Here is a 229,724-nt window from a genome sequence, read left to right as displayed (position 1 = left end):
GGCGACGGGACGGGGGCGGTGACGGGGCGGGCGCGGTCGAGGGACCGGTCAGCTCGTCAGGGAGTCGTAGCGCTCCTTGACCAGCTCCAGATGGAGCCAGCTCTCCAGTCCGTGCACGCCGTCCAGGGCGCGCAGCTCCTCCAGCGAGGCCAGCACATCGGCGAGCGTCTCGCCGCCGACCGTGCCGATGACGTCCGCCCTGCCCACACACTCCGCGGCGAACTGCACCTGCTCGGTGGCCAGCAGACCGCCCACCCCTGCCGTCCCGTGCGCGTCGCCCGAGCGGCGCAGCGAGAAGCCCGCGAGGTGGCCCATGCCGAGGGTGCCGGGCCGCACCAGGGCCGCGACCCGGAAGACACCGGCGTCGAGGAGCCGCAGCGAGCGGGCCCGCGCGGCGGCCGCCGACATGGCGATCCGGTCGGCCAACTCGGCGTAGGACATGCGCCCGTCGGTCTGCAGCTCCCGCAGGATCGCGTGGTCCGTCTCGTCGAGGCTCACCGTGTCGGGCGAAGTCACCGGCAGATAGGGGTCCTTGAGCACCCGCGTGTACGGGGTCGTGTCGACACCCCGTACACCGGGCAGCCGCGCGACGTCCGCCACCAGGGCGCTCAGCGCGGCGAAGTCGGACGTCCGCAGCTCCGCGATGACCGGGCGCCGGCCGGCCGTCAGCGTCACGAAGACCGCTTCGGACAGCCCGGCCACGGTCCGCGCCACGGGTTCGGCGGGCCCGACGACGTCGAAGGCCACATGCGCGCTGACCGTGCGGCCGAGCACCGCGGGGTGGATGACACCGACGATCCGCAGGATCCCGTCCTCGGTGAGCCGCAGCGCCCGCGCGCGGGCGGCGGCGCGGGAGAGGCCGACGCGCGCGGCGAGCGTCTCGTAGGACGTGCGGCCGTCCGCCTGGAGGAGGTGGACGAGCGCGAGGTCGGTGGAGTCGAGGTTCATCGGACAGCCAGTCTGCCATGTGCGCCGGGACCGGCCCCGCGGTCGGCCCGTACCCGGTCCGTGCTCGGTCCGCGCTCGGTCCGTACGCGATCCGTCCCCGCGTGTTCGTCGCCGCAGCCCGTCGGCGGGGCCCGCGCACCGTACTGTGCGCATGGTGATTGAGACGATCGTGTTCGACGTCGGCGAGACCCTCATCCGGGACGACCGGTACTGGCGGTCCTGGGCGGACTGGCTCGGAATCCCCTCCCACACCGTGTCCGCGCTCGTCGGTGCTGTCACCGCGCGAGGACGTGACCACACCGACGCCCTGCAACTCCTCAAACCCGGCATGGACATCGCGGAGGCGTACCGCGCGCGGGAGGCCGCGGGCCGGGGCGAACACCTCGACGAGAGCGATCTCTACCCCGATGTACGCCCCGCCCTCTCGGCGCTGCGCGGGCTCGGTTACCGGGTCGTCGTCGCCGGCAACCAGACGGTGAAAGCAGGCACGTTGCTGCGCGGGCTCGATCTGCCCGCCGACCTCGTCGCCACATCGGACGAGTGGGGCGTGGCCAAGCCGGACCCGGCCTTCTTCGAACGGGTCGTCGCCGCGTCGGGCGCGGCTCCGGACGCCACGCTGTACGTGGGCGACCACCCGCAGAACGACATCTTTCCCGCCAGAGCGGCCGGGCTGCGCACCGCGCATCTGCGGCGCGGGCCGTGGGGGCACATGTGGGCCGACGACCCCGAAGTGGTCGCCGCGGCGGACTGGCGGGTCAGCAGTCTCACCCGGCTCGCGGCGGCCCTGGCCGAGTATCACGCGGCGGGCACTTCCTGACGGGTCCGGCCGTTGTCTCTCCGTAAAGAGTGATCAAAATGGTCACGTGGTGAACGAGGAGACGGCTGATGGCCCTGTGGGACCGCTTCAAGGACTCTGCGAAGACGATGCAGACGCAGCTCGACGCGAAGAAGAACGACCTCAAGAGCGGCGGATTCCGGGATGCCAGCATGGCCATGTGCGCGCTGGTCGCCGCGGCCGACGGCTCGATCGACGCCGCGGAGCGGCAGCGGGTCGCCTCGCTGATCGCCACCAATGAAGTCCTGAAGAACTTCACGGCGGACGATCTGCAGACGCGTTTCAACGACTACTGCCAGAAGCTCACCACCGACTTCGACTTCGGCAAGGTCAGCATCCTGCAGACCATCGGCAAGGTCAGCAAGAAGCCCACCGAGGCGCGCGCCGTCATCCAGATCGGCATCGTGATCGGCGGCGCCGACGGTGACTTCGACAAGGCCGAGCAGGCCGTGGTCCGCGAGGCGTGCTTCGCCGTCGGGATCGCCCCCACGGAGTTCGACCTGTAGGAGAGCCGACCTGTACGGGTCCGGCCTCAAAGAGGTCCGGCCTGACAGAAGTCCGGCCTTTACGAGGCTGGACCCGTACGAGGTCCGGCCCGCAACAGGCTGGATCCGTAAGAGCTCTGGCCCGTAACAGGCCGGATCCGTACGAGGTTCGGCCCGCAACAGGCCGGACCCGTAAGGGCCTCAGCACCGTACCCGCGCGGTCCCGCCGCACAGCGCCGCTTCTCCGCCGCGCTGTGCGGCCTTACGGACCGCCAGGTCAGCCGCTCCCGGTCACCCCTCCCCCGCCGACAGCCGCCACAGCGGCGGGACGTGCCGGGAGGGGGACGCCGTGCTGAGGTGGTGGCGGAGTTCTGCCAGTTCCGTCGGGGACAGGGCCAGTTCCTCGGCTATCCGGCGGGTGGTGACATAGGCGATCCCGTCGGCCGCGGTGCGCCGTTCCCAGGCGGCGAAACGCTCGGGCAGGGGCCGTGGTTCACCGGATGCGGTGCCGCCCCCGGGTGACTCGCCCGTCTCCTGGCCCGACCGGGCCGCACGGGCACGCTCCCTGGCGATCTCGGAGAAGCCGCAGACCCGTTCGCTCGCCCGTTCCGCGTCCGCGAGGCTCGTGCTCCCCGCCAACGCCCGTGCCAGCGGGTTGATTTCGAGGGCGCGGGCCAGGGACAGCCGGTAGACGTGCGGGCCGGCGTCGCCGAGTGTGACGGGGCGCGGGGCGTCCCGGGTGCCGCAGACCCCGCGTATGCCCCGGGCCGCCGCGACCAGCAGCGCGCCCGCCTCCGACGGATGCCAGTCGAAGACCGCCCGGACGGACCGGGTGTCCGCGAAGGTCAGGGTGAGCAGCGGGTCGCCGAGCCGCGGCAGCAGCACGGCCTCCGGCACCTCGGAGTCGAGTCCGGGGCCCGCGACATGCACCGCGGTGGGGAGCCCGCTCCGCGCGCAGGCGGCGAGGACCAGCGCGTCCCCGAGCGGACTGCGCAGGGTGGGTTCGGTGCCGTCGGTCAGGATGTCGCCGCCGACATCGACGACATCGACCCGGTCGGCCTCGCAGTACGCGGCAGCCTCCGCGATCTGCCGCGCGAGCCCCTCCGCCCCCTCGTAGGGGTCCAACAGGCCCAGCTCAGGCCGCAGATCACCCGCGAGCCGGGGCAGCAGCGAGCCGGCCGGCGGGCGGGGCGCCGAGTCCGGGGTGACCAGCCGCAGGGTGGGGCCGACCGGGACCGTCCCGGTGAAGTCGGCCGGCCGGCGCGGACCCGGCACCGGGTCGACGACCAGCCGCTCCCAGGCGTACGTCAGCACGAGGGCGGGCTCGTCCGGTCCGTGCAGAGCGGCGTGCACCATCGCCGTCGCGATGGCGTCGCCGCCACCGCCGGCCGCTATGAGTAGTCGCTTCATGGATCACATGGTTATCGCAGCGGGACCGGACTTTCAGCCCAACTCCCCTTCCGGCAGCGGCCGCAGGCGCCGCCATCGCAGAGGTGCGGATTTTGGGCAAGTCACGGAAACATCCAAATTGAGCAAAGAGAAAGCCAAACAGTTCGGTATTTCGTCTCATGCCATCCATGACGCTCCGTCGATCATGCTGTCACTTGGCGCGACATTCCCATGGGATCCGATCGACTCCGGAAGGAAGCATCACGGAAGTGACAACCTCTGTACCGGTCCACATCTCCCGTTCCGTTCCCGATGAACCGACCACGCCGTACAAGCAGTACGTGTACGCCTACCCGCACCAGAAGGCGTACCGGCTCGGCACGGAGCGGCCCCTCCTCACCGATTTATGGGCCGGGGAGCGGCTCGACGCGCTCTCCCTCTACGTCCACATCCCCTTCTGCGAGATGCGTTGCGGCTTCTGCAACCTCTTCACCCGCACCGGCGCACCCGGGGAGGTCACCCGGAACTTCCTGCGCACCCTGGAGCGGCAGGCGCGCGTCACCCGGGAGGCCCTGGAGGCCAACGGCACACCGGGGTTCACCCTCGCGGCGTTCGGCGGCGGCACCCCGACCTATCTCACCGCGGACGAGCTGGTCCAGCTCTGCGACATCTGCGAGAACGTGATGGGCGCGGACCTCAGGGCGGTGCCGTGGTCGGTCGAGACCTCGCCCGCCACCGCCACCGCCGACCGGATCGCGGTCCTCGCGGAACGCGGCGCCACCCGGCTGAGCATCGGCGTGCAGAGCTTCATCGACGAGGAGGCGCGGGCCGCCGTACGGCCGCAGAAGCGCTCCGAGGTGGAGGAGGCGCTCGGCCGCCTGAAGGAGGCCGCCTTCCCCATCCTCAACATCGACCTCATCTACGGCATCGACGGCCAGACCGAACAGAGCTTCAAGGTGTCGCTGGACGCGGCGCTCGGCTGGGAACCGGAGGAGATCTACCTCTACCCGCTGTACGTACGCCCGCTGACCGGCCTCATGGCCCGGCACGACAAGAGCGGCGAACTCTGGGACGAGCAGCGGCTGCGGCTGTACCGGTACGGGCGGGAGTATCTGCTCGCGGCCGGCTACCGGCAGACGTCGATGCGGGTCTTCAGCCGGATCGGCACCGCGGCCGTCGACGGCGCGGACGACAGCAACATCAGTGAGTACAACCAGCAGGCCGGGATGGTCGGACTGGGCGTCGGCGCACGGTCGTTCACGACCGATCTGCACTACACGACGGACTACGCGGTCGCCGTGCCGGAGGTCAGGCGCATCATCGACGACTACATAGCGACGCCGACCGCCGAATTCCGGCGCGCCCAGTGGTCGTTCCGGATGGACGACGACGAGCGCCGCCGGATGTTCGTCCTGCACATGCTGCTTGAGGCCGAGGGGATGGACGTCGAGCGCTACCGGTCGCGGTTCGGCACCCTCCCGCAGGACGACTTCCCCGCGCAGTTCACGCTGGTCACCGAGCGGGGCTGGCTCACCGGCGACGGCGGGGTGCTGCGGCTGACCCCGGAGGGGATGGCCTGGGCGGACGCGATCGGCCCGCTGTTCTTCTCGCCCAGGGTGAAGGACGCTATGTCGTCCTATCAGGACCGCTAGCCAGGGCCCCGGGGCTACAAACCCTCAGTCCGGCCATGTCTCTCCGTGCGCTCCCGTCCGGGCAGCGCGGGAGGCATGGTCCGCACCGTTTTCCGCGCCGTCCGCCGGCCGTACGGACGATGTCGGCCGTGCGGACGATGTCGGCCGTGCGGACGATGTCGGCCGTGCGGGCGGTGCAGGCGGTGCGTCCACGACCGCCGTGTCCGGCGCCCTGGCCGGACGGCTGCGGCGGCCGACCGGGGCGGAGACCAGGACAAGGCCGCCCAGCAGGAGCACCGCGCCCGCCACCCCCGGCGGGCTCAGCCGCTCCCCGAGCAGCGCGATCCCCAGCACCGTGGCGACCAGCGGTTCCGCCAGGCTGAGGGTGCCGGCCGTGGCTCCGCTGATGCGGACCACGCCCCGGGTGAAGAGCAGATAGCCCAGCGCGGTCGTCGCCAGGCCCAGCCAGCCGACCAGGATCAGGGCGCGCGGTTCGGCGAGCCCGTCCGGGTGGGCGAAGACCCAGGGCGAGACCAGGATTCCCGCGCACAGCACACTCGCCGGGGCGGCCGCCGTGGTGTCGGCACCCCGGTCGCCGAGCCGTTTGGTCGCCGAGATGTAGACGCCGAAGCTGGCTCCCGCGACGAGACCGAGCAGTACGCCACCGCTGTCGGCCCGGCCGCCACCGCCAGGCACGAGCAGCAGCACGATGCCGCTGATCGCGCAGACCGTGCCGCAGGCCCACCGGCCGCTCAGCCGTTCACCGTTCATGATCCGCCCGCACATCCCGGTGACGACCGGGACCGTACCGAAGGTGACGGCGGTCGCGAGGGCGGCGCCGCTGCGGTCCACCGCCTCCAGGAAACACGCCTGGAAGGCGGCCGTGACCAGGATGCTCACCAGCATCCACCACCGGGCCGTCCGCTGCCACAGGGTCCGGATCCCGGCCGCCCGCGCGGTGAACAGCCCGAGGACGAATCCCCCGACGAGCATCCGGCACGCGCCGATCGCCACGGGGGACGCACCGCTGTCGGCCAGGATCTCGGCGGGGCCGACCGTGCCCCAGAGGAAGGCGGCGGCCAGGACCGGCGGCACTCCGCCGTCGCGCACGGCCCGCCGGAGCTTGTCCGCTGTGCTTGTCACGCACTCTCATTCCGCAGAGCCGGGCAGGACCCGTGGCCCAGCACACCTCGGTGGCACACCCGGCGTTTCCTGGCCCCGACGCTAGAGGGTCCCCGGCCCCCGGTCCCATAGGGAGAACCCACCAAGTCGGCACCCGGCGGGCGCACCCCTTCCGGTGCTTCACACAAGCGCCGTGCTCGCGGTGTCCTGCCGCGTCACGACACGATGTCCTTGCGGGCGAACCCCCGGAAGGCCAGCGCGAAGAGCACCAGCGCGTACGCCACCGAGACGGCCGCGCCCTTGACCATGCCGCCCCATTCGAGCTGGGGCTGGAGTGCGTCGGCCCAGGCGAACTGCCAGTGCGCGGGCAGGAAGTCACGCCAGGAGCCGAGCGCGGTCACCGCGTCCAGGACGTTCCCGACGATCGTCAGACCGACCGCGCCGCCGACCGCGCCCAGCGGCGCGTCCGTCCTGGTGGAGAGCCAGAACGCCAGGGCAGCCGTGACCAGTTGGGACACGAAGATGAAAGCCACCACGAGCACGAGCCGCAGCACCGCGTCCCCCGCGGCGAGCGAGCCCCCGGTGGGCAGCTCCAGCGGCCCCCAGCCGTACGCGACGGTGCCCACCGCGAGCGCCACCACCGGCAGCACCACCATCGCCGCGAGGCTGAAGACCAGCGCCACCGTGAGCTTGCTGCGCAGCAGCCGGGCGCGCGGTACGGGCGCGGCGAGCAGATAGCGCAGCGATGACCAGCCGGCCTCCGACGCCACGGTGTCGCCGCAGAACAGTGCGACCGGCACCACCAGCAGGAAGCCCGCCGACACGAACAGGCAGGTCGCCGAGAAGTTCGCCCCGGAGGCCGTCGCGGTGTCGAGCAGCGTCGGCCCGTTCCGGCCGCTGCCGCTGGGGGTGCCGCCGACGGCGAACGCCGCGACCAGGATGAACGGCAGCGCGACGAGCACCGCGCCCATCGCCAGCGTGCGGCGGCGCCTGAACTGCCGTTTGGCCTCGACCAGCAGCGGCAGCGTGTGCCGTGCGCGGTATCCGGGCGCGGTGGCTGTCGCGGGGTCCCGGTGGGCGGGGCCCGGGTGGGCGGGGTCCGGAAGCGTGGTCGTGCTCATGCGGGCTGGCCTCCGATCAGGGTGAGGAAGGCGTCCTCCAGGCGGCGGTGCGCTCCGACACCGGTCAACGGCACGTCCAGGCGCAGCAGTTCGGAGATGAGCGCGGCCGGGGTGGCGCCGTCGAGCCGTACGAGCAGTCCGTCGCCGGTGCGTACGGCGGAGCCGATGCCGGGCAGCGCGGCCACCTTCCCGGCCAGCGCCTCGGTGATCTCATCGGCGGAGGTGACGAGGAGGGTGTCCCCGCTGCCGGTGATCTCGGCGACGGGTCCGGCCTGTATGAGCTGTCCGTGGTCCATGACGACGAGATGGGTGCAGGACTGCTCGACCTCCGCCAGCAGATGGCTGGAGACGATCACGGTCCGGCCGTCGGCCGCGTACCGGATCATCACGTCCCGCATCTCGCGGATCTGCGGCGGGTCGAGGCCGTTCGTCGGCTCGTCCAGGATCAGCAGGTCGGGCAGGCCGAGCATGGCCTGGGCGATGGCGAGCCGCTGCCGCATGCCCTGTGAGTACGTACGGACCGCGCGGTCCAGCGCGTCGCCGAGCCCGGCGATCTCCAGCGCCTCGGCGACGTGTGAGTCCTCGGTGGGGCGGCCGGTGGCCTGCCAGTACAGATCCAGGTTGGCCCGCCCGGAGAGGTGCGGCAGGAACCCGGCGCCCTCGACGAACGCGCCGACCCGCGAGAGGACCGGCGCACCGGGCCGGATCGGGTGGCCGAACACCCGGATCTCGCCGCCGTCCGGTGTGATGAGCCCCATCAGCATGCGCAGGGTGGTGGTCTTGCCCGCGCCGTTGGGTCCGAGCAGTCCGAGCACTTGGCCCTTGCCGACCTCGAAGGACAGGTCGCGGACCGCGTACCGGTCGGCGGACCTGGCGTACTTCTTGGTGAGCCCGGTGATCCGCAGCGGCAGCTCGGCCAGTGCCGGGTCGGGCGCGGCGGCGGACCTGCGCCGGGGGACGAGCAGCGCGGCCGCGATCAGCGCGCCCAGCGCGGGAAGTCCCCACACCCACCAGGGGAATCCGGCGCTCGCGGTGCGCAGGGCGGGCACGGTGGGGACGGTCAGCGGCCCGGCCGCCGATACGGAGTACGTGGCGGGCGCCGCCGGGGACGCGTAGCCGAGGTCGGTCGACGCGAGGACCAGCCGCAGCCGGTGCCCCGCCTCGACCTTGTGGTCGATGGCGGGCAGGGTCAGCTCGACCGTCCGGCCCGCCTTCGTGCCCGTGATCCGGACCGGGGTGACGAGCTGGTGGGGCAGCACCTGCTGCTTGCCGCCCGGCGGCACGTCGTACACCTTGGCGAAGAGCACGGTGTCCGGCGACGAGGACCTGACGCGGACTCTGACCTTCGGGGCGCCGGTGATGGTGCGGGCGGTGGTCAGCGGTGCGGTGTCGAAGTGCGCGTACTGGCCCGGCAGGTCCATGGAGAGCCCCACGCCGAGGCCGGAGAGCTGGGAGAGCGCGGCGACGCCCGGAACGGCGGAGATCGACGGCGGGGCGCCGCCCGCCGGGTTCTCCACGGTCTGCTCGCGGCCGGTGAGCGCGAGCGGGTGCCTGCCGCTCTCCAGGCCCGGGTAGCGGTCGCTGCTCGCGCCGCGCAACTGGGCGGCGCCGTCGGTCGAATCGACCCCGCCGGTGCGGGTCACGCGGAAGGCCGGGCCGGTGTCGGCACCCTTGTCGCCCTTGAGGTAGCGGTCGAACCAGGAGGCGATCCGCCCGTTGATCCGGCCGCCCTCCTCGTCGCCGCCGTCATGCCCGCCGGCGATCCAGTCGACCGAGACGGGCGCGCCGTTGGCCTTGATCTGCTTCGCCGCCGCGTCGGCCTGGCTCAGCGGGAAGAGGGAGTCGGTCTGGCCCTGCACGAGCAGCGAGGGCACCTTGATCCGGCCGCCGACCGCCGACGGGCTCCGCGCCTCCAGCTCCTCGCGGGCGGCGGCGTCCGGCTTGCCGCTCTCGGCGACCCGGTCGTACATCGAGCAGAGCTGCTTCTCGAAGCGGGCGCAGCCACCGCCGGAGTTGATGAAGATCCCGGCCCAGAGCTTCTTGAACACCCCGTCGGGGAAGAGCGCGTCGGCCAGGTTCCAGTAGGTGATCTGCGGCGCGATGGCGTCGACCCGGTGGTCGTACCCGGCGGCGAGCAGCGAGATCGCACCACCGTACGAGGCACCGGTGACGCCGACGCGCGGGTCGCCCGGCTTGTCCAGCTGGACCTCGGGGCGGTTCGCCAGCCAGTCGATGAGCCGCGACACGTCCTTGACCTCGCGCGACGGGTCGTTGAGCCCGATGGCACCGGTCGACTTCCCGAAGCCCCGCGCCGACCAGGTCAGCACCGCGTACCCGTGCCGCGCCAACCGCTCGGCCTGGGACTTCACATCGTCCTTGCTGCCACCGAAGCCGTGCCCGATGAGCACGGCGGGTCGCCGCCCCGGGCCGCCGGCCGTGAAGTACGACGTGTCGATACGCACCCCGTCCACCGCCATCAGCCGGTCCGAGCGGTGCACGGGCGCGGGCCCGTCGGACGCGACAGCCGTCCACGTACCGGCCCCGACGAGGACGGCAAGCACGGCGGCCAGGCAGACGAGCACCCGGCCACGGGGTTTGCGTAGCTTCATGCCTGAACCCTAGGCGGCCCCTCGGACAACGCGACGGGCCACCGGGTGGAAGTGCCTGGCGTACTGCCGGAGTACCCGGACCGGCCGGCGTACCGCGGCAGGAGTAGCGGGGCACCACGGACGGGCGGGGGTGTCAGCCCCGGGGGCCGGTCACTGTCCAGGAACGCGACGCCGGATCGTTGACGCCGGGTCAGTGCGGAATACGGCGCGAGGACGTCGCTCTCTGCCACCGTAGGATCAGGCGGGGCTCAGATCGTCTCACCCGTCAGGTCGGTTCAGGAGGTATCGGTGGGATTCGGCAGGAACAAGAAGGTCGAGGAACCTCCGGTGGAGCCGGTCCCCTGGGCGGATGTCAACGAGTTCGTACTCGGGTCCGTCGAACGGCCCAAGACAGCGAAACGCGTCCGTTCCGGATTCGGCCCTCGTGCCATACGCGTGCCACAGGGCGACATGGACATGCAAGTCCTCGCGCCGTGCGCCTACGTGGCCACCGGGGAGAGCCAATCGCTCCCTTCCGAACCCGGTCTGACGCTCTACGAGGACGTCGAACAGCAACAACTGCTCTGTTATCTCGACGCCCCGCAGGAAGTGAAGGGCGAAAGGCATCACGTGGTGCGTGACGCGCAGGGCCAAGCCATCGGAACACTGCGGCGGGTGCCTCCCAAGCGCCCGTTCAAGCACACCTGGCGGATCGATCAGCCGGGCCGTCCGGAGATCGTCGGACGCAACAAGATGGCGAGCGGCAGCGCCAAGGAAGTGGCGGGCCGGGCGGCAGGCAGGTTCGTCACGGGCGTCTTCGACGACCTGCTCAATCCTGGCCAGGGAGATCAGCCGGGGAGCAGATATCGGCCCCTCGAGTGGCGATCCGGAGACGAGGTCGTCATCACGTCCCTGGGCAGCACGAAGATCAATATCTGCACGGACTGGATCGACCGCCGTCTCGCTTTCGCGTTCGCGCTCGTCGGCGACAAGTAACCCGTTGCGTGGCCCGGCGAACTGACATCCCGAGGAAATCAGCCCCCATGCGGATGGCCAACCCCGATGACCTGGAACAGCTCGCCAAGCTCCTGGACGGGAAGGGCGGCGTACAGGACAAATTGGATGAGGCGTTCACCCGAGCCTCCCGACTCGGCGTCTCCAGTCACCTGACATCGCTCAAACCGCTGCGTTCCTGGACCCATGAAACCGGACCGGATCTCCGCAAGCGCGCTTCCATCGCCAGACTGGAGAGCGGCGACCCAGAGGCGGGAATGCGGTGGGCCGGATTCTCGGCGAAGGAACTTGAGAAATACCTCAAAGAACACAAAGGCAGCGGACTCACACCGGACGAATTCCTGCTCGCCAACTCCGTCGCAGCCAGCACGGATCCCGAAGCGTCCGTCTTCAAGCGGGACTCGAACGAGTCACTGAGCCACTGGATCGGCCGGATCAAGGCCCACGCGCTGGAGAAGATCCCCGGGCTCGAACCACATGCGGCGACCATCGTCAGCATCATGGACCTGTACGGCGACTGGAAGTCGGTGGGCGGCGCCACGGCGACCGTGACCATACAGGGAACGGCGCTCACCAAGGTCCTGGTCGGCAACTCCCTCAGAGCGGGCGTCCTTGGGCCCTGGAAGGACCGCATCGGCACGGCCCTCGCGAATTCCGGCAACGGTCTGATCAAGCGGGCGGGAAACAAGCTCGTCGCCTACTCCCCGAAGGTCCGCTCGCTCGGGGCGCCAGGGAGCTGGTTCCCGGGCAAGCTCAGCCAGTGGGCACAGAGGATTCCCGGAACGCGAGGAACCATCGCGGACTGGACAGGCAAGGGCTACGACCTTGTGCGCCGCTTGTCCATCATGAAGTCGCCGCTCTGGGAGGGCGGTGTTTCCGTCAACAGAGCCATCGACTTCGTGGTGGGCTCGGACTCCCTGGCTGCGCGATACGGAGGCATCACCCACGCGGGCCAGGCCGTGTCACGGGCCGGCAACGCCAACCTGTTCAAGGTCACGGGCAACATCTTCTCGAAGGCCCGCAGCCTCAACTTCAGCCGTACCACGTCGCTGGCGAAGGGGCTGGCGGGTGCCGGGAAGGTCGCGGGAGCCCTGCGGGGCGTCGGTATCGTCGGCGGCGTGGCCGCCACCGGCTTCAGCACGGCGAATGTCGTGGCTCAGGGCAACCCGGTCGCCGCTTTCAAGAGGGAGGGTGCCGGTTACGTCGCCGATGTTGCCGAAGCGGGCTTCAACGCGTCGATGACCGCGGCCATGATCGCCCCGAACCCCGTCACCATCGGCCTCGCCGTCGGCTTCGGGGCCGTCTACGGCGGCGCGAAGGTCGTCCAGCACTGGGGCGACATCAAGAAGGGCGCCGGGAAGGCGGCCGGCTGGGTGGGCGACAAGGCGTCCAAGGTCGGCGACGGCATCGCTCACGGTGCCAAGAGCCTGGCCAAGCACGCGAACCCTGCGAGCTGGTTCTAGCCGGCCGGACAAGGGCAGGCGGGCGTCGCGGGGACGCCTCTCACCGCTTCCGCGATGCCCTGCCGGCCGTCAGGAGAAACCCCGGTGCCCCCGTCGTGAGTGGGGCCGTCGCCCGGCACCAGGCGAGTACCCGGTCCGCCGACATTCCCGGTACGAGCGGGGTCAGTTCGGCGATGCGTCGTCGCAGACCGGGCTCGTCCGTGACTCCGTCGATGGCCCAGTCCGCCGCGTCGAAGTCCGGGTCGCCCAGGGTCGGCCGGGGGTCGATGGCCACGAGCCGGTGCCCGGGGCCGACCAGCACATTGGCCGGGTGCAGATCGCCGTGCACCAGCCCGTCGGCCGGACCGCTCCCGGCGAGCTCCAGCGCCGCGGCGCGTCCGCGCGCCAGCACCTCCGGGGCGTGGGCGCCGCGCCTGGCGGCCATGTCGTACATGAAGGCGATCCGGTCGCTGAGCGGCGGCAGCAGCAGGGGGCGGGCCTGCGGTGCGCGTCGGCGCGGTGCTGTGCGCAGGTCGGTCAGGAGCCGGGCGATGTCCGCGGTCGGCCAGCCGTGTTCCCGTACCCGAGTGCCCGGCTCGACCCCGGCCAGCAGCAGCGCCCCGGCGGCGAGGTCGCTGTCGAGCAGCCGGACGACGGACGGGGCGCCCGCCCAGGCGTCCAGCGCCTCGGCCTCCTGGGCGGCGACCACCGGATCGGGGGTGAGCTTCAGCCATACGGTGGCACTGCCCTCGTCGCCGTCGGCGGCATCGTCCGCGTAACGATCCGCGTCGCCGTCGGCGGCCCCGTCCGCGGAACCATGCGCGTCGCCGTTGGCCGCCCCGCCCCCTTCACCACCCGCGTGTCGCAGGCAGCGGTACACCCGGGAGGTGCCACCGCCGCCCGCCTCGCCGACGTCGAGGCCCCACCGGTCGGCGAGGGTGGCGACCAGGGTGGGGAGCGCGTCGTACCAGGGGCCGGCCGTGGGGCCGAAACGCGCGATCAGCCGGGCCCGGTTGCCGGGGGCCTGTTCTGCCGTGGCCATCGCGCTCTCCTGCCGTACGCCGTCCACCGCCCCCGTCGCGCGGCCGGTCGCGCCACCGTACCCGGAGGGCCCCGCCCGTCACCTGCCGTTTTCCCCGGGCCGGGCTCCTCCGGTCACGCGGCGCTTTCGGGCGCTCAGGCGTCCGTACGGTTCCTCCGGCGGCGCAGTACGAGCGCGGTGCCTCCCGCCGCCAGTACCAGTGCGGCTCCGATGCCGGTCGACACGGCGGCCGACGACGTCGTGCTCGCCGCGAGGTCCCGTGAGGTGAGGTCGGAGCTGGTGGCCGGTCCTGCTGTCCGGGTGGCCCCCGTCGAGTGCGGACGTGACCCCTGGGCCGGGATGCGGCGGACCGACTGCACCGATCCGTCCGAGTGGAGCAGCACCTGCTTGTTGTTCGGGTGCCTGAAGTCGAAGGCCGACGTCAGGGAGCCCGCGCGGGCGTCGAAGGAGGCGTCCCCGATGCGGCCCGTGTGCCAGTTGTCCTCGATGAAGCGGGTGACCGACGCCTGTTCGGTGCGGGTGTGGTCGACCGAATTGACCTTGCTGTACGGGGAGATGACAAGCAGCGGCTGCCGGGTGCCGGGGCCGCAGCGGTCGGCGTAGCCGCCAGCCGAGCGGGGGCCCGTCTGGCAGGCGGGGCTGTCGGTGGCCTTCCCGTTGGAGCCGGTCGTGGTGTCCTTCGAGCCGTTCTGCGGCTTCGCGTACGCGTGGTCGTACCAGCCGTCCGAGTCGTCGTAGGCGACGACGACGGCGGTGTCCTTCCACTCCGGGGACTTCTGGAGCTTGTTGATCCGGTCGACCAGGAAGTGCTGTTCGTCGGTCGGGTCCGAGTATCCGGCGTGGCCGTCCTGGAACTCCGACGCCTTGAGGAAGCTGACCGCGGGCAGCCGGTCCGCCTTCAGCGCGGCGTCGAAGTCGGTCAGGTCGTAGTTGTGGTTCGCGCGCCCGCTGTGGCCGATCTCGCTGACGTTCTTCGGGGCCAGGTGGTGCGGGTTGGACGTGGACCGGTAGTACTGGAAGGGCGAGTGGTGCGGGCTGTAGTCGACGGACGCGGCGCCGCCCACGTTGGAGTGGGTGCTTCCCGAGCACTTCGCGTAGTCGCCCTGCTTGCCGCTCCAGGCGGTGCTGGGCCGGAAGCCGCCCTGGAACCAGCCCCAGCTCACGCCCTTCTTGTTCAGCAGGTCACCGATGTTGCTGCCGTGCATGACGGCGAGCGCGTTCTTGCTGGTGTGGTCGCTGTTCGAGCAGTCGTCGTACGCCGGGTCGGGGTCGTTGGTGACCGTGCCGACGCCCTTGGCGTCCGGTGAGACGACCGTGTACGCGTCGGGCTTCGCCGTCTGCTTCGGGTGCTCGGTGCCGGACGCCGGGTCGACGGAGGTCACGCCGTGCGTCTGGCCGGAGATCAGATTGAGCGCACCGGGCGTGGAGGGGCCGTAGTTGGAGCTGTACGCGTTGTCGCCCAGGGAGTAGTGCTGGGCGTAGTTCCACAGTCCGGTGACCGTGTTGCCGTCGTAGTAGTCCATGACCAGGCCGGGCTCGCCGAAGAGGTTGCCCGAGCACTTTCCGGAGTCGGTGTTCTGGACGTACTGGTCGGCTCTGCCGCCGTTGGCCGCGTACTGCTCGGGCCCGTAGTTGTGGTTCTGGTCGCAGGTCAGCGCCTGGGATGCGGAGAGCCGGCGGGGCGTGTACTGGTTCGGGTTCTTCTTCAGCAGCCCGGCGTTGCTCAGGGTGTTGATGTTCTTCGGGGTGCGGGGGTCCGCCGTGAACTTCGTGCCGTCGGTGTTGGCCGCGTTCGGGTACGTACCGAAGTAGTGGTCGAACGAGACGTTCTCCTGGAAGATCACCACCAGATGCTTGACCGGGGTGGCCGTCGTCCCGTGGCTGCCACCCTGGTGCCCGTGGCCCGGTCCGTGCGCGTCCGCGAACGCGGAGGCCGGGCCCCCGAGGACGGTGAGCGCCGCGGCTCCGGCGATAGCGCCCCACCGTATCGCCCGCCGTCCGGGCCCCGCCGTTCTCCCTGTGCTGACCATGCTCTCCGCGCCTCCGCTGTGGGCTGCCGTGATCGTGCTTACGCGGAGGATGCTGCGCGCCCGCCACGACCGGGCGGCTGCGCGTCCGTGTCGCCGGGGTGAACAGCCAGTCACGAAGTCCGGGGGAAGACTTGACCGTTCCTTGGGGTCCTGGAGTCCTTGGCGTCCTCGGTGTCCTCGGTGTGTCCCTGGAGTCCTCGGTGTCCTCGGTGTCCCTGGAGTCCCCGGTGTCCTCGGTGTCCTTGGCCCGGGGGTTCCGTCGACACCCCCTAGGCGAGCAGGGCCCGGCCCAGCCAGTCCGTACGGTCGCGGACACCCGGCAGGGCGAAGAAGTAGCCCCCGCCGAACGGCTTGATGTAGTCCACCAGCGGCTCACCGGCCAGCCGCTTCTGCACCGTCTCGAACTGCCGGGCCAGATCCTGCTGGTAGCAGCAGAAGAGCAGCCCCATGTCGAGGTTGCCGTTGGAGTCCATGCCCCGGTCGTAGTTGTACGCGCGGCGCAGCAGCCGCTGCCCCTCGGTCTTCGGCGTCCGCGGGTTGGCCATCCGGATGTGGCTGTCCAGCGGGATCACATCGCCCTTCGGGTCCTGCGCGTACCGCGGGGAGTCGGACTCGTGGTTCCCGTCGAGCGGGGCGCCGGTGTCGCGGACGCGGCCGAACATCCGCTCCTGCTCGGTCAGCGAGACCCGGTCCCAGAACTCCACCAGCATCCGGATCAGCCGCACCACCTGGTAGCTGCCACCTGCCGTCCAGTCGGGCTCGGCACCCGCGCCCACCCAGACGAGCCGCTCCATCGCCGAGGCGTCTGCGGCGTCGGGGTTGGCCGTGCCGTCCTTGAACCCCAGGAGGTTACGGGGTGTTCCGCTGGGCCGGGCCGGGCTGCTGAAGCCGTCCATCCGCCAGCGCACCTGCATCGCACCCCGGGTGTGCCGTGCGATGTCGCGCAGGGCGTGCAGCACCACATCGCGGCTGTCCGCGCTGAGCTGCACACTGAGGTCGCCGTGGCACTCGGCCTGGACGAGGTCGTCGTCGGGGAAGGACGGCATGGCGGTGAGCCGCAGCGGCTTGCGGCCGTGCAGCCCGAAGCGGTCGTCGAAGAGGGAGGCGCCGACCCCGGCCGTGACGGTCAGCCCGCCGGCCGGGACCTGTGGCCCGAGCACACCGGAGTCGCTCGGTGGTGCGGTGATACCGAGCGGGGGCGGGGTGCCTCCGGTGGTGAGGAAACGGGCCCGCGAGGTGAGGGTGCGCAGCAGTTCGGTGAGGTCCCTGCGGCCGTCGGCGGTGACGTCGAAGGCCACGAACACCGTGGCCCGCTGCGGTGCTTCGAGGATGCCCGCCTGGTGCGCGCCGTGGAAGTCGGTACGGGAGGCGGCGGCCGGTGCGTCGGTGGTACCGGCCGGGGCGGCGGACGTGGCGGGCCGGTCCGCACCCACCAGGGCGGCCCCCGCTGCCACGGATCCCACCCCCAGCGCCGCACTGCGCAGGAATCCGCGCCTGCGTACCTCGTTCGCGCCGGTGCCTCCGGTGCCGCCGGTCCCGCTCATACCGTGCCTCCTGCTGGTCCCGTGCCGCGCCGCATACCGCAGCTCCGCATGGTTTCGTCATGCACGCCGTCCCGCAAGGGATTGCCCTCGCGGTTTCGCGTGCCGTTGTTGCCCGTGCCGTTGTTGCCCGTGCCGTTTTTACCTGGGCCGTTTTTACCTGGGCCGTTTTACCTGGGCCGTTGTCGCTCATGCTGTTCTGCGCAGGTCGCAGAGGGCTGCCACCTGGGACAGCAGCTCGGTCGCCTGGCTGACGTCGGCGTCGAGCCGCTCCCGGTCGGCGGTCTTCAGCCGGTCCACCGGGGTCCACCCGCCGTCGTGGCGCGATCCGTCCAGCGTGCGCCGGGTGCGGTCCAGCCAGGAGTCCAGGCGCGGCAGCTCCGGATCGCGTGTGGTGAGCAACGGCCGCAGTACGGAGAGCAGTTCACGCGTTCCGTCGAGGTTGGCGCGGACGGTGGCCAGGCTGGTGCCGCTGCCGCGGTCGGTGCGTCCTGTCAGCTCGGACTGGAGGGTGTTCTCCAGGACTTCATGGGCGCGCAGCCCCAGATCCGCGGGGTCCATGCGCTGCTGCGGCCAGCCGTCGCGCAGTGCGCGGACCGCCGTGTCCAGCCGGTCGGCCGGGCCGCGCAGCGCGGCGGCGGACTCGCCGTGCCACAGCCCGTACTCGACCCGGTGGAAGCCCTGGAAGCCGGGGTCGTGCGGCCCGCCGGGCAGCCCGGCTCCGGTGCCGTTGATGTCCGTGTCGGCGTCGCCGAACGTGCCGTACGCCGCGCCCATCCGCTCGTACACCAGATGGGCCGGCAGCCACGCGGCACGGGCCGCAGCCAGGTCGCCTCGGTCGACGGCCTTCCTCAGTACGGCGGTCTTCCGGGCGAGTTCGGCGGCACGGGCGCCGATCCACTTCTGGTAGGCGAGGGTCGGCGGGACCAGATCGTGCTCGGTCACCGGCACCGCGTGCGGGCCGCTCCCCCGCGCGCTGCCCGCGATGTGCACGGTGGGGCCGCGCACCGCGTCCGCGTCGTCGGGCAGACAGCTGAAGGCGTATGTACCGCCGCCGAGCGCCACCCGCATCTGCCGGGTCGTACCGGGCGCGAGTCCCTCGGTCTCCGCGTAGACGGCGCCGGTGCGGGGGTCGGTGAGGTCCACCTCGGCGGGGCCTGTGGAGGTGTTCGTCAGGTCGAAGACCTGGGTCCCCGGGTGCGGACGGGTCCAGCCGCGGCCGCAGGAGCCGGGCGAGACCTCGACAGCTGTGTGGCGCAGCCCGTCGGACGCGGCGGCCGGGTGCCCGGCCGTGGCGCCGGTCCTGTCGGTGGCGAGCAGCGCGCCGAGGGTGACCGCGACGGCCGTGGCGACGACGGCCGCCGCCCTCCATATCCGGCGGCCGACGGCGGGACCCCCATCGGAGCCGGAGCCGGGTCCGAGGCCCGAGCCGGAGCCAGGTCCGGAGCCGGAGCCGGGGCCGGTACCGGCAGCACTGGTGGGCACAGGGGTGGCTCCGTTCGTACGGCATACAGGCGGGGGCGGTCGGACGCCGTCATGCTAGGCATCCGTTCCGCCCCCGAACTGCCGTACGGGAGCCGTCCCGGGGTGAGTTCCCCGAGAGTTCACCGCCGCGCCATACGGCCGTCAGCGGTGAACGGGCTCCGGGATCGCTACCCGCTCAGTGGTTGCTCGGGAACCCCAGGTCGACGCCCGCCGGGGCGTCCGCCGGGTCGGGCCAGCGGGTGGTGACGACCTTGCCGCGGGTGTAGAAGTGCACCCCGTCGTTGCCGTAGATGTGGTGGTCGCCGAAGAGCGAGTCCTTCCAGCCGCCGAAGGAGTGGTAGCCGACCGGGACCGGGATCGGCACGTTGACGCCGACCATGCCGGCCTCGACCTCCAGCTGGAAGCGGCGGGCCGCGCCACCGTCCCGGGTGAAGATCGCGGTGCCGTTGCCGAACGGCGAGGCGTTCATCAGCGCCACGCCCTCCTCGTACGTGTCGACGCGCAGCACACACAGGACCGGGCCGAAGATCTCGTCCTTGTACGCGTCCGAATCGGTGGACACCCGGTCGAGCAGCGACAGGCCGATCCAGTGGCCGTCCTCGTGGCCCTCGACGGTGAACCCGGTACCGTCCAGGACGACTTCGGCGCCCTGCGCGGCCGCACCCGTGACGTACGAGGCGACCTTGTCGCGGTGCGCCCTGGTGATCAGCGGGCCCATCTCGGACGACGGGTCGTTGCCGGGGCCGATCGTGATCTTCTCGGCGCGCTCGCGGATCTTCGCGACCAGCTCGTCGGCGACGGAACCGACGGCGACGACCGCGGAGATCGCCATGCAGCGCTCGCCCGCCGAGCCGTACGCGGCGGAGACGGCGGCGTCGGCCGCGGCGTCCAGGTCGGCGTCGGGCAGCACCAGCATGTGGTTCTTGGCGCCGCCGAGCGCCTGGACGCGCTTGCCGTGCGCGGTGGCGGTGGCGTGGATGTGGCGGGCGATCGGGGTGGAGCCGACGAAGGAGACCGCGGCGACGTCCGGGTGGCTCAGCAGCCCCTCCACGGCGACCTTGTCCCCGTGCAGCACGTTCAGCACACCGTCAGGCAGGCCCGCCTCGGTGGCCAGCTCAGCCAGCAGGTTCGCGGCCGACGGGTCCTTCTCGCTGGGCTTCAGTACGAAGGTGTTGCCGCAGGCGATGGCCAGCGGGAACATCCACATCGGCACCATGGCCGGGAAGTTGAAGGGCGTGATGCCCGCGACGACACCGATCGACTGCCGGATCGACGAGACGTCGACCCGGCTGGAGACCTGGGTGGACAGCTCGCCCTTGAGCTGGGTGGTGATCCCGCAGGCCAGCTCCACGATCTCCAGACCGCGGGCGACCTCGCCGAGCGCGTCGGAGTGCACCTTGCCGTGCTCGGCGGTGATCAGCGCGGCGATCTCGTCACGGTGGGCGTCGAGGAGCGCCCGGTAGCGGAAGAGGACCGTGGTGCGCGTGGAGAGCGAGGAGGTTCCCCACGTCGTGTACGCGGCCTTCGCCGATGCGACCGCGGCGTCCACCTCGGCCTCGGAGGCCAGCGCGACCTGGGTGGTGACGGCGCCGGTCGCCGGATCGGTGACCGGACCCCAGTTGCCCGACGTGCCGTCGACGGCCCTGCCACCGATCCAGTGGTTGACGGTCTTCATGGTGAACGCTCCTAAAGCCTTAGAGATGACGGCGTCGGGCTGCGACCTGCCGGTCGTACTCCTCCCGGGCCCCGACCGCCGAGGGGCGAGTGGCGGTCTCGGCCACAGGAACATCCCACCATGCCTGCGGCGGGGGCGGCCCCGACACTGTGTCTGCCGTTTCGGTCTCCACGTAGACACATGTGGGACGGTCCGACGCCCGTGCGGCGGCCAGGGCTTCGCGCAGGTCACGCAGGGTCTTGGCGCGCAGCACATCGAGTCCGAGACTGGCCGCGTTGGCCGCCAGGTCGACGGGCAGCGGGTCGCCGGTGTACGTGCCGTCCGGGGCCCGGTAGCGGTACGCCGTACCGAAGCGTTCGGCGCCCACCGACTCCGAGAGGCCGCCGATCGAGGCGTACCCGTGGTTCTGCAGGACCACCACATTGACCGGGAGGCCCTCCTGGACCGCGGTGACGATCTCGGTGGGGTTCATCAGATAGGTGCCGTCGCCGACCAGCGCCCAGACGGGCCGTCCCGGAGCCGCCAGCTGGACACCGATCGCGGCGGGGATCTCGTAGCCCATGCAGGAGTAGCCGTACTCGACGTGGTACTGGTCGGCGGAGCGGGTCCGCCACAGCTGGTGCAGGTCGCCGGGGAGCGAGCCCGCCGCGTTGATGACGATGTCGTCGCCGGTCACCAGCGCGTCGAGCGCCCCGAGCACCTGCGTCTGGGTGGGCGCGGCGTCCTCGCTGCCCGTGTAGGCGGCGGTGACCCGTACCTCCCACTCCGCCTTCGCGGCCCGGTAGCCGCGCTCGTACGCGTCGGACACCCGGTGCCCGGTGAGAGCGCCGGTCAGCCGCTCGATGGCGGCGCGGGCGTCGGCGACGAGCGGCAGCGCGGACAGTTTGTGCGCGTCGGACCCGGCGATGTTGATGTTGACGAACCGGACGCCCGGGTGCTGGAAGAGCGTCCCCGAAGCGGTGGTGAAGTCGGTGTAGCGGGTGCCGACCCCGATGACCAGGTCGGCGGCGCGGGCCAGCCCGTCGGCGGTGGCGGTGCCGGTGTGGCCGATGCCTCCGACGTCCGCCGGGTGGTCGTACGGCAGGGCGCCCTTGCCCGCCTGGGTGGAGGCCACCGGGATGCCGGTCCCTTCGGCGAGGGCGCGCAGGGCTTCCTGGGCGCCGCTGTGGCGTACCCCGCCGCCCGCGATGATCAGCGGGCGCCGGGCGGCGCGGACCGCGGCGACCGCTTCGGCGAACTCGGTGGCGTCCGGCCGCCGTACGGGCACCCGCCAGACCCGCTCGGCGAAGAACTCCTCCGGCCAGTCGTACGCCTCGGCCTGTACGTCCTGCGGCAGCGCGAGCGTCACGGCGCCGGTCAGCTCCGGATCGGCGAGGACCCGCATCGCGGCGAGCGCGGCCGGGATCAGCGCCTCGGGGCGGGTGATCCGGTCGAAGTACTTGGAGACAGGACGCAGGCAGTCGTTGACGGACAGGTCGCCCGCGTACGGGACTTCGAGCTGCTGGAGCACCGGGTCGGCCGGGCGGGCCGCGAACGTGTCGCCGGGGAGCAGCAGCACCGGCAGGTGGTTGACGGAGGCGAGGGCGGCGCCGGTGACCAGGTTGGTGGCGCCGGGGCCGATGGAGGTGGTGACGGCGTGCGCGGAGAGCCGGCCGGACTGCCGGGCGTAGCCGACGGCCGCGTGCACCATCGCCTGCTCGTTGCGGCCCTGGTGGTACGGCATCGCGCCCCGGCCGGTCTCGGTGAGCGCCTGGCCGATCCCGGCGACGTTGCCGTGGCCGAAGATGCCCCAGGTGGCGGCGATCAGCCGGTGGCGGTGGCCGTCGCGCTCGGTGTACTGGCGCGCCAGGAAGGCCACCAGGGCCTGGGCGGTGGTCAGCCGGCGGGCGGCCGGGGCGTGGCCGTCGGCCTGACGGGCGATCATCGGCGGTCCTCCTGGGCTGCGTTGCCGTACAGCGGGAGCCTCGGGTCGACGGGCTGCGTCTCCCAGGTCTGCCGGATCCAGCCGTGGTCGGGGTGGTCGCTGATCAGCCACGCGCGCTCGGCGCCGGGCCCCGCCATCACATTGAGGTAGTACATGTGGTGGCCGGGGGTGGCCATCGAAGGGCCGTGCCAGCCGTCCGGGATCAGCACCGTGTCACCGCTGCGGACTTCGGCGAGCAGATCGGTGCCGCCTGGCCTGGACGGGGAGACCCGGTGGTAGCCGGGGCCGCCGTCCGCGATCTCGAAGTAGTAGATCTCCTCAAGGACCGACTCCTCGCCGGGGCGGTACTCGTCGTGCTTGTGCGGCGGGAAGGAGGACCAGTTGCCGCCGGGGGTGAGCACCTCGACGGCGATCAGCCGGTCGCAGGCGAAGGTGTCGGCGGCCGCGAAGTTGTTGACCTGGCGCGAGCAGCTGCCGCTGCCGCGCAGCTCGACGGGAACCTCCGGCGCGGGGCCGTAGCGGGCGGGGAGTCGTCGCTCGCACTTCGCTCCTGCCAGGGCGAAGCGGCCTCCCGCACCGGAGGAGATCTGCGCGCGGGCGTCGCGCGGCAGGTAGGCGAAGTCGGTGACTCCGGCGAACACCCCTGCCCTGCCCCGCAGTTCGAAGCTCTCCCCGTCGACAAGGACCGTACAGCCCCCGGTGAGCGGCAGCACGATCCATTCGCTGTCCGCCGTGGAAAGACGGTGTGAACCTCCGGGGGCGAGCTCCAGGATCCGCAGCGCCGACCGGTCCCAGCCGGCCCGCTCGGGGCCGATGTCCAGGGCGTACGGAGCACGGGCCGCGCTGCCCGCCCGTACCAGCGGGGCTGTGGTGTGCGGAGGGGAGTCCGACGGGGCCGGGCCCTGCCGTCGGCTGCGGGACGGGGCCGGGCCCTGCCGTCGGTCGTCCGACGCTGCTGTGCCCTGCTGCCGGTTGTCGTTCATTCGTCCCTCCCGGGCGGCCGGAGCAGCCCCCCGGCGATGTCCACCGCGCCCGCCACGTCCGCGCCCGCGGGGCAGGCGCGTACGTCCCGGAGGGCCGCTTCGACCTCGGACGGGTAGGGCATCGCGGACGAGCAGGCCAGCCGGGACGCGACGATCGCGCCGGCCGCGTTGGCGTACCGCATGGTGCGCTCCAGCTCCCACCCGGCGAGCAGCCCGTGGCAGAGCGCGCCGCCGAACGCGTCGCCCGCGCCGAGGCCGTTGACCACTTCCACCGGGACCGGCGGCACCTCGGCGGTGCGGCCGTCGCGGTGCACGGCCAGGACGCCGCCCGGGCCCTGCTTGACGACGGCCAGCTCCGGCCCCAGGGCGAGCAGCGCTTCGGCCGCCGCGCGGGGTTCGCGCTCACCGGTGGCGATCTCGACCTCGTCGATGTTGCCGACGGCCACCGTGGTGTGGCGCAGCGCGCCGAGGTAGTGCGGCTTCGGGTCGTCGGACCAGAACATCGGGCGCCAGTCCAGGTCGAAGACGGTGGCGCGAGGCCCCTGAGGTGTGGCCCGCGGCTGCTCGGGCGCGGCCGCGCGGGCGGCCAGCGCGGTGAGCGTCGCCGTACGGCTGGGCTCGGCGCAGAGGCCCGTCCCGGTCATCCAGAACACCCGCGCGGCCCGGATCTCCCCGAGGTCCAGCTCCTCCCCGTACAGCTCCAGATCGGGCGCCTTGGGCTGCCGGTAGAAGTACAGCGGGAAGTCGTCCGGCGGGAACACCTCACAGAAGGTCACCGGGGTGGGCAGGCCGGGCACCGGGGTCACCCAGCGGTCGTCGACGCCGAAGGCCCGCAGCTCCTGGTGGAGATACTCACCGAACGGGTCGGCGCCCGTCCGGGTGACGACGGCCGTCCGGTGCCCCAGCCGCGCGGCCGCGACGGCGACATTCGCCGCGGAGCCGCCGAGGAACTTGCCGAAGGTGTCGACCCGCGCCAGTGGGACACCGGCCTGCAAGGGGTAGAGGTCCACCCCGATCCGGCCCATCGTGATCAGGTCGTACACCCTGCACGTCCTCTCCATCGGCGGGCGGCCCCCGGTCCCGCGGCCGGGTGGCCGGGCCCGGGTAACGGGCCCTCAGGTCTAACTCCCCCCTCGGAGCCCTGTCAACGCATTGTCCGGACATTCGGACGAATGCGAGGAGCGCCGGACCGGGGCCGGCCGACCGCCGGACCGGGGCCGCTCGACCGCCGGACCGGGGCCGCTCGACCGCCGGATCCGCATGTGTTCGCCCCTATTTCCTCATGTGCCGCTTGAGTCACAGGAGTTACCTTCCCGTCACGCATGTCCGCGTTACGCGGCCTTTCGGTCACAGGAGGTCAACAGCTCCTCCGTCGCCCTCTTAGGACCCCGTTGTCCGGGGAGAGGCTGAATTGATCACCAATGCGCAGCCCCGCGCGACTCCCCCGACGGCCCCCAGGCCGGCGTCGCGCGGCAGGCAGGGAGGTACGGGTATGACCGACCGGAAGCTCTGGTCCTACAAGGAGATCGCCGCACACATCCGGGTGCAGCCGGACACGGTGCGCTCGTACCGGAAACACGGGCTGCTGCCGCCGCCCGACCAGGTGGAGCACGGCAAGCCCTACTGGTACGCGGAGACCATTCGGCTCTGGGTGTCACGCAGGCCGAGCAACAGAGGCCGTTAGGGCCACCAACAGACAGGCAGGGGCCCAACGGGCGGGCCCCGGTGGCCGCCGGGAGCCCCGGGCGCACCATGGGGAGGTACGAACATCCGCACAGAGGAGAGCAGCATGAGCGCCGAGACAGAGACTTCCCAGCCCGGGGCTCCCCGGCCCGGCATCGCCTATCTCGGGAACCCGCAGTCCGGCCCGCCCGCCGAGCCCGCGGAGCCCGCCCCCGCGTCCGGCTGCTGCGGCGGCGGGTGCTGCGGCGGCGGCGCGGAGGCCGATGCGGGCGGGGTCACCGCCGTCTACCAGGTGACCGGGATGGACGGTGAGCACTGCGAGGGCGCCGTCTCGCTCGAAATCGCCGAGCTGGCCGGTGTCACGGGTGTCACGGCCGACGCAACCACCGGACAGGTCACCGTGGTCTCGCAGGCCCCACTGGACGAGGGGACCGTGCGCTCGGTGCTGGACGAGGCGGGATACGGACTCGCGGGACACTGACCCGCCGGGCACGGACCCGCCGGACACCGGCTCGCCGGACACGGGCCCGGTTCCGGTGCCCGTTACGTGGAGATCTCCTGGTGGCCGGGGTGCCCGGCCACCTCTGCGGGAGGTATAGCCATGGCCATCTCTTGGCTGTTCGTAGTGACAAACAGCCCGGAATTGCGTACCTTCACAGGACGTTCACAACGAGATTCACATCACACGTTTGGGGGGGTAACCATTCCGGTGCCTCGAGTGTCTAAGTGAACGATGCCAAGGATGTCTTGGGGGACGTCCGGTGGAACATCTTGGGGGATGTTCCGGGCAAGCGTTGGCCGGGGCACGTGCTGCGGGGAGCTTGAGCGGCCCACCCGTCGAGTACGTACCCCGGCAGACCGCGCGCCGTGGCAGCAGCAGTGGTACGTGGAGTGGCATCTGCGCCCAACAGACGCCCGGACCGGATCCCGTGGGGGGAATCCGCCCGGGGAAACGGGAAGCGCCCCGTATCGTCGACCCGTGGGGGGATCGACGGCGGGGCGCTTTTCGGTTGCCGTGCGGTGCGGCCGCCCTTCGGACGACCGCGACGCAGAACAGCCTCAGTGCGGAACGACCGGTGTCAGCGGCCTTCGACCGGCGTGAAGTCGCGCAGGACCTCACCGGTGTAGATCTGGCGCGGGCGGCCGATGCGGCTGCCGGGCTCCTTGATCATCTCGTGCCACTGGGCGATCCAGCCGGGCAGCCGGCCGATCGCGAACAGCACGGTGAACATCTCGGTCGGGAAGCCCATGGCGCGGTAGATCAGGCCCGTGTAGAAGTCCACGTTCGGGTAGAGCTTCCGCTCGACGAAGTACTCGTCGGCCAGCGCGTGCTCCTCCAGCTTCAGCGCGATGTCGAGCAGCTCGTCATCCTTGCCGAGGGCCGAGAGGACATCGTGCGCCGCAGCCTTGATGATCTTCGCCCGGGGGTCGAAGTTCTTGTAGACGCGGTGCCCGAAGCCCATGAGCTTCACGCCGTCTTCCTTGTTCTTCACCTTGCGGATGAAGGTGTCGACGTCGCCGCCGGACTGCTTGATGCCTTCGAGCATCTCCAGCACCGACTGGTTGGCGCCACCGTGCAGCGGGCCCCACAGCGCGCTGATACCGGCGGAGATCGAGGCGAACATGTTCGCCTGCGAGGAGCCGACCAGACGCACGGTGGAGGTCGAACAGTTCTGCTCGTGGTCCGCGTGCAGGATGAACAGCTTGTCCAGCGCGGAGACGACGACCGGGTCCGGCACGTACTCCTGCGAGGGGACCGAGAAGGTCATCCGCAGGAAGTTCTCCACGTACCCGAGGTCGTTGCGCGGGTAGACGAACGGGTGGCCGATCGACTTCTTGTACGCGTACGCCGCGATGGTCGGAAGCTTGGCGAGAAGGCGGATCGTCGAAAGGTGACGCTGCTCCTCGTCGAAGGGGTTGTGGCTGTCCTGGTAGAACGTGGACAGCGCGCTGACCACCGAGGACAGCATCGCCATCGGGTGCGCGTCACGCGGGAAGCCGTCGAAGAAGCGCTTGACGTCCTCGTGCAGCAGCGTGTGCTGGGTGATCTCGTTCTTGAAGGTCGACAGCTCGTCGACCTGGGGGAGCTCACCGTTGATCAGCAGGTAGGCCGTCTCGAGGAAGCTGGACTGCTCGGCCAGCTGCTCGATCGGGTAACCGCGATAGCGCAGGATGCCCTGCTCGCCGTCGAGGTAAGTGATCGCGGATTTATAGGCGGCCGTGTTGCCGTATCCGCTGTCCAGTGTCACCAGCCCGGTCTGGGCTCGGAGCTTCCCGATGTCGAAGCCCTGGTCGCCGACGGTGCTGTCGATCACCGGGTAGGTGTGCTCGTCATCGCCGTACCGCAGTACTACAGCCTTGTTAGCGTTCTCGCTCACGTCATCCCTCACCGACGTAGTGCCTCTTCTTCGAGGTGCCCTGACTGTCTCTACCATCCCCCACTTGGCTCAGCAGAGTGCACTCGGGGTCGCCCGTTGGGCTATTTGGCGGCACTGAGTGCCGCCAACCTACTTATCCTGCCCTCTTCGCCCCGGTTCCGGAACCCCGGGGTGACGATTCCCACGGTCTGTCGTCCGCGCCGCCTCCCGCCAGTCTGTGGCCCAGCGCCGTGAACCGCCTGCCCGCGGAGACCGTGCGCACCGCCTGGCCGATCGCCTTGCGGGAGCCGACCAGGACGACCAGCTTCTTCGCCCGTGTGACGGCCGTATAGAGCAGATTGCGCTGGAGCATCATCCAGGCACCCGTGGTGACCGGGATGACCACGGCCGGATACTCGCTGCCCTGCGAGCGGTGGATCGTCACCGCGTACGCGTGCGCCAGCTCGTCCAGCTCGTCGAACTCGTACTCCACCTCCTCGTCCTCGTCGGTGAGCACGCTCAGCTTCTGGTCCTCCGGGTTGAGCGAAGTGACCACGCCCACCGTGCCGTTGAAGACGCCGTTGGCACCCTTGTCGTAGTTGTTGCGGATCTGGGTGACCTTGTCGCCGACGCGGAAGACCCGGCCGCCGAACCGCTTCTCGGGCAGGCCCGGCCTGGCGGGGGTGATCGCCTGCTGGAGCAGCCCGTTGAGCGTGCCGGCGCCGGCCGGGCCGCGGTGCATGGGGGCCAGCACCTGGATGTCCCGCCGCGGGTTCAGCCCGAACTTCTGCGGGATGCGGCGGGCCGCCACATCGACCGTGAGCCGCCCGGCCTCCTCCGTCTCGTCCTCCACGAACAGGAAGAAGTCCGGCAGGCCCTGGGTGACCGGGTGCACCCCCGAGTTGATCCGGTGGGCGTTGGTGACCACCCCCGACTGCTGGGCCTGGCGGAAGATCCGGGTCAGCCGGACACTCGGCGCCGGGCTAGTGGCCGACAGCAGATCGCGCAGCACCTCACCGGCGCCGACGGACGGCAGCTGGTCCACATCGCCGACGAGCAGCAGATGCGCGCCCGGGGCGACGGCCTTGACCAGCTTGTTGGCGAGGAGGAGATCGAGCATCGACGCCTCGTCCACCACGACCAGATCCGCGTCGAGCGGGCGGTCCCTGTCGTACGCCGCGTCACCGCCCGGCTTCAGTTCGAGCAGGCGGTGCACCGTGGACGCCTCGGCGCCGGTCAGCTCGGCGAGCCGCTTGGCCGCACGGCCGGTCGGCGCCGCGAGCACCACCTTGGCCTGCTTGGCACGGGCCAGCTCGACCACGGAGCGGACCGTGAAGGACTTGCCGCAGCCGGGGCCCCCGGTCAGCACCGCGACCTTCTCGGTGAGCGCGAGGCGGACCGCGGCCTGCTGCTCGGGCGCCAGCTCGGCGCCGGTGCGCCCGGCCAGCCAGACCAGCGCCTTCGCCCAGTCGACGTCGCGGAAGGCGGGCATCCGGTCCTGCTCGGTGCGCAGCAGCCTGACCACCTGGGACGCGAGCGAGATCTCGGCCCGGTGGAAGGGGACCAGATAGACCGCGGTGACCTGCTCATCGCCGCCTTCGGGCCCGGGCACCCGCTCCCGTACGACACCTTCGTCGGCGGCCAGCTCGGCCAGGCAGTCGATGACGAGCCCGGTGTCGACCTGGAGGAGCTTGACCGCGTCGGAGATCAGCTGCTCCTCGGGGAGGAAGCAGTGGCCCTGGTCGGTGGACTGGGAGAGCGCGTACTGAAGGCCGGCCTTGACGCGCTCCGGCGAGTCGTGCGGGATGCCTACGGCCTGGGCGATGCGGTCGGCGGTGAGGAAGCCGATGCCCCAGACGTCGGCCGCCAGGCGGTACGGCTCGTTCCGCACGACGGAGATCGAGGCGTCGCCGTACTTCTTGTAGATCCGGACGGCGATGGAGGTGGAGACCCCGACCCCCTGGAGGAAGATCATCACTTCCTTGATCGCCTTCTGCTCCTCCCAGGCGGCGCCGATCATCTTCGTCCGCTTGGGGCCGAGCCCCGGCACCTCGATGAGGCGCTTGGGCTGCTGCTCGATGATGTCGAGCGTGTCCAGGCCGAAGTGTGTGGTGATCCGGTCGGCCATGACCGGGCCGATGCCCTTGATCAGCCCGGAGCCGAGATAGCGGCGGATGCCCTGGATGGTGGCGGGCAGGACCGTCGTGTAGTTCTCCACGGTGAACTGCTTGCCGTACTGGGAGTGGGAGCCCCAGTGGCCCTCCATGCGCAGCGACTCGCCGGGCTGGGCGCCGAGCAGTGAGCCGACGACGGTCAGCAGGTCGGCGCCGCGGCCGGTGTCGACGCGGGCGACCGTGTAGCCGTTCTCCTCGTTGGCGTAGGTGATCCGCTCCAGGACCCCTTCCAGCACTGCCATGTTGGACATGGTCCGACGTTACCGCCGGGGTCCGACAGCCCGGTACGGAGCGCCGGTCGCGGTCCGTGCGGGTGCCCGGCCGGCCATCACCGCCGGCCTCACCCCGACCATCACGATCGGGTCACGGAGTGCCGGGCTCCTCTTGACCGCCGCCTATGTAATCGATTCCAATCTCCCGTGTAATCGATTCCATGCGGCCCACAAGGAGGTGGTCCAGCGATGGCGAGCATCAAGGACGTCGCAGCCGGCGCGGAGGTCTCCGTCGCCACGGTGTCCCGGGTACTCAACGGTCATCCGTCGGTCAGGCCCGACACCCGCGCCCGGGTGATGGCCGCCGTGGAGGCACTCGGTTACCGGCCGAACGCGGTGGCCAGGTCCCTGCGCACCCAGCAGACCCGCACCCTCGGCCTGGTCATCAGCGATGTGCTGAACCCGTACTTCACCGAGCTGGCCCGCTCCGTCGAGGACGAGGCCCGCGCGCACGGCTACAGCGTGATCATCGGCAACGCCGACGAGCAGCCCGCCCTCCAGGACCACCACATCCGCACCCTCGTCGACCGCCGGATCGACGGGCTGCTGGTCAGCCCCACCGACGGCGGCTCGCCCCTGATGCTCGACGCGGTCAGGGCCGGCGTGCCGATGGTCTTCGTGGACCGCTGGATCCCGGGCGTGGACGTCCCCGTCGTACGGTCCGACGGGCGCGGCGCCGTCCGCGACCTGGTCGCCCACCTGTACGCGCTGGGCCACCGCAGGCTCGCCATCATCGCGGGCCCGGCCACGACCACCACCGGCAGCGAGCGCGTGGACGCCTTCCGCGAGGCGCTGCACGAGCACGGGCTGCCCCTTCCGGACGCCAGGATCGGCCACGGCGACTTCCAGGCGGACAGCGGGCGCCGGGAGGCGGCCAGGCTACTGGCGCTCGCCGAGCCCCCCGACGTGATCTTCGCGGCCGACAATCTGATGGCGCTCGGCGCGATGGACGCCATCCGCGCCCAGGGGCTGCGTATCCCGCAGGACATCGCGCTGGCCGCCTTCGACGACATCCCGTGGTTCGTGCACACCGACCCGCCGATCACGGCCATCGCCCAGCCGACCGGTGAACTCGGCCGGGCCGCCGTACGCGCCCTCATCGACCGGCTCGACGGCCGGGAGCCGCACTCCGCGATCCTCCCGGCCCGGCTGGTGGTCCGCCGCTCGTGCGGCGAACCCCCGCCCGACACCGGCGCCGCGATCACCCCGGCGACCACCCCCGTCCCCGCGAGAACCCCCGTCCCCACGGCCGCATCCCCGGCGGCGCAGCCGCCCGTGTCCCCCGCCCGCACGCCGAACAGGAGCAACCGGTGAACGTCCCCGACGAGTTGCTGCGTATCGAAGGCATACGCAAGACCTTCCCCGGAGTGGTCGCGCTCGACAGCGTCGACTTCGACCTGCGCCGCGGCGAGGTCCATGTCCTGCTCGGCGAGAACGGCGCGGGCAAGAGCACCCTCATCAAGATGCTCTCCGGCGCCTACCGCCCCGACAGCGGCAGGGTCTTCGCCGAGGGGCGCGAGGTCCGGATCCACAGCGCGCAGGACGCCGAGCGCCTCGGGATCGCCACGATCTACCAGGAGTTCAACCTGGTACCCGATCTGACGGTCGCCGAGAACATCTTCCTCGGCCGCCAGCCGCGCCGCTTCGGGATGATCGACCGGGCCAGGGTGGAGCAGGACGCCGCCGGGCTGCTGGCCCGCGTCGGCCTCGACATCGCGCCCCGTACCAAGGTCCGTGAACTGGGCATCGCCCGGCTCCAGATGGTGGAGATCGCCAAGGCGCTCAGTCTGGACGCCCGGGTCCTGATCATGGACGAGCCGACCGCCGTGCTCACATCCGGCGAGGTGGAGAAGCTGTTCGGGCTGGTCCGCGCGCTCCGCGAGGACGGCGTCGGGATCGTCTTCATCACCCACCACCTCGAAGAGATCGCCGCGCTCGGCGACCGGGTCACCGTGATCCGCGACGGCCGCAGCATCGACCAGGTCCCCGCCGACACCCCGGAGGACGAACTGGTCCGCCTGATGGTCGGCCGCAGCATCGAGCAGCAGTACCCGCGGGAGCGCCCGGCCGCCACGGATGACCCCGGCACCGGGGCCGACGCTGCGCCGCTGCTCTCCGTACGCGGACTGGGCCGGGACGGCGTCTTCCACGACATCACCTTCGAGGTGCGGGCCGGTGAGGTCGTCGGCATCGCCGGGCTCGTCGGGGCCGGCCGGACCGAGGTCGCCCGCGCGGTCTTCGGGGCCGACCCGTACGACAGGGGCACCGTCGACGTCGTCGGCAGACGGCTCCCACGGCACGACGTCAACGCGGCGATGGGCGCCGGGATCGGTCTGGTCCCCGAGGACCGCAAGGGCCAGGGCCTGGTGCTCGATGCCTCGGTCGAGGAGAACCTCGGCCTGGTCACGCTGCGCTCCGCCACCCGCGCAGGCCTCGTCGACATCAAGGGCCAGCAGGCCGCGGCGGCCCGGGTCGCCGGACAGCTCGGCGTACGGATGGCCGGGCTCGGCCAGCACGTCCGCACCCTGTCCGGCGGCAACCAGCAGAAGGTCGTCATCGGCAAGTGGCTGCTCGCCGACACGAAGATCCTGATCCTGGACGAGCCGACGCGCGGGATCGACGTCGGCGCCAAGGTCGAGATCTACCAGCTCATCAACGAGCTGACGGCGTCCGGCCACGCGGTCCTGATGATCTCCAGCGATCTGCCCGAGGTGCTCGGTATGAGCGACCGGGTGCTGGTGATGGCACAGGGCCGGATCGCCGGTGAACTCCCCGCCCACGAGGCGACCCAGGACGCGGTGATGGCACTCGCCGTCAGCGCGGCAACCCCCCACAGCCCCCACAACGAAGTGAAGGAAGCAGAGGGTTCCCGTGACCACTGACACGCTCAAGAGCACTACGGGCGCGAGTGGCGCCTCTGCGGTCGTCCGCCGCATCCTGCTCGACAACGGCGCGCTGAGCGCCCTGGTCGTCCTGGTGGTGGCGATGTCGCTGCTCTCCGGCGACTTCCTGACCACCCAGAACCTGCTCAACGTCGGTGTACAGGCCGCCGTGACCGCGATCCTCGCGTTCGGTGTCACCTTCGTCATCGTCTCGGCGGGCATCGACCTCTCGGTCGGCTCGGTCGCCGCGCTCTCCGCGACCGTACTGGCCTGGACGGCGACCTCCGAGGGGATACCGGTCTGGATCGCGGTGATCCTCGCCGTCGCCACCGGCATCGCCTGCGGTCTGGTCAACGGCGTACTCATCTCGTACGGCAAACTCCCGCCGTTCATCGCGACGCTGGCCATGCTCTCCATCGGCCGCGGTCTGTCGCTCGTCATCTCGCAGGGCAGCCCGATCGCCTTCCCCGGCTCGGTCTCCTCGCTCGGTGACACCCTCGGCGGCTGGCTGCCCGTCCCGGTCATCGTGATGATCGCGATGGGCCTGATCACGGCGCTGATCCTGGCCCGTACGTACATCGGCCGCTCCATGTACGCCATCGGCGGCAACGAGGAGGCCGCCAGGCTCTCCGGGCTGCGGGTCAAGCGGCAGAAGCTCGCCATCTACGCGCTCTCCGGGCTCTTCGCCGCCGCCGCGGGCATCGTCCTCGCGTCCCGGCTCTCCTCCGCGCAGCCGCAGGCGGCCGACGGGTACGAGCTGGACGCCATCGCCGCCGTCGTCATCGGCGGGGCCAGCCTGGCGGGCGGTGTCGGCAAGGCGTCCGGCACCCTGATCGGCGCGCTGATCCTGGCGGTGCTCCGCAACGGCCTCAACCTCCTGTCGGTCTCGGCGTTCTGGCAGCAGGTCGTGATCGGTGTGGTCATCGCGCTCGCCGTCCTGCTCGACACGCTGCGCCGCCGCGCCGGTTCAGGTGCGGGCGCCGGTGGGGCCACCGCCGGTGCCGGGCCGGGCGGGCCCGGCGGCAAGGGCAGGCAGGCGGCGAAGGCCGGTATCGCCGTCGTCGTGGTGGCGGCCGTCGTGGGCGCCGTCACCTACGTCAACTCCGGTTCGTCGTCCGGCGGCAGGACCAAGGTCGGGCTGTCCCTGTCCACCATGAACAACCCGTTCTTCGTACAGATGAAGGCGGGCGCCCAGCAGGAGGCCAAGGCCGAGCACGTCGACCTGACCGTCACCGACGCGCAGAACGACGCCTCCCAGCAGGCCAACCAGATCGAGAACTTCACCAGCGCCGGCGTCAAGGCCGTGATCATCAACCCGGTGGACTCGGACGCGGCGGCTCCCTCCGTACGCGCGGCCGACAAGGCGGGCATCCCGGTGGTCGCGGCCGACCGCGGCGTCAACAAGGCGGACACCGCGACCCTCGTCGCGTCGGACAACATCGCGGGCGGCAAGCTCGCCGCGAAGACCCTGGCGGCCAAGCTCGGCGGCAAGGGCAGGATCGTCGTCCTCCAGGGCACGGCGGGCACCTCGGCCAGCCGCGAGCGCGGCCAGGGCTTCGAGGAGGGCATGAAGGCGTACCCGGGCATCAAGATCGTCGCCCGGCAGCCCGCGGACTTCGACCGCACCAAGGGCCTCGACGTCATGACCAACCTGCTCCAGGCCAACCACGGCATCACCGGCGTCTTCTCCGAGAACGACGAGATGGCCCTCGGCGCCATCAAGGCCCTCGGCTCCAAGGCGGGCACCTCCATCCCGGTGGTCAGCTTCGACGGCACGCCCGACGGACTGAAGGCCGTCAAGGCCGGCACCCTGTACGCCACGGTCGCCCAGCAACCCGCCGAGCTGGGCAAACTGGCGGTGCAGAACGCGCTCAGGGCCTCGCACGGCAAGAAGGTCGGCAGCATGGTGAAGGTGCCGGTCAAGGTCGTCACCAAGAAGAACGCCGCCGACTTCTCCTGACAGGGCCGCCGACAGGCCCACGCGGCCCCGTCATCGCTCTTTGCACTCTTTCGAAAGCAGGACAACCATGTACGACTACGACCTGCTGGTCGTGGGGTCGGCCAACGCCGACCTGGTGATCGGCGTCGAACGCCGCCCCGCGCCCGGCGAGACCGTGCTCGGCTCCGACCTGGTCATCCACCCCGGCGGCAAGGGCGCCAACCAGGCGGTGGCCGCGGCCCGGCTCGGCGCCCGCAGCGCCCTGCTGGCCAGGATCGGGGACGACGCCAACGGGCGGCTGCTCCTGGAGTCCCAGCGTGCGGCGGGCGTCGACACCGTCGGCGTGCTCGTCGGCGGCGCGCCCACCGGCGTCGCCCTGATCACGGTGGACCCCTCGGGCGACAACAGCATCGTGGTCTCCCCCGGTGCCAACGCCCGGCTCACCCCGGCCGACATCCGCGCGGCGGGCAGCCTGTTCGAGGCCGCCGGGGTGGTGTCGACGCAGCTGGAGATCCCGCTGGAGTCGGTCACCGAGCTGGTGCGGGTGCTGCCGTCCGGGACCCGGTTCGTACTGAACCCGTCCCCGCCGCAGCCGCTGCCCGACGAGATCCTCGCGGCCTGCGACCCGCTGGTGGTCAATGAGCACGAGGCCAGGACCGTGCTGGGCGACACGGCGGGCGACTCCCCCGACGAGTGGGCGCGGGGACTGCTCGCGCTCGGCCCGCGCTCCGTGGTGATCACGCTGGGCGCGGCGGGAGCGCTGGTCGCCGACGGCCGTACGGGGACGAGCGCCCACGTACCGAGCCTCAAGGTCGACGCGGTGGACACCACCGGTGCGGGCGACGCCTTCACGGCGGCGCTGGCCTGGCGGCTCGGGCTGGGCGAGGACCTGGCGCAGGCCGCCGCGTTCGCCGCGCGGGTGGGTGCGACCGCCGTCACCAGGCCCGGTGCGCAGGAGTCCTATCCGACCGCCGACGAGGTACGGGCGGAATGAAGAAGTCGGGAATCCTCAACCGCCGGCTCTCGGGCGCCCTGGCCGAGTTGGGCCATGGCGACGGTGTGCTGATCTGCGATGTGGGGATGCCGGTACCGCCCGGCCCGCGCCTGGTGGATCTGGCGTTCCGCGCCGGGACCCCGTCGTTCGCCGAGGTGCTCGACGGCCTGCTGGCCGAGCTGGTCGTGGAGGGTGCGACGGCCGCCCAGGAGGTACGGGAGGCGAACCCGGCGACGGCGGAGCTGCTGGACGCCCGCTTCCCCGGCCTGAACCTGGTCCCGCACGACACCCTCAAGGGCCTGACGGCCGGCACCCGCCTGGTGGTCCGCACCGGCGAGGCGCGCCCGTACGCGAATGTGCTGCTGCGGTGCGGGGTCTTCTTCTGAGCGGACGCACCTGAGCGGACGCCCCCGGGCGGACGCACCACGCAGGGGCCCGGTCGATCGACCGGGCCCCTGCTGCTGCCGCCAGGTCAGACGCGGTCGGCCGCGATCAGCAGATACTGGAAAGAGCCGTCCTTGTACGAGTTGATGAACGCCTCCTCGATCCCGGTGACCAGCGAGGACGTGGCCCGCAGCTCCCAGTAGGGCAGAGTCGTGGCCGTCAGGTCGATGATGGTCTGCGGGACGAGCCGGTTGTCGGCCATGGCCTTCAGATACTCACGGCGCGAGTGGATGTTGCACTCGAAGTGCGCGTTGATCTGCGAGACCCACTTCGACGGCTGGCCGTAACGCGGGTTCCAGCAGCCGGTGATGGTCACATAGCGGCCGCCGACCCCGAGGATGCGGGAGTGCTCGGCGAAGAGGTCGTCCAGATCGACGTACATGCTCGACTCGTTGTTCCACGACCCGGCGGCCTGCCCCGTCTCGAAGGGCGTGTCGAGCATGTTGCACACCCGGGCGCGGACGTGGTCGTCGATACCGAGTTCGCGTGCGCGGCGGTTGCCGAAGTCGGCCTGCTTGGCGGACAGCGTGACGCCCTCGACCGTGCACCCGAACCGCTGGTGCGCCATCACCATCGAACCGCCCCGGCCGCAGCCGGCGTCCACGAGCGTGTCGTTCCGCCCGATGGATCCGAGCTGGTCCAGGAGGACTTCGGCCTGCGCCGACTCCAGCCGGTGGAGCTCGGCGATCAGCTTCTTCTCGTACTCGCTGTCGCGGGCGTCCCCGAGGGCGGCGTGGTCGACATCGCCGATGCCGTAGTGGTGGTGGTAGAGCCCGTCGACGTCACCGAGACGCAGATTCACGGGCCTGGCCTCCGTGTCCCAGTAACGGGCGATGTCACCCTGGTAGGGCGACGCCGGGGCCGGGACGAAAACGGAGGCGTCGGTGGTGAGCTCGGTGCTGGTCATAGTGAAAGTCCGCTCCTTACCAGAAATCGGGCAGGCTGTATCGGTAGGTGTTGGTCTGGTGCCAGTAGTGGTTGCCGTCGACCCACGCGGCCACGCCCCGGAGGAAACGCAGCACACCGGGGACGGGGCAGTCGGCAGCCAGGGTGGCGGCTTCGTCCTCGAAGCCATGCATGAGGTCGTTGTGTACCTCGACCGCCTTCAGATAGGCGTCCCGGTCGGAGACCCCCTCACGTTCGGCGATCACCACGGGCAGGTTCAGGTGGGTGCCTGGGCCGTCGAGCTCCTTGGTGTACGAATACAGGTCGTTGACGATCGTGGTGGCGTTGCCCGCGAGCGCGATGACCCGCTGCATGGCCGGCTGGGCGTGCAGGTCGGCGGGGAGTTCGTAGCCGCCGACGGTGTCGGTGATGGTGGGGCAGGGGCGGAAGTTGTTGAACTGGCGCATCGCCAGGTACTCCCACACCTCGGGCACATGGTCTTCCTGCGCCCACGCGGCCTCGGCCAGATAGCCGAGGTGCAGCCGGGCCATGTCGTGCCGGTACCGGTCGGTCTGCGAAGGGGTGGCCTGCCGGGTGAAGTACTCCATGGCGGAGCGGTAGGCGCGCCGGGGCGCGTCCGACTGCAGCGACCGCACCCAGTCCGGCTCGTACTCCTGCGTGGTGTGCAGGGGGTCGAGAGCCGTGTGGGCCAGCAGCAGGCGGCTGCCGAGGCCGATGGGCGATCCGCCGTGGTCCTCGCAGTAGCAGTCGTCGACCGCGTTCTCGGCGACCATCAGGCGGGTGGCGACCATCAGATGCTCGACCGTGGGGGCGTCCGGGTGGCAGGCGACCATGTAGCGGCCGACGGAGAAGCCGTCGAACTGGTCCTCCCACTCCGGTGGGTACGCCTGGACCTCGTCCACCGCCCACGCCTTGATCCGCCGGCTGACCTCCTCCACGCGCGCCGGGTCGGGGGGCGGCACCGGGTGGTGGTAGAGGCCCGGGATCGGTGTGCCCTCTTCGGGCCGCTCGGGCTCCGGCCGCTCGGGCTCGTGCTGCTGGGGCTCGGCAGGAGCGGGCGGCTCCGCGCGCCGCCCCAGGTGCAGACCCGCCGTACCCAGACCGCTGGGGCCGCACAGGATCCGTTGCAGGGCAGCGCTCGGCTGCAGAGGAGAAGGCCCGGGATCGGGCATCCGTGACTCCTTAGCTCCTTGGTCAGACGGGTGGACCGGCCGGATCGGCAGGGCCGGCCGGACTGGTCCTAGGGCGTGTCCGCAAAGTCGCGTCGTTGCCCGCAGGGCGGGCGCGCGGCGTCCGGTGCGTTCCCCCAAGCTCTGCGAGCAGGGGGTTCCCCCACTCGGCGTGCCGGGCGGAAGTCCTCGTACTGGACGTACTCGGGCTTTCGCCCGGTGCGGCGAGAGTGCGTGCCGGGCGTCGCGCGCCAGACGCGACTTTGCGGACACGCCCTAGGGCCTGCGGGCGATCTGTACGTTCTCCAGCACGCCGAGCGCGTCGGGCAGCAGAACGGCGGCGGAGTAGTAGGTGGTGACCAGGTACGAGATGATCGCCTGCTCGTTCATGCCCATGAAGCGCACCGACAGGCCCGGTTCGTACTCCTCGGGCAGGCCGGTCTGCCGCAGGCCGATGACGCCCTGGTTGTCCTCGCCGGTTCGCATGGCGAGGATCGAGCTGGTGTTCTCCTTGCTGATGGGGATCTTGTTGCAGGGCAGGATCGGGACCCCGCGCCAGGCCGGGACCTGCTGGCCGCCGAGGTCGACGTGGTCCGGGTAGAGCCCGCAGGCGTTGAACCCGCGCCCGATCGCCGCGATCGTCCTGGGGTGGGCGAGGAAGAGCTTGGTGCCACGGCGGCGGCTGAGCAGCTCGTCGAGGTCGTCCGGGGTCGGCGGGCCGGACTGGGTCTGGATCCGCTGCTTGAACGCGGCGTTGTGGAGCAGCCCGAACTCGCGGTTGTTGACCAGCTCGTGCTCCTGGCGTTCCCGCAACGCCTCGATGGTGAGCCTGAGCTGCTCCTCCGTCTGGTTCATCGGCCCGTTGAAGAGGTCGGCGACCCTCGTGTGGACCCGCAGAACCGTCTGGGCGACGGAGAGTTCGTACTCACGCGGCTGGAGTTCGTAGTCGACGAAGGAGCCCGGCAGCTCGGCCTCGCCGGTGTGGCCTGCCGACATCGCGATCTCGGCCTCGCCGTGCCGGGTCTGCGGCCGGTCGGCGAGCGAGCCGAACCGCTGGATGTGCGCCTGGAGACCCGGCGCCGCGGACAGCACGGAGTCGAAGTCGGCGCGGGACAGCGTGAGGAGGGTCCCGGCGGTCTCGGCCGTGGCGGTGTAGTCCCACCTCGCGTCGGTGTCCAGCAGGGCGTTCTCACCGAACCGGTCGCCGTCGGCGAGCAGGGCGACGGAGACCTCGTCGCCGTACTTGCCGGCGGAGGTCTGCTTGATCCGGCCGTGGGCGATCAGATGGATCTGCTCGGCGGGGCCGCCGCGCTCGGCCAGCACCTCACCGGCGCGGAAGTCGCGCTGGACACACCGGTCGGCGATCGCCTTCAGTACGTCGACGTCGTCGAAGCCGCGCAGCAGGGCCAGTTCGCCCAGCTCGCGCGGGACCACCCGGACCCCGGCGCCGTCCTGGACGAACTCGATGACCCCGTCACCGACGGTGTAGCTCAGCCGGCGGTTCACCCGGTAGGCGCCGCCCTTCGTCTCCACCCAGGGGAGCATCCGCAGCAGCCACCGCGAGGTGATCTCCTGCATCTGCGGGGCGGACTTGGTGGTGGTGGCGAGGTTACGGGCGGCCGCGGTACTCAGACTCGACTGCGCGGACGGCTCCAGCTGTGCTTCCGGGCCGGTCTCAACGGTCATCGGGCGGGTTCTCCTTAGCGACGGCGGCGGTCGGCGCGGGCGCACCGGCCACGGAAAGCGGAAATAAGCGGATGAACCGCTGGCAATCCGTCCAGATCCATGGGAACGCTAACGGGCTCAGCGCCCAACTCGCCCGGGCCACCGGCGGAGTTACCTCGATACGGCGATCTCGGCCCGCATGACGTTTATCAGGTGACCGACAGTATTCAGCCGAACACAGAAGGGCGGCCGGACAGGTGCTGTCCGGCCGCCCTTCCCGCTCCGCCCCGGCTCGCTACATCGCGTACCGCACGAACCGCTCGGCGGTCTCCCGCAGCAGTTCCACGCCGTCGCGCGCCCACAACTCCTCGTTGAACAGCTCCACTTCGACCGGTCCCGTGTACCCGGCCGCGTCCACCCGCTCGCGCCAGCCGCGCAGGTCGACCGAGCCCTCGCCGAGCCGGCCGCGGCCGTTCAGCACCCCGGCCGGCAGCGGAGTGGTCCAGTCCGCCAGCTGGAACGTGCAGATGCGGCCACCCTCCCCGGCCCGTGCCACTTGCGCGGGCGCCAGGTCGTCCCACCAGATGTGATAGGTGTCCACGGCGACGCCCACCTGGTCGGCCGGAAAGCGTTCTGCCAGTTCCAGGGCCTGCGTCAGGGTGGAGACGACACAGCGGTCGGCGGCGAACATCGGGTGCAGCGGCTCGATCGCGAGACGCACCCCGCGCTCGGCCGCGTACGGGCCCAGCTCGGCCAGCGCGTCCGCGATCCGTTCCCGTGCGCCGTGCAGGTCCTTCGAGCCGGCCGGGAGGCCGCCCGAGACCAGCACCAGCGTGTCCGTGCCCAGCGCCACCGCCTCGTCGACCGCCCTGCGGTTGTCCGCCAGGGCCGCCGCCCGCTCGGCCGCGCCCGTCGCGGTGAGGAAGCCGCCCCGGCAGAGCGTGGTGACGCGCAGGCCCGCGTCCCGTACGAGTGCGGCCGCCGCCTCCACCCCGTACCGCTGGACCGGCTCACGCCACAGTCCGACCCCGGGCACGCCCAAGTCCACGCAGGCGGACACGAGTTCCGGGAGGCCGAGCTGCTTCACCGTCATCTGGTTGATGCTGAAGCGGGTGAGGTCTGCGGTCACTGCGCGACTCCGTACACACTGAGCAGGGATTTCATCCGGCTCTCGGCGAGCGCCGGGTCGGGGAACAGACCGATGCGGTCGGCCAGTTCGTACGCCCGCGCCAGATGCGGCAGCGAGCGCGCCGACTGGAGGCCGCCCACCATCGTGAAGTGCTCCTGGTGCCCGGCCAGCCAGGCGAGGAACACCACGCCCGTCTTGTAGAAGCGGGTCGGGGCCCGGAAGAGATGCCGGGACAGCTCGACCGTGGGGTCCAGGAGGTCGCGGAACCCCTGGGTGTTCCCGGTGTCCAGGACCCGGACCGCCTCGGCGGCCAGCGGGCCCAGCGGGTCGAAGATGCCGAGCAGGGCGTGGCTGAAACCGCGCTCGTCGCCCGCGATCAGCTCGGGGTAGTTGAAGTCGTCCCCGGTGTAGCAGCGCACCCCGTCGGGGAGCCTGCGGCGCAGGTCCACCTCGCGTTCGGCGTCGAGGAGCGAGACCTTGATGCCGTCCACCTTGTCCGGGTGGGCGGCGATGACGTCGAGGAAGGTGTCGGTGGCCGCGTCCAAGCCGGACGAGCCCCAGTAGCCGTCGAGCGCCGGGTCGAACATCGGGCCGAGCCAGTGCAGGATGACCGGCTCCGCGCACTGGCGCAGCAGATGCCCGTAGGTCTCCAGGTAGTCGTCGGGGCTCTTCGCCGCGGCGGCGAGCCCGCGCGAGGCCATCAGGATCGCCTGTGCGCCGGTCTCCTCGACGACGGTGAGCTGGTCCTCGTACGCCTCGGCGACCTGGTTCAGCGTCACCTCGCCCGGCGGGAGCTGGTCGGTGCCGACGCCGCAGGCGATGGCGCCGCCCGCCGCCTTCGCCTCGGCGGCCGACCTGCGGATCAGCTCGGCGGCGACCGGCCAGTCCAGGCCCATGCCGCGCTGCGCGGTGTCCATGGCCTCCGCCACACCGAGCCCGTGGGACCACAGATGGCGGCGGAAGGCGAGCGTGGCGTCCCAGTCGACGGCGGGCGGGCCGTCGGGCGACACATCGGCGTACGGGTCGGCGACGACGTGCGCGGCGGAGAAGACCGTACGGGAGGCGAGCGGCGCACCGCCCGCCGTGAACGCGGCGGGTGCGGTGCGGGGGGTGTAGGCGTACGTACCGCCGGAGCCCGCACCGCCCGCGCGTGGCAGCAGGATCGTCACAGCGAGATCTCCGGTACGTCGAGCCGGCGGCCTTCGGCGGACGACTTCAGTCCCAGCTCGGCGAGCTGCACTCCGCGCGCACCGGCCAGCAGGTCCCAGTGGTACGGCTCGTCGAGCGCGACGTGGCGCAGGAACAGCTCCCACTGGACCTTGAAGCCGTTGTCGAAGTCGCCGTTGTCCGGGACCTCCTGCCACTGGTCGCGGAACGCGTGGGTGGCGGGCAGGTCCGGGTTCCAGACCGGCTTCGGGGTGGAACCGCGGTGCTGGACACGGCAGTTGCGCAGCCCCGCGACGGCCGAGCCCTCCGTGCCGTCGACCTGGAACTCGACCAGCTCGTCGCGGTTGACCCGCACCGCCCAGGAGGAGTTGATCTGGGCGACCGCGCCGCCCTCCAGCTGGAAGACGCCGTACGCGGAGTCGTCGGCGGTCGCCTCGTACGGCTCGGACCGCTCGTCCCAGCGCCGCGGGATGTGGGTGGTGGCGAGCGCCTGTACGGAGGTGACGCGGCCGAACAGCTCGTGCAGGACGTACTCCCAGTGCGGGAACATGTCCACGACGATGCCGCCGCCGTCCTCCGCGCGGTAGTTCCACGAGGGGCGCTGGGCCTCCTGCCAGTCGCCCTCGAAGACCCAGTAGCCGAACTCGCCCCGGACGGACAGGATCCGGCCGAAGAAGCCGCCGTCGATGAGCCGCTTGAGCTTCAGCAGCCCCGGCAGGAACAGCTTGTCCTGCACGACGCCGTGCTTGATCCCGGCGGCCGCGGCGAGGCGGGCCAGCTCCAGGGCGCCGTCGAGACCGGTGGCGGTGGGCTTCTCGGTGTAGATGTGCTTCCCGGCGGCGATGGCCTTGCGCAGCGCCTCCTCGCGGGCGGATGTGACCTGGGCGTCGAAGTAGATGTCGACGGCCGGGTCGGCGAGGACGGCGTCGAGGTCGGTGGACCACTGGTCGATGCCGTGCTTCTCGGCCATCGCCCGGAGGGCGTGCTCACGGCGGCCGACGAGGACGATCTCGGGCCAGAGCACGGTGCCGTCGCCGAGATCGAGGCCTCCCTCCTCGCGGATCGCGAGGAGGGAGCGGACCAGGTGCTGGCGGTAGCCCATCCGGCCGGTCACGCCGTTCATGGCGATCCGCACTGTCTTACGTGTCACGAAAGGTCCCTCCACGGTCCCGCACGGTCATAGCAAGCGCTTTCTACGCGCTATGAAGCTAACCTGCGCACACCGGCCCCGACAAGGGATCGCGTGAATCGCGTGAATCGCGTGACAGGAGATGCGGGCGAGTGGCACGGAGGCAGAAATGACAGCGACCCTCTCGGATGTCGCGGCCCGCGCACGGGTCTCCCCGGCGACGGTGTCGCGCGTGCTCAACGGCAACTACCCGGTGGCGGCGGCCACCAGGGAGCGGGTGCTGGCGGCCGTGAACGAGCTGGACTACGTCCTGAACGGCCCGGCCAGCTCACTCGCCGCCGCCACATCCGACCTGGTCGGCATCCTGGTCAATGACATCGCCGACCCGTTCTTCGGGATCATGGCGGGCGCGGCCCAGTCCGAGATCGGCGGCCAGGAGGGCAGCGGGCGCGCGGGCGGCGAAAAGCTGGCAGTCGTCTGCAACACCGGCGGCTCCCCGGAGCGCGAACTCACCTATCTCACGCTCCTCCAGCGCCAGCGCGCCGCCGCCGTCGTGCTGACCGGCGGCGCCATCGAGAACCCGGAACACACCGCGGCGGTCTCCGCGAAGCTCGCGAAACTGACCGAAGCGGGGACGCGCGTGGTCCTCTGCGGCCGCCCGCCGATCCCCGGCAGCGAGTCAGCGGTGACCGCGCTGCCCTTCGACAACCGGGGCGGCGGGCAGCGGCTCACCGAGCATCTGCTCAGCCTGGGCCACCGGCGGATCGGTTACGTGGCCGGTCCCGCCGAACGGACGACGACCCGCGACCGTCTCGCGGGCCACCGGCTGGCACTGGCCGCCGCCGGCCTGCCGGACGGCCGGTCCCGCCTCACCGTCCACGGCCCGTACGACCGCCGCTCCGGCTATGACGCCACGCTGGAACTGCTGCGCAGGGAACCGGGGTTGACGGCGGTCGTGGCGGCGAACGACACGGTGGCGCTGGGGGCGTGTGCCGCACTGCGCGAGCAGGGGCTGCGGATCCCCGAGGACGTCTCGGTGGCCGGTTTCGACGATCTGCCGTTCTCGGTGGACGCGGTACCGGCGCTGACGACGGTGCGGCTGCCGCTGTACGAGGCGGGGGCGCGGGCCGGACGGCTGGCGATGGGCCGGGAGGCGGTGCCCAGGGGCGGGGTCGCGGTGGTGCGGGGCGAGCTGGTGACCCGCGCGTCGACGGCGGCGCCCGGCCGGTGACGGCGGCTTCTGGCCGGTGACGGCGCCTTCTGGACGCCGACGGACGCGCCGGGGTGGCGGGGCGCCGGGGACAGGCCCGGTGGACCAATGATGTGCTGGCACCTGCAGCTCTCAGCCTTCAGGAAGGAACAGTGCGTTGAAATTCGCGTTCTCCACCCTCGGAGTGCCAGGTATCACCGTCCCGGACATGGTGCGGCTCGCAGCGGACAGCGGCTATCAGGGGGTCGAACTGCGCGCCCACGCCGAGGAGGCACTGCACCCCGGCACCGGGCTGCGGGAACGGGCCGCGGCGGCCGAGGAGTTCGCCCGCGGCGGCGTCGAGATCCTCGGGGTGGCCGGATACGTACGGGTGGCCGCGCCCGGCGACGACACCCAGATCGAGGGCGACCTCGCCGAGCTGGTCTTCCTCGCCGCCGACCTCGGGGCCCCGTTCGTCCGGGTCTTCCCCGGCGGTGGCGGCCAGGAGCCGGCCGAGGCGGACGCGGCGGCCGCCCGCAGGCTGGGCGCGGCCGCCGAGGTCGCCGCCGACAAGGGCGTACGGATCCTCCTGGAGACCCATGACTCGCACCGCACGGGCGCCGACGCGTCCCGGGTGCTGGGCCCGGTCGGCCACCGGAACGTCGGCGCCCTCTGGGACGTGATGCACACCTGGCTGGGCGGTGAGACCCCGGCGGCCAGCCACGCGGTCCTCGCGCCGCATCTCGGCTACACCCAGGTCAAGGACATCGCGTCGGCCGAGGACACCACACCGCTACCGCTCGGCGCCGGGGTGCTGCCGCTCGCCGAGTGCGTGGAGCTGCTCGCGCCGGACGGGGGGTGGCTCTGCTGGGAGTACGAGAAGCGGTGGTACCCGCAGGCGGCCGAGCTGCCGGGGCTGCTGACGGCGGGCCGGGAACACCTGGAACGGCTGGCCGGGGGCGGCGGCGCGGGCCGGACACCCTCCAGGTAACCGCGGGCGCCGTCCGGGTAACCGCGGGCGCCGTCCGGGTAACCGCGGGCGCCGTCCGGGTAACCGCGACCGACCGCGGGCGCCCCACCCGTACGACGAGCCGGGCCGGACCGGTCCAGGACGGCCCGGCCGCGGGCAAATGGGCCAACGCCGCTCCGATGCGGCCCGCACCCTTGACCTGGCAGTTAGTTTCCGGATATCGGTGCTGCTGGAAAGTTTCCTTCAGATTCCTTGCGCAGCATGGCCGGAAGGGGCACCAGTGCAGTACCGCACCTCCAGACGCTCTCTGCTCACCGCTACCGCGGCCGCGGTAGCCACCGCAGCCACGGGCGCCACGGCGCACGCCGATCCCCGCCGCCCCGGTCCTGATCCCAGCGGTCACGACCGGCAGCTCAAGAAGCTCATCGGCCGCATGAGCATCGAGGAGAAGGTCGGCCAGCTCTTCGTGATGCGGGTGTACGGACACTCCGCCACCGCTCCCGACCAGGCCGACATCGACGCCAACCTGAAAGAGATCGGCGTCCGCACCGCCGCCGAGCTGATCGCCAAGTACCACGTCGGCGGCATCATCTACTTCAGCTGGGCGAACAACACCCGCGACCCGCACCAGATCGCCGCGCTCTCCAACGGCATCCAGCGCGCCGGTCTCGCCCAGCACACCCCCGTACCGCTGCTGATCGCCACCGACCAGGAGCACGGCATCGTCTGCCGGGTCGGCTATCCGGCCGCCCTCTTCCCCGGCGCGATGGCGCTCGGCGCCGGGCGCTCGCGCGACGACGTCCGTACGGTCGGCCGGATCTCCGGTGCCGAGCTGCGGGCGATCGGTATCCGGCAGGACTACTCGACGGACGCCGACGTCAATGTGAACCCCGCCAACCCGGTCATCGGCGTCCGCTCCTTCGGCTCCGAACCGGCCGCCGTGGCCCGGCTGGTCGCCGCCGAGGTGCAGGGGTACCAGAGCTCGCAGGTCGCCGCGACCGCCAAGCACTTCCCCGGCCACGGCGACACCGCGGTCGACAGCCACACCGGGATCCCGGTCATCACCCACACCCGTGAGCAGTGGGAGAGCATCGACGCCCCGCCCTTCAAGGCCGCCGTCGCCGCCGGGATCGACGCGATCATGACGGCGCACATCCAGTTCCCCGCGCTGGACCCCAGCAACGACCCGGCCACCCTGTCCCAGCCGATCCTCACCGGCATCCTGCGCGAGGAGCTGGGGTACGACGGCGTCGTCGTCACCGACTCGCTGGGTATGCAGGGCGTACGGGACAAGTACGGCGACGACCGGGTGCCGGTGCTGGCGCTCAAGGCCGGCGTCGACCAGCTGCTGAACCCGCCGGACCTCGACACCGCGTGGCACGCGGTGCTCGCCGCGGTGCGCGGCGGGGAACTCACCGAGAAGCGGATCGACGAATCGCTCCTGCGGATCCTGCGGCTCAAGAACCGGCGCGCACTGTTCAGCAGCCCGTACGTGCCCGAGACCCGGGTGGACCGTACGGTCGGCATCCGGTCCCATCTAATGTCGGCCGACCGGATCGCCGAGCGGACCACCACCCTCCTGGTGAACGAGGCCAAGCTGCTGCCGCTCTCCCGGCGCCGGGCCGGGAAGCTGCTGGTCGTCGGCCCCGATCCGGCGTCGCCCTCGGGGACGACGGGCCCGCCGACCACGGTGCTCGGCAAGGAGCTGACCGGACTCGGCTTCACCACCACGGTGCTCCCGACCGGCACCGCGCCCACCGCCGCCGTGATCAAGAGCGCGGTGGCCGCCGCCGCGGGCAAGGACGCGGTGCTCGTCGGCACCTATGACGTGGCCGCGGGCGACGCGCAGACCAAGCTGGTGGCGGCGCTGGTCGCGACCGGGGTCCCGGTGGTGCAGATCGCGGTCCGCAACCCGTACGACATCGCCCAGCTCCCCGGTGTCCGGGCCGCGCTTGCCACGTACAGCTGGACGGACGTCGAACTCCGGGCGGCGGCACGGGTGATCGCGGGCCGGGTCGCGCCGCGCGGTCTGCTGCCGGTTCCCGTCCAGCGCGCGGACGATCCCGCGAAGGTGCTGTATCCGGTGGGGCACGGTCTGACGTACTGACCGCCCGGCAACAGCTGTGCCCGCCGCGGGACTTCGCGGCGGGCACAGTGCGACCGGTCCCTGTTCAGGGCCGGTTGGTTCGACGGGACGGGGTCACGGCCGCAGCGACCTGTCCCGCTCCAGGCCCTTGCGGTCGAGCGTCGCGTCGTACGCGGCGAGCGGCTTGGCCCGCTGCGGGTCGGCCCGCACCGCGGCCGGTGCGACTCCGGCCCAGGCCAGAATGCGCGCGGTGGCCTTCGCCTTCTCGGCGGGGGCGAGACCGTCGACGTTCGCGCCGTGGTTCATCCCGGGCGCGGTGAACACATAGCTGTCGTCCGGGTGCTTCCCGACGCTGAAGCGCTCGGCGCCCCAGGGGTCGTTCTGCCCGTACACGTACAGCATGTGGTGGGCGTGGTGCTTCACCCAGTTGTCCACGTCGGCCATCACGCCCGGCTGGAAGCGCATCGAGATGGAGCGGGGAACGAAGTGCCGCGGCGGCTGGTAGCCGTAGCGGCTGAGGTTGCCGAGCCAGGGCTGCTTGATGTCCGGCGAGCCGAGCTGGGTGCCGGCCTGGTAGTAGTACGGCGTGTACGCCTCAAGCCCCTGGTCGGTGTAGAAGGAGAACCCGGAGATCGTGTCGACGGAGTCCCAGATCTCCAGGTCGGTGGCGTGCGGGGCGTCGGCGGGGACGGTGTCGCAGTCGGAGAGCAGGCTGTACTGCCAGAAGCCCCAGATGTAGTCGAGCACCACGGCCTCGTACGCCTTGTCGAGCGACCCGACGGTGGTGAAGGTGTAGCCGTTGTCCTTCGCGTACTGGGCGTACTTCTTCTCCAGCGGCCCGCGGCGGACGAGCGCCTCACGCTGGACGCCCTCCAGCCGGTCGCGGCACTCCTTGGTGCCGACGGTGCTCAGGAACCGGTCGTACGCCGAGTCCTCGTCGTTGGCGACGTCGTCGGGCGCCACATACGCGACGACCCCGTCCATGTCCTTGGGGTAGTAGCGCTCGTAGTAGGTGGCGGTCATGCCGCCCTTGGAACCGCCGGTGGTGAGCCAGTTCCGGGTGTAGATCTTCTTGAGCGCCGTGAACAGCCGGTGCTGGTCGCTCGCGGCCTGCCAGATGTCCAGCTTGGACCAGTCGGCGGGCTCCGGCCTGGACGGTGTGAAGTAGCGGTACTCCAGTGACACCTGGTTGCCGTCGACGATACGGGTCGGCTCACTGCGGCTGGGGGTGGTGGAGACGTTGTACCCGCCGGTGTAGAGGACGGTCGGCCGGCTGGTGTCCTTGTGCAGCAGGGTGAAGCGCTGGTTGAAGGTGCCCTTCGACGGGTGCCGGTGGTCGATGGGCTGGGCGTACTGGAGAACGAAGAAGCGGTAGCCCGGGTAGGGCTTCTCCTCGATCAGACTCATGCCGGGGATCGCGAGGATCCGGGCCTTGATGTCCGGGGTGTCCGGTCCTGCGGCGGTGGCCGCACCGGCTGATGCCCCCGCCGCACTCAAGGTGCCTATGAGCACCACGAACGCGAGCAGCCATCTGAGCGCCTTGCGCATTCAGCCCTCCCCTGGGGATCACAACGAGTAGCCGCGAACCTAGCCGGGGTAACACCAGGCACGCCAGACCCAGTTGACCATCCGGGGAGATCACCCGCTCAGCACAGGAACCAGCCGGACGCCCCCTTCTTGCCGGAGACCGCGCCCACGGCCCGGACACAGCGGTGTACCGCACGGACCTTCACCGGCCCCGCCAGACGGGTGAAACGGCCGCTGTCGGAGACCGGCCTGCCCCCGCGCGCCTGGAGCTGGACGGACATCTGCCTCCTGGCGCCCGGGTTCTTGGCGAGGGTGACGGCGCAGACGGACTGACCGCTCCGGTAGACCTGGAGCCGTCCGGTGGCGAAGCCCACGGACCTGACCAGATGTCCGGGGCAGCTCGACGCGGCGCTCGCCGGCTGGGCGCCCGTCCCCACCAGGGCCAGCGCCACCGCGGCCGCCGCCGTCAGACCGGCGGCCCAGCGGGCGGTCATCGGGCCGCGGACGGCTCCGCGCACCGGTTCACGTACCGGCGCGTGCCCCGCCCCGACCTCCGGCTTTCGCCGCAACTCGAACACTTCTTCCCTTTCGGTCGCGCAGACGTATGTGTGTACGGACGCAAGGGACAGTCGGCTGGTTGCACCGCAGAACCGGACAGACGGGACCCGCGGCGGTCACCGTTCCGAATCCACCACCAGCGGGGCCCCCGCACGGGCCCGGGGTCTGCGCCGGCCGCGTACCCCGCCCCGGTCGCCGCGCTCACGGACCGGCCACAGCAGGACGTACGCCGTGGACAGCGCCACGAACCCCAGCCGCAGCAGACCGCGCACCGCGTCGTCCGGGACGACGAAGACACTGCCGTACAGCGTCAGCAGCGCCAGCCAGCTCCACCACGGCACCAGCCTGCGCTGCCCGATCACGTCCCACAGCAGGGTGCCGAGCAGCACCGAAGCCGTGTAGTACGTGTAGACGCTCGGGTCGAGCACGATCCGGGCGTTGGCGCCGAGCAGGACCACCGCGGGCCAGCGGCCCCGCCAGACCGCCACCGTACCGAGCACCAGGCCGAGCGCGGCCTGCGCGGGGCGGTCCCAGCCCGGCGTCTCCGGGTCGCCGACGCCGAGCCAGCGCAGGGCGGACGCCGGATGGTTCGGAATGGCGAACTTGGCCGCCGCGAAGGACTGCGGATCGCCGACGAAGAACGGCAGCCAGGCGACCGCCACCAGGCCCCCGCACCACAGGGCGGCCCGCAGCCAGTTCCGCCGGGGCAGGGCCAGCAGCAGCGGCAGGAAGGCCAGCGCGGTGGGCTTGGAGTCCATCGCCAGGGCGAGGCAGGCACCGGTGGCCGCCGGGTTGCCCCGGGTGACGGCCCGGACCGCGAGGGCGGTGAAGAACAGCGCCAGTACGTCGTCCAGGTGCCCGAAGCGGACCGCCACCTCGATCCACATCGGGATGAAGGCGAGCCCGGCGATCAGCACCCGCTGGCGCAGCCGCTGGTGGTTGGTGCCGGTGCCCAGCAGATGGTGGGCGGCGCTGCGCCCGGCCAGTACGACGATGACCAGGCCGAGCAGGGACATCAGCGCGGCGGCGAGGAACTGGCCGGTGGCCTCGGGGAACGGGTTGAACAGTCCGGCGGCGAGGAAGCTGACCGGGCCCATCTGCAGCTCGGGGTGGTGGGCGTAGAGATTGAGACCGCCGGTGCCGTCGCCGCCGGGGCCCTGGTAGATCAGCTCGCCGCCGGTGTGCAGATAGTGCCAGGAGAATCCGCCGTGCGGCTCCACCACGGCGAACCACAGCACCGTCCAGGCGGTGAGCAGCACCAAGTGCATCCGCTGACTGATCGTCGGCACCGTATCTCAGCTCCCGCGTCCGGTGTGTGCGCTGTCGGGGCTGCACATCCCGGTATGGAAGAGGGCCGAACGGGAGGAAAAGTTGTCCCGGCGGCGGACGTGCGGCCCCGGCAACGCTCTCATCCCGCGCGCACGGCGCCGCCATGAGGTCCCGCCGGCGGTGCTCGCCGGCGGGACCCGCGCCCTCCTTACACGACCACCTCGGCCGGCTCCCCCACGAAGGTCCGCCACAGCTGTGCGTAGCCTCCGTCCAGGGCCAGCAGCTCCTCGTGCGTACCGTCCTCGACGACCCGGCCGTGGGCCATCAGCACCACCCGGTCCGCCCGTGCCGCTGTGGTCAGCCGGTGGGCGACCACCAGCGTCGTCCGCCGTCCGGCGATCCGGTCGGTGGCCTGGTTGACCTGCGCCTCCGATGCCAGGTCGAGCGCGGCTGTCGCCTCGTCGAGCAGCAGGATGTCCGGGTCGACCAGTTCGGCGCGGGCCAGTGCGATCAGCTGGCGCTGGCCCGCCGAGAGGTTGCGGCCGCGCTCGGCGACCTCGTGGAGGTAGCCGCCCTCCAGGGTCGCGATCATGTCGTGCGCGCCGACCGCCCGCGCCGCCGCCTCTACCTCGGCGTCGGTCGCGTCCGTGCGGCCGTAGGCGATGGCGTCACGGACCGTGCCCGCGAAGAGGTACGCCTCCTGCGGGACGACCCCGAGCCGGTGCCGGTACGCCGTCATGTCCATGTCCCGCAGATCGGTGCCGTCGGCCGTGACCCGGCCCGCTGTCGGGTCGTAGAACCGCGCGACCAGCTTGACCAGCGTGGACTTGCCCGCGCCGGTCTCCCCGACGAAGGCGACCGTCTGCCCGGCCGGGATCCGCAGATCGATACCGCTGAGCGCTGTCTCGGGCTCGCCTTCGCCGCCCGAGGCGCCCGAGGCGCCGGAGCCGTCGGAGCCGTCGGAGTCGGCAGCGCCGCCGGGGCCATCAGGTCCGTCGACAGCGCCGTACGCGAAGGAGACGCCCTCGAAGGCGATGTCGCCGCGCAGTGCGCCGACTTCCAGCGGCGCCGCGCTCTCCTCGGTCGACGTGGGCTCGACGAGCAGCTCCTGGATGCGCTTGAGCGAGACGGTGGCCTGCTGGTAGCCGTCGAAGACCTGGGACAGCTGCTGCACGGGGGCGAAGAACAGGTCGATGTACAGCAGGTAGGCGACCAGGGCCCCCGTGGTGAGCGTTCCGGCCTCGACCCGGTGCGAGCCGACGATCAGCACGGAGGCCGCGGCCACCGACGACAGCAGCTGGACGAAGGGGAAGTAGACCGAGATCAGCCACTGACCGCGGACCCTCGCCTGCCGGTAGTGGTCGCTGCGGCCGGCGAAGCGGCCCGCCCCGGTGGACTCGCGGCGGAACGCCTGCACGATCCGCAGCCCGGAGACGGACTCCTGGAGGTCGGCGTTGACGACGGAGACCCGCTCACGCGCCAGCTCGTACGCCTGGACGCTCTTCCTGCGGAAGAAGTACGTGGCGACGGCCAGGAACGGCAGCGTCGCGAAGACGACGAGGGCCAGCTGCACATCGATCACGAACAGCACCACAAGGATGCCGAAGAAGGTGACGACCGAGACGAACGCGGTGACCAGGCCGGTCTGCAGGAAGGTGGAGAGCGCGTCGACGTCCGTGGTCATCCGGGTCATGATCCGGCCGGTCAGCTCGCGCTCGTAGTAGTCGAGGCCGAGCCGCTGGAGCTGCGCGAAGATCTTCAGGCGCAGCGTGTACAGGACGCGCTCGCCGGTACGCCCCGTCATCCGGGTCTCACCGGTCTGCGCCAGCCACTGGACGGCCACGGTGAGCAGGCCGAGCGCGGCCGCCGTCCAGACCGCGCCGGTGGCGAGCTTGGTGACGCCCTGGTCGATGCCGTGCCGGATCAGCACGGGCAGCAGCAGCCCCATGCCCGCGTCGACCGCGACCAGGAACAGGCTGATGAGCAGGACGGGCCCGAAGCCGCGCAGCAGCCGCCGCAGCCCGTACGAGGTCTCGGCGGCGACCGCGTGCGTCTCGTCCACGTCGGGGGTGTCGGTGGCGGGCGGCAACGCGGCGACCTGGGCGAGCAGTTCGGGTGTCGCGGGCATCCCGCCGGGGGCCTGGGCGCCATCGGCGCCGGGGCCTGTTCCGGTCACCGGGCTCTCGTTGCGGACCCAGAGCGGTGGGGTGATGCCCCGCTCGACGTCGAACTCGGCGTCCAGTTCCTCGCGTACGGAGGTGTCGTCCGGCTCGTCCGCCGCCGGCACCGGGTGGCCGGGCGAGACACCGCCCAGCTCGTCCGGGTCGGTCAGCAGCTGCCGGTAGAGCGCCGAACGCTCCTCCAGCTCCGCGTGTGTGCCGATGTCGGCGAGCCGGCCGCCTTCGATGACGGCGATGCGGTCGGCGAGGTTGAGGGTGGAGCGGCGGTGTGCGATGAGCAGGGTGGTGCGGCCTGCCATCACCCCGCGCAGCGCCTCGTGGATCTCGTGCTCGACGCGGGCGTCGACGGCGGATGTGGCGTCGTCCAGGAGGAGCAGCCTGGGGTCGGTGAGGATGGCGCGGGCCAGTGCGATGCGCTGGCGCTGGCCGCCGGAGAGGGTGAGGCCGTGCTCGCCGACGGTGGTGTCGTATCCGGCGGGCAGTTCGGCGATGAAGCGGTCGGCCTGGGCGGCGCGCGCCGCGGTGCGGATCTGCTCGTCGGTGGCGTCGGGGAAGCCGTAGGCGATGTTGGCGCGGACGGTGTCGGAGAAGAGGAAGCTGTCCTCGGGGACCAGGCCGATCGCGGACCGCAGGGATTCCAGGGTGAGTTCGCGTACGTCGTGGCCGCCGATGAGGACCGCGCCGTGCGAGACGTCGTAGAAGCGCGGCAGGAGCAGCGAGACGGTGGACTTGCCGCTGCCGGACGAGCCGACGACGGCGACGGTCTCGCCCGGCGCGATGGTCAGCGAGAAGCCGTCGAGCACCGGCCGGTCGTCGGTGTATCCGAAGGAGACGCCGTCGAACTCGACGGTGGCCTCGGCGTCCGCCGGGAGCGTCTTGGTGCCGTCAGGGATGGAGGGCTCGGTGTCGATCAGCTCAAGGACGCGCTCGACGCCCGCGCGGGCCTGCTGGCCGACGGTCAGCACCATGGCGAGCATCCGGACCGGGCCGACGAGCTGGGCCAGATAGGACGAGAAGGCGACGAACGTGCCGAGGGTGATCTCGCCCCGGGTGGCCAGCCAGCCGCCGAGCGCCAGCATCGCGACCTGGCCGAGTGCGGGGACGGCCTGGAGCGCGGGCGTGTAGCGGGAGTTCAGCTTGATGGTGCGCAGCCGCCCGGCGAAGAGCCTGCGGCTGACCGCGCGGAGCTTGCCGGTCTCCTGGTCCTCCTGGCCGAAGCCCTTCACCACGCGTACGCCGGTGACGGCTCCGTCGACGACACCGGCGACGGCGGCGGCCTGCCCCTGGGCGTACCAGGTGGCGGGGAAGAGCCTGGCCCTGCTGCGCTTGGCGATGATCCACAGGGCGGGCGCGACGGCCACGGCGATCAGGGTCAGCAGCGGCGAGAGCCAGGCCATGATGCCGAGCGAGATGAGGAAGAGCAGCACGTTGCCGAGGGTCATCGGCAGCATGAAGAGCAGCCCCTGGATGAGCTGGAGGTCGCTGGTGGCGCGGCCGACGACCTGCCCGGTGGACAGCTCGTCCTGCCGCCGCCCGTCCAGCTTCATGATCGTCCCGTACATCTCGGTACGGAGGTCGTGCTGGACGTCGAGCGCGAGGCGGCCGCCGTAGTAGCGCCTGACGTAGGTGAGGACGTACACGACGACGGCCGAGGCGATCAGCAGCCCCGTCCAGACGGCGAGGGAACGGGTGCCGTTGCCGATGACGTCATCGATGATCACCTTGGTGACCAGCGGGACGAGCGCCATGACGGCCATCCCGGCGAGCGACGATCCGAGGGCCAGCAGCACATTGCGCCGGTACCGCCAGGCGTACCCGATGAGCCGGCGCGCCCAGCCCTGCCGCTGCGCTCCCCCGGCCCCTGCTGTTCCGGTTCCGGCCGCCCCAGCTGCCCCGGCCGCCCCGGCCGCCCCGGGTTCCGGCGTACCGCTCCGCGCGGGGCCGCGCCCCGTACCGTCCTGCCGCTGTTCGTGCTGCTGTTCGTGCTGCTGCGCGCCGGCCTGCTGCGCGGGATCCTGTTGCGCGGCGTCCGCCACTGGTGCCTCCCGTTGTCTCATGCCACCGGAAGGAACCAACACGGCGACCTGGGGATTTCATCCCGCTGCAACATTCCGGGGTGCAGGTCCAGCCGAACGACGTACGGGAACCGGTCCATGGGCCTAGGACCGTTGACCCGCCGTCCGGCCGCCCTCTCCGGGAGCCGCACCGGGATCGTCACCGCGGACGGGATTTGGTCGGTCATCCAAAAAGCAAGATCAACTTCTCTTGACCTCGGTGGATCCAACCACTAGCTTTCGGTGGAAGTAGACCTGTGACCACGGAAGGAGGCGACCGGCAGATGTACACCTGCTCTGATCTGGCTCGCCTCGCCCGCCTTACGGTCTGGGCTCCGGGTCAGGTCGCGCACGGCTGCTGAGCCGCCGTTCTGATGGTGCCCCTCCGCGGCACATTTCTGGTTTTCCCTCACGCTCATCCTTTCCCGGCACAGCGCCGACGCGTGCCGGTGTGCGCCCGCCTGTCTTATGACGTGGCGCGTCCGGACATAGAAAGCTGCCTGAAAGTGGCAAACATGATGAATCGACCTGCCCTGCGGCGAAACGAAGGCCCGTCGTGGTAGCGGCGCGGATCACGGTGAACGGGAAGGAAACCCCGCTCGCACCGGCCGCACCCCACACCACGGTGCTGGATTTCCTGCGCGACCGCGGCCTCACCGGCACCAAGGAGGGCTGCGCCGAGGGCGAGTGCGGGGCCTGTTCGGTCCTGGTGGCCCGGCCCGGCGTCAACAAGCCCACCGACTGGGTGGCGGTCAACGCCTGCCTGGTCCCGGCCGCGGCGCTGGACGGCCAGGAGGTCATCACCTCCGAAGGTCTCGCCACCCCCGGCCAACCGGGAACGCCGCCCGAACTGCACCCGGTACAGGAGGAGATGGCGGTACGCGGCGGCTCCCAGTGCGGTTACTGCACACCGGGGTTCATCTGCAGCATGGCGGCCGAGTACTACCGCCCCAACCGCTGCGCGCACCAGGAGCCGGGAGACACGGCCGACAGCACCGACGCCGAGCACGGTCCCAACGGTTTCGATCTGCACGCGCTGAGCGGAAACCTGTGCCGCTGCACCGGTTACCGCCCGATCCGCGATGCCGCGTTCGCCGTCGGGGCACCCGCCGACGAGGACCCGCTGGCGCGGCGTCGCGAGCAGTCGCCGCCCGCACCGGCCGCCACCGAATACACCCGGGACGGCAGCACCTTCCTGCGCAGGAGCACGCTGGCCGAGACTCTGCGGCTGCTGCGCGAGCGGCCCGACGCGGTGGTTGTGGCCGGCTCCACGGACTTCGGCGTCGAGGTGAACATCCGGTCCCGGCGGGCGGATTGCGTGATCGCCGTCGACCGGCTGTCCGAGATGCGGGAGCTGCGGGTCGAATCCGACCACATCGAGATCGGGGCGGCGCTGACGCTCACCGAGATCGAACGCCGCCTCGATGGCAGCGTCCCACTCCTGGCCGAGCTGTTTCCGCAGTTCGCGTCCCGGCTCATCCGTAACGGAGCGACCCTGGGCGGCAATCTGGGGACCGGCTCGCCCATCGGTGACAGCCCGCCCGTACTGCTCGCGCTGGAGGCGTCGGTGGTGCTCGCCGACGCCGACGGCGAGCGCGAGGTCCCGCTGGCGGACTACTTCACCGGCTACCGGCAGAGCGTGCGCCGCCCCGGCGAGCTGATCCGCGCGGTACGCGTCCCGCTCCCGCTGTCGCGGGTCACGGCCTTCCACAAGATCGCCAAACGGCGTTTCGACGACATCTCCAGCGTGGCCGTCGCCTTCGCGCTCGACATCGAGGGCGGGGCCGAGGGCGGGATCGTCCGCAGGGCGCGCATCGGCCTGGGCGGCGTGGCCGCCACCCCGATCCGCTCCCTGGCCACCGAGGCGGCCCTGGAGGGCAAGCCGTGGACGGCCGAGACGGTCGAGGCCGCGGCCCCCGTGCTGCGGGCCGAGGGCACACCGATGAACGATCACCGCGCCAGCGCCGAGTACCGCTCCGCGATGCTCGGCCAGAGCCTGCTGAAGCTGTACGCGCAAACCACTGAGGCGGTGCCGTCATGAGCCATCTGTCCGAGATTCCCGAGAAGCCCGTCGTGGGCGTCTCGATGCCGCACGAGAGCGCCTTCCTGCACGTCACCGGTACCGCTCTCTACACCGACGACCTGGTCCAGCGCACCAAGGACGTCCTGCACGCCTACCCGGTCCAGGTGATGAAGGCCCGCGGCCTGATCACCGCGCTGCGCACCGGGCCCGCGCTGGCCGTGCCGGGTGTGGTGCACGTACTGACCGGTGCCGATGTGCCCGGTGTCAACGACGCCGGCATGAAGCACGACGAGCCGCTCTTCCCCGACGAGGTCATGTTCCACGGCCACGCGGTCGCCTGGGTGCTCGCCGAGACCCTGGAGGCGGCCCGGCTCGGTGCGGCGGCCGTCGAGGTGGAGATCGACGAACAGCCCTCCCTGATCACGCTGAAGGACGCGATCGCGGCCGGCAGCTATCACGGCGCCCAGCCCGTGATGCTGGCCGGGGACACCGACGCGGGCTTCGCCGAATCCACGCATGTGTTCACCGGCGAGTTCGAGTTCGCCGGCCAGGAGCACTTCTATCTGGAAACGCATGCGGCGCTCGCCCAGATCGACGAGAACGGGCAGGTGTTCATCCAGAGCAGCACCCAGCACCCCTCGGAGACCCAGGAGATCGTCGCGCACGTACTCGGTGTGCCCAGTCACGAGGTGACGGTGCAGTGCCTGCGGATGGGCGGCGGCTTCGGCGGCAAGGAGATGCAGCCGCACGGGTTCGCGGCCATAGCCGCGCTCGGCGCCAAGCTGACCGGCCGGCCGGTCCGGTTCCGGCTCAACCGGACGCAGGACCTGACCATGTCGGGCAAGCGGCACGGTTTCCACGCCGAGTGGCGGATCGGCTTCGACGCGGACGGCCGCATCCAGGCCCTGGACGCCACCCTGACCGCGGACGGCGGCTGGAGCCTGGACCTGTCCGAGCCGGTGCTGGCCCGTGCGCTCTGCCACATCGACAACACCTACTGGATTCCCCACGCCCGCGTCGCCGGCCGCATCGCCAAGACGAACACGGTCTCCAACACCGCCTTCCGCGGGTTCGGCGGACCGCAGGGCATGCTGGTGATCGAGGACATCCTGGGCCGCTGCGCACCACTGCTCGGCCTGGATGCCATGGAGTTGCGGGAGCGCAACTTCTACCGGCCGGGCCAGGGCCAGACGACACCGTACGGACAGCCGGTCACGCAGGCCGAACGGATCTCCGGCATCTGGCAGCAGGTCCAGGACGACGCCGGCATCGCCGACCGCAAGCGCGAGATCGCCGCGTTCAACGCCGCGCACCCGCACACCAAGCGGGCTCTCGCGGTCACCGGCATCAAGTTCGGCATCTCGTTCAACCTCACCGCCTTCAACCAGGGCGGCGCGCTGGTGCTGATCTACAAGGACGGCTCGGTCCTGATCAACCACGGCGGCACCGAGATGGGCCAGGGCCTGCACACCAAGATGCTGCAGGTGGCCGCGACCACGCTCGGGATCCCGCTGCACAAGGTCCGGCTGGCCCCGACGCGTACCGACAAGGTGCCCAACACCTCTGCCACCGCCGCCAGTTCGGGGGCGGACCTCAACGGCGGGGCGGTCAAGAACGCCTGTGAGCAGCTGCGCGAGCGGCTCCTTCAGGTGGCCGCCTCCCGGCTGGGTGCGAACGCGTCGGACGTACGCATCACCGAGGGCGTCGCGCGGGCACTCGGCAGCGACCAGGAGCTGGCCTGGGACGACCTGGTGCACACCGCGTACTTCCAGCGGGTCCAGCTGTCGGCGTCCGGTTTCTACCGGACCGAGGGGCTCCACTGGGACGCGAAGACCTTCAGGGGGTCGCCGTTCAAGTACTTCGCCCACGGCGCCGCCGCGACGGAGGTGGAGGTCGACGCCTTCACCGGCGCGTACCGCATCCGGCGGGTGGACATCGTGCACGACGTCGGCGACAGCCTGTCCCCGATGATCGACATCGGTCAGATCGAGGGCGGTTTCGTCCAGGGCGCGGGCTGGCTCACGCTTGAGGACCTGCGCTGGGACACCGGCGACGGGCCGAACCGGGGCCGGCTGCTGACCCAGGCGGCCAGCACCTACAAGCTGCCGAGCTTCTCCGAGATGCCCGAGGAGTTCAACATCACGCTGATGGAGAACGCCACCGAAGAGGGCGCGGTCTTCGGGTCCAAGGCGGTGGGCGAGCCTCCGCTGATGCTGGCCTTCTCGGTACGGGAGGCGCTGCGGCAGGCCGCCGCCGCGTTCGGGCCGGACGGGATCAGCGTCGAGCTGGCCTCGCCCGCGACGCCGGAGGCGGTGTACTGGGCGGTCCAGGCGGCGCGGCAGCAGGGAGACGCGTCCGGGCTGAACGGCCACGCGAACGACGGCTCCACCACCGGCCGTACCGCGAACGGGCAGACGGTGAACGGCCAGGCCGCGAACGGCCGGACTGCGAACGGGCAGACCGCGAACGGCCGGGCCGCGAACGGCAAGGTCCGAACCGACGCAGAAGCCTTGAGCGGTGCCTGACATGACATGGGTCGCCGCGGTCGCACGGTTGCGCACACGCAGGGAGCCCGGCGTGCTGGTGACCGTCGCGACCGTGCGCGGCCACGCGCCGCGCGACGCCGGTGCGAAACTCGTCGTGGGGCGGACCGAGGCGTGGGGCTCGATCGGCGGCGGCAATATCGAGGCCGCCACCATCGACCGGGCCAGGGAAATGATCGCCACGTCCGAGCCGGAGCCGGAGCTGATGGACTTCGCCCTCAACGACAAGGTGACCAACCAGCATGGCGTGCAGTGCTGCGGCGGCACGGTCTCGGTGCTGCTCGAACCGCTGCCGGTGGTCCATGCGGTGGCGGTCTTCGGGGTCGGGCACGTCGGGCTGGAACTGGTGCGCATCCTGGCCCGTCAGGATCTCGACCTCCATCTGATCGACACCCGCTCCGACATCCTCACCGAGCAGCGGCTCGACGTGCTCGCGGACGCGGTGGCACAGGTACACGTCCACCACACGCCTCTGCTGCCCGAGGCGGTACTGGAGGAACTGCCGCCCGGCACCCAGGTCCTGATCATGACCCATGACCACGCCGAGGACGCCGCGCTGTGCGACGCCGCCCTGCGCACACCCCATCTCGGTTCCATCGGGCTGATCGGCTCGGCGGCCAAGTGGGTGCGGTTCCGCAAGCGCCTCGCCACCGAGGGCGGCCATGACGAGGCCACCATCGACCGGATCAAGACCCCGATCGGACTGGCCGACATCACCGGCAAGGAGCCCGCGACCATCGCCGTGAGCATCGCGGCCGATGTCCTGCGCACCTTCGAGACGCAGGGGGCCTGATCGCCCGTACCCGGACGGGGCCGAGGCCACCCGTCCGGGGCGGTACGGGCTCATGGAGCCAGGACCGCCCCGGACGGAAACCCCGGGGCGCCCGGCCGGTCAGCCCAGGTGTGTGGGCGCGAACATCTTCAGTACCGCCGGCAGCACGACCACCGAAGGGCCCGGCTCCGCCAGGGACTTGGCCAGGTCTTCCGTCAGGGTCTCCGGCGTCGTACGGAGTGCCGGGACCCCGAAGGACTCCGCCAGGGCCACGAAGTCCGGGCGGGTCAGTTCCGTGGCGGTGGCCTCGCCGAAGGCGTCCTCCATGTATTCGCGCAGGATGCCGTAGCCGCCGTCGTCCACGATCAGCCAGGTGACCGGCAGGTCGTACTGCCTGGCCGTGGCCAGTTCCGCGATCGAGTACATCGCGCCACCGTCGCCCGACACCGCGAGGACCGGTGTGGTCGGGTCGGCGACCGCCGCGCCCAGCGCCGCCGGGAAGCCGTAGCCGAGGCCGCCCGCGCCCTGCGCCGAGTGCAGGGCCCCCGGCCAGGCCGACCAGGCCCAGTAGGCGAGGATCGTCATGTCCCAGAAGCTCGGGGACGTCGCGGGCAGCGCGGCCCTGACCGAGGCCAGGATCTGCTGTTCCCGGTCCAGGTCCTGGCTCGCGATCCGCTCCCGGACCTTCGAGAGGACGGTGCGTACGGCGTCGGCCGCGCCCGGGTCGGTGCGCTCCTCCACCGTTTCGAGCAGGGCCGACAGCGCGATCCGGGCGTCCGCGTGGATGCCGAGCGCCGGGTGGTTGGACTCCAGCTTGCCGAGGTCCGCCTCGATCTGGACGACCCGGCCGCGCGGCTTGAACGTGTGGTAGTTCGAGGAGAGTTCGCCCAGTCCTGAGCCGACGACCAGCAGGACGTCCGCCGCCTCCAGGAAGTCCGTGGTGTGCCGGTCCTCCATCCACGACTGGAGCGAGAGCGAGTGCTCCCAGGGGAAGGCGCCCTTGCCGCCGACCGTGCAGACGACCGGGGCGTCGAGGCGTTCGGCGAGCGCGAGCAGCTTCCCGGCCGCGTCGGACCGTACGACACCGCCGCCCGCGATGATCACCGGGCGCTCGGCGTGGGAGAGCAAGTGCGCTGCCACGGCGGTCAGTTCGGGGCGGGGCTCCAGCTCGCGCGGGGTCGCGTCCAGGGCGGTGACCGGCGGCAGGGACGTCTCCGCGAGCAGTACGTCCTGCGGGATTTCCACCCAGACGGGGCCGTGCGGCGCGGTCAGCGCCGACTCCCAGGCCGCCGCGATGGCGGAGGGGATCTGGGACGCGGTGCGCACGGTGTGCACGGACTTCACGATGTCGCGGAACGACGCCTTCTGGTCGCGCAGTTCATGCAGATAGCCGTGGCGTCCGCCGCCGAGCCCGGCCGTCGGGACCTGGCTGGAGATGGCGAGCACGGGCGCGCTGGCCGCCGCCGCCTCCTGGAGCGCGGCGAGCGAGGTCAGCGCGCCGGGGCCGGTCGAGAGCAGCAGCGGGGCCACCTCGCCGGTGATCCGGCCGTACGCGTCGGCGGCGAAGCCCGCGTTGTTCTCGACGCGCAGCCCCACGTACGAGAGCGCGGAGCGGCGCAGCGCGTCGAACATGCCGAGCGCGTGCTGGCCGGGGAGGCCGAAGACCGTGGTGGAGCCGAGCCCTTGGAGGGTCTCGACGACGAGGTCGCCGCCGTTGCGGCCGGGCGGGGGGTTCAGGGCTGCCGCGGTCTGCTCCGCGGTGAGCCTCGGGGTCTCGTGGTGGTGGTCGTGCGTCACTTTTCGCGGGCCTCGGCAATCTGGCGCGACATGATCGTGGTGAGTTCGTATGCCGTGTGGGACGCGGCGACGGAGGTGATCTCGGCGTGGTCGTACGCCGGGGCGACCTCGACCAGGTCGGCGGAGACCAGATGGCAGGAGGAGAGACCGCGGACGATCTCCAGGAGTTCGCGGGAGGTCAGGCCGCCCGCCTCCGGGGTGCCCGTGCCGGGCGCGTGCGCCGGGTCCAGTACGTCGATGTCGATGGAGATGTACAGCGGCCGGCCGCCGATGCGCTGCCGCAGCTGGTCGGTGATCTCGTCCACCCCGCGCCGCATGACATCGGCGGACGAGACGATGCCGAAGCCCATCTTCGCGTCGTCGTCCAGGTCCTTCTTGCCGTAGAGCGGGCCGCGCGTGCCGACGTGGGAGAGCGCGGACGTGTCGAGGATGCCCTCCTCGACGGCCCGGCGGAACGGCGTGCCGTGGGTGTACTCGGCGCCGAAGTAGGTGTCCCAGGTGTCCAGGTGCGCGTCGAAGTGGAGCAGCGCGACCGGGCCGTGCTGTTTGGCGACCGAGCGCAGCAGCGGCAGCGCGATGGTGTGGTCGCCGCCGAGCGTCATCAGCCGGGCGCCGGTGGAGAGCAGGTCGTCGGCGGCGGCCTCGATGGTGTCGACGGCCTCGTTGATGTTGAACGGGTTGGCCGCGATGTCGCCCGCGTCGGCGACCTGCGCCAGCGCGAACGGCGCCGCGTCCTGCGCCGGGTTGTAAGGGCGCAGCAGCCGGGACGCCTCACGGATGGCGTTGCCGCCGAAGCGGGCACCCGGCCGGTAGGAGACACCGGAGTCGAAGGGCACACCGACGACCGCCACGTCGGCGGTACCGACCTCGTCGAGCCTGGGCAGCCTGGCGAAGGTCGCGGGCCCCGCGTACCGGGGGACGCGGGACGAATCGACGGGGCCGCGCGGCTGTTCGGTGCTGCTCATGGGTGTGCCCTTCTTCTCTGTTCTGTGTCTCTGCGCTTGTGGCGCGGGTCCTGCGCGTGCTCGGCGGGTGGAACCTCAATGATGGGCCGGTACGGAATCCGTGCCGGAGCCGGGCTCGGCTTCTTCCGCCCCTGATGCCCCGGATGCCCCTGATGCCCCTGATCCGTCCCGCCCGGCCAGCCGCTCCCGCCAGGCCGCGAGCACCGCCGCGTCCGTCGGCTTCGTGGCCAGCGAGACGACGACGTACACGACCAGGGAGCTGAGCAGCCCGTAGTAGATGGGCTCGTTGGCGAGTGCGCCGTACTTCGCCATCAGGCCGAGCACCACGAGCCCGCCCGCCGCGACGGACGCCAGCGCCCCCTGCACCGTGCCGCGCTTCCAGAGCAGCCCGCCGAGTATCGGCACCAGCAGGCCGCCGACCAGCAGGTTGTACGCGACGGTGAGCGCCTCCACGACGTTGTTCAGGGCGATGGCGATACAGATGACCAGGACACCCATGGCGAGGATGAAGGCCCGGTTGCCCCGCACCTCGTCGTGGTCGGCACCCTCGCCCCGGGCGGCACCGCCGCCGCGTATCCCGCGCAGCCGCGACCAGATGTCGTTGTTGGCGACGGTGGCGCAGGCGATCAGCGCCCCGGACGAGGTGGACATCACCGCGGCCAGCGCGGCCGCCAGCACCAGTCCCCTGACGCCGATGGGCAGTTCGTCCTTGACGATGGTGGCGAAGGCGGCGTCGGAGCTGGGCAGCTTCGGGTACATGACCTTGGCGGCCGTCCCGATGACCGCCCCGGCGACCGCGTACACCAGGCAGTACGTACCGGCCACCGTGCCGCCGAGCCGGGCGACCTTGTCGCTGCGCGCGGTGAACACCCGCTGCCAGATGTCCTGCCCGATCAGCATGCCGAAGGTGTAGATCAGGACATACGTGAAGATCGTCTCGCCGCCGATGCCCAGCGGATCGAAGTACGAGGTGGGCAGCTTGGCCTTCATCTCCGAGAAGCCGCCGGCCTTCACGACGGCGATCGGCAGGAGCAGGAGCAGCACGCCGATCGTCTTGACGACGAACTGCACCATGTCGGTGAGGGTGATCGACCACATGCCGCCGAGCGTCGAGTACGCGACGACGATGGCGCCGCCGATGATGATCGCCACCGTCCGGTTCATGTCGAAGAGGACGTCGAAGATCGTGGCGTACGCGATGGTCGAGGTGACCGCGAGCATCAGCGTGTACGCCCACATGACGACACCGGAGATGACCCCGGCCCGGCCGCCGTAGCGCAGGTCGAGCATCTCCGAGACGGTGTAGACCTTCAGCCGGGCGATGCGCCCGGAGAAGAAGACGCTGAGCGCGAGGAGTCCCAGGCCGATGGTGAAGACCATCCAGGCGCCGGAGAGCCCGTACTGGTACCCGAGGCCCACACCGCCGATGGTGGAGGCGCCGCCGAGGACGATCGCGGCCATGGTGCCGGAGTACATGGCGGGCCCGAGCCTGCGGCCCGCCACCAGGAACTCGGACTTGGACTTGGCGCGGCGCATGCCCCACCAGCCCATGGCGAGCATGCCCGCCAGATAGGCCACGATCACCGCGTAGTCGACTGCCATGCGCCCTCCCTCTCTTCCACCTCTGCCACCTGCGCCCGACTGCTTTCGAACGTTGACCCTAGGTGGCCGGAAAGCGACGTTGAAGTGTACGTTCCGTCCACTGAACCCTGCCTCTGATGGATGGAATATCCATGCCGGACCCCGCCGCTCCGCCCACCGCCCCCGTCCAGCTGTCGGCCCTGCTCGGCCGCCGGGACCTCGGGCTGCGCCAGGTCGCAGGCCCGCCGGCCGGGGAGAGCGGTGGGGCGGCGGTGCACTGGGTGCACACCAGTGAGATGGCCGACCCCTATCCGTATCTGCTCGGCGGTGAGCTGCTGCTGACGGCCGGGGTGCAGCTCGCCGACGACCCCGACCGCTACGCGGCGCGCATCGTCGCGGCGGGCGGCGCGGCGCTCGGCTTCGGGCTCGCGCCGGTGTACGACACGGTGCCGGAGGCGCTGGCCGCCGCGTGCGACCGCCATGGCCTGCCGCTGGTTGAGGTGCCGACCAGGACGCCTTTCACGGCGGTGGCCCGCGCGGTGTGGGGGCTGATGGCCGAGGCCCGCCACCACGAGCTGCGCCGGGTGTCCCAGGCCCAGCAGGGCCTGGCCGCGGCGGCCGCCCGCCCCGACCCGGTACCTGCGGTACTGCGCCAGCTGGCCACCCGGCTGGGCGGCCGGGCGGTACTGCTCGCCGGGGACGGGACGGCGCTGCAGGCGGCGGGACGCGAACCGGAGCCCGGCGCGCGCGAGGCCCGCGAGGCACTGGCGGCACTCGCCCGGGTCGTACGGCCGGGTACGGGTACGGGTCCGGGTACGCCGGGGGCGGGTACGGGTACGCCGGGTCCGGGTCCGGGTACGCCGGGGGCGCAGCCGTCCGCTTCGCCGACGCCGGGGGCCGGTCCGGCCGGCCCTCGCCCCGCGCCCGCCTCCGCCACCGACACCGCGGGCTCCGCGCACCTCGCCGCGTACGCGGTGGCGGGCGGCGAAGGGCTGGTGCTCGGCGTCGCCACATCGGTACGCGAACCGGGCGACCACACCATCGCCGGTGTCGCCGTCGTCCTGCTCTCGCTGCTCACCGCCCCCCGCCAGGGCGCCGACGAGGCAGCCCGCTCATCGGCGCTGGTCCGGCTGCTCCTCGGCGCAGCGCCCGCCGACGTGGCACCGCTGCTCGGCGCGGGCCCCTGGACGGTGGTGCAGGCCCACGGCACGGGGACCCCGCCCGCGCTGGGCAGCCCGCTGGTGGACGCCTCGGCCGACCCCGTACGGATCCTGCTCCCCGCCGACCGCGAGATCGCCCGCCACCCCGGCTGGACGCTCGGGGTGAGCGCCCCGGCCGCGCTGCGGGACCTCCCGGCGGCCGACGCCCAGGCCGGCCGGGCCCTGCGGCACGCGGCGGCGACCCGCTCCCCGCTCTCCCGGCACGGCACGACGGGCCTCGCCGCCCTCCTCGACCCGGCCGAGGCAGCGGCCCACGCCCGCACCCTGCTCGCCCCGCTCGGCGACCCGCCACCCGACGCGCTGCTCGACACGCTGCGCACCTGGCTTTCGCTGCACGGCAGTTGGGACCGCACGGCGGTCGCCCTGAACATTCACCGCAACACGGTCCGCCAGCGCATCGGCCGCTGCGCGACCCTGCTCGGCTCGGACCTGGACGACATGGACGTACGCACGGAACTGTGGGTCGCGCTGCGGCGGGCGTGACAGGCCAGGTCAGCCTGTCGGGGTGCCGATCTGGTTGCTCTCGAGTACGGAGCGCAGTTTCGAGAGGGCCTGCGCGGCCGCCGACGCCGAGGAGCCGCCGAGAGTGCCGCCGATCAGCTCGGCCACTCCATCGGTGAAGGTCCCCTCCGCCGCGGCAACGAGCTGCGCGCCACCGTCGGTCAGGGCCAGCAGTGAGGACCGGCGGTCGGACGGATTCGGCCGCCGGACGGCCCACCCCTGCTTCTCCAGACGGTCGACGGTCTTGCTGGCCGCTCCGATGCCGATGGCGAATGCGGCGGCGAGGTCCGCCACCCGGGACTCCGGGTGGTCACGCAGGTAGCGCAGGGCCTCGAACTGCGAGGTGACGATGGAGTGCCGCTCACGGAGACGGTCGTTGATGGCGTTGTACAGACGCGTCTCGCACCGGACCAGGTCGGCGAAGAAGCCCGGGAAGTCGACCGTCTCACCACTTGCTTTCGATGTCACGGCATATAGTCTACTTTACATGCCTCGGCATATAGTGCGGTGGAAGTTACTTACGGCGGGAGTACGAAGATGAGCAAGGAACAGCGCGCACGGGTCGACGCAATACTGCGGCAGCCGCGACGCGAGGCCCCCCGGTCGGTGCAGGAGCTCCGAGCCGGATTCGAGGCACTGATGGCCCGGATGACCGTGCCCGACGGCATCCGCACCGCACGGACAGCTCTCGGCGACCGGCCCGCGCTGCGTGTCGAGCCGGAACACGGGCCGCGGGCAGGGACGATCCTGTACTTCCACGGCGGCGGCTGGGTGTACGGCTCCCCCGAAAGCGCGCTGCCCCTGACGGGGCACCTCGTGGCCAGGACCGGCTTCGGGGCGTATTCGGTGGACTACCGGCTCGCCCCCGAGCACCCGTTCCCGGCCGCGATCGAAGACACGCTGAGCGCCTACCGGGCCCTCCTCGACAGCGGTCAGGACCCCTCGGCCGTCGCGTTCGCCGGGGACTCGGCCGGCGGTGGCCTCGCCGTCACGACCTGCCTGGCCGCGCGGGATGCCGGACTCCCGCTGCCCGCCGCCATCGTGACGTTCTCCGCCGGCGTCGACGCCACCCGCACGGGCGAGAGCATGGACACCAAGGAAGGCGTCGACCCGATCCTCACCCGCGAGTCCGTGGGACACACCGGAGCCATGTACCTCGCCGGGCAGGACCCGCACCAGCCCCTGCTCAGCCCGGCCGTACTCGCCGACCTGACCGGCTTCCCCCCGATGCTCGTCCAGGTGGGTACCAACGAGATCCTGCTGGACGACTCCACGCGCCTGGCCGCACGCGCGAAGGCAGCCGGAGTGGACGTCATCCTGGACATCACGGCCGATGTGCCGCACGTGTTCCAGTCGCTCGCCGGCGCCCTGGACGAGGCCGACGAGGCACTGGACCGCGCGGCCCTCTTCCTCGGTCAGCACATACGCACCACGGCCACAGCGCACACGTCAGCGAGTTGAAGCCTCCAGCCGGACGAGCGATTGACTCGCCGCATTGGTTCAGCTGCTGCTCAGCGCCATAGTTATGGCGGGGGTACCATAACCACATGGCACTCAAGAAGACGACGGTCATGGTCGAGGAGGAAGACCTTCGTGCCGTCAAGGAAGCCGCTGAGCGCGAAGGCAGGCCCGAGGCTGAGTACTTCCGCGAGGCGTTCCACATCGCGGCACTGCGGTCCCGGCGCTGGGATGACGACTGGGACATTCCGAGTCTCGACTTCGGCGGCCCCGTCTCGGCCGAGGACATCGACAAGGCAGTAGGCGACGGGGTGGCGGACAAGCGTTGATCGTCATCGGTGACACCTCTGGCCTGGTGGCCGCCCTCAACACATCGGATCCGGAACACGAAGCGGCTCGCACGGCACTGCGGAACGCGTCGACGACGGTGGTGTCCCCTCTCGTCCTCATGGAGATCGAACACATCACAACCCGGAACGTGAACAGGCGCGCAGCGCATTCGGTGAACGACTGGCTGCTCGGGCAGGAGCGCACACTTCGCGTACTCATTCCCGAGGTATCCGCCGAGACGTTGCGCAAGGCGCGGGGGATCCAGAACCGCTACGACGCACTGACGCTGGATCTCGCCGACGCGGTGAACGTCGTGCTGGCCGAGGCATATGAGACCGACTGCGTTCTGACTCTGGACCGCAGAGATTTCAGGGCCGTACGACCGCTGACCGGTCACCGGGCTTTCCGCGTGCTGCCCGACGACCTCTGAAGCAGCACGGCGCCACGGCCGGGCCCTGGTCTTCACCAGGGCCGGGTGGGCCTCCTTCGTCACCGCGCTCAAGGACGGAATCCTGCCCCGCTGACCGTGCGCGGCTCAGCCGTCCGCTCTGCGGTCAGATCCGCACCGCCGCCTGGAACCCGCCGATGGTGTTCATCGACTCGTAGCGGACATAGGCGCCCGGATACGGGGCGTGCAGCACCGTGTTGTTGCCCGCGTAGAGCCCCACGTGCTGGGTGTTGTTGAAGAAGACCAGGTCGCCCGGCTTGAGCTGGCCGCGGGAGATGCGGGTGCCCTCGTTGATCTGGGTGTACGTGGTGCGGGTGATCTGGGCGCCGGCCTGGCCGTAGGCCCACTGGGTCAGGCCCGAGCAGTCGAACGCGTTGGGGCCGGTGGCGCTGCGGACGTACGGCTTGCCCACCCGGGTCGCCGCGGCCTGGAGAGCGGCGGCGCCGAGGGCCGACGCGGGGGCCTCGTGGCCGAGGTCGACCCGCTCGCCCGCGTCGCGGCTGGCGCGCGTGTCGTCGGCGCGCATCTTCGTACGCTCGGCGGCGGTCAGGGTGTTGAGCACCTTCCGAGCCTCGGCGAGCTTGCCCTGCTGCTGCTTCTTCTTCTCGCCGAGCTTCTTGCGGACGTCCGCGAGGTCGTGCAACTTGCCCTGGGCCTCGGTACGTTCCTGCGCGAGGACCCGCTGCTTCTTCTGGATCTTCGCCAGGGACTCGGCCTGCCTGGCCGTCAACTGGTCGAGCGCGGTGGCCTTGTCGAGGAAGGTGTCCGGGTCCGAGGCGAGGAAGAGCTGCACCGAGGGGTCGATCCCTCCGTCGCGGTACTGCGAGGCGGCGATCGAACCGAGGCCGGCGCGCAGGGTGTTGAGCTCCTGCTGACCACGGGCCACCCTGTCCTGCAGCGCGTCGGTCTGCTTCTCCAGCTTCTCCTGCTGTTCCTTGGCACCGTTGTACTGCTCGGTGGCCACCTCGGCCTCGTCGTAGAGCTTGTCGACCTTCGCCTTCACCTCGCTCTTGGCCGGCTTGGGGTCGGCCTGGGCCGCCTGGGAGGTGAGGGCCACGGCGGCAGCGGCGGTCGCGGTGAGCACGGTCACGCGGGCGCGGCTCGGCTGCTTGGGACGACGGTGGGACGCCACGAAGGCGAGCTCCTTCTTCCTCAGAGCCGCCTACCGGGCTGTGGGGGGAAGTGAATCCCCGGCTCCGTGCACATCACGGACTCGGCGGTGCCTTCGCTGCCACCCCGATTGGGTGATCGATCGCGCGAAGGTTCGATGCCCAACCTAGTGACCATCTCGTGACCATCACAGCCTTCACAGGAAGAAACTCTCCACACGACGTACTTCTTTACTCACACCGCACGGCGCGTAGTGGCGACTTGACCGCGCGTGGTGGCCGCCCGTGGTGACGGCCCGGCCCGGGCGGGCGTGCGCAGGCTCACCCTGGACAGCTCCGGTGACCTCCCGGTAACTTCGACTGAGCAAGCGCTTAGCAGAAGCGGCCGACCGGAGCCCACCAGGCCCGGGGCCACGCCTGAACCGCAGAGGAGCCTTCCGTGCGCCGTACCGTCTACAACGAGGACCACGAGGCGTTCCGGGACACCATCCGGGCCTTCATCGAGGCCGAGGTCGTGCCCGTGTACGACGAGTGGCTGGCCGCGGGCCAGGCGCCCCGCGAGTTCTACTACAAGCTCGGTGAGCTGGGCGTCTTCGGCATCGAGGTGCCCGAGGAGTTCGGCGGCGCGAGCGAGGAGTCCTTCAAGTTCCAGGCGATCATCTCCGAGGAGTGCGCCCGCGCCGGTGTCTCCTTCGGCGGTTCCGGTGTGCACGTCGCGCTCTGTCTGCCGTATCTGAAGGCGTACGCGACCGACGAGCAGAAGAAGCGCTGGCTGCCCGACTTCGTCAGCGGCGCCGCGATGTACGCCATCGCCATGACCGAGCCGGGCACCGGCTCCGACCTGGCCGGGATGAAGACGACCGCCAAGCTCTCGGACGACGGCACGCACTACGTGCTCAACGGCGCCAAGACCTTCATCACCGGCGGTGTGCACGCCGACCGCGTGATCGTCTGCGCCCGCACGGCGGCCCCGACCCCCGAGGACCGCAGGCACGGCATATCGCTGCTCGTCGTCGACACCAAGTCCGAGGGGTACGCGGTCGGCCGCAAGCTCGACAAGCTCGGGCTGAAGACCTCCGACACCGCCGAGCTGTCCTTCACCGACGTGAAGGTGCCGGTCGCCGATCTGCTCGGCGAGGAGAACAAGGGCTTCTCCTACCTCGGCCAGAACCTCCCGCAGGAGCGTCTGGGCATCGCGGTGGGTGCGTACGCGCAGGCCGCCGCCGCCGTCAGGTTCGCCCAGGAGTACGTGCAGGACCGCACGGTCTTCGGCAAGACGGTCGCGTCCTTCCAGAACACCAAGTTCGAGCTGGCCGCCTGCAAGGCCGAGGTCGACGCGGCCGAGGCCGTCTGCGACCGCGCCCTGGAGGCCCACGACCTGGGCGAGCTGTCGGCGGCCGAGGCCGCGTCCGCGAAGCTCTTCACCACCGAGGTCGCCCACCGCGTGATCGACAAGTGCCTCCAGCTGCACGGCGGTTACGGCTACATGAACGAGTACCCGATCGCCCGCCTGTACGCCGACAACCGGGTCAACCGGATCTACGGCGGCACCAGCGAGGTCATGAAGATGATCATCGCCAAGAGCATGGGTCTGTAGCGGTACAGGACACCGCTGAAACATCTTGTAGAAATGGCCTCATGAACCAGGCACTTGAGTCCCTGCTCGATCTGCTCGATCTGGAGCGGATCGAGCAGGACATCTTCCGCGGTCTGAGCCGCTCGGCCGTCGTGCCGCGCGTCTTCGGCGGCCAGGTCGCCGCCCAGGCCCTGGTCGCCGCCGGGCGCACCGTGCCCGGCGACCGGACTGCCCACTCGCTGCACGCGTACTTCCTGCGCCCCGGCGACCCGGGCGCGCCGATCGTGTACACGGTCGACCGCATCCGGGACGGCCGCTCCTTCACCACGCGCCGGGTCGTCGCCGTCCAGCACGGGCAGCCGATCTTCCACCTCTCGGCGTCGTTCCAGACGTACGAGGAGGGCCTCGACCACCAGACGGCCATGCCGGACGCACCCGACCCGGAGACATTGCCGACGGCGGCCGAGATGCTGCCCGGGTACGCGGACCGCTTCCTGGAGCCGGGGGTCGTGGACCGGCTGATCGAGGCACGGGCCGCGGTCGATCTGCGGTACGTGGACGCCCCGCCGTTCGGCAGCGTCGGCACCCCGCGCGAGCCGCGCTCGCAGGTCTGGTTCCGCACGGACGGAAAGCTGGCGGACGACCCGCTGCTGCATGTCTGCCTGGCGACGTACGTCTCCGACATGACGCTGCTCGACTCGGTGCTGCTCGCGCACGGGCGCGGCGGCTGGGCGGTCGGCGACGTGGTGGGCGCGAGCCTGGACCACGCGATGTGGTTCCACCGCCCGTTCCGGGCCGACGAGTGGCTGCTGTACGACCAGGAGTCCCCGTCGTCGTCCGGCGGCCGCGGCCTCGGCCAGGCCCGCATCTACACCCAGGACGGACAGCTGGCGGTCACGGTGATCCAGGAGGGCGTGATCCGCGTACCACGGTGACGGATCGGCTGTACCCCCGGTGACGGATCGGCTGTACCCGCGATGACGGGACGGCTGTACCCCGCGATGGCGGCTCGGCCGTCCCCCCGGTGACGGGACGGCCGGGCCGCCGCCGGTGCGCGCGGTCCGCGGCGGCTCAGCAGTGACCTGCGGTGACCTTCGTACTGACCTTGTACTGCGGGACGCGGGCGGCGTCCGGCGCCCCGCTGGGCAGGTCGTCCGGCACGCGTGCCGCCGAGACGAACACCAGGCACGCCTGTGACTTCGTGGGCTCCGCCGAACCGTCCTGGCCGGGCTTGGTGCCGGTGATCACGTAACTGTCCACAGCGCCCTCCGGCGGCGGCACCGAACGGGCGCTCAGTGCGAGGCCCGACCCCCTGACGACGGACTCCGTCTCGTTGTCGACCAAGGTGGTGAAGACGCCCTGGTCCGGCTGCCCTTCCTCGATGGGGGACTCCGTCGGCGCGGGTCCGTCCTCGATGTCCGCCGCGATCTTCTGGGTCTCGTGCAGCACCTTGTCACCGCTCCACCGCCCGTCGTCCGCGCCCCGCCAGTACATGACCGCCAGGACCAGCCCGAGTACGGTGCATCCGGCGACGCGGATCACGCCGAACACGACCACCTTGTCGCTGTCCGCGCCGCCCCCGGCCGACGCCAGCCGCCACAGGCGCACCCCGTCGATCAGCGCGCAGACGATCGCGGCCACCGCGATGAACATGGCATACGTGTAACCGGACATTCCGTGCCACCCCCGTGCGCGCCCTCGTGTACGAACACCGACAACTTAGCGAGGGCCGCGAGGTGTCGGCAATGCGGCGGTCAGCCCAGCCCCGCCGCGTCCAGCAGGTACGCCGTCATCGGGTCGTAGAAGCGCGGGTCCGTGACGTGGTCGTCGAGCGGGACCGTGACCTGGAGCGTGCCCTCGGCCTCCGCCAGGAAGAGTGCCGGGTCGTTGCAGTCCGCGTAGCCGATCGAGTCCAGTCCGCGCTGGCCCGCGCAGCCCGCCCAGCCGTGGTCGGCGACGACCAGGTCGGGCAGCGGCCTGCCCGCGCGCTCCAGGCCGTCGAGGATCGCCCGCATCGGCTCGGGCGAGTGGGTGTGCCACAGTGTCGCGCCGCGCTCCAGCATCGCCACGTCGGCGAACTGGAAGACCATGCCCTCGTCGGCGCTGAGCCCGCCCGGGATCCGTACGATCTCGCAGCCCGCCGCCCGCAGCGCGTCCGCGGTGGCCCGGTGCACGTCGAGCAGCCCGCCCGGGTGCCCGGTGGCGAACAGCACGCTCTCGCTGCCATCGGCGGCCTTCCGCAGCCGGGCCGCCATCCGGTCCAGGGCGTCGACCGTCAGCTCCGGGTCGATGGTGTCCTGGCCGTGCCGGTGCTGCGGGTCGTCGTTGACACCGCAGCGCTCGGCCATCACGGCGAGCACGTCCTGCTCGTCCACCCAGCGGTCACCGAGTTCGAGCCCCAGCCAGAAGTGCCGGTCGCCGTTGGAGAGCTTGCGGTAGTGCGAGAGGTTGTTGTCGCGGGGCGTGGCTACGTTTCCGGCGATCCGGGTGCGGACCAGATGGTCGACGAGTTCGGCGCGGCTGGGTATCGGCATGAGCCCATTGTGCCGCCAGGCCCCGTCGCCGTCAGTCCGGTACCGGCGGCGCAGGGCCCACACCGTCGCACGCCCGTACGCCGGCGGGCCACCGCAGCCCCGCCGGCCGGCCACCGCAGCCCCCTCAGCCGGCCACCGGCGCCCCCGTCAGCCGCCCACCGCTGTCCCGTCCGCTGCCGCGCCCGCCGCCCCGTCCAGCGCCGCGAACGCGCCGTGCGCCAGGCGGCGCAGCAGGGCGCCGGTGGCGGTCCGGCCCGGGAGGCCGCCGGTGCCCAGGTGCGGGGTCGAGTTCAGCAGGCCGAAGACCGCGTGCACGGCCGCCCTGGCCTCCTGCTCGGGGGTGCGCGGGTACAGCTCGCGTACGACGGTGACCCACAGCTCGACGTACTGCCGCTGGAGCCTGCGGACCGCCTTGCGGTCGCTGTCGCGCAGCCGGTCCAGCTCCCGGTCGTGGACGGTGATCAGCGGGCGGTCGTCGAGCGCGAAGTCGATGTGCCCGTCGATCAGCGAGGCCAGTACCGCCGCCGGGCCGCCCACGGCGCTCTCCGCCCGTGTCCGGCCGCCGTCGAGGAGCCGCTCGCTGATCCCGACGAGCAGTTCGGCGAGCATCGCGTCCTTGCCCGCGAAGTGGCGGTAGAGGCCGGGGCCGCTGATGCCCACCGCCGCGCCTATCTCGTCGACGCCGACGCCGTGGAAACCGCGCTCGGCGAAGAGGCGCGCCGCTTCCTTGAGGATCTGCTCGCGCCGCGTCGGGGCGTCCGTCCTGGTGCTCATGGCTCCATTCTAGACAGCGGGGTTAGCGAGCGTTAACCTGACCGCAGGTGTTAACGATCACTAACCGCCCGGACCGGGTAGGGATGGTCGAGAACCACGACGGAGCAGAGCAGAGGGGACCCGACCGATGCAGCAGGCACCAGTCCTGACGAGCACGGCCGATCCCGCTTCGGGGGCCTGGCAGGCCAACGAAGCGGCGCACGGCGTGCTCGCCACCGAGCTGCGGACCAGGCTGGCCGCCGCGCGCCTCGGCGGCGGCGAGAAGTCCCGGGCCCGCCATGTGGCGCGCGGGAAGCTGCTGCCGCGCGACCGCGTCGACACCCTCCTGGACCCGGGCTCGCCCTTCCTGGAGCTGGCGCCGCTGGCCGCCGAAGGCATGTACGGCGGGTCGGCGCCCGCCGCCGGGGTCATCGCCGGGATCGGCCGGGTGAGCGGACGCGAGGTGGTCGTGGTCGCCAATGACGCCACCGTCAAGGGCGGCACGTACTACCCGATGACCGTGAAGAAGCATCTGCGCGCCCAGGAGGTGGCCCTGGAGAACCGGCTGCCGTGCGTGTACCTGGTCGACTCGGGCGGCGCCTTCCTGCCGATGCAGGACGAGGTCTTCCCCGACCGCGACCACTTCGGCCGGATCTTCTACAACCAGGCCCGGATGTCGGGCGCCGGCATCCCGCAGATCGCCGCCGTGCTGGGCTCCTGCACGGCGGGCGGTGCGTACGTCCCGGCGATGAGCGACGAAGCGGTGATCGTCCGCAACCAGGGCACGATCTTCCTGGGCGGCCCGCCGCTGGTGAAGGCCGCGACCGGCGAGGTCGTCACGGCCGAGGAGCTGGGCGGCGGCGAGGTGCACGCGCGGACCTCCGGGGTCACCGACCACCTCGCGGAGGACGACGCGCACGCGCTGCGCATCGTCAGGACCATCGTCTCCACCCTGCCCGCGCGCACCCCGCTCCCCTGGCCGGTGGAGCCGGTGGAGGAGCCGAAGGTGGATCCGGCCGGTCTTTACGGCGCGGTGCCGGTCGACTCGCGTACGCCCTACGACGTACGCGAGGTGATCGCGCGCGTCACGGACGGCTCCAGGTTCGCGGAGTTCAAGGCGGAGTTCGGGACGACGCTGATCACCGGCTTCGCCCGGATCCACGGCCACCCGGTCGGCATCGTCGCCAACAACGGCATCCTGTTCTCCGAATCCGCCCAGAAGGGCGCGCACTTCATCGAGCTGTGCGACCAGCGCGGCATCCCGCTGCTCTTCCTCCAGAACATCTCCGGCTTCATGGTCGGCCGGGACTACGAGGCGGGCGGGATCGCCAAGCACGGCGCCAAGATGGTCACGGCGGTGGCCTGCACCCGGGTGCCGAAGCTGACGGTGGTCGTCGGCGGGTCGTACGGCGCGGGGAACTACTCGATGTGCGGCCGGGCCTACTCGCCGCGCTTCCTGTGGATGTGGCCGAACGCCAAGATCTCCGTGATGGGCGGCGAACAGGCCGCCTCCGTCCTGGCCACGGTCAAGCGCGACCAGCTGGGCGACGACTGGAGCGCCGAGGACGAGGAGGCGTTCAAGGCGCCGGTCCGCGCGCAGTACGAGGAGCAGGGGAACGCCTACTACGCGACGGCCAGGCTCTGGGACGACGGCGTGATCGACCCGCTGGAGACCCGCCAGGTCGTCGGCCTTGCGCTGACCGCCTGCGCCAACGCGCCGCTGCCCGCGAAGGACCGGACAGCGCCCGGCTACGGCGTCTTCCGGATGTGACGGGGATGGCCGATGTGATGAAGGTCGCGGATCTGATGAGGGTGGACATGTTCGACAGCGTTCTGATCGCCAACCGTGGCGAGATCGCCGTACGCGTCATCCGCACGCTGCGGGAGCTGGGCATCCGCTCGGTCGCCGTCTACAGCGACGCGGACGCGGACGCCCGGCACGTACGGGAGGCCGACACCGCGGTCAGGCTCGGTCCCGCGCCCGCCGCCGAGAGCTATCTGTCGGTGGAGCGGCTGCTCGACGCGGCGGCGCGCTCCGGCGCGCAGGCGGTCCATCCCGGGTACGGGTTCCTCGCCGAGAACGCGGAGTTCGCGCAGGCGTGCGCCGACGCGGGCCTGGTCTTCATCGGACCGCCCGCCACCGCGATCTCCCTGATGGGCGACAAGATCCGCGCCAAGGCCACCGTGCGTGCCGCGGGCGTCCCGGTGGTCCCCGGCTCATCGGGCAGCGGCCTCTCGGACGCCGAACTGGCCGCTTCCGCACGGGAGATCGGCATGCCCGTGCTGCTGAAGCCGTCGGCGGGCGGCGGCGGCAAGGGCATGCGTCTGGTCCGCGACGAAGCGCTGCTCGCCGACGAGATCGCGTCGGCCCGGCGCGAGGCGCGCTCCTCGTTCGGTGACGACACCCTGCTGGTGGAGCGGTGGATCGACCGCCCGCGCCATATCGAGATCCAGGTCCTCGCGGACGCCCACGGGAACGTGGTGCACCTCGGTGAGCGCGAGTGCTCGCTCCAGCGCCGCCACCAGAAGATCATCGAGGAGGCGCCCTCGGTCCTGCTGGACGAGGCGACCAGGTCCGCGATGGGCGAGGCGGCCGTCCAGGCGGCGCGCAGCTGCGGATACACGGGCGCGGGCACGGTGGAGTTCATCGTCCCCGGCTCCGACCCGTCCTCGTACTACTTCATGGAGATGAACACCCGCCTCCAGGTCGAGCACCCGGTGACCGAGCTGATCACCGGCCTCGACCTGGTGGAGTGGCAGCTGCGGGTCGCCTCCGGTGAGCGGCTGCCGTACGGGCAGCAGGACATCACGCTCACCGGGCACGCCATCGAGGCGCGGCTCTGCGCGGAGGACCCGTCGCGCGGCTTCCTGCCGTCGGGTGGCACGGTGCTGGCGCTGCGCGAGCCGCAGGGCCACGGCGTACGGACCGACTCGGGGCTCAGTGAGGGCGTGGAGGTCGGCAGCCGGTACGACCCGATGCTGTCGAAGGTCATCGCGTACGGCCCGGACCGCGCGACGGCGCTGCGCAAGCTGCGGGCGGCGCTGGCCGGCACGGTCACGCTGGGCGTCCCGACCAACGCGGGCTTCCTGCGGCGGCTGCTCGCCCACCCGGCGGTCGTCGCGGGCGAGCTGGACACCGGTCTGGTGGAGCGGGAGGCGGACGGTCTGGTGCCGGACACGGTGCCCCCAGAGGTGTACACGGCGGCGGCCGCGGTACGGAGGGCCGGGCTGGCCCCCGAGCCGGACGCGGGCGGCTGGACCGACCCGTTCTCGGTGCCGAGCGGCTGGCGGCTGGGCGGCGCTGCGCTGCCGGTGCGGCAGTGGCTCCAGATCCCCGGCCACGAAGCGGTGCAGGCCGAAGGCGCGGGCCGGGTCACCCCGGACACCGTGTCGGTCACGGTCGACGGGACGGTGCACACCTTCCACCGCGCCGGGGACTGGCTCGGCCGGGACGGCGACGCCTGGCACGTCCAGGACCACGACCCCGTACAGACCACGCTGGACGCGGCGGCCGGCCGGGGCGGGGTGGGGTCGCTCACCGCGCCGATGCCGGGCACGGTCACCGTGGTGAAGGTCGCCACCGGGGACGAAGTGACGGCGGGCCAGGGCCTGTTGGTCGTCGAGGCGATGAAGATGGAGCATCTGATCACGGCCCCGCACGCGGGCACCGTCACCGAACTGGACGTGCTCCCGGGCACGACGGTCGCGATGGACCAGGTACTGGCGGTCGTCACCCCGGCGGGCGCCCCGGCCGACACGACGGCCGACGGCACCGCGGGCATTGCGGCCGACGCCCAGGCCGACGTCCCGGCCGACGTCCCGGCCGAGCTTTTGACGGGCGCCGCAGCCGGCGTCCCCGGAGGAGACCCCGCCACCCTCCCCGGCGTTCTCGGCACCCCCGCCCCCGGCACCCCGCAGGAGGACTCATGAGCAACGGCCTGCCCATGCCCGTACCGGCGGAAGGGCTCCCGCCCCGGGTCCGTATCCACGAGGTCGGCGCGCGCGACGGGCTGCAGAACGAGAAGACGGTCGTACCGACCGAGGTCAAGGCGGAGTTCATCCACCGCCTCGCCGGGGCGGGCCTGACGGCCATCGAGGCGACCAGCTTCGTGCACCCCGACTGGGTGCCCCAGCTGGCCGACGCCGAGAGCCTGTTCCCGCAGCTCGCCGACCTCCCCACGGGTGTGGACCTGCCGGTCCTGGTGCCGAACGGCCGGGGGCTCGACCGCGCCCTGGAGCTGGGGGCCCGCCGGATCGCGGTCTTCGGCAGCGTCACCGAGTCGTTCGCCAAGGCCAATCTGAACCGCACCGTGGACGAGTCGCTCGCCATGTTCGCGCCGGTCGTCGCCAAGGCCCGCGCGGCGGGGCTGCAGGTGCGCGGCTATCTCTCGATGTGCTTCGGCGACCCGTGGGAGGGCCCGGTCCCGGTCGACCGGGTGGTCACGGTCGCCCGGCGCCTGCTGGACCTCGGCTGCGACGAGCTGAGCCTCGGCGACACGATCGGCGTGGCGACACCCGGCCATGTCCAGGCCCTGCTCACCGCGCTCGACGAGGCGGGCGTCGGCACGGACACGCTCGGCGTCCACTTCCACGACACGTACGGCCAGGCGCTCTCCAACACCCTGGCCGCCCTCCAGCACGGCGTGACCACGGTGGACGCGTCGGCGGGCGGGCTCGGCGGCTGCCCGTACGCGAAGTCCGCCACCGGCAATCTCGCCACCGAAGACCTCGTCTGGATGCTCGAAGGACTCGGCATCGAGACCGGTGTCGACCTCGGCCGCCTCACCGCCACCAGCGTGTGGATGGCCGGACAACTGGGCCGGCCCAGCCCGTCCCGCACCGTACGCGCCCTCTCCCACCAGGAGCAGTAACCATGGACCACCGTCTGAGCACCGAACACGAAGAACTCCGCCGCACGGTCGAGGCGTTCGCGCACGACGTGATCGCCCCCAAGATCGGCGACTTCTACGAGCGCCATGAGTTCCCGTACGAGATCATCCGCGAGATGGGCCGGATGGGCCTGTTCGGGCTGCCGTTCCCGGAGGAGTACGGCGGGATGGGCGGCGACTATCTCGCCCTGGGCATCGCGCTGGAGGAACTGGCCCGCGTCGACTCGTCGGTGGCGATCACCCTGGAGGCGGGCGTCTCGCTGGGCGCGATGCCGGTCTTCCTGTTCGGCACGGACGAGCAGAAGCGGACGTGGCTGCCCCGGATGTGCTCGGGCGAGATCCTGGGCGCCTTCGGCCTGACCGAGCCGGAGTGCGGCTCGGACGCCGGCGGCACCAGGACCACCGCGGTGCGCGACGGTGACGACTGGGTGATCAACGGCTCCAAGTGCTTCATCACCAACTCGGGTACGGACATCACGGGCCTGGTCACGGTCACCGCGGTCACCGGCCGCAAGCCGGACGGCCGCCCGCGCATCTCCGCGATCATCGTCCCCTCGGGCACCCCGGGGTTCACGGTGGCGGCCCCGTACTCCAAGGTCGGCTGGAACGCGTCGGACACCCGCGAGCTGTCGTTCTCCGACGTACGGGTCCCCGCGGCGAACCTGCTCGGCGAAGAGGGCCGCGGTTACGCCCAGTTCCTGCGCATCCTCGACGAGGGCCGGGTGGCGATCTCCGCCCTGGCGACCGGCCTGGCGCAGGGCTGCGTGGACGAGTCCGTGGCGTACGCGAAGCAGCGGCACGCGTTCGGCCGCCCGATCGGCGCCAACCAGGCCATCCAGTTCAAGATCGCCGACATGGAGATGAAGGCCCACACGGCGCGGGTGTCCTGGCGCGACGCGGCATCACGGCTGGTGAGCGGCGACCCGTTCAAGAAGGAGGCGGCGCTGGCGAAGCTGTACTCGTCGACGGTGGCGGTGGACAACGCCCGCGAGGCGACACAGATCCACGGCGGGTACGGCTTCATGAACGAGTACCCGGTGGCGCGGATGTGGCGCGACTCGAAGATCCTGGAGATCGGCGAGGGCACGAGCGAGGTCCAGCGCATGCTGATCGCACGGGAGCTGGGACTGCCCACGGGGTGAGCCCTCCCCTTCCTAGCTGCGGCCGGGACGCGACTCAACTCGGCAGTCTGCGCGGCTCGTTGCCGCCGGCCTGCCGGGTCGAACCGCACAGCGCTTCCACCACCGGCTGACCATCGATCCGGCCGCCGCCAGTACCGCAGCGATCCGCAACTACTCGAAGGTCGGGTTCAAGCCAGTGGGAACCATGCGCGCGTACGGGCGCGACCCTCGTACCGTTGTGTGGCAGGACGGGCTGCCGATGGATCTGCCGGCCGAAGAGCTGGCCTGAAACAGCCGCCGGGCCGCATCGGAAAGACCCTGTCCGACGCCTGATCTGCCATGTCTCCGATCGCGCGGCAGCCGACCGGCCAGGTATCCGCACATACACCGATAATTCACAGCAGCAGTCGACAACTCCGTCACATCGCACATCTCCCACTGGTTGATAGGCAACTTCCCACTGGGTGAGACAACGGTCTCGTCGTGGCTGGATTTGGCCCCTAAGGTCTGCCGTGTGATTACCGGAAAGACCGCTCCGGGTCCGGCTCACAGAACCGGTGCCATCCTGGCCGTGCTCGCCGAGCAGGCATCTGTGACCGCCCAGGACCTCTCCCGCCGCACCGGCATCCCCGTCAGTGCGGTCTATCGCCATCTGGGCGATCTGACGCAGCTCGGGCTCGTCAGCCCGACCCGGACACGCGGGCGGTACTGCGCGGGCTCGCTCGCCGTGCAGATGGCGGTCAACTACCGGCGCGAGATGCTCGGCGGCGGTGAGGTGAAGCGCCGGCTGGCCCGTCTGGCGTCCGACACCGAGGAGCTGGCGGCGTTCCTGATCCCCAGCGGTCAGCACGTCCTGTGCGTCGAGGCCGCCGAGGGCTCCCGGGTGATCAAGTGCAGCTTCTCGCCGGGGCTGAGCCAGCCGCTCACCTTCGGTGCGAGCGCTCAGGCGATCCTCGCCCACCTTCCGGACGCACGCGTGGCCGAGGTCTGCGCGGCGCACCGGATCGGCCCCGCCGAGGCGGAGGCGCTGACCGCCGACCTCCCCCGTATCCGCGACCGCGGGTACGCCATGAGCACCGGGGCGGTCGACGAGGGCGTGTGGGGCGTCAGCGTCCCCGTACTCAACCGGCAGGGGCAGCTCACCGGGACCGTCAGCACCATGGCGCCGGAGTTCCGGGGGCGCCGCAACCACCAGGCGCTGCTCACCCTCACCCATGCCGCGGCGCAGGACATCGGCCGTCTGGAGGAGCCGCAGCCATGACGGGCCGCCGACCGTCCCCGGCCCACCGGTGACCGGGGGGGGGCGCGGCCGGGCCCGCACAGCCCGGCCACCCGGTGCCACGCACACGCCCACGCACACACACGCGTACGCGCGGCGCCGCCCCGTCACCCCCGTCACCTGAACTCGTGCACCACGCAAGGCCCGAATGGAGTGGAACATGGTAAGAGCACCCGTGGGGCGAAGGGGAGCGGCCGTTCTGGCCGGGCTCCTCGCGTCGTTCCTTCTGCTGGCGGGCGCCTCGTCCGCCGCCGCCGCACCGCAGGCGGACAAGGGGGACCAGAAGCTCGCCCAGCTCCGCTCGGGCCGGGCCACACTGCGCGTGGGCACCGACGCCACGTTCCCGCCCTTCGAGTTCACCGACGCCAAGGGCGTCCGGGGCGGCTTCGACATCGAGCTGGTCAGGGCGCTCGCCAAGCGGGCGGGCATCAAGAAGGTCGCCTTCACGCAGATGCCGTTCGGGAACATCGTCCCGGCGCTGCAGGCCCACCAGATCGACATGGGCGCCTCGGGGATCTACATCAACAAGGAGCGGTCGAAGGTCATCGACTTCTCGGACGTGTACTACCCGGGCGGGCTCGCGATGTTCACCGCCGACAAGGACGACACGATCCACTCACTCGGCGACCTCGCGGGTAAGCGGGTCGCCGTACAGGTCGGAACCAAGTCCGTCGAGTGGCTCAAGGAGAACGCGCCCCGCGCCAAGCTGGTCACGGTGCAGACCAACCAGCAGATGTTCTCCTCCGTGAAGCTGGGCCAGGCCGCGGCCGTCGTGACCGGGGCGCCGGCCGGCCAGTACTTCGTCGCCCAGCAGGGCGGTATCAAGCAGGTCGGCAAGCGCCTGACGGGCGAGGACTACGGTTACGCCTTCCCGAAGACGGACACGGCGGTGACCGCCGCGTTCAACGGCGCGCTGAAGGACATGAAGAGCGACGGCTCCTACGGCAAGCTCACCCACAAGTGGTTCGGGGCCGCGAGCAAGACCAAGTCGAAGAGCCACCCGCTCCTCAACCCGCAGACGATCGTGGACTCCTGGGGCCAGATCTGGCACGGCCTGGTGGTGAGCATCGAGGTGATCCTCATGTCGCTGTGCCTGAGCCTGCTGTTCGGTATGACGGGCGGGTTCGCCAAGCTCAGCAGGGTCGCTCCGGTGCGCTGGCTGGGCAACGCCTACGTCTCGGTGATCCGCGGCACGCCGTTCGTCGTCCAGCTGTTCCTGATCTACTTCGGTCTGCCCCAGCTGGGGCTGCAGCTGCCGCCCATGGTCGCGGGTGTGCTCTCGCTGGGCCTCTACAGCGGCTCGTACGTCACGGAGATCTTCCGCGGGGCCGTGCAGTCGGTGGACCGGGGCCAGATCGAGGCCGCCAGGTCCTGCGGCATGTCCCACGCGTCGGCGATGCGCCATGTCGTCGTGCCGCAGGCGTTCCTGCGGATGCTTCCCCCGCTGGGCAACGAGTTCGTGTCGCTGACGAAGAACTCCACGCTGGTGTCGTTCGTCACGATCAGCGAGCTGTTCCTCGTCGGCCAGGTGGTCATATCCAGGACGTTCGACGCCCTGACCGTCTACCTCTTCATCGGCCTCCTCTACTACATCCTCACCAACATCATCGGTTTCGCGACCCATGCAATCGAGAAGAAGATGGCGGTGTATGTCTGATGGCACTCCTCGAAACCCACGGCATCACCAAGGCGTTCGGCGATCATGAAGTGCTGCGCGGCATCGACTTCACCATCGAGCCGGGACAGGTCGTCGCCGTCATCGGGCCCAGCGGCGGCGGCAAGTCGACGTTCCTGCGCTGTCTCAACCTGCTGGAGACACCGACCTCGGGGCGCGTCGTGTTCTCCGGCGACGAGCTGAGCGCCACCGAGTCCAACCTCGACCAGCTGCGGGCCCGTATGGGCATGGTGTTCCAGCAGTTCAACCTGTTCCCGCACATGACCGCGCTGCGCAACGTGGTCCTGCCGCAGATGAACGTGCTCGGCCGGAGCCGCGCGGAGGCGGAGGAGAGGGGCCGCGCGCTGCTCGACCGGGTGGGCATGCTCGGGCGGGCCGACATCTACCCGAACCGGCTCTCCGGCGGGCAGAAGCAGCGGGTCGCCATCGCCCGTGCGGTGGCGATGGACCCGCAGCTCATGCTGTTCGACGAGCCGACGTCCGCGCTGGACCCGGAGGTCGTCCAGGACGTCCTGGAGGTCATGACGGGCCTCGCCAAGGACGGCATGACCATGGTCGTGGTGACCCACGAGATGGGCTTCGCCCGTAAGGTGGCCGACCGGGTCGTCTTCATCGACGGCGGCCGGATCGCGGCGGATCTGCCGCCCGAGGAGTTCTTCTCCGACGGGAACGACAACGAGCGGGTCAGGACCTTCCTGGCGAAGGTCCTGTAGGGGTTCCGGGGACGGTCCCGGGGCGGGTTCTCCTGCCCCGGGTGGAGGGCCGCCTCAACCCTGGTTCCACCCCCCGTCAACCCATGGGTTGAAGGAATCCGGAGCGTCGGAGCGAATAGTCGAAGCCATGACGCTCACCGACTGGATCATCGACATCCTGCTCCTCCTCATCGTCTTCCGGCAGCTCAAGGAAGAACGGCTCACCGCCCGCACCGTCCTCCTGCCGCTCGGCATCATCGCCTGGACCGGCTACAACTACCTGGACTCCTTCCCCACCGCGGGGAACGACCTGCCACTGATCGCGCTGTTCGCCGGTGTGGGGATCGTCTTCGGCCTCGTCTCGGGCCTGCTGACCCGCGTCCGTTACGCGGAAGGGCACGTACGCGTCAAGGCCACCGCGAGCGCCGCTGCGCTCTGGGTGATCTGCATGGGCTTCCGGCTGGGCTTCGCCGTCTGGTCGAGCCACCCCTCGGGCCAGGCCCACCTCGCGCACTTCTCGGTCGCCCATGACATCACCAGCGGGCAGGCGTGGGTGGTGGCCCTGGTCCTGATGGCGTTCGGCGAGGTCGTCGTCCGGCTGGGTACGATCGTCGCCCGGGGCGGCCTCCTGATGGCCCGCAACCGCGCCGGATCGCCGTCCGCCGCACCGGCGCCCCGTCCCGGCACCTACGTCTGACCGAAGCGGAACAGCCCGGCGGAGAACAGCGGGGCGGAGCAGCCGGCCGAGAACACCGGAGTGTGGCCGCCGGCGGAGAACGGAGTGCGGGGATGAACGGGCGCTGGTGGAGCACGCCGGTCTGGGAAGCACCGGGCTGGGAAGGGCTGAACCGGGGCACTTTCCGGGGCGCGACGGCCATGGTGGCCTGTATGGCGGTCACCGTGGCCGGGGCCCACGGGACGTCCCTCAGGATCGTCGTCGGTGCGCTGGGCGTCCTCGCGGCGCTGGGGCTGCTGCTGGGCCGGCGGACCCTGCCGTCCTTCCTGGGCACCCTGGGCGCGACGATCGCCATCGGTTCCGGCCTCGCGGTCTCGCTCCTGGTGCCGGCCGGGCTCGGCTCCTTCCCGGTGCTCGCGGGCGTCTCCGTCCTCCCGCTGCGCCTCCCGGTGGGGCCCGTGCGGACGACCGGCGTCGCCGTGATATCAGCCGCGTTCGGGATCGCGATCATGGTGGTCACCGGCAGTCTGGCCGGGCTGCTGGCCGGGGTGGGCGCCTGGCTCCTCGCCGACCGGTCGGTGGAGCACACCGCCCTCCAGGCGGAGCGGGACCGGGCCGTCGCGCTGCTGGCCGAGGTCGAGGCGTCCCGGCAGGCACTGCAGGAGGCGGCGGCCGGGGAGGAACGCAGCCGTATCGCCCGCGAGATGCACGACGTCCTGGCCCACAGTCTCGCCGGTCTTTCCGTGCAGTTGCAGGCCGTACGGGCGATCGCGAACCGGGAGGGCGCGCCCGCGTCGCTGACCGGTCCGCTCGACCGGGCCGCGGACCTCGCCCGCGACGGGGTCCAGGAGGCGCGCGCCGCCGTGGGTGCGCTGCGGGTCGCACCGCTCCGCGGTGTGGACGACCTCAGGACACTGGTCGGCGGTTTCCCCGGCGAGGCCCGGCTGCGGGTCGCAGGACGGCCCTGCCCGCTCGGGCCCGACGCGGGCCACGCGGTGTACCGGGCGGTGCAGGAGGCCATGACGAACGCGGCCCGCTATGCGACGGGAAGCGCCATCGAGGTGGATGTGGCGTGGGCGGAGCGGGAGTTGCGGGTGGACGTGAGTGACCAGGGGCTGCCGGCCGGCCGCGCGCCGTCGGGTGTGAAGGGCAGCGGCACCGGTCTGCGGAGCATGGCCGAGCGGATCGAGGCCGTCGGCGGGCGGCTGTCGGCCGGGCCGGTACCGGGCGGTGCGGGCTGGCGGATCGAGATGGGCGTACCGGTCGCGGGGGCCGGGGCGCCACCGCGGGCGGCACCGGAGAAGGAAGACCGGGGAGGGAAGTTGGGCGCGTGAGGACCGGCGCGTGAGGATGGGGCGTACGGACGGCGGCCGGCGTCCGGGCGACGCGCACGTGAGGGAAGGCGGACGGGTGACGATTCGGGTGCTGGTGGCGGACGATCAGGCAGTGGTACGGGACGGGGTCGTGCTGCTGCTCTCATCGGCCGACGACATGGAGGTGGTCGGCGAGGCGGGCGACGGGCACGAAGCGGTGCGGCTGGCCTCGGAGTCACGGCCCGACGTGGCCCTCGTCGACCTGCGGATGCCGGGGCTGACCGGCGCCGAGGTGACGGCCCGGGTCGTCGCCGCGGACATCGGGGTCAGGGTGCTCATCCTGACCACGTACGCGGACGACGACGCGGTGATGCCCGCGCTGCGGGCGGGCGCGTCCGGCTATCTCACGAAGGACGCCACCGGTGAGGCGGTGCTGGCCGCGGTCCGTGACGTCGCCGCCGGCCACACCGTGCTGGACCCCGCGGTCCAGCGCCGCCTGGTCGAACTGGTCCTCAACGACCCGGACTCCACCGCTCCCGGCACGGCCGCACCGGCGCCCGAGCCCGCCACCACGTCCCCCTCCGCGTCCGGGACCCCGCCCGAGGCCGGGGGCCTCACCCGGCGGGAGGTCGACGTCGTCCGCCTGGTGGCCCAGGGGCTCAACAACCGGCAGGTGGCCAAGGAGATGGTCGTCAGCCAGGCGACGGTCAAGACCCACCTCAACCACGTACTGGCCAAACTGGCCCTGGAGGACCGCGGCTCACTGATCGCCTGGGCCTGGCGGTACGGACTGGCCGAACGGACCCCGTAGACGGCGCGCGGCGGCCCCCGCCCGGCCGACAGCGCACCGGCGCGCACGGACCCGCCCCACCGACAGCGGGCCGGTGGGGCACGGACCCGCCCGGCCGACAGCGCACCGGTGGGCACGGCTCCCCCGCCCTCCGGCACCGGCATCCGCCCTCCGGCACCTGCCTTCCGGCCCCCACCCTCTGGACAAAAGGTGAGGTTAGGCTAGCCTGACCAGGAATCGCCCAGTGGCCGTCCCGGCACGTACGGAAAGCAGAGCCCAGCCATGCCCAACGCCCGCGCCTCCCACTTCTCCCGCCGCGGCATCCTCGCCGCAGGCGGTGTCATCGGCATCGGCGCCGCTCTCAGCGCCTGCGGTGGCAAGGACTCGAAGAGCTCGGGCTCTGCGAAATCGGACTCCGGCCCCTGGTCCTTCAAGGACGACCGCGGCATCACCGCCAAGGCGGACTCGACGCCCACCAAGATCGTGGCCTTCACCGGCACCGCAGCGGCCCTGCACGACTACGGCGTCGAGGTCGCCGCGGTCTTCGGACCGACCAAGACGAAGGACGGCAAACCGGACGTCCAGGCCGGCGATCTCGACATCAGCAAGGTCGAGATACTCGGCAACGTCTGGGGCGAGTTCAACGTGGAGAAGTACGCCGCGCTCGGCCCCCAGCTGCTGATCACCGGCATGTACGACAAGGGCGCCCTCTGGTACGTGCCCGACGAGTCCAAGTCCAAGATCCTCAAGCTGGCCCCGAGCGCCGCCCTCATGGTGGCCCGCACCTCGATGCCCGCGGCCCTCCAGCGCCACGCCGAGCTCGCGCAGTCCCTCGGCGCCGACCTGAAGGCCAAGAAGGTCACCGACGCCAAGGCCCGCTTCGAGAAGGCCGCGGCCCGGCTGCGCTCCGCCGCGAAGGCCAACCCGAAGATCAAGGTGCTCATCGGCTCGGCCAGCGCCGACCTGCTCTACATCTCGACCCCCGAACCCTCGGCCGACCTGCGGTACTTCAAGGAGCTCGGCGTCAACATCGTCGTACCGAACAAGGTCGACAAGGACGGCTGGTTCGAGAGCCTCAGCTGGGAGAACGCCGACAAGTACCCGGCCGACATCATCATGATGGACAACCGGACCTCCGCCCTCCAGCCGTCCGCGCTGAAGTCCAAGCCGACCTGGGGCGAGCTGCCCGCGGTCAAGGCCGGACAGGTCATCCCGCGCTCCACGACCGACCCGATCTTCTCCTACGACAAGTGCGCCCCGGCCCTGGAGGCGCTGGCCAAGGCGATAGAGACAGCGAAGAAGGTCAGCTGACCCATGACGACGGCCGCCATCGCCCCTTTCCGTTTCTTCGGCTTGCACGTGGTACGGACGCGGCGGCTCGGCCCGTCGATGGTCCGCATCACGTTCGGCGGCGAGGACCTCAGGGACTTCGCCGCCGGAGGCCGTGACCAGAGCCTCTCGCTGTTCCTGCCGCACCCGGGACAGCGGGAGCCCCGACTGCCGTCCGGCGAGAACTGGTTCGCCGAGTGGCGGGCGCTGCCCGCCGGCGAACGGGCCGTACTGCGCTCGTACACCGTGCGCGAACAGCGCCGCGACCCCGACGAGGTCGACATCGACTTCGCGCTGCACGGCGCGGCGGAGCCGGCCGGAGCCGCGGGGCCTGCCGGTACGGCGAGCGGGCCCGCCTCCCGGTGGGCCCGGCAGGCCACCCCAGGACAGCGGGTCCGCGTCCTGGGCCCCGCCGTCGAGCACAACACCGCCGTCCGCTTCCAGCCGCCCACCGGCACCGACTCGGTGCTGATCTGGGCCGACGAAACCGCGCTGCCCGCCGCTTCGGCCATCCTGGAGTGGCTGCCGGCCGGCACCAGGGCCCAGGTCTGGCTGGAGGTCCAGCACGCGGCGGACCGGCTGCCGCTGCGCACCGAGGCCGACGCACGGATCACCTGGCTGGTACGGGACGAGGGCGCCCCGGCCGCCGTCGACGCCGTACGCGCGGCCGAGCTGCCCGGCGCGCACCCGTACGCCTGGATCGCCGGTGAGTCCGGCTGCGTCAAGGAGCTGCGCCGCCATCTCGTGCGGGAGCGCCAAATCGACCGCAGGCAGGTCACGTTCGTCGGCTACTGGCGCCGCGGACTCAGCGAGGAACAGCTGAGGGAAGCCGCGGCGAGAGCCGCCTGACCAGCGCTTTCCCAGGGGGTGAGGCCCCATTGCGACGCCCGGAAAAGGTAGGTTAGGCTTACCTAACCTACGACGTCGCAGTGACCCTCTCCCCCCTTCTCCCTTCCCGGAGGACCGTTCATGCGCTCACACCTGCTCAATGACACGACCGCGGAGCAGTACCGCCTCACTGCCACCGCAGCAGTCGAGCGGGTGGCGGCCCAACTCGCCTCCACCAAAAAGCCGTTCACCGGGATCGCACCCCATGAACTCGCCCCCGCCCTGGACTCCGTGGACCTCGACAAGCCGCTGGGCAGCGCGGAAGCCGCCCTGGACGAACTCGACACCGTCTATCTGCGGGACGCCGTCTACTTCCACCACCCCCGCTACCTGGCACATCTGAACTGCCCGGTCGTGATCCCCGCGGTGGTCGCCGAAGCGGTGCTCTCCGCCGTCAACTCCTCGCTCGACACCTGGGACCAGAGCGCCGGCGGCACCCTGATCGAGCAGCGGCTCGTCGACTGGACGGCCGGCCGCATCGGCTACGGACCGGGCGCCGACGGTGTCTTCACCAGCGGCGGCTCGCAGTCCAACCTGCAGGCGCTGCTGCTGGCCCGCGAGGAGGCCAAGTCCCCCGACCAGGCAGCCCCGGCCGCGCCGCTGCGGGTGTTCACCTCGGAGTGCAGCCACTTCAGCGTCCAGAAGTCCGCGAAACTGCTCGGCCTCGGCCGGGACGCGGTCGTCTCCATCCCCTGCGACCAGGACAAGCGCATGCAGACCGGGGCGCTCGCCCGCGAGCTGGAGCGCTGCCGCGCCGACGGAGCGGTCCCGATGGCCGTCGTCGCCACCGCGGGGACCACCGACTTCGGCTCCATCGACCCGCTGCCCGAGATCGCCGAGCTGTGCGCGCGCTACGGCGCCTGGATGCACGTCGACGCGGCGTACGGCTGCGGGCTGCTCGTATCCAGCAGGCGCGAGCGCCTCGACGGCATCGAGCACGCCGACTCGGTCACCGTCGACTACCACAAGTCCTTCTTCCAGCCGGTGAGTTCGAGCGCCCTGGTGGTACGGGACGGGGTCACGCTGCGGCACGCCACGTACTACGCGGACTACCTCAACCCGCGCTCCGCCGCCGAGGCCCGCATCCCGAACCAGGTCGACAAGTCCCTCCAGACCACCCGGCGCTTCGACGCCCTCAAGCTGTGGATGACGCTGCGGGTGATGGGCGCCGACGGGGTCGGCCGCCTCTTCGACGAGGTCGTCGGCCTCGCCGAGGAGGGCTGGAAGCTGCTCGCCGCCGACCCGCGCTTCGACGTGGCCGTCGAGCCGCAGCTCTCCACCCTCGTCTTCCGCTTCATCCCCCGCGAAGTCACCGATCCCGCGCTGATCGACCGGGCCAACCAGTACGCGCGCAAGGCGCTGTTCGCGTCCGGCGAGGCCGTCGTCGCCGGAACGACCGTCAACGGCCGCGCCTATCTGAAATTCACCCTCCTCAACCCGCAGACCACCCTCGCCGACATCGCGGCCGTCCTCGAACTCCTCGCCGAGCACGCCGGCCAGTACCTGGGAGAAACCCTTGTCCACGCCTCTTGAGTCCCACGACCCTTACGACTTCATCGCGGTCGGGCTCGGACCGTTCAATCTGGGGCTCGCCTGCCTGACCGACCCGATCGACGAGCTGAACGGCCTCTTCCTGGAGTCCAAGCCGGACTTCGACTGGCACAGCGGCATGTTCCTGGAGGGCGCCACCCTCCAGACACCCTTCATGTCCGACATGGTCACCCTGGCCGACCCCACATCGCCGTACTCCTTCCTCAACTACCTGAAGGAATCCGGGCGGCTCTACTCCTTCTACATCCGCGAGAGCTTCTATCCGCTGCGCGAGGAGTTCAACGACTACTGCCGCTGGGCCGCCGCGAAAATACCGGCGATCCGCTTCGGTGAGTCGGTGACCGAGGTGACGTACGAGGAGCGGGACGCGCTCTACACGGTGCGGACCGCGGCCGGCGCCCAGTACCGGGGCCGCAGACTCGTCCTCGGCACCGGGACCCCCGCGTACCTCCCGGAGCCCTGCCAGGGCCTCGGCGGCGACCTGATCCACAACTCCCAGTATCTGGGGGCGAAAGAGGCCCTCCAGGCCAAGGAGTCGGTCACCGTCGTCGGCAGCGGGCAGAGCGCGGCCGAGATCTACTACGACCTGCTCCAGGACATCGACCAGCACGGCTACGCGCTGAACTGGATCACCCGCTCGCCGCGGTTCTTCCCGCTGGAGTACACCAAGCTCACGCTGGAGATGACCTCGCCCGAGTACGTGGACTACTTCCACGCGCTGCCGTCCAGGACCCGCGACCGGCTCAACGTGTCGCAGAAGAACCTCTACAAGGGCATCAACTCCGAGCTGATCGACGCCATCTTCGACCTGCTGTACGCGAAGAAGCGGCGCGGCCCCGTGGCGACCAGGCTGATGACCAACACCTCGCTGGAGAAAGCCGGTTACGACCACGGCACCTACACCCTCGGGCTGCGCCAGGAGGAGCAGGAGAAGGACTTCACCCTCGCCACCCAGGGGCTCGTCCTCGCCACCGGCTACAAGTACCGGGTGCCCGGCTTCCTCGCCCCGGTCCACGACCGGATCAACTGGGACGACCAGGGCCGCTTCGACGTCCACCGCAACTACAGCATCGACGCGGACCGGACGATCTACGTGCAGAACGCCGAGCTGCACACCCACGGCTTCGTCGCACCCGACCTCGGGATGGCCGCGTACCGCAACTCGTGCATCATCCGCGAGCTGCTCGACGGCCAGGAGTACTACCCGGTCGAAAAGACCATCGCTTTCCAGGAGTTCACCGCATGAACCGGTTCACCACCCGCCCGCTCGACCCCCGCAAGGACGCCGAACTCGTACACGGCTGGGTCACCCACCCGAAGTCCGGCTACTGGATGATGCAGGACGCGAGCCTGACCGATGTCGAGCGCGAGTACATGGCGATAGCGGCGGCGGAGCACCACGACGCCTTCATAGGACTGCACGGCTCCACCCCGGCGTTCCTGATGGAGCGGTACGACCCGGCGCACGTCGAGCTGAAGGGTCTCTACGACCCCGAACCGGGCGATGTCGGCATGCACTTCCTGGTCGCGCCCACCGACACCCCCGTCCACGGCTTCACCCGGGCGGTGATCACGGCCGTGATGACGGAGCTGTTCGCCGACCCGGCGACGCGCCGGGTCGTGGTGGAGCCCGACGTACGCAACACGGCGGTCCACGCGCTCAACAAGGCCGTCGGCTTCGAAGTGGTGCGTGAACTGGCGAAGCCCGAGAAGACCGCACTGCTGAGCGTCTGCACCCGCGCCGCGTTCGATGGAGCCCGCCGATGAGCACCCATCTGACCCCCGTACTCTGGGCCGAGGCCGAGCGGCTTCTGATCCGCAAGGCGCTCGCGGAGTTCTCGCACGAGCGGCTGCTGTCCCCACAGCCGCTGAGCGAGGACACTCCGCACCTCGGTCCCGCCGGAACAGGGGAAACCCCGTTCTCCGTACGCAGTGACGACGGCGGGACCGAGTACCGGTTCCGCGCCCGGATCCTCGCCCTCGACCACTGGCACATCCCCGCCGAGTCCATCACCCGGCACCGCGGCACCGATGAACTTCCGCTGGACGCGCTGGAGTTCTTCATCGAGCTGCGCGATGTGCTGGGGCTGAGCGAGGCGATCCTGCCGGTCTATCTGGAGGAGATCTCCTCCACGCTGTCCAGCACCGCCTACAAACTCGCCCGGCACGCCGAACACCCGGTCTCCGCGGCCGAGCTGGCCGTGTCCGGCTTCCAGGACATCGAGACCGGGATGACCGAGGGCCACCCCTGCTTCGTCGCCAACAACGGCCGCCTGGGCTTCGGTTCGGACGAATACCTCAGCTACGCGCCGGAGGCCGCCAGCCCGGTCCGGCTGATCTGGCTGGCCGCCCGCCGCGACCACGCCACCTTCAGCGCGGGCGCCGGACTCGACTACGAGTCGCTGATCCGGGCCGAACTGAGCGAGGAGACGCTGGAGCGGTTCGCCGCGACCATGACCGGGCTCGGCCTCGACCTCGACGCGTACTTCCTGATCCCCGTCCACCCCTGGCAGTGGCGGAACAAACTCTCCGTCACCTTCGCCGCCGAGGTGGCCAAGCAGCGGCTCGTCCTGCTGGGACACGGTGACGACTCGTATCTCGCACAGCAGTCGATCCGCACCTTCTTCAACACCAGCGACCCGGCGAAGCACTACGTCAAAACGGCGCTCTCGGTGCTCAACATGGGCTTCATGCGCGGGCTCTCCGCCGCGTACATGGAGGCGACGCCCGCGATCAACGACTGGCTCGCGCAGCTCATCGAGAGCGACCCGGTGCTGAGGGCCACCGGCCTGACCATCATCAAGGAGCGGGCCTCGATCGGCTACCACCACCGGCAGTACGAGCAGGCCACCGTCAAGGGCTCGCCGTACCGGAAGATGCTGGCCGCGCTCTGGCGGGAGAGCCCGGTGCCCTCGCTCGAACCGGGTGAGCGCCTCGCCACCATGGCCTCGCTGCTGCACACCGACCGCGCCGGAGCCTCGTTCGCCGGCGCGCTCATCGCCGAGTCCGGCCTGGCCCCCGCCGAGTGGCTGCGCCGCTATCTGACGGCGTACTTCACCCCGCTGCTGCACAGCTTCTACGCCTACGACCTGGTGTACATGCCGCACGGCGAGAACGTGATCCTGGTGATCGAGGACGGCGTGGTGCGGCGGGCGGTCTACAAGGACATCGCCGAGGAGATCGCGGTGATGGACCCGGACGCGGTGCTGCCGCCGGACGTCGAGCGGGTCCGCGCCGATGTGCCGGACGACATGAAACTCCTGTCGCTGTTCACCGACGTCTTCGACTGCTTCTTCCGCTTCCTCGGTGCGACGCTGGCCACCGAGGGCGTGCTCGGCGAGGACGAGTTCTGGCGGACCGTCGGCGCGTGTGTGCGGGAGTACCAGGGCTCGATGCCGCAGCTGGCCGACAAGTTCCGCCAGTACGACCTGTTCGCGCCGGAGTTCGGGCTTTCCTGCCTCAACCGGCTGCAGCTGCGCAACAACCAGCAGATGGTGGACCTCCAGGACCCGGCGGGCGCGCTGCAGCTCTCCGGGACGCTGAAGAACCCGATCGCCTGATCCACGGCGATCGCGCCGGACTGCCCGGCGTGCGGAGACCGGTCCTCTCCGTACGCCGGGCCACCGGAGTGTCTACCGCTGCGCGGGCCAGTCCACCTGGGGCGACCGGTAGTAGCCGATGCCCAGCGCGTCCCACCGGGGCGCCTGCGCGGCGAGCCGGGTGCGGTACGCGGCCCAGTCGTGGGTGGACTGCGGCGACCAGCCCAGCTCGGCGATGCCGGGCAGCCTCGGGAACGCCATGTAGTCGATGTCCTCGCTGGTGGTCAGCGTCTCCGACCAGAGCGGCGCCTCGACCCCGAGGACCGAACCGGCCGGCGCGCCCGCCAGATAGGTGGCCGGATTCCAGTCGTAGGAGCGCTCTACGGAGACCAGCCCCGCCCAGTCCAGGCCCAGCTTGGTGTCCGCCGTGTACTTCATGTCGAGGTAGGCGCGGTCGGCCGGCGAGAGCACCAGCCCGGTGCCCTTCTTCGCCGCGTCCACGACCTGCGCCCGCTCGGCGGCGCCGGTCGCGTCGTACCCCCAGTACTGTGCGACCTCGCCCTTGGACGGGGCGGCTGCGGTGATCTGGTGCCAGCCCTCGACCTTCTTGCCGTACTTGCCGACGATGGCCTTCGCCTTGTCCATGAAGGCGTTGTAGTCGGCCTGGCTGGTGGAGTGCGCCTCGTCGCCGCCGATGTGCAGATACCGGCCGGGGGTGAGCGCGGCCAGCTCACGTACGGCGTCGTCCACGAAGTCGTACGTCACCGGCTTGGGCACGCACAGCGAGCTGAAGCCGACGTCGGTGCCCGTGTAGAGCGGGGGCGCGACGCCGTCGCAGTTCAGCTGCGGGTAGGAGGCCAGGGCCGCGTTGGTGTGCGAGGGCAGATCGATCTCGGGGATGACATCGAGGTGGCGCGAGGCCGCGTAGCGCACGATCTCCCGGTAGTCCGCCTTGGTGTAGTAGCCGCCCTTGCCGCCGCCGACCTCGGTCGTGCCGCCGTACGTGGCCAGTTTCGGCCAGGAGGAGATGGCGATGCGCCAGCCCTGGTCGTCGCTGAGGTGCAGATGCAGTTTGTTGATCTTGTAGAGCGCCAGCTCGTCGATGTACCGCTCGACCTGCTGGACGGTGAAGAAGTGCCGCGAGACGTCGAGCATGGCGCCGCGGTAGGCGTACCGGGGTACGTCGGTGACGGTGCCGCCCGCGACCTGCCAGGGGCCTGGCTGCCGCCGCTTCGCCTCGACGGCGGCGGGCAGCTGCTGGCGCAGGGTCTGGACGCCGTGGAAGAGCCCGGCGGTCTTCTCCGCCGTGATCGTGACTCCGCGCGCGGAGCTGACCAGCCGGTACCCCTCGTCACCGAGGCCGCGTTCACGGGGGCTGAGCGTCAGCGTGATGTCACCCCGGCCGCCGTGCGAGCCGCCGGTGACGGGCAGCGGATAGCCGGTGGAGGGGCGGAGCAGCCCCGCCAGATACGAGCCGACCTGGCGCGCGGCGCCGGAGTCCGCCCTGATGTGGGTCCTGCCGGTGATCGCGTACGGGGCGCCGCCCGCCCTGACGGACGAGGGGGCCGGGACGACCGCGCCCAGCGGACGGACGGCGGGGGCCGCGGACGGGGCGGCCGGTGCGGCGGGGGCTGCGGCCGGGGCCGCTCCGGTGCCGGCGAATCCGGCGGCCGTGACGAGGAGCAACGTACCGAGGAGCCGGGGCAGGGACCTGGATCGGAGTGTTCTGTGCAGTCTCACAAGCGGATTCCCTCCGGAGGGTCTCGCAACTGTGGCGCTGGGCAACCGAACGTGCCCCCATGGCTACCGTGCGCCCCGGGGAAGGTCAAGGGTATAGACCACTCCGGATCCCCGTCTCAGCCCGAACCGGCCGGAACAACCGAATCCGAAGCAGCCCAGCCGCCCTCATCTGCCCGGAATCGGGCAGAAATATTGCGAATACCCTCCCGCCACTCCAATATCAACGGGTGTCCGCAACCCGTCCGTCGTACGACGACCTCATCGACCACCTGGTGCGCAGCTCGGCGCTCCAGCGCGGCGAAGCCGCCCGGGTGGTCCTCGATGTGCTGGCCTACTTCGACGAGACGACGGAGGAGTTCGTCCGCAGGCGCCACCGCGAGCTGCAGGCCCGCGGGCTGACGAACCCGGATATTTTCCAACAGATCTCGGACGAGCTGCCTCATCGTGCAGTGGCACCGCCCGAGCTCTCCCTGCGGCAGCTGCGCCGCATGATCTACGGCTAGGAACCAAGGAGCGATATGTGCGGGATCGTCGGGTACATCGGCAAGCGTGATGTGGCACCGCTGCTGCTGGAGGGGCTGCAGCGGCTGGAGTACCGGGGGTACGACTCCTCCGGCATCGTCATCTCCTCGCCCAAGTCGGCCGCGCTGAAGATGGTCAAGGCGAAGGGCCGCGTGCGCGAGCTGGAGGCCCGGGTCCCGAAGCGGTTCGCGGGCACCACCGGAATCGCCCACACCCGCTGGGCCACCCACGGCGCCCCCAGCGATGTGAACGCCCACCCGCACCTGGACGCGGAGAACAAGGTCGCCGTCGTCCACAACGGCATCATCGACAACGCGTCCGACCTGCGCACCCGCCTCAACGCCGACGGCGTGGAGTTCCTCTCCGAGACCGACACCGAGGTCCTCACCCACCTCATCGCCCGCTCCCCGGCCGCGACGCTGGAGGAGAAGGTCCGCGAGGCCCTGCGGCTGATCGAGGGCACCTACGGCGTCGCGGTCATGCACGCGGACTTCCCCGACCGCATCGTCGTCGCCCGCAACGGCTCGCCGGTCGTCCTGGGCATCGGCGAGAAGGAGATGTTCGTCGCCTCCGACGTGGCGGCCCTCGTCTCGCACACCCGCCAGGTCGTCACGCTGGACGACGGCGAGATGGCCACCCTCAAGGCCGACGACTTCCGTACGTACACCACCGAGGGCTCCACCACCTCGTCGACGCCGACCACCGTGGAGTGGGAGGCCGAGTCGTACGACATGGGCGGCCACGACACGTATATGCACAAGGAGATCTCCGAGCAGGCCGAAGCGGTCGACCGGGTGCTGCGCGGCCGGATCGACGACCGCTTCTCCACCGTGCACCTGGGCGGTCTGAACCTGGACGCCCGGGACGCGCGGGGCGTGCGCCGGGTGAAGATCCTCGGCTGCGGCACCTCGTACCACGCGGGCCAGATGGGCGCCCAGCTGATCGAGGAGCTGGCCCGCATCCCCGCGGACGCCGAGCCCGCTTCGGAGTTCCGCTACCGCAACCCGGTGGTGGACCCCGACACGCTGTATGTCGCCGTGTCGCAGTCCGGTGAGACGTACGACGTGCTGGCGGCGGTCCAGGAGCTCAAGCGCAAGGGCGCGCGGGTGCTGGGCGTGGTGAACGTCGTCGGCTCTGCCATCGCGCGTGAGACCGACGGCGGGGTGTACGTGCACGCGGGCCCCGAGGTCTGTGTCGTCTCGACCAAGTGCTTCACCAACACGGTGGTCTCCTTCGCCCTGCTGGCCCTCCATCTGGGCCGGATCCGCGACCTGTCGGTGGCCGACGGCAAGCGGATCATCGCGGGGCTGCGGAAGCTGCCCGCCCAGATCGCCGGGATCCTGGACCGCGAGGACGAGATCGAGAAGCTGGCCGTCGAGTACGCGGACGCCAGGTCGATGATGTTCATCGGCCGGGTGCGCGGCTACCCGGTGGCGCGCGAGGCGTCGCTGAAGCTCAAGGAGGTCTCGTACATCCACGCCGAGGCGTATCCGGCGTCCGAGCTGAAGCACGGCCCGCTCGCGCTGATCGAGCCCGCCATGCCGACGGTCGCGATCGTGCCCGACGACGATCTGCTGGAGAAGAACCGGGCGGCGCTGGAGGAGATCAAGGCGCGCGACGGGCGCATCCTCGCGGTCGCGCACCAGGAGCAGCCGAAGGCCGACCACACGATCGTGGTGCCGAAGAACGAGGACGAACTGGACCCGATCCTGCTGGGGATCCCGCTGCAACTGCTCGCCTACCACACGGCTTTGACCCTGGGCCGGGACATCGACAAGCCGCGCAACCTGGCGAAGTCGGTCACGGTCGAGTAGCACGGGACCGGACGCGCGGCCGAGCGGCACGGCAGAGCAGCACGGCCGCGCGGCGGCCCGTCCGGCTGCTCCCGGTGGCAACCGCCCCGGGGGCAGCCGGTGTTGCGTGACGGGGTGGCGGTCACTGGACGGCGGTCAGGGGATGACGATGACGGGCCGCTGGGCGCGCCGGGCGAGGCGGCCGGCCACCGAGCCGAAGATCCGCCCGACGATGCCGTGCGTCGAGCCGACGACGATCGCGTCCGCCGAGTACTCCCGGCCGACCTCCTCCAGTTCGTGGCAGATGTCGCCGCCGCGCTCCACGAGGATCCAGGGCACATCGGCGAGGTAGTCCGCGCAGGCCAGTTCGAGGCCGAGCACTTCGGTCCTGTGGTCCGGCACATCCACGAAGACGGGGGGCTCGCAGCCCGCCCAGACCGTGGTCGGCAGCCGGTTGGCGACATGGACGATGATCAGGCCGGAGCCCAGTCGTACGGCCATGCCGATGGCATAGGCGAGAGCCCGCTCACTGGAGGTCGAGCCGTCGAAACCGACGACGACCCCGTGTCTGAAAGCGGGATCACATGCGTGACGTGTGGCGTCCGCCGCATGGAGTTCAGCCGATGGATCGGCGGTCTGCCTGCGGTCCGCGGGTTCGGAGAATTCGTAACCGGCCATCGGTATCTCGGCGAAGAAGATCCTCTTGGGAGGGAACGGCAGTTGGCGGTGAAGCGTGTCCGGCGGAGCTGTGTCCGGGAATCATCTTCCCAAGCCCATACCCTCCAGAGTACGGCGACACTCCTCTCCTGCCCACTGCCCGCCGATCCAGTCCGGCGTTCCAGGGAGCATGCCCGAGCAGGCCGGTAAATGGCAATGCCAGGTGGTAGCTACAGCTTCCCGTCCCGGGCCGCCGGCGCCGGAAACCGGCCGTCGGCGCCGCCCGCCCGTGCCCGCTCCCCCGCGCGGCTCCGGTACGCGCGCCCGGCACCGGCCGGCCATGCGCCGGCCACCGGGCGGGCAGGCAGGGGGCGTACGGCACTCGCCCGGCCGCCGTCCGGCCGCTCCTCGTCCGCCGTTCGTCCGCCGCGCGGGCCCGCGCGTACCGGGAGCGCACAGGTTCCGATGGCAGTCTGGGCAGCGCACGCCGGTGTGCTGACTGAATCCCACCCGCGCGCCCGATCGTTTTCAGCCAACTTATGTGACCTACCCCGACCTTGGCGGAACGATACGTCAACCCCCGTGCCACCAGGGATGAAAGGACCAACGGCGGCTCTCGCACCCTACTGGGACGGGCCATGCGCGGGATGCCCACTTCCCTGGGGGCTTCCTGAGTGAAACGCTTCCTGATCGAATGCTTCGCGCCAAGTTGCCATGTCGACATAACGCCGTCAGTCGAACTTGTCACGCCGACAGCACGGGACACAGTAGATTCGATCTTGGGTAAGAGGCGGGGGATCTCGTGCTGGACCGAGGGGCTGTGACGATTAAAAGCAGTTTGCAGGAGCGACAGTCCCGACAGGATCAGGGAGCCATGAGCACCGAGGGGGGCTTAGCACCATGAGTCAGGGCCAGGACTCCACCGCCGTGGCGGAGACCGCAAGAAAGCTCTCCGGGCGCCGCCGCAAGGAGATCGTCTCGGTACTGCTCTTCAGCGGCGGGCCCATATTCGAGAGCTCGATTCCGCTCTCCGTCTTCGGCATCGACCGGCAGGACGCCGGGGTGCCCCGCTACCGGCTGCTGGTGAGCGCGGGCGAGGAAGGCCCACTGCGCACCACGGGCGGGCTGGAACTCACCGCGCCGTACGGCCTGGAGGCCATCAGCAGGGCCGGCACCGTCGTCGTCCCGGCCTGGCGGTCGATCACGTCGCCGCCGCCGCCCGAGGCGCTGGACGCGCTGCGCCGTGCCCATGAGGAGGGCGCGCGCATCGTCGGCCTGTGCACCGGGGCGTTCGTGCTGGCCGCCGCCGGGCTCCTGGACGGCAGGCCCGCGACCACGCACTGGATGTACGCGCCGACGCTGGCGAAGCGCTATCCGTCGGTCCATGTGGACCCGCGTGAGCTCTTCGTCGACGACGGCGACGTCCTGACCTCGGCCGGGACCGCGGCGGGCATCGATCTGTGCCTGCACATCGTGCGGACGGACCACGGCGCTGACGCGGCGGGCGCGCTCGCCAGGCGGCTGGTGGTCCCCCCGCGCAGGAGCGGCGGCCAGGAGCGCTACCTCGACAGGTCTTTACCGGAGGAAATCGGCTCCGACCCCCTGGCGGAGGTCGTCGCCTGGGCGCTGGAGCACCTCCACGAGCAGTTCGACGTGGAGACGCTGGCCGCTCGCGCGTACATGAGCCGCCGGACGTTCGACCGCAGGTTCCGCTCGCTGACCGGCAGTGCGCCGCTGCAGTGGCTGATCACCCAGCGGGTGCTCCAGGCGCAGCGCCTCCTGGAGACATCGGACTACTCGGTGGACGAGGTGGCGGGCCGCTGCGGCTTCCGTTCACCGGTCGCGCTGCGCGGTCACTTCCGGCGCCAGCTGGGCTCGTCGCCCGCCGCGTACCGGACCGCCTACCGGGCCCGCAGGCCACAGGGGCCCGAGCCGGTCCCGGTGGCTCCGGCGGCCGACGGCGTACCGCAGTCCCGCCGCACACCGGCGGCGGCACCGGCACCGGGCGGCACCCAGCCCCCGGCGCCGCAGCAGGGGTCTCCCGCGCTGCCCGAGCCGGGCAAACCGGGCTCGGACACCTACGCACCGGGCCGCCCCGTGGTCCCGGGGCAGCGCAGCGCGACGTAAGCAGGACGCAGCAGTACCCACGAGGGGCTGGGCCTTGCGGCTCAGCCCCTTAAGGTGGGGCGTATGAACGATCGCATGGTGTGGATCGACTGCGAGATGACCGGGCTCTCGTTGACGGACGACGCACTCATTGAGGTGGCCGCACTGGTCACCGACTCGGAGCTGAACGTGCTCGGCGAAGGGGTGGACATCGTGATCCGCCCGCCCGCCGAGGCACTGGAGACCATGCCCGACGTGGTGCGGAAGATGCACACCTCATCCGGCCTGCTCGACGAACTGGACGGCGGCACCACGCTGGCCGACGCCGAGCAGCAGGTGCTGGCGTATGTACGCGAGCATGTGAAGGAGCCGGGCAAGGCACCGCTCTGCGGGAATTCGGTCGGTACCGACCGTGGCTTCCTGCTGCGCGACATGAAGGACCTGGAGGGCTATCTCCACTACCGGATCGTGGATGTCTCCTCGATCAAGGAGCTGTCCCGCCGCTGGTATCCGCGGGCCTACTTCAACAGCCCGGAGAAGAAGGGCAACCACCGGGCGCTGGCGGACATCCGCGAGTCGATCGCCGAGCTGCGCTACTACCGGGAGGCCGTCTTCGTGCCGCAGCCGGGGCCGGACTCGGACACCGCGAAGAAGATCGCGGCCAAGCACGTGCTTTCCGCGGACTAGGAACGTTCGGACGCTCCGTGAGGACGGGCGGCGACCTGCCGGAAAGGCGGGAGCGAGCACCCTCCCGGACCCTGTACACTTTTTCTCGGCCGGTCGGAAACGACACGGTCATGGTGGGTATAGCTCAGATGGTAGAGCACCTGGTTGTGGTCCAGGATGTCGCGGGTTCGAGTCCCGTTACTCACCCTTGATGATCAAGGGCCGACCTGCTGTCGCGGGTCGGCCCTTTTTCGTACGCACAACAGCCGGCACCGGGTGACCGGCCAGGTCTGGACGGGTCCGGACGGAAGTCCTACGAGCTGAGCCGGGGCACCAGATCCGTCGGGAGCACCAGCTGGGCCCGCTCGACGCCAGGGGCCCCAGGCGAGCGGTGTGCCGCGATCTCCGCCAGCAGCAGCCGGGCCATGGTGCGGCCCATCTCCTCGATCGGCTGCCGCACGCTCGTCAGCGGCGGGTCCATATGACGGGCGATCACCGAGTCGTCGAAGCCCACCAGGGCCACGTCGTCCGGCACCCGCAGACCGCGCTCGCGCAGCACCTGGCGGGCACCGGCCGCCATCACGTCGGAGGCGGCGAACACCGCGTCCAGGTCGGGGCGGCGGTCGAGCAGCAGCTCCATCGCCCGGCGGCCGCTCTCCTCGGAGAAGTCGGCCGGGGCGACGAGCGCCTCGTCGCCGTCGGCGCCCGCCGCTGCGACGGCCTTGCGGTACCCGTCGAGGCGGCACTGCGCGGCGTAGATGTCGAACGGCCCGGTGATCGTCGCGATCCTGCGCCGCCCCCGCGCGATCAGATGCCCGACGGCGCTGCGCGCCCCCTGGTAGTTGTCCGAGTCGACCGAGGGCAGCGTCTCCCGGAAGGAGCGCCGGCCGCTCACCACCGCCGGGATCTCCAGCTGCTGGAGGAGGTCGGGCAGCGGGTCGTCGGCGTGCACGGAGACGAGCAGCACCCCGTCCACCCGGTGCGCGGCCAGATACTGGGCGAGCCGGTCGCGCTCGCGGTCGCTGCCGACGAGTGTGAGCAGCAGCTGCATCTCGGTGTCGGCGAGCGCGGCGCCGACACCCCGGACGATGTCCGAGAAGTACGGCTCGGCGAAGAAGCGGGTCTCGGGCTCGGGCACGACGAGCGCGATGGCGTCCGTACGGTTCCCGGCGAGCGCGCGGGCCGCCCGGTTGGGCACGTACCCCAGCTCCGCCACCGCGGCCTCGACGGCCTCGCGCGTACGGTCGCTGACCCGGGGCGAGCCGTTGATGACCCGGGAGGCCGTGCCGCGGCCGACCCCGGCCCGTGCCGCGACCTCTTCGAGCGTGGGCCGCCCGCCGCTCCGTACTCGCGCTGCCGCCATGGCTGCCTCCCGTTCGCGGTCAATTTCTCACAAGTCGGATAACCGGACCAAGTCCGGTCACCGGCTCCACGACACGCTCGGGGGCTGGTCCGTCCCGTACCGCGCGCCACCGATGGGAGCGCTCCCACTGTACGGGGCGGTGCGGCCCGCCGGGAAACGGACCGCGGGCCGGACGGGACCTGGCACAGCGCCGGGTCCCGTCCGTCCGTTCGGGGCCGGGCGCGGTCAGTCCGCCGGGGGCAGCGCGTGGCGGCTGATCACGTCGGCGTACCAGTGGGCGCTCGACTTCGGGATCCTGCGCTGGGAGGCGTAGTCGACGTAGACCGCGCCGAACCGCTTGGAGTACCCGTATCCCCACTCGAAGTTGTCCATCAGGGACCAGAGGAAGTAGCCGCGCACATCGGCGCCGTCGGCCACCGCCCGCCGTACGGCGTCGAGATGGCCGTGCAGATAGTCGATCCGCTCGGGGTCGGCGACCTGGCCCTCGGGCGAAACGTAGTCGTCGAAGGCGGCGCCGTTCTCGGTGACCATCAGCGGCAGGCCCGGGTGGGCCCTGCTGACGTCCGTCAGCAGGCTGTACAGCCCGTCGGGGTCGATCGACCAGTTCATCGCGGTGCGCTTCTTGCCCTCGGCGAGGTGGAAGGCCACATGCTCGGAGCCGGTCCAGGGCGAGTGGTCGCTGCTGCCGTGGCCGTCGTCGCGGGTGTCGCCGGTGCCGGTCTCCGGTGTCGAAACCAGCGTCGGTGTGTAGTAGTTGACGCCCAGTACGTCGATGGGGGCCGCGATGGTGGCCTGGTCGCCGTCCTTGACCAGCTCCGACCAGTCCACCAGATGCGCGGTGTCGGCGAGCAGGTCCTCGGGGTAGCCGCCGTCCAGGATCGGGCCGGTGAAGATCCGGTTGCCGACCGCGTCGATACGGCGTGCGGCGTCCGCGTCGGCCGCGCTGCCGGTCAGCGGGCGGACCTGGTGGAGATTGAGGGTGACCGAGATCTGCGCGGTGGCGGGGAGTTGACCGCGCAGAACCTCGGTCGCCCGGCCATGGGCGAGGTTGAGATGGTGGGCCGCCCGCAGGGTCGCGGCCGGCTCGGTGCGGCCCGGGGCGTGCACCCCGGAGCCGTAGCCGAGGAAGGCGGAGCACCACGGCTCGTTGAGCGTGGTCCACATGCCGACGCGGTCGCCGAGCGCGTCGGCCATGATCGCCGCGTAGTCGGTGAAGCGGTCGGCGGTCGTCCGGTGCGGCCAGCCGCCCGCGTCCTCCAACTCCTGGGGCAGGTCCCAGTGGTAGAGCGTGGCGACCGGGGTGATGCCCGCTTCGAGCAGTTCGTCGGCGAGTCTGCGGTAGAAGTCCAGACCGCGCTCCACGGCCGGGCCGCGGCCGGTGGGCTGCACCCGCGACCAGGAGACGGAGAAGCGGTACGCCTTGAGGCCCAGCTGCTTCATCAGCGCCACGTCGTCGCGGTAGCGGTGGTAGTGGTCGGCGGCGATGTCACCGGTGTCACCGTTGCGGACCTTGCCCGGGGTGTGGCTGAAGGTGTCCCAGATGGACGGGGTGCGGCCGTCGCTGGCGGCGGCTCCCTCCACCTGGTAGGCGGCGGTGGCCGCCCCCCAGACGAAGCCCAGGGGGAAGTCCGTCGTCTCGGGCGCCTGCTCACGGGTGGTGGTCTCGGGTCGTACGGCAGTCATGCGGGAGCGCTCCCAGGGGTGGGCGGACAGGGGCAGATGGGATCGGGCAGGGCTTGGGTCCTGAGGGGAGTACGGCGGGACGTCCGGGGTCCGTACGGCCCGTGGTCAGGCACCGGCCGTACGGACGTACCGGAAGGGGGTGCTGTGGTTCACCCCTTGACGGCGCCCGACATGATGCCTCCGACAATCCGCTTGCCGAAGACCACGAACACCACGAGCAGCGGCAGCGTGCTGATCAACGCGCCCGCCATCACGATGCTCTGGTCGGGCGTGTAGGAGGCGCTCAGCTGGCCGAGGGCCACCTGCAGCGTCGGGTTCTGCTGGTTGAGGGCCAGATAGGGCCAGAAGAAGTCGTTCCACGCCTGGACGAAGGTGAGCATCCCGAGCACCATCATCGCGGGGCGGGCCGCCGGGAGGACCACGCTGCGCACGATGCGGAGGTTGTTGGCGCCGTCGAGCTTGGCCGCCTCGATCAGTTCGTACGGCAGCGCTTCCGTCAGGTACTGCCGCATGAAGAAGACGCCGAAGGCGCTCACCAGGGTCGGGAAGATCACCGACTCCAGGTTCCCGCCCCAGCCGATCTTGGACATCATCATGAAGAGCGGGACGACGCTGAGCTGCGGGGGGATGGTCAGGGTCGCGATGACCGCGGTCATCAGCCCGCCGCGGCCCCGGAACCGCATCTTGGCGAAGGCGTATCCGGCCAGTGTGCAGAAGAAGAGCGTCGCCGCCGTGATGCAGCCGGAGACGATGACGGAGTTGACGATCGCCTTGCCCAGGTGGGCCTGGTTCCAGGCGGCGTCGAGGTTGTGGATGAGCCGCCCGCCGGGCAGGAACGGCGGTGTGCTGGCGAGCACTTCGTCCTGGGTGTGGGACGCGGCGACGAGGGTCCAGTACAGCGGCAGGATCGAGCCGATACCGACGGCGATCAGCGCGATATAGGCGAAGGGGCCGCCCTTCAGCTGCTGGCCGGCGCCGGGCCTGAAACGACGGCGGGGCGCGGGTGGGGCGGCGGCCGGCCGGGTGGTGAGGCCGGGCGCGTGGGTGGGGCTGGTCATGGTCATGGGTTTCGCTCCCGGTCAGGCCGCGGACTTGCGGACGAGGCGGCCGATGAGCCAGTTGATCGCGGCGATGATCAGCAACAGGGCGAGCATCGCCCAGGCCACCGCGGCGGCCGGACCGAGATGCCCCAGATTCCAGCCGTAGTTGTAGAGGTAGACGCTGAGCGTCTCGTACTGATTCTCATTGCCCCCGGTCGCGCCGAGAGTGCCGCCCTCCAGCAGCAGCGGCTCACCGAACAGCTGCATGGAGCCGATGGTCGAGATGACGATCGTGAAGAGGATCGTCGGCCGCAGCGAGGGGATGGTCACCTTGCGGAACTGCTGCCAGCGCGAGGCTCCGTCGATCGAGGCCGCCTCGTACAGATCGGTGGGCACCGCCTGCATCGCGGCCAGATAGATCAGGGTGTTGTATCCGGTCCACCGCCAGATGACGATGACCGAGATGGCGATCTTCGAAGTCCAGTGCCCGTTGGTCCAGTTGGTGTGGCCGAGGCCGATGAAGTGCAGCAGCCAGTTCAGCAGTCCGCCGTCGGCGCGGAAGACCAGGGCGAAGACGAGCGCGGCCGACGCCACCGATGTGGCGTACGGGGTCAGGATGATGGTACGGAAGAAGGTGCTGGCCCGCAGTTTGTAGTTGAGCAGATGGGCCAGGCCCAGCGCGACGAGCAGCTGCGGGACCGTCGACATCACCCCGATCAGGAAGGTGTTGCCGACCGCTGTCCAGAACTCGGCGTCGTGCAGGATCCGGTCGAAGTTGGCCCAGCCGACCCACTGCATCTGGTCGAGCCCGGTCATCTCCACCCGGTGCAGGGCGATCCAGCCGGTGTAGATCAGCGGATAGAGCCCGAAGGCGCCGAAGACCAGGAAGAACGGGGCTATGTAGGCGTACGGCGACGCTTTGTCGTCGAACCTCCACAGCCTGCTGCGCCACTTCTGCCGGCGGGCGGCCGCCGAGGTCTGCGGGGAACCGGAGGGGGGCGGGGTGTAAGCATCCCGGGCGGGTGCCGAGGTGGACACAGTCGGGAGTCCTTCCTGAGGGACGCCGGTCCCGGGTGCGGGCCGGCCCTGACGGCGGGAGACCGGGCGGGCGGCCACACCGGCCGCCCGCCCGGCGGAGGTCAGCCGATCGCCTTGTCGATCGCCTTGGTGGCGGCGGACCAGGCGTCGTCCGGGCTGGTGCCCCGCTGCTCCATGTTGTTGATCTGCGTCGAGATGGTGTCCTTGATGACGCCGTCCTTCTCGCCGATCACGGCCTCAGGGATGGTCTTGGCCTCGTCGGCGTAGATCTGGCCGATCGGGGCGTTGTTGAAGTACGGCAGCTTGGCGTTCTTCACCTCGGGCAGGTCGTACGCGCCCTTGTTGGACGGGAAGACACCGATCGCCTTGAACACGGCGGCCTGCTGGGCGGGGGCGGTCAGCCACTTGACGAGGGCGCCGGCCTCGGCGACATGGCTGCCCTTCTTGGGTACGGCGAGGAACGAGCCGCCCCAGTTGGCGGCCGTGGCGCCGGGAGCCGTGGTGATGTCCCACTTGCCCTTGTTGCCCGCACCGGCGTTGGTCGAGATCTGGCCCGCCATCCACGCGGGGCAGGCCACCGTGGCGATGGTGCCCTTGCGCAGCGCGGCCACCCACGGGTCGTTGAACTGGGCGAGGCCCTGCGTGAGCTTCTTCGACGCGGCCTCGGCGGCCAGGTTCCAGCCCTTCTTGACGCTGGGGCTGTCCTTGTAGATCGCCTTGCCGCTCGCGTCGTAGTACTGCTGCGCGTTGGAGCTCACCACGGCGTTGAACATCGCGCTCGCGGAGTCCATGAAGTACGTGCCGGCGGGGGCGTTCTTCTTGTACTGCTCGCCGAGCTGGAGGTAGGCGTCCCAGCCGCCCGCGACCTTCTTGGCGACCGCGGCGCGGTCGGTCGGCAGCCCGGCCTTCTTGAACAGTTCGGTGTTGTAGCAGAGCGACATCGGGCCGATGTCCGTGCCCGCGCCGATCACCGCGCCGTCGGACGTGGTGGCCTGCTTCTCCTTCCACGGCACCCAGTCACCGACGTTGATCACCTTGCTGAGGTCGGCGAAGTCGTTCGCCTTGGTGTCGACGACCTCCTTGATCCGGCCGACTTCGACGCCCTGCACATCGGCCAGCCCGCTGCCCGCGTTCAGCTCCTGGAGCATCTTGGGGTAGTAGACCTTCTCATCAGCGGTGACGTCTTCCTTGACCGTGATGTTCGGGTGCAGCTTGTGGTACTGGGCGAAGAGCCCGGCCTCCTTGTAGCCGAACTGCCCGTAGTCCGCGACGGTCAGGGTGATGTTCCCGTTCGCGTCGGTGCTCTTGCCCGAGTCCGACGAGTCGCTGCTGCAGCCGGCCAGCAACAGGGCGGTGGCCGTCAGGCCCGTGGTGGCGATGACCGCGGCTCTGCGGCGGCGACCGCCGACGGTGCGGGTGATGCGCATTCCACTACTCCTTGTTCCAGGGTGGGACCGGGTTCTTACTGCGCGGCATACGCGCTGGTGAGCACGGGTGCCGGGAAGTGCAAGGGGGGAGACACGGGCTGTTCTGTCCGTACGGGAAGGACCCGTGCGATGTGGGAGCGCTCCCATGCGCCGATGCCGGAAGGTTGCTGCCTCGGAGGGGTGGGTGTCAAGAGTTGAAGACGCTTCCGTTGCCCGAGCGTGTCCCGCACGTCACGAGAACGTGTCCGGCACGGCTCTTGCCAGCGTCGGACGCGGCCCCATCCGACGCCAGGTTGGGGCACATTCCCGCAGTTCAGCGGGGTGGTGAACGCGAAAGGCCCGGCTGCGGGGCCTGGCGGGGGCGCACCGGAACCGGGATCACGGTCGTACACCGGAAGGTGAACGGGGCTTGGAAGGGGAGGCCGTTCCGGACGGCAGCCGCCTTTTTTCTTCGAACTTCGCCCTGGGGCGGGCGAGTTACGTGGCTCGGTGCGCCGGGCGGGGTCGGGCGGGCGTACGGGCGTACGGGCGGGGCGTGCGGGTACAGGCGGGTACGGGCGCGCGTACGGGCGGGTCCCGGCGGAGCCGAGCGGGTCCCGGCCCGGCCGGGCACGGCGAAACGCCCCGGCCGGGTGGGGGGGGTGAGCCGGCCGGGGCGTCAGTTCGGGGAGCGGCGTCAGCTGTTCGCCGCGAACGCCTTGCTGAAGGCCAGCTCGTCCTGGACCACCGACGAGCACGTCGGGTCGGCGGAGTCCTTCGCGCCGCCCGGGCACTCCTTGTCCCGCGCGCCCGACCACATCGAGAGCCGCCCGAGGCCCTTCGCCTTGGCGAACTCGGCCAGCTGCTTCGCGTCGTCCACCGTGAACTTCTCGGTGTTGACGTCGTTGACGCCGATCATCGGTGTGACCGCGACGGCCTTCCAGGCTGCGGCGTCCGAGAGCCCGAGCACCCCCTTGATCTGAGCCTGGGTGGCGGTGGCCGCCTGGGTCGCGTAGTCGCCCATGTCACCGCTGTACGAGGCGCCGTAGTCCATGGCCATGATGTTGACCGCGGAGATGTCGACGCCGTTCTTCTTCGCGTTGGCAACGAGGTCAACGCCGGGCTGGGTCAGCCCCTCGGGCATCACCGGCAGCGTGAACGAGACGTCGAGCCCGGGGTGGGACTTCTGGAGCTGCGCGATGGCCTGGGCGCGGCGGGTGTTGGCCGCGGTGTCCGGCAGCGCGCCGCCCTCGATGTCGAAGTCGACCTTGGTGAGCTTGTAGGTGTCGATGACCTTGCCGTACGCGGCGGCCAGCGCGTCGGCGGATGTGCAGGCCGCGCCCAGTTCGGTGCCCGAGGCCCCGCCGAAGGACACCCGGACGTCACCGCCCTTGGCCCGCAGGCCGCTGATCTGCGAGGCCACCTTGTCGTCGCCGAGGCCCGTGGCGCCGCCCCAGAGCGGGGCGCAGCTGCCGCCCGAGGTGATGAAGGCCAGGTTGAACTCCTTCACTCCGGCCTTGGTCACCGTGTCGAGCAGGTTGTACGCCGGGTACAGCGAGGTGTCGATGTACGGGGCGAAGCCCGCGCCCGACGAGGTACCCGTGCCGGTGGTCTTGGCGGGCGGCGTGGGAGCGGGCTTCGACGACGCGCTCCCGGTAGCTCCCGCGTCCGCCGTGGGCTTGGCCGACGGCTGCGAGGGCTTGGACGGGCTGGACGGCTTGGACGGCGCGGTGGGCCGGCCGCTCGGCGCGGGCGCACCGCCGTCGTCGACCGAACACTTGGCGCCGTCGATGACACAGCCGGTGGGGTCACCGGCGGTGGCACCCGCCGAGGTGACGAAGCCGATGGTGAGGGACTTGCCCGCGGCGATACCGGCCTTGTCCCACTTCGACGGCCGCACGGTGACGTGCTGTCCTTCGACCGTGGAGTCGGCGTTCCAGAGCGAGCTGAGCTTGGTGCCCTTGGGCAGGTCGAACTCCAGCTTCCAGTCGGTCAGCGCCTTCCCGGCGTCGTTGCTGACGACGTACTGGCCGGTGTAACCGCCCTGCCAGTCACTGGTCTTGGTGTAGGCGGCGCCCACATCGGCGGCGTGCGCGGTACCGGTCAGTGCGAACGCGCCGCCCCCTGCGACGGCCGCGGCCACGACCGCGCCCATCGCCTTGGTCTTGCCGCTCACCTTGCGCCGGTGGGTCGTCGTACTCATGGCGTGCCTGCCTCTGCGTTACGGAAGTGGGGGGTGTGGCAGCACGCTAGCGAGTCCGAACCGGACAATTGGGCGGTTCAGGAGGGAAGACGAGGATCTTAGGGTGGGCTTAAGGAAGACAAAGGGAGCGGTTAATGCGGGGGCCCGCCGACGGGCGCCGCCGCTCTCCCTCGAGGCTTCCCGGGCGCGTGCCGCCGCCCCCGGATCAGCCCGGTACCGAGCCCTTGAGCGCCCCGCGTCTGCGGCCCCGTACCCGGTGGCCGCGGGCCGCCCCCGTACGGCCGCCGTCCAGGGCGATCCACAGCCGGACCTCGGTGCCGCCGAGGACCGAGCGCCCGATCCGTACGTCACCGCCGGTCGACTCGGCGACCCGGCGCACGATGTCCAGGCCGAGCCCCGTGGAGCCGGTCCGCCGGCCGCTGTTGCCGCGGGCCAGGGCGGCCGCCGGGTCGGCGATGCCCGATCCGGCGTCGGACACGAGGACGATGACGGCGTCGTCCGCGTGGTGCACGTCGACCGCGAAGGGGGTGCCCTCGGGGGTGTGGCGGAAGACGTTGCCGAGCAACGCGTCGAGTGCGGCGGCCAGTTCGGAGCGTACGACCGGGATGCGTACGGTCCGGCCCACGCCCGCAAGGCGTACCGTGCGGCCCTCGTCCTCCGCCAGCGCCGACCAGAAGGCCATCCGCTCCCGGATCACCTCGGAGACGTCGCAGCCGCCGGACGCGCCCTGCTGCCCCTGGGTCCGCGGGCGCTGTTCGCGGGCCGTGCGGATGATCGTGTCGACCTCCCGCTCCAGCTTCTCGACGGCCGCGCGGGTCTGCTCGGCGGCCGGACCGTCGCCCAGCGAGGCCGCGTTGAGCCGCAGGACGGTGAGCGGGGTGCGCAGCCGGTGGGAGAGGTCGGCGGCCAGTTCGCGTTCGTTGTCCAGGAGTTGGACGACCTGGTCGGCCATCGAGTTGAACGCCACGGCGGCCGAGCGCAGTTCGGTGGGTCCTTCCTCGGCGACCCGTACGGAGAGCCGGCCCTCGCCCAGTTCGTGCGCCGCCCGTGCGAGCCGCTGCGCGGGGCGCACCATCCGTACGCCCAGCCGGTCGGCGACCGCGACCGAGCCGACGACCAGCGCGACGGCGACGCCCGCGAGGACCAGCCAGGCGGTGCCGACGCCGTGGGAGACCTCGTCGTCCGGTACGTACACCTCGACGACCGCGATCCGACCGGTCGGCAGCGCGGTCGGCTGGAGGAGCGCGGAGCCGCCGGGCACCTTGGTGATGACGGCCTGGCGGCGGGCGGCCTCGATGTCCCTGACCGCAGCGCGCCGGTGGCCCGTCTCGGTCGGCCCGCTGCCCGGCTCGCCCGATGCGGGCACATGGATGGCGACGCGGCCCGCGGCGCCCGCCGGGGTGGAGGCGGCGGCCTTCTCCAGTGCGAGGCGGTCGGTGGTGATGGAGAGGGTGGGGGCGAGGGCCGACGCGTTGCGCTCGGCGGCGGCGAACGCCCGGTCGCCGGCCATCTCCTTGATGACGAGCCCGAGCGGCAGGGCGAAGGCCACCACGACCATGGCGGTGGCGGCCAGCGCCACCTTGACCAGCGCCCACCTCATCGGGGCGGCTCAGGACGGGGCGGCTCCAGCTTCACCCCGACACCGCGGAGCGTGTGCAGATAGCGCGGGCTCGCGGCGGTCTCGCCGAGTTTCCGGCGCAGCCAGGAGAGATGGACGTCGATGGTCTGGTCGTCGCCGTACGACTGCTGCCACACCTCGGCGAGCAGTTCCTTGCGCGGTACGACCACCCCGGGCCGTCCGGCGAGGAAGGTCAGCAGATCGAACTCACGCCGGGTGAGATCGAGCCGCGCCCCGTCCAGCTCCGCCTGTCTGCGCAGCGGGTCGACGCAGAGCCCGCCGACGCGGATGAGCTGCGGGGGCGGCTCGGCGCCCGGCCGGCTGCGGGAGCGGCGCAGTACGGCCGCCATCCGGGCCGACAGGTGCTCCACGGAGAAGGGCTTGGTGAGGTAGTCGTCGGCGCCGTCGTTGAGCAGCCGTACGATTTCCGTCTCGTCGTCCCGCGCGGTGGCGATGATCACCGGTACGTCGGTGATGCTGCGCAGCATCTTCAGCGCTTCCGCCCCGTCGAGATCGGGCAGGCCCAGATCGAGAATGACCAGGTCAAAGCCGAAATGGGCCACCTCGCGCAGGGCCTCCAGGGCCGTGCCGACGCTCCGCACGGTGTGCGCGGCCTCGGTGAGGTGCCGGATGAGGGCGGAGCGTACGAACTGGTCGTCCTCGACCACGAGCACACTTGCCATGGGCGGCACCGTACGCCATCCGGGGGCGGGTGGGAGACGTCTCACCGTGTTGCGCCACCTCTGGGGCGGGTGGTGCAGTATGGCGCGATGATCCGGCGACTGACACAGGCCCTGGCATGGTCGCTCGCCACCGGCGCGGCGACGACGCTGACCTGGTGGGGGGTGCATTCGGTGATGGCGGGTACGGCCTACGACCTGCCCCGGGCGCTTCCGGTGGCCGGAAGCCCCGAGCTGCTCTCGTCGGCCACCCAGCGGCCGGAGGAACCGGATTCCGCGTCGCCCGGGGCGGTCGGCTCACCGCCGGGCGGGTCGTCATCGCCCTCCTCCGCCCACCCGTCGCACCAGGCTTCCCCGCCACCCGCACCGTCCGCTTCGGCCCCGGCCTCGCAGCATTCTTCGGACTCGTCGACGGCGAACGACCGCACCGGTGCATCGAAGTCACCCGGCACTTCCGATTCATCCGGTGATGTCCGGAGTTATACGTCCTCGGGCGGCCGGGCCGTCTTCGACCTGGGGGCGACATCGGCGGAGCTGGTGTCGGCGACCCCGGCGGACGGCTGGCAGATGCGGGTCTGGAAGCAGCCGGAGTGGATCCGGGTGACCTTCACCCAGGGACAGCGGTCGGTGTCGGTGTTCTGCACCTGGAACGGCCACAGCCCGACGGTCGAGATGGACGACCACTGAGAACCCGGCGCCCGCCCGGCCCGCGCACGGCCGGTGGCGCCGCTATCGGAAGACCGCTGACGGCGGTGCGGGCGATGCCTCGGCGTCCGCGTCCCGTACCGGTCTTGCCCCGCCCGTGAAATCCGTCAGGCCGCGGCCGTGCTCCACCCGCCCCGCGTGCCCGTCCCCCGCCACCCGGCGGGTCAGCTCGGCGATCGGCAGCGGGAGCGCGGAAGCCAGCAGGACCGCGTTCCCGAACCTCCGGCCGCGCAGTACCGACGGCTCGGCCGCCAGGGCCAGTTCGGGGAAGGTCTCCGCCGCCGTGGCGATCTGGCCGCGCAGATACGTGAGCGGCGGGCCGTCCGTGAGGTTCGCCGCGTACCAGCCGTCCGGCTTCAGCGCCCTGCGGACCTCGGAGAGGAATTCCGTACTGGTCAGATGCGCGGGGGTGCGCGCACCGCTGAAGACATCGGCGACGATCAGGTCCGCCCAGCCGTCCGGGATCTTGGCGAGCGCGGCGCGGGCGTCGGTGGAGCGGACGCGGATCCTGGCGCCCGGGTCCAGCGGCAGCACCCGGCGCACCAGCTGGACCAGCGGGCCGTCCACTTCGGCGATCTGCTGGGTGGAGCGGGGGCGGGTCGCCGCGACATAGCGGGCCAGGGTGAACGCCCCGCCGCCCAGATGCACGGCGTGCAGCGGCTGCCTGGGCGGTCCGGCGAGGTCGATGACATGGCCGAGCCTGCGCTGGTACTCGAAGTCGAGGTACGTGGGGTCGTCGAGGTCCACATGGGACTGCGGGGCACCGTCGATCAGCAGCGTCCAGGCGCGCGGGCGGTCGCGGTCGGGCCTGAGCTCGGCGATCCCGCCGTCCACCTGCTCGACGACGGACTCCGGTGCGGAACGGCCCTGCCGCTTGTTCTTCGCCACTCCCCCAGTATCGCGCCCGGCGGCGGACGCGCTCAGCGGCCGCCCGGCAGGCGCTCGGCGGACCCGGCCGTCACCTGCGGTTGTCCGCCGCCTCGATCAGACGGGCCGCCTCACCGAGCGCCGCCCTCAGCACCGACGGGTCGGTGACCGGGGCCGCCTCGGGCGGCAGCAGCCAGCCGGTGCCCCGGACCGGCGGCTCATCGGGGATCCGCAGCCCGCGGCCGTTGGTCTGCGTACACGCGCTGCCCGGCAGGTCCCAGCCGTCGGCCGTGCCCGGTGGCACCAGGAAGCCGAGCGTGTCACAGGCTCCGTCGTGCAGGACGGGCCCCACATCGGCCGAATCCGCCCCCCGGCGCAGGATGTCCACCGCCTCGAGCCCCTGCCGTGCGGGGACCGTGACCAGATCGCACGGTTCGGCCGCGCCCTCGGGCGGTGCGCTGCACTCCTGGCTGGGTGTGTGCCGGGCGGTTGTTCTCGAACCGCTCATCTCGATACCGGTCTCCAACAAGGCAACCCCTCCTCGTTCTCCACAAGGTTCAACGCCTGCGGGCGTCAAGGGCTACGGCGCAGCGCCGCCGTAAAGGATGGCAGTTCATGGCAAATCACGGGTGAGATATCCGTTTTGTAGCTATACCGGGTGTGTGTGTCTCATCACAGACGGTACGTTTTGCGCGCCGGAGCGGTCCGGGCCGGCAGCACTGTCCGCCAGAGAGGGCTCGGCCATGGCGATGTCACGGGAGGTACGCAACCCGGCTTTCCGGGAGTTGCGCGGACAGCGCTCGCCCGGTGAGTTCGCGGCGGCCGTCCGCCGGGCCGCCCGCGAGATCGGCGAGCAGGTCTCGTGCGACGCGCGGTACATCGGGCGCGTCGAGGCAGGCGAGATCCGCTGCCCCAACTACGCGTACGAGCGGGTGTTCCTGCATATGTTCCCCGGTTCGACCCTGAAGGACCTGGGGTTCTCCGACCGGGGGGTGGTGCGGGGCCGGGGTGTCTGTCCCGGTGCCGAGCCACCGTCCCGGCCCCCGACCGGCCGGCCCCCTTCCAGCCGGCCCTGCACCAACGATCCCTGCACCGACCACTCCTGTACCAGCCACCCCTGCACCAGCAAGAACAACGAGGAGAGCGACGTGCTGCGTCGCGCATTCATGGCCGGCGGTTCCGCCGCCATGGCCGCCGTCTCACTGGGCCTCGGCCCGGCCCCCGTACCGTCGCAGCGCCGCGTGGGCGAGGCGGAGGTCAGCGCCGTCGAAGCGGCCGTACGGCAGATCCGGCTGCTCGACGACCGGCATGGCGCCGCCGGTCTCTACCAGCGGGCCGCACGGCCGCTGGAGGCCGCGTACGCGCTGCTCGACGCGGGCACCGCCCGCCGGTCCGCGGTCGGCCGGCTGCACGCGGGCGCCGGTGAACTGGCCATCTCCGTGGGGTGGCTCGCGCACGACTCGGGCCGCTTCGACGACGCGCGGTCCCACTACGCGGAGGCCCTGGCGACCGCACGGGTCGCCGGCGATCCGGCGCTCGAGGCCCACGCCTTCTGCAACACGGCGTTCCTGGCGCGGGACGCGGGGCGCCCGCGTGAGGCGGTACGGGCCGCGCAGGCCGGGGAGCGGGCCGCGAAACAGCTGGCGTCGCCGCGGCTGCTCTCGCTGCTGACCCTGCGGGAGGCGGGCGGCTGGGCCGGGCTCGGCGACCGTACGGCCTGTTCGGATGCGCTGGTACGGGCCAAGTCCCTCTTCGCCCAGGGCACATCGGACACCGACCCGGAGTGGATGACCTTCTTCGTGGAGGCCGAGCTGGAGATGCTGGAGGCGCAGTGCTGGTCGGCGCTGAGCGACTGGCCGCGCGCGGCCCAGCACGCCGAGCGCGCGGCGCAGCTCCAGGATCCGCACTTCGCCCGCAATCTGGCGCTCTACCGCGCGCAGCTCGCCGACGATCTGGCCAGGGCGGGCGCCCCCGACCGGGCGGCGGCGGCCGGGCACCAGGTGCTGGACCTGCTGGACCAGGTGCAGTCGTCCCGGATCCAGGCGATGCTCGCGGGCACGGCCCGCAGACTGCTGCCCGAGCGCTCGGCCTCCGGGGTGCCGGCCTTCCTGGAGCGGCACGCCTCGACCCCTCGGCTGGTCTGAGAGACCCCTGTCGGCGGGACGTGCCCGGTCGCCGGAACCGGCGCGTCACGGCTCCAGGTGCTCCAGGTGCCCGGTGTCGTTCCACCGCTCGACCGCGGGGGCGCCGTATGCCCAGCCCAGCACCGAGAGCGACGCCGGGGCCAGCCGGATCCGGGCGCCGAACGTCAGGTCGTAGCCGAGCCAGCGCGCGGCGAGCGCCCGCAGGATGTGGCCGTGCGCGAAGACCAGCACGTCCTGGCCGCCGGTACGGATCCGGTCGATCGCCGCGTCGGCGCGCGCGGTGACATCCGCCACGGACTCGCCACCGGGAACGCCGTCGCGCCAGATGAACCAGCCGGGCCTGATGGCCTGGATCTCGGCCGGGGTGAGACCTTCGTACGCCCCGTAGTCCCACTCCAGGAGCGCGTCCCACTCCTCCGCGCGGTCGGCGAACCCGGCAAGTGCGCATGTCTCGCTCGCCCGTAGCAGTCCGCTGGTGAGCACCCGGGCGTCCGGCACCGCGCCCCACGGCGCCCGGTGCAGCCGCTCGCCGATGAGCTCGGCCCCCTCGCGTCCCTCGTCGAGCAGGGGGATGTCCGTTCTGCCGGTGTGTTTCCCGGACAGCGACCATGCGGTCTGTCCATGCCTGACCAGCAGCATGCGGGGTGCCATGGCGCTCTCTCTTCCCGTGCGGTGATGCTTCTCCCATCATCGCGTACGGGGTCGGGGAGCAACCCGGGGGACGGTCCTGGCGTCCCCCCTACCGTGCCCCCGCAAAGAGGGGCCGCCTGAACTTGTCATTCCATACGCCCTATGGTGGTACGCCGGGTGACAGGCCCCGTTTGAACAGACGATGGAGAGCATTCGGATGCCGTACACCGCGAACCGTGACCGGCCCCGCTGGTGGACAGAGCTCCTTGTGATCGCTGTCGTCTACACCGCGTACTCATCGGGCCGGCTGCTGGCGCGCGGCAACACCGAGGACGCCGTCGATCACGGGCTGTCGCTGCTGCGTGCCGAGAAGTTTCTGCACATCAACGTCGAGCACCCGCTGAACAGGCTGTTCACCCACACCCCGGCCATCGGGATACCCGCCGACTTCGCCTATGCCTCGCTGCACTACCTGGTCACCCCGGCCATCCTGATCTGGCTCTTCCGGCGCCGGCCGGCTCAGTACCGCACGGCGCGCACCTGGCTGATGGCCTCCACCCTGCTCGGCCTGATCGGCTTCACGCTGACACCGACCTGTCCGCCGCGGCTGCTCGCCCACGCGGAGGGCTTTGTCGACACGATGGCGCAGTACAGCTCGTACGGCTGGTGGGGCGACGACGCGAGTGCGCCGCGCGGGCTCGGCGGGATGACCAACCAGTTCGCCGCGATGCCGAGTCTGCATGTGGGCTGGGCGCTGTGGTGCGGGGTGATGCTGTGGCGCCACGGCCGTACGCCCGTGGCCCGAATACTCGGGGTGCTCTACCCGTTGACCATCACCTTCGTGGTGCTGGGCACGGCCAACCACTATCTGCTCGACGCGATCGCGGGGGTCGCGGTGATGGGTGTGGGGCTGCTGCTCGCCGGGCCCCTGGTGCGGCTGGCCGACCGGGTACGGGCACGGTTCTCCTTCCGTTTCTCCCGTACGGATTCCCGTACGGGTTCCCGTCCCGATGACAGTCCGTCGCCCATTGTCGGTGCCGGATGCAAGACTTCCCCGGGTGAGCGATTCCCCGGGCAGCGGACCTCCTCCGCCTCCTCCGCCCCATCGGCCTCAGCCGCACCGGCAGGCGACACCGCCGACGACGGCACTCCGACAGCGGCTCGCTGAGCTGCGGGGTCCGTCCGTCGCGCCACAGCCACTGGACGCCCGCGCGCTGGCGGCCCTGGCGGCGAACCCGGGCTGTGAGCGGCGCGCGCTGCTCGACGGCGCCGGGGTGAACAAGACGGTTCTCGCCCAGGCCCTCGGCTCCCCCTCGGCCTTCGGCCAGTCCCAGTTCGCCTTCATGCGGGGCAATGCCTTCGAGGCGAGGGTGAAGGCCGACGGCGGCGCCGATCTGATGCGGCTCCTCGCGGAGCACATGGGCACGGCCGCGCCGGTGGACGTCGCGGTTCCCGATCTCACGGCTGCGGGCCCCGAGGGCCGCGCTGCCCGCACGGCGCTGGCGCTGCGGGAGGCGACGGAGGGCGGCGGGTGGAGCCTGTTCGACCATCCGATGCTGGCGCTCGATGTGGCGGGCTCGCCCGCCTATCTGGAGCCGGACGCGGTGGTGGTGGACCCGGCCGGGCGCTGGACGGTGATCGAGATCAAGTCGTTCCCGATGATCGACGCGTCGGCGGACGCGGCGAAGGTGGGGGCGGCCGCCCGCCAGGCAGCGGTGTACGTGCTGGCGCTGGAGCGGATCGCGGCGCATGTCGGGAGCGGCGGCGCGGGCGGCACGGGCGGCGCGGGCGGCGCGGGCGGCGCGACCAGCGCGGGCGGTGCGTCCGTGCACGACCGGATTCTGCTCGTCTGCCCGAAGGACTTCTCCAACCTGCCGACGGCTGCGGCCGTCGACGTACGCAAGCAGCTCGCGGTGACCCGGCGTCAGCTGGCCCGGCTGACCCGTATCGAGGACATCGCGGCCGCCCTGCCCGAAGGCACCACCTTCGACCCCGGCCTGCCCCCTGCCGAGCTCACGGCGGCGGTCGAATCGGTCGGCGCCGCCTACGCACCGGAGTGCCTGGCGGCGTGCGAGCTGGCCTTCCACTGCCGCGGCCGGGCCCGTGACGCGGGCGCGGTGGAGGCGCTGGGCCGGGGGCTCCGCGGCGAGCTGGGCGGTCTGACGACGGTCGACGCGGTGCTGGCCGCCGCGCACGGCACGCGGGGTGATCCGTCGGACCCGACGGTGGCCGCGCTGCGCAGGGCCGCGGCGCTGCGGGCGGAGGCACTGGCGGAGGGACCGCCCGCACCGCCGGCACCGCAGCATGCGGACGGCCCGGGGCGGAACTCGGGCCCGGACCTCCCCGGGCAGGGCTCGCGTCCGTCATCCGCCGGACAGGATCCGCGACCGGCGCCCGCCGGGCAGGACCCGCATCCGGCACCCGCCGGGCAGAATCCGCGTCCGGCGCCCGCCGGGCAGGAAGGGCCGTCGCCATGTCGCTGATCAGTACGCTCGCCCGGCTGGAAGCCGTGCGGTCCGGGCGCGCGGAGCCCACCGCCACCGTCCGCCACCGCCATCTCTCCGCGCGCCCGCTCGTGTTCGTCCCCCTCACCACGGCGGGCGAGGCCGGCGCACCGCTCGGGGCGCTCGTCGGTACCGACCCCGCCGCGCCGAGGCTGCTCGTCGTCGCCCAGCCGCGCGACCGTGACCTGCGGTTCACGTTCCTCGCCGAGCTGGCCGACGCCGTCCTGCCGTACATCGAGGGGTACGCGGACGACGTCGAGGCCGCCGAGCGGTCCGAGACCGACCCGGAGACCAAGAAGAAGGTCAAGGTCGAGACGGAGCTGTGCACGGACGCCCCGCAGCTGATCGTGCCGGGCCGGGCGGGCATCGACTTCGTACGGCTCATCGGGCGCTCGACGCGCTTCCGGCGTACGGCCGATGAGGATCCCGAGACGCCTTACCCGGCGCCGCCCCGTGTCCCGCTGCTCGGCCGCTGGCTGACGCACTACGGTGAGCGCGCCCGGGTCCCCGGGTCCTCGCTGCTGCTCGCGGCGACCGACCTGCTGAACCGGCACTGGGCCACCGGCCAGAGCACCCTGGAGGACCAACACCTGGGCGCGCTGCTCGCCTGGATCGCCCCGGCCGACGGGGCGTCGGGCGCCGAGGCGGCGCTCCGGGCCGAGCTGGGGCGCGACCGGGACGGGCAGCTGCTCTGCCCGCCCGCGGGCCCCGCGACCGACCCGGCCTTCGACAACAGGCTGCTGGCCCCGGCGGTGGAGCGGTACGACACGGCGCGTACGGCACTGGCCGCCGCCGAGGACGGACCTGCGGCCGACGACCGGCTCGGCGAACTGACAGCGGCCGAGCGGGAGATCCGCTCGCTGCTGGCCGGGCAGCTGCGCCCCACCTGGGACGCGGTGTGGCAGGCGCTCGGGCTGCTGCGCGAGCTGCCCGAGGGAGCCAGGGCGGGCGACCGGTGGACCCGGGACCGCTGGTCGTTCACCGGCCACCGCGACCGGGTACGGGCGGGCGAGCCGCCCCAGCCCCGCAGGGACGACGCGGTGACGGCGGCGCAGAAGCTCGCCACCCGGGAGACCGCGCAGACACAGCTGGAGGCACAGGAGGCCCTGGACGATCCGCTGGTGATGGCCGGGCGGCGGCTCGCGGGCGAGGCGTTCAGCGGCGAGGTGACGGACGTGGTGATGGCGTGGAGCGAGTCGAAGCGCCCGAGCCCGCGCCCCCTGGTGACGCTCCGCACGGACGACTCCCCGCACATCGGGGAGCGCACCAAGGTCCACCGGGCGCTCCCCGGTGACCCGCCGAAGGCGCAGACGGCCGAGTTCGTACGGTACGAGGAGGACGGCTCGCTGGTGCTGCGGCTGACCTCCGGCATGGGCCGCGCCAAGGAGCCGGCCCCGGGGACCGTGCCCGAGAAGGGCGACCGGCTGTGCTGGACGCTGTTCGAGCACAGTGTGCGGGGCGGGCCCGAGCTGCCCGCGCAGGAGGACACCCCGTGGACCCACGGCGGCCCGCCGGACACCGCGGCCCCTGTGCGCCTCCCCGACCCCGTCACCCCCGAGGACCTGCTGTGACCTTCGATCCCGGTGCGGAGGCGGCCCGTGCGACGCGGGCCATCCTCGACGACACGCTGCACGGCACCGCCCGCGGAGTGGTGGTCGACTCGCCACCCGGCGCGGGCAAGTCGACGCTGGTGGTGCGCGCGGCCCGTGAACTGGCCGCCGCCGGCCGGCCGCTGATGGTGGTCGCGCAGACCAACGCCCAGGTGGACGACCTGGTCGTCCGGCTGGCCGGGAAGGACCCCGAGCTGCCGGTCGGCCGGCTGCACAGCAGCGACCCCGATCCGTACGACAAGGCGCTGGACGACCTGCCGAACGTCCGCAAGTCCGCCAAGGCCGCGGATCTCGCCGGGCTCGACGTGGTGATCTCGACGGCCGCGAAGTGGGCGCATGTGAAGGGCGTCGAGCCCTGGCGGCACGCGATCGTGGACGAGGCGTATCAGATGCGCTCGGACGCGCTGCTGGCCGTGGCCGGGCTGTTCGAGCGGGCGTTGTTCGTGGGCGACCCCGGCCAGCTCGACCCGTTCAGTGTGGTCGGCGCCGAGCAGTGGGCGGGGCTGACGTACGACCCGTCGGCCAGTGCGGTCTCCACCCTGCTCGCGCACAACCCGGAGCTGCCGCAGCACCGGCTGCCCGTCTCCTGGCGGCTGCCGGCCTCGGCCGCGCCGCTGGTCTCGGACGCGTTCTATCCGTACACGCCGTTCCGCAGCGGTACGGACCACGGTGACCGGCGGCTGACCTTCGGGGTGGCTTCGGACGGTTCGGGCCCCGACCGGGTGCTGGACGAGGCGGCCGATTCGGGCTGGGGCCTGCTCGAACTGCCCGCGCGGCACACGCCGCGTACGGACCCGGAGGCGGTACGGGCGGTGGCCCTGGTCGTCGGGCGGCTGCTGGACCGCGGTGGCGCGGCGGTGAGCGAGCAGTCGCCGGATCCGGTGCCGCTGACGGCGGACCGTGTCGCGGTCGGCACGGCCCACCGCGATCAGGCGGCCGCGGTGCGGTCGGCGCTCGCGGAGCTCGGGGTGACGGGTGTCGCGGTCGATACGGCCAACCGCCTCCAGGGCCGGGAGTTCGACGTCACGGTGGTGCTGCACCCGCTGTCGGGCCGGCCGGACGCGACGGCCTTCCATCTGGAGACGGGCAGGCTGTGCGTCCTGGCCTCACGGCACCGGCACGCGTGCATCGTGGTGTGCCGGGAGGGCGTGGCCGGCCTGCTGGACGAGCACCCGTCGACGGAGCCGGTGCAGCTGGGCGTGACCGTGAAGTTCCCGGACGGCTGGGAGGCGAACCACGCGGTCCTGGCCCACCTCGCGGAACACCGCGTGCCGTGGACACCCTGACCGCCGGACGGAGTCCGGTACACCGCCGCAGGCGGTCAACAGACACAGCCCGGACGGCTGGGAGGCGAACCACGCGGTCCTGGCCCACCTCGCGGAACACCGCGTGCCGTGGACACCCTGACCGCCGGGCCTGCCCCCGGCGACCGCCTGACGACCCCTTGCGCGGGGCGGGACAATGGACGGTGGCCGGAATCCCGCGGCCGATCCGGAATCCCACCGCAGCCGCACAGCAGAAGCAGAACAGACGCACAACGGCACCAGCAGGAGGCACACATGGCGGAGCCCGAACAGCGCGAGCGGAAGCCGCGGCCTGCGCCGCTGCTCTTCGAGCCCTCCGAGGCCACCGCCGACCCGGAGCACTTCTTCGACCTGGAGTCGATCGACGATCCGGCGGCGCTGCTGACCCGCGCCACCGAGCTGACCCTGGCCTTCCGCGCGGCAGCGGACCGGGCGGTCGAGTTCCAGGCCATGGCCGCGGCGCAGCTCGCCGACCCGCGTCGCTTCGACCGGCTGACGACCGCGGACATCGCCGAGCGCGCGCAGTGGACCGAGGACTACGCGAAGAAGATGGTCGAGTTCGGCCGGGACCTGCTGCGCGGCCTGCCGACCTGACGGACGGTCCACGGCTGAGCCCCGCCCCACCCGTACGGCATATGCCCCGAGGCAGGGCCAGGAGGCAAGGCCGGTGGGCAAGATACGCCTTCCCGCCCCCGCCTGTCCCGGTTTCTGCCAACCCAGCGAAGCGCCTCCCTCACTCCGGGTACACCTGGTCGGCATGAGCACATGGCAGCGAAACGACGACAGCGCAGGAACCCCCTCCGGCAGAAGCCCCGGCCTCCGCGGCCCCGGTCTCCGCGGAGCGGGCATCGGTGGCGCGGGCATCGGTGGCTCCGGCGTACGGGGCTCGGTCATCCACGCCACGGTCGGCCGTTCGTCCGCAGGGCTCAGCCGGATCCTCGACGAGCAGGACGGGCAGCACGCCACGGAGGTCACCCCGGCGGGTGCGGGATGGCTCGCATCCGCCGCACCGTACCCGCGCAGCGCGCTCTCGCTCTGGGAGTCCCAGCCCACCGCCCCGACCGTGCTGGACTGCGGCTCGGTGTTCGACGTCGTCAACGTGCCCGCGATCTTCGGCCGCCGGATGCTGGACACCCTGTGGTCGGAGGGCCCCGGATCGGGCCCGGTCGCCGGCCACCGCGGCCGGATGCTGCTCTTCGCCGCCCCCGGCACGGCCCAGCGGCTGCCGTCCCTGCTGCACTGGGAGGAGTGGGGCGACGCGGTGCCGCCGCTGCTCTGCCACGGCCCGGGCGACGCGGTGACCGTACCGTCGCTGACCTCGTCCGTTCCCCGTTCGGGTCCGCGCTGGCTGGTGGCCCCCGACACCCGCCATCCCTGGCTGCCCGGACCCGAGGTGCTGCTCTGGGCCTGCGTCCGGGCGGCGCGAGCGGCGCCCGCCCCTGCGGCCGGGGCGGGCGGCTTATCAATTTTTACCGGCGCCGATCAGGGTGCTAAGGTCTACGACGTCAGCAGGCGCCGCTAGCTCAGTTGGTTAGAGCAGCTGACTCTTAATCAGCGGGTCCGGGGTTCGAGTCCCTGGCGGCGCACAGACGGAAGAAGCCCCTCGCGGAAGCGGGGGGCTTCTTCGTTGTCCCGGCCGGGACCTCAGCCGGCCGGGACGTCGAACGACCGGGACCTCGGACGGCCGGCACCCCGGATGACCGGAGCAGCCTCAGATGACCGGCGTGATCTTGACCGTCCAGGATCCCGACGGCGTACGGTCCGCCACCTCCACCTTCGTCCCGTTGCCGGGGACCGTGAAGGTCTCCCCGACCCCCAGCGGCGCGTCGGCCAGCGGCGGGTAGACCGACTGCCCCCAGCAGCCCGAGCTGTGCGGATGGGTGTCGACCACCCGGATCGGCCCGTCGCCCGAGGCCAGATCGGCCTTCACCCGGTAGATGAGGATCCCCTCGGAACAGGTCGACGCGTCGTTGCCCGCCGCGGTGCGCGCCTCGATGACGAGGGCGCTCTCCAGCCCCGTCCGCAGGACGAGGAGCCGGGTCCCGGCCGTGTCCGTGCCGGGCGCCGTGACCTTCTCCAGCGGTTCCAGTGTGAACATCTGGGGAGCGGTGCCGCGTACACAGCCGATCTGCCGCCGGTCCAGCCAGCCCAGCTTCCACTTGTGCCAGCCGAAGAAGTCGGGGGCGAGCCCGAACTGGCTGCCCATGACGTCCCAGTCCCCCACATACGTGTCCCAGTCGCCCTTGTCGTCGGACGGACGGTGGTAGAGGTCCGGCAGGTCCAGGACGTGACCGGTCTCGTGGGCCAGCACATCGCGGTCCGGCGGATGCCGCTCGAAGCCGGTGACGAAGCGCCGGATGTCCGTGCCGTCGGCGCGCAGCGGAGTATCCAGGTTGACCACCTTCGTGGCGTCCGAGTCGACGCCCGGCGCGTCCGGGTCGGCGATCAGATAGACGAGGTCGTACTTGCTGAAGTCCACCGACGGATCGGCCGCCGCCACCGCGTCCCGCAGGTACGCGTCACGCTCGCCCGCGCTCCAGTCACGCCGTATCGCGTACTTGGAGGCCGGCTTCGGCATCATCGTCCACCGCTGCATCGGATGCGGCCGCAGCGTGAACTTCCCGTACGAGGCACGCCGGTAGAACTCGGTGGTCGACGGGAAGTAGTCGCCGGTCAGCTCCTGCGGAGTGGTGTCAGGCACGGTGCCGGGGAACGACAGGAAGATCATGACCGCGTCGAGCGCCCCGACCGGCCGGGGGTAGGCGGAGTTCCAGCTGTCGAGCCCGTCCGAGTGGTGGACGTCGGTGCGGGCCAGCGCGCACGGCCCCGCGCCGCCCACCGTGGCCGCCGCGGGCCCCGCGACCAGCGATGTCGCGGTGAGTGCCATGAACGAGACGAGGATGGCGGCGGTCTGCCGCAGCCGGAGCCGGTCCACTCGCCCGGGTGCCTGCGGACGCTGCACGTGGACCTCCGGGTTCGGGTTGCGGGACACCCCACCCACCCTGGGCCGGTTTATGTGTTTATGCCCTGTCCAGCTGCCCCAGGCGAGTGATCGACCCGACACCCCGGACCTTTACGGAAAGTCACAACCGATCACGTCGGAAAGCCCCCGGACGGTAGCCGCGCAGAAACGATCACCCTTGGGCGCGGGAGCGACCACCGTGCGCCAACGAGGCTGGAACGGTCCTTGCTTCAACCTCTATGATCGGCACACTTTCCCATGTGGACACGCGCCTTCGGCGTCCCTCCACCGCCCGGCCGACGAACCCCGACCCCACCTGTTCGAGACGACTGCACCGCGGGAGCCAGCCGTGAACGGAACCCCTGAAGGACCGGGTCCTGTACCGGGATCCGTCCGGCCACCGGTCACAGAGCGTCAGGCTGTCGGCCGGACCGCCGCCGAGCTGCACGACTACCGCGCCGCCTTCAACACCGCGCGGCTCGGGATGGCCGTCGTCGACCGCGAGGGCCTGGTCGTCTCCGCCAACGCCGCGCTCGGCGGACTGCTCGGCACCGAGCCCGCCGAGCTGACCCGGCAGACCGCGGCCTGCCTCGTGGACCTCGCGGCGGACACCCGCACCTGGTACGCGTACCGCGAGGTGCTCCGGGGCCGCCGCTCCAGCTTCCGCTGCACCCGCCGCCTCAAGCACGCCGACGGCCACTCGCTCTGGGCCGAGGTCAGCGTCGCCCCCTTCCCCGACAGCTCCCAGGTGCTGCTCTCGGTCGCCGACGTCAGCGACCGGCGCGAACTCAGGGCCAGGCTGCGCCACCTCCAGATGCACGACCCGGTGACCCGGCTGCCCAACCGCACCCTGTTCTTCGAGCGGCTGTCGGCCGCGCTCGACCCGGCGGCCTGCGACCGGCCTGGCACCGGCCGGATCGGGCTCTGCTATCTGGACCTCGACGGCTTCAAGGCCGTCAACGACACACTCGGCCACCGCTTCGGCGACCGGCTGCTCGGCGTCGTCGCCTCCCGGCTGACCCACTGCGCCGACCAGACCGGTTACGGCGGCGGCAGCGGCCATCTGGTGGCCAGGCTCGGCGGGGACGAATTCGCCCTGCTGGTCGAGGACTCCACCGGCACGGACCAGCTCGCCGCCCTCGCGGCCTCGGTGCTGGCCGCGCTCCAGGAGCCGTTCGACCTCGGCGGCCAGCGGCTCTCGGTCTCGGCGTCGATCGGGGTGGTGGAGCGGCTCGCCGACGGCACCAGCGCCACCGGCCTGATGCAGGACGCCGACACCACGCTGTACTGGGCGAAGGCGGACGGCAAGGCGCGCTGGACGCTCTTCGACCCGGAGCGCAATGCCCACCGGATGACCAGGCAGGCGCTCTCGTCCACGCTGCGGCCCGCCGTGGACGACGGTGAATTCGTCCTCGAGTACCAGCCGTTGGTGGATCTGGCGGACGGGGAGCTGAAGGGCGTGGAGGCGCTGGTGCGCTGGAACCACCCGCAGTTCGGCCGGCTGACCCCGAACCGCTTCATCGGTCTGGCCGAGGAGGACGGCTCGATCGTCCAGCTCGGCGCGTGGGTGCTGCGCACCGCCTGCCGGCAGGCGAGAGCGTGGCAGCTCGAACACCCCTCGCGCCCACCGCTGTTCGTGAGCGTCAACATCGCCGTGCGGCAGGTGTGGGACTCGGATCTGGTCGCCGATGTCGCCGGGATCCTCGCCGAGACGGGCCTCGCGCCCGATCTGCTCCAGCTGGAGCTGACCGAGTCGGCGGTGATGGGGTCGGCGGGCCGCCCCCTCCAGGCGCTCCAGGACCTCAGCGACATGGGTGTGCGGATCGCGATCGACGACTTCGGCACCGGATACTCGAACCTCGCGTATCTGAGCAGGCTGCCGGTGTCGGTGCTGAAGCTGGACGGGTCGTTCGTACGCGGATTCCGCTACGACGCGGGCAGCCACCCGAATCCGGCCGACGAGATGATCGTCGAGGCGCTGGTGCAGCTCGCGCACCGGCTGGGGCTCACGGTCACCGCGGAGTGCGTGGAGACGGCGGGGCAGGCGGCGCGGCTGCGCAGGATCGGCTGCGACACCGGGCAGGGCTATCTGTACTCACGGGCGGTGGACCCGGCGGAGATCGGCGCGCTGCTGGCGGGCGCCCCCGTACCGCACGGCTGAGGGGCGCGCGCCGTTCGGTTCGGCAAGCGGGCGGCGCCCCGGGCAGCGGAGAGGCGCGGGGCAGCCGGTCCGGCCGCCCCGCGCCTTCGTGCTGTGCCGCCCGTGCCATCCCGGGCAGCTCGTACGCGCTGCCATCCCGGGCAACTCGTACGCGTACCGCCTACCCGGGCAGCCCGTACGCGTCGGCGATCAGCTCGTACGAGCGCAGCCGCGCCTCACCGCCGTGTGCGTTGGCGGTGATCATCAACTCGTCGGCGCCCGTGCGCTTCTGGAGGTCGTCGAGACCGGAGCGGACCTCGTCGGCGGTGCCGGTGATGATGTTGCTGAGCCAGCCGTCCACGAACTCGCGCTCCACCGGGCTGAATCGGTACGCCTCGGCCTCCTCGGGCGTCGGCACGAGCCCCGGCCGGCCGGTGCGCAGCCTGACCATCGACAGCGCGCCGCTGAGGATCTGCCGGTGGGCCTCCTTCTCGTCGTCGGCCGCGAGGGCTGCGACGCCGATCAGCGCGTACGGGCTGTCCAGCACCGCCGACGGCCGGAAGGACTCACGGTAGAGGTCGAGGGCCGGGATGGTGTTCTGCGCCGAGAAGTGGTGCGCGAAGGCGAACGGCAGCCCGAGCGTCCCCGCGAGCCGGGCGCTGAAGCCGGACGAGCCGAGCAGCCACACCGGCGGCCGCCCGGCAGGGCCCTGGACGGGCCCCGGCACGGCGTGGATCCGGGCGTACCGGTGCCCGTCCGGGAAGCTGTCGTCCAGGAACCGGATCAACTCGGCCAGCTGCTGCGGGAATTCGTCGGCGCCCTCATGGAGCCGGTCGGAGCGGCGGAGCGCGGCCGCCGTGGCACCGTCGGTGCCGGGGGCCCGGCCGAGGCCCAGGTCGACCCGGCCCGGGGCCATCGCCTCCAGCGTGCCGAACTGCTCGGCGATCACCAGCGGCGCGTGGTTGGGCAGCATCACACCGCCGGAGCCGAGCCGGATGCGGTCGGTGTGCGCGGCGAGGTGGGCGAGCAGCACGGCGGGCGACGAGGAGGCGACCCCGGGCATGGAGTGGTGCTCGGCCACCCAGTACCGGTGGAAACCGCGCCGCTCGGCGAGCTTGGCGATCTCCACCCCGGTCCTGATGGCCTGGGTGGCGGTGCGCCCCTCCCCCACGGTCACCAGGTCCAGTACGGACAGGGGTACGGGAGCGGTTCCGGCCGCCTTGCCTTGAATCGGGTCCACCGCGCTGGGCCTTTCTGGTTGTCGGCCAGGTACAGCGACAGCAACAGGGGACGGTCTCCGGTTATTCCCGCGCCACACCGGCGCGGGGCCCGGCGGCCGCCCGCGTCACATCCGCCGCCCTCGCGTCACATCCGCCACCCGGACCGCACCCCGCCGCCCGCGTCACACCCGGACCGCGCCCGCCGCCCGTGTCACGTCCTGCGTGCGAAGAGCTTCCCGAGCCGCTCCCCCGGGACCTTCCGGTCGGCCAGCCGCAGCCCCTCCCACACGGACACCTGGTTCGCGGTGAGCACCGGCTTCCCCAGGACCTGCTCCAGCTCCTGCACATACGCCGCGGTGTGCAGCGCGGTGTCGGGCAGCAGCACCACATCGGCGGACGGGTGGTCTCCCGAAAGGGCCAGTTCGATGACCTCGTCCCGGCCCCAGGTGCCGACCTCGGCCGCCGTGACGATGCCGCTGCCGCGGGTCGCCGTCACTTCCACACCCGCGGACTTGAGGAAGGCGGCGAAGTACGCCGCCACGTCCTCCGGGTACGTCGCGGCGACGGCGACCTTCTTCGCGCCGAGGTACTGGATCGCGTGCACGAAGGCGAAGGATGTGCTGGACGCGGGCATTCCGGCCGCCAGTGCCAGATCCCTGACCTGTTGCTGCGCGCCGTCCCAGCCGTAGACGAAGCTGCCGCTCGTGCACGCCCACACCACTGTCTCGGCCCCGGCGAGCCGCAGCTCCTCGACGCCGGCCGCGAGCCGGTCCGCCGCGCCCATCTTCAGGAGCGCGTCCACCCGGTGCGCGTCCTCGCCGATGTCGGTGTGGACGACGGACAGTCTCACGTCGGACGCCAGGAGCTGCTCGATGCGCTCGTAGTCGTCCTCCGCGGAATGCCCCGGGTAAAGGAACCCGACCGCTGTCATGTCCAGCCTCCCTGCTCTTCGGGCGGATCTTCTGCCAGTGCGCTGGCGGGCTCGGGCGCGGGCAGGGGTGCCGGTGCCGGCTCGGACACGGGCGCCGATTCGATCAGCAGCCGCTGGTACGGACCGACGGCGTGGGCGCCGATCACGCGCAGCGCCGCCCACATCGTGACCTGGTTCGCCGAAAGCACCGGCATCCGCAGCTCCGCTTCGAGCTGCGGGATCACGTCGTACGTCGGAAGGTTGGTACAGCTGATGAAGAGGGCGTCCGCCGAACCGATCACCGCCTGCCGTGCCATGTCCACCACGTCGCGGTACGGGACTTTCCAGATGTGCCTGGTGAGACCGAGAAAGGCCCGCCCGGTGACGACTGTCCCCGCTTCGCCGAGGTATTCCTCCAGGGCTGACGTCACAGATTCAGTGTAGGGCGTGACCAGGGCGATCCGCCGGACGCCGAGCTCCCGGAAAGCCTCCAGCAGGGCTCCCGACGTCGTCACAGCGGGCAGGTCGCCGGCCGCGGCCATCGCCGTGCACATGGCCCGTTCCCCGGCGACCCCGCCGACGAAGCTGCCACTGGTGCAGGCGTACGCCACGACCTGGGGCGCGACCGCGCCCAGGGCCCGGACCGCCTCCCGGAGCGTCTCGTGTTCACTGACCAGCCGGGCGAGATCCAGGGAGACTTCGACCGGCACGAAGGGGGTACGCGTCAGATGGAGCGAGACATCGTCCGGCACCCACCTCCACAGCTCTCGGTCGAGAGCGAAGTCAAAAGGGGCGACGACACCCACACCGCGCTGTGGCTGTGGTCCGCCGAGGAAGGAGATGTCCATGACTGCCCCCCAAGTGATGTGGGTGAGGCCGTTGTGCTTCTGATGTCGACGGTAGGGTCACGGTGCGAGCCCGGTCAATCCGCACATCTCAGACGTTGCAATGTGCTTACTCCGACGAAACCCGACCACCCCCAGTCGAAGGACCGCGCAGATGCCCGAACCCGCTGAACAGAGCGCTGAACCGACCCTTCTGGTCCTGGACGCCGACCCGCCGCCGCGCCTCGGGAAACTGGCCGGCCGGGCACACATCGTGCACGCGGACGCCCACACCATCGGCGACCAACTGCCGTACGCGGATGTCCTGCTGGTCTGGGACTTCCTCTCCGACGCGGTCCGCAGGGTGTGGCCGGGCGAGGGGCCGCGCCCCCGCTGGGTGCATACGGCGAGCGCCGGGGTGGACCATCTCCTCAGCCCTGAGCTGGCCGCTTCGGACACGGTGGTGACCAACGCCCGCGGAGTCTTCGACCAGCCGATCGCCGAGTACGTCGCGGGCCTCGTCATCGCCTTCGCCAAGGACTTCCCCGGCACCCAGGAGCTCCAGCGCCAGCGGCGCTGGCAGCACCGCGAGACCCGTCGCGTGGCGGGGACTCGGGCGGTGGTCGTCGGGTCGGGGCCCATCGGCCGGGCGATCGGCGCGACACTGACGGCGCTCGGGGTGCGGGTGGCGCTGGTCGGCAGGACCGCGCGCGCCGGGATCCACGGCACGGACGAACTCGACGGGCTGCTGCCGCACGCCGACTGGGTGATCTGCGCGGCGCCGCTCACCGACGCCACCCGGGGGATGTTCGGCGCGCACGCCTTCGCCGCCATGCAGCCGTCGGCGCACTTCATCAATGTGGGGCGCGGGGCGCTCGTCGTCGAGGGCGACCTGGCCGAGGCGCTCGGCAAGCGGCGGCCGGCCGGCGCGGCGCTCGATGTCTTCGCCGAGGAGCCGCTGCCGCCGGACAGCCGGCTCTGGGACGTCCCCGGGCTGGTGATCTCGCCGCACATGAGCGGCGACACGGTCGGCTGGCGCGACGATCTCGCCGAGCAGTTCGTCGAGCTGTACGACAAGTGGGCGAACGGGGAGCCCCTGCCGAACGTGGTGGACAAGAAACGTGGGTACGTCCACACCCATGACTGACCTCTGTGACCTCACCGCCCGAGAACTCCTGGCCGGCTACCGGAAGGGCAGCTTCACCCCGGTCGACGCGGCCGACGCCGTGCTGCACAGGGCCGAGGTGGTGCAGCCCGATGTGAACGCCTTCGTCAGGATCGACTCCGACCGGGCCAGGGAGCAGGCCGGGGAGTCGGCGGCCCGCTGGCGCGCGGGTGAACCGCAGGGGCTTCTCGACGGGGTGCCGGTCACGGTCAAGGACATCCTGCTGCTGCGCGGCGAGCCGACGCTGCGCGGGTCGAGGACCGTACGGCCGGACGGGGACTGGGACGAGGACGCGCCCTCGGTGGCCAGGCTGCGGGAGCACGGCGCGGTCTTCGTCGGCAAGACGACGACGCCCGAGTTCGGCTGGAAGGCCGTCACCGACTCCCCGCGGCACGGGGTGACCCGTAACCCGCACGACTCCACCCGTACCACGGGCGGGTCCAGCGGCGGCAGCGCGGCGGCGGTGGCGCTGGGGGCCGGGCCGCTGGGGCTCGGCACGGACGGCGGGGGCTCCATCCGTATCCCGGCGTCGTTCTGCGGGATCTTCGGGCTGAAGCCGACGTACGGGCGGGTCCCCCTCTATCCGGCGAGCGCCTTCGGGACGCTCGCCCATGTCGGGCCGCTGACCCGGGACGCGGCGGACGCGGCGCTGATGATGGATGTGATCAGCGGCCCCGACCCGCGCGACTGGTCGCAGCTGGCCCCGCCCGAAGGCAGCTTCCGCACCGGTCTCGACAGCGGGGTGAAGGGGCTGCGGATCGCGTACTCGCCGAACTTCGGCGGCCAGGTCGCGGTCGACCCCGAGGTGGCCGCCTCGGTGCGGCGCGCGGTGGAGCGGCTCGCGGGTCTCGGCGCGTACATCGAGGAGACGGACCCCGATCTCCCCGACCCGGTCGCCGCCTTCCACACGCTGTGGTTCGGCGGAGCGGCCCGGGTGGCCGAGCACCTCGGCCCTGAGCAGCGCGAGCTGCTGGACCCGGGGCTGCGGGAGATCGTCGCGGAGGGCGAGCGGTATTCGGCACTGGACTATCTGGCGGCCGTGGACGTACGGATGGAGCTGGGCCGGCGCATGGGGCTCTTCCACCAGCGGTACGACCTGCTGGTCACCCCGACCGTGCCGATCACCGCCTTCGAGGCGGGTCTTGAGGCACCGCGGGGCTCGGGCCACCACCGCTGGACGGGCTGGACGCCCTTCACGTACCCGTTCAACCTGACCCAGCAGCCCGCGGCCACGGTGCCCTGCGGGACGGACGGGGCCGGACTGCCCATCGGGGTGCAGCTGGTGGGGGCCCGGCACACGGACGCGGTGGTGCTGCGGGCCGCGCACGCGCTGTACGAGGCGGGGGTGGCCGGGACCGGACCGTCCGGCGGTTGAGGGCCGGGGTCCTGGGCTGAGCCCGCAAAGATCTCTACGCCCGGCGGAAGTTGAGCGTCTCGCCCGTCGCGCCCGACCGCCAGAGGTCCTGGCAGGCTTCCGCCATCCGGTCGAGCCCCTCCACCACCGTGCCCCACACGATCCCGGGCACCCAGCCGGTGTCCCCGTTGATCAGCAGGTTGTTCCGCTCGTAGAACAGCGCCAGGTCCACCACCGTGGTCCGCCCGCGGTGGTCGGCCGCGCTCTCGTATCCGTACGAGTCCGTGCCCAGCACCGTCTCGGAGAAGGTGAAGTAGCAGAGATCGCCCGGGATGGGGGTGACCGTCGGGTTCTCCAGCGGCGGCTCCTGCGGCGCGAACCCCGGGACCAGGGTGTAGATCTCGTTGCGCGCGTACTTCGCGTGGTAGACGTCGCCGCCCAGCGGCAACGCGTCCCAGACCGCCGCACAGGTGACCGGCGCCTTGTCGTCGAGGAGCTTCGCCGTGCAGCTCACACCGCGCTTGTCGAGGGACAGTTCCACGAATCGATCGCTCATCCCCCCATGGTTTCCCCCCGGGCCCCCGGGAGGTCAAGGGTGCCTCTCCGGGGCAGCGGCTGAAATTGACCGGCATACCTCGGCTGGAGCCGGGTAGCCGCGCGCCCATGGCTTCACCACCAGGGAACGACTCAGGAAGCACCACAAGACGACTCATACGGCCCATCGAGTCCGTACGCCGCCGTTCGCTTCTCCTCGGTATGGCGGGTCTGGGCGCCGCGGGGGCGCTCGGGGCAGCCGGCTGCGCCCGGGTACCGACCGGAGACACGCTCGCCAGGCTCAAGTCGCAGGGCACGGTCAGGCTCGGCATCGCGGGTGAGGTGCCGTACGGGTACATCAATGAGCAGGGGGACTTCACCGGCGAGGCCGTGGAACTCGCGAAGATCATCTTCAAACGGCTCGGTGTCGGCCATGTCCAGCCGGTGGCCACTGACTTCGCTTCACTGATACCCGGGCTCAACTCGCAGCAGTTCGACTGCGTTTCGGCCGGTATGTACATCAACAAGGACCGCTGCCAGCAGGTCATCTTCGCCGACCCCGAGTACCAGATGCTGGACGCCTTCATCGTCCGCAAGGGCAACCCGAAGAACCTGCACAACTACGAGGACTGCGTGAAGGCCAAGGCGAAGTTCGCCACCGGCACCGCGTACGCCGAGATCGCCTACGCCATCGCGGCCGGTTACAAGGAGAAGGACATCGTCATTCTCCAGGACCAGGTGGCGGGTCTGAACGCCGTCGAGTCCGGCCGCGTCGATGTCTTCGCCGGTACCTCGCTGACCGTTCGCGAAGTGGTGAAGAAGAGCCGCAAGGCCGAGTCGACCAAAGCCTTCGCGACCACGATCGACGGCAAGAAGAAGATCGACGGCGGCGGGTTCACCTTCCGCCGCACCGACACCTCACTCCGTGACGCCTTCAACGTCGAGATCCACAAGATGAAGAAGAGCGGCGAACTCTTCCGGGTGCTGCAGCCGTTCGGCTTCACCAAGGACGAGATGACCACGCTGACGGCCAAGGAGCTGTGCGCATGACGTCCGGACTGTGGCAGCACTGGGTGCTTCCGGGCATCTGGATCACCATCCAACTCACCATCTACAGCGCGGCGCTGGCCGTCGTCGTGGCCTTCGGCATCGGCATGGCACGCTCGCACCGCTCCCGTGTGGTGCGCTTCCTGGCCGGCTTCTACACGGAGATCTTCCGCGGCACCTCGTCCCTGGTGCTGATGTTCTGGATCTTCTTCGTGCTGCCGAACCTGTTCGGCTGGGCGCTGGTGCCGATGTGGGCGGCGGTGCTCGCCCTGGGACTCAGTTACGGGGCGTACGGCGCCGAGATCGTCCGCGGCGGGCTGAACGCGGTCGCGCCGGCGCAGCGCGAGGCGGGGGTCGCGCTGAACTTCACCCCGTGGCAGCGGATGCGCCTGATCCTGCTTCCGCAGGCGATCCCCGAGATGATGCCGCCGTTCTCGAACCTGCTGATCGAGCTGCTCAAGGGCACCGCCCTGGTGTCGCTGCTCGGCGTCGGGGACGTGTCGTTCGCCGCCTATCTGGTGCGGCTCGCCACCCAGGAGAGCTCCAAGATCTACTCGGTGGTCCTGGTCATCTACTTCGTCATCGCGTTCGTACTCACCCGCGGGATGCGGGCACTTGAGCGCAAGACCCGGGCCAATCTCGGCCTCACGGCCACCGGAGGTGCCCGATGAACAGCTGGGACTGGTCCGCGGTCGCGGACTTCATGCCACGTTTCTGGGACGGGCTGCTCACCACCCTCCGGATTCTGGTGCTCGGCTCGGTGCTCTCCTTCGCGCTGGGTCTGGTCTGGGCACTCGGCTACCGGGTGAAGACCCGTTTCGTACGGTGGCCGGTGAACTTCGTCACCGAGTTCATCCGCAACACCCCGCTGCTGGTGCAGCTGTTCTTCCTCTTCTTCGTGCTTCCCGAGTGGGGCATCCAGTTCTCCGCGCTGACCACCGGCACGGTCGCGATCGGCGTGCACTACTCGACGTACACCGCCCAGGTCTACCGGGCCGGCATCGACGCGGTGCCGGTCGGACAGTGGGAGGCGGCCACCGCGCTCTCCCTGCCCCGCGGCCGCACCTGGACCGCGGTGATCCTGCCGCAGGCGATCCGCCGGGTGCTCCCCGCGCTCGGCAACTACGTCATCGCGATGCTCAAGGACACCCCCCTGGTCGTCGCGATCAGCGTGCTCGACCTGCTGGGTCAGGCCCGCCTGCAGGGCGGGATGACCTTCCAGTACAACGAGGCGCTCACCGTCGTCGGCGTCGCCTTCATCGTCATCGCCTATCCGGCATCTCTTCTTGTACGAGCCCTGGAGCGCCGCCTTGTCCGCTGACGCGAACCCCACCAGCCCCGAGCAGCCCGAGAACACCGGGCCCGAGAACACCGGCCCCGAGAACGCGGCGAAGGCCGGGACTTCGGCGGCCGAGGTCGTCAAGACCCCGTCGAAGCCGGTCACCACGAACGAGCTGATCCGCTTCGACAACGTCACGAAGCGGTTCGGCGACAACACCGTGCTCGACGACCTCTGTTTCTCGGTCCAGCCGGGCAAGCACGTCACCCTGATCGGACCCTCCGGTTCCGGGAAGACGACGATTCTCAGACTTCTGATGACGTTGCTCAAGCCGGACGAAGGGGTGATCACCGTCAACGGTGACCAGCTCTTCCCGTCGAAGGGCGAGAAGCAGATCCGCGAGGTGCGCAAGAACATCGGCATGGTGTTCCAGCAGTTCAACCTCTTCCCGAACATGTCCGTGCTGCGCAACATCACCGAGGCCCCGGTCCGGGTCCTCGGGATGTCCAAGGACGAGGCCGCCGAGCGCGCCAAGGGCCTGCTCGACCTGGTCGGGCTCGGTGACCGCGCGGACGCCAAGCCGAACCAGCTCTCCGGCGGCCAGCAGCAGCGCGTCGCCATCGCCCGCGCGCTGGCGATGCGTCCGCAGGTGCTGCTGCTCGACGAGGTCACGTCGGCGCTCGACCCTGAGCTGGTGGCCGGGGTGCTGGACGTCCTGCGCGACATCGCCCGTACGACCGACATCACCATGCTGTGCGTCACCCACGAGATGAACTTCGCCAGGGACATCTCGGACGATGTGCTGATGTTCGACTCCGGCAAGGTGATCGAGTCCGGTTCGCCGGAGAAAATCTTCAGCGACCCGGAGCACGAACGTACGCGCGAGTTCCTGAGCGCAGTGCTCTGACCTCCGGGTCCCGATCGAAATCATGACTCCGGCATATGCCATGGTGGCGCGCCCCAGCTTGACGGCACGGGGCGCGCCAGCAAGTCGTCAACAGGCCCCCCACAAGGGGCCCTTGGCGGCTATCGTGGTACGCGAGCAAACGGTCACAACCTGTAGGGGGAACCGTGGCGCTGAAGCCCGAGCCGACCGCGCCGTTCCATTCGGTGCAGTACGCGCTCCGCGTACTGGAGACCGTTTCCAAGTACGGCGGTGGCGTGACCGATGCCGACATCGCCCGGGAGACCGGCCTGCCCACCTTCCATCTGTCCGCCCTGCTGCTGATGCTGCGCCGCGAGGGGTACGTCGAGCAGGTCAGTGACGGCGCCTATGTCATCGGCGACTCGCTCGTCCTCCTCGGCTCAGGCGCCACCCGCGAGGCGGCGCTCCAGGCCAGGCTGCAGAACACCCTGGACCAGCTGCGGGACTCGGTCGGTGCCGCGGTCTACATCAGCCGGTACATCGACGGCGAAATGAAGATCACCCAGGTCGCCGACGGGCCGCTGACGCCCGCGGTCCAGGAGTGGGTGGACTTCCGCTCGGCGGCGCACGCCAGCGCGGCGGGCAAGTGCCTGCTGAACCAGCTCGACCAGAACGCCCGCCGCGACCACATCTCACGCCACAAGATCGCCCGGCTCACCTCGAAGACGATCACCAACGAGCAGGTCCTCTTCTCCAAGCTCGACGCCCAGCCGGCCACGGTCCCGGTGCTCGACATCCAGGAGTACGCGGTGGGCACGGTCTGCGCAGCGGTGCCGCTCACGGCCGGCTCGACCGTCGGATGCCTGGCCCTTTCCCTCCCGGTCGAGCACGCCCACCGGCTGCGGGCAGCGGCGGATTCCCTGAACCGGCAGGCAGCCCCCGTGGTGCTCTCACTCGCCATCTGAGGCCCGCCCGGGAGCCGATCATGGCCTGGTTTGGAGCACCCCTTCGGACCAGCTACTATTTCCGAGTCAGCAGGCGCCGCTAGCTCAGTTGGTTAGAGCAGCTGACTCTTAATCAGCGGGTCCGGGGTTCGAGTCCCTGGCGGCGCACCGACAGAAGAAGCCCCTCGCGGAAGCGGGGGGCTTCTTTGTGTTGCGCTCCGGGCCCTACCGCCCCCGATGTCCCTACCGCCGCTGATACCCCTGCCACCCCTGTCGCCACAAGGAGAATCGCTCCATACGGCTGTATTACACAGACGTACTAGACAAGCGTTTATGACGCTCGTACAGTCACGCTCATGACTCAGCCCACCCATCAGGACCCGACCACTGCCCGCGCCGGCCGCAAGGAGTGGACCGCCTTCGTCGTGCTGCTGCTGCCGCTTCTGCTCGTTTCCATGGACGTGTCCGTCCTCTTCTTCGCCATCCCGTCCATCGCCCGGGAGCTCCACCCGAGCAGCACCCAACAGCTCTGGATCTTCGACATCTACGCCTTCGCCCTGGCCGGGCTGCTCATCACGATGGGCTCGCTGGGTGACCGGATCGGCCGGCGCAAGCTGCTGCTGTTCGGGGCCGCCGCCTTCGGTGTGGCGTCCGTCGGGGCCGCGTACGCGCAGAGTGCCGGGATGCTCATCGCCGCGCGGGCCGTGCTCGGGGTCGGCGGGGCGACGCTCATGCCGTCCACCATGGCGCTGATCCGCAACATGTTCACCGACACGAAGCAGCGCTCCAAGGCGGTCGGTATCTGGTCGGGCGCCATGGCGGGCGGGATCGCGCTCGGTTCGGTGCTCAGCGGCGTCATGCTGGAGCACTTCTGGTGGGGCTCGGTCTTTCTGGTCAATGTGCCCGCGATGGTGCTGCTGCTGGCCCTCGTCCCCTTCTTGGTACCGGAGTTCAAGGACCCGAGGCCCGGCAGGTTCGATCTGCTGAGTGTGCCGCTGTCGATGGGGTCCGTGCTTCCGGTGATCTACGGCGTCAAGGAGATGGCCGCGCACGGCTGCACCGTTCCGATGCTGCTGTGTGTCCTGGCAGGACTGGCCGTGGGCACCGTCTTCGTCCGCAGACAGCGCTCCGGCCGGCCCACGATGATCAGTCGCGCGCTGTTCCGGAAGCGGGGTTTCGGCGCCGGGATCACGCTCAACGCCCTGGCCGCCTTCGCCATGATGGGCTCCGCGTACTTCACCACGCAGTACCTGCAGTCGGTGCTCGGGATGAGCACGATGGAGGCGGCGCTCTGGTCCATGGCCCCCTCGGTCGCGGTGGGGTTCGCCGCACCGGCCGCGACCGCGGTCGCCCAGCGGGTGAAGCGGTCGTCGGTGGTCGCGGCGGGGTTCGTCATCGCGGCAGCCGGGTTCGTCGTACTGAACCTCACCGGTACGGACTCGCTCTGGCTGCTGCTGGCCGGGACCGCCGTCAGCAGCTGTGGCATCGTGACCGTGATGGCGCTGGTCGCCGATGCGGCGCTCGCGCTGGTCCCCGTGGACAAGGCCGGTTCCGCCGCGTCGCTCCTGGAGACGGGGCAGGAGTTCGGCGGGGCGATGGGGATGGCGGCCCTCGGCTCGGTCGGTACGGCGGTCTACCGCGCCGATATGCCTGCCTCGGCGCCCGACCAGGCCCGGGAGACGCTGGGCGAGGCGCGGGCGGTCGGCGGTCCGGGCCTGGTGGAGCAGGCACAGCAGGCGTTCGTGCACGGGATGCACTTCGCGGCGGCGGGCGGCGCGGTGCTGCTGCTGGCCGGGGCGGTGCTGACCGTGGCGCTGCTGCGGGAGCGGAGCCGTACGGCGGGACCCGGCGCCGACACTCACCCCGACCCCGGCACCGACACTGACGCGGCCACGACACCGATGGCGCCGGCCGCGTAAACCGTGTGGCCCGGCCCGCCGTTCCCGTTCCCGGCGGGCCGGGGCGCTAGCGGGTCAGCAGTTCGTCCCGCCCCCGTCTCCCGTACTCCGCCACCAGCCGCTCCACGGCAGCGGCCGTCAGCCGCCCGTACGCCCCGTCCACCGCCCGCCACACCGGATCACCGCAGCGGAAGCCCTCGCGGCGCAGCCCGACGCGGTGCACCTTGTTCGTCGCGGTGACCGGCATCGCGGGGACGATCCGTACGTAGGAAGGCGCCATCTTCGTTCCCAGGTCGGGCTGTTCGCGCAGGAAGTCCGCGAAGGCCACCGGGTCGAAGGCGGCGCCCTCGCGCAGGGCGAGCGCCGCCATCACCTGGTCGCCGGCCACCGGGTCGGGCACCGCGTACACCGCGACCGCCACGGTCTCGGACCAGCGGGCCAGGATGTTCTCGATCATGGCGGCGGCCAGGTTCTCGCTGTCGACGCGCAGCCGGTCGTCGGTGCGGCCCGCGAAGTAGAGGAAGCCTTCGGTGTCGCGGTAGAAGAGGTCGCCCGTCCAGTACCAGCCACCGCGCCTGCGGTCCGCTTCGGCGGCCGCGTTGCGCCAGTACCCCTCGAAGGGGTTGGGGCCGCGGTTGACCAGCTCCCCTATCGCCTCGGTGCCGTTGGTGAGGCGCCCGTTCCGGTCGAAGAGGGCGCGCGGGCGCTCATCGAGCGTCTCCGGGTCGACCACCGCCAGGTCGTCGCCCGGCGCAGCCCGGCCGATGGCGCCCGGGGGCGTGCCGGGGGTGCGCTGGACGGCCGCGCCGCCCTCGGACGATCCGTACCCCTCGACCAGCCGCACCCCGAACCGGTCGGCGAAGCGCGCCGCGTCCACCGCCCCCGCCTCCGTGCCGAAACCGATCCGCAGCGGGTGCGCACGGTCGTCGGGGCGCTCCGGGGTGGCCAGCAGATACTGCACGGCGCGGCCGACATAGGTGAAGTACGTGGCTCCGTGGGCCCGTACGTCGTCCAGGAAGCGGGAGGCCGAGAAGCGGGGGCGCAGTGCGACGGCGGCGCCGGCCGCCACGGCAGGGGCCCAGTTGGCGATCACCGCGTTGCCGTGGAACAGCGGCATACAGATGTAGTGGACATCGTCCCCGCCGGTCCCGAAGTGCGTGACCAGGGACTGTCCGGCCGCCGCCAGCCGCCCCTGGGTGCAGATCGCCGCCTTGGGCGCGCCCGTCGAGCCCGATGTGAAGTAGAGGAGCATCCGCGCGGACGGGGACACCCGGGCCGCGACCGCCTCCCCGGGGACGGCGTCCGCGTACGGGGCGAGCAGCTCGCGGTAGGCGTCGGAGTCGGTGACCAGCAGCCGTACGCCCGGCAGTTCGAGACCGTCGAGCAGCGGCAGCAGCTCCCGCGAGGTGATCAGCACCCGGCAGTCGGTGTGCACGATGTCGCGGGCCAGTTCGGCGCCGCGCCGGGTGGGGTTGATGCCCGCGACGGCGGCCCCCGAGAGGGCCGCCGCGCTCAGCCAGAGCGGGAATTCCGGGGTGTTGTGGAGCAGCACCCCGACGTGGGGTTCGGCTCCGGCCGGGAGCAGGTCCACCAGGAGTGCGGCCCGCGCGGCAGCCCCCGAGGCGATCTGATGGTGGCTCAGGACCCGGTCACCGGATCTCAGTCCGGGCCGCTGATCGCCCCATTGGCGCTGTACGAACTCCGCGACGGTATCGGCGTTCCTCATGGCGGAGCAGGCTAGCTGACCGCCCGTCAGAAATGAACGGTCAGAAATGAGCGGTCAGAAGCTGACGTCCGAGCAGGCGTAGAACGCGTTGCCCGTGTCGGCGATGTTCCACACGGCCAGGATCATGTGGTGGCCGGTCTTCTGGGTGGGGATGGTGCCCTGCTGGGAGACGGTTCCGGGCGGCTGCTGGCCGCCGTACGGCACCGTCATGAACGGCTGCGGTTCGAGGTCGGCCCGGGTGAGCGGCTTGGAGTCGTCCCAGCCGTTCTTGGTGATGAAGTACTCGAAGTCGGTCGTGGCGTGCCGGGCGGTGAACTGCCAGCGGAAGGTGTACGCCTGGCCGCCGGTGAGCTTGGTCGTCGGCCAGGCCCCGCCGTCCGGCGCCTGCGCCCCGTCGAGCTGGGCGAAGTCGTCGTGCGCGCCGGAGCAGATCTTGCCGTCGGCGGGTCCCGCGCCGGGGAACCCCTTGGGGGCCTCGACGCTCTGCGGTTCGTACTGGATGGCACCGCAGTTGGTGACGGTGCCGTTGGCACAGAGCTTCTGACGGCTGATGGGCTGGTCGGTGTACCCGTGGCTGCTGGCGCTGCCGGTGGCGAGCAGGGAGACGCCCGCCACGGCGAGGCCGACCACGGCCGCACCTATTCTCTTGCGCATGCTGCACTCCTCGGAACTCGGGAAAGTTCTGCGTGCCGAGCTGCGGTCTAGACCAAGCCCCAGGGTATGGACGGTAGTTCGCCGTGTCCATATCAAACACAGGTCTGAACCAATTCGAGGAGGAGCGTCAGGAAAGCGTGCCGCCGCGTCCCGAGTAGAAGGCGACCGTCAGATCCCTGACGAGCGCGTTGCGTTCATAGACGTCCAGTTCGACGAGCCCACGCGCGGTCAGCCGGGTCACCGTGTCGTCCACCGCGTCCACCACCGAGGTCAGCACGGTGGCCCGGTGCCGGGCGTCGAGCGCGGCCACCCGGCTGCGCTGGAGCGCTCCGGCGATCTCCGGGGCGTAGTCGATCCTGGTCGGCTGGGCCGAGAAGACCTCGATACCCACCGGGAACGTCTCCGCCTTGAGCATCCGGGTCAGCGAGTCCCCCACCGCTTCGCTGTCGCGCAGGGTCGGCCCGTCCTCGTGGAAGGCGTCGGCCGGCAGCTGCGAGAGCACCCGGGCCGTCGCCGCCTCCACCTGCTCGCAGAGATACGCCTCGTGGTCCTCCACCGCGTACGCGGCCCGCGCCGTGTCCTTGATCCGCCACACCACCAGGACGACCACGCGCAGCGCCGTACCGTCGGCGTCGACGGCGGGCAGCGGCTCGCTGCGCCAGTGCCTCAGCCGTACGTCGACCCGGCGGCGCAGCATCAGCGGGCTCGTCCACACGAGCCCGGTCCGCCGCACACTTCCCCGGTAGTCACCGAAGAGCGACAGGACCCACGCGTGGCCGACCCGGCCGCGCCCGAGCCCGCCGAAGGCGAGGAGCGCCAGCGCACCGAGCACGGCGAGCACCGCACCGGCCTCAGGCCCGATCCCGTCGTACGGCACGGTGTCCAGCCGCAACAGCGCGGCCAGCGGCGCCGGGACCGCCCCCGCCCTCCACAGCACGACCGCGAAGGCGGTGAGCGCGAGGGCGCCGCCGAGCAGCGCGACGGCACCGGACAGCGCGGGACTTGGGCGCTCGGCGAGCCCGGGGTCGGCGGTCGGCACGGGCCGGACGGCGCGCTGGATACGGCTGTCCGTCCGGGGCAGCTGCCGCTTCGGCCCCGGTCGGCCTCCCGAGTACCCCGCCGGGCGGCCGACCGTCCGGGCGGCACCGGCGCCGGCACCGGCACCGGCTGCCCCGGGCGCGGGCGGATCGTCCCGGAACAGCAGATGAACCGGGATCTCGGTGGTGGCCTCATTCATGATCACCGCGGTCCTGCGCAGGGTCGGGCGGCCCTGCGCGGGGCCTCCGAACCAGGTCTGCTCGGCCCGCTCGGCGGAATCGGCCACCACCGCCCCCACGGGACCGCCGACCCGGCCACCGGATCCGGCAGTTCCGGCAGTTCCGGCAGTTCCGGCGGCACGGGCAGTTCCGGTGACTCCGTCGAGTCCGGCAGTTCCGGCGGCTCCGGCCAACCCCTCTGCCCCGGCCGGGCCGTGCGCCCCGTGCGCCCCGGTCGGCCCTGCCGCTCCCGCCGGTCCGTCCACCCCGTCCACCCCGCCCGGTCGGTCCGCGCGGTCCAGTCCCTCCGGTCCCGCCGGTCCCGCCGGTCCGTCCGGTCCGTCCGGCCCCCTGAGCTCGGCGTGTCCGCCGGCTGCTGCTGTCGTCTCGGTCATGCGAAGAGTCGCCTCCATGTCTCGGGGCCGGGGTATCCGTCGGCCGCCGCGCCGGTCCATCCCTGGGCCCGCTGGAACGCCTGGACATTGCGTCGGTCCGCCTCTGACCACCGGGGTCCGGGACCGGTCGTGTAGTACTTGCCGAAGCCCTTCTTCACCAGCTGCCTGCCGAGCTGCTCCACGTGGGCACTGGACCGCCCCGGCCTGAAGAACCCGGCACCGGGAAAGGCAGTGGCACTCGGCGCACCACCGGCGGGCCGGGCCGGGCCACCGGGACCGGCGGGCCTGGCCGGGCCGCTCGTACTGGCGGGCCTGGCCGCGCCACCAGCGGCGCCGGTAGCTCCCGTGGCACCGGCCCGACTGCCCGAACCGGCCGTGTCCGCACCGCCCTTGACCCCACCGGGCTTCACCGCCCCACCGCTCCCAGCAGCAGCCGCAGAAGCAGCCCCGGCAGTGGCGCTGCCACTGGCACTGACCCCGGCACCGGCACCGGTCCCGGCAGTGGCAGTGGCAGTGGCAGTGGCACCGGCAGCAGCCCCCTTCCCCGCCGCCGGGATGTTCTTGCCGCCACCCTTCACCAGCAGGCTCCAGGTGGTCGGCCCCGGCAGCCCGTCCGCGTCCGAGCCGGTCCACCCCTGCGCCCGCTGGAACGCCTGGGTGGCCCTGCGGTCGGCGTCACCCCAGGCCGGACCGGGCCCCTGCCGGTAGAAGCGACCGCCGCCGCGTGCGACGAGCATCCGGCCGAGCCGGGTCACGTTCGCGTTCTTCGCGCCCTTGCCGAAGGACTTCTTCCCGGGGAAGGCGATGGCAGGCTGCGAACCACCGGTCGCCGTCTTCAGCCCCTTGTAGCGATAGGGCACGTAGCGGCTGGAGTTGGCCCAGTAGGCGTACGGGGTCGACTGCACCCGGGTGTGCGGCTGCGTCTGCTCGTACGCCAGGTAGGAGGTGTGGGCCGAGTTGGTCCAGCCGCCGAAGATGGTGACATGGGAGCCCTTGTTGGGGTTCGCCGGGTTGTGGAACAGCAGGATGTCGCCGGGCTGGAGATCGCCCTTGTCTATCCGCACCCCGTACTGGGCCAGGTTTCCCGTCCATTCGCTGCCGTCCAGCCCCCAGGCCATCGAGACGAAGCCCGAGCAGTCCTGCCGGTACCCGTCCGTCCAGTTCTTGTCCATGCGGTACGGGACCTTGGCCCCCACCCACTTCTTGGCGCGGCTGATGATCGCCGCCCGGGTGGTGGCGGGCAGTTTCGTGGGGGCGACGGGCGCGGCGGCCGGCTCCTGCCCCTGCCCGCCGCCCTGCCCGCCGGGGCCCGGGGCGGCCGCCGCCGCCGTTCCCCCGCCGAGTACCACCCCGGCCGCGGTCGCCAGCACCAGCGCGCGCCGCGCGCCGTGGGCCGCCGGGTGACCGCCCTCCCGCAGCGAGAGGGTGTGGGAGCCCGACCGGCGCCACTCGGCACACCCCGCACATCCGCAGTCGCTCGCCGGTTCGTACTCCTCGAAGACCGGAACCGTCATACGTGTCCCCTCCGCGTCGTTGACGTTGCGCACAGGCGCATCTGCACGATCGTCAGCTTCGCAACTAAGCGCACGAATCGCATTTTGACGGGATGAATAGGGAGAAAACGAACATATGACCCACCGTAAGGTTCGGAGCACCGGTGCCGGTCCGGTAAAGTTCTCCAGGTCAGCAGGCGCCGCTAGCTCAGTTGGTTAGAGCAGCTGACTCTTAATCAGCGGGTCCGGGGTTCGAGTCCCTGGCGGCGCACGCGAGACCGAAGCCCCCCACCTCACCGTGGGGGGCTTCGGTCGTTCCCTCACCGCTCCCGCTCACCACTCCCCCTCGCGCGCGCCCCGGCCCCCGCACCCCGGCCGCTTCATCTCGCGTACAGGGAAAGGGAGTTGCGGCCGGAAGCCGCCGCGCCGCGCACCCCCACGCCGGCGCCCGCAGCGCACAGCAGACCGGAGGGGCGCCCGGTCGGGCGCCCCTCCGGTGAATCCCCGCGGTGTACCGGGCGGGTCCGGCAAAATAATGCGGCCGAGTAGATCAAACAGGTCACGGAGGCCGGACGGGCCGGACAGGGCCGGCCTCGCACCCCGCCCGCTCACGCCTTGGGCACACCCGTGAGGTAGGCCGATACGACCACATTCGCGCTGTATGCCCGGGTCGTACGGTCGAACGAGCCGCCGCAGGTGATCAGCCGCAGCTCCGCGCGCCCCTTCACCCGCTCCCCGTAGACCTTCTTCGCGTTGAAGTGGCTGCGCTGGAAGACCTGGACATCGTCGATGGTGAACTCGCTGACCGTGCCGTCGGAGCCCGTCACCCGCACCTTCTCGCCCGGCCGGACCGCACTCAGGCCGTAGAAGACCGCTTTCCTGGTGTTCGTGTCGACATGGCCGACGAGCAGGGCGGCCCCGGCGGCCCCGGGGCGGGCACCGCCGCCGAACCAGCCGACCTCGTCCGGTGCCGCGAACGGCGGCGGGTCGACCGCGCCGTGGGAGTCGAGCCCGCGGGGCACGATCGGGGCGTTGATCCCGACCGAGGGGATCTGCACCCGCTGCGGCCGCACGCCCGTGAGCGGGTCGTGGGCCGGTGGCAGCGTGACGCCGAGCGGGCGGCCCACCGCGGCCACATCGCCGGTCTTCGGCCCCGAGCTGCCCTCGGGACCTTCGGTGATCTGGCGGCCCCAGAGCCACAGCCCGAGCAGCAGTACGGCCCAGGCGACCCCGGTCAGCAGCCGTCCGCTGCCCGATGACGAGCCCTCGGAAGACATGTCAGTTGCTGCGCCGGCGCCGGACGCTGCGACCGGCCACCGCTACGGCGGCGATGCCCGCGAGCACCAGGCCGACGACGGTGTGCCCGGAGCCCGGGGCCGCTTCCCTGTCGGCCATCGTGGCCGTGGCGCCGCCCCCCGCGTGGACCGGGGCGGTCGGGGTGACCAGCGGCGTGGGGCGGTGGTGGTCGCCGCCTTCCCGGACCACGGTGATCGTGCCGGTGACGGTGGTGCGCCCGCACTTGACCTGGACCGTGTAGTCCTTGGCCTGGGCGTCGGTACGGATCCGCGCCTCGGCGTACATGGAGCCGCGGTCAGCCGCGGGTGAGAACTGGGCCTGCGAGTCGAAGGCGTCGGACCTGCCGTACGGTTTGCCGCTCGTGCAGCTCACTCTGAGGTCCACCTCCTCACCGGGGGCGATGACGGACGGGCTGACCGTGACCGTCCCCGAGGTCCCTTCGGCCGGGGCCGCGATCGCGGCTGCGGGGAAGAGGGCAGTCGCGGCCGCCGCTGCGGCACAGAGAGTGATGGATATCAGACGCATGGTGAACCTCCTGTTACGAAGGTTGCCGTCTCCCGGACCATCCCGCATCCCGGGAAGCCGTACATACGTCCGAAGGTGGCGCGGCTGTCGGGACGGCCGTCGGTACGGCTGCCGGAGGCGGCCCATTCCGGCCACCCGACCGGCGTGAATAGGATGGCCGCCTCGGAGCCCCCGTACTCTTCGGATCTCCGGTGACCATCACGCCGAGCCGCCAGGAGCCAGCCCGCATGACAGAGCGCAAGCCCATCGAATCGTGGCTCACGGACATGGATGGCGTACTGATGCACGAGGGCGTCCCCGTGCCGGGAGCCGATGCCTTCATCAAGAAGCTGCGGGACACCGGCAAGCCGTTCCTCGTGCTCACCAACAACTCGATCTACACCCCGCGCGATCTGCACGCCCGGCTGCAGCGGATCGGCCTCGAAGTGCCGGTGCAGAACATCTGGACCTCCGCCCTCGCGACCGCCAAGTTCCTCGACAACCAGCACCCGGGCGGCACCGCGTACGTCATCGGCGAGGCCGGGCTGACCACGGCCCTGCACGACGCCGGATACATCCTGACGGACGCCGACCCGGACTTCGTGATCCTCGGGGAGACCAGGACCTACTCGTTCGAGGCGCTGACCAGGGCCATCCGGCTGATCAACAACGGTGCGCGCTTCATCGCCACCAACCCCGACAACACCGGCCCTTCGCCGGAGGGCGCTCTGCCCGCAACGGGCTCGGTGGCCGCCCTGATCACCAAGGCGACCGGCAAGGACCCGTACTTCGTGGGCAAGCCCAACCCGCTGATGATGCGCACCGGGCTCAACGCGATCGGCGCCCACTCCGAGAGCTCCGCGATGATCGGCGACCGGATGGACACCGACGTACTGGCGGGTCTCGAGGCCGGGATGGAGACCTTCCTGGTGCTCACCGGCCTGACGAACAAGGAGGACGTCGGCCGCTACCCGTACCGGCCGACGACGGTCGTGGACTCCATCGCCGACCTGGTCGACCTCATCTGACCCGGACCCGCCGCCGGGGGCGCCGGCCGCACCACCGCGTGCCGCCGGACGCCTCCGGCCCGCGTCACCCCGCGGTGACGCCGACCCCGTCGACCGTCCAGAACCAGTTGTTGCCCCCGGTGTAGCGGAACCGCACCTGGGCACTGGTGGCCCCGGCCGGGACCTGGAGCGTGAGGTTCTCGACGCGGGACGAGGTGTCCGCGGTGTACGTCCTCACGCTCACCGGGGCCGCGCCGTCATAGCTGACCAGCACCTCGCCGCGCTGCGGGGCCTCCTGGCGGTAGTACGTCGTGTACGTGAGGGTCGCCGGGCGTCCGCCCCGCACCGGGTAGGCCGGGCTGATCAGGGTCGAGTCGAAGGTCCCGGTGAAGGACTTGTCGGACCACTCGTCGCCGTCGGCGACCGCGAAGACGCCGCGCGCCCTGACGTTGGACTCGCGCTGCTGGTCGGGCTCGGCCTTCGTCCAGAACTCGTCGGTGGTGAAGGACCAGCCGCGCCACTCGGTGACCCCGCCGGTGCCCATCGCGGAGTTGTCCACCGACCAGCCGGGCGGCGGTGTGTGCGTGAAGCCGATGACGCCGGCCCCGATGCCGCTCTCGTCGACCGGTCCGGTCAGCCGGGGGCGCAGCGCGTCGAACGCGTCGTCGCCCGGCTGCTGGAGCGGCCTGCCGTCGAGGCCCCAGGCGGGGTCGATGGCGATACCGAGGTGGGCGAGCGCGGAGGCGGCGACGTCCGGCATCCGGATGTCGTACCGCGTCGAGCCGGCGCTGATCCCGGCGCCCCGCGCTATCAGGAAGGTCTGGCGCTCCTGCCAGCTGGAGCCGCCGTGGCCGCCGGGGTCGGTGTGGCCGTGGTCGGCGGTGACCATGATGAGCCAGTTCTCCGACGCGTACGCCGGGCGGGACTCGATCGCGGCGACGAACTGTCCGACCGAGGTGTCCACGGCGTGGATCGCGTCCAGGTACTCCTGGCTGGCGGCGCCGTGTTCGTGGCCCGCCTCGTCCACGCCGTCGAGCTGGACGAAGTGCGCGTCGGAGTCGCCGGTGGCGAGTTGGCTCACCAGCCGTGAGGTGGTGCCGGTGTCGTACTCGGCGCTCGGGGTGTTGACCCGGGTGTCCACCTTCGGGGAGAAGACCGTGGTGGTGATCGGGTTCCACGACGCGATGGCGTAGGTGCCGAGCGCGGGCCTGGCGTTCTCGACGCGGGTCAGGAAGTCCGGGTACTGGGCGAAGTTCTGCCCGGCGAAGGTGTTGTCCATGACCTTGTGCTTGTCGGGCCAGACGCCGGTGATGATCGTCGACCAGCCGGGCCCGGAGAGCGTGGGGGCGAAGGGTGCGGCGTACAGCGGGCTGGCCGCGGTCAGCCCTGCCGCCCGCAGCGCCTTGATGTGCGGGGCGTCCGCCACTTCGGTCTTGCTGAGCAGGGTGCCGTCCAGGCCGATGACCAGGACCTTGGGCTTTCTGTCCACGGCGCGGGCGACCTGGGCGAGAGGGCCCGCCGCGACGGCGAGGGAGGCGGCGCCGATGAGGAGGGAGCGGCGCGACAGCTGCGAAGACACGTGATCCTCCGGTGAGGGGTGGGGTGTTGCGGATGGGGTCGGTTCAACGCCCCTGCCGGGCAGGGGCGTTGACGAGTGGACTAGACCCGTTATCTTTTCGCAATGGACCGCCGGGGGCCAGGGGCGTGCGGTGACGTTCTCGCCCACCGCGGCCGGGCGGCCGGGCCGGGCGGCCGGTGGGTCGGCTGTGGGCGGGTCGGCTGTGGGCGGGTCAGCTGTGGGTGGCGGACTTCCAGTCCTCGACGTACGAGGTGAGGTTCCTGGAGATGTCGTCCCAGTCGGGCGCGAAGACGTCGACGCCCTTCATCAGCGCGCTCAGCGCGGTCGCGTCGGCGTCGGTGGCCTTGATGTCCTGGCGGGACGAGAAGCCGCCGCCGATCTCACTGACCTGCTTCTGGGCCTGCGCGGCCAGCATGAAGTCCAGCAGCTTCCTGCCGTTCGCGGAGTGCGGCGCCTTGCTGACCAGACCGGCCGCGTACGGCAGCGCGAAGGTGGTCGGCCTGGAGCCGCCGGCCTTCGCGGGGAACCAGATGCCGAGGTCCGGCATGGTCTTGGACTGCGCGTAGTTCATCTGGACATCCCCGTTGGCGGCGAGGATCTCGCCCTTGTCCACCTTCGGTGCGAGCTTGCCCGTCGAGGCGGACGGGCCGACGTTGTTCGCCTGGAGCTTCCCCAGGTACGCCATGGCCGCCTTCTTGGAGCCGAAGTCGTGCATCGCCTTGATGAGGACGGCGGTGCCGTCTCCCGCGACGCCGGGCGTCGAGTACTGGAGCTTGTTCTTGTACCGGGAGCCGAGCAGCTCGTCCCAGGTGGTGGGGGCGGTCTTCAGCTGCTTCTTGTTGTAGACGAAGCCGAAGTAGTTGTTGACGACCGAGGTCCAGGTGCCGTCGGCCCCCTTGTCGGCGGGCGCGACCTGCGCCGAGCCCTTGGGCGCGTACTTCTGGAGCAGCCCCTTGGTGTCGGCCTGCTGGATGAAGGGCGGGAGTGTGACGAGCACGTCGGCCTGGGTGTTGGACTTCTCGCGGACCGCGCGCTGCACGATCTCGCCCGAACCGCCCTCCACGTACTTGACCTTGATGCCCGTCTGCTTCTCGAAGTCCTGGAAGACCCGGTCGTACCAGCCGTCGTTGTTCTCGCCCTTGAGGCCGTCGGCGCTGTAGACGGTGACGACCTTGGCATCGGACGCGGCGGACGTACCGCCGCAGGCGGAGAGGGAGCCCGCGAGGACCAGGGCCCCGGCGACGGCGGCGAACGGCTTGATGGGGTGGCGCATGGCGTTTCGTGTCTCCTGAAGGTCGGATCGGTCGGTCTGGTTCCAGCGGCGGTTCAGCGGTAGGACGCCCTGGTCCTGATGCGGGAGACCCCGGACAGCACCAGCAGCGTCGCCGCCATGAGGACCACGGCGACCGCCGCGCCCGTGAAGAGCGAGCCCCGGTCGGTGGCCGCGAAGATCTGGACGGGAAGCGGGGTCCAGTCGGGCGGGTAGAGCATCATCGTGGCGCTCAGCTCCCCCATCGACAGGGCGAAGCAGAGCCCGGCCGCCGCGGTCAGGGACGGCAGCAGCAGCGGCAGCCTGACCCGCCACAGGACGTACGAGGGGCGGGCCCCCAGCGAGGCCGCGGCCTGCTCGTACACCGGGTCGAGGCGCCGGATGGCAGCCGCGACCGACTGGTGGGCGAAGGCGGTGACCAGAATGGTGTGCGCCAGGATCACGATCGTCGAGGTGCCGTTGAGCAGCACCGGCGGCTTGCTGAACGCCACCAGCACGGCGAGGCCCACGACCACCGACGGCACCGCGACCGGCAGCATGAACAGCGCGTCCATGAAGCGCCGTCCGCGCTTGTTCAGGGCGGCCCCGGCGAGCGCCGCCCAGGTCCCGACGGTCAGTGCGAGCACGCTCGCGCTGACGGCGGTGACCAGGCTCGTGGTCAGGGCCTGCAGGGAGTCCCCGCTGGTGGCGGCCGCGTAATGGCTCACGGTCGCCCCCGAGGGCAGCGCCCCCGACCAGGTGGTGGCGAACGAGGCCAGCAGGATCACCAGGAGCGGCAGGGCGAACAGGGGCAGGAAGAGGGCGAAGAAGAGGACCCAGGTGGTCCACTTGCCCGTACGGCTATGCACCAGCACGGCGGGCCACCATCCGGTAGAGGGAGTAGAGCCCGACGGAGATCGCCACATTGACGACGGCGACCACGCACGCGGCCGGGTAGTCGGATTCGAGGATCGCCTTGCCGTACACGAGCATCGGCAGGGTCGTCACACCCTTGGCGCCGGTGAAGAGCACGATGCCGAACTCGTTGAGGCACATCACCAGGACGAGACTCCCGCCGGCGGCGAGCGCGGGCAGCGCCTCGGGCAGGATGATCCGCCGTACGATCCGGGCCGGGCCCGCCCCCAGCGACGAGGCCACTTCCAGCTGCCCGGTGTCCAGTTGGGAGAAGGCCGCGAGCAGCGGCCGCATCACGAACGGCGTGAAGTAGGTGATCTCCGCGAGGAGTACGCCCCACGGTGTGCTGAGGAACTGGAACGGCCCCTGCCGCGCGCCGGTCACATCCGTCCACGCCCCGTTGGCCATGCCGGCCGAGCCGTACACGAAGAGCAGCGCGAGCGTGATCAGGAAGGACGGGAAGGAGAGGAAGACATCGATGAACCGGGCGACCGCCTTCCCTCCGGGGAAGGGCACGAAGGCGATCACCAGGGCGAGCGCGAACCCGAGGACGAGACAGCCGACGGTGGAGGCGACGGCCAGCCAGACGGTCGTCGTCAGCGCCTGCCGGAAGGCGTCGGACGCGAAGACCTGGGTGTACGGGGCGACGGATGTGCCGCCGGTGTCGGGGGTGAAGGACTGCTGGACGACGAGGGCCAGGGGGTAGAGGAAGGCGAGCGCGAGCACGGCCACGGGCGGCAGCGCCCAGAGCCGGCGGGGCAGTGAACGGCGCCCGGTGGGCGTGAGGTCGGCGTCGGGAGCGACCGCGGTGGCGCTAGCCATCGGATGCTCCCGCCGCGGCGTTCACGGGTACCGGGGTCCCGTCGGGGGCGGCGGTACCGGGGGCCGCGCCCGACGGGACCCCGGCCCCCGTTCCGCCCGGCGCCATGCCCGCGGTGAGCAGCACCGCGTCGTCAGCGGCGAAGTGCAGTGTCATCGCGTCGCCGAGCGCCGGGGTCTCGCGCAGTTCCCGCACATCGGCCTTGACCGTGTGGCCGTCCACATCGACCAGCAGCCGGTGGGTGGAGCCGCGCCACTGGACCTCGGTGATCCTGCCGCGCAGGGCGTTCGGCCCTTCGCCGAGCCCGACCAGGTGCGGGCGTACGCACAGGGTGGCCGTGGCACCGTCGGCCGCGCCGTCCGCGCCGGTCACGGTCACTTCCGTACCGGCGAAGGAGACCACGGCGCCCCCGTCGGAGCCGGTACCGGTGCTCCGTACCGTCACCGGCAGCAGATTGGCGTTGCCGACGAAGGACGCGGTGAACTCGGTGCGGGGGCGCCTGTACAGCTCCTGCGGGGTGCCGCAGTCCTGGAGGCGGGCCCGGTCCATGACGGCGATACGGTCGGCCAGGGTGAGCGCCTCGACCTGGTCGTGGGTGACGTACAGGATCGACACATCGGGCAACTCCCGGTGCAGCCGGGCGAGTTCGGCCAGCATCCCGGAACGCAGCTGGGCGTCGAGCGCGGAGAGCGGCTCGTCGAGAAGGAGCACCCCCGGCCTGATGGCCAGGGCCCGTGCGATGGCTACGCGCTGCTGCTGGCCGCCGGAGAGTTCGCGCGGGTAGCGCGTGGCGTAGGCGGCCATGCCCGTCATCCCGAGCGCTTCGGCGACGCGCCGCGGGATCTCGCTCCTGGGGACCTTCTGCGCGCGCAGCCCGAAGGCGACGTTGTCCTCGACCCGCATGTGCGGGAAGAGCGCGTACTGCTGGACGACCATGCCGACACCGCGCCGGTGCGGGGGCAGCAGGGTCACATCGCGGCCGCCGATGAGCACCCGCCCGGCGACGGGCCGGACGAATCCGGCGACGGCACGCAGCGCGGTGGTCTTGCCCGATCCCGAGGGGCCGAGCAGGGCCATCACCTCACCGGGCTCGACGGTCAGGTCCAGCGAGTCCAGGACGGTGTTCCCCCCGTACGCGACGGAGACCCCCTCGAAGCGGATCCCGCTGGTCATATCTCCACCCGGGCCAGCAGCTCCGGCAGTCCGGCGACCGAGTCCAGGACGTGGGTGGCGCCGTGCTGCTCCAGCTGCCCCCGGTCATGGGCACCGGTGAGGACACCGGCCACGACCCGGGCCCCGGACCGTACGCCGCTGAGCATGTCGTACGAGGTGTCGCCCGCGACCGCGAGCCGGTCCACCCCGTCCACGGCCCGGGTCCGCAGGAAGGCGGCGAGCACCATGTCCGGGTAGGGCCGCCCGCGGCCGCCCGCGTCGGCCGGGCAGAGGGTCAGCTCGACCAGGTCCTGCCAGCCGAGCGCGGCGAGGATCGCGTCCTGGGTGGCCCGGGCGAAACCGGTGCTCAGGACCACGGTCCTGCCCTCGTCCCGCATCCGCTCGATGGCTTCGCGCGCACCGGGAACGGGTGCGATGTGCCCGGCGCCGACCAGCTCCCCGTACGCCTCCTCGAAGGCGGTGTTGGCCTGCCCGGCCTTCTCCTCGTCGCCGAAGAGGTGCCGGAAGACGGAGATCTTCGACTCGCCCATGGTGGCCCGGACATGGCCGAGCATCGCATCGGGCTCGGCGCCCATCCGCCGCACCGCGGCGGCGAAGGCCCGCTCGACGAGACCGCCGTCGGCGACGGTGGTGCCCGCCATGTCGAGCACTACCAGATTGATCGGCTTGTGCACGGTCAACTCACTCACCATCCGAGGTCGTTCGCGGTCTTTTCGGCTATCGCCGGGGAACAGGTCATCCCGCGCCCGCCGGGCCCGGTGACCAGCCACACGCCGTCGCTCACCTGCTCGCGGTGGACGACACGGGTGGTGTCGGTGCACTGCGCGTACACCCCGGCCCAGCGGTGGCGGATCTTCGGCAGCGGCCGCCCGAGGAAGGACTCGGCGACGCGGGCGACGTGCTCGTAGGGCTCTTCGCGTACGTCGAAGGCGAAGGGGTGCTCGTACTCATGGGTGTCGCCGATGGTCAGCCCGCCGTCCGCGCGCTGCACCATCAGCAGCTGCATCCGGTGCGCCGCGGCCACCGGGTCCTGGGCCTGCCGCGCGTTGAGCACGTCGAGGGCGTCGGACGCGTACGCCGGGTAGTAGCGGAAGGAGTCGGCGTCGGCCACGGACGTGGTGAGGCGTTCGCCGAGCGGCTCGGTCTGCATCATCTGGAGACGGACCCGGCGGACCGGCAGTCCGGGGGCCAGCTCGCGGACCAGGCCGCCGAGCGCGGCGCCGGTGCAGAGGACGACGGCGTCGCCGGTGTGCACATCGCCGTGGTCGTCGCGCACCGAGCCGGCGCCGACGACCTCACGGACCTCCCGGCCGCCGAGGTAGCGGTAATTCCCGGATGCCAGCAGGGCCTTCTTCAGCTCCAGCTGGGCGGTGCGCGGCTCCACGGCCGCGTCCTGCCCGCACCACAGGGCCGCTTCGAACCCACCGCGCAGAGCCGGGTTGATCTCCCGCGCCTCCTGCGGGGTCAGCAGCCGGTAGCCGCGCGCCGCCGCGTCGTCGCGCCGCAGCGCGGCCTCGGCGACGTCCCGTTCCAGCCCGTTCCTCACGGGGGTGAGCGAGCCGGTGGCGCGGAAGCCGACGCCCGGCACCCGCTTCCCGATCTCCTCCCACAGCTCCCGGGCGCGCAGCGCGGTGGCCAGCTCCTCCCCGCCGGCCCGCCCGCTGACCCACACCTGCCCGAAGTTACGGAGCGAGGCGCCCCGCGCCTCGGTCTCCCGCTCGATCTGTACGACCTCGTGGCCGCGTTCCACTGCGTGCCAGGCGTGCATGGTTCCCACCACGCCGGCTCCTACGACGATGACTCTCACGACGGCAACGCTGCTGGCAGCGGGTGGCCCGGCACCGACCCGGAGGCAACGGCACGGTGAACAGCCCCACAAGACTGGACTAGACCCGTTACGTTTTCGCGACCTTCGTGGTTACCGGTGCGCGGCCCGGATCCGGGCTCAGCCCGGTGCGAGCCCGGTGCTAGGCGGGTACGTCAGCCCGGTGCGAGGCGGGCGGTGAAGCTGAACCGGTCGCCCCGGAAGAGCGTCCTTACGCGTTCCAGCGGCAGCCCGTCCGTATCGCGCGAGACCCGGTGGATCAGCAGCATCGGCAGCGCCGGCGGTGTCCCGATGAGCAGCGCCTCACGCGGGGTGGCCAGGACCGTCTCGATCCGCTCGTCGGCGTCGCCGAAGCCGATGCCCAGCCGGTCGCGGAGGAAGCTGTAGAAGGAGGAGTCGGGGTCGAACTCGCTCTCCAGGGTGGGGACTCGGGCCACGGCGACATAGGTGCTCTCCAGGCCGACCCGCTCGTCGTCCGCGAGCAGGACCCGCTCCAGATGCCAGACCGGCTCACCCCGGCCGAGCCCGGTCTCGGCGGCGAGGGCGTCGGGGCAGGGGAATCGGTCGAGCGAGATGAGATGGCGCCCCGGGGTGCGGCCCTGACGGCGTACGCCTTCGGTGTAACTCGCCAGCGACAGCGGCTGTTCGAGCTTGGGGCCCGCGACGACGGTCCCCCGCCCCTGCCGTCGCAGCCGCCCCTCCAGGACCAGTTCGCGCAGCGCCTGCCGTACGGTCTCGCGCGACACCTCGTACCGTACGGCCAGATCGCGCTCGGTGGGCAGCGCCTCGCCCTCGCCCAACTCCTCCATCAGCAGCGAGACATGAGCCTTGACCGCGTAGTACTTGGGGATGCGGCCGTGCTCCGGGATGCCGGAGCGGATCGGTGCGCCAGGTGCCTGGCTGTGCGGGTAGTCCACCGGGTGATGGTCCCAGATCCGGGTGAACGGGCCCGCCCCGGCGGTGGCATGGCCGGAGGGGCCCTACCGGCGGCGCTGCATTCTCGGGCGCCGCGATCCCACGACCAGGGCGGCGCCCAGCAGGACACAGGTGCAGGCGATGGCGCCCAGGGTGCGCAGCCGGTGCGAGCCGGTCCTGGCGAGCTCACCGGCGAAGCGGTGGGCGCCGTTACGGGGTCCGACTTCGGGGCCGACACCGATCCGGCCCCCGATGTCCCCGTTGTGCTCCCGGCCGGGGACGCGCTCGCCCGGAGCGTCCGTGCCGGTGGGGTCGGCGGACGGGCCGGCGGACGGGGTGGCGGTGACGGTGAAGCGGTAGTCGCCGGAGTCCCCGACCCAGTCACCGTCGTCGCCGTGGCGCCGGACGACGGCGGCGTCGGCGGTGATGTCGTCCGGCGTCGTGTCGTCCGCGAACGCCAGCCGGACGGGCACGGAGACGGTCCGGCCCGCCGGAACGTCGAACCCTGCCTTGTCGGTTTCGTCCTTGTCGGTTCCGTCCTTGTCGGTTTCGTCACCGAACGGGCCGATGTGCTCGTCCTCGTCGGTGGTCGTGAAGGGCACGGAACGCCAGCGGTGTGCGGCGGCCGGGTCGCGGAACTCCAGCAGGATCTGCCGGTCCCGCAGTTCCCGGCCCCGGTCGACGATGACGACGACGGGGTGGATGTCGCGGCAGGCACTGCCGGACGTGTTGGTCAGTTCCAGCGACCAGGTGCCGGGGGCGGCGCCGGGCACATACGAGGCCGGGCCGCCGTGGATCCGGGCCTCGACGGGGAAGGCGGAGGCGTCCCGCCCCGCACAGACAGGCGCGGCACCGGCGGCGTGCGCCATGACATCCTGCGCCATCGCCGGCGGAGCGGCCGTGAGCAGCAGCAAGGAGGCCAGAGCCGAGGTGGCGGCGGGGGCCGCCCCGGTGGCGAGGGCACTGCGCAGTCGCATGGGGACGCCTTTGCTGATCGCGTAGGTCCGGGCTCCGTACACCGAACCGCACCCGCACCGCCCGGCCGGGCCCGCCACGACCGCGTACCGCCGAATGCCCTCCGCTCCCCCGCCCGATCAGCCCATGGTCATCCGACATCAGGCCCGACATCAGGTCCGACGGGCGTTGAACGGCACCGCCGCCCGCCCGAAGTGGCCGAACACGGGGGCCAGGGCCAGCTGCGCCGCCCCCTCGGCGACGAGCCGCCGCCCGCCACCGGCGGCCTCCACGGGGACCGGCTCCCCGCCGCCTCCGTGCCGGGCCCGTTCGGCGAGTACGGCGGCGACACCCCGTACGAAGACGTCCGGTGCGGCGTCGACCGTACGGCCGCCGAGCAGCACCCGGTCGACGTCGAGCAGCCGTACGAGGTTGGCCGCGCCGACACCGAGGAAGCGCGCGGCCCCCGCGGGGTCGTCTGCGGCGACGGCCGCCAGGCAGAGCGCCTCGACACAGCCCCGGCCGCCGCAGCCGCACAGCGGTCCGTCGAGCTGCACGGTCTGGTGCCCGAACTCCCCCGCGCCGGTGCGCGGCCCCCGGTAGAGCGTGCCCCCGAGCACCAGACCGGCGCCCAGCCCGGTGCCCAGATGCAGATACGCGAACGAGTCGCCGGGGCCGCGCAGGGCCAGGCCGAGGGCGGCCGCGTTGGTGTCCTTGTCGAGGACGACGGGCAGGCCGAGCCGTTCCGCCAGTGCGTCGCGCAGCGGATAGCCGTCCCACTGCGGGAATCCGGTGACCCGGCGCAGCACCCCGGTGTCGTGGTCGAGGGGGCCTGGCGCCGCGACCCCGACCCCGAGCACGGCCGGCCGGACACTGGAGGGGGCGGGACCGACTGCGGCGCTTCCGGCCACCGCCCCGGTCGCCGCATCGGCAACCACATCGCCAACTGCCGCCCGGGACACCGCCCCCGTCGCCGCACCCCTCGCCGCGTCCGCGACCACCGCCCGGGGCACCGCTCCCGTCGCCGCGTCCGCGACTGCCGCCCCCGTCGCCGCATCCGTCACCGCCCCGGTGACCACTGCGGCCGCCGGCCCGACGACCGCGTCCGCGCCCGCCCCGAAGTCCAGTTCCGCGCTCCGGACGGCGACGACCGTTCCCGCCAGGTCCACCAGCACCGCGCTCACCCGGTCACGGTCCAGATGCAGCCCGACCGCGTGCGCAGCGCCCGGCACCAGCCGCAGCACCGTGCGGGGCTTGCCGCCCGTCGAGGCCCGGTGGCCCGCCTCCGCCGCGAAACCGTCCGCCCGCAGCCTGGCGGTGATCTTGCTGACGGCCTGCGGGGTGAGCCCGGTGCGCCCGGCGAGCTCGATACGGCTGATGCCGGCCTCCCCCGCCGTACGCAGCAGTTCGAGCACGAGCGCCGCGTTATGGCTGCGCAGCGCGGGCAGATTGGCGCCGGACCCGGCGGAGTCGCTCCTGTTCACGCCCCCATTGTGCGGCACGCTTGCACTTTGGCAACAGCGTTGCTTAAGTGGGATGCATGGATCGCACGACTGCAGCCCCGCTCCGCGTCGGACTCGTCGGCTACGGCCTCGCGGGTTCCGTCTTCCACGCACCGCTGATCTCGGCCACCGACGGCCTGGTTCTCGACACGATCGTCACCTCGAACGAGGAGCGCAGGGAGCAGGCACGCGCCGAGTTCCCCGGCGTCCGGTTCGCCGACGCCCCGGATGACCTCTGGTCGCAGGCGTCGTACGCGGACGAGCTCGACCTGGTCGTGATCGCGTCCCCGAACCGGACCCATGTGCCGCTCGCGACCGCAGCGCTCACGGCCGGACTGCCGGTCGTCGTGGACAAGCCCCTCGCGGGCACGGCCGCCGAGGCCCGCGAGCTGGCCGCGCTCGCCGCCGGGCGCGGGCTGCTGCTCTCCGTCTTCCAGAACCGCCGCTGGGACAACGACTTCCTGACCTTGCGGAAGCTCATCGCCGACGGCCGGCTGGGCGACATCCAGCGCTTCGAGTCCCGCTTCGAGCGGTGGCGCCCGCAGCTCAAGGGCGGCTGGCGCGAGTCCGGCGACCCGTCGGAGATCGGCGGGCTCCTCTACGACCTGGGCAGCCACATCGTCGACCAGGCGCTGGTGCTCTTCGGCCCGGCGGTCCGGGTGTACGCGGAGTCGGACGCCCGCCGGCCCGGCGCACGCGCCGACGACGACACCTTCCTCGCGATCACCCATGCGAACGGCGTCCGTTCCCATCTGTACGCCTCCGCCACCACCGCCCAACTGGGCCCGCGCTTCCGGGTGCTCGGCTCGGCGGCCGGCTATGTGAAGCACGGGCTCGACCCGCAGGAGGCGGCCCTGCGCGCGGGCGCGCGCCCCGCGACCACGGCGCACTGGGGCGAGGAGCCCGAGTCGCTCTGGGGCCGCGTCGGTGCGGGCGAGTCGCCGCTGACGGGCGGCGGTTCCCCCGTACCGACTCTGCCCGGCGACTACCCGGCGTACTACGCGGGTATCACGAAGGCCCTGCGCGAGGGCGGGCAGCCGCCGGTCACGGCGGAGCAGGCGGCGGCGACGCTGGAGGTCATCGAGGCAGCGCGGACGTCCGCACGCGACGGCGTCACGGTGCAGCTGTGAGCGCCGACCGGCCCGCACGGCCCGTACCGACCGCACAGCCCGTACCGACCGGACCACCCGCGCCACCCGCACGGCCCGCGCTGCCCGGGGTCGCGGAGCTGGAGGAGCAGGAACGCCGCCTGGTGCTGCGGCAGTTCGGCCCGTACGACGCATGGGAGCTGGGCACCCTGCTGGCCCGGCTCGCCCGGGAGCGCGGCGCTCCGGTGGCGATCGACATCAGGCGCGGCGCACAGCAGCTGTTCCACTGCGCGCTGCCGGGGTCGAGCGCCGACAACGACGCCTGGATCGCGCGCAAACGCCGGGTCGTGGAGCGGTACGGGGCGAGTTCGCTGCTGGTCGGCGCGCGGTTCCGTGCCAAGGGGACGACGTTCGACGACGCGTCCCGGCTGGATCCTGACCGGTATGCGGCGCACGGCGGTTCGTTCCCGCTGACGGTCGCGGGCGCCGGTGTCGTCGGGGCCGTCACGGTCTCGGGCCTGCCGCAGGCCGATGACCACGCCCTGGTCGTGGAGGCACTGACGTGCTTCCTCGCGCCCGGGCACTGACAGGCAACTGCCGACGCGGGAGCCCGTGGCCCGGGTCAGCGTCCGTACGCCCGCAGGAAGACCTGCACCCCGACCGCCGTGATCCGGTCGGCCTCCCCCGGAGGCAGCGGGCTGATGCCCCAGTACGACCGGTTCACGATGTCGGTCGACGTCAGCGCCATGAAGTGCGCGGCTGCCTGGGCCGGATCATCGCGTACGTCGATCAGCTCCGCCGCGTCCAGCGCGGCCATCACGACGGCGAACTGCCGCCCCACCGCTCGCGGCCCCGCCTCCTGCCAGGCGTCCAGGACCTCCGGGGGGAAATGCCCGGCCTCCGCGTAGATGTGGCGCACCAGCGAGAAGTGGTTGCGGAACTCCGCCATCAGGCCGACCCAGGCACGGGCGAGCGCGAGCAGATCCCGCTCCAGATCCGCCGCCTGCGGCAGCCGGTGGACGTCCAGATATCTGTCCAGCAGGGCCAGTTGAGCGTCCCGCATCTGTCCGGAGCTCCACTGCACCACCGTACGGAAGAGCTCTTCCTTCCCGCCGGGGAAGTGGTTGTAGAGCGTGCGGGTGGAGGCGCCGGCCTCGGCGGCGATCGTGTCGATGCTCGCGCGCGTGTAACCGTCCCGCCCGAACACCTCGCAGGCGGCGTGCGAGAGCGACGCCGCCTTGCTCGTCCTGGTACGGCGAGGGGCTGCCGCCGCCTTCCCTTCGGCACCCGTGCTGGTCATCGGCGCTCCTTCATCATGAGGACCACGATATCGACGGGGCTCCCCCGCCCGAGACCGAGACCAGGACCAGGAGAACGGGGCCCGGACCGGGACCACAGCACAGCCCCGGCCGGGGGCCGCCGGGAGCAGCCACTGCGGGCCGGTGGACAGCCACCGGCCCGCAGACAGACCTACCCGGTCCCCCCGGTCCCGATATGCGGCGGGAACGGCCCGAGCCCGAGCCCGCCCCGCCGCCACGCGATACGCGCCACGTGATGCGCGATACGCGCTACGCGTCCTTGAGCGGCTGCCGCTGCCGTCCCAGCCCTTCGATCTCCAGCTCCACGACGTCACCGGCCCGCAGATACGGCTTCGGCTCGGGCTGCCCCATCGCCACCCCGGCGGGCGTACCGGTGTTGATGACATCGCCCGGGTACAGCGTCATGAACTGGCTCAGATACCTGACCACCTCACCGACCGGGAAGATCTGGTCGGCGGTCGTGCCGTCCTGCTTCAGCTCACCGTTCACCCACAGCTTCAGCGGGAGCGCCTGCGGGTCGGCCACCTCGTCGGCGGTCACCAGCCAGGGGCCGAGGGGGTTGAACGTCTCGCAGTTCTTGCCCTTGTCCCACTGGCCGCCGCGCTCGATCTGGAAGGCACGCTCCGAGACGTCGTGCGCGACCGCGTACCCGGCGACATGGCCGAGCGCCTCGTCCGCCGAGCCGAGGTAGCGGGCCGTACGCCCGATGACGACGGCCAGCTCGACCTCCCAGTCGGTCTTCTCGCTGTTGCGCGGTACGAGGACGGTGTCGTCGGGGCCGACGACGGTGTCCGGGGCCTTCATGAAGACGATCGGTTCGGCGGGGATGTCCGCGCCCGTCTCCGTGGCGTGGTCGTGATAGTTCAGACCGATACACACGACCTTGCCGATCCGGCCGACCGGCGGCCCGATGCGCGGTGTCTCGCCCTCGATGGCGGGCAGCACCCGGGCAGCGGCGGCAGCCCGTATGCGGTCGAGGGCCGCCCCGTCGGCGAGCAGCTCTCCGTCGATGTCCGTGATCAGCGCGGAGAGGTCACGGAGGGTTCCGTCGGCGTCGAGCAGTGCGGGGCGCTCGGCCCCGGCCGTTCCGACACGCAGCAGCTTCATGGTCAGTCTCCCAACGATTGGACCGGTCCGGCCGATGGGGTGCGGCCACATCGGGGGATTGGCTGATCCTCCAAGTTCGAGGTCCAGGCCGCAAGACCCCGTTCACAAGCTGGACCACCACGCCCCTACATCGGGGCGGCGACGGCGGCCGCTGCGGGCACCGTGTCCCGGTAGAGGATCGCGCGCTCGACGGCGGTCCAGGTGGTGGTGGTCACGACGTACAGCGCGGCGGCGAGCGGCACATAGGACACCGTGAGGAGCGTTGCGAACGACATCAGCGGCATCACCTTGGTCATCGCGCCCATCGCGCCGGCCCCGGGCCCGTCGGCGGCGGGGGCCGGAGCCGCGGCCATCATCCGCTTGGTGCGGCCGTAGTTGAACGTGGCGACAGCGGCGACGATCACGAAGAGCACCAGATAGACGGCGCCCTGCTCGCCCAGGAGTCCGCCGTGCCCGATCGCGTCCTTCAGCCGGCCGCCGAGTGGGCTGCCCATGAGGGTGTGCCCGAGCAGGGAATTGGCCGAGCCGCCGATGTTCGCGCTGGAGAAGAGGTGGTACGTCACGAAGAACGCGGGCATCTGCAGCAGGCTCGGCAGGCAGCCGCTGAGCGGGGAGATCTTCTCCTCGGCATGCAGCTCCATGATGGCCTTCTGCATCTTCTGCGGGTCCTTGGCGTGCTTCTTGCGCAGCTCGGCCACGCGCGGCGCGAGCTTGGTGCGGGCCTTCTGGCCGCGGGCCGCCGCCCGCGAGAGGGGGTGCACGGCGAGCCGTACGCAGACGGTGAAGAGGATGATCGCGGCGGCCGTCGCCGAACCGTGGAAGAGCGGCTGGAGCAGGTCGGCGATATGCGTGACCAGGCTGGCGAACGCAGCGAAGAAGGATGAGAACACGGGAAAACCCTCCGGGGGGTCTCGTCGCAGGCCGGACAGGAAGACATGTCGGCGTGACGGACCGCGGCGGGAACCGGTGCGCAGCTGGGGTGCGGAGGGTGCCTAGGCGGCCGTCGGGACGGGACGACCGGGTGCTCGGGGCCTGGGCCTGCCCGAGGCGTCGGGGTCGCGCTGCGGCAGGAAGGCCGTACGCCGCTCACGGTCGCGGATGGCCGTACGGATCCGGGTGCGCGGCACGGCGGGCGCGGTGCGCGAGGTGAGGAGCGCACAGGCGGCGAGCGCGGAGCCGACCGCGGCGGTGGCGGCGAGCGCGACGGCCGAGGAGAGCATGCCGCCCTCGACGAGCAGCGCTTCGGCGAGGAGGAAGAAGAGCAGCGCCACGGCGGGGCGGGACAGACGCATCAGCCGAGCGGCCATGCTTCCCACCCCTTCCGGTGTCTGCGGTGCGCGGGCATCGAGTGCTCCGTGCCGAAAAACGTACCTCCAGCCGTTATACACGACTCGATTCGATCGGCTCCAGCAGCCTGCGGGGCGCCAGGAGCTCACGGCCGACCGGATTGTCCGGCTCCGGGTCGAGCCCGTCGCCGGGGCGCATCTCCACGTCCCGGGGCGGTACGGCCACGGCGCAGGCCGGGCATTCGCCGTACGCGCCCAGCTCCGTACCGCAGGCGGCGTGGTGGAAGGTGCGCATGGGGAGCGTGCCCGGGACATGGTCGCGCCCCCACACCCCGAGGGAGCGCAGGACGGGCCAGAGCGCGACGCCGTCCTCGGTCAGTACGTACTCGTCGCGCGGCGGGGCCTCCTGGTAGCGGCGCTTCTCCAGGACGCCCGCCTCGATGAGCGCCTGGAGGCGTGCGGCCAGGACGGCGCGCGGCATTCCGAGGTGGGCGAGGAAGTCGTTGTACCGGCGCACGCCGTAGAAGGCGTCGCGCACGACGAGAAGCGTCCAGCGCTCACCGATGACCTCCAGCGCCCGCGCGATGGAGCACTGCTGTGCCGCGTAGTCCTTGCCCAGTGCCATGAGTCCCACCCTACTCCGAAGGTTCAATGAACGAACCTAGGCTGTTAGAGTGGGTTCATTCACTGAACCTATGACATCACCTGTGGGGAATCATGGCTCAGCAAGCGCCCGGCATCGAGACGGAACGAACAGCGGGTACGACGGCGAGCACGGCGCCGGATCAGGCGACGGGTACGAAAACGGGGCTGACGGCGAGCACGACAACCAAGCCGACGACCGGGCCCACGAGTACGACGCCGGGCCCGGCCGCGGATCCGGCGACGGGGGCGAGGCCGGCCGGGCGGCGAGCGTCCCCGGGTGCGACGCTCGCCGTCACCAGCGCGGTGACCGCCCTGGCGCTGATGAACTACACGGCCCCCATGCTCACCATCCCCGGCCTGACCCGCTCGTTCTCCACCCCGGTCGCCGCCCAGGCATGGCTGATCAACGGCACCCCGCTCGGCCTGGCCGCGCTGCTCCTGGTGGCGGGCAGCCTCGCCGACGACTACGGCAGGCGCAGGCTGTTCCTGACCGGCACCTTCGGCCTCGCCCTCACGATCGCGCTGGGCGCCATGGCTCCGACCACACTCACCTTCACGCTCGCCCGTGCCGCCCAGGGCGCGGCGACGGCGGCGGTCCTGGCGAGCAGCCTCGGCCTGCTGGTCCATGCCTTCCCCGCCGGTTCCGCCCGGATCCGGGCCACCGGGGTGTGGGGCGCGTTCGTCAGCGCCGGGATCGCGGTGGGCCCCCTGCTCGCGGGGCTGCTCGCGCCGTACGGCTGGCAGCTGACGTACGGCGTGCTCGCGGCGGCCACCCTGGCCGGCGCGGTGATCGCCGCCCGTACGCTCACCGAGTCGCGCGCCCCGCGCGGCGGCCGCCCCGACCTGGCGGGCGCCGTCGCACTCGGCCTCGCCTTCACCTCGCTGGTCAGCGCGCTGACGCTGGGCAGGGACGGCTGGCTGCGCGCACCCGTCGGTCTGCTGCTGCTCGCGGCGCTCGTGCTGACGGCGGTGTTCGCCGCCGTGGAGCGGCGTACCGCGACCCCGCTGATCGAGCTGCGGCTGCTGCGCCGCCCGGAGTTCCTGGCGTCGACGGCGGGGGCGCTGTTCACCGGGCTCGCGGTGATCGGTCTGCTCAGCTGTCTGCCCGCGCTGCTCCAGCAGGCCCTCGGCACCTCACCGCTGACCGCGGCCTGGCTGTTCGTGCTCTGGTCGGGCACCAGTTTCCTGGTCGCGCTCCAGGCCCGGCGGCTGGCGGACCGGGTGCAGGCCCGCCACCAGCTGGCGATCGGCTTCGCCCTGCACGCGGCGGGCGTGCTGACGATGCTCGGCGCGGTGGACGCGGGTTCGCTGGTACGGCTGCTGCCGGGGCTGTTCGTCGCCGGGGTGGGCAGCGGTCTGCTGAACGCCGCCCTGCCGCGCGTCGCCGTCGGCTCCGTGCCGCCCGAGCGCGCGGCGATGGGCTCGGGCGCCAACAACACGGCGCGCTACATCGGTTCGTCGATCGGCGTGGCCCTGGTCATCGCGGTAGCACCGGCGGGCAGCAACGCCCCGCTGCTGGTCTCGGCCGGCCTGGCGGCGGTGGCCGTGATCAGCATGCTGCTGCTCCGCACACGCCGCTGAACGCCGCACGAGAACGCCGGACGAGAACGCCGGACGAGACCTTCAGGCGGGACCTTCAGGCGGGGACACCGGCATCACCCGCGCCATCGCCAGAACCCGCGCCACCACCAGCACCACCGCCACCCGCGCCACCGCCACCGTCCACGCCCCCGATCGGATCGCGGGCGAGCACCTCTCCGTCCGGCCGAGGATCGCGCTCGCGCGGCCCCGCGTACGTCACCGCGAGGGCGACCACGAGATTGGCGCCGAGCGCGACGATCCCCGCGCTCATCCCCCACACCGGATCGTGGTCGCTGAACACGAAGCCGCAGACCAGCCCCACCCCGACGACCAGACCGCTGCCCGCGCCGAGCAGTGTCAGCCGCCGCCACACCAGACCGAGCAGCAGCATCGGCAGGAGCTGCGCCATCCCCTCGTACGAGATGAGCGACAGCCGTACCAGCGTGTTGGGCGCGGTGTACGTCAGGAGCAGCGCCAGCGTGCCCGCGACGACGACCACCCCCTGCGACGCGCCCTTCTGCCGCTCGCGCCAGCGCGGTAGGAGCGAGAGCACACTGCGCCCCCACATCGTGCCGATGACCAGCATGAAGATGGCCATCGGGACAATCGAGGAGAGCGCGGCGGCGACCCCGATGACGCCCACAGCCCAGGCGGGCAGCGAGTCCACCACCAGTTTGAAGAGCGCCAGATTGGAGTCGGCGCCGGTCAGATGCGGCACCACGAACAGGGCGGCCAGGCCCAGGAACATCGGGACGAAGAGCAGGATGTTGTAGGCGGGCAGCCAGACCGCGTTCTTGCGCAGCACGTCGGCGCTGCGCGCCCCGAGATATCCGGCGACGGTGGTCGGGAAGATCACCACGGTGAGGGAGTTGAGCAGCGAGGTCGTCACGTACCAGGACTGCCCGAGGCCGCTGCCGCCCGGCCCGCCGCCGCCGTGGCCGGGGAAGGTCAGCCAGTCGCCCTTCTCGGTGACGACGCGGTGCAGGAAGTCCCCGTACCCGTCGAAGTAGTGCAGCGGTACGTAGAGCGCGAGGAAGGCGAGCGTGCCGATGACGAGGGCGTCCTTGAGGACGGAGACCCAGGCGCTCCCGCGGAGCCCGCTGATCACGACGAACCCGGTGGTGACGGCGAAGGCCACGAAATAGGCCCAGTTGAGGCTGATCGCCCCGTACGAGATGGTCGAGACGACGACGCCCATGCCGGTGATCTGGAGCTGGATGTACGGCAGCAGGAAGACGGTCGCGAGGACGGCGACGGCCGCGCCGAGCCAGGGCCTGCCGTACCGGTGCGCGATCATGTCCGTGATCGAGACGAGGCCGTGCCGTCGGGCGTACGCCCAGAGCGTCGGCCCGACCACGTAACCGAGGGCGTAACCGCAGGACATGTACGCGACCACATACAGCACCGGGGCCCCGTAGTTGTAGCCCCAGCCGGCCGCGCCGAGATAGCTGAAGCTGGTGTAGCCCTCGCCGGCCATCAGGACCCAGATGAAGACCGGGCCGAGACTGCGGCCGCCGACGGACCACTCGGCGAGCCCGCCGGTCCGGCCACCGCGTACGGCGACGAGTCCGAGGACGACGGTCGCGACCATGAAGACCGCGAAGATCGAGGTGGCGACAGCGGCGTTCACGGACGCTCACCCCGCCGGTCGGCCAGGTCGGCCCTTCGGTCGGCCCTTCGACAGGCGCGCCGGTCGGCCCGGTGGGTGAGCCGGACGGCGAGCGGCGTGAGAAGCGTCGCCGCGACCATCCAGAGGAAGAGGAAAGGCAGTCCGAGCAGAACGGGCCGCACGCGATTGACGAACGGCACCGCCCCCAGGAACAGGACAAAGGGTACAAGCAGCCACAACAGCTGAGGACGACGTCTGAGCACGTCAGTGACCTTAGGCGGTGCCGGGGTCGGACCGGGAGAGGGCCATGACGATCGCCGCGCGGTCAACGGGGCCGCATGGAACGCAAGGTGGCCCAGACGGCGAGCCGGTACCGGGAGGTGTACTCGGGGGTGCAGGTGGTCAACGTCAGGTAGTAGCCGGGCGTGCGGTAGCCGTACTGCGGCTTGACGGTGCTGCGCGGCACGGGGGCGATCACGCCGCTGTCACGCGCGGAGGTCTGCGGGAGGCCCTTGTCGACGACGTACGTATAGACGGCGTCGGCGGTCTCGACCGTGACGGTGTCCCCGTGGCGCAGCCGGTTGATGTAACGGAAGGGCTCGCCATGGGTGTTGCGGTGCCCGGCGAGCGCGAAGTTCCCCGCCTGACCGGGCCCGGCGGTCTGTACGTAATGCCCCACATACCCCTTGTTGAGTACGTTCTGTTTGCTGACGCCCTGGGCGATCGGTGCGGTGATCCCGATGCGCGGGATGCGGATCACGGCGTACGCCTTGTCCCAGACGGGCCCGCGCGCGGCCGCCCGGCCGGCCTGGCCGCCCCCGGACGCCGGCCGCGACCGGGAGTCCGAACCGGCGGCGGCGCTCTTGTCCGGCCCGGGCGAGGGAGTGGCGGGGGTCACAGTCCCGTCGCCCGCGCCGCTTCCGTGTCCCGCGCCGCTGCCCCACTGCCGTTCCAGCGCCTGCACTTGGTGTGCGGCGCCCTGCCGGGCCTCGCGGTTGGTCCACCACAGCTGCTGCACGACGAACAGCAGGACGATCAGCCCCAGCGTCACGGTCACTTCGGCGCCGGTCCACAGCCCGCGCGCGAGGACGGTACGGCGCCGGGAGACCCCCCGCTGCACCACTACCGGAATCGTGTCCCGCGTCGGCTGCTGCACGGGCGGCACCATAAGCGCTGGATCCCGAAGTCTCCAGAGCCCCGTACGGCAGTACGGTGTGGAGCATGCGCCCCGACACTCCCGCTGATCACCACGCCGAAGCCGAGCGCCTGCTGCGCACCGCCGAGCAGTACCCGGAGGACCAGGAGCCGCTGCTGCTCCAGGCCGCGGCCCACCTGGAACTGGCCGGCGACCGCGCCCGCGCCACGACGCTCTACGACCGACTGCTGGCAGGCCCGGCCGAGAACCTCGCCCTGATCAAGGCCCTGCAGGCGGCCAACCTGTGGGAGTACGGCCACGAGGCGGAGGCCCGCGCCATGATCGACGGCATCCGCGCCTCGACGCCGCAGGACCCGGCCCCCTGGGCGATCGTCGCGGAGACCCTGGAGGCCCACGACGAACCGGACGCCGCCCACGCCACCTTCACCAAGGCCCTGACCCTGCTGGTCGACCCGGCGGAAGAGGTCCCGTACGCGGCCCAGGCACTCCTCACCGGCCGGCACCGTGTGAGCAGGGCCCTGGGCAACGAGCACGACGCGTGGGACGCCCTGGCCGACTCCCTGCACACCGGCGACATCAGCCTCGACGAACTCCACGACCCGAACCGCCTGTGGGCCCTCGGCTCGAACGACCCGGCGGTCCTGCGCGCCGAAATCGCCCGCCTCCAGTCGGAGTTGGGCACCTACCGGGCGGCCCTGTCCCGCCCGTTCCCGGTGGCGGTCCTGCACTGGCGCGCCGCTGAACTGGCCGAACTCCTGGCGGCGTACCCGGCCCTGGAGTCGGAGTACCCCTCCCACGCGACGCACCTGATCGAGATCGAATCCGCGCTCCGGGAACTGTCGGCGGCGGGCACGAAGAACCTGGGCATCGTGACGGGAAGCATCCCGTCGTACGAGGCTTTCGCAGCCTCGGAGTCGGCGTCCCCGTCAGAAACGGCTCTGCTCCCCCAGTACGCCACCACCCTGGCAGCCCGGGGCCGAGCCGTCCCCTGGCCCCCGGCCCGGAACGCGGGGTGCTGGTGCGGGGCGGGGAGCGCCTACCGGGAGTGCCACGGGGCATAAGTTCGCCACGGGACGCTCCCGTGGCGCTACGGGTGGCCCGAGACGCCGGCCGCAGCCCTAATAATCCTGCGCGGAGTCGGAGACCTGCCCGGTCTCGGAGGAGGAACGGACGCGCTGAATGTGCAGGTGCCGGAAGAGGCGGATGACCGGGCGGATCAGCAGTTCGATGCTGCCGATGAGGAAACACCACGTCCCCATCGTGGTCCAGTCCTCGGAGAAGAACATCACGCTGCCGACGATGAACCACACGGCGACAAGAATGTCGTTGAGGATGCTGGCAACCTCGTAGCGCCGCCGGAGAACCACCTCCTCGCGCCCGATGTGCAGCGTCAACGTGCCAGGGGGCATGCCTGTACTCATACAGCCACGCTAAGCGGAGCGCCCCCGCCTCCACATGCCACCCCGCCCGGCGAGCGACAGGCCAGCACGCCGGGCGGAGTGGTGAGCGGCACCCGGGCAGGCACCGCTCACCACCGTGGGACGGGCGCCGCTACTCCGCCAGCCCCAGTTCCTCTTCTTCGACCCGGGCCTCGGCGCGGGCCTCCTCGATATGGCGCTCCACCCGTGCCGTCGGCAGCTTGGACCTCAGCGCGAGCAGATAGACGATCGCGGCGAGAACCAGGTTGACCAGGAAGCCCCAGCCGAGCCCGATGTAGCCCAGGCCGCCGTCGTAATCACCCACCCAGCTGACGATGGCCAGGCCCACCAGCCACGGCGCCAGCCACGGCAGACCCGCCCGCCAGTCGAGCTTCGGGGCCCGGCCCTTGTCGGTGACCTCGAAGATGGCCAGAAGAACGAAGCCGATGCCGATGGTCGCGAACAGTTTCCAGTTGGTGTTCCAGCCGGCCCAGTAGACGATCAGGTTCGCCGAGTACAGCCCGAGGAACGGAATCACGTCACCGCCGGGCACCCGGAACGGCCGGTCCCAGTCCGGGATCTGGCGCCGCATCGCAGCCAGCACGAGCGGACCGGAGCCGAAGGACAGCACCGTCGCAGAGGTGATGAAGCCGACCAGCTGCTGCCAGCTCGGGAAGGGCAGGAAGACGATCAGCCCCAGCACGAACGTGACGATCAGACTGATCATCGGCGCTCCACGAGAGGTCGTCTTCGTCAGCGCCTCCGGCGCGTTACCGTTCCGCCCCATGGCGTACGAGATACGGGCCGTGACCGTCGTGTAGACCAGTCCGGTGTCCGCCGGGGAGATCACCGCGTCGACATACAGGATGTACGCCAGCCAGCCCAGCCCGATGGCACTGGCGATCGCCGCCAGCGGACCGAAGTCGTTGGCGAACGTCAGGCTGAGCCAGCCGCCGGATGACTTCAGATCGTGCCCCGGGACCGAGGCGATGAAGGCGATCTCCAGGAGGATGTAGATCACTCCGGTGAGCAGCACCGAACCGATGACCGCGAACGGCACGTTGCGCTTGGGGTTGTCCGTCTCACCCGCCAGCTCGACGCCTTGACGGAAGCCGAGGAAGGAGAAGGTGATTCCAGCGGTCGAGATGGCCGTGAAGATGCCCTTCATCCCGCCCGGTGCGAACCCGCCGTACTCGGCAGCGGTGAAGTTCCGGCCGTGGAACGCCGTGACGGCGAAGGCGACCACCACCAGGATGATGACTGCCAGCTTCCACCACACCAGCGCGTTGTTGACCCGCGCGAACCAACGGATACCGAAGTAGTTCAACGCCACGAAGAACGCCATCGCGATGACCGCGACCACGTAACCGAGTGCCGTCAGTGTGTGCGTCCCGGTTTTCGGATGGAACTGAGTGAAGTCCGCCCATTTGGTGGCGTATTGAAGGGCGCCTTCCACCTCGATGGGAGCTACGGTCGCCGCGGCGATCCAGTTGATCCATCCCATGGTGTAACTGGCGAACGACCCGAAGGAGATATGCGGAAAACGCACCACTCCACCGGATACCGGGAACATGGTCCCCAACTCGGCGAAACACAGCCCGATGAGCAGGATCATCACAGCCGCGATCGCCCAGGAGAAGATCGAGGCGGGCCCGGCCAGCCGGGCCGCGTTGAGCGCTCCGAAGAGCCAGCCCGAGCCGATGATCGACCCCACACCGGCGAACAGCAGACTGATCCGGCCCATGTCTCGCCGCAGCCTTGGTTTCTCCGAGGATCCGCTCGGAGAGTTGGATATATCGGCCATACGACATCCCCTTGTCCCTGCGCTCAGACTTGACCAGGCCGTCGGTCCACGGGTTCTTCCGTACAGCCGCTCGGGCGGGCCGGGGACTGCCCTCCGGGGGCAACGCGAGGGGAGGCCATATACCCACTCCACACGCCACTCACCGAGAGAGATCGGCGTTCCTGTACCGCGCACCTACCCAGAAAGCGGCGCGCAAGTCCGGTCGATCGAGAGCTTGAAACCGTGCTGTGACCTGCGGCCACCGCCTCCCGGCCAGTCCGCACGACGCACAGAGCCCACGTCAGCAAACCGACGAGGGCTCATCAACGATCGGCGCTAAGGTTCAACTAGACCCCAAGAGCTGGCCGTCGGCGAGCCTGCCCAACCGTCTTCTGTCTGCCAGAGCGAAGCGATACCTTGCGCCTCAAGGTACGTGGCATAGACCCCGATATCTTCCGTGAAGAGCCCGACCAGATGCGGCAGCGGCAGTTTACTTTCGCCGTACAGGAAGTAGCTGTACTCCTTGAGCTGGCCCACCGCCTCGCGCACCGCCTGAGTGACATTTCCCTTCCGCACAACCTTGGCTTCCACCAGCCACTCTGCCTGGGCGCCCGCGGGCTCATCAGCCAGACGCAGTGTGACGTCCTTGGGATGGACACCCTGGTTCTTGGGGACGAACCCACGCGCTGCAACATACGGCCCGAAATCGCCGATCAGGCGCTCGTGGTCCTTGGACCTCATCGCTTCTCGGGCCGGGATCTTCACCGTGTACTCGCTGCTGTCTTTCGGTACGAAGCCCCCAAGTCCGCCGCTCTTGCTGTGCCCACCGCCCTTGAAGTTCACGACGAGCCCGCTATCGGACCAGTCGATCTCCATCGCGCGCCCACTCGCCGATACCCGCTGTAGCAGGTTGGCGGCGTGGGCAAGCTCATCGCGGAGGGCAGCATCTGTCGGCAAAGCGTCGATTTCGTACCGCCGTGCGGCCACACTGGCGGATTCGTACGCCAGTGGACGTTCCTTCGTCGAGCCGAAGAGCGGTCGCTCCTGCCAGCCATCCACCAGCACGTCGGGGAGCGTGCTGCGAAGTTCGACTGCCTTGCCCTCCAGGTAGGCGTAGAAGTCGCGCCTCTTCGCGAACCTGCTCGCCAGCGCTGTGACGCCCTGCTGGAGAGTGAGGGTCACGGCTGACATGTCTGCACTGAAGATATAGGCGACGTAGAGGCCAGTCTTCGGATCATCGTTGATCACTGGATCGAAGACGCCGATCCAAGGACAGATGCTTGCCGAGCCCTGCCCGCCATACCCGCGGATGACAAACCCGTCAGGACAGGGAAGGTCCGTCCGCGTAGCCACACTACGGAACACCTGCTGGCCAGGCACTTCTGCACCCGTGCCAGCGGTCTGGTCGTAGGTTTTGGCTACCTCGATGAGCAGTTCGCGCATAGTCACGAACGAACGCTATTCGAACATGTCCGATTTTGCTAAGGGTTAGATCACCATCGCCGTGTCGGCTGATCCGAACTGACCTGTTCCTACCCGAGCCCGGCCGGTTGTCGGTGGGGCTTGGTACAACGGACGCAGTGATCGTCTGGCGAGAGGTGCCGCTATGCCCCATGAGTTCACCGATGCAGCACCGGTAGTTGGTCTGTACGAGACGTTGATCACTCATCGACTGCAGAAGCGCATCAAGGAACTTGAGGCTGAGGGCTGGAAGGCAATCGACAGCTTGGTGGGTGAGGAGTCCTCGCCTCACGTCCTGTCTCGCTACATCTCTGAGATCGTGCGCCGCGTGCTCCAGGGCCTCCCCTTTGAAGAGCAAGTGCTCGCGGTTAACCAGATCTTGAAGTCCCTCAGCACCATCGAGGGCGCTCGCGAGTGGATAGATCTCGTCGCTGAGGGCCCGCGACAACTCCTCGCGGTGGCCGAGCAAGAGACTCCAGGTGTCTACGCGATCCGACCCGCTACGCCCCTGTCTGAGAGTGCTCTGATCACCAACTCTCCGGAGGATCCAAGCCTGGGGTTCGAACTGCGCGCCGAGCTCGCCACAGCCGACCGCGTCGACCTGCTCTGCGCCTTCGTACGGTGGACGGGGCTTCGAGTGCTGGAACAGGCGATGCAGACGGCGCACCACCGCGGGGTTCCGTTCCGTGTCATCACCACCACCTACATCGGCGCGACGGAGCGCAAAGCTCTCGACCGCTTGGTGCAGCGGTACAACGCACAGGTGAAGATCAGCTACGAGTTGCGCTCGACGCGCCTCCACGCCAAAGCCTGGCTCTTCCGGCGCAACAGCGGGTATGACACGGCGTACGTCGGAAGCTCGAACCTATCCAAGGCGGCCTTGCTCGACGGGCTGGAATGGAACGTACGACTGTCGTCCGTGTCTACGCCGGACGTGCTGCGGAAATTTGAAGCGACCTTCGACTCCTACTGGAACGACCCGCATTTCGAGTCATACGACCCTGAGCGCGACGCGGAACGCCTTGACGAGGCACTTGGCCTGGCCAGTACAGGGTCGCCCCGGTCAGGCGGTTCTGAGGTCACACTGTCCACGCGCGACGTGACGGCATATCCGCATCAACGGGACATGCTTGAACGCTTGCAGGTGGAGAGGAAAATTCACCACCGGAAGCGCAATCTCCTCGTAGCCGCTACTGGCACGGGCAAGACTGTGATGGCAGCTCTCGACTACAAGGATCTCCGCGCGAAAAAGGGGAGAGACCTCCGTCTTCTCTTTGTGGCTCACCGTAAAGAGATTCTGCAGCAGTCACTGCGGACGTACCAAAACGTTCTTGTCGACGCCAACTTCGGAGAGGAACTGCACAGCGGAGAGATCCCTAAGCGCTGGTCCCATGTCTTCGCAAGCGTACAGTCGCTCAACGCAAAGATGCTCGACCAGCTCGATCCCGACCACTTCGATGTGATCGTGATCGATGAGTTCCACCACGGCACTTCGCCGACCTACCGTAAAATCCTTGACCACTTCCTTCCGATGCAACTACTTGGGCTGACTGCAACGCCGGAGCGGATGGACGGCAGGAACATTCAGGATGAGTTCTTCGACGGTCGGATCGCCGCCGAGATGCGCCTCTGGGAGGCCCTGGAGAACGGACTGCTCTGCCCCTTCCACTACTTCGGGATCAGCGACAACACCGATCTGAGCGCCATCGAATGGAAACGCGGGGCTTACGACACCACGGCACTGAGCAATGTCCTCACGGGCAACGACGCGCGGGCGCGCCTCGTCGTGCAGGCCGTAGAGGAGAAGATCACCGACCTGGGCCACATGCGAGCACTTGGCTTCTGCGTTTCAGTGGCCCACGCCCACTTCATGGCTGAGTACTTCCGCACGGCAGGGCTGAACGCCATCGCCATCTCCGGAGAGACTCCGCCCGATCAACGCAGGCAGGCCCTCGCCGAGCTCAGCGCTGGAAAGATCCAAGTCATCTTCTCAGTCGATCTCTTCAATGAGGGGCTCGATATACCCAGTGTGGACACGCTGCTTCTACTCCGCCCTACCGCCAGCGCGACCGTCTTCCTCCAGCAGCTCGGCCGGGGCCTCCGCCACTACGAGAACAAGTCTGTGCTGACCGTGCTGGACTTCATCGGTCAGCACCGCAAGGAGTTCCGCTTTGAGAATCAGTTTCGCGCTCTCACCAACCTGACCCGCAAGCGCCTCCTCGATAACATCGCTGATGACTTCCCTCAACTCCCATCCGGCTGCCAGATCATGCTTGAAGAGAAGGCAAAGTCAACGATCCTCGCGAACATCAAGGCTCAAATCGGCGTCAACGTCACCGCGCTCGCCCGTGAAGTCGCCTCCTATGGGGAGCCACTCATCGCCTCTTACCTGGCGGAGAGCGGTCGCGAGATCAAGGAACTCTACAAGGGCAACGGAAATTCTTGGACGGGGATTCTTCGCCGTGCGGGCCTCACCGCACGGGAGGGGCCCGATGGGGAATCTTCACTTCTCAAGCGCGTGCCTGCCTTCCTGCACGTGGACGACGCAGTGCGGGTGGACGAGTACAAGCGCCTACTCGAAGACGATGTGCCGCGTTACGACGAGCTGCCCGAACGGAGTCAGGCGTACGCCCGGATGCTCTTCTTCCAACTGTGGCCGCTCGGGGGCCTCACTCGTAAGGGCTTCGCAAGCTACGACGAAGGCTTCGATGCCCTTCGACACCAGGTCGCATTCCGCAACGAAGTTCGCCAAGTGCTCGACTACAACCTGGCCCACACGGAACACATCACCGTTCCGCTCCTCGGCGACCACACCGGCCTGCCACTCGCCGTACACGCTTCATATAGCCGTGAGGAAATCTTGCCCGCACTCGGTCAGTCGTATGTTGGCGGCTTCATGCCTGGGGACTTCCGCGAAGGTGTGAAGTGGTGCGAGTCCGTTCAAACCGATGCTCTTCTGATCACGATCGACAAGGACGAGAAGGACTTTTCACCTCAAACGCGTTACCGCGACTATGCGCTGAGCGAGACCCGATTCCACTGGGAGTCACAGAACCAAACCTCTGACACGTCGCGCACCGGACTCCGCTATCAGAATCACGTGAAGGAGGGCAGCCACGTACTGCTCTTCGCTCGCCGCTACAAGAGCACCGATATCGGCGGAGCCCAACCGTGGATGCTGCTGGGGCCAGCGACCTACGCGGAACATCGGGGCAGTCGTCCGATGGCGATCACCTGGGACTTGAAACACAAGATTCCGGCAGACGTCTGGTCGTACGCAATGATCGCCACGGGGTAGCGCGTCCAGCCATCAAGCGGTCGGTTGTGTCTCGGCCTCAAAATGAATCTGCGCGCGATCCAACGTCGCCTCGGGATCGCAGCCGTGGGCTCGTAGCCAGTGTAGGAGGTCTGTGATCACGTCGGCCACAGCCTCCTCCGCGAAGGCAAGGCTCAGCCGGGTCCTGACCACCGCGTCCCCTTCAGCCGGCTTGCCATGCAGGTCGAGGAGAGCCTCCGCTCGCTCGACTCGACACCCCGGGACGTGCCCATCTACGACAGCGGGGGGCGTAGCAAGCTCACACCAGGTGATCTTGCAGTCCGCAGAGAGCAGCACGCCCCAACGCTCGGCGAGGGCATCAACCAGTGCCATGCCGCGGCCGCCCTCGGAGTCGGCGTCGGGAGAAAGCAGCGTCGGCAGCGCTCGACTGTCTGGATCTCGAACCTCAATGCGCAGACACGTGCCGCTCGTGGATACGGCAAGGGTCGTTGGCGTCCCCGCCCCCACATGCTTGATGACGTTGGCCGTCAGCTCGCTGACACAAAGTTGAGCGGCATCAACCTGCGCAGAGAGACCCCAGAGGTCCAAGTGATGACGCAGCGCACCTCGCAGCCGAGCCACTTCCTCCGGTACCGCCAGGAAGGCTAGCTGCCAGTCCCTACGCGGGGCGTCAAAGCTGCAGTAGGCCATATCCCTCAACTCCTCGATACTGAGTGGTGGTTAGCGCCTTGTATGCGCCCCATCACCTAGAGTTGCATTGAAACTCTCAAAATGGAACTCTCACCTAGGCGGGCGGGAAGCACTTCGCCATTCTGCGCGCCCCCGGCGTACGCCTCCTTGCTCCGTCGGCGAGAAGGCAGGCAACCTCTGATCGACACGAAGGGCTGGAATCATGGCCGTTGGCCCCACTACACGCAGGCGTCAGCTGGGCTCGGATCTCCGTCGTCTACGCGAGCAGAGGGGCCTCACCCTCGAGGAAGCCGGCGCGGGCGTTGGCATCTCCAAAGCAACGTTGAGCCGGTACGAGAGGAAGGAGGGGCCGGTCAAGTGGCCCGCTGTAGATGCCCTCTGTCGTCAGTACGGCGCCACTGACGCTGAGCGTGCGGCCCTGGTCGAGCTAGCCAAGGGCGCCAAGATCCAGGGATGGTGGCGCTCGCTGGACGATCCCATCCCCGAGTCCATGAACCTCATGCTCACGCTGGAAGATGAGGTGATCAGCGAGGATCACTACGCCTGCATGTACATCCCAGGTCTCCTCCAAACCCGGGCGTACGCAGAAGCCGTCCACCGCGCTTCGGAAATGCGCTGCACGGAGAAGGAAGTGCAGCACATGGTCGACATCCGAATGAAGAGGCAGGACCTACTCAGGCGCGACGAACCACCGCACATCTGGGCCGTGATCGATGAAGCGGCGATTCGTCGACGAGTCGGTGGCCACGACACAATGCGGGACCAGCTGCTGCACCTGTTGGCTGTTGCCGAGCACCCCCACGTCACGGTCCAGATCCTGCCGTTCAGTACCGGAGCGCACGCCGCCGCAGTAGGTAGCTTCATCGTCCTTGGTGGTCAAACGTCCGACCTGGACGTGGTGTACGTGGACATCATCGGCGGCGGCCTGTTCATGGAGAAGCCGAAAGAAATCGAACGCTATAGATTGGCCTTCCAGTACCTCCGCGCGCAGGCACTCGACATCGACGCCTCCGCCGACCTTATTCGCGCTGTCTCCCAGGAGAGTTAATGCTCAAGGAGTCGATACCTCGCTGGTTCAAGTCCACGTACAGCGGGGGTAGCGGGACGGAGTGCGTCGAGTACGCGCCTGTGTGCGAGGGCACGTTGGTGCGGGACTCGAAGCAGCCAGACGCCGCACGGCTCACTGTGGGTGGAGCCGCTTGGGCAGGGTTCATAGGGGCCGTGCGGACAGGTCAACTCGGCTGACGTACCTGGAAGCCCGGGAGTGCAGGATCCGCAGCCGGGTGGTCCGGCCAGTCGACTGCGTATGTTCCGTCCCGGCCTGTCGTGAGCCGCGCATATCGCAGCAGTTCACGGGCGATGCCCGCGTTGCCCATGCCCCAGCCCAGGTGTGGTTCGAGTTCGCTCGGGGTGGCCCGGTGCTCGACGTTCGACCAGCGCACTCCCTCCGCGTCCTCCATCGCCCGGGCGGCCAGGTCCGCGACGAGGATGTTCGCGAAGTCCAGGCCGTCGCCGTGTTCGACCTGTCGGTCGCATGCCAGGGCCAGTACCCCCGCCGTCCCGCAGCACCGGCCGTTGTTGTCCCAGAAGCCCGGGCGCAGCCGCCGCGGGAGGCCGGAGCGGGTGACCGTGTGCCAGCAGCCGTCCGCCAGTGCCGACCAGGACGGGTCCTGAAGGACCGCCGCCAGCAGCCGGAACGCCTGGGCGTCGCCCGTCGGGCCGTGGCACCAGCCGTAGCTGTAGCGCTCGATGCGGTCCGGGACGTGCTGCGGGTCGGAGTGCGGGACCAGGAAGCCCGTCGGGCCCGCCTCGTTGCGGGCGACCACGTCCGAGGCGCCGGCCACCGCCAGTTCGGTCAGGTCGGGGCGTCCGGCCGCCCGGCCTGTGGCGGCCAGGGCGTACGCGATGCCCAGCGTGCCGTGCGAGAAGTGGTGGAACCGGGCCGGTGCACCGGACAGCGACTCCCACTGCACGCCGCCCGCTGTCCGTTCCGCGGTACGGAGGTACGGGGTCACCGCGCGTACGGCCAACTCCTCGTCCCCCACGGCCAGTGCGCCCAGGGCGATGCCCCCGTTGCCGATGAGCAGGTCGAACCATCTGTCGTCCCAGCGCGTTCCGTCGAACCGGGACCGCACCCGCTCCATCGCCCGGTCCGCGGCCACGCCCGCGGCCGTGTCCCCCAGCCGTTCGTGCACCGCGTGCAGGGCTACGGCCATTCCGGTCAGGCCCGCGTACAGGGAGCAGGTGTCCCACTCCTCCGCGGCTGCCGCGAGGGTGAGTGCGCCCCGCGCTGCGGCATCTCCGTACCGGTCGTCGCCGAAGTGCTCCTGGCCTTCGAGCAGTGCCAGCACGATCCCGGCAGTCCCGCTGTAGAGGATGGGGTCCAGCTCTTCGCCGGTCGCGGTCTCCGCCCAGGCCAGGCCGTTCCCGGTGTCACGCGCCGAGCCGACCAGCCAGTCCAGAGCTCCCCTGCCCAGGGCCTCGGCGACAGCGGGCAGATCTTGCTCTGTGAAGTCTGTGAAGTCTGTGAAGTCTGTGAACTCTGTGGTCACCGGGCCAGCGTCCCATGACCGCACCGGGCCGACAATGGGCTTTTGCCTGCCGGGTGGTCCGGAGGACATGCTGGCCCCGTGGCAGGACAGCGTAAGCGGAGAAATCAGCAGCGGGGCGGGCCGGTGCGGGGTGCTGGTGCGGGGCGGTGGGAAGTGGTTTTCGAGACCCAGGACCCTGCGGAGTGGCAGAGCTCGGTCCCCCTGATCCGCGCCGAACTCGGTCTGACCGATGCGTCGGTGCTGCGCGTGGAGACGCCGGGCGGCCGCGCGGAGCAGCCGACGACCTACCGCCTGAGCAGGTTCGTTCCGTATGCGCAGGCGGAAGAGCAGACATAAGGGGCAGGGCGGACATAGCGGGCGGAGATGTTACCGCGGTCTCGACCTCATGGATCGTCGGTGTTACGGGAGAGAGCCCGGGTCAGTGGGCGATGTGCAACCGGTACGGCGCTTGTGCGGCGGGTTCGGGCAGGCGCAGCGGTGACCGGCCGGGTGTGATGCTGCCCAGCAGCCTGGCCCCTCGGGCACCGGTGCCCGAGGGGAGGGTGCCGGGCAGACCATTGACAGTGAGGAAGCCCAGAACGGCGAAGGCCAGGGCCTCCTTCGCGTCGGATGGCAGACCCAGGTCGTCACTGAGCTGCACTGGAACGCCGGGCAGTTCCTCGGCGATCATGCGCATCAGTACGGGGTTGCGGGTACCGCCGCCGGAGACGGCTAGGCCGGTGACCCCGTAGGTGCGGCAGGGGTCGGCCACGGTGACGGCGGTGAGCTTGGTCAGGGTGGCCAGCACGTCGTCGGCGAGTGTGGGCACCGCGTCCAGTGCCCGCTCCAGATAGGGAAGGTGGAAGTGTTCCTTCCCGGTGCTCTTCGGGGCGGGCCTGCGGTAGTACGGGTCATCCAGGAGCACGCGGAGCAGCTCGGGGCTGGTCCGGCCGGCGGCGGCCCTGCGTCCGTCCTCGTCAAAAGCGGCGGCGCCGCCGGTGAAGAGCCGCACGGCCGCATCCAGCAGTGCGTTGGCGGGCCCGGTGTCGAAGGCCAGCGGCTCGGCGCCGGGTACGAGGACGGTGACGTTGGCGATGCCGCCGAGGTTCAGCGCTGCGGGTGTGCCGGGCAGGGCGCGCAGCAGCAGTGTGTCGGTCATGCCCACCAGTGGGGCCCCTTGCCCGCCCGCGGCCACGTCCCTGCTGCGCAGGTCGGAGACGACCGGGAGCCCGGTGGCTTCGGCGATCCAGGCCGGCTGGCCGAGTTGGAGTGTGCCACGGACGGCGCCGTCCTCGACCCAGTGGTGCACGGTCTGACCGTGTGAGACCACGAGGTCCGCGGCGCCGTCGCACAGCTCCCGCAGCGCGCGCCCGGCGGCGTCGGCGAAGGCTCGGCCGACGCCGGTATCCAGGGCGCAGACGGCCTGGGCGGTCGTTTCAGCCGGCGGCAGGGTGGCGGCGATCAGGTCCCGCAGATCGTCCGGGTAGGGGAGGGAGAGATGGCCCAGTGGATGCAGGAGCAGGATGTCGCCGTCCAGGCGGATGTCGGCGGCGGCGGCCTCGATGGCGTCGTAGGAGGTGCCTGACATCAAGCCGATCACACGCATGGTGCCTCCCGGTCCACGGTCCGCCACGCGGGCGGGGTCGGCTGCAGGTGGGGCATGGCTTCTCCAAGGACCCATTGGGTGGCAGGGGGCTGTTGGTCGGCAAGGGGCTGTTGGTCCGCAAGGGGCCACTGGGGAGCAAGGGGCTGTTGGTCCGCAAGGGGCCACTGGGGAGCAAGGGGCTCCTGGGGAGAAGGCGGCAGAGGCGCAGGAAGGGCAGACATGCGCTCCGTCACTCCCTGCCCGCTGGCGCCTCGACGCGGTCGGGACGGGGCTCTGGCGTACCGTCGTCCGCGCCGTTCCCGGGAGAGCGGTGGAACAGGCTCATCACAGCGCCGACGGCCAGGGTGACCACCACACCCGCCGGTACCAGCCATTGGGCGGCGACTGCTGTCGGGACGGTGGCGCCGGCCACGGTGACGTCGATCTTCACACCGCGCACGAGGTACGTCATCACGCCGACCGTCACCAGGAATGCCACTACGGAGTCGGTCTCATTTGCTCGCCGGACGATCCGGCCGAGCAGGAACGCACCGAGCAGCGCGCCGTAGGTGTAGCCGGCGATCGTCAGGCCGGTGAGGTAGACGTTGCCCGTGCTGGTGCTGAAGGCGCAGGCGAAGACCGCCATCAGCACCGCCCACACCAATGTCATCACCCGGGCGAGCTTCAGCAGGAACTCCTCGGAAGGAGTGCTGCGGAAGAAGCTGTGGATGATGTCCGCGACTGTCGAGTTCGACATGGAGTTCAGCGCCGCGGACAGCGAGCCCATGGCTGCGCCGATGATGCCGGCCACGAGCAGACCGGAGATCACCACGGGCAGTCCGTGCAGGATGAAGCTCGGGTAGAGGTTGTCGGAGCTGCTCAGGCCGAGCTCCTGGAAGCTCTTGCCCTTGTTGTAGGACCACAGCAGGGCGCCGACGAGGGAGAAGGCAGCGAACTGGACGGTGACGAAGACACCGGAGGCGATCATGGCTTTCTGGCCGTCGCGCAGTGAGCGGGTAGCCAGGATGCGCTGAACGATCAGTTGGTCGGAGCCATGGCTGGCCATCGCGAAGATGGCGCCGCCGATGATCGCGGTCGGCAGGGCGAACGGGCTCGTGAGGATGTGCGCCAGATCGAAGTTGGTATCAATGAGCTTGAAGTGGCCCGAGTGCAGGGCGCGTGAGAAGCCGTCGCCCCCGACGTGGCCGTACAGCACGGCGATGGCGAGGATGGCGCCGCCCAGGTACAGGCCCATCTGGATGGTGTCGGTCCAGATGACCGCCTTGATGCCGCCGAGGTAGGTGTAGGCGACGGTAATCACCGTGAGCACGATGATGATGGTGCGGAAGCTCGTGTGCATCCCGAGCTCGTCGAGCAGCAGTTTGATCGGGATCGCGGAGGCGAAGAGCCGGACTCCCTCGGCGAGAAGCCGGGTGAAGACGAAGGTCACCGAGGCGAGGCCCTGCAGTTTCAGTCCGAAGCGGCTTCCCAGGTACTGGTAGGCGCTGACGAAGCCGCCACGTTTGTACAGCGGGATCAGCACCGTGGCCACGACAACCCGGCCGATCACGTAGCCAAGGGCCAGTTCGACGTTGCCGAAGCCCTGCCCGCTGTACGCGCCGCCGGGCACGCTGATGACAGTGAGCACGCTGGTCTCGGTGGCCACCACGGAGAACGAAACGGTCCACCACGGCATATGGCTGTCGCCGACGAAGTAGTCCTTCGCCGTTCTCTGCCGACCTGCCAGGCGCAGTCCGATCACGGAGATCGCCACCAGGTAGATGACGATCACCACGAGGTCGAGTTGGCGCACGCTCACTCCTAGGCGAAGGCCGGCGATGTCACCGGCGGGTCGAGGTCGGTGGAAGGGCTGTCGTACGCCGCCGCGGACACCGTGGGGTTCGCGGGACACCAAGGCGTCCGGGGCGCGGATCCCGGTGCAGCGAGTATCGGAAGGCAAGACTCCACATGTCAATAAGTAACTTAGAGAAATCCGTTACGTAAATTTTTGACGCGCCATCAACGGGTGGCTAACGTGGCAGCCACCGGCTCAGGAGGAACGGCCCATGGCCCACCAGGAACCGCAGAGCACATCGCCCCGCTCGGTGGAGGACTCCTCCTCCACCGACACCCTGGCCCGCATCCGCGCGATGCTGCCGTCCCTGGCACCTTCGGAACGGCGCGTGGCCGAGGCCGTCCTGGCCGATCCCGCACAGACTTCAGAGCTGTCCATCGGCGTGCTCGGCGAGCGGGCCAACACCTCGGTGACGACGGTCATGCGTTTCTGCCGGACCCTGGGGATCGGCAGCTACCCCCAGCTGCGCCTCGCGCTGGCCGCAGCCGTGGCCCGTGAGCGCGCCCTCGGCGGCGAACGCCCGGCACCGGGCACCGACATCAGCGCAACAGACACCCTCGACGAGATCGTCAGCAAGATCATCTACAACGAAGTGCGCGCCCTGGAGGACTCCGCGGCCGGTCTGGACGTCGAGATACTGCGCCACTCGGTGGACGCCGTGGCGGAGGCCCGGCGGATCGACATCTTCGGCGTGGGCGCCAGCGCTTTCGTCGGCCAGGACATGCACCAGAAACTCCACCGGATCGGCCACATGGCGTTCATCTGGACCGACCGGCACGCCGCCCTCACCGCAGCCGCCCTCCTCGGGCCCGGCGACGTCGTCCTGGCCATCTCCCATTCCGGCGAGACCGAGGACACCGTAGAACCCCTGCAGGCCGCCGCCGAACGCGGCGCCACCACCATCGCCCTGACCAATGATCCCCGATCCACCCTCGCGGAGAACGCGGACCTCGTGCTGACCACCTGCGCCCGGGAGACACCCTTCCGCTCCGGTGCGACCGTCAGTCGAATCGCCCAACTAGCCGTCGTCGACTGCCTTTTCGTCGGCGTCGCCCAGCGTTCCTTCGACGCCACGACCGTGGCACTCCACGAGACCTACGGGGTTGTCCAGCGGCGCAGACACCGACAGCCGCAGCGCCGCCTGCCGGCCGACGGCTGACATCCGCCTCGGCACAGCTTCTCCCGGCGCCGGCCGAAGAGGGGACCGCGTGGGCCGACGGACAGCATCGGCCATGGCAGGCCGAAGGCCCGCAGCCGCACATCGCCTGCCACCACCTCATCGGCCCATCGCGCCTCTTCCTCGCGCTGACCGCCGTGGGACCATCGGCACCATGCAGTACCGGTATGCCAACGAGGCCGATGTGCCCGCCATGGCGGCGCTCTTCGCCGCCAACCGTCGCGACGCGCTCACCGAGCAGCAACGCTCCGAGCAGGGATTCGTGCAGGGCAACTTCGACGCTGCCGCCCTGCGCGCGATGGCCCGGGGCGGACGTCTGCTCGTCGCCGCCGACGACGACACGGGTGTGGTGGGGCTTCTCTCGCTGTCCTCGCCCGACGACCTGTCCAGCCCGCCGCCACCCGTCCGGGCGCTGCTCGAAGCCCAGGACTCCTTGCGGTGGGAGGGGCGGCCGCTGAGCGCGTGGCGCTGGCTGATGTACGGGCCGGTGGTCGTCGACGCGGCCGCCCGGGGGCGCGGGGTGGCCAGGGGACTGTTCCGCATGGCCGTCGAAGCGGCCTGGGGGCGGGCCGATGCCGTGGTCGCCTTCATCGAGGCCGAGAACCGGGCCTCGTGGCGTGTCCATGTGGACGGCTTCGGGATGTGCCCGCTCGGTGAGTACGTCGCGGCCGGGCGTACGTACAGTGCCGTGGCCGCGCCTGCCCGTGAACCGGGGCCCCGGTAGGCCCTGGCCGGTGCCCGTCCCGGTCCGTGCCTCGTCCGTCCCGCGTTCGTCCCTCTTCTCAACTCGCTGTCGGCATCCGGGAGATGCGGTGTCCGATGGCCGCCAGCGGCGTTCGGCCGGGCGCGGCAGGCTCGGGGCATGGCACAGACAAGACCTGAATCTGAATCCGGACGTGAAACCGGGCCCGGGCCCGGGCCCGGACCTGAACCGCTGGCCGTGCTCCAGGGCATGTACGCGGCGGAAGCCCGCTGTCTCGCCGCCGGCGGTCCGGACACGGTCGGTTTCGGCCTCCTGGCGCCGTTCTTCGCCCCCGATGTCGTACTGCATCAGGCAGCCGGGCTCCCGTACGGTGGGGCCTGGCGCGGGCACGAGGGCATGGCGCGCTTCTTCCGTGCCATGAGCCGGACTTGGGAGTCCTTCCGGATGGCCGAGCAGGAGATCCTCGCCACGGGCGGGCCCCTCGGTGAGCCGCTCGTCGTACTCCACCGCATCCAGGCCCGCTCCCGCGCCACCGGGCGGGAGATCGCCTTCCCGATCCTGCAGACCGTTACGGTGCGGGACGGCCGTATCAGCGAGGTCCGGCCGTTCTACTGGGACACCGCGGCCATCGCCGCGGCATGCGATCAGCGGCGGGGGCACTCTGGCCCGTCCTATCCCCCACCCCGGCACCAGCCGCCGAATCCGCGCCATTAGCCTCGTCCTCATGGCAAAGATTCCCGCAGCAGCCGTAGCAGCCTCCGGTCTCGTCGGCGGTTTCGCCGTGGCCCGCTGGACCAGGAAGCGTCCCCTCGGGGGCGTGGCGCTCGCCGCCGCCGGTGCGGTCGCCGCCCGGCAGTGGCAGCAGGAGGCCGGTACGGCCAAGGCCGCCGCGCTCACCGGTGTCTACCTCGCCGCCTTCGGCGGGTCCCACCCCCTCGCGAAGAAGATCGGCGCCTGGCCCGCCGTGTTCTCGGTGGCCGGTGCTGTCGCCGTGGCATCGACCGCGGTCGCCCGCCGGGCGTAGCCCACCAGGCATAGCCCACCCGTGGCGCGACCCCGGTCGCCTGCCGGGCATAAACCCACCCGGGCGCACCCCACCGGGCATAGCCCACCCGTACCGCGACCGCGATCGCGGTCGGTAGCCCGCAGGCACCCGCCAGCCGGCACCCGCCAGTCGGCACCCGCCCCGCCGGGCACCCCGCCCGCTACGCCCCCAGCGCGTGCGACACCGCGTAGATCGCCAGACCGGCGAGCGCGCCGACGACCGTGCCGTTGATCCTGATGAACTGCAGGTCACGGCCGATGTGCGCCTCGATCTTGCGGGACGTCTGCTCGCCGTCCCAGCCCGCCACCGTGTCCGAGATCAGTGACGTGATCTCGCCGCGGTACGTCGTCACCACGTACACCGCCGCGTCCTCCAGCCACCCCTCCAGTTTCTGCTGGAGGCGGGCGTCGGTCGCCAGCCGGGCGCCCAGGGACAGCAGCGAGGCACGGGCGCGCAGGCGCAGTTCGCTCTGCTCGTCCTCCGCCGCCGAGATGATCATGGTGCGGACCGAGGACCACGCCGACGCGATGACGTCCTGCACCTCCGAGCGGCCCACCAGCTCCGACTTGAGGCGCTCGACACGCGCCCGGGTGTCCGTGTCCGACTGGAGGTCGGACGCGAAGTCCGCCAGGAAGCGGTCGAGGGCGCCGCGCGCCGGGTGCTCGGGCATGTCGCGCATCTCCGTGATGAAGCGCAGCAGCTCCTTGTAGACGCGGTCGCCGATCCTCTTGTCCACGAACCGCGGCGTCCACCCGGGCGCCCCGCCCTGTACCGCGTCCATCACCGAGTCGGAGTGCACGGTCAGCCAGTCGTGGGCCCGGACGCAGACCAGGTCGACGACCCGCCGGTGCCCTCCGTCGGCGACGACCTTCTCCAGCATCTTCCCGATCCCGGGCGCGACCTCGGCCGCCTCCGCACGGCGCGTGATCGCCTCACCGACCACGGCCTGGACATCCGAGTCGCGCAGCACGGTCAGCGCGCCGCGCAGCGCCGTCGACAGCTCCGCCGTCACCCGATCGGCGTGTTCGGGCTCCGCGAGCCACGTTCCGAGCCGGCCGCCGATGCCCACGGCCCGCAATCTGGCCCGTACGACGGATTCAGAGAGAAAATTTTCCCCAACAAAGGAACCAAGTGACTCCCCCAGCTGGTCTTTCTTGTTGGGGATGATCGCGGTATGAGGAATGGGGAGGCCAAGTGGCCGGCGGAACAGTGCCGTCACGGCGAACCAGTCGGCCAGCGCGCCCACCATGCCCGCCTCCGCCGCCGCGGCGACATACCCGGCCCACGACCCGGCCCCGGTGTGCGAAGCCCAAGTGGCGAGTACGAAAATGAGAGCGACCAGAAGGAGAAGTCCGGTGGCCGTCGTCTTCATCCGGCGGACCCCGCGCCGCTTCTCCTCGTCGGCCGCGCTGTAGGCAACGGAGCCCAGCGGCGCGGTGCCTGTGACGCCTTCCGTCCCAGGCCCGGCCTCTGCTTCTCTGTCCCTGCCCGTACGTTCCATCAGCTCCGCCTGCTCCGCCCGCTCCGCCCGATTCCGCACCTGTACCGCCCCCGTACGTATTGTCCCTGCCTGAGCTACTCCTGGGACGCACGTCAAGTTCCCGAGGAGACCGACCGCTCATGACCAGGCGCCGTGGTTACGCCCTGCTCGCCACGCTCGCGGCAGTGGTGACGCTCGTTTCCGTTGGCATCTTCGCCATGGTGAAGACACCGGCCACCACGGTCTCCGCCGGGGCCCCCTCCCGGGTCTCGTCGGGGGTGCCGGCGTCCGGCACCTGGACGGGCACCTGGTCGGCGGCGCCCGTCGGGCCGGAGCCCGGCACACCGAACGGCCTCCCCGGGAGCACCATCCGTAACGTGGTGCACACCAGCATCGGCGGGTCGCTGGCCCGGATCACCCTCTCCAACCTCTTCGGCACCCAGCCGCTGAAGGTCACCGAGGCGTCCGTGTCGGCCGACGGCTCCATCCAGGCGGTGACGTTCGACGGACGCCATTACGTCACGATCCCGGCCGGCGGCCAGACCATCAGCGACGCGGCCCGTATCCCGATCCCCAGCAACGGCAATGTGACGGTCTCCTTCACCACACCGTCGCCGAGCGGCCCGGTCACGTACCACCCGCACGCCCGGCAGGTCTCGTACGCCAGCCTCGGCGGCCACACCGTCGAGACGCCCTACTGGCGCTACCTCACCGCCGTGGACGTCCTCACCCATGAGGCCCGCGGCTCGGTCGTGGTCTTCGGCGACTCGATCACCGACGGCATCACCTCCACCACGGACACCAACCAGCGCTGGACCGACGTGCTCGCCGCACGGCTCGAAGGCCACTACGGCGTGCTGAACGAGGGCATCAGCGGCAACCGCGTCCTGCGCGCCGGCCTGGGGCAGAGCGGCCTCGACCGCTTCGACCGGGACGCGCTCGGGCGCTCCGGTGTGAAGTCGGTGGTCATCGAACTGGGCATCAACGACATCCTGCGGCTGCCGCACAACGTGAGCGCCCGGCAGATCACCGACGGTCTGCGCACGCTGTCCCGGGAGGCACGGGCGCGGGGGCTGCACGTGGTCGGGTCGACGCTGATGCCCTTCGGCGGTCATCTGGGGGTCACCCCGCAGCTGGAGGCCGTACGCCGGCAGGTCAACGCGACCATCAGGGCGGGCGGTGTCTACGACTCGGTGGTCGACTTCGACAAGGCGCTGCGCGACCCGTACGCGCCGAGCAGGCTCCGGCCGCAGTACGACTCCGGTGACCATCTGCACCCGAGCGACGCCGGTTACCGCGTGATGGCGATGGCCCTGGACCTGGACGCCCTGACCAAGTCCGCCCCGGCCAGCGCCTGACGCCGCCCCGCCCCGCCCTGCTGTCCTGTTCCGTCCTGTCCCGTCCCCTCTCTGGAGGCCCCGAGGCTGGAGACGGGACGGGGTCTGCCCGGCGCGGAGCGAACCGCGGAGTGTGGCACGGACCCGTGGCACGGAATGTGGCGCGGAATGTGGCGCGGAGTGGGCCTACGGAACGTCCCGCTCTGCGTACATCTTCGCGATGACGGCCTCGATGTCGGGCTCCCGTACCGCGAGGTCGACCATCGGGTACGCGGCGGCGACGGCCGCGACGAGCGGGGCGGCCGAGGCCGACGCCGGGAACGCCAGCCACTGCCGGGGGCCCTCCACCCGGACGTTGCGGGCCGCCGGGATGTTGATCGGCGGCAGCTCACGCTCCAGGTCCACCACCAGGGTCCGCTCGCTCTCGCCCACCTCGTGCAGCCCGGCCGGCGAGCCGTCGTACATCAGCCGGCCGTGGTCGATCACCATCACCCGCTCGCAGAGCTGCTCGATGTCGGTCAGATCGTGCGTGGTGAGCAGGACGGTGGTGCCGCGCTCGGCGTTCAGGTCGCGCAGGAAGCCGCGGACCTTGGCCTTGGAGATGACGTCGAGGCCGATCGTCGGCTCGTCGAGGTAGAGGACCTCCGGATCGTGCAGCAGGGCGGCCGCGATGTCGCCGCGCATCCGCTGCCCGAGCGAGAGCTGGCGTACCGGGACCTCCAGCAGCTCGGCGAGGTCGAGCAGCTCCACACAGCGGTCCATGTTCTCGCGGAACCGGGCGTCGGGGATGCGGTACATCCGGTGGGCCAGCCGGTACGAGTCACGCAGCGGCAGGTCCCACCAGAGGGTGGTGCGCTGGCCGAAGACCACACCGATGCGCTGCGCGAGCTTCGTCCGCTCACGGGAGGGGTCGAGGCCCGCGACCCTGATTCGGCCGGCGCTGGGGGTGAGGATGCCGGTGAGCATCTTGATGGTGGTGGACTTGCCCGCGCCGTTCGGGCCGATGTAGCCGACCATCTCGCCCCGGGCGACCCGGAAGCTGATGCCGTCGACGGCGCGGACCTGGTGCTTCTCCCGGCGCAGGAAGCCGGACTTGCGGTGGACGTCGAAGACCTTCTCCAGGGCTTCGAGTTCGATGAAGTCATCGTGCACAGCTGGTCAACTCCCCTCGCGTATAAGCCATTTGTTCGGGACCGATCACCGCGGGACCGATCACCCGGATCCGGTCACCGCGGGACGGAGCGTGCGACGCGGAATCCCACGTCGTCGATACGGAAGGTGGGGTGGCTGCGGCGCCGCACCGAGGCCCGGCAGCTCCACTCCTCGTCGAACCATCCGGCGCCCCTGAGCACCCGGTAGCTGCCGTAGACCTCGGGGTCGTAGAGGTCCCAGCACCACTCCCAGACGTTGCCCAGCATGTCGTGCAGGCCCCACGCGTTGGGGCGCTTGCCGCCCACCTCGTGGATACGGTCCTGGGCGTTGCCGCGCTGCCAGGCGATCTCGTCGAGCGGCCCGTACCGCGGTCCCTCCGTACCGGCCCGGCAGGCGTACTCCCACTCGGCCTCGGTCGGCAGCCGGTACCCGTCGGCTGACGCGTCCCACTCGGTCCCCTCCGCGCCGTGACCGTGACCGTCACTGGCGCCGTGACCGTCGCTGTCGCCGTCGCCGTCGCCGTCGCCGGGGATGCGGTACGCGGGTGTCAGCCCCTCACGTACGGACAGGGCGTTGCAGTACCGGACCGCGTCGCCCCACGAAACGCCCTCGACGGGCAGCAGGTCGCCGGTCGCCGTGCTCGGCCGCGCCCCGGTGACCTCTGCGTACCGCGCCTGGGTGACCGGATGGGAGGCGAGACAGAAGGCCGCGAGCTCGACCGGCCAGCTGCGCCGGGTCCGCCGGTCCGACAGCGTCACGCGCCCCGCCGGAACGGCGATCATCCCGTGCGCCGGACTCGCTTCTGCAGGGGTCGCTCCTGCTGGAGCTGCTTCCGCTGGGGCTGCTTCCGCTGGGATTGCTTCCGCCGGGTTCGCTTCCATGAGTCGGCGAGCGTATCAACGCCCCCACCCGGGCAGCGAGCGGGTTTACGGACGGCGCCGACCGTACCGGGCGGAGGAGCCGTACCGGGCGGAGGAGCCGTACCGGGCGGAGGGGCCGTACGACATCACCGTGCGCACAGCCGCTCCAGTGCCGACCGGCTCTCCTCGTCCGCGGCGCGGTAGATCACCAGTCGCTGGTCCGGGTCCTGGAGCGGCATCAGTACTTCGAAATGCACGGCCATCAAGCCGACCTCCGGATGCCGGATCAGCTTGCTCCCGCGGCCGTTGACCTGAACGTCCCGCTCGGCCCACAGGCGCGCGAATTCCTCGTCATGCGTGGTGAATTCGGTAATGAGGTCGGTCAGTGCCCGGTCCTCCGGATGCGCGGCCCACGCGGCACGCAGATGGGCGATCCCCTCCCGTACGACACGTTCGCGGTCGACGTAGAACTCACGCACCTCGGGGTGCATCAGGCACAGCCACATCGAATTGCGCTGCGCCGGCGGCAGGGCGCCGAAATCCACCAGCAGCCTCGCCATTTCATCGTTCCAGGCCAGGATGTCGTAGCGGTGGTTCATCAGCATGGCGGGCAGCGGCGACAGGTCGTCGACCAGCCGGGCCAGCGGCGGCGCCGCGGCGGTGGCGAGCGGGTCGGCGTTGCGGGGGCGCTGCTGGGCCAGGTCGAAGAGGTAGGCGCGTTCGGCGGGGGCCAGGCGCAGTGCCCCGGCCAGCGCCTCCACCACGTCCGCCGAAGGCCGCAGGCCGCGGCCCTGTTCCAGCCGTACGACGTAGTCGACGCTGACCCCGGCCAGCTCGGCGACCTCTTCACGGCGCAGTCCCGGGGTCCGCCGGGACTGCCGGCGTGCCGGCAGGCCGAAAGCGTGCGGGTCCAGACGTTCGCGCCGGGTCCGCAGGAAGGCGGCCAGCTCCTCTGTGGCGTCCACGGTGCGGGTCATGACGTCCGAGCGTACCGGCAGGGTAGGACTGGCGTTCCCAGGAAATTCCTTCCCTTATCCCGGTCCCCCTGCGCTCGGAGACTTGTCCTCGACAACGGATCACAAGCGCAGGAGGACACCATGTCGCTCACCCTCGACAGCTACCGGCTGCTGGGCCGCTCCGGGCTGCGGGTCTCACCGCTGGCGCTGGGCGCGGCGACCTTCGGCACCGAATGGGGCTGGGGCGCCGAGCAGGACGAGGCGCGGAAACTGTTCGACCTGTACGTCGAGCGCGGCGGTAACTTCATCGACACCGCGAGCACCTACACCGATGGCAGCTCCGAGCGTCTGCTCGGTGAATTCACCCGCGACAACCGCGAAAGCCTGGTGCTGGCCACGAAATACTCGACGCTGCGCAGGCCCGGCGATCCGAATTCCGGGGGAAATCACCGCAAGACCCTGTTCGCTTCGGTGGAGACCAGCCTGCGGCAGCTGAATACGGACTACATCGATCTGCTCTATCTGCACCTGTGGGACTTCACGACGCCGGTCGAGGAGATCCTGCGCGGCATGGACGATCTGGTCAGGCAGGGCAAGGTCCTGTACGTGGCGATCTCCAACTCCCCCGCCTGGCAGGTGTCGCGTATGCAGGCGATCGCCGACCTGCGCGGCTGGTCGCCATTGGTCGCGCTGCAGATCGAGTACAACCTGATCGAGCGGACCGGGGAGCGTGACCTGATCCCGATGGCGCGTGAGATGGGGCTGGGGGTGATCCCGTGGTCGCCGCTGGCCGGCGGGGTGCTCACCGGTAAGTACAGCCGTGCCGACCTGACCGCGGCGGACGGCGAAGGGATCGAAGGGGGCGAAGGGGCCGAAGGGGCCGAAGGGGCCGAAGGGAACGCCGTGACCGCCGACGGCACCCGCAGGAGCGTCACCATCGCCAGCGGCGCGCTCACCGAACGCAGTCTCGCCATCGTGGACGTCGTGAAGGAGGTCGCCGCCGAGTTGGGCCGCACTCCCGCCCAGACCGGGCTGGCCTGGACGCTGCAGAACCCGGACGTGACGGCCCCGGTCATCGGCGCCCGCACCGCCGCGCAACTGGAGGACAACCTGGGCGCCCTGGAGATCGGCTTCACCGCCGCCCAACTGGCCCGCCTGGACGAGGCCGGCGCGATCGAACTCGGCTTCCCGCACGACGTACTCGCCCGCGACACGACCCGCGCCCTGACCCGCGGCGACCTGAGGATCGAACCCCGCCGCTGACACCGGAGTTGGCACCCAGGGGCGCCGGGGGCAGCCGGGGGCCCGGGGGCGGCCGGGGGTGCTCGGGGGTGCTCGGGGCCGGCGGCACCATGGCAGCGCTCCTGCTGCCGCCCCGGGCGCGGTCACCCCCGCCCCACACCATTGGCCGTCGGCACCCCCCGTGGCAGCATCTGCCGACATGGAATTCTCCGAAGTGGTCCGCCGCCGGCGCATGGTCCGCCACTACTCCGACAAGCCGCTGTCCCCCGATGCGGTCGAGCGGATCCTTGCCTCGGCCATGCGATCCCCTTCAGCCGGCTTCTCCCAGGGCTGGGCGTTCCTCGCGCTGACCGACCCCGCCGACCGCGCCCGCTTCTGGCCTTTCGTGCCGACCCGCGTCGAGCAGACACCGACCATGCAGGATGCCCCGCTGGTCGTGGTGCCCCTGGCGCACAAGGCGGCCTACCTCGAACGCTACGCGGAGCCCGACAAGGGGTGGGAGGACCGGGCAGAGGCCCGGTGGCCCGCCCCGTACTGGCACATCGACACCGGGATGGCCTCCCTGCTCATGCTGCTGACCGCGGTCGACGAGGGCCTCGGCGCATGCTTCTTCGGGATCATGCCCGAGCATCTCAAGCCGTTCCGGGCCGAGTTCGGGGTCCCCGACGCGTACGCCCCCATAGGCGCGATCACGGTCGGCTACCGGGCCGACGACCTGCCGCCGCAGAGTCCCCGTGTCGAGGAACGCCGACGCGCCAAGGCCGAGGTCATCCACCGTGGCCACTGGGGCGGGCACAGCTGAGCGTGCCGCGGAGGGCCCGACGGCCACGGAGGAAGATTCGGATTCCTGTTCGATCGAGCCGTGGCTCTGGATAGGGTTGGCGCTTCTGGTGCACAAGGGAAACGAAACCCACCCGCAGCACGCCCGTGGAGGCACACATATGAGACCGACCCGCGCCGCGCTCTTCGTCGCCGTCACCGCCCTGACACCCGCGCTGCTTCTCGCGGCCCCGGCGTTCGCCGCACCGCCGACGGCCGCACCGCCGACCGCGACCGCGACGGCGACTGCGTCCACCAGCTCCGACACTCCGGTGGACGAGATGACGGAGGCCGAACTGCGCGCCGCGATAGCCGACATCCTGGCGACGAACACGGGCAAGGCAGTCGTACGAGAAGCCGGCAAGGCTCTCGGAGGCACCGCGGATGACATGCGCGCGTTCCTGGAAACCGGCTTCCAGAAGGCCCAGTTCGAGGACGACCGGGTCGCCATCGCCCGCATCCTCTACACGGCGACCACGAACGGCGACAAGGCGGTCATCAAGGGCTGCAACACTGCCCTCGACACCGGCACTCCCGAAGCAGCACGAACCTTCCTGGAGACCGGGTACCGGCTCGACCAGGCCGAGGACGACGCCTTCTACATCGCCCGCATGCTTGCGGACCCGGACCTCAGCGACGCCCTGCGCACCGCCGCAGGCAAGGCCCTCGACGACGGCTCACCCGAGGCCCTGCGGTACTTCCGGCTGACCGGACAGTACGAGGTGGCCGGCCAGTACCTTTCCTGAGGCCCTGAAGCCCTGAAGCTCTGAAGCTCTGAGGCCCTGACGGGCTGTCGGGCTGTCGGGCTGTCGGGCGGGTCATGCCGCAGCCGCGGGGGCTCTCCGCCTCCTCCGCGACCTGATCCGCCGGACAGCCCGATGTGATCGCCCGGAAGGCAATCGCCCGGACAGTGATCGCCCGGACGGCGATCTCCCCGCCCGCCCCTAGCTCCCCGTACTCCGGTACGACCTCAGCCCCACCCGCCAGGCCGCCCCCGCCACCACGCAGCACACCGCGGCCACCACCGGGGGCAGGAATGCCAGCCACCCCGGCAGGCCCAGCGGGTACGGGCGGCCCAGTACGTACAGTGCGGGCAGCCAGTTGACGAAGGCCAGCGGGATCACGAACGTCACCCCGCGCACCAGGTCCTTCGCGAAGAGCGTCGGCGGGTACTGAAGCAGCGTCACCCCGCCGTACGTGAAGGAGTTCTGCACCTCCGACGCGTCCTGCGCCCAGAACTGGAACGCCGCCCCGAGCACGAACACCGCCGCGAAGACCACCCCGCCGCTGATCAGCATCATGGGCATCATCAGCACCTTCAGCGGCGTCCAGTGGACGTCGACGACCGTCACCCCGTACCCGAGGATCAGCACCCCCTGGGTGATCCGGCCCAGCCGGCGCAGGGCGAAGCGGTCGGCGGCGATCTGGGCGAGCACCGGGACGGGGCGCACCAGCAGCGTGTCCAGTGTTCCGTCGCGCACCCGGCGGCCCAGCCGGTCCATCGAGCCCATCACCAGGTCGGAGAGGCCGAAGGCGGTCGACGCGGTGCCGTACAGAAAGGCGATCTCGCCCAGCGAGTAGCCGCCGAGCCGGTCGACGTGCGAGAACATCAGCAGGATCGCCGCGAAGTCGAGCCCGGTCGCCAGGAAGTTGCCGAAGGCCGTCATCGCGAACGACGCCCGGTACGCCATCGTCGAGCGGACCCACATCCCCGCGATCAGCCAGTACGCGCGCAGCCCCTCAACCACCCTGCACCACCACCCTCCGGGTCGCGGCGGACTGGAGCAGCCGGCCCGCGCCGAGCAGCACCACCGCCCAGCCGAGCTGGAAGGCGTACGCCGTCACCAGGCCCCAGCCGGTCCGCCGGCCCAGCAGGATGTCGGCCGGCACCTGGAGCAGCACCGACCAGGGCAGCACCCGGGCCACCTCGCCCAGCAGCCCAGGGAAGAGATTGAGCGGCAGCAGCATCCCGGAGAAGAACATCCCGGCGATCCCCGCGATCTGCGCGACGCCCGCCCCGTCCATCAGCCAGAACGCGGCGAGCGCCACGAGATAGCGGATCGCGAAGCTGACGACGACCCCGAAGAGCAGCGAGACCAGGAACGCGAGCCACACCAGAGGATCGGCCGGCAGAGCGAGGCGGAAGGCCAGCGCCCCCAGGGCCATGGGCGCCACCCCGCGCCCGATGAGCTGGAATCCGGCCCGGCCCAAGTCACTTGCCAGCCACCAGAGTTGCAGGTCGGCGGGGCGGTAGAGGTCGATGGCGATGTCGCCGGTGCGAATGCGCTCGATGAGCTCGTCCTCCAGGCCGCCGCCCAGCAGTGCCATCGTCGTCAGCATCGCCTGGCCGAGCCACACATAGGTGAGGGCCTGCGACTGGTCGTACCCGCCGAGGTGCGGGCGCTCGTTCCAGAGCGCGATGTAGGTGTACGCCATGATGAAACCGAAGACGGTGTTGGTGAACACCCCGGCGGCCGTCGCCACCCGATAGGTCGCGAAGCGCCGGAACCCTCCTGCGGCCACGACCGCGTACAGCCGCATCCCTGAGGTCCCCTCGCGCCGTCCCGCCCCGTACAAGCACCAAAGCGCCCGACCTTAGTCCACCGGGGCCCGCACCGCGACCGAATAACTCGACCGGACATCAGCGCCGAAATAACGCGGCCCGACGGTCCGACCAGCTCGAACCGGGCGCCCCAACAGTGTTTTATGGGCGTACAGAGTGATTCACCCGATACGACACCCTTGTGCCGGACGCTGGAGAGACAGTGAGCGACGAGCAGCCACAGCAGCCCGGCCGGCCCCCGCGCGACCACGAGGGCGGCGGCGGCAACGGCGGTCCGGCCGGGCCCGCCGGCCCCGGAACCTCCGCCGGGCCCGGCGGACCGGCCAAGAAGCGCAAGCGCCCCCGGCGCACGGGGTGGCGCCGGATGATCCCCACCTGGCGGCTGACGCTCGGCGCTCTTCTGCTGATCGTCCTGCTGGTCGCCGGGGGCCTCATCGCCGGCTACAACCTCGTCGACATCCCCGCCGCCAACACCGCGGCCACCGCGCAGAGCAACGTCTACCTCTACTCCGACGGCACCGAGATCGCCCGCGACGGCCAGGTCAACCGCGAGAACGTACCGCTCGCCCAGATCCCCATCGGCGTACAGCGCGCCGCGCTCTCCGCCGAGGACCGCGACTTCTACTCCGAGAGCGCCATCGACCCCGAGGCCATCGCCCGCGCCGCCTGGAACACCGCGACGGGCAAGGGCACCCAGGGTGGCTCGACCATCACCCAGCAGTACGTCAAGAACTACTACCTCGGCCAGGAACAGACCATCAGCCGCAAGGCCAAGGAGTTCTTCATCTCGATCAAGCTGGACCGCGAGGAGAGCAAGGACGACATCCTCGCGGGTTATCTGAACACCAGTTACTTCGGGCGCAACGCCTACGGCATCCAGGCCGCGGCCCAGGCGTACTACGGCAAGAACATCCAGGACATCGACATCGCCCAGGGCGCCTACCTCGCGTCCCTGCTCAACGCCCCCAGCGCGTACGACGTCGTGGAACACCCGCAGAACAGGGGCCGCGCCGAGGCCCGCTGGAACTACGTGCTCGACGGCATGGTCAAGAAGAAGTGGCTCAGCCCCGGGGCCCGCGCCAAGGAGAAGTTCCCGGTGCCGGAGAAGGTCAGGCCCTCGTCCGGTCTCTCCGGACAGCGCGGCTATCTCGTCCAGGCCGTCAAGGACGACCTCACCAGCAACAAGGTCATCGACGAGGACACCCTCGCCACCGGCGGCTACCGCATCACCACCACCCTCCAGCGCGGCAAGCAGCAGGCGCTCGCCAAGGCGGTCAGCGACCAGGTGACCAGCAAGCTCAGCAAGAGCCGCAGCGCCGACCGGAACGTCCGCGTCGGCGGCGCATCGGTGGAGCCCGACACGGGCAAGGTCGTCGCGATGTACGGCGGCATCGACTACACGAAGCAGTACGTCAACAACGCGACCCGCCGGGACTACCAGGTCGGCTCCACCTTCAAACCGTTCGTCTTCGCCTCGGCCGTGGAGAACCGCTCGACCACCCGCGACGGACGCAGGATCACCCCGAGCACCATCTACGACGGCACCAACCACCGCACGGTGCAGGGCCCGAAGGGATCCACCGGCTACGCGCCGGGCAACGAGGACGACGTGTCGTACGGCAACATCACCGTCGCCACCGCCACCGACAAGTCCGTCAACGCGGTGTACGCGCAGATGGCCGAGGACGTCGGCCCCTCCAGGGTCGAGCAGACCGCGATCGACCTGGGCATCCCGAAGAACACCCCCGACCTCAACCCGTACCCGTCCATCGCGCTCGGCCCCTCCACCGCCAGCGTGCTGGACATGAGCGAGGCGTACGCGACACTCGCGGGCCACGGAAAGCACGGGACGTACACCATCGTCGAGAAGGCCACCAAGAACGGCCGGAAGCTGTCGCTGCCGAAGAAGAGCACCGTCCAGGGCGTCAGCCGGCAGGCGGCGGACACCACGACGTCGATCCTCAAGAGCGTCGTCGCGAGCGGCACCGGCACCGCCGCCAAGAGCGCGGGACGGCCCGCGGCGGGCAAGACCGGCACCGCGGAGAACGACAAGGCGGCCTGGTTCGCCGGATACACCCCCGACCTGTCGACGGTGATCTCCGTGATGGGCCAGGACCCGAAGACCGGGGTGCAGAAACCGCTGTACGGGGCGCTCGGCCTGCCCCGTATCAACGGCGGCGGCGCGCCCGCGCAGATCTGGGGCCAGTACACGGGGGCCGCGCTCGCCGGCACCCCGCGTACGGCCTTCCACCTCGACCTCCAGTCGGGCGCGCACCAGGACGCGCTGCCCACCCCGGCCAAGAGCTCCGCCTCCCCCTCGTCGACGGCGTCGCCCTCCCCGTCGGACGGGACCCCGACCGGACCGTCGTCCGCACCCCCGAGCACTGAGCCCAGCACGACGGGCCCGGAGCCGTCGGAGACCCCCAGCAGTGAGAGCCCGGGCGTGATCGGCGGACTGACGGACGGCGGTACGGACACGGGCGGCGGGGACGGGGGAACGGACGGCGGCACCGGGGACGAGACAGCGGGCGGCGGCACCACAGGCGGCTGAAAGAGTGTGCGGATCAGCACTCCGCTTGCCAGGGTGGACCCATGAACCCCCCGCACAACGCCACAGCCGCCACAGCCGCCGCGATCAGCACACCCCTGACGCCGGAGCTCATACGAGGCGCCCTCGACCTGGAACGCACCGCGCACGGCCTCCTCCCGCACCGGCTCCCCGCCCGGGCCCGCGCCCAGTACTCCGACGGGCAGCTGGCCATGGCGGAGGCCCAGCCCTCCGGCGTACGGCTGGCCATCCGCACCAGCGCCACCACCGTCGAACTGGACACGCTCCGCACCAAGATGGCCTACCAGGGCGTCCCGCCCAGGCCCGACGGTCTGTACGACCTGATCGTCGACGGACGCCTGGCCGGCCAGGCGTCCGTGACCGGCGGGAACGTCCACCTCGTCGACCTGACCACCGGTGCGGCGGAGACCCGGCCAGGCCCCATCGGCACCGTCCGGTTCAGCGGCCTGTCCGCGGAACCGAAGGACATCGAGATCTGGCTGCCGTACAACGAGGTCACCGAACTGGTCGCCCTGCGCACCGACGCCCCCGTCGAGCCCCTGCCCGACCGCGGCCGCAAGGTGTGGCTGCACCACGGCAGTTCGATCAGCCACGGCTCCAACGCCCTCAGCTCCAGCACCACATGGCCGGCGCTGGCCGCCGCGCTCGGGGACGCGGAACTCGTCAACATGGGGTTCGGCGGCGGCGCGCTGCTCGACCCGTTCACGGCCCGCGCGATGCGGGACACCCCGGCGGACCTCATCAGCGTCAAGATGGGCATCAACATCGTCAACGCCGACCTGATGCGGCTGCGCGCCTTCACCCCGGCCGTCCACGGCTTCCTCGACACGATCCGCGAAGGACACCCCACCGCACCGCTGCTGGTCGTCTCGCCGGTCCACTGCCCCATCCACGAGGACACCCCGGGCCCCTGCGCCCCGGACTTCAGCGACGGGACGGTGCGGTTCCGGGCCACCGGGGACCCCGCGGAGCGGGCCGCCGGGAAGCTCACGCTCCACGTCATCCGGGCGGAACTCGCCCGCATCGTGGCGCAGCGGGCGGCCGACGATCCCCATCTGCACTACCTCGACGGCACTGAGCTGTACGGCGAGGCGGACTTCGCCGAGCTGCCGCTGCCCGACCAGCTCCACCCGGACGCGGCGGCCCACCGCCGTATCGGCGAACGCTTCGCCGGCCTGGCCTTCGGCGCCACCGGACCGTTCACGGCCCGGCGCGCCTGACCCGCACAGCGCCTAATGCCCTGACGTGGCCTTCAGACCGACGACCGCGACCAGCAGCAGACAGACGAAGAAGATCCGGGCGGCGGTGGTGGGCTCTCCCAGTACGACCATGCCGAGCACCGCCGCACCGGCCGCGCCGATCCCCACCCAGACGCCGTACGCCGTACCGATCGGCAGGGTCTTGGCCGCCTGCGACAGCAGCAGCATGGACGCGATGATGCCCGCGCCGGTGAAGAGGCTGGGCCACAGCCTCGTGAAACCTTCGGTGTACTTCATCCCGATCGACCAGGCCACTTCGAGCAGACCAGCGACGACGAGCAGAATCCAGGCCATGACGGCACCTCCGCGAGACGGATCAGCAGGGTGCGTCGTCTTTACAGTCGATCAGCCGATCTGCCCGGTACGGCGCGTCTCGTCGGGGTCGTTCCACCGTAGCAAACCCGTGCGGGGCGCTACAGCCGAGCGCTGCACCCGGCGCTCCAGCGCTACAGATGGCGCTACAAATACAGCCCGGTGGAGTCGTCGGAGACCCGCTCCGAGGCCACCGCGTGCAGATCGCGCTCCCGCATCAGGATGTACGGCACGCCCCTGACCTCCACCTCGGCCCGGTCCTCCGGGTCGTACAGCACCCGGTCCCCCGGCACCACGGTGCGGACGTTCTGCCCGACCGCCACCACTTCGGCCCAGGCCAGCCGCTTGCCGACGGCGGCGGTGGCCGGGATCAGGATGCCGCCGCCGGAGCGCCGCTCGCCCTCCGGGGTGTCGGACTTGACCAGCACACGGTCGTGCAGCATCCGGATGGGCAGCTTGTCGTCGTGGGTGTTCTCGCTCACGGACTCGAACCTACCTGGCCTGGGGCCCGGTGTTCACCGAAGGGTCCGCGTTCACCGGGAGCGACCGCGTACGGCGAAAGGCGCCGCGCCCCGGCCGCCGGCCGACCGCGGCCGCAGGACCGGACGGCCACCGGGACCGGGCGGTCAGCAGGACCTGGCCGTCAGCAGCGCCGCCGCTTGGCCGATACGACGCACAGGCCCACCAGGCCCACCGTGAGGAGCGCCACCGGGATCACCCGCTCCAGACGTGGTGCGCCGTCCTCCGTGACGAACTGCGCCCGCACGCCGTTCGCCGTGCGGTTCAGCGCGACGAAGGCGCGCCCCGCGGTCTGGTCGACGGCCGATGTGACCTTGGCCTTGGCGTCCCCCACGATCGTGCTGGGGTGCAGCCGCACACCGATCTCGTCGAGCGTGTCCGCGAGATCCGCGCGCCGGGTCTCGATGTCCGCCTCGATCTGCGCCGGGGTCCTGGCATCCGTGGCATCCGACACTGCGCTGCCTCCGTGGTCGTGTCCGGTAGTCGTTGCTCGACAGTCTGTCAGCTCCAGCGGGAACGCACCCCGCGGCACCCCTATTACGCTCTGCCCCATCCGTATCTCACGGTCACCAGATCCTCCCGAGGAGAGCTTGATGAGCGAGCGACTGCAGCCCGGCGACACCGCCCCCGACTTCACCCTGCCCGACGCCGACGGCAACGAGATCTCCCTCTCCGCGCACCGCGGCCGCAAGGTCATCGTGTACTTCTACCCGGCGGCCCTCACCCCTGGATGCACCAAGCAGGCATGCGACTTCACCGATAATCTGGAATTCCTGGCGGGCGCCGGATATGACGTCATCGGGGTCTCGCCGGACAAGCCGGAGAAGCTCGCGAAATTCCGCGAGCAGGAGTCCCTGAAGGTCACACTGGTCGGCGACCCGGCCAAGGAGACCCTCGCCGCTTACGGCGCATTCGGCGAGAAGAAGCTCTACGGCAAAACGGTGACGGGCGTCATCAGGTCGACGGTCGTCGTCGACGAGAACGGCAAGGTCGAACACGCCTTCTACAACGTCAAGGCCACCGGTCACGTAGCGAAAATCATCAAGGATCTCGGCCTCTGAGACGCTCCCCCCGCCGCCCGAGAAGTTGCGGGAGTGGCCGGTATCCACTGAAAATACGTGACCAAGGTCCCAATTCTTCGGAGCCCTGGTTTGCGATCGCCATCGCTGTGCAGAAGAGCCTCCTGCGTGTTTTTGTATGCCCACAGAGAGGACGACCACCATGGCGGACACCGGCCACCAGACCGCCGCCGACCCCGAGGCGGTCAAACGCCACCGCGGTCTCTTCCGGGTCATCGACCGCCGGAAGAACCCGCGGCTGCGCCGCACCGACATCACGGTGACGGACGAGGCCGCGATCAAGCGGGCGGTGAAGGCGGCCAGCCTGGGCAATGCCATGGAGTGGTTCGACTTCGGCATCTACAGCTACCTCGCGTCCACCATCGGCCACGTCTTCTTCCCCGGCGGCAGCAGCACGGTCCAGCTGCTCGCCTCGTTCGCCACCTTCGCGGTTGCGTTCCTGATCCGCCCGGTCGGCGGCATGGTCTTCGGCCCGATGGGCGACAAGATCGGCCGCAAGAAGGTCCTCGCCATGACCATGATCATGATGGCGATCGGGACCTTTGCGATCGGCGTGCTCCCGTCGTACGCGACGGTCGGCTTCTGGTCCCCCGTCCTGCTGATCTTCTTCCGCCTGGTGCAGGGCTTCTCCACCGGCGGTGAGTACGGGGGCGCGTCGACCTTCATCGCGGAGTACGCGCCGGACAAGCGCCGGGGTTACTTCGGCAGCTTCCTGGAGTTCGGCACGCTTTCCGGATACGTCGGCGCGGCCGGCCTGGTCACACTGATGACCACGCTGATCGGCTCCGACGGAATGGACAGCTGGGGCTGGCGCGTGCCGTTCCTGGTCGCCGGGCCGCTGGGCCTGGTCGGCCTCTATCTGCGGCTCAAGCTGGACGAGACGCCCGCCTTCCAGCGCCTCACCGGCGAGAACGTGGGCGCCGGCGAGGCGGCCGACGTGGTCGAAACCAGCGCCAAGGGCGACCTCAAGGCGATCTTCCGCGACCACTGGCGCGCGCTCGTCCTGTGCATCTGCCTGGTCGGCGCGTACAACATCACCGACTACATGCTGCTGTCGTACATGCCGACGTACCTCTCCGACGAGCTGGGCTACGGCGATACGCACGGCCTGCTGGTCCTGCTGGGCGTCATGGTCGTCCTGATGCTGATCATCAACCAGGTGGGCAAGCTGAACGACCGCTTCGGCCGTAAACCGCTCCTGATGGCGGGCATGCTCGGCTTCCTCGTCCTGTCGCTCCCGGCCTTCCTGCTGATCCGCCAGGGCTCCATCCCGGCGATCATCATCGGCATGGCGATGCTGGGCCTCTCGCTGGTGTGCATGCTGGGCACGATGTCGGCGGCGCTCCCGGCGCTGTTCCCGACGCAGGTCAGGTACGGGTCGCTGTCGGTCGGCTACAACCTCTCGACGTCCCTGTTCGGCGGGACGACCCCATTCGTGATCACCGCGCTGATCAGCCTGGCCGGCACCAATCTGATGCCGGCGTTCTACGCGATGGGGGCGGCGCTGGTGGGCGTGATCGCGGTGCTCTGCATGAAGGAGACCGCCCAGCAGCCACTGGAGGGCTCCCCGCCCTCGGTGGAGACGAAGGAGGAGGCGGCCGAGATGGTCGAGTCCCAGGCCCCGGAACCCCGCTTCTGACCCCCGCCTGAAGCCCTCCGCCGCCCACCTGACCTCCACACCCTGGCGACCGACTCCCCGCCCACCGCAACGGCCCGTACCGGCCCCCACCCGGTACGGGCCGCTCCGCTTCCCGGACGTGACGCCCCGGCCGGCGGTTCGTTACTCCGTACGAGGTCACGAACGTGTGACCGGAACGGAGGGGGAAACCATGACCGACCCGTATGAGCGGGAAACACTCACCCGGGCTGTGGCCGAGTCCCGGAGCTGGGCCGGCGTGATGCACCGGCTGGGCCTTCGCAAGAGCGGTGGCCGGCACCGGGTGCTCCGGGCGAGAGCCGCCGCGCTCGGCATCGATACCAGCCACTTCCAGCGGCGCAGCCCCTTTCGCCGGTACACGGACGAGGCGATAGCCGCAGCGGTCAGTACGTCCCGCACACTCCGCGAAGTCGTGGTCAAGCTCGGTGCTCCGCCGCGGCCGGCACGCTGTCGCACATCCGACGGCGCATCGCCGCGGCCGGTATCGACGTGAGCCACTTTCCCGGTCTGAATCGTCCGGCAGAACCGCAACTCCTCTTCACCGTCGAGGAGCTGCGGAACGCAGCCGCCTCGGCCGGCAGTGTGCGCGGGGCGGCGCGGCTGCTCGGGCTGGCCGACGGGGACAGCCGGTCGCGGACGGCGTTGGGGGCGATGTTCAGGAAGCACGGCATCGATACCTCGCATTTCCGCAACGCGCGGGTGACGGTCAACGAGGACGCGCTGCGAGCGGCGGTGCCGGGGGCCACCAGCTACGCGGACCTGATGCGCTCACTCGGCCTCGAGGTGAACGACACCAACCATCGCCGCGTTCGCCGACGCGTGCTGCAACTCAGGCTCGACACCGGCCACTTCAAGCGCCGCACCTGGGGGCCCGCGCGCGTGCCGGAGCCGCGGCCGGTCGCACCGCGGCCCCTGGTCGTGATGCCCCCGGGGTCCTCTCGCACGAACCGGTCCAGGCTCCACCGCGCCCTCCAGGAGGTCGGCGTCCCCTACCGCTGCACGTCCTGCGGCAACCCGGGTGAGTGGCGCGGTCGGCCGATCACGCTCCAGATCGATCATGTCAACGGTGACTGGCTCGACAACCGCCGGGAGAATCTCCGGTATCTGTGCCCGAACTGTCATGCGCTGACCGACACCTGGTGCCGGAAGCGCGGGAAGCAGTCGCCGGGCGCGTGACCGTGGAGGGTGCGACATACCCCGTACAGCTGTCGGCCGAGTACCATGAGCGGCATCCTGCGGCCTTGGCGCAGTTGGTTGACGCGATCGGTTTAGGTCCGGTTTGTCCGTTTGGACTAGGTGGGTTCGAGTCCCACAGGCCGCACATGGCCGGAGGGGCATTCCGCACCGCGGAGTGCCCCTCCGGTGTTCACCGGCTCAGCCCAGCAGTTCTCGTACGACGGGGACCAGGGCGCGGAATGCCTGGCCGCGGTGGCTGATCGCGTTCTTCTCCGTTGCCGTGAGTTCCGCGCAGGTGCGGGTCTCGCCCGACGGCTGCAGGATCGGGTCGTAGCCGAAGCCGCCGCTGCCCGCCGGAGTGGTGCGGAGGGTGCCCTGGAGGCGGCCCTCGACCACTCGTTCCGTGCCGTCGGGGAGTGCCAGTGCGGCGGCGCAGGCGAAGTGGGCGCCCCGGTGCGGGTCGTCGATGTCCGAGAGCTGGGCCAGCAGCAGGCGGAGGTTGGCCTCGTCGTCGCCGTGGGTGCCTGCCCAGCGGGCCGAGAAGATGCCGGGGGCGCCGTTCAGTACGTCCACGCAGAGGCCCGAGTCGTCGGCGACGGCGGGCAGGCCGGTGGCCTGCGCCATGGCGTGGGCCTTGAGCAGGGCGTTCTCGGCGAAGGTGACGCCGGTTTCCTTGACGTCCGGGATGTCGGGGTACGCGTCCGTGCCGACCAGTTCGTGGGGCAGGCCCGCGTCGGCGAGGATCGCTTCGAGTTCGGTGATTTTCCCGGCGTTGCGGGTGGCGAGGATCAGACGGGTCATGCGTCCAGTATCGGTCCACTGTCAGGGGCGGACGGGCGTGGCCTCCTCGCCCGTCCGCCGCCTCCGGCCCCGCACCGTCCGCCCTCGTCCCGTCCGTCCTCGTCCCGCCCCGCGCGCCCGCCCCGCGCGCCCGCCCCGTGCGTCCTCGCCGGGGCGGCCGCCCCGGCCGTCCTCGCCGGGCGGCCCCGGCCGCTACTTGCCGAGTGCCTCGGTCTGGAGCGCGGTGAGATCGGCGCAGCCGCCGGTGGCCAGGTCGAGCAGGGCGTTGAGCTCCTTGCGGTCGAAGGGCTCGGCCTCGGCCGTCCCCTGGACCTCGACGAAACGGCCGTCGCCGGTGCAGACGACGTTCATGTCGGTCTCGGCGCGCACGTCCTCCTCGTAACGGAGGTCGAGCAGCGGTGTGCCGTCGACGATGCCGACGCTGACCGCGGAGACCGTGTCGGTGAGGGGCTTGCGGCCGGACCTGATGAGCTTCTTGGACTGGGCCCAGGTGACCGCGTCGGCCAGCGCGACGTACGCGCCGGTGATGGCTGCGGTGCGGGTGCCGCCGTCGGCCTGGAGGACGTCGCAGTCGAGGACGATCGTGTTCTCGCCGAGGGCCTTGTAGTCGATGACCGCGCGCAGCGAGCGCCCGATGAGGCGGGAGATCTCGTGCGTACGGCCGCCGATCTTGCCGCGGACGGATTCCCGGTCGCCCCGGGTGTTGGTGGAGCGCGGGAGCATCGAGTACTCGGCGGTGACCCAGCCCTCCCCGCTGCCCTTGCGCCAGCGCGGTACGCCTTCGGTGAAGGAGGCGGTGCAGAAGACTTTGGTGTCTCCGAAGGAGATGAGGACGGAGCCTTCGGCGTGCTTGCTCCAAGCGCGCTCAATGGTGACCGGGCGGAGTTCTTCGGGTGTGCGGCCGTCGATACGAGACATGGGGGCGAGCCTATCGGCCACGGTGGGGCGGGGTGTCCGGGACCGGCGGCGGGGCGAGGGGTCCGCCGCCGGCGCGGGTACCCCGCCGCCCCTTCGGCCGCCGGTCCTGGGCTTCTCAGCCGTTCACATCATGTCCTCGATGTCGGCCGCGATGGGGTCGGCGTCGGTGCCGATGACGACCTGGATCGCGGTGCCCATCTTGACGACGCCATGGGCGCCCGCGGCCTTGAGCGCGGCGTCGTCCACGAGGGAGGCGTCCTTCACCTCGGTGCGCAGCCGGGTGATGCAGCCCTCGACCTCTTCGATGTTGTCGAGGCCGCCGAGCCCCGCGACGATCTTCTCAGCCTTAGTGGCCATGTCTGACTCCTGAGTGTCTCCTGGCGGCCCGGCTCTCCGGCCCGTTTCGTCACGTTAACCCACGATTGGACCCCTTATACGGGCGGGCACCCGTGCCGCCTCGCAAGATGGCGGTCACCGGTGCAGCGCCCGGGCACAGCAGCGGATCGCGCCATGGGCGGTCCGCAGCCAGGACGACGACTGCCAGCAGGCCGACGCAGGAGGACGCCGAATGAGCACCAGCAGCGCGGCCGTGCCACAGACACCACCGGCGAAGAAGTGGTGGAACGGCCTCTTCCAGGGGCTGCAGAAGGTCGGCCGCAGTCTGCAGCTGCCGGTCGCGGTGCTGCCCGCGGCCGGTCTGCTGGTCAGTCTCGGCAATCTCTTCACCGCGTATCTGCACGGCGCCTTCTGGGACAAGACGGCCAAGGTCTTCCTCGCGGGCGGCAACGCGATCCTCGACGGGGCGTTCGGTCTGCCGCTGCTCTTCTGCATCGGTGTCGCGATCGGCTTCGCGAAGAAGTCGGACGGCTCGACGGCGCTGGCCGCGGTGGCCGGGTTCCTCGTCTACCACGGGGTCCTGGGCGCGTTCCCGATCGGCGGCTCGGTGACGAAGGCGCTCCCCGAGGGCACCCCGCAGAACCCGGGCGTTCTCGGCGGCATCCTCATCGGGCTGCTGACCGCGATCGTCTGGCAGCGGTTCCACCGCACCCGGCTGGTCGACTGGCTGGGCTTCTTCAACGGCCGCCGTCTCGTACCGATCCTGATGGCCTTCATCTGCGCCGCGCTCGGTGTGGTGTTCGGGCTGCTCTGGCAGCCGGTGGGGGACGCGCTGACCTGGTTCGCCAAGCATCTGATCGATCTGGGCGCCTGGGGTGCGGCGATCTTCGGGGTGGCCAACCGGCTGCTCATCCCGATCGGTATGCACCAGTTCCTGAACACGTTCTTCTGGTTCCAGGCGGGCAGCTACACCAAGCCGGGCGGCGGCGTGGTGCAGGGCGACCTGACCCGCTTCTTCGCCGGTGACCCGTCGGCCGGACAGTTCATGTCGGGCTTCTTCCCGATCATGATGTTCGGTCTGCCCGCCGCGGCCCTGGCCATCGCGCACTGCGCGCGGCCGGAGCGGCGCAAGCAGGTCATGGGGCTGATGATCTCGGTGGCGCTGACGTCGTTCGTGACCGGGGTGACCGAGCCGCTGGAGTTCTCGTTCATGTTCGCGGCGCCGCTGCTGTACGGCGTGCACGCGCTGCTGACCGGTGCGTCGATGGGGATCACCTGGGCGCTGGGGGTCCACGCGGGGTTCAGTTTCTCGGCCGGTCTCATCGACTACGTCATCAACTGGCACCTCGATACGAAACCCTGGCTGATCATCCCGATCGGCCTGTGCTTCGCGGTGGTCTATTACGTGGTCTTCCGCTTCGTGATCACGAAGTTCAACGTGATGACGCCGGGACGGGAGCCGGACGAGGAAGTCGAGGACGTCACCAAGGCGTGAGGGCGGCGGCGTGACGGTATGACCACGGCAGGGCCCCGGAACCAGTACCGGTTCCGGGGCCCGCTCCGTGGGGTGCGCGGGTCAGATCTCGTACACCGCGCCGGGCTTGGCCAGCTCCACCGGGCCGTCGTACACGGCCTGCGCGTCCGCCAGATTGCGTTTGGCGTCGGTCCACGGCGGGATGTGGGTCAGCACCATGCGCCGCACACCGGCGCGCGTCGCGTGCGCTCCGGCCTCGCGGCCGTTGAGGTGGAGGTCGGCGACGTCCTCCTTGCCGTGCGTGAAGGACGCTTCGCAGAGGAACAGGTCGGCGCCCACGGCCAGTTCGTGCAGCGGGTCGCAGACGCCCGTGTCCCCGGAGTAGGTGAGCGAACGGCCGCCGTGCTCGATCCGGATGGCATATGCCTCGACCGGGTGGCAGACCTTCTCCGTACGCACCGAGAACGGCCCGATGTCGAACGAGGCGGACTTCAGGGTGCGGAAGTCGAAGACCTCCCCCATCGACGAGGACGACGGGGTGTCGGCGTACGCGGTGGTCAGCCGCTCGGCCGCCCCCTCGGGCGCGTACACGGGGATCGCGGGGCAGCGCCCGCCGTCGTGCCGGTAGTAGCGCGCGACGAAGTACGCGCACATGTCGATGCAGTGGTCCGAGTGGAGGTGGCTGAGGAAGATGGCGTCGAGGTCGTAGAGACCGCAGTAGTGCTGCAGCTCGCCGAGGGCGCCATTGCCCATGTCGAGGAGCAGCCGGAAGCCGTCGGCCTCTACGAGGTAGCTCGAACAGGCCGATTCCGCGGATGGGAACGACCCCGAGCAGCCGACGACGGTGAGCTTCATGGAGTGGGAACCTCCGTGGACGGGCCGGGCCCCGCGCGCCCGGCAGGACGCCGAAGCGGTCCGTCGAGCCTAAGGCGCCGGAGCGGTGGCCGCTCCTCCACGGGACGCCGTTGTGGGGGAACTCACCTGCACTGTCACCGGTTCGGGTGGGTGGCGTGGTCCCTCGGGCCCAGTGCTGTGTCCTGCCGGGCCGTGCCGGGCGCGCGGGGCCACCGGTACGGTCCTGGGTATGGATACGACGTGGTTGCTGGCGCTGGTGGCGGTCGTGCTGGTTGCCCTGGTCGCCTCGGTCGTCGACGGGCGGGCGCGGGGCGGGCGGCGGCAGCGGGGCCGGCGGCGGCCGCCGGGGCGGCCCGCAGGCCGGGAGCCGCGGGCACCGGCGGGCCGGCCGCCGAAGCGGACCGGGCGGCCGGGCCGGCCGGGGCGGGTGCCGCGGGCGGGCGAGATCTGGTGGGCGCTGGTCCCGTACGAGGACGGTCCCGGCGGCAAGGACCGGCCGTGCCTGGTGCTCTCGGTACGGGGTGACGCGGCGCTCGTCGCCAAGATCACCAGCAAGCACCACGAGGAACGGCCCGGCGTGATCGCGCTGCCGGCCGGTGCCGTGGGCGACGCGCGGGGGCGGCGGAGCTTTCTGGAGACGGACGAGCTGCGGGATGTCCGGGTGGGCGAGTTCCGCCGGTGGGCGGGCGATGTGGACCGGACGGTGTGGGACCGGGTGCGGCACCTGGCGGGGTAGCCGGACCCACTGGCCGGGCTCGCACCCGGCCGTCCGGCGCGTACGGACGGATCAGGCCGGACCCGCGTGGGCCCGGCCTGATCCGTACAGCTTCCGTACCGCTTCCGTGCAACGGTTTCCGTACAGCGGTTTCCGTGCAGCGAGCCTCAGGCCCAGAGCTGGCCCTGGAGCGTTTCGATGGCCGCTTCCGTCGTGGGGGCCGTGTAGACGCCCGTCGACAGATACTTCCAGCCGCCGTCCGCCACGACGAAGACGATGTCGGCCGGGGTCCCTGCCTTGACCGCCTTCTTCCCCACGCCGATCGCCGCGTGGAGTGCCGCGCCGGTCGAGACACCCGCGAAGATGCCTTCCTGCTGGAGCAGTTCACGGGTGCGGGTCACCGCGTCCGCGCTGCCCACCGAGAAGCGGGTGGTGAGCACCGACGCGTCGTACAGCTCGGGGACGAAGCCCTCGTCCAGGTTGCGCAGGCCGTAGACCAGGTCGTCGTAGCGCGGCTCGGCGGCGACGATGCTGACGTCCGGGACGTTCTCGCGCAGATAGCGGCCGACGCCCATGAGGGTGCCTGTGGTGCCGAGGCCGGCCACGAAGTGGGTGATGGACGGCAGGTCGGCGAGGATCTCCGGGCCGGTGGTGGCGTAGTGCGCGCCCGCGTTGTCCGGGTTTCCGTACTGGTAGAGCATCACCCAGTCGGGGTGCTCGGCCGCCAGCTCCTTGGCGACGCGTACGGCTGTGTTGGAGCCGCCCGCCGCCGGTGAGGAGATGATCTCCGCGCCCCACATGGTGAGCAGGTCACGGCGTTCCTGCGAGGTGTTCTCCGGCATGACGCAGACGATGCGGTAGCCCTTGAGCCTGGCCGCCATGGCGAGCGAGATGCCGGTGTTGCCCGATGTCGGCTCCAGGATGGTGCAGCCCGGGGTCAACCGGCCGTCCTTCTCGGCCTGTTCGACCATGTGGAGGGCCGGGCGGTCCTTGACCGAGCCGGTCGGATTGCGGTCCTCCAGCTTGGCCCAGATCCGGACGTCGTCCGAAGGGGACAGCCGCGGGAGCCGTACGAGCGGGGTGTTGCCCACCGCCGCGAGCGGGGAGTCGTAGCGCATCAGGGGCTCAGACCATCCCGCCGGCCACGGCCGGAAGGATCGTGACGCTGTCGCCGTCGGCCAGCTTGGTGGAGATGCCGTCGAGGAAACGGACGTCCTCGTCGTTGAGGTAGACGTTGACGAAGCGGCGGAGCTGGTCGCCGTCGACGATGCGCTCGCGGATGCCGTTGTGCCGGGACTCGAGGTCGGTGAGCAGGGCGGCGAGGGTGTCACCGCTGCCTTCGACGGCCTTGGCGCCGTCGGTGTAGGTGCGGAGGATGGTCGGGATGCGGACCTCGATGGCCATGGCTGGGCTCCTGTCGGATGGTGAGGCGGAGGGCGCGGCAGCGCGCGTGGTGCCGGTAATGCCGGTGGTGGTGCGTGTGCTTACGCGGGGCCGCGGCTCAGACGGCAGCGCGGCGCGGACAGATCGCGCTGTCGAGGCGGCACAGGTCGACGTGCAGCCGGGCGGCTCCACATCCAAAGGCTCCCAGCAAGAGAGTGGACGCGGAGCGCAGCATGACGGGCGTCGCGCCCGGCGTCTTTTCGCTCACGTCTTGGGAAACCATGCGCTCATCGTATCGATTCCCGCCCCCCGATCCGAGGTGTGATCTCAGCATGCGGGATCAATCCGTCCGACTGACGGACAACCGGCCGGCGGACCACCGGACGGACCGCTGTACAGACCACCGGGCGGACCGCTGGGCGGACTGCCGGGCCGGCTAGGGAGTGACGGTCACTTCCTCCTCGGTGACCACGCCGTCGGCGATGCGGTACGAGCGGAACTGGAAGGGTCCGGCGCCGTCCGTGTCGGCGGTGGAGACGAGGACGTAGTGGGCGCCGGGCTCGTTCGCGTACGTGATGTCGGTACGGGAGGGGTACGCCTCGGTCGCGGTGTGCGAGTGGTAGACGATCACCGGCTCCTCGTCGCGGTCGTCCAGATCGCGGTAGAGCTTCAGCAGGTCCGCCGAGTCGAACTCGTAGAACGTGGGCGAGCGGGCGGCGTTCAGCATCGGGATGAACCGCTCGGGGCGTCCGGAGCCCTCCGGGCCCGCGACCATGCCGCACGCCTCGTCGGGGTGGTCGGCGCGGGCGTGCGCCACGATCTGGTCGTACAGGGCCTGGGTAAGGGTCAGCATGCCGTTCAGGATAAGCAGCAGGGCCAAGAGGGCCGCGCGCAGCGCGTCAGGCAGGGTGGCGGTGGGCGACGGGTGGGCACCCCCGTACCGGAGTGCGGTACGGGGGTGCCCACATGCTGGGAAAGGGGGTGGGGAGAAGGCCGTTTCCGGTCAGCTCTCGCGCTTGGCGAAGGCCGCGCCTTCCGGGTTGCGGGCCCGCAGCACCAGATACGTCACGCCCAGGAGTACGGCCCAGAAGGGCGCGGCGTACAGCGAGACGCGGGTGTCCTTGTCTATCCCCATCATCACGATGACCAGGGCGATGAAGGCGAGCGAGAACCAGCTGGTCCAGGGGGCGCCGGGGGCCCGGAAGCTGGACTTGGGGAGTTCGCCGCGCTCCGACTTGGCGCGGTAGCGGATCTGGCAGATCAGGATCACGATCCAGGCCCACATACCGGAGATGGTGGCGAAGGAGACGACGTAGTTGAACGCCTGGCCCGGCCACTGGTAGTTGATCCACACGCCGACGAGCATCAGCGCGGCGGAGACGGTGGTGCCCAGGAGCGGGGTGCCGCTCTTCGTGAGGGACGTGAACGCCTTCGGGCCCTGGCCGTTGAGCGCCAGGTCGCGCAGCATGCGGCCGGTGGAGTACATGCCGGAGTTGCAGGAGGAAAGGGCGGCGGTCAGCACGACGAAATTCACGATGCCCGCGCCCACCCCCAGGCCCATCTTCTGGAAGGCGGCGACGAAGGGGCTGACACCGGGGCTGAAGTCGGTCCACGGGACGACCGAGAGGATCATGATCAGCGCGCCGATGTAGAAGACCGCGATACGCCAGGGCACGGTGTTGATGGCCTTGGGCAGGACCTTCTTGGGGTTCTTGGACTCCCCCGCGGTGACGCCGACGAGTTCGACGGCGAGGAAGGCGAACATCACGATCTGGAGGGTCATCAGGGTGCCGGTGATGCCCTTGGGGAAGAAGCCGCCCTGGTCCCAGAGGTGGGTGACGCTCGCGGTGTCGCCGGCGTCGGAGAAGCCGACGGTGAGGATCCCGGCGCATATGAGGATCATGCCGATGATCGCGGTGACCTTCACCATCGAGAACCAGAACTCCAGCTCACCGAAGAGCTTCACGGATATCAGGTTCACGCCGTAGAGGATGATCGTGAAGACCAGGGCGGAGAGCCACTGTGGGATGTTCCACCAGTAGGTCATGTAGGTGGCGGCCGCGGTGACTTCGGTGATGCCGGTGACGACCCAGAAGAGCCAGTACGTCCAGCCGGTGACATAGCCCGCGAAGGGGCCTATGAACTCTCGCGCGTACTCCGAGAAGGAGCCGGAGACCGGGCGGTACATGAGCAGCTCGCCCAGGGCCCGCATGATGAAGAAGATGACCAGGCCCGCGATGGCGTAGGCGAGGATGAGGCTCGGTCCGGCTTTGGCGATGGCCTTGCCCGCGCCGAGGAAGAGGCCGGTGCCGATGGCGCCGCCGATCGCGATCATCTGGATCTGGCGGGCTCCCAGGCCGCGCCGGTATCCCTCGCCCGATCCGGCGTCCTCGGCCTCACTGCCGTCATATTCCTGGTCGACCTGCACTGAGGTCATGGTGGTGCGCCTTTCTCCATGCCGATCCGGCCTGACGAGGCTCGGATCGACTGTGACGATCCTGGAGGGCAGAACCCGCGGATGGTGGAGTGCTGTCGGCGGTCGGCCTGACTGGCGGCCCCGGGGGCGGGGGTGGTGTCCCCGGGTGGTCGTAAGATTTAACACGGCTGGGAAAGAGATCCTCCCGGTGAAATGTGACTCACGCCACTGGAAGAACCGGACGAAAAGCACCGGGCGGAGCAAAGCAATCCGCCACGGTGACGTCATCGTTATCCGGATTTGAGCGTCCTTTGAGCGGACGGCCGGGCGGACGCCAGGGCAGACAGCTGGGCAGACAGTTGGGCAGACACCGAGCTGACGGCAGGGCGGACGCCAGGGCAGACGGCGCCCCTGAGGGCCCGGGCGGCCGGGCCGATCAGGGCCCGTTACGGCATCAGGGTCTCGACGAGGGTCTCCTGGAGCGCGCCGAGCCAGAGGTAGGCCATCACCATGGGCTTGCGCGGGTCGTCGTCCGGGAGCCGGTAAAGCCCGCCGTCCTCCGTCTCGTCCTCGTCGGAGACGTCGAGGCGGGTGCCGATGGTGAGCCGGAGGTCGTTGAGCGCGCCGAGCCAGTGGCGCGACTCCTCGGGCGAGAGCGTGAGCAGCACGCTGCCCTCGGGGAGGGCGCGGGCGGCGCGCTTGCGGCGGCCCCTGCGGGTCGCCCCGCGCGGCTCCCGGGCGTCCTCGTGGGGCGCGCCGGGGTCACCGTCGGCGCTCCCCCCGTCCGGCTCGCCCGCGCCCGCCTGGTCGAGGGTCCGTACCAGCGCCAGCGCGTCCTCGCGCTTGCGGGCGCGCAGATCGTTCTCGGTGAAGCGGCGGAACTCCGACGAGAAGTCGGGCTCCTCGTCGCCGTACGCGTCGGGGAAGAGCCGGGCCAGCGCGGGGTCGTCCGGCGGCTTGCTCGGGCCTTCGGAGAACAGCGAGGCCAGCGGGTCCTCGCCGTCGACCGGCTCCTCACCGGGGCCGACCAGCTCCAGGAGCTGGACGGCGAGGGAGCGCAGGATGGACATCTCGACCTCGTCGAGCGCGACGGCCGCGCCGCCGCCCGGCACTGCCTCGAACTGTCCGGCCATCAGTTGCGGTCCTGGGTGAGAGTGGCCCACAGGCCGTAGCCATGCATCGCCTGCACGTCGCGTTCCATTTCCTCGCGGCTGCCGCTGGAGACCACGGCCCGGCCCTTCTGGTGCACGTCGAGCATCAGCTTGTGCGCCTTCGCCTTCGAGTAGCCGAAGTAGCTCTGGAACACATAGGCGACATAGCTCATCAGATTGACCGGGTCATTGTGGACGAGCGTCACCCACGGCACGTCGGGCTCGGGGACCGCGAAGGTCTCCTCGGCCGATTCAGGACGTTCGATCTCTACAGGGGCGACACTCACAGGTCCCATGCTGCCACCCGCGGAGTGGCGGCGCACACACCGGTCCCTAGATCTCGTCACTCTGACGAAATAGGGGGTAGCATCCTTCGTACGCCCCATCGAGCGGGGGAAAGCCCCGGGAGACCCGGCCGGCGGAGCCGGACCGGCCCGGACGAAAGTGCGAGGTTGACCGTTGTGAACGTTGCGGACCTTGGCCTGCCGGTACATGTGCCGTCGACGGCGCTCTTCACCGACCAGTACGAGCTCACGATGCTCCAGGCAGCCCTGAAGGCCGGCACCGCCGACCGCAGGTCTGTCTTCGAGGTCTTCACCCGGCGGCTGCCCGAGGGGCGCCGGTACGGCGTCGTGGCGGGCACCGGGCGGGTCCTGGACGCCGTCGAGAACTTCCGCTTCGACGAGGACCAGCTCAGGTTCCTGCGCGAACAGAAGATCGTCGACGGACCGACCGCCGAATGGCTCGCCTCCTACCGCTTCAGCGGCGACATCTGGGGCTACCCGGAGGGCGAGGTGTACTTCCCTGGCTCCCCCGTCCTGCGGGTCGAGGGCTCCTTCGCGGAGTGCGTCCTGCTGGAGACGGTGATCCTCTCGATCCTCAACCACGACTCGGCCATCGCGGCCGCGGCCTCCCGGATGAACGCGGCGGCCGGCGGCCGGCCGCTGATCGAGATGGGCGCCCGCCGCACCCACGAGCTGGCGGCCGTCGCGTCGGCCCGCGCCGCGTACGTCGGCGGGTTCTCCACCACGTCGGACCTGGCGGCCGGATTCCGGTACGGCATCCCCACCGTCGGCACCAGCGCCCACGCCTTCACGCTGCTGCACGACGACGAGCGGCAGGCGTTCACCGCCCAGGTCGCCTCGCTGGGCGGTGACACCACACTGCTGGTCGACACCTACGACGTGGCCGAGGCCGTCCGTACCGCCGTCGAGGTGGCAGGGCCGGAGCTGGGCGCGGTGCGCATCGACTCCGGTGACCTGCTGCTCGTCGCGCACAAGGTCCGCCAGCAGCTGGACGCGATGGGCGCCACCAGGACCAGGATCGTGGTCACGTCCGACCTGGACGAGTACGCCATCGCCTCACTGGCCGCGGCGCCCGTCGACGCGTACGGGGTCGGCACCCAGCTCGTCACCGGCAGCGGGCACCCGACCTGCTCCATGGTCTACAAGCTGGTGGCCCGGGCCACGTCGTCCGACCCGCAGGCCCCGCTCCAGCCAGTGGCGAAGAAGTCGCTGGGCGCCAAGACCTCGCGCGGCGGCCGCAAGTGGGCGGCGCGCAGGACCGACGCCGACGGGGTCGCCGAGGCCGAGGTGATCGGCACCGGACAGGTGCCCGCGGAGCTCCAGGACCAGCAGCTCCTGGTGAAGCTGGTGAAGGGCGGCGAGGTCATCGAGCGCGAACCGCTGGACACGGTGCGCGAGCGCCATCTGGCGGTCCGGGCCACCCTGCCCATGTCGGCCTTCCAGCTGTCCAGGGGCGAGCCGGTCATCCCCACCGAGTACGCCTGAGCCGCACCGGCCGCACCGGCGCCCACGCCGACCGGCCGCACCCGTGCCGTACGTGCGGACCCGTCCCGTACGTACGAACCCGTCCCGTACGCATGAACCACAGGTGAGCGGGAATGGAACGGCTGCCGGGTGCCTCCCGCACCTCCGCACGCCGTCCGTCCGCCACCCCTTCTCCCCCCAGGACAAGGAATCCCGCCATGCACCGCGCCCTGATCGTCGTCGATGTGCAGAACGACTTCTGCGAAGGCGGAAGCCTCGCGGTCTCGGGAGGCGCGGATGTCGCCGCCGCCGTCACGGACCTGATCGGCCAGTCCACGGCCTGCTACCGGCATGTGGTGGCCACCCGGGACCACCATGTGAACCCGGGCAACCACTTCTCCCGGAACCCGGACTACGTCCACTCCTGGCCGCCGCACTGCGTCGCGGGCACCGAGGGGGTGGGCTTCCACCCGAACTTCGCACCTGCCGTGGCGTCCGGCGCGATCAGCGCCGTCTTCGACAAGGGCGCCTACGCGGCGGCGTACAGCGGCTTCGAGGGCCTCGACGAGAACGGCGTGCCGCTGGCCGACTGGCTGCGGGCCCGCGAGGTCGAAGAGGTCGACGTGGTCGGTATCGCCACCGACCACTGTGTGCGGGCGACGGCGCTCGACGCGGTACGGGCCGGGTTCGGCACCCATGTGCTGCTGGGCCTGACGGCCGGGGTGGCCGAGGCGACGACGGACCGGGCGCTGGAGGAGATGCGGGCGGCCCGCGTGGAGCTGACCGGCAAGCCGGTGGTCTGAGGGCCGGTGGCCCGGAGGGCGCTGCCGCCCCCGGGCCGGCCCGCCCTGCGCCCGCTACCAGCCTCCTACGCCCACACGCTCTCCCCCAGCAGCGCTCTGATCGGATGCCAGAGCTCCGCCTCCTCCTGCGGCGCCGCGCGCCAGAGCAGCCCGTCCGGATGGTGCAGGACGGCCGTGATCTCGTCCGGCGTCGGCGGCTGTGCGTTACCGCGCAGATACACCGCGCGCATCCCCAGATTGCGCACCCGGGTCAGGGCGCGCGCCCGGTTCGCCGCGTGCACGAGGATCCGGACATGGGTCATCCGGTCCGGGCTCGGCAGGGTGAGAGCGACCACCACGCTGCCGTTCGGAAGTCTGCTGAATCCACTACCTGGCATACCGTTCATCTCCCCCGTGAGACGTTGTGTCAATAAGAGCCGTGCAAGAGGCACCTAAACACGATCGGCCGCCGCCCGCTAGAGGGCGACGGCCGATCATGCTCTGACCTGCGAAGATGCGGTTCAGCGGTGCGAGGCGCCGACCTGGACCGTGATCGTCGAGCCGTCCAGCGGCTGCTGGAGGATCGAGATCCGGGTGTTGGTGTCAGTTACCTTCACGCTTCCGGTCCCGTTTTCCTTGTACCAGTACGTGCCCTGGTGATCATCGAAAACCGGCCGTCCGAGCTGCGGCAGGACCCGCTTGGCGACGTCCGCGTCGTGCAGCGTGAACCCGGCCGTCGGGTACCAGCTGAACGGTGCGTCGAAAGGCTGGATCTTGTTCCGCATGACCGTGCCGTCCGCCCACTTCAGCGGCTTGGCGTGCGAGTCGACCGGCAGGATCAGACCCTGGCCCGGGTGCGCGCTGACGTTGTTGTCGGGCTGCGAGGTGTCCCACTGCCAGATCATCAGGCCGCGCTGGTACGGGTAGTACTCGACCCAGTCCGGACGGGTCTTGGAGAAACCGAAGTTGTACGGGCCCGTCTGCAGCGTCCGGTCGTACGACACGTACTGGCGGTTCTCCGCGATGTAGTACTGCGGGTAGTCCTTGGTGAACGACTCCCCGATGCGCGAGAAGCCCTTCGTGGTCCAACCGGCGTCGTCCGTCTCGGCGTTGTCCGTGAAGAGCGGGGCGCCGTCGGCGTTCACCGAGATCTTGTCGGCGGCGAAGCCCTTGCCCGCGACACCGCCGTCGGACGAGTAGCGGAAGCGGAGGTCGATCTTCTTGCCCGCGTAGGCGTCCAGCGGGTACGACAGGCTCTTGTACGCGGCCGACGAACCGGTCAGCGCGGGCTTGTCACCGCCGTCACGCGGGATCTGCGCACCGTCCGCCTTGCCGTCGACGGCGGTCCAGTTGGCGCCGCCGTCCGTCGAGACCTCGGTGTAGAGGAAGTCGTAGTCCTTCTCGATGTCCCACCAGCCCGAAAGGTCAAGGGACGCCTTGGACTTGCCGGTGAGGTCGACCGGGCGGGTCAGGGTGTTGGAGAGGTCGTCGCCCATCCCGCTCCACCACTGCTCGGCACCCTCGGCCGGCTTCGTGATCGTCGTGGTCACGGGCTTGTCCGGCAGCGAGACGACGAGCGCCTGCTTGTTCTTGGTGTTGTACTCCGAGACGCCCAGCTTGTGGGTCGACTTCTTCGCGGCCTTGGCCGTGTCGTAGTCGAGCCAGCCCAGTTGGAGCTTGTCCCAGGCGGACATGTCCCCCGGCTTGTTGCCGATGGCGTTGTCCCCGGTGCTCAGCCAGGAGCCCGCCGACATCAGTGACCAGAAACCGACGCCGTTCTCGGCGGTGTTGGTGGTGTCGTACTCGTCCGGCAGCCCCAGGTCGTGGGCGTACTCATGGGCGAAGACGCCGAGGCCGCCGTTCTCGGGCTGCATGGTGTAGTCGCCGACCCAGATGCCGGAGTCACCGATCGGGGTGCCGCCGGACTTGTTGTCGGCCGGGCCCGTCTTGCCGGTGTCCGTGCCGTACACATAGGAGCGGTGCGCCCAGAGCGCGTCGGCGCCCTCGGCTCCGCCGCCCGCGGACTCGTCCTCTCCGGCGTGCACGATCTGGAAGTGGTCGATGTAGCCGTCGGGCTCGTTGAAGTTGCCGTCGCCGTCGTAGTCGTAGCGGTCCCACTGGTCGTAACTGGCCAGGGTCGCCTTGATCTCGGCGTCGCTCTTGCCGGCCGCCTTCTGGGCCTGGGCCCACGCGGTGACGCCGTCGCGCACCAGGTCACCGGCGTTGGCGCAGATGCTGGAGCCGCAGTAGTTGGAGCCGTACCGGGCCTCGTTGTACGGGACGGTGACCCAGTCGGCGACCTCGCCGTCGACCGAGTAGCGGCCCGATGAGGTCTTCTCGTAGTACGACTTGAGCGAGTCCTTGCCCTTGCCGGTACCGAAGTAGAGGTCCTGGAAGTGCTGGCGGTTGTAGTCCGCCTGCCAGGCGGTGCTGTTGTCCTTCTTGCGGTCCGGCTGGGCGATCTTGTTGTGCGCCGGTCCCGGCGTGCCGCCGTACTTCTTCACCGGCGGCTCCGGTCCGTCGGGGCCGTCCGGGTCGTACATGGTGGTGTCGTCGACCGTGTCGCCGAACTGCACCAGGATCGTGAATATCTTGTCGGTCTTCTCGCGCCCGAGCTCGACGTACTTCTTGTCGTCGAGGCGCACCACCTGGGAACCGCCGTGCGACTGCACCTTCTTGTGGCCGGATATGACCTGCTGCAGCGCGGACTGGTGTTCCTTGTTCTGCTGCCTGCTGAACGGGCCGTCCAGATTGTGCTTCTGGTCCTTGAGCAGCGTCGCCGGGTCACGGCGGTCGATCTTCTTCGAAGTGGCGCTGCCCGTGGGGGCCTTGGTGTCGGCCTGGGCGGTGGCGTACGCCGAAGCGGTGGCCGTGGTCGCGGCGATGGCCACGAGCACGGCGGCCACCCGGGTCGTCGCCCGTCTCTTGATATTCACTTGGTGCTGTCCTCCCCGAACGCGTCGCAAGTGACGACATTCGACCGGAGGTGCGAGAGAAAAGACAGATCTTGACTTGAACACACCAATTGCATTATGCAGAGCGCCGTTTCCGGTATCCGGACGGCGCACAGCTGCCTCACACCGGCCGCACAGCTGGGGCCGCGTTCTGGGGAGGACCTCACCGAGGGTCAACGGGCGCGCCGGTCCGGCCGGTGGGTGGTGGACGTGACTCCGTGCGCCCCCTGTGCACCGGCACCGTGGGTTAGGCCACGCTTACCGATGGTTCCGCTCGGGCATCCGTCGGATTAGAGTCGCGCTCGACGTACGTGCCGACACGCTCGCCGAGTCGACCACCCACCGCTGTCCCTAGGACGGATATCGCCATGACGCGTCCGACTGCCGCACAGCTCTTGTATGGTTCGGCCACCGTCGTCTTCTCGACCCTCGCGATGCTGCTGCTCTCGCGCACCTCGTCGGGCGTCGGAGTCGCGGTCATCGTCGTGGCGGCGCTGATCCTCGGTCTGCTGGTCGCGGTGACCGTGCCCATGCCGAAACCGGCCCGCCAGGCCGACCCGGCCGGCGGCCAGGAGCCCGGTACGGGCCGTACCGCCGCCACCACCGACGCATCCGCCGCACCACCCGGCCTGCGGGTGCCCGCCCCGACGGCGAGGACCGCCCCCGCCGAACGGGTCGGCGGCCACTCACTGCGCGGCTGAACGCCGCCCCTCCACGCCGACCCTCCCCCGGACCTACGGGGTAGTCACCACGACCACGGTCTTCGCCGCCTTGTCGTGCAGCCCCTGCTTGTACGGCCGGTCGAAGAAGCTCCAGCCGCCGCAGATCGCGGTCCACACACAGGCACAGCAGAAGACCGCGGGCAGCCAGAGCACCGCGGCGCGGACGAACGCCGCCTGTCCGGTCGGCGTGGTCCCGTCGTTGAGGTTGGCGCACCGCAGGTTCAGCAGCCCCTTGCCCACGGTCTGCCCGTTGCGCTTGACCGTCATGAACGTGTCGTAGCCGATGTAGAGGACCGCCGCGATCAGGCTCTGGCCGACCGACCGGCCGTAGTTCATGTGGTCCGTGTTGTATCTCAGCCCGCCGAAGATCAGTGAGATCAGCCAGACCACCACGGCGACGATCACGATGTCGATGATCCGGGCGAGCACCCGCTTGCCGCTCGGGGCGAGGGGCGGCATCCCGGCGAGCCGCTGGTCGTCGCCGTACGCGTTCCCGCCGCCGTAGGCGTTCGGATCGTACGGCGGGGGCGCGCTGCCGCCGTACGGATCGCCGCCACCCGGGGGCGGCGGCGCACCACCACCGCCGTACGGACTGTCGCCGCCCGGTGGCGGCGGCGGATAACCGCCCTGCGGCCTCTTTCGGAACGGGTCGTCCTCGGGGGGTTCTCCGGGCGGCGGCTGATCGGTACTCATCTCCCGAGTCGACCGCGCCCTGCGGTGCCCCGCATCCGGTCAGGACCGTACGAGTGAGACCGCGTCAGCCCGCTGCCACGAACGTCCGGGCCGCCTTGTCGTGCAGACACTGCCGCCAGGGCCGGTCGAAGAGACACCAGAGCACGTTGACGATGCCCACCACCAGCAGCCCGAGCACCCCGTACAGCAGCCAGCGGGTGACCGCTCCGCCGAAGGACGGCGGTTCGTAGGACTCCATGTCGCGGACCTGGACCTGGCAGAGCTTCTTGCCGAGCGTACGGCCCCACTTGGCGGTCGGCAGGGCCTCGTACAGCAGCCCCAGGACGAGGAACGCCCCGATGGCGGCGCCCAGATATCCGGCCGTGGTGCCGTCGAGCAGCCAGACCGTGACGGTGGTGCCGGAGAGCTTGGCCTCGTCGATCTTGCCGCTGATGTGGTCGGCGGCCTTCGTCAGGAACGGTACGGCGACCGCGCCGGCCACCGCCCCCAGGACGACGGTGTCGATGAGCCGGGCGGCGAACCGCTTGCCGAGCGACGCCGGACGGGCGGCGGCCTGAGCGCGGGCGGCCGCCTGGAACGGGTCCTCGACCGGGGGCTTCCACGGCGGCAGCCGCTCCTGGTCGGCGCCTTCGCCCGCGCGGGCGAGCTGCTGCACCTGCTGGGGCCAGGAAGGCGCCTGTGCCGGTGGGGCAGCCGCTTCCGGCGGATACGGCTGCGGCGGGACCTGGGCCGCCGGGGGCTGGAACTGCGGCTGGGGCTGCGGCTGTACGGACTGGGGCTGTGCGGGTTGCGGCACTGCGGGCTGGGGCTGGACCGGTTGTTGCTGCGGTGCGGCCTGTCGCGGGGTGGCCTGCTGTTGCTGCGCCGGGGACGGCTGGGGTTGTGGGGACTGCTGGGACTGTGGGCGTACGGCGCGGATGGACATGGTGCCGTCCGTCCTGCTCGTACGCGCCGTGCCGGGACCGCTGCCGGTCCCGGCTCCCGGTCCGCTGCCCGCGCCCAGGGCGCGCAGGGTGACGGTGTTGTCGGGGGGCGGGGCCTGACGGCCCGTGGGGAGCGCGGGACGGGAGGACTCCGGCCCCGCGGGCAGTTCGGCGCGGCGCGGCGCGGGGACCGGACGGCCGGGCGTGGGCGGTGCGCTGTCGGCGGGCGGGGCGGGGGCCTCGGCCGGGGTACGGGGATCGGGGCCGCCCCAGGAGACCCGGCGGTCGCGTTCGCCGCCGAAGCCGCCCTGGCGGGAGGCGTCGGCCTGCCAGACGGACGCGGGTTCCTGCCGGCTGTCGTACTCCGGTCCCTCTTGCGGCTCCTCGTCGAAGAAGACCGGCCCGGTCTCCTCGGCCCGCGGCACCGGGGACGCGTCGGACGGTCTGCGCACGGCGGGCAGCGGCGCGGCGGGCGCGGGTGCCGTGCCCCCGGGCGGTACGGGCATGGCCTGGTCGTCGTCGGCGGGGGCCGGACGGCTCGTTCCCGGTACCCACGCGGCACCGTTCCAATACCGCACATATCCGGGAATCGATGGATCTGGGTAGTAGCCAGGCGTGGGGCTGCCGTCGCCGGTTGCCGGGGTTGGGGCGCTCATCACCGTGGTCCCGTATCTCCTTGAGAGCCGCAATTCAAGGCTCCACATCTATCAGACCGCCGTGGGATCACGGACCGGTCCTGCCGCATCGACCACTTTCCGGTCATCGCCAAATCATCCTCGAAACCCGCGTAATGAATGCCGGGCAGGGTGCTCTCACCCTGTACGGCCCGCCGTTGGGCGTACGTACAAGGAGAGGAAGCGCACGCCATGCACACCGTGGTGGAACGTGAACTGGAGCTCAAGCTGGTGCTGTCGCCCGAGCGCAGCATCCCTGTCCCTGCCCGGCTTTCCTACAGCACGGGCGACCCCTATGCCGTGCACGTCAGCTTCCACATCGCCTCGGACTCCCCGGTGAACTGGTCGTTCGCCCGTGAACTGATGGTCGAGGGGGTGTTCAGGCCGTGCGGTCACGGCGACGTACGGATCTGGCCCACCAAGGTCGACTCGAAGAGCGTCGTCTGTATCGCGCTGTCCTCACCCGACGGGAACGCCCTGCTCGAAGCGCCGACCGCGCAGGTCTCCGCCTGGCTGGAGCGGACCCTGCGGGCCGTGCCGCCCGGCTCGGAGAGCGCGCATCTGGGCATCGACGCCGGTCTGGCCGCGCTGCTCACCCCGCTGCCCGCCGACGATCTGTGGATGAGCGACCCCTGGCCTTCGGACGAGTCCGACGACGAGAGCCGGTGACGACAGTGGGTCAGAAGAGTTTGCCCGGGTTGAGCAGGCCCAGCGGGTCGAACGCCTGCTTGACCCCGCGCTGCATCTCGACGCCCACCGGCCCCAGTTCGCGGCCGAGCCACTCCTTCTTGAGCACGCCCACGCCGTGTTCACCGGTGATCGTGCCGCCCAGTTCCAGGCCGAGCGCCATGATCTCGTCGAAGGATTCACGCGCCCGCCGCGACTCGTCGGGGTCCTCGTGGTCGAAACAGACGACGGGGTGGGTGTTGCCGTCACCGGCGTGGGCGCAGACGCCGATGGTGAGGTCGTGCTTCTCGGCGATGACCGCGGTGCCTTCGATCATCGCGCCGAGCTTCGACCGCGGTACGCACACATCGTCGATCATCGTCGCGGACTTGACGGTCTCCAGCGCGGTGAGGGACAGCCTGCGGGCCTGGAGGAGCAGTTCGGACTCCGCCTCGTCGTCGGCGGGCACGATCTCGGTGGCGCCGGCCGCCGCGCAGAGCTCACCGACCGCGGCCAGGTCGGCCGCCGGGTCCGGGGTGTCGAAGGCGGCGAGCAGCAGGGCCTCGGTGGTCTCGGGGAGGCCCATCTGCGCCATCGCGTTGACCGCGCGGATGGTCGTACGGTCCATGAGTTCGAGGAGTGAGGGTGTGTGACCGCGCTCCATGATCCGGCAGATGGCGTCGCAGGCGGCAGCGGCCGACGAGAACTCGGCGGCCAGGGCGAGCTGGCGCGGCGGGGCGGGCTTCAGCGCGAGCACGGCCTTGACGACCACCCCGAGGCTGCCCTCGGATCCGACGAAGAGCCGGGTCAGGTCGTACCCGGCGACGCCCTTGGCGGTGCGGCGGCCGGTGGTCAGCAGCCGCCCGTCGGCGAGGACGACCTCCAGGCCGAGTACGTACTCGGCGGTCACCCCGTACTTCACACAGCACAGGCCGCCCGCCGCCGTGCCGATGTTCCCGCCGATGGTGCAGGTCTCCCAGCTGGAGGGGTCCGGCGGATAGTACAGACCCTGGTCGGCGGCGGCCCGGGAGAGCACGGCGTTCACGACGCCCGGTTCGACCACGGCGATGCGGTCGACCGTACTGATCTCCAGGATCCGGTCCATCTTGGTGAGGGACAGCACGATGCAGCCGTCGACGGCGTTGGCCCCGCCGGAGAGACCGGTGCGGGCGCCCTGCGGGACGACGGGGGTACGGAGGGCCGTCGCCGTCCGCATGACGTGCTGGACCTGCTCGGTGGTGCGCGGCAGGACGACGGCGGCGGGGGCCCCGGCGTCGCAGAAACCGGCCGAGTCCTTGGCGTACGAAGCCATGATGTCCGGGTCGCTGATCAGGGCTTCGGCCGGGAGTCCGGTGCGCAGGCGTTCGAGCAGATCATTCATGATCCCACCCTGGCATCGGGGCGCCCCGCTGGGAAGGGGTGAGCGGCCCGGGACGGCGGGCCGCCGGTCAGCGAGGCTCATGGGGCAGCAGGGTGCCGAGCGGCCCGAGGTCCAGGTTGAGGTCCTCGCGGCGCAGTCCGTGGTGTTCGCAGAGCTCCGTCATCCGCTGGTCGAGGAGCATCAGGGTCGTGCCCACCCGTTCCTCCTGCTCCTCGGTGAGGTCGCCGCTGTCGAACCGGCGGATCGCCTGGCGCTCGACCAGCTGCCGGAGCAGTTCGACGACGGTCAGGACGAGCGAGGCCAGATCGCGGCCGGCGCTCTCGGGGTCGATGTCCACCCGGGCGCCGCTCACAGCGGCCCGCTGTCGGCCCACGGGGCGGGGACCCGTTCGCTGACGGATGCCAGCAGGGCGTGCAGGGAGAGCCGGACCAGCGGGACGTCCGCGATGGCGATCACCAGGTCTCCGCTGATGACGACGCCGGTGCCGAGCACCCGGTCGAGGAGATCGACGAGCGGTACGCCGATGGGGGCCATGGCCTCCGGGCCCTGCCAGGGGACGGGATCACCGGTCTGCATGGGCGCCTCCGTCCGTGACCGGATCCGTGAAGGAATCCGTGAAGGAATAAGGGGCCCACGGCCCGGAGACCTCGATCTCGATGCCGTCGCGGTCCAGGTTGTCGCGGAGCCGGCCGACCGTGCGGGCCAGTTGACCGCTTCGCTCCTCGGCGATCAGATAGGCCGCGTTCATGATCTGGGTGCGGCCCCGGCCGGTGGCCTCGGGCCCGTGCGGGCGGCGCCGGACCGCGCCCGCCGCCAGCTCGCGTACGGCGGCGTCCACGCGCCCGGCCGCGGCCAGTGCGTTGTCCTGGCGCAGTTCCCGCTGCTGCCGCTGGCCGCGCAGCCGGTTCAGATAGCCGCGGCCCGTCTCGGGCGCGGGGGCGGGGGCCGGGGCGGGCGGCCCGGTCGTGGCGCCGGGCTGCGCCAGATAGACCTTGACGGCCCACTCCACCCGTCCGGCGACGCGGTCGAGGGCCGCCCGGAAGCGTTCCTGGTTCGCGCCGAGTGCGGCGGCGGCGCGCTCGTCCCCCAGGTAGAGGGTGGCCAGCGGGAGCGGCACCGTGGGGCCTCCGCCGGCGGCGGCGGTGACGACGTCGTGGTGGGTCCGCGCACAGCGTTCGAGTTCGGCGGGGTCGGTGAGCCGCTCCCGCAGGGCGCTCTCGGAGAAGGCGTCCGCCGGTACGTCCTGCACCACGGCCCGCAGTGAGCCGACGCTCAGGAAACGCAGCGGGCCGCCCCCGGGGTGTCCGGCGGCGGGCCCCGGGCGGGCGGGACGGTCGGGACCGCAGACGGCGAAGACGTACGTGGCCGGGGAGCCGGCGCTGTCCTGCGGTACGGGCGGGCGGTGCGGGGACACGGCGGTCATCGGCGGCGCAGTTCCCTTCGGGGGCCGGGTTCCCCGGCGTCGTCGCCCTCCAGCTCCTGGAGGCGTTCGCGCAATTTCTGGTTCTCCTCGGACAGCGCGTCGTGCGCGGCCCGTGAGGAGAGTGCCGGGTCGGTCTCCCACCAGTCGATGCCCGCCTTCTTCGCCGTCTCCACGGACGAGACGAACAGGCGCAGCCTGATGGTCAGCAGTTCGATGTCCAGCAGGTCGATCTTGATGTCGCCCGCGATGACGATGCCCTTGTCCAGGACACGTTCCAGGATTTCGGCCAGGTTGGCCGTGCTGGGTGCGCGCGTGACGGGCTCCGAGTCCCAGCTGTCCACTTTCGTCACGGGGTGCCCCCTGTTCCCGGTGCCGTCGGCGCCGACGATGTGGTGCGGTGCGGCCGCCTTCTGTCGAGAAGGTCCAGCAGCCGCTCCTCCTCCAGCTCGAACTGCGCCAGACCGATCTCGCCGTCGTCCAGGGAGCGGTTCAGCGCGGCCAGTTGGGCACGGATCACCCCGGGGTCGTGCAGCTCCTGCTCGGCCGCATCGACCATCCGGTCGGAGATCCACACCACGCCGCGTACCGGTGCCAGCGGAAGAAGCAGTACGCCGGAGATCAGCCCCATGTCAGACCCTGGCCGGGGCGGATTCCGGGCCCACGAAGCTGTAGCAGGGCAGCGGCCCGGTGAGCCGGAGGTCCAGTCGGTCCGAGTGGGCGGCGGCACAGCGCTCGACGACCGCGCGGAAGTCGGCCTCGCGGCGCCGCGGGACGAGGAAGGAGATGTTCAGGACGCAGCCTTCGACCTCCGGCCCGGGGCGCATCTCGTCGGCCAGCTCCGCGCACTGGGCCGGCAGCAGCGCTGCGGCCGCCGTGGCCCTGCGCCGCAGCCCGGCCGAAACGGCCTCGCCCAGGCGGATGTTGGCCTCGTACCCGGGCCTGCGGCGGGTCTCCTCGCGGGCCCTCCGGACCACGGGGTCCTCCCGGATCAGCGCGGCCAGGTTGTCCTGGACCGGCATGACCTTGACGTTCATCTCCACGCGCGCGTCGAGCCGTTCGAGGATCGCGGTGTGCTCGCCGCCGCGCGCCGCGACGTCGGACAGCACCGTGGACTCGTCCGGCGCGACCACACCGAAGCGCATCGGCAGCACCGGCCCCGCCTCGGCGAGCTCCAGCAGCAGATCCTGGTGTGCCATGAGATCGCGGCGGCGGGCCCTGAGCCCCGGAGGGGCCTCACTGACCACGACGGCCAGTTCACCGGCCGGCAGCAGCCGGATCTCGGCGGGCGGCTCGCCGACGCCCCTGGCATCAGCGGGGAGCGGATGTGCGCCGCCCACGATGCCGTACACGTACATGCCTGTCCCGGCCATCGGTCAGCTCTCCTCCTTGTGCCGGCGCGTACGCCCGCTGTCGGCGCTCCGCGAACGGCTCGCCTTGTGGCGGCGCGGCCGCTCCTCTTCCCGCGCCTCGTCATCGTCGTCGTCATCGCCGTCGCCGACCCCGACGGCTTTCTTCACCTTGTCGCCCACGGAATGCGCGGCCTTCTTGGCGCCGGCCTTCCCGGCGCTCTTGGCCATGCCGCCGCCGAAGAGTTCGGGCACTGTCCTGCTCGTCGTGTCGTTCTCCAGATCGAGCCGGTTGCAGGCTTCAGCGAACCGGAGATAGGTGTCGACGCTGGCCACGACGATGCGGGCATCGATCTTCAGGATTTCGATGCCGACCAGGGACACCCGTATGAAGATGTCGATGACCATGCCGCGGTCGAGAATGAGTTCCAGGACGTCGTAGAGGGTGCCGGCACGGGGGACGCGGACAATTTCCTCGCTGTATGTACTCAAGGGAGGACCGTCTTTCCGGATTGTCTTGATCGCGGGTGATGTCTTCGTCACGGGCGGTATCTTGGTCTCGGGCATCGGAGGCTCTCAATCGTCTGCCTGGCCACGGCGGTAGCGCCGGACTCTGCGGTATTCCAGCAGGGCCCCCTGCTCGTCGATATCCACTTGGTACGTGGCCAGCAGGCTGGTCGTATCGGGAATGCGCGGGAGTTCGAGTACGTCCACGTCGACATGCCAGCCGCCATCGGTCCGCGATACGGCGGAGACGCCTTCGGTCCTGTGACTGATCAGCTTCCGCAGGCTCAGGCACGCGCGTTCTGCCGCGTCCTCCGCGCCCTTCACCTGCTTTCTGGCCGTGCCGGAAGAAGCGGATCTGGAGGTCCCGGATTTCCGGGCACGCTGTTCTGCCATGTTCGTCATTCTGTGGAGCCCCCGGGCACCCCGCACGCGGGGTGGCCCGAAAGGCTGGCTGCGGTCCTGCGCCTTTACCGGTCTTCGGCGCGCCCAATCAGAATCCACCCGA

Annotated in this window: 203 protein-coding genes, 5 tRNA genes and 2 pseudogenes; 96 read left to right on the top strand and 114 right to left on the bottom strand. The window is 70.8% G+C overall.

Annotation, left to right across the window (positions count from 1 at the left end):
* Positions 1-48: 48 nt before the first annotated feature.
* Entirely contained in the window at positions 49-948 is a 900-nt protein-coding gene (locus OG510_RS25380; RefSeq protein WP_406139808.1) for an Lrp/AsnC family transcriptional regulator, read from the bottom strand.
* Between the two features lie 151 nt (positions 949-1,099).
* Here OG510_RS25380 and OG510_RS25375 point away from each other — a divergent pair, with 151 nt between their 5' ends.
* Together OG510_RS25375 and OG510_RS25370 are read left to right on the top strand one after the other, a co-directional pair.
* Positions 1,100-1,765 (top strand): HAD family hydrolase, encoded by a 666-nt coding sequence (locus tag OG510_RS25375; RefSeq protein WP_406139806.1) that lies wholly within the window; start codon positions 1,100-1,102, stop codon positions 1,763-1,765.
* Between the two features lie 68 nt (positions 1,766-1,833).
* Entirely contained in the window at positions 1,834-2,289 is a 456-nt protein-coding gene (locus OG510_RS25370; protein ID WP_164267706.1) for a tellurite resistance TerB family protein, read from the top strand.
* Between the two features lie 270 nt (positions 2,290-2,559).
* On the opposite strand, the gene OG510_RS25365 is transcribed toward OG510_RS25370, so the two are convergent.
* Entirely contained in the window at positions 2,560-3,678 is a 1,119-nt protein-coding gene (locus tag OG510_RS25365; protein ID WP_406139804.1) for a DUF1152 domain-containing protein, read from the bottom strand.
* Positions 3,679-3,926: 248 nt separating this feature from the next.
* On the opposite strand from OG510_RS25365, the gene OG510_RS25360 reads away from it, so the two are divergent.
* A complete protein-coding gene (locus OG510_RS25360) occupies positions 3,927-5,309 on the top strand; it encodes an STM4012 family radical SAM protein (protein ID WP_406139802.1) in 1,383 nt (460 codons plus the stop codon).
* A gap of 24 nt (positions 5,310-5,333) precedes the next feature.
* Here the strand turns inward: OG510_RS25360 and OG510_RS25355 are convergent, their stop codons facing one another.
* From OG510_RS25355 to OG510_RS25345, 3 genes are all read right to left on the bottom strand, one after another.
* Positions 5,334-6,431 (bottom strand): DMT family transporter, encoded by a 1,098-nt coding sequence (locus tag OG510_RS25355; protein ID WP_406139801.1) that lies wholly within the window; start codon positions 6,429-6,431, stop codon positions 5,334-5,336.
* A gap of 194 nt (positions 6,432-6,625) precedes the next feature.
* A complete protein-coding gene (locus OG510_RS25350; RefSeq protein WP_406139799.1) occupies positions 6,626-7,531 on the bottom strand; it encodes an ABC transporter permease in 906 nt (301 codons plus the stop codon).
* Complete coding sequence (locus OG510_RS25345) at positions 7,528-10,140, bottom strand: alpha/beta fold hydrolase (protein WP_406139797.1); 2,613 nt, start codon at positions 10,138-10,140, stop codon at positions 7,528-7,530. Before OG510_RS25345 ends, OG510_RS25350 begins: the two co-directional genes overlap by 4 nt.
* A gap of 288 nt (positions 10,141-10,428) precedes the next feature.
* On the opposite strand from OG510_RS25345, the gene OG510_RS25340 reads away from it, so the two are divergent.
* Positions 10,429-11,115 (top strand): hypothetical protein, encoded by a 687-nt coding sequence (locus tag OG510_RS25340; RefSeq protein ID WP_406139795.1) that lies wholly within the window; start codon positions 10,429-10,431, stop codon positions 11,113-11,115.
* Between the two features lie 47 nt (positions 11,116-11,162).
* Positions 11,163-12,596: a PE-PGRS family protein gene (locus tag OG510_RS25335; protein ID WP_406139793.1), complete on the top strand. Its 1,434-nt coding sequence runs from the start codon at positions 11,163-11,165 to the stop codon at positions 12,594-12,596.
* A gap of 40 nt (positions 12,597-12,636) precedes the next feature.
* On the opposite strand, the gene OG510_RS25330 is transcribed toward OG510_RS25335, so the two are convergent.
* The 8 genes from OG510_RS25330 to iolC form a co-directional block, all read right to left on the bottom strand.
* Entirely contained in the window at positions 12,637-13,617 is a 981-nt protein-coding gene (locus OG510_RS25330) for an aminoglycoside phosphotransferase family protein (protein ID WP_406139791.1), read from the bottom strand.
* A gap of 134 nt (positions 13,618-13,751) precedes the next feature.
* Positions 13,752-15,647 carry an alkaline phosphatase family protein gene (locus OG510_RS25325; RefSeq protein ID WP_406139789.1) on the bottom strand — a complete coding sequence of 632 codons (1,896 nt, stop codon included), beginning with the start codon at positions 15,645-15,647 and terminating at the stop codon, positions 13,752-13,754.
* A 269-nt stretch (positions 15,648-15,916) separates the two neighbouring features.
* Positions 15,917-17,191 (bottom strand): iron uptake transporter deferrochelatase/peroxidase subunit, encoded by a 1,275-nt coding sequence (efeB, locus tag OG510_RS25320; protein ID WP_406139787.1) that lies wholly within the window; start codon positions 17,189-17,191, stop codon positions 15,917-15,919.
* Between the two features lie 186 nt (positions 17,192-17,377).
* Positions 17,378-18,673 (bottom strand): EfeM/EfeO family lipoprotein, encoded by a 1,296-nt coding sequence (locus OG510_RS25315; protein ID WP_406139785.1) that lies wholly within the window; start codon positions 18,671-18,673, stop codon positions 17,378-17,380.
* A gap of 175 nt (positions 18,674-18,848) precedes the next feature.
* On the bottom strand, positions 18,849-20,348 hold the full coding sequence (locus OG510_RS25310) for a CoA-acylating methylmalonate-semialdehyde dehydrogenase (RefSeq protein ID WP_406139783.1): 1,500 nt from the start codon (positions 20,346-20,348) through the stop codon (positions 18,849-18,851).
* A 19-nt stretch (positions 20,349-20,367) separates the two neighbouring features.
* On the bottom strand, positions 20,368-22,272 hold the full coding sequence (iolD, locus tag OG510_RS25305) for a 3D-(3,5/4)-trihydroxycyclohexane-1,2-dione acylhydrolase (decyclizing) (protein ID WP_406139781.1): 1,905 nt from the start codon (positions 22,270-22,272) through the stop codon (positions 20,368-20,370).
* Positions 22,269-23,255 carry a 5-deoxy-glucuronate isomerase gene (gene iolB, locus OG510_RS25300; RefSeq protein WP_406139779.1) on the bottom strand — a complete coding sequence of 329 codons (987 nt, stop codon included), beginning with the start codon at positions 23,253-23,255 and terminating at the stop codon, positions 22,269-22,271. Before iolB ends, iolD begins: the two co-directional genes overlap by 4 nt.
* Entirely contained in the window at positions 23,252-24,280 is a 1,029-nt protein-coding gene (gene iolC, locus OG510_RS25295; RefSeq protein WP_406142540.1) for a 5-dehydro-2-deoxygluconokinase, read from the bottom strand. Before iolC ends, iolB begins: the two co-directional genes overlap by 4 nt.
* 467 nt (positions 24,281-24,747) lie before the next feature.
* Here iolC and OG510_RS25290 point away from each other — a divergent pair, with 467 nt between their 5' ends.
* A complete protein-coding gene (locus OG510_RS25290; protein ID WP_164264827.1) occupies positions 24,748-24,939 on the top strand; it encodes an AlpA family transcriptional regulator in 192 nt (63 codons plus the stop codon).
* Positions 24,940-25,044: 105 nt separating this feature from the next.
* A complete protein-coding gene (locus OG510_RS25285) occupies positions 25,045-25,419 on the top strand; it encodes a heavy-metal-associated domain-containing protein (RefSeq protein WP_406139777.1) in 375 nt (124 codons plus the stop codon).
* A 598-nt stretch (positions 25,420-26,017) separates the two neighbouring features.
* Here the strand turns inward: OG510_RS25285 and OG510_RS25280 are convergent.
* Together OG510_RS25280 and OG510_RS25275 are read right to left on the bottom strand one after the other, a co-directional pair.
* Complete coding sequence (locus tag OG510_RS25280; protein ID WP_343235143.1) at positions 26,018-27,316, bottom strand: citrate synthase; 1,299 nt, start codon at positions 27,314-27,316, stop codon at positions 26,018-26,020.
* Positions 27,317-27,449: 133 nt separating this feature from the next.
* Positions 27,450-29,720, bottom strand: a complete 2,271-nt coding sequence (locus tag OG510_RS25275) for an ATP-dependent RecD-like DNA helicase (RefSeq protein WP_406139775.1) — start codon at positions 29,718-29,720, stop codon at positions 27,450-27,452.
* 210 nt (positions 29,721-29,930) lie between these two features.
* Here OG510_RS25275 and OG510_RS25270 point away from each other — a divergent pair, with 210 nt between their 5' ends.
* The 5 genes from OG510_RS25270 (at position 29,931) to rbsD (ending at position 35,942) form a co-directional block, all read left to right on the top strand.
* Positions 29,931-31,055, top strand: a complete 1,125-nt coding sequence (locus tag OG510_RS25270) for a LacI family DNA-binding transcriptional regulator (RefSeq protein WP_406139773.1) — start codon at positions 29,931-29,933, stop codon at positions 31,053-31,055.
* Positions 31,052-32,623, top strand: a complete 1,572-nt coding sequence (locus OG510_RS25265; protein ID WP_406139772.1) for a sugar ABC transporter ATP-binding protein — start codon at positions 31,052-31,054, stop codon at positions 32,621-32,623. Before OG510_RS25270 ends, OG510_RS25265 begins: the two co-directional genes overlap by 4 nt.
* Positions 32,613-34,583 (top strand): substrate-binding domain-containing protein, encoded by a 1,971-nt coding sequence (locus OG510_RS25260; protein WP_406139770.1) that lies wholly within the window; start codon positions 32,613-32,615, stop codon positions 34,581-34,583. The genes OG510_RS25265 and OG510_RS25260 overlap by 11 nt, the downstream gene beginning before the upstream one ends.
* A gap of 67 nt (positions 34,584-34,650) precedes the next feature.
* Complete coding sequence (locus OG510_RS25255) at positions 34,651-35,556, top strand: ribokinase (protein ID WP_406139768.1); 906 nt, start codon at positions 34,651-34,653, stop codon at positions 35,554-35,556.
* Entirely contained in the window at positions 35,553-35,942 is a 390-nt protein-coding gene (gene rbsD / locus OG510_RS25250; protein WP_406139766.1) for a D-ribose pyranase, read from the top strand. Before OG510_RS25255 ends, rbsD begins: the two co-directional genes overlap by 4 nt.
* Before the next feature lie 86 nt (positions 35,943-36,028).
* On the opposite strand, the gene OG510_RS25245 is transcribed toward rbsD, so the two are convergent.
* From OG510_RS25245 to OG510_RS25220, 6 genes are all read right to left on the bottom strand, one after another.
* Positions 36,029-36,907, bottom strand: a complete 879-nt coding sequence (locus OG510_RS25245) for a geranyl diphosphate 2-C-methyltransferase (protein ID WP_406139765.1) — start codon at positions 36,905-36,907, stop codon at positions 36,029-36,031.
* 16 nt (positions 36,908-36,923) lie between these two features.
* Positions 36,924-38,216, bottom strand: a complete 1,293-nt coding sequence (locus OG510_RS25240) for a family 2 encapsulin nanocompartment cargo protein terpene cyclase (protein WP_406139763.1) — start codon at positions 38,214-38,216, stop codon at positions 36,924-36,926.
* Between the two features lie 135 nt (positions 38,217-38,351).
* Positions 38,352-39,761, bottom strand: a complete 1,410-nt coding sequence (locus OG510_RS25235) for a family 2B encapsulin nanocompartment shell protein (protein WP_406139762.1) — start codon at positions 39,759-39,761, stop codon at positions 38,352-38,354.
* A gap of 274 nt (positions 39,762-40,035) precedes the next feature.
* Positions 40,036-40,833 carry a sugar phosphate isomerase/epimerase family protein gene (locus OG510_RS25230; RefSeq protein ID WP_406142538.1) on the bottom strand — a complete coding sequence of 266 codons (798 nt, stop codon included), beginning with the start codon at positions 40,831-40,833 and terminating at the stop codon, positions 40,036-40,038.
* 32 nt (positions 40,834-40,865) lie between these two features.
* A complete protein-coding gene (locus OG510_RS25225) occupies positions 40,866-42,038 on the bottom strand; it encodes a dihydrodipicolinate synthase family protein (protein ID WP_406139760.1) in 1,173 nt (390 codons plus the stop codon).
* Positions 42,035-43,186 carry a Gfo/Idh/MocA family protein gene (locus OG510_RS25220; protein WP_406139758.1) on the bottom strand — a complete coding sequence of 384 codons (1,152 nt, stop codon included), beginning with the start codon at positions 43,184-43,186 and terminating at the stop codon, positions 42,035-42,037. Before OG510_RS25220 ends, OG510_RS25225 begins: the two co-directional genes overlap by 4 nt.
* 148 nt (positions 43,187-43,334) lie before the next feature.
* Between OG510_RS25220 and OG510_RS25215 the strand changes: the two genes are divergently transcribed.
* The 3 genes from OG510_RS25215 to OG510_RS25205 all read left to right on the top strand — a co-directional run bounded on the left by OG510_RS25215 (position 43,335) and on the right by OG510_RS25205 (position 47,431).
* On the top strand, positions 43,335-44,396 hold the full coding sequence (locus OG510_RS25215) for a LacI family DNA-binding transcriptional regulator (RefSeq protein ID WP_406139756.1): 1,062 nt from the start codon (positions 43,335-43,337) through the stop codon (positions 44,394-44,396).
* A 136-nt stretch (positions 44,397-44,532) separates the two neighbouring features.
* The gene (locus OG510_RS25210) at positions 44,533-45,345 is read left to right on the top strand and encodes a sugar phosphate isomerase/epimerase family protein (protein ID WP_406139755.1); all 813 of its coding nucleotides are present in this window, start codon (positions 44,533-44,535) and stop codon (positions 45,343-45,345) included.
* 259 nt (positions 45,346-45,604) lie between these two features.
* Positions 45,605-47,431 (top strand): glycoside hydrolase family 3 protein, encoded by a 1,827-nt coding sequence (locus OG510_RS25205; protein ID WP_406139753.1) that lies wholly within the window; start codon positions 45,605-45,607, stop codon positions 47,429-47,431.
* A 93-nt stretch (positions 47,432-47,524) separates the two neighbouring features.
* On the opposite strand, the gene OG510_RS25200 is transcribed toward OG510_RS25205, so the two are convergent.
* The 4 genes from OG510_RS25200 to OG510_RS25185 form a co-directional block, all read right to left on the bottom strand.
* On the bottom strand, positions 47,525-48,958 hold the full coding sequence (locus OG510_RS25200) for a S28 family serine protease (RefSeq protein ID WP_406139751.1): 1,434 nt from the start codon (positions 48,956-48,958) through the stop codon (positions 47,525-47,527).
* 98 nt (positions 48,959-49,056) lie between these two features.
* Positions 49,057-49,506, bottom strand: a complete 450-nt coding sequence (locus OG510_RS25195) for a hypothetical protein (protein ID WP_406139749.1) — start codon at positions 49,504-49,506, stop codon at positions 49,057-49,059.
* 105 nt (positions 49,507-49,611) lie between these two features.
* Positions 49,612-50,763, bottom strand: a complete 1,152-nt coding sequence (locus OG510_RS25190) for a hypothetical protein (RefSeq protein WP_406142537.1) — start codon at positions 50,761-50,763, stop codon at positions 49,612-49,614.
* Between the two features lie 209 nt (positions 50,764-50,972).
* Positions 50,973-54,764: an ABC transporter ATP-binding protein gene (locus tag OG510_RS25185; protein ID WP_406142535.1), complete on the bottom strand. Its 3,792-nt coding sequence runs from the start codon at positions 54,762-54,764 to the stop codon at positions 50,973-50,975.
* Between the two features lie 790 nt (positions 54,765-55,554).
* Here OG510_RS25185 and OG510_RS25180 point away from each other — a divergent pair.
* Genes OG510_RS25180 through xdhC form a run of 3 tightly spaced genes read left to right on the top strand, consistent with a single transcriptional unit; the run spans position 55,555 to position 60,357 of the window.
* A complete protein-coding gene (locus OG510_RS25180; RefSeq protein WP_406139747.1) occupies positions 55,555-57,039 on the top strand; it encodes a xanthine dehydrogenase small subunit in 1,485 nt (494 codons plus the stop codon).
* Positions 57,036-59,546: a xanthine dehydrogenase molybdopterin binding subunit gene (gene xdhB, locus OG510_RS25175; protein ID WP_406139745.1), complete on the top strand. Its 2,511-nt coding sequence runs from the start codon at positions 57,036-57,038 to the stop codon at positions 59,544-59,546. Before OG510_RS25180 ends, xdhB begins: the two co-directional genes overlap by 4 nt.
* 1 nt (position 59,547) lies before the next feature.
* A complete protein-coding gene (gene xdhC / locus OG510_RS25170; protein ID WP_406142533.1) occupies positions 59,548-60,357 on the top strand; it encodes a xanthine dehydrogenase accessory protein XdhC in 810 nt (269 codons plus the stop codon).
* 99 nt (positions 60,358-60,456) lie between these two features.
* Here the strand turns inward: xdhC and OG510_RS25165 are convergent, their stop codons facing one another.
* The 3 genes from OG510_RS25165 to OG510_RS25155 all read right to left on the bottom strand — a co-directional run bounded on the left by OG510_RS25165 (position 60,457) and on the right by OG510_RS25155 (position 64,700).
* Positions 60,457-62,133: a thiamine pyrophosphate-binding protein gene (locus OG510_RS25165; protein WP_406139743.1), complete on the bottom strand. Its 1,677-nt coding sequence runs from the start codon at positions 62,131-62,133 to the stop codon at positions 60,457-60,459.
* On the bottom strand, positions 62,130-63,098 hold the full coding sequence (gene speB, locus OG510_RS25160; protein WP_406139742.1) for an agmatinase: 969 nt from the start codon (positions 63,096-63,098) through the stop codon (positions 62,130-62,132). Before speB ends, OG510_RS25165 begins: the two co-directional genes overlap by 4 nt.
* A 75-nt stretch (positions 63,099-63,173) precedes the next feature.
* A complete protein-coding gene (locus OG510_RS25155; protein ID WP_406139741.1) occupies positions 63,174-64,700 on the bottom strand; it encodes a sodium:solute symporter in 1,527 nt (508 codons plus the stop codon).
* Positions 64,701-64,816: 116 nt separating this feature from the next.
* Here OG510_RS25155 and OG510_RS25150 point away from each other — a divergent pair, with 116 nt between their 5' ends.
* A complete protein-coding gene (locus OG510_RS25150; RefSeq protein WP_406139740.1) occupies positions 64,817-66,382 on the top strand; it encodes a PucR family transcriptional regulator in 1,566 nt (521 codons plus the stop codon).
* 9 nt (positions 66,383-66,391) lie between these two features.
* On the opposite strand, the gene OG510_RS25145 is transcribed toward OG510_RS25150, so the two are convergent.
* Positions 66,392-66,868: a MarR family winged helix-turn-helix transcriptional regulator gene (locus tag OG510_RS25145; RefSeq protein ID WP_406139739.1), complete on the bottom strand. Its 477-nt coding sequence runs from the start codon at positions 66,866-66,868 to the stop codon at positions 66,392-66,394.
* Positions 66,869-66,937: 69 nt separating this feature from the next.
* Between OG510_RS25145 and OG510_RS25140 the strand changes: the two genes are divergently transcribed.
* The 3 genes from OG510_RS25140 (at position 66,938) to OG510_RS25130 (ending at position 68,618) form a co-directional block, all read left to right on the top strand.
* Positions 66,938-67,861 (top strand): alpha/beta hydrolase, encoded by a 924-nt coding sequence (locus OG510_RS25140; RefSeq protein ID WP_406139737.1) that lies wholly within the window; start codon positions 66,938-66,940, stop codon positions 67,859-67,861.
* Positions 67,862-67,947: 86 nt separating this feature from the next.
* On the top strand, positions 67,948-68,187 hold the full coding sequence (locus tag OG510_RS25135) for a CopG family transcriptional regulator (protein WP_406139735.1): 240 nt from the start codon (positions 67,948-67,950) through the stop codon (positions 68,185-68,187).
* Positions 68,184-68,618: a PIN domain-containing protein gene (locus OG510_RS25130; protein ID WP_406139734.1), complete on the top strand. Its 435-nt coding sequence runs from the start codon at positions 68,184-68,186 to the stop codon at positions 68,616-68,618. Before OG510_RS25135 ends, OG510_RS25130 begins: the two co-directional genes overlap by 4 nt.
* Positions 68,619-68,742: 124 nt before the next feature.
* On the opposite strand, the gene OG510_RS25125 is transcribed toward OG510_RS25130, so the two are convergent.
* Positions 68,743-69,768, bottom strand: a complete 1,026-nt coding sequence (locus tag OG510_RS25125) for an NlpC/P60 family protein (RefSeq protein WP_406139733.1) — start codon at positions 69,766-69,768, stop codon at positions 68,743-68,745.
* A gap of 416 nt (positions 69,769-70,184) precedes the next feature.
* Between OG510_RS25125 and OG510_RS25120 the strand changes: the two genes are divergently transcribed.
* Entirely contained in the window at positions 70,185-71,342 is a 1,158-nt protein-coding gene (locus OG510_RS25120) for an acyl-CoA dehydrogenase family protein (protein WP_406139732.1), read from the top strand.
* Between the two features lie 41 nt (positions 71,343-71,383).
* A complete protein-coding gene (locus tag OG510_RS25115; RefSeq protein ID WP_406139731.1) occupies positions 71,384-72,256 on the top strand; it encodes an acyl-CoA thioesterase in 873 nt (290 codons plus the stop codon).
* Between the two features lie 136 nt (positions 72,257-72,392).
* Here OG510_RS25115 and OG510_RS25110 read toward each other — a convergent pair whose 3' ends face one another.
* From OG510_RS25110 to OG510_RS25100, 3 genes are all read right to left on the bottom strand, one after another.
* Positions 72,393-72,995, bottom strand: a complete 603-nt coding sequence (locus OG510_RS25110) for a hypothetical protein (RefSeq protein WP_406139730.1) — start codon at positions 72,993-72,995, stop codon at positions 72,393-72,395.
* Positions 72,996-73,075: 80 nt separating this feature from the next.
* The gene (locus OG510_RS25105) at positions 73,076-73,855 is read right to left on the bottom strand and encodes a phosphatase (protein ID WP_406139729.1); all 780 of its coding nucleotides are present in this window, start codon (positions 73,853-73,855) and stop codon (positions 73,076-73,078) included.
* 147 nt (positions 73,856-74,002) lie between these two features.
* Positions 74,003-74,629, bottom strand: a complete 627-nt coding sequence (locus tag OG510_RS25100; protein ID WP_406139728.1) for a TetR/AcrR family transcriptional regulator — start codon at positions 74,627-74,629, stop codon at positions 74,003-74,005.
* Between the two features lie 127 nt (positions 74,630-74,756).
* On the opposite strand from OG510_RS25100, the gene OG510_RS25095 reads away from it, so the two are divergent.
* The 17 genes and pseudogenes from OG510_RS25095 (at position 74,757) to OG510_RS25015 (ending at position 94,371) form a co-directional block, all read left to right on the top strand.
* Positions 74,757-76,379 carry a carboxyl transferase domain-containing protein gene (locus tag OG510_RS25095; RefSeq protein ID WP_406139727.1) on the top strand — a complete coding sequence of 541 codons (1,623 nt, stop codon included), beginning with the start codon at positions 74,757-74,759 and terminating at the stop codon, positions 76,377-76,379.
* A 47-nt stretch (positions 76,380-76,426) separates the two neighbouring features.
* Positions 76,427-78,412 (top strand): annotated as a pseudogene (locus OG510_RS25090) (biotin carboxylase N-terminal domain-containing protein); the annotation flags it as partial.
* A gap of 122 nt (positions 78,413-78,534) precedes the next feature.
* Positions 78,535-79,479: a hydroxymethylglutaryl-CoA lyase gene (locus OG510_RS25085; protein ID WP_406139726.1), complete on the top strand. Its 945-nt coding sequence runs from the start codon at positions 78,535-78,537 to the stop codon at positions 79,477-79,479.
* A gap of 2 nt (positions 79,480-79,481) precedes the next feature.
* A complete protein-coding gene (locus OG510_RS25080; protein WP_164267133.1) occupies positions 79,482-80,639 on the top strand; it encodes an acyl-CoA dehydrogenase family protein in 1,158 nt (385 codons plus the stop codon).
* Positions 80,640-80,724: 85 nt separating this feature from the next.
* A pseudogene (locus tag OG510_RS25075) lies at positions 80,725-80,907 on the top strand (aminoglycoside 6'-N-acetyltransferase); the annotation flags it as partial.
* 225 nt (positions 80,908-81,132) lie between these two features.
* Positions 81,133-81,879, top strand: coding sequence for an IclR family transcriptional regulator (locus tag OG510_RS25070; RefSeq protein WP_406139725.1), 747 nt, complete (start codon positions 81,133-81,135; stop codon positions 81,877-81,879).
* Positions 81,880-82,057: 178 nt separating this feature from the next.
* Entirely contained in the window at positions 82,058-83,554 is a 1,497-nt protein-coding gene (locus tag OG510_RS25065) for an ABC transporter substrate-binding protein/permease (RefSeq protein ID WP_406139723.1), read from the top strand.
* Positions 83,554-84,285 (top strand): amino acid ABC transporter ATP-binding protein, encoded by a 732-nt coding sequence (locus tag OG510_RS25060; protein ID WP_406139722.1) that lies wholly within the window; start codon positions 83,554-83,556, stop codon positions 84,283-84,285. The genes OG510_RS25065 and OG510_RS25060 overlap by 1 nt, the downstream gene beginning before the upstream one ends.
* Positions 84,286-84,412: 127 nt before the next feature.
* Complete coding sequence (locus tag OG510_RS25055; protein ID WP_406139720.1) at positions 84,413-84,961, top strand: hypothetical protein; 549 nt, start codon at positions 84,413-84,415, stop codon at positions 84,959-84,961.
* A gap of 92 nt (positions 84,962-85,053) precedes the next feature.
* Positions 85,054-86,274 carry a sensor histidine kinase gene (locus OG510_RS25050; RefSeq protein WP_406139719.1) on the top strand — a complete coding sequence of 407 codons (1,221 nt, stop codon included), beginning with the start codon at positions 85,054-85,056 and terminating at the stop codon, positions 86,272-86,274.
* A 76-nt stretch (positions 86,275-86,350) separates the two neighbouring features.
* Positions 86,351-87,064, top strand: a complete 714-nt coding sequence (locus OG510_RS25045) for a response regulator (protein WP_406139718.1) — start codon at positions 86,351-86,353, stop codon at positions 87,062-87,064.
* A 261-nt stretch (positions 87,065-87,325) separates the two neighbouring features.
* Entirely contained in the window at positions 87,326-88,354 is a 1,029-nt protein-coding gene (locus tag OG510_RS25040; RefSeq protein WP_406139717.1) for an ABC transporter substrate-binding protein, read from the top strand.
* A gap of 3 nt (positions 88,355-88,357) precedes the next feature.
* Positions 88,358-89,221 carry a siderophore-interacting protein gene (locus tag OG510_RS25035; protein ID WP_406139716.1) on the top strand — a complete coding sequence of 288 codons (864 nt, stop codon included), beginning with the start codon at positions 88,358-88,360 and terminating at the stop codon, positions 89,219-89,221.
* Between the two features lie 120 nt (positions 89,222-89,341).
* Complete coding sequence (locus OG510_RS25030) at positions 89,342-90,793, top strand: pyridoxal phosphate-dependent decarboxylase family protein (RefSeq protein WP_406139714.1); 1,452 nt, start codon at positions 89,342-89,344, stop codon at positions 90,791-90,793.
* Positions 90,777-92,057: a lysine N(6)-hydroxylase/L-ornithine N(5)-oxygenase family protein gene (locus tag OG510_RS25025; protein ID WP_406139713.1), complete on the top strand. Its 1,281-nt coding sequence runs from the start codon at positions 90,777-90,779 to the stop codon at positions 92,055-92,057. Before OG510_RS25030 ends, OG510_RS25025 begins: the two co-directional genes overlap by 17 nt.
* On the top strand, positions 92,054-92,578 hold the full coding sequence (locus tag OG510_RS25020) for a GNAT family N-acetyltransferase (RefSeq protein ID WP_406139711.1): 525 nt from the start codon (positions 92,054-92,056) through the stop codon (positions 92,576-92,578). The genes OG510_RS25025 and OG510_RS25020 overlap by 4 nt, the downstream gene beginning before the upstream one ends.
* Positions 92,575-94,371, top strand: a complete 1,797-nt coding sequence (locus OG510_RS25015) for an IucA/IucC family protein (RefSeq protein WP_406139710.1) — start codon at positions 92,575-92,577, stop codon at positions 94,369-94,371. The genes OG510_RS25020 and OG510_RS25015 overlap by 4 nt, the downstream gene beginning before the upstream one ends.
* A 72-nt stretch (positions 94,372-94,443) precedes the next feature.
* Here the strand turns inward: OG510_RS25015 and OG510_RS25010 are convergent, their stop codons facing one another.
* Complete coding sequence (locus OG510_RS25010) at positions 94,444-96,090, bottom strand: beta-N-acetylhexosaminidase (RefSeq protein ID WP_406139709.1); 1,647 nt, start codon at positions 96,088-96,090, stop codon at positions 94,444-94,446.
* A gap of 227 nt (positions 96,091-96,317) precedes the next feature.
* On the opposite strand from OG510_RS25010, the gene OG510_RS25005 reads away from it, so the two are divergent.
* Positions 96,318-96,593 carry a hypothetical protein gene (locus OG510_RS25005; protein WP_164265437.1) on the top strand — a complete coding sequence of 92 codons (276 nt, stop codon included), beginning with the start codon at positions 96,318-96,320 and terminating at the stop codon, positions 96,591-96,593.
* Positions 96,594-96,608: 15 nt separating this feature from the next.
* Positions 96,609-98,426 (top strand): glutamine--fructose-6-phosphate transaminase (isomerizing), encoded by a 1,818-nt coding sequence (gene glmS, locus OG510_RS25000; RefSeq protein WP_406139707.1) that lies wholly within the window; start codon positions 96,609-96,611, stop codon positions 98,424-98,426.
* Positions 98,427-98,561: 135 nt separating this feature from the next.
* Here glmS and OG510_RS24995 read toward each other — a convergent pair whose 3' ends face one another.
* The gene (locus OG510_RS24995) at positions 98,562-99,083 is read right to left on the bottom strand and encodes a universal stress protein (RefSeq protein WP_406139705.1); all 522 of its coding nucleotides are present in this window, start codon (positions 99,081-99,083) and stop codon (positions 98,562-98,564) included.
* Positions 99,084-99,962: 879 nt separating this feature from the next.
* On the opposite strand from OG510_RS24995, the gene OG510_RS24990 reads away from it, so the two are divergent.
* From OG510_RS24990 to OG510_RS24980, 3 genes are all read left to right on the top strand, one after another.
* Positions 99,963-101,189 carry a helix-turn-helix domain-containing protein gene (locus OG510_RS24990; protein ID WP_406139704.1) on the top strand — a complete coding sequence of 409 codons (1,227 nt, stop codon included), beginning with the start codon at positions 99,963-99,965 and terminating at the stop codon, positions 101,187-101,189.
* A gap of 63 nt (positions 101,190-101,252) precedes the next feature.
* Positions 101,253-101,855, top strand: a complete 603-nt coding sequence (gene orn, locus OG510_RS24985) for an oligoribonuclease (protein WP_406139703.1) — start codon at positions 101,253-101,255, stop codon at positions 101,853-101,855.
* 113 nt (positions 101,856-101,968) lie between these two features.
* A tRNA-His gene (locus OG510_RS24980) sits at positions 101,969-102,041 on the top strand.
* 106 nt (positions 102,042-102,147) lie between these two features.
* On the opposite strand, the gene OG510_RS24975 is transcribed toward OG510_RS24980, so the two are convergent.
* From OG510_RS24975 to OG510_RS24940, 8 genes are all read right to left on the bottom strand, one after another.
* Positions 102,148-103,197, bottom strand: a complete 1,050-nt coding sequence (locus OG510_RS24975) for a LacI family DNA-binding transcriptional regulator (RefSeq protein WP_406139702.1) — start codon at positions 103,195-103,197, stop codon at positions 102,148-102,150.
* 225 nt (positions 103,198-103,422) lie between these two features.
* The gene (locus OG510_RS24970; RefSeq protein WP_406139700.1) at positions 103,423-104,880 is read right to left on the bottom strand and encodes a GH1 family beta-glucosidase; all 1,458 of its coding nucleotides are present in this window, start codon (positions 104,878-104,880) and stop codon (positions 103,423-103,425) included.
* Between the two features lie 149 nt (positions 104,881-105,029).
* Complete coding sequence (locus OG510_RS24965; RefSeq protein ID WP_406139699.1) at positions 105,030-105,944, bottom strand: carbohydrate ABC transporter permease; 915 nt, start codon at positions 105,942-105,944, stop codon at positions 105,030-105,032.
* A gap of 15 nt (positions 105,945-105,959) precedes the next feature.
* Positions 105,960-106,958, bottom strand: coding sequence for a carbohydrate ABC transporter permease (locus tag OG510_RS24960; protein WP_406139698.1), 999 nt, complete (start codon positions 106,956-106,958; stop codon positions 105,960-105,962).
* Between the two features lie 101 nt (positions 106,959-107,059).
* Complete coding sequence (locus tag OG510_RS24955; RefSeq protein ID WP_406139696.1) at positions 107,060-108,385, bottom strand: ABC transporter substrate-binding protein; 1,326 nt, start codon at positions 108,383-108,385, stop codon at positions 107,060-107,062.
* A 676-nt stretch (positions 108,386-109,061) separates the two neighbouring features.
* Positions 109,062-110,567, bottom strand: coding sequence for a cellulose binding domain-containing protein (locus OG510_RS24950; RefSeq protein WP_406139694.1), 1,506 nt, complete (start codon positions 110,565-110,567; stop codon positions 109,062-109,064).
* A 205-nt stretch (positions 110,568-110,772) separates the two neighbouring features.
* A complete protein-coding gene (locus OG510_RS24945; protein WP_406139693.1) occupies positions 110,773-112,167 on the bottom strand; it encodes an ATP-binding protein in 1,395 nt (464 codons plus the stop codon).
* Positions 112,164-112,868 (bottom strand): response regulator transcription factor, encoded by a 705-nt coding sequence (locus tag OG510_RS24940; RefSeq protein WP_406139692.1) that lies wholly within the window; start codon positions 112,866-112,868, stop codon positions 112,164-112,166. Before OG510_RS24940 ends, OG510_RS24945 begins: the two co-directional genes overlap by 4 nt.
* A gap of 87 nt (positions 112,869-112,955) precedes the next feature.
* Between OG510_RS24940 and OG510_RS24935 the strand changes: the two genes are divergently transcribed.
* On the top strand, positions 112,956-113,552 hold the full coding sequence (locus OG510_RS24935) for a hypothetical protein (protein WP_406139691.1): 597 nt from the start codon (positions 112,956-112,958) through the stop codon (positions 113,550-113,552).
* A gap of 42 nt (positions 113,553-113,594) precedes the next feature.
* Here the strand turns inward: OG510_RS24935 and OG510_RS24930 are convergent, their stop codons facing one another.
* Positions 113,595-114,458, bottom strand: a complete 864-nt coding sequence (locus OG510_RS24930; protein WP_406139690.1) for a spermidine synthase — start codon at positions 114,456-114,458, stop codon at positions 113,595-113,597.
* Between the two features lie 70 nt (positions 114,459-114,528).
* Positions 114,529-114,945 (bottom strand): hypothetical protein, encoded by a 417-nt coding sequence (locus tag OG510_RS24925; RefSeq protein ID WP_406142532.1) that lies wholly within the window; start codon positions 114,943-114,945, stop codon positions 114,529-114,531.
* Between the two features lie 235 nt (positions 114,946-115,180).
* Between OG510_RS24925 and OG510_RS24920 the strand changes: the two genes are divergently transcribed.
* Positions 115,181-116,581 carry a hypothetical protein gene (locus OG510_RS24920; protein WP_406139689.1) on the top strand — a complete coding sequence of 467 codons (1,401 nt, stop codon included), beginning with the start codon at positions 115,181-115,183 and terminating at the stop codon, positions 116,579-116,581.
* 45 nt (positions 116,582-116,626) lie between these two features.
* Here the strand turns inward: OG510_RS24920 and OG510_RS24915 are convergent, their stop codons facing one another.
* Positions 116,627-117,232 (bottom strand): histidine phosphatase family protein, encoded by a 606-nt coding sequence (locus OG510_RS24915; RefSeq protein WP_406139688.1) that lies wholly within the window; start codon positions 117,230-117,232, stop codon positions 116,627-116,629.
* Between the two features lie 181 nt (positions 117,233-117,413).
* Between OG510_RS24915 and OG510_RS24910 the strand changes: the two genes are divergently transcribed.
* The 7 genes from OG510_RS24910 to OG510_RS24880 all read left to right on the top strand — a co-directional run bounded on the left by OG510_RS24910 (position 117,414) and on the right by OG510_RS24880 (position 124,215).
* Positions 117,414-118,379: a phosphatase PAP2 family protein gene (locus OG510_RS24910; RefSeq protein ID WP_406139687.1), complete on the top strand. Its 966-nt coding sequence runs from the start codon at positions 117,414-117,416 to the stop codon at positions 118,377-118,379.
* The gene (locus OG510_RS24905) at positions 118,270-119,694 is read left to right on the top strand and encodes a hypothetical protein (protein ID WP_406139685.1); all 1,425 of its coding nucleotides are present in this window, start codon (positions 118,270-118,272) and stop codon (positions 119,692-119,694) included. Before OG510_RS24910 ends, OG510_RS24905 begins: the two co-directional genes overlap by 110 nt.
* Positions 119,685-121,286, top strand: a complete 1,602-nt coding sequence (locus tag OG510_RS24900) for a hypothetical protein (RefSeq protein WP_406139683.1) — start codon at positions 119,685-119,687, stop codon at positions 121,284-121,286. The genes OG510_RS24905 and OG510_RS24900 overlap by 10 nt, the downstream gene beginning before the upstream one ends.
* Positions 121,283-122,611: an AAA family ATPase gene (locus OG510_RS24895; RefSeq protein WP_406139682.1), complete on the top strand. Its 1,329-nt coding sequence runs from the start codon at positions 121,283-121,285 to the stop codon at positions 122,609-122,611. Before OG510_RS24900 ends, OG510_RS24895 begins: the two co-directional genes overlap by 4 nt.
* A gap of 273 nt (positions 122,612-122,884) precedes the next feature.
* Complete coding sequence (locus tag OG510_RS24890) at positions 122,885-123,223, top strand: hypothetical protein (RefSeq protein WP_164264778.1); 339 nt, start codon at positions 122,885-122,887, stop codon at positions 123,221-123,223.
* Positions 123,224-123,386: 163 nt separating this feature from the next.
* On the top strand, positions 123,387-124,151 hold the full coding sequence (locus tag OG510_RS24885) for a bifunctional DNA primase/polymerase (protein WP_406139681.1): 765 nt from the start codon (positions 123,387-123,389) through the stop codon (positions 124,149-124,151).
* Positions 124,142-124,215 (top strand) — tRNA-Lys (locus OG510_RS24880). The genes OG510_RS24885 and OG510_RS24880 overlap by 10 nt, the downstream gene beginning before the upstream one ends.
* 125 nt (positions 124,216-124,340) lie before the next feature.
* Here OG510_RS24880 and OG510_RS24875 read toward each other — a convergent pair.
* Positions 124,341-125,591, bottom strand: a complete 1,251-nt coding sequence (locus tag OG510_RS24875) for a M6 family metalloprotease domain-containing protein (protein ID WP_406142530.1) — start codon at positions 125,589-125,591, stop codon at positions 124,341-124,343.
* Between the two features lie 349 nt (positions 125,592-125,940).
* On the opposite strand from OG510_RS24875, the gene OG510_RS24870 reads away from it, so the two are divergent.
* The gene (locus tag OG510_RS24870) at positions 125,941-127,752 is read left to right on the top strand and encodes a putative bifunctional diguanylate cyclase/phosphodiesterase (RefSeq protein ID WP_406139680.1); all 1,812 of its coding nucleotides are present in this window, start codon (positions 125,941-125,943) and stop codon (positions 127,750-127,752) included.
* 160 nt (positions 127,753-127,912) lie between these two features.
* Here OG510_RS24870 and OG510_RS24865 read toward each other — a convergent pair whose 3' ends face one another.
* From OG510_RS24865 to OG510_RS24855, 3 genes are all read right to left on the bottom strand, one after another.
* Entirely contained in the window at positions 127,913-128,971 is a 1,059-nt protein-coding gene (locus OG510_RS24865; protein WP_164264781.1) for an LLM class flavin-dependent oxidoreductase, read from the bottom strand.
* Between the two features lie 191 nt (positions 128,972-129,162).
* Complete coding sequence (locus tag OG510_RS24860) at positions 129,163-129,882, bottom strand: decarboxylase (RefSeq protein ID WP_406139679.1); 720 nt, start codon at positions 129,880-129,882, stop codon at positions 129,163-129,165.
* Positions 129,879-130,709 carry a decarboxylase gene (locus OG510_RS24855; protein WP_406139677.1) on the bottom strand — a complete coding sequence of 277 codons (831 nt, stop codon included), beginning with the start codon at positions 130,707-130,709 and terminating at the stop codon, positions 129,879-129,881. Before OG510_RS24855 ends, OG510_RS24860 begins: the two co-directional genes overlap by 4 nt.
* Positions 130,710-130,860: 151 nt before the next feature.
* Here OG510_RS24855 and OG510_RS24850 point away from each other — a divergent pair, with 151 nt between their 5' ends.
* Positions 130,861-131,832 (top strand): D-2-hydroxyacid dehydrogenase, encoded by a 972-nt coding sequence (locus OG510_RS24850; protein ID WP_406139676.1) that lies wholly within the window; start codon positions 130,861-130,863, stop codon positions 131,830-131,832.
* Complete coding sequence (locus tag OG510_RS24845) at positions 131,825-133,225, top strand: amidase (protein ID WP_406139675.1); 1,401 nt, start codon at positions 131,825-131,827, stop codon at positions 133,223-133,225. The genes OG510_RS24850 and OG510_RS24845 overlap by 8 nt, the downstream gene beginning before the upstream one ends.
* Before the next feature lie 34 nt (positions 133,226-133,259).
* Here OG510_RS24845 and OG510_RS24840 read toward each other — a convergent pair whose 3' ends face one another.
* Positions 133,260-133,760: a DUF3830 family protein gene (locus tag OG510_RS24840; protein WP_406139673.1), complete on the bottom strand. Its 501-nt coding sequence runs from the start codon at positions 133,758-133,760 to the stop codon at positions 133,260-133,262.
* 200 nt (positions 133,761-133,960) lie between these two features.
* Here OG510_RS24840 and ehuB point away from each other — a divergent pair, with 200 nt between their 5' ends.
* The 7 genes from ehuB (at position 133,961) to OG510_RS24805 (ending at position 139,792) form a co-directional block, all read left to right on the top strand.
* A complete protein-coding gene (gene ehuB / locus OG510_RS24835) occupies positions 133,961-134,788 on the top strand; it encodes an ectoine/hydroxyectoine ABC transporter substrate-binding protein EhuB (RefSeq protein ID WP_406142528.1) in 828 nt (275 codons plus the stop codon).
* Entirely contained in the window at positions 134,785-135,456 is a 672-nt protein-coding gene (gene ehuC, locus OG510_RS24830; RefSeq protein WP_164264788.1) for an ectoine/hydroxyectoine ABC transporter permease subunit EhuC, read from the top strand. The genes ehuB and ehuC overlap by 4 nt, the downstream gene beginning before the upstream one ends.
* Positions 135,453-136,106, top strand: coding sequence for an ectoine/hydroxyectoine ABC transporter permease subunit EhuD (gene ehuD / locus OG510_RS24825; RefSeq protein WP_406139672.1), 654 nt, complete (start codon positions 135,453-135,455; stop codon positions 136,104-136,106). The genes ehuC and ehuD overlap by 4 nt, the downstream gene beginning before the upstream one ends.
* 133 nt (positions 136,107-136,239) lie before the next feature.
* Positions 136,240-136,971 carry an ectoine/hydroxyectoine ABC transporter ATP-binding protein EhuA gene (gene ehuA, locus OG510_RS24820; RefSeq protein WP_406142526.1) on the top strand — a complete coding sequence of 244 codons (732 nt, stop codon included), beginning with the start codon at positions 136,240-136,242 and terminating at the stop codon, positions 136,969-136,971.
* Between the two features lie 164 nt (positions 136,972-137,135).
* Positions 137,136-137,894, top strand: coding sequence for an IclR family transcriptional regulator (locus OG510_RS24815; protein ID WP_406139670.1), 759 nt, complete (start codon positions 137,136-137,138; stop codon positions 137,892-137,894).
* A gap of 73 nt (positions 137,895-137,967) precedes the next feature.
* Positions 137,968-138,041: transfer RNA gene (locus OG510_RS24810), tRNA-Lys, on the top strand.
* A 188-nt stretch (positions 138,042-138,229) separates the two neighbouring features.
* On the top strand, positions 138,230-139,792 hold the full coding sequence (locus OG510_RS24805; RefSeq protein ID WP_406139668.1) for an MFS transporter: 1,563 nt from the start codon (positions 138,230-138,232) through the stop codon (positions 139,790-139,792).
* Between the two features lie 46 nt (positions 139,793-139,838).
* On the opposite strand, the gene OG510_RS24800 is transcribed toward OG510_RS24805, so the two are convergent.
* The 4 genes from OG510_RS24800 to OG510_RS24785 form a co-directional block, all read right to left on the bottom strand.
* Positions 139,839-141,497, bottom strand: a complete 1,659-nt coding sequence (locus OG510_RS24800) for an AMP-binding protein (protein ID WP_406139666.1) — start codon at positions 141,495-141,497, stop codon at positions 139,839-139,841.
* A 54-nt stretch (positions 141,498-141,551) separates the two neighbouring features.
* On the bottom strand, positions 141,552-142,151 hold the full coding sequence (locus OG510_RS24795) for a lytic polysaccharide monooxygenase (protein ID WP_164264794.1): 600 nt from the start codon (positions 142,149-142,151) through the stop codon (positions 141,552-141,554).
* 127 nt (positions 142,152-142,278) lie between these two features.
* Positions 142,279-143,478 carry an SPFH domain-containing protein gene (locus OG510_RS24790; RefSeq protein ID WP_406139664.1) on the bottom strand — a complete coding sequence of 400 codons (1,200 nt, stop codon included), beginning with the start codon at positions 143,476-143,478 and terminating at the stop codon, positions 142,279-142,281.
* 320 nt (positions 143,479-143,798) lie between these two features.
* Positions 143,799-145,316: a peptidoglycan-binding protein gene (locus OG510_RS24785; RefSeq protein WP_406139663.1), complete on the bottom strand. Its 1,518-nt coding sequence runs from the start codon at positions 145,314-145,316 to the stop codon at positions 143,799-143,801.
* A gap of 176 nt (positions 145,317-145,492) precedes the next feature.
* On the opposite strand from OG510_RS24785, the gene OG510_RS24780 reads away from it, so the two are divergent.
* A tRNA-Lys gene (locus OG510_RS24780) sits at positions 145,493-145,566 on the top strand.
* Positions 145,567-145,903: 337 nt separating this feature from the next.
* Here OG510_RS24780 and OG510_RS24775 read toward each other — a convergent pair.
* Positions 145,904-146,572: a class F sortase gene (locus OG510_RS24775; RefSeq protein WP_164266261.1), complete on the bottom strand. Its 669-nt coding sequence runs from the start codon at positions 146,570-146,572 to the stop codon at positions 145,904-145,906.
* A 1-nt stretch (position 146,573) separates the two neighbouring features.
* Positions 146,574-147,116, bottom strand: coding sequence for a hypothetical protein (locus tag OG510_RS24770; protein WP_406139661.1), 543 nt, complete (start codon positions 147,114-147,116; stop codon positions 146,574-146,576).
* 227 nt (positions 147,117-147,343) lie between these two features.
* On the opposite strand from OG510_RS24770, the gene OG510_RS24765 reads away from it, so the two are divergent.
* Positions 147,344-148,123: an HAD-IIA family hydrolase gene (locus tag OG510_RS24765; protein WP_164266259.1), complete on the top strand. Its 780-nt coding sequence runs from the start codon at positions 147,344-147,346 to the stop codon at positions 148,121-148,123.
* Between the two features lie 64 nt (positions 148,124-148,187).
* Here OG510_RS24765 and OG510_RS24760 read toward each other — a convergent pair whose 3' ends face one another.
* The 10 genes from OG510_RS24760 to OG510_RS24715 all read right to left on the bottom strand — a co-directional run bounded on the left by OG510_RS24760 (position 148,188) and on the right by OG510_RS24715 (position 159,016).
* Positions 148,188-149,681: an alkaline phosphatase family protein gene (locus OG510_RS24760; protein ID WP_406139659.1), complete on the bottom strand. Its 1,494-nt coding sequence runs from the start codon at positions 149,679-149,681 to the stop codon at positions 148,188-148,190.
* A gap of 211 nt (positions 149,682-149,892) precedes the next feature.
* The gene (locus OG510_RS24755) at positions 149,893-150,954 is read right to left on the bottom strand and encodes a 2-aminoethylphosphonate ABC transporter substrate-binding protein (protein ID WP_406139658.1); all 1,062 of its coding nucleotides are present in this window, start codon (positions 150,952-150,954) and stop codon (positions 149,893-149,895) included.
* Positions 150,955-151,007: 53 nt separating this feature from the next.
* A complete protein-coding gene (locus OG510_RS24750) occupies positions 151,008-151,805 on the bottom strand; it encodes an ABC transporter permease (RefSeq protein ID WP_406139656.1) in 798 nt (265 codons plus the stop codon).
* Positions 151,792-152,667, bottom strand: coding sequence for a 2-aminoethylphosphonate ABC transporter permease subunit (locus OG510_RS24745; protein ID WP_406139655.1), 876 nt, complete (start codon positions 152,665-152,667; stop codon positions 151,792-151,794). The genes OG510_RS24750 and OG510_RS24745 overlap by 14 nt, the downstream gene beginning before the upstream one ends.
* A complete protein-coding gene (locus OG510_RS24740) occupies positions 152,660-153,838 on the bottom strand; it encodes an ABC transporter ATP-binding protein (RefSeq protein ID WP_406139653.1) in 1,179 nt (392 codons plus the stop codon). The genes OG510_RS24745 and OG510_RS24740 overlap by 8 nt, the downstream gene beginning before the upstream one ends.
* Positions 153,835-154,530: a phosphonatase-like hydrolase gene (locus OG510_RS24735; RefSeq protein WP_406139651.1), complete on the bottom strand. Its 696-nt coding sequence runs from the start codon at positions 154,528-154,530 to the stop codon at positions 153,835-153,837. The genes OG510_RS24740 and OG510_RS24735 overlap by 4 nt, the downstream gene beginning before the upstream one ends.
* Positions 154,524-155,645: a TIGR03364 family FAD-dependent oxidoreductase gene (locus tag OG510_RS24730; protein WP_406139650.1), complete on the bottom strand. Its 1,122-nt coding sequence runs from the start codon at positions 155,643-155,645 to the stop codon at positions 154,524-154,526. Before OG510_RS24730 ends, OG510_RS24735 begins: the two co-directional genes overlap by 7 nt.
* Before the next feature lie 173 nt (positions 155,646-155,818).
* Positions 155,819-156,580: a GntR family transcriptional regulator gene (locus OG510_RS24725; protein WP_406139648.1), complete on the bottom strand. Its 762-nt coding sequence runs from the start codon at positions 156,578-156,580 to the stop codon at positions 155,819-155,821.
* Positions 156,581-156,643: 63 nt separating this feature from the next.
* Positions 156,644-157,555, bottom strand: a complete 912-nt coding sequence (locus tag OG510_RS24720) for a hypothetical protein (protein ID WP_406139647.1) — start codon at positions 157,553-157,555, stop codon at positions 156,644-156,646.
* A gap of 150 nt (positions 157,556-157,705) precedes the next feature.
* Positions 157,706-159,016 carry an ROK family transcriptional regulator gene (locus tag OG510_RS24715; RefSeq protein WP_406139645.1) on the bottom strand — a complete coding sequence of 437 codons (1,311 nt, stop codon included), beginning with the start codon at positions 159,014-159,016 and terminating at the stop codon, positions 157,706-157,708.
* Between the two features lie 56 nt (positions 159,017-159,072).
* Between OG510_RS24715 and OG510_RS24710 the strand changes: the two genes are divergently transcribed.
* Positions 159,073-160,164, top strand: a complete 1,092-nt coding sequence (locus OG510_RS24710; RefSeq protein ID WP_406139644.1) for a Gfo/Idh/MocA family oxidoreductase — start codon at positions 159,073-159,075, stop codon at positions 160,162-160,164.
* A gap of 80 nt (positions 160,165-160,244) precedes the next feature.
* Positions 160,245-160,709, top strand: coding sequence for a heme-degrading domain-containing protein (locus OG510_RS24705; protein ID WP_406142525.1), 465 nt, complete (start codon positions 160,245-160,247; stop codon positions 160,707-160,709).
* Between the two features lie 35 nt (positions 160,710-160,744).
* On the opposite strand, the gene OG510_RS24700 is transcribed toward OG510_RS24705, so the two are convergent.
* The 5 genes from OG510_RS24700 to OG510_RS24680 form a co-directional block, all read right to left on the bottom strand.
* Positions 160,745-161,422, bottom strand: coding sequence for a TetR/AcrR family transcriptional regulator (locus tag OG510_RS24700; RefSeq protein ID WP_406139643.1), 678 nt, complete (start codon positions 161,420-161,422; stop codon positions 160,745-160,747).
* 268 nt (positions 161,423-161,690) lie between these two features.
* Positions 161,691-162,548, bottom strand: a complete 858-nt coding sequence (locus tag OG510_RS24695) for a fumarylacetoacetate hydrolase family protein (protein ID WP_164261439.1) — start codon at positions 162,546-162,548, stop codon at positions 161,691-161,693.
* A 125-nt stretch (positions 162,549-162,673) separates the two neighbouring features.
* Positions 162,674-163,438 (bottom strand): YidC/Oxa1 family membrane protein insertase, encoded by a 765-nt coding sequence (locus OG510_RS24690; protein ID WP_406139642.1) that lies wholly within the window; start codon positions 163,436-163,438, stop codon positions 162,674-162,676.
* Between the two features lie 102 nt (positions 163,439-163,540).
* Entirely contained in the window at positions 163,541-163,855 is a 315-nt protein-coding gene (locus OG510_RS24685) for a DUF6412 domain-containing protein (protein WP_406139641.1), read from the bottom strand.
* A 73-nt stretch (positions 163,856-163,928) separates the two neighbouring features.
* Entirely contained in the window at positions 163,929-164,459 is a 531-nt protein-coding gene (locus OG510_RS24680) for a winged helix-turn-helix transcriptional regulator (protein ID WP_406139640.1), read from the bottom strand.
* Positions 164,460-164,551: 92 nt separating this feature from the next.
* Here OG510_RS24680 and OG510_RS24675 point away from each other — a divergent pair, with 92 nt between their 5' ends.
* The gene (locus OG510_RS24675) at positions 164,552-166,060 is read left to right on the top strand and encodes an MFS transporter (RefSeq protein ID WP_406139638.1); all 1,509 of its coding nucleotides are present in this window, start codon (positions 164,552-164,554) and stop codon (positions 166,058-166,060) included.
* 55 nt (positions 166,061-166,115) lie between these two features.
* Here the strand turns inward: OG510_RS24675 and OG510_RS24670 are convergent, their stop codons facing one another.
* The 3 genes from OG510_RS24670 to OG510_RS24660 all read right to left on the bottom strand — a co-directional run bounded on the left by OG510_RS24670 (position 166,116) and on the right by OG510_RS24660 (position 168,825).
* The gene (locus OG510_RS24670) at positions 166,116-167,690 is read right to left on the bottom strand and encodes a sodium:solute symporter (protein WP_406139637.1); all 1,575 of its coding nucleotides are present in this window, start codon (positions 167,688-167,690) and stop codon (positions 166,116-166,118) included.
* Complete coding sequence (locus OG510_RS24665) at positions 167,687-167,932, bottom strand: DUF3311 domain-containing protein (RefSeq protein WP_406139635.1); 246 nt, start codon at positions 167,930-167,932, stop codon at positions 167,687-167,689. The genes OG510_RS24670 and OG510_RS24665 overlap by 4 nt, the downstream gene beginning before the upstream one ends.
* A 62-nt stretch (positions 167,933-167,994) precedes the next feature.
* A complete protein-coding gene (locus OG510_RS24660) occupies positions 167,995-168,825 on the bottom strand; it encodes a class E sortase (RefSeq protein WP_406139633.1) in 831 nt (276 codons plus the stop codon).
* Between the two features lie 65 nt (positions 168,826-168,890).
* Here OG510_RS24660 and OG510_RS24655 point away from each other — a divergent pair, with 65 nt between their 5' ends.
* The gene (locus OG510_RS24655) at positions 168,891-169,886 is read left to right on the top strand and encodes a hypothetical protein (protein WP_406139632.1); all 996 of its coding nucleotides are present in this window, start codon (positions 168,891-168,893) and stop codon (positions 169,884-169,886) included.
* A gap of 57 nt (positions 169,887-169,943) precedes the next feature.
* Here OG510_RS24655 and OG510_RS24650 read toward each other — a convergent pair whose 3' ends face one another.
* From OG510_RS24650 to OG510_RS24640, 3 genes are all read right to left on the bottom strand, one after another.
* The gene (locus OG510_RS24650) at positions 169,944-170,246 is read right to left on the bottom strand and encodes a YrhK family protein (protein WP_406139630.1); all 303 of its coding nucleotides are present in this window, start codon (positions 170,244-170,246) and stop codon (positions 169,944-169,946) included.
* Positions 170,247-170,376: 130 nt separating this feature from the next.
* Complete coding sequence (locus OG510_RS24645; protein WP_406139629.1) at positions 170,377-171,987, bottom strand: APC family permease; 1,611 nt, start codon at positions 171,985-171,987, stop codon at positions 170,377-170,379.
* 375 nt (positions 171,988-172,362) lie between these two features.
* Positions 172,363-173,469, bottom strand: a complete 1,107-nt coding sequence (locus OG510_RS24640) for an MrcB family domain-containing protein (protein ID WP_406142523.1) — start codon at positions 173,467-173,469, stop codon at positions 172,363-172,365.
* Positions 173,470-173,632: 163 nt separating this feature from the next.
* On the opposite strand from OG510_RS24640, the gene OG510_RS24635 reads away from it, so the two are divergent.
* Positions 173,633-176,785, top strand: coding sequence for a DUF3427 domain-containing protein (locus OG510_RS24635; protein WP_406139627.1), 3,153 nt, complete (start codon positions 173,633-173,635; stop codon positions 176,783-176,785).
* A gap of 12 nt (positions 176,786-176,797) precedes the next feature.
* Here OG510_RS24635 and OG510_RS24630 read toward each other — a convergent pair whose 3' ends face one another.
* A complete protein-coding gene (locus OG510_RS24630; RefSeq protein ID WP_406139626.1) occupies positions 176,798-177,454 on the bottom strand; it encodes an ATP-binding protein in 657 nt (218 codons plus the stop codon).
* Between the two features lie 202 nt (positions 177,455-177,656).
* On the opposite strand from OG510_RS24630, the gene OG510_RS24625 reads away from it, so the two are divergent.
* Positions 177,657-178,502 carry a helix-turn-helix domain-containing protein gene (locus OG510_RS24625; protein WP_406139624.1) on the top strand — a complete coding sequence of 282 codons (846 nt, stop codon included), beginning with the start codon at positions 177,657-177,659 and terminating at the stop codon, positions 178,500-178,502.
* Complete coding sequence (locus tag OG510_RS24620; RefSeq protein WP_406139623.1) at positions 178,502-178,699, top strand: DUF397 domain-containing protein; 198 nt, start codon at positions 178,502-178,504, stop codon at positions 178,697-178,699. Before OG510_RS24625 ends, OG510_RS24620 begins: the two co-directional genes overlap by 1 nt.
* Here OG510_RS24620 and OG510_RS24615 read toward each other — a convergent pair.
* Positions 178,687-180,006 carry a lanthionine synthetase LanC family protein gene (locus tag OG510_RS24615; protein WP_406139621.1) on the bottom strand — a complete coding sequence of 440 codons (1,320 nt, stop codon included), beginning with the start codon at positions 180,004-180,006 and terminating at the stop codon, positions 178,687-178,689. The two genes, OG510_RS24620 and OG510_RS24615, sit on opposite strands and share 13 nt — an antisense overlap.
* Positions 180,007-180,084: 78 nt before the next feature.
* Between OG510_RS24615 and OG510_RS24610 the strand changes: the two genes are divergently transcribed.
* Positions 180,085-180,342 (top strand): hypothetical protein, encoded by a 258-nt coding sequence (locus OG510_RS24610; protein ID WP_406139620.1) that lies wholly within the window; start codon positions 180,085-180,087, stop codon positions 180,340-180,342.
* An 82-nt stretch (positions 180,343-180,424) separates the two neighbouring features.
* On the opposite strand, the gene OG510_RS24605 is transcribed toward OG510_RS24610, so the two are convergent.
* The gene (locus OG510_RS24605) at positions 180,425-181,591 is read right to left on the bottom strand and encodes an anhydro-N-acetylmuramic acid kinase (protein ID WP_406139619.1); all 1,167 of its coding nucleotides are present in this window, start codon (positions 181,589-181,591) and stop codon (positions 180,425-180,427) included.
* A gap of 229 nt (positions 181,592-181,820) precedes the next feature.
* Positions 181,821-183,383, bottom strand: a complete 1,563-nt coding sequence (locus OG510_RS24600; protein ID WP_406139617.1) for a sodium:solute symporter — start codon at positions 183,381-183,383, stop codon at positions 181,821-181,823.
* A gap of 253 nt (positions 183,384-183,636) precedes the next feature.
* Between OG510_RS24600 and OG510_RS24595 the strand changes: the two genes are divergently transcribed.
* The 4 genes from OG510_RS24595 (at position 183,637) to OG510_RS24580 (ending at position 186,329) form a co-directional block, all read left to right on the top strand.
* Positions 183,637-184,584: a MurR/RpiR family transcriptional regulator gene (locus tag OG510_RS24595; RefSeq protein WP_406139616.1), complete on the top strand. Its 948-nt coding sequence runs from the start codon at positions 183,637-183,639 to the stop codon at positions 184,582-184,584.
* Positions 184,585-184,756: 172 nt separating this feature from the next.
* Positions 184,757-185,326 (top strand): GNAT family N-acetyltransferase, encoded by a 570-nt coding sequence (locus OG510_RS24590; RefSeq protein ID WP_406139614.1) that lies wholly within the window; start codon positions 184,757-184,759, stop codon positions 185,324-185,326.
* A 228-nt stretch (positions 185,327-185,554) separates the two neighbouring features.
* Positions 185,555-186,019, top strand: a complete 465-nt coding sequence (locus OG510_RS24585) for a nuclear transport factor 2 family protein (protein ID WP_406139613.1) — start codon at positions 185,555-185,557, stop codon at positions 186,017-186,019.
* Positions 186,020-186,029: 10 nt separating this feature from the next.
* Positions 186,030-186,329, top strand: a complete 300-nt coding sequence (locus OG510_RS24580) for a hypothetical protein (protein WP_406139612.1) — start codon at positions 186,030-186,032, stop codon at positions 186,327-186,329.
* A gap of 181 nt (positions 186,330-186,510) precedes the next feature.
* On the opposite strand, the gene OG510_RS24575 is transcribed toward OG510_RS24580, so the two are convergent.
* Positions 186,511-187,851 (bottom strand): DUF445 domain-containing protein, encoded by a 1,341-nt coding sequence (locus OG510_RS24575; RefSeq protein ID WP_406139611.1) that lies wholly within the window; start codon positions 187,849-187,851, stop codon positions 186,511-186,513.
* A gap of 119 nt (positions 187,852-187,970) precedes the next feature.
* Here OG510_RS24575 and OG510_RS24570 point away from each other — a divergent pair, with 119 nt between their 5' ends.
* Positions 187,971-189,188, top strand: a complete 1,218-nt coding sequence (locus OG510_RS24570) for an SGNH/GDSL hydrolase family protein (RefSeq protein ID WP_406139609.1) — start codon at positions 187,971-187,973, stop codon at positions 189,186-189,188.
* 165 nt (positions 189,189-189,353) lie between these two features.
* Here OG510_RS24570 and OG510_RS24565 read toward each other — a convergent pair whose 3' ends face one another.
* The 3 genes from OG510_RS24565 to OG510_RS24555 form a co-directional block, all read right to left on the bottom strand.
* The gene (locus OG510_RS24565) at positions 189,354-190,319 is read right to left on the bottom strand and encodes an ATP-binding cassette domain-containing protein (RefSeq protein ID WP_406139607.1); all 966 of its coding nucleotides are present in this window, start codon (positions 190,317-190,319) and stop codon (positions 189,354-189,356) included.
* A gap of 74 nt (positions 190,320-190,393) precedes the next feature.
* Positions 190,394-191,101, bottom strand: a complete 708-nt coding sequence (locus tag OG510_RS24560; RefSeq protein WP_406139605.1) for a formylglycine-generating enzyme family protein — start codon at positions 191,099-191,101, stop codon at positions 190,394-190,396.
* A gap of 224 nt (positions 191,102-191,325) precedes the next feature.
* Positions 191,326-192,156: a helix-turn-helix transcriptional regulator gene (locus tag OG510_RS24555; RefSeq protein ID WP_406139603.1), complete on the bottom strand. Its 831-nt coding sequence runs from the start codon at positions 192,154-192,156 to the stop codon at positions 191,326-191,328.
* Positions 192,157-192,276: 120 nt separating this feature from the next.
* Between OG510_RS24555 and OG510_RS24550 the strand changes: the two genes are divergently transcribed.
* The 3 genes from OG510_RS24550 to OG510_RS24540 all read left to right on the top strand — a co-directional run bounded on the left by OG510_RS24550 (position 192,277) and on the right by OG510_RS24540 (position 194,942).
* On the top strand, positions 192,277-193,398 hold the full coding sequence (locus OG510_RS24550) for an aldo/keto reductase (RefSeq protein WP_406139601.1): 1,122 nt from the start codon (positions 192,277-192,279) through the stop codon (positions 193,396-193,398).
* A 178-nt stretch (positions 193,399-193,576) separates the two neighbouring features.
* On the top strand, positions 193,577-194,179 hold the full coding sequence (locus OG510_RS24545; RefSeq protein WP_406139600.1) for a nitroreductase family protein: 603 nt from the start codon (positions 193,577-193,579) through the stop codon (positions 194,177-194,179).
* Positions 194,180-194,318: 139 nt separating this feature from the next.
* Positions 194,319-194,942, top strand: coding sequence for a hypothetical protein (locus tag OG510_RS24540; protein ID WP_406139598.1), 624 nt, complete (start codon positions 194,319-194,321; stop codon positions 194,940-194,942).
* 198 nt (positions 194,943-195,140) lie between these two features.
* Here OG510_RS24540 and OG510_RS24535 read toward each other — a convergent pair whose 3' ends face one another.
* Positions 195,141-195,944: an ABC transporter permease gene (locus OG510_RS24535; protein WP_406139597.1), complete on the bottom strand. Its 804-nt coding sequence runs from the start codon at positions 195,942-195,944 to the stop codon at positions 195,141-195,143.
* Complete coding sequence (locus tag OG510_RS24530; RefSeq protein WP_164261373.1) at positions 195,937-196,737, bottom strand: ABC-2 family transporter protein; 801 nt, start codon at positions 196,735-196,737, stop codon at positions 195,937-195,939. The genes OG510_RS24535 and OG510_RS24530 overlap by 8 nt, the downstream gene beginning before the upstream one ends.
* 224 nt (positions 196,738-196,961) lie before the next feature.
* Between OG510_RS24530 and OG510_RS24525 the strand changes: the two genes are divergently transcribed.
* Positions 196,962-199,310: a transglycosylase domain-containing protein gene (locus OG510_RS24525; protein ID WP_406139595.1), complete on the top strand. Its 2,349-nt coding sequence runs from the start codon at positions 196,962-196,964 to the stop codon at positions 199,308-199,310.
* Between the two features lie 41 nt (positions 199,311-199,351).
* Positions 199,352-200,548 carry a GDSL-type esterase/lipase family protein gene (locus OG510_RS24520; protein ID WP_406139593.1) on the top strand — a complete coding sequence of 399 codons (1,197 nt, stop codon included), beginning with the start codon at positions 199,352-199,354 and terminating at the stop codon, positions 200,546-200,548.
* A gap of 12 nt (positions 200,549-200,560) precedes the next feature.
* On the opposite strand, the gene OG510_RS24515 is transcribed toward OG510_RS24520, so the two are convergent.
* The 3 genes from OG510_RS24515 to OG510_RS24505 all read right to left on the bottom strand — a co-directional run bounded on the left by OG510_RS24515 (position 200,561) and on the right by OG510_RS24505 (position 201,872).
* Positions 200,561-200,881, bottom strand: a complete 321-nt coding sequence (locus tag OG510_RS24515; protein ID WP_406139592.1) for a DMT family transporter — start codon at positions 200,879-200,881, stop codon at positions 200,561-200,563.
* A 164-nt stretch (positions 200,882-201,045) separates the two neighbouring features.
* Positions 201,046-201,381 (bottom strand): GroES family chaperonin, encoded by a 336-nt coding sequence (locus OG510_RS24510; protein ID WP_406139590.1) that lies wholly within the window; start codon positions 201,379-201,381, stop codon positions 201,046-201,048.
* Positions 201,382-201,542: 161 nt separating this feature from the next.
* Positions 201,543-201,872, bottom strand: coding sequence for a DUF3618 domain-containing protein (locus OG510_RS24505; RefSeq protein WP_164261362.1), 330 nt, complete (start codon positions 201,870-201,872; stop codon positions 201,543-201,545).
* A gap of 139 nt (positions 201,873-202,011) precedes the next feature.
* Here OG510_RS24505 and bcp point away from each other — a divergent pair, with 139 nt between their 5' ends.
* From bcp to OG510_RS24480, 5 genes are all read left to right on the top strand, one after another.
* Positions 202,012-202,479: a thioredoxin-dependent thiol peroxidase gene (gene bcp / locus OG510_RS24500; protein WP_406139589.1), complete on the top strand. Its 468-nt coding sequence runs from the start codon at positions 202,012-202,014 to the stop codon at positions 202,477-202,479.
* A 160-nt stretch (positions 202,480-202,639) separates the two neighbouring features.
* A complete protein-coding gene (gene proP, locus OG510_RS24495; RefSeq protein ID WP_406139588.1) occupies positions 202,640-204,136 on the top strand; it encodes a glycine betaine/L-proline transporter ProP in 1,497 nt (498 codons plus the stop codon).
* Positions 204,137-204,326: 190 nt separating this feature from the next.
* Positions 204,327-204,647 (top strand): hypothetical protein, encoded by a 321-nt coding sequence (locus tag OG510_RS24490; protein WP_406139587.1) that lies wholly within the window; start codon positions 204,327-204,329, stop codon positions 204,645-204,647.
* Positions 204,644-205,330, top strand: coding sequence for an HNH endonuclease signature motif containing protein (locus OG510_RS24485; protein ID WP_406139585.1), 687 nt, complete (start codon positions 204,644-204,646; stop codon positions 205,328-205,330). The genes OG510_RS24490 and OG510_RS24485 overlap by 4 nt, the downstream gene beginning before the upstream one ends.
* A 59-nt stretch (positions 205,331-205,389) precedes the next feature.
* A tRNA-Leu gene (locus OG510_RS24480) sits at positions 205,390-205,475 on the top strand.
* 53 nt (positions 205,476-205,528) lie between these two features.
* Here the strand turns inward: OG510_RS24480 and rdgB are convergent.
* The 3 genes from rdgB to OG510_RS24465 form a co-directional block, all read right to left on the bottom strand.
* A complete protein-coding gene (gene rdgB, locus OG510_RS24475) occupies positions 205,529-206,131 on the bottom strand; it encodes an RdgB/HAM1 family non-canonical purine NTP pyrophosphatase (protein ID WP_406139583.1) in 603 nt (200 codons plus the stop codon).
* Positions 206,132-206,323: 192 nt separating this feature from the next.
* Complete coding sequence (gene rph / locus OG510_RS24470) at positions 206,324-207,049, bottom strand: ribonuclease PH (protein WP_406139581.1); 726 nt, start codon at positions 207,047-207,049, stop codon at positions 206,324-206,326.
* Positions 207,050-207,172: 123 nt separating this feature from the next.
* Positions 207,173-207,406: a PTS glucose/sucrose transporter subunit IIB gene (locus OG510_RS24465; RefSeq protein WP_164261351.1), complete on the bottom strand. Its 234-nt coding sequence runs from the start codon at positions 207,404-207,406 to the stop codon at positions 207,173-207,175.
* Between the two features lie 211 nt (positions 207,407-207,617).
* Here OG510_RS24465 and OG510_RS24460 point away from each other — a divergent pair, with 211 nt between their 5' ends.
* Complete coding sequence (locus OG510_RS24460) at positions 207,618-208,880, top strand: PTS transporter subunit EIIC (protein WP_406139579.1); 1,263 nt, start codon at positions 207,618-207,620, stop codon at positions 208,878-208,880.
* 81 nt (positions 208,881-208,961) lie between these two features.
* Here OG510_RS24460 and OG510_RS24455 read toward each other — a convergent pair whose 3' ends face one another.
* Positions 208,962-209,714, bottom strand: a complete 753-nt coding sequence (locus OG510_RS24455; RefSeq protein ID WP_164261348.1) for an MBL fold metallo-hydrolase — start codon at positions 209,712-209,714, stop codon at positions 208,962-208,964.
* Between the two features lie 229 nt (positions 209,715-209,943).
* Here OG510_RS24455 and OG510_RS24450 point away from each other — a divergent pair, with 229 nt between their 5' ends.
* Positions 209,944-210,450, top strand: coding sequence for a type II toxin-antitoxin system PemK/MazF family toxin (locus OG510_RS24450; protein WP_406139577.1), 507 nt, complete (start codon positions 209,944-209,946; stop codon positions 210,448-210,450).
* A gap of 146 nt (positions 210,451-210,596) precedes the next feature.
* Here OG510_RS24450 and OG510_RS24445 read toward each other — a convergent pair whose 3' ends face one another.
* The 6 genes from OG510_RS24445 to clpS form a co-directional block, all read right to left on the bottom strand.
* Positions 210,597-211,547, bottom strand: a complete 951-nt coding sequence (locus OG510_RS24445; protein WP_164266500.1) for a PLP-dependent cysteine synthase family protein — start codon at positions 211,545-211,547, stop codon at positions 210,597-210,599.
* Positions 211,548-211,554: 7 nt separating this feature from the next.
* Positions 211,555-211,833 (bottom strand): MoaD/ThiS family protein, encoded by a 279-nt coding sequence (locus OG510_RS24440; protein ID WP_406139575.1) that lies wholly within the window; start codon positions 211,831-211,833, stop codon positions 211,555-211,557.
* A gap of 415 nt (positions 211,834-212,248) precedes the next feature.
* Positions 212,249-212,665, bottom strand: a complete 417-nt coding sequence (locus OG510_RS24435) for a Mov34/MPN/PAD-1 family protein (protein WP_406139573.1) — start codon at positions 212,663-212,665, stop codon at positions 212,249-212,251.
* Between the two features lie 150 nt (positions 212,666-212,815).
* The gene (locus tag OG510_RS24430) at positions 212,816-214,249 is read right to left on the bottom strand and encodes an amino acid permease (protein WP_406139572.1); all 1,434 of its coding nucleotides are present in this window, start codon (positions 214,247-214,249) and stop codon (positions 212,816-212,818) included.
* A gap of 425 nt (positions 214,250-214,674) precedes the next feature.
* Positions 214,675-215,361 (bottom strand): DUF2017 domain-containing protein, encoded by a 687-nt coding sequence (locus OG510_RS24425; RefSeq protein ID WP_406139571.1) that lies wholly within the window; start codon positions 215,359-215,361, stop codon positions 214,675-214,677.
* Entirely contained in the window at positions 215,361-215,675 is a 315-nt protein-coding gene (gene clpS, locus OG510_RS24420) for an ATP-dependent Clp protease adapter ClpS (RefSeq protein WP_164266494.1), read from the bottom strand. The genes OG510_RS24425 and clpS overlap by 1 nt, the downstream gene beginning before the upstream one ends.
* Positions 215,676-215,840: 165 nt before the next feature.
* On the opposite strand from clpS, the gene OG510_RS24415 reads away from it, so the two are divergent.
* On the top strand, positions 215,841-217,169 hold the full coding sequence (locus OG510_RS24415; RefSeq protein WP_406139570.1) for a nicotinate phosphoribosyltransferase: 1,329 nt from the start codon (positions 215,841-215,843) through the stop codon (positions 217,167-217,169).
* 197 nt (positions 217,170-217,366) lie between these two features.
* A complete protein-coding gene (locus OG510_RS24410; protein ID WP_406139569.1) occupies positions 217,367-217,951 on the top strand; it encodes an isochorismatase family protein in 585 nt (194 codons plus the stop codon).
* Between the two features lie 65 nt (positions 217,952-218,016).
* Here the strand turns inward: OG510_RS24410 and OG510_RS24405 are convergent, their stop codons facing one another.
* Positions 218,017-218,328 carry a hypothetical protein gene (locus OG510_RS24405; protein WP_164266491.1) on the bottom strand — a complete coding sequence of 104 codons (312 nt, stop codon included), beginning with the start codon at positions 218,326-218,328 and terminating at the stop codon, positions 218,017-218,019.
* Between the two features lie 123 nt (positions 218,329-218,451).
* A complete protein-coding gene (locus OG510_RS24400) occupies positions 218,452-220,866 on the bottom strand; it encodes an immune inhibitor A domain-containing protein (RefSeq protein ID WP_406139568.1) in 2,415 nt (804 codons plus the stop codon).
* A 386-nt stretch (positions 220,867-221,252) separates the two neighbouring features.
* Between OG510_RS24400 and OG510_RS24395 the strand changes: the two genes are divergently transcribed.
* The gene (locus OG510_RS24395; protein WP_406139567.1) at positions 221,253-221,585 is read left to right on the top strand and encodes a hypothetical protein; all 333 of its coding nucleotides are present in this window, start codon (positions 221,253-221,255) and stop codon (positions 221,583-221,585) included.
* A 33-nt stretch (positions 221,586-221,618) separates the two neighbouring features.
* Here OG510_RS24395 and OG510_RS24390 read toward each other — a convergent pair whose 3' ends face one another.
* Positions 221,619-222,299, bottom strand: coding sequence for an RDD family protein (locus OG510_RS24390; protein WP_406139566.1), 681 nt, complete (start codon positions 222,297-222,299; stop codon positions 221,619-221,621).
* Positions 222,300-222,363: 64 nt separating this feature from the next.
* Positions 222,364-223,878, bottom strand: a complete 1,515-nt coding sequence (locus OG510_RS24385) for an RDD family protein (RefSeq protein ID WP_406139564.1) — start codon at positions 223,876-223,878, stop codon at positions 222,364-222,366.
* 210 nt (positions 223,879-224,088) lie between these two features.
* Between OG510_RS24385 and OG510_RS24380 the strand changes: the two genes are divergently transcribed.
* On the top strand, positions 224,089-224,565 hold the full coding sequence (locus OG510_RS24380) for an SsgA family sporulation/cell division regulator (protein WP_164267808.1): 477 nt from the start codon (positions 224,089-224,091) through the stop codon (positions 224,563-224,565).
* Positions 224,566-224,575: 10 nt separating this feature from the next.
* Here OG510_RS24380 and OG510_RS24375 read toward each other — a convergent pair whose 3' ends face one another.
* The 9 genes from OG510_RS24375 to OG510_RS24335 all read right to left on the bottom strand — a co-directional run bounded on the left by OG510_RS24375 (position 224,576) and on the right by OG510_RS24335 (position 229,612).
* Positions 224,576-225,943, bottom strand: a complete 1,368-nt coding sequence (locus OG510_RS24375; RefSeq protein WP_406139562.1) for an FAD-binding oxidoreductase — start codon at positions 225,941-225,943, stop codon at positions 224,576-224,578.
* Positions 225,944-226,010: 67 nt separating this feature from the next.
* Entirely contained in the window at positions 226,011-226,295 is a 285-nt protein-coding gene (locus OG510_RS24370) for a gas vesicle protein K (protein ID WP_164267806.1), read from the bottom strand.
* A complete protein-coding gene (locus OG510_RS24365; RefSeq protein ID WP_406139561.1) occupies positions 226,292-226,519 on the bottom strand; it encodes a gas vesicle protein in 228 nt (75 codons plus the stop codon). The genes OG510_RS24370 and OG510_RS24365 overlap by 4 nt, the downstream gene beginning before the upstream one ends.
* Complete coding sequence (locus OG510_RS24360; RefSeq protein WP_406139559.1) at positions 226,506-227,366, bottom strand: GvpL/GvpF family gas vesicle protein; 861 nt, start codon at positions 227,364-227,366, stop codon at positions 226,506-226,508. Before OG510_RS24360 ends, OG510_RS24365 begins: the two co-directional genes overlap by 14 nt.
* Positions 227,363-227,716: a gas vesicle protein gene (locus OG510_RS24355; protein WP_406139557.1), complete on the bottom strand. Its 354-nt coding sequence runs from the start codon at positions 227,714-227,716 to the stop codon at positions 227,363-227,365. The genes OG510_RS24360 and OG510_RS24355 overlap by 4 nt, the downstream gene beginning before the upstream one ends.
* A complete protein-coding gene (locus OG510_RS24350) occupies positions 227,713-227,994 on the bottom strand; it encodes a gas vesicle protein GvpG (protein WP_406139556.1) in 282 nt (93 codons plus the stop codon). The genes OG510_RS24355 and OG510_RS24350 overlap by 4 nt, the downstream gene beginning before the upstream one ends.
* A 1-nt stretch (position 227,995) precedes the next feature.
* Positions 227,996-228,736: a GvpL/GvpF family gas vesicle protein gene (locus OG510_RS24345; RefSeq protein ID WP_406139555.1), complete on the bottom strand. Its 741-nt coding sequence runs from the start codon at positions 228,734-228,736 to the stop codon at positions 227,996-227,998.
* A gap of 3 nt (positions 228,737-228,739) precedes the next feature.
* Positions 228,740-229,279, bottom strand: coding sequence for a gas vesicle protein GvpJ (gene gvpJ, locus OG510_RS24340; RefSeq protein ID WP_164265229.1), 540 nt, complete (start codon positions 229,277-229,279; stop codon positions 228,740-228,742).
* Between the two features lie 9 nt (positions 229,280-229,288).
* The gene (locus OG510_RS24335; RefSeq protein WP_406139553.1) at positions 229,289-229,612 is read right to left on the bottom strand and encodes a gas vesicle protein; all 324 of its coding nucleotides are present in this window, start codon (positions 229,610-229,612) and stop codon (positions 229,289-229,291) included.
* Positions 229,613-229,724: the final 112 nt, after the last annotated feature.

It is taken from the genome of Streptomyces sp. NBC_01089 (assembly GCF_045162975.1).
Classification (GTDB): domain Bacteria; phylum Actinomycetota; class Actinomycetes; order Streptomycetales; family Streptomycetaceae; genus Streptomyces.
Note: the sequence above shows the minus strand (reverse complement) of the source record. Positions and strands in the feature narration are given on the sequence as shown.

Coding starts and splice junctions, on each gene's coding strand:
- OG510_RS24560 (WP_406139605.1), bottom strand. CDS start 191,101: ATGATCGCCGTTCCGGCGGGGCGCGTGACGCTGTCGGACCGGCGGACC.
- OG510_RS24970 (WP_406139700.1), bottom strand. CDS start 104,880: ATGACTGCCGTACGACCCGAGACCACCACCCGTGAGCAGGCGCCCGAG.
- OG510_RS25150 (WP_406139740.1), top strand. CDS start 64,817: ATGGATGGAATATCCATGCCGGACCCCGCCGCTCCGCCCACCGCCCCC.
- OG510_RS24860 (WP_406139679.1), bottom strand. CDS start 129,882: ATGACAGCGGTCGGGTTCCTTTACCCGGGGCATTCCGCGGAGGACGAC.
- OG510_RS25330 (WP_406139791.1), bottom strand. CDS start 13,617: ATGGCCACGGCAGAACAGGCCCCCGGCAACCGGGCCCGGCTGATCGCG.
- xdhC (WP_406142533.1), top strand. CDS start 59,548: ATGACATGGGTCGCCGCGGTCGCACGGTTGCGCACACGCAGGGAGCCC.
- OG510_RS24900 (WP_406139683.1), top strand. CDS start 119,685: ATGTCGCTGATCAGTACGCTCGCCCGGCTGGAAGCCGTGCGGTCCGGG.
- OG510_RS24520 (WP_406139593.1), top strand. CDS start 199,352: ATGAACCCCCCGCACAACGCCACAGCCGCCACAGCCGCCGCGATCAGC.
- OG510_RS24855 (WP_406139677.1), bottom strand. CDS start 130,709: ATGGACATCTCCTTCCTCGGCGGACCACAGCCACAGCGCGGTGTGGGT.
- efeB (WP_406139787.1), bottom strand. CDS start 17,191: ATGAGCGGGACCGGCGGCACCGGAGGCACCGGCGCGAACGAGGTACGC.
- OG510_RS25370 (WP_164267706.1), top strand. CDS start 1,834: ATGGCCCTGTGGGACCGCTTCAAGGACTCTGCGAAGACGATGCAGACG.
- OG510_RS25230 (WP_406142538.1), bottom strand. CDS start 40,833: ATGACGGTGAAGCAGCTCGGCCTCCCGGAACTCGTGTCCGCCTGCGTG.
- OG510_RS25020 (WP_406139711.1), top strand. CDS start 92,054: ATGAACCGGTTCACCACCCGCCCGCTCGACCCCCGCAAGGACGCCGAA.
- OG510_RS24890 (WP_164264778.1), top strand. CDS start 122,885: ATGGCGGAGCCCGAACAGCGCGAGCGGAAGCCGCGGCCTGCGCCGCTG.
- OG510_RS25245 (WP_406139765.1), bottom strand. CDS start 36,907: ATGACCAGCACCGAGCTCACCACCGACGCCTCCGTTTTCGTCCCGGCC.
- OG510_RS24680 (WP_406139640.1), bottom strand. CDS start 164,459: ATGGCACTGGGCAAGGACTACGCGGCACAGCAGTGCTCCATCGCGCGG.
- OG510_RS24435 (WP_406139573.1), bottom strand. CDS start 212,665: ATGCTGACCCTTACCCAGGCCCTGTACGACCAGATCGTGGCGCACGCC.
- clpS (WP_164266494.1), bottom strand. CDS start 215,675: ATGGGACCTGTGAGTGTCGCCCCTGTAGAGATCGAACGTCCTGAATCG.
- OG510_RS24410 (WP_406139569.1), top strand. CDS start 217,367: ATGCACCGCGCCCTGATCGTCGTCGATGTGCAGAACGACTTCTGCGAA.
- OG510_RS24745 (WP_406139655.1), bottom strand. CDS start 152,667: ATGGCTAGCGCCACCGCGGTCGCTCCCGACGCCGACCTCACGCCCACC.
- iolD (WP_406139781.1), bottom strand. CDS start 22,272: ATGATCGCCCGTCAGGCCGACGGCCACGCCCCGGCCGCCCGCCGGCTG.
- OG510_RS25310 (WP_406139783.1), bottom strand. CDS start 20,348: ATGAAGACCGTCAACCACTGGATCGGTGGCAGGGCCGTCGACGGCACG.
- OG510_RS24945 (WP_406139693.1), bottom strand. CDS start 112,167: ATGAGGTGGGCGCTGGTCAAGGTGGCGCTGGCCGCCACCGCCATGGTC.
- bcp (WP_406139589.1), top strand. CDS start 202,012: ATGAGCGAGCGACTGCAGCCCGGCGACACCGCCCCCGACTTCACCCTG.
- OG510_RS25200 (WP_406139751.1), bottom strand. CDS start 48,958: ATGCGCAAGGCGCTCAGATGGCTGCTCGCGTTCGTGGTGCTCATAGGC.
- ehuB (WP_406142528.1), top strand. CDS start 133,961: ATGGCGGGTCTGGGCGCCGCGGGGGCGCTCGGGGCAGCCGGCTGCGCC.
- OG510_RS24515 (WP_406139592.1), bottom strand. CDS start 200,881: ATGGCCTGGATTCTGCTCGTCGTCGCTGGTCTGCTCGAAGTGGCCTGG.
- OG510_RS24940 (WP_406139692.1), bottom strand. CDS start 112,868: ATGGCAAGTGTGCTCGTGGTCGAGGACGACCAGTTCGTACGCTCCGCC.
- OG510_RS25080 (WP_164267133.1), top strand. CDS start 79,482: ATGGACCACCGTCTGAGCACCGAACACGAAGAACTCCGCCGCACGGTC.
- OG510_RS24740 (WP_406139653.1), bottom strand. CDS start 153,838: ATGACCAGCGGGATCCGCTTCGAGGGGGTCTCCGTCGCGTACGGGGGG.
- OG510_RS24805 (WP_406139668.1), top strand. CDS start 138,230: ATGACTCAGCCCACCCATCAGGACCCGACCACTGCCCGCGCCGGCCGC.
- OG510_RS24785 (WP_406139663.1), bottom strand. CDS start 145,316: ATGACGGTTCCGGTCTTCGAGGAGTACGAACCGGCGAGCGACTGCGGA.
- OG510_RS24640 (WP_406142523.1), bottom strand. CDS start 173,469: ATGCGCGAACTGCTCATCGAGGTAGCCAAAACCTACGACCAGACCGCT.
- OG510_RS24555 (WP_406139603.1), bottom strand. CDS start 192,156: ATGACCCGCACCGTGGACGCCACAGAGGAGCTGGCCGCCTTCCTGCGG.
- OG510_RS25215 (WP_406139756.1), top strand. CDS start 43,335: ATGACAGCGACCCTCTCGGATGTCGCGGCCCGCGCACGGGTCTCCCCG.
- OG510_RS24975 (WP_406139702.1), bottom strand. CDS start 103,197: ATGGCGGCAGCGCGAGTACGGAGCGGCGGGCGGCCCACGCTCGAAGAG.
- OG510_RS24710 (WP_406139644.1), top strand. CDS start 159,073: ATGGATCGCACGACTGCAGCCCCGCTCCGCGTCGGACTCGTCGGCTAC.
- OG510_RS25270 (WP_406139773.1), top strand. CDS start 29,931: ATGGCGAGCATCAAGGACGTCGCAGCCGGCGCGGAGGTCTCCGTCGCC.
- OG510_RS25030 (WP_406139714.1), top strand. CDS start 89,342: ATGCGCTCACACCTGCTCAATGACACGACCGCGGAGCAGTACCGCCTC.
- OG510_RS24655 (WP_406139632.1), top strand. CDS start 168,891: ATGCGCCCCGACACTCCCGCTGATCACCACGCCGAAGCCGAGCGCCTG.
- OG510_RS24620 (WP_406139623.1), top strand. CDS start 178,502: ATGCTCAAGGAGTCGATACCTCGCTGGTTCAAGTCCACGTACAGCGGG.
- OG510_RS24585 (WP_406139613.1), top strand. CDS start 185,555: ATGTACGCGGCGGAAGCCCGCTGTCTCGCCGCCGGCGGTCCGGACACG.
- OG510_RS24765 (WP_164266259.1), top strand. CDS start 147,344: ATGACAGAGCGCAAGCCCATCGAATCGTGGCTCACGGACATGGATGGC.
- OG510_RS24635 (WP_406139627.1), top strand. CDS start 173,633: ATGCCCCATGAGTTCACCGATGCAGCACCGGTAGTTGGTCTGTACGAG.
- OG510_RS25115 (WP_406139731.1), top strand. CDS start 71,384: ATGAACCAGGCACTTGAGTCCCTGCTCGATCTGCTCGATCTGGAGCGG.
- OG510_RS25275 (WP_406139775.1), bottom strand. CDS start 29,720: ATGTCCAACATGGCAGTGCTGGAAGGGGTCCTGGAGCGGATCACCTAC.
- OG510_RS24570 (WP_406139609.1), top strand. CDS start 187,971: ATGACCAGGCGCCGTGGTTACGCCCTGCTCGCCACGCTCGCGGCAGTG.
- OG510_RS25100 (WP_406139728.1), bottom strand. CDS start 74,629: ATGAGCACCAGGACGGACGCCCCGACGCGGCGCGAGCAGATCCTCAAG.
- gvpJ (WP_164265229.1), bottom strand. CDS start 229,279: ATGCCCGAGACCAAGATACCGCCCGTGACGAAGACATCACCCGCGATC.
- OG510_RS25235 (WP_406139762.1), bottom strand. CDS start 39,761: ATGACCGTTGAGACCGGCCCGGAAGCACAGCTGGAGCCGTCCGCGCAG.
- OG510_RS24645 (WP_406139629.1), bottom strand. CDS start 171,987: ATGGGCCGGATCAGTCTGCTGTTCGCCGGTGTGGGGTCGATCATCGGC.
- OG510_RS24755 (WP_406139658.1), bottom strand. CDS start 150,954: ATGCGCCACCCCATCAAGCCGTTCGCCGCCGTCGCCGGGGCCCTGGTC.
- OG510_RS25065 (WP_406139723.1), top strand. CDS start 82,058: ATGGTAAGAGCACCCGTGGGGCGAAGGGGAGCGGCCGTTCTGGCCGGG.
- OG510_RS24590 (WP_406139614.1), top strand. CDS start 184,757: ATGCAGTACCGGTATGCCAACGAGGCCGATGTGCCCGCCATGGCGGCG.
- OG510_RS24735 (WP_406139651.1), bottom strand. CDS start 154,530: ATGGTGAGTGAGTTGACCGTGCACAAGCCGATCAATCTGGTAGTGCTC.
- OG510_RS24490 (WP_406139587.1), top strand. CDS start 204,327: ATGACCGACCCGTATGAGCGGGAAACACTCACCCGGGCTGTGGCCGAG.
- OG510_RS24385 (WP_406139564.1), bottom strand. CDS start 223,878: ATGAGCGCCCCAACCCCGGCAACCGGCGACGGCAGCCCCACGCCTGGC.
- OG510_RS25380 (WP_406139808.1), bottom strand. CDS start 948: ATGAACCTCGACTCCACCGACCTCGCGCTCGTCCACCTCCTCCAGGCG.
- OG510_RS24840 (WP_406139673.1), bottom strand. CDS start 133,760: ATGAGCGATCGATTCGTGGAACTGTCCCTCGACAAGCGCGGTGTGAGC.
- OG510_RS24575 (WP_406139611.1), bottom strand. CDS start 187,851: ATGGAACGTACGGGCAGGGACAGAGAAGCAGAGGCCGGGCCTGGGACG.
- iolB (WP_406139779.1), bottom strand. CDS start 23,255: ATGAACGACAACCGGCAGCAGGGCACAGCAGCGTCGGACGACCGACGG.
- OG510_RS24950 (WP_406139694.1), bottom strand. CDS start 110,567: ATGAGTACGACGACCCACCGGCGCAAGGTGAGCGGCAAGACCAAGGCG.
- OG510_RS24700 (WP_406139643.1), bottom strand. CDS start 161,422: ATGACCAGCACGGGTGCCGAAGGGAAGGCGGCGGCAGCCCCTCGCCGT.
- speB (WP_406139742.1), bottom strand. CDS start 63,098: ATGAGCAGCACCGAACAGCCGCGCGGCCCCGTCGATTCGTCCCGCGTC.
- OG510_RS24925 (WP_406142532.1), bottom strand. CDS start 114,945: ATGAGCGGTTCGAGAACAACCGCCCGGCACACACCCAGCCAGGAGTGC.
- OG510_RS24920 (WP_406139689.1), top strand. CDS start 115,181: ATGGCGATGTCACGGGAGGTACGCAACCCGGCTTTCCGGGAGTTGCGC.
- OG510_RS24425 (WP_406139571.1), bottom strand. CDS start 215,361: ATGGCCGGACAGTTCGAGGCAGTGCCGGGCGGCGGCGCGGCCGTCGCG.
- OG510_RS24530 (WP_164261373.1), bottom strand. CDS start 196,737: ATGCGGCTGTACGCGGTCGTGGCCGCAGGAGGGTTCCGGCGCTTCGCG.
- OG510_RS24685 (WP_406139641.1), bottom strand. CDS start 163,855: ATGGCCGCTCGGCTGATGCGTCTGTCCCGCCCCGCCGTGGCGCTGCTC.
- proP (WP_406139588.1), top strand. CDS start 202,640: ATGGCGGACACCGGCCACCAGACCGCCGCCGACCCCGAGGCGGTCAAA.
- OG510_RS24440 (WP_406139575.1), bottom strand. CDS start 211,833: ATGGCCATCGAGGTCCGCATCCCGACCATCCTCCGCACCTACACCGAC.
- OG510_RS25285 (WP_406139777.1), top strand. CDS start 25,045: ATGAGCGCCGAGACAGAGACTTCCCAGCCCGGGGCTCCCCGGCCCGGC.
- iolC (WP_406142540.1), bottom strand. CDS start 24,280: ATGGGCCGGATCGGGGTGGACCTCTACCCCTTGCAGGCCGGTGTCCCA.
- OG510_RS25155 (WP_406139741.1), bottom strand. CDS start 64,700: ATGGCAGTCGACTACGCGGTGATCGTGGCCTATCTGGCGGGCATGCTC.
- OG510_RS24460 (WP_406139579.1), top strand. CDS start 207,618: ATGAGCACCAGCAGCGCGGCCGTGCCACAGACACCACCGGCGAAGAAG.
- OG510_RS25350 (WP_406139799.1), bottom strand. CDS start 7,531: ATGAGCACGACCACGCTTCCGGACCCCGCCCACCCGGGCCCCGCCCAC.
- OG510_RS25290 (WP_164264827.1), top strand. CDS start 24,748: ATGACCGACCGGAAGCTCTGGTCCTACAAGGAGATCGCCGCACACATC.
- OG510_RS24795 (WP_164264794.1), bottom strand. CDS start 142,151: ATGCGCAAGAGAATAGGTGCGGCCGTGGTCGGCCTCGCCGTGGCGGGC.
- OG510_RS24800 (WP_406139666.1), bottom strand. CDS start 141,497: ATGAGGAACGCCGATACCGTCGCGGAGTTCGTACAGCGCCAATGGGGC.
- OG510_RS25190 (WP_406142537.1), bottom strand. CDS start 50,763: ATGCACTTGGTGCTGCTCACCGCCTGGACGGTGCTGTGGTTCGCCGTG.
- OG510_RS24365 (WP_406139561.1), bottom strand. CDS start 226,519: ATGCAGACCGGTGATCCCGTCCCCTGGCAGGGCCCGGAGGCCATGGCC.
- OG510_RS24885 (WP_406139681.1), top strand. CDS start 123,387: ATGAGCACATGGCAGCGAAACGACGACAGCGCAGGAACCCCCTCCGGC.
- OG510_RS24445 (WP_164266500.1), bottom strand. CDS start 211,547: ATGCGCTACGACTCCCCGCTCGCGGCGGTGGGCAACACCCCGCTCGTA.
- OG510_RS25055 (WP_406139720.1), top strand. CDS start 84,413: ATGACGCTCACCGACTGGATCATCGACATCCTGCTCCTCCTCATCGTC.
- OG510_RS24545 (WP_406139600.1), top strand. CDS start 193,577: ATGGAATTCTCCGAAGTGGTCCGCCGCCGGCGCATGGTCCGCCACTAC.
- OG510_RS24675 (WP_406139638.1), top strand. CDS start 164,552: ATGGCTCAGCAAGCGCCCGGCATCGAGACGGAACGAACAGCGGGTACG.
- OG510_RS24455 (WP_164261348.1), bottom strand. CDS start 209,714: ATGAAGCTCACCGTCGTCGGCTGCTCGGGGTCGTTCCCATCCGCGGAA.
- OG510_RS24720 (WP_406139647.1), bottom strand. CDS start 157,555: ATGCGACTGCGCAGTGCCCTCGCCACCGGGGCGGCCCCCGCCGCCACC.
- OG510_RS24775 (WP_164266261.1), bottom strand. CDS start 146,572: ATGTCTTCCGAGGGCTCGTCATCGGGCAGCGGACGGCTGCTGACCGGG.
- OG510_RS25095 (WP_406139727.1), top strand. CDS start 74,757: ATGCAGCAGGCACCAGTCCTGACGAGCACGGCCGATCCCGCTTCGGGG.
- OG510_RS24770 (WP_406139661.1), bottom strand. CDS start 147,116: ATGCGTCTGATATCCATCACTCTCTGTGCCGCAGCGGCGGCCGCGACT.
- OG510_RS24335 (WP_406139553.1), bottom strand. CDS start 229,612: ATGGCAGAACAGCGTGCCCGGAAATCCGGGACCTCCAGATCCGCTTCT.
- OG510_RS24650 (WP_406139630.1), bottom strand. CDS start 170,246: ATGAGTACAGGCATGCCCCCTGGCACGTTGACGCTGCACATCGGGCGC.
- OG510_RS25365 (WP_406139804.1), bottom strand. CDS start 3,678: ATGAAGCGACTACTCATAGCGGCCGGCGGTGGCGGCGACGCCATCGCG.
- OG510_RS24595 (WP_406139616.1), top strand. CDS start 183,637: ATGGCCCACCAGGAACCGCAGAGCACATCGCCCCGCTCGGTGGAGGAC.
- OG510_RS24990 (WP_406139704.1), top strand. CDS start 99,963: ATGAGTCAGGGCCAGGACTCCACCGCCGTGGCGGAGACCGCAAGAAAG.
- rbsD (WP_406139766.1), top strand. CDS start 35,553: ATGAAGAAGTCGGGAATCCTCAACCGCCGGCTCTCGGGCGCCCTGGCC.
- OG510_RS24550 (WP_406139601.1), top strand. CDS start 192,277: ATGTCGCTCACCCTCGACAGCTACCGGCTGCTGGGCCGCTCCGGGCTG.
- OG510_RS25335 (WP_406139793.1), top strand. CDS start 11,163: ATGCGGATGGCCAACCCCGATGACCTGGAACAGCTCGCCAAGCTCCTG.
- OG510_RS25140 (WP_406139737.1), top strand. CDS start 66,938: ATGAGCAAGGAACAGCGCGCACGGGTCGACGCAATACTGCGGCAGCCG.
- OG510_RS24540 (WP_406139598.1), top strand. CDS start 194,319: ATGAGACCGACCCGCGCCGCGCTCTTCGTCGCCGTCACCGCCCTGACA.
- xdhB (WP_406139745.1), top strand. CDS start 57,036: ATGAGCCATCTGTCCGAGATTCCCGAGAAGCCCGTCGTGGGCGTCTCG.
- OG510_RS24405 (WP_164266491.1), bottom strand. CDS start 218,328: ATGCCAGGTAGTGGATTCAGCAGACTTCCGAACGGCAGCGTGGTGGTC.
- ehuD (WP_406139672.1), top strand. CDS start 135,453: ATGAACAGCTGGGACTGGTCCGCGGTCGCGGACTTCATGCCACGTTTC.
- OG510_RS24390 (WP_406139566.1), bottom strand. CDS start 222,299: ATGAGTACCGATCAGCCGCCGCCCGGAGAACCCCCCGAGGACGACCCG.
- OG510_RS24360 (WP_406139559.1), bottom strand. CDS start 227,366: ATGACCGCCGTGTCCCCGCACCGCCCGCCCGTACCGCAGGACAGCGCC.
- OG510_RS25375 (WP_406139806.1), top strand. CDS start 1,100: ATGGTGATTGAGACGATCGTGTTCGACGTCGGCGAGACCCTCATCCGG.
- OG510_RS25035 (WP_406139716.1), top strand. CDS start 88,358: ATGACGACGGCCGCCATCGCCCCTTTCCGTTTCTTCGGCTTGCACGTG.
- OG510_RS24625 (WP_406139624.1), top strand. CDS start 177,657: ATGGCCGTTGGCCCCACTACACGCAGGCGTCAGCTGGGCTCGGATCTC.
- OG510_RS24850 (WP_406139676.1), top strand. CDS start 130,861: ATGCCCGAACCCGCTGAACAGAGCGCTGAACCGACCCTTCTGGTCCTG.
- rph (WP_406139581.1), bottom strand. CDS start 207,049: ATGTCTCGTATCGACGGCCGCACACCCGAAGAACTCCGCCCGGTCACC.
- OG510_RS24915 (WP_406139688.1), bottom strand. CDS start 117,232: ATGGCACCCCGCATGCTGCTGGTCAGGCATGGACAGACCGCATGGTCG.
- OG510_RS24350 (WP_406139556.1), bottom strand. CDS start 227,994: ATGGGGCTGATCTCCGGCGTACTGCTTCTTCCGCTGGCACCGGTACGC.
- OG510_RS24910 (WP_406139687.1), top strand. CDS start 117,414: ATGGAGAGCATTCGGATGCCGTACACCGCGAACCGTGACCGGCCCCGC.
- OG510_RS25060 (WP_406139722.1), top strand. CDS start 83,554: ATGGCACTCCTCGAAACCCACGGCATCACCAAGGCGTTCGGCGATCAT.
- OG510_RS25135 (WP_406139735.1), top strand. CDS start 67,948: ATGGCACTCAAGAAGACGACGGTCATGGTCGAGGAGGAAGACCTTCGT.
- OG510_RS24395 (WP_406139567.1), top strand. CDS start 221,253: ATGACGCGTCCGACTGCCGCACAGCTCTTGTATGGTTCGGCCACCGTC.
- OG510_RS24345 (WP_406139555.1), bottom strand. CDS start 228,736: ATGGCCGGGACAGGCATGTACGTGTACGGCATCGTGGGCGGCGCACAT.
- OG510_RS24605 (WP_406139619.1), bottom strand. CDS start 181,591: ATGCGTGTGATCGGCTTGATGTCAGGCACCTCCTACGACGCCATCGAG.
- OG510_RS24935 (WP_406139691.1), top strand. CDS start 112,956: ATGATCCGGCGACTGACACAGGCCCTGGCATGGTCGCTCGCCACCGGC.
- OG510_RS24965 (WP_406139699.1), bottom strand. CDS start 105,944: ATGACCATGACCAGCCCCACCCACGCGCCCGGCCTCACCACCCGGCCG.
- OG510_RS24380 (WP_164267808.1), top strand. CDS start 224,089: ATGCACACCGTGGTGGAACGTGAACTGGAGCTCAAGCTGGTGCTGTCG.
- OG510_RS24845 (WP_406139675.1), top strand. CDS start 131,825: ATGACTGACCTCTGTGACCTCACCGCCCGAGAACTCCTGGCCGGCTAC.
- orn (WP_406139703.1), top strand. CDS start 101,253: ATGAACGATCGCATGGTGTGGATCGACTGCGAGATGACCGGGCTCTCG.
- OG510_RS25085 (WP_406139726.1), top strand. CDS start 78,535: ATGAGCAACGGCCTGCCCATGCCCGTACCGGCGGAAGGGCTCCCGCCC.
- glmS (WP_406139707.1), top strand. CDS start 96,609: ATGTGCGGGATCGTCGGGTACATCGGCAAGCGTGATGTGGCACCGCTG.
- OG510_RS25345 (WP_406139797.1), bottom strand. CDS start 10,140: ATGAAGCTACGCAAACCCCGTGGCCGGGTGCTCGTCTGCCTGGCCGCC.
- OG510_RS25325 (WP_406139789.1), bottom strand. CDS start 15,647: ATGGTCAGCACAGGGAGAACGGCGGGGCCCGGACGGCGGGCGATACGG.
- OG510_RS25050 (WP_406139719.1), top strand. CDS start 85,054: ATGAACGGGCGCTGGTGGAGCACGCCGGTCTGGGAAGCACCGGGCTGG.
- OG510_RS24630 (WP_406139626.1), bottom strand. CDS start 177,454: ATGGCCTACTGCAGCTTTGACGCCCCGCGTAGGGACTGGCAGCTAGCC.
- OG510_RS24430 (WP_406139572.1), bottom strand. CDS start 214,249: ATGACCTCAGTGCAGGTCGACCAGGAATATGACGGCAGTGAGGCCGAG.
- OG510_RS24955 (WP_406139696.1), bottom strand. CDS start 108,385: ATGCGCATCACCCGCACCGTCGGCGGTCGCCGCCGCAGAGCCGCGGTC.
- OG510_RS25110 (WP_406139730.1), bottom strand. CDS start 72,995: ATGTCCGGTTACACGTATGCCATGTTCATCGCGGTGGCCGCGATCGTC.
- OG510_RS25255 (WP_406139768.1), top strand. CDS start 34,651: ATGTACGACTACGACCTGCTGGTCGTGGGGTCGGCCAACGCCGACCTG.
- rdgB (WP_406139583.1), bottom strand. CDS start 206,131: ATGACCCGTCTGATCCTCGCCACCCGCAACGCCGGGAAAATCACCGAA.
- OG510_RS24995 (WP_406139705.1), bottom strand. CDS start 99,083: ATGGCCGGTTACGAATTCTCCGAACCCGCGGACCGCAGGCAGACCGCC.
- OG510_RS25105 (WP_406139729.1), bottom strand. CDS start 73,855: ATGCCGATACCCAGCCGCGCCGAACTCGTCGACCATCTGGTCCGCACC.
- OG510_RS25015 (WP_406139710.1), top strand. CDS start 92,575: ATGAGCACCCATCTGACCCCCGTACTCTGGGCCGAGGCCGAGCGGCTT.
- OG510_RS25040 (WP_406139717.1), top strand. CDS start 87,326: ATGCCCAACGCCCGCGCCTCCCACTTCTCCCGCCGCGGCATCCTCGCC.
- OG510_RS24465 (WP_164261351.1), bottom strand. CDS start 207,406: ATGGCCACTAAGGCTGAGAAGATCGTCGCGGGGCTCGGCGGCCTCGAC.
- ehuC (WP_164264788.1), top strand. CDS start 134,785: ATGACGTCCGGACTGTGGCAGCACTGGGTGCTTCCGGGCATCTGGATC.
- OG510_RS24695 (WP_164261439.1), bottom strand. CDS start 162,548: ATGAAGCTGCTGCGTGTCGGAACGGCCGGGGCCGAGCGCCCCGCACTG.
- OG510_RS24580 (WP_406139612.1), top strand. CDS start 186,030: ATGGCAAAGATTCCCGCAGCAGCCGTAGCAGCCTCCGGTCTCGTCGGC.
- OG510_RS24375 (WP_406139562.1), bottom strand. CDS start 225,943: ATGAATGATCTGCTCGAACGCCTGCGCACCGGACTCCCGGCCGAAGCC.
- OG510_RS24450 (WP_406139577.1), top strand. CDS start 209,944: ATGGATACGACGTGGTTGCTGGCGCTGGTGGCGGTCGTGCTGGTTGCC.